Source organism: Arcicella rosea, assembly GCF_040543805.1.
Taxonomy (GTDB): domain Bacteria; phylum Bacteroidota; class Bacteroidia; order Cytophagales; family Spirosomataceae; genus Arcicella; species Arcicella rosea.
The window spans coordinates 1-224142 of the sequence record NZ_JBEUMS010000010.1 but is presented as its reverse complement, the minus strand read 5'-3'; the positions used below and the strand labels follow the sequence as shown (position 1 = coordinate 224142).

The window sequence follows — 224142 nt, the reverse complement described above, 5'->3', positions numbered from 1 at the left end:
TTACAAAAAAAGGCAAAATGGTGTGAACCAAATTGCCTTATAAATCGAGTATCAAAAAACGACGTATTGGAAGTTTAAGACATCAGTGTATTTCACCTAGCCAAAATAATCATTCCTAATTCTAAGTACTCGTTTAAAATTAGTTGATGTCATTTTAGTATTAACTTTGTTTTATGGGACGAGTCAATACACCAATATTAAGTGAATCGGCTAAATTAGCCTTAGAACAAGACTTTAAAACAAGTCAAGTACATTGCTATCGTATGCGATGTCAAGTAATTTTACTAAAATCAACAGGACGTAAATCAGAAGAAGTGGGTGAAATTACTGGTATGACTTATGTAAGTGTCAATACTTGGGTCAAAAGATACAAAGACTTAGATATTGAAGGTTTAATTAACAGATCTCTACGGTTGGCATTCCATGTTGGGCAATTTCCTGATGAAGATATTTCTATACCCGTTGAAAAAGGCTATAAAATTCAATAGATTACCTCAATAAGGAAACGCTTTTCTATGCGGTTAATCGTTGCTTAGCTAATTTAGGAAAATCTTGGAAAATTAATTTCTCCGTTTTTAATATAACCTAATATATAACGGGCACTTATCAAAAAAGCTTTTCCATAATGATAGTTTTTAAAGCTTATTTTACAATCAAAACCGCACCATTAAACGGTACTGTTAGTTCGACTTCTTGCGTTGTTGGCACTTTAATTTTGCTAAGTTTTCCGTTTAATTGCTCATCATCCGCATAAATCCTGTACTCAGAATCTGCATTCAACATCGGAAGTTTTATGGTCTTTTTTAACGTTTCTTTTTCGGCATTAATAGCCACTACGTACCAATTCACACCATGACGACGAGCTAAAATCACATATTTACCTGGATATCCATCAATAAATTTTACTTCGTCCCAAGTTGTCGGAACTTCTTTCATAAAATTGATTGCCCAAGCAGGAGCATCAGTCAGATTATTGGGAGCTAAAGCAAAATGCTGCACGGGACTTTGGAACAAAACGGCCGTCGCTAACGCATAAACATCAGAGGTCATACGTTTGGAGCCACGATTAGGCGTATTATTTCCGTTGTAAAATTTATTCAAGGCACTGCCACCGTAGTCCATGCTTCCCACAGCGTTTCTGATAAACGGATGAAGGGTAGCATTGAATGATTCTTTATTGCAGAATTGTTGTGAAAATGCTAAGTTCTCACTGGCCAAAACAGCTTCACTCGAAGCAAAATTTGGGTACATTCGCTCCCAACCACGAGGTAAAGTTGCTCCATGAAAAATACAGAGGATTCCGAAGTCATTAGCATCGTAGAGAATATCTTCGTAAAGTTTGAGCGTTACTTGTTTATCTCCACCAAAGAAATCGACCTTAATTCCTTTCACCCCGATTGATTTCAACCAAGCCATTTCTTTGCGTCGAGCAATGGTATTGTTCATAATTCCTCTTGGCCCTTGCGGAGCATCATTCCAATTTCCATTTGAGTTATACCATAAATACAAACTCACACCTTTCTTCTTAGCATATTTACACAATTCTACAATTTTTTCACGCCCAATCTGTGTATCCCAGAGAGCATCAACCAAAACGGTTTTATAACCCATAGCCGCACTAAAATCTATGTAATTGATTTGTTCTTCAAAAACAGTTCGGCTATCCATTTTTATAATCCAGCTCCAGCTACCTTTGGTATATTCAAATTTTTGACTGGCTTCATATAAAGGTTTTACGACATCAAAAGCTACGGTAGTTTCCACAATTGGTGAGAGGGTTTCACCCACTGTGATTGTTCGCCACGGCGTTTCGCCTGGAAGCATGATGCCAGGTGCGGTGGTGCCGTTGCCATTATTTTCGCCCATCATTGGGTAACCAATCGTGTAAAGACCCTCTTTCTGCCCCATGAGTCGGCTGCCGCAGTAGTTACTTCCTACACCTGTTTCGGAAATCAGAACCCAGCCATTTTCATTGACCTTAAAAAGACATGGAAAGGTATAGCCGTTATTATCTCGACCGTTTTGACCCATTGCATCGTCCACCGTATAGGGGATTTCGTAGCTGGGCATAGTGCGAGCAAAACCTACCATTGGCTTACTTTGCGACGACAAGAAAGTAGTGCTTCCCGTGGGAAAACTAAACCCTGTGGCTTCTTCATTCACTACGCACGACAGAGCTTTTTTATAGGGGTATAATTTGTATTTGAACGCCAAATCGTTATTACTTACTCTAAAAACTACATCGAAAACAATGTTAGTGTCTTTTTTGAAAGTAAAAACAGCTTCATTGGCTACATAATGAACTTTCGATTTTTTTATGGTCGCTAAACTGTAATTTTCGTCTATTTTCGACTCCTTTACCTCATCATTCATGCTTAATCCTTCCCTAAGGTCTGCCACATTGGTTTGCAATCCAAGTGGTGACTTTGTAAGAAATTGCTTTCCATTCAACCTTACTTCATAGCTTATTTTGCCATTTTCGGTCGTTATCAAAACCACTAATTTTCCATCAGGGCTACTTACCCTTGCACTATTTTGGGCATTCACACCAAAGTTTAGTACAAAAATTAGGTAAATAAGATTTTTTACTATTTTCATCGAATTTATTCTAGTTTTCTGAAATTGTATCTTCGATTCTGAAATAGTCAAAATCGACAAAAAACTTGGAGTTTTCATAGTTCTTTGATTTGTTTGCTTGTGCCTAGATTCCAATTATTTAGCTTCAATAGGTTTATCGTTTTAAATAATGGGATGTGGGTTTGTTTCACTTGAGCTTGTATATTTTGACTATGTATAAGCAGGAATAAAAACTGCTGTACCATATCGTTTTGTTCACATTTTTAATCACTTATTAAGTATGCAACATAAAATCAAATGTTTTGATTTTCACCAGTGTCAATCGTTTTTAGTTGTTTACTTAAACATTGGGTCATTGCCTTTGTATTTCAGGTATTTAAAAGAGGCTGAATTATTGCTACTCTCGCCTGATGAGGTTGCATACATTCCATAAATACACCCAATAAAGCCTCCTGCTGTTTTGGTACTCAAGAATTTTCCATCTACATTATCTTTGATGACTTGCCAATTCTCTTTGTCAGTAGCATAATAAAAATTGTACTTATCCCCTGCTGAACTAATACGCAATTTTACTTGATTTTGCGTTGAACTTACAGGTACTTCGGTCAATAAATTCATGGTTTTCTCTTTTGGGTTACTTTGGAAAAGTTGCAATACAGGCTTACCTCCAGCAATTGATTTTCCTAAGAAATAGAAATGTCTTTCATCTTGAAAAATCATCAAACCTGCTTTTTCATTTTCCTTTGTGGCAGTAAAATTTAGAGCGGTTTCGGTAATGCTGTAAAGATGTTGCTGACGTTTCCCTATGAAAGAAGGATTTGCAAAATCCATGACAGTTTCCGATTTTAGTTTCAGTGTTAAGCCTTTTTTCGGAGAAAGGCTAAAAGAACTTGAATCAACCGTTCTCATAAATAAAAGCGATGGGTCAAGCTTTTTGTCGAAATTGAGGTTATGGGCAAAATTTCCCGATTGTGGTAAAGCTCCTTTTTGCTTTACTTCCTTAAAATCAGTCGCATAGCTATATTTAATTTCCTTGCTATATGGATTAATAATTGGCCATTCATCTTTCCATTCTACAGGAGCAATAAATGTTTCACGTCCTGTATTATAATAATCACCTTCGTAAGGACGAACCGCAAGGAAAATAGCATAAGTTTTGCCATCAGGACCATCGACAAACTGAGCATGACCAGCCGAAGTAACGGGATCTTTGCGGTTTGCTGGTAAGTCTCTTTGTGTTAAAATCGGGTTATTTTCATAAGGGACGTAAGGTCCCCAAACAGATTTACTTCTAAGAATTACCTCTGAGTGATTGACAGAAGTACCTCCTTCTGCAGCATATAAGTAATACCAACCAAAACGTTTCATAATGTGTGGGCCTTCAATCCATACAGGTTTTTTACTGATGTCAACCCCACCATTTACTAATTGCTGTTCTTCACCTACAACTTTTAAGTTTTTGTAGTCGAATTCGTATATACGAATAGTACGGTGTCCAGAATAAAGCGGTTTATTGTTCGGTGCGTCACTATTGTAAATGATATAGGCTTTGTCAGTTTCTTCATCAAAGTAAAGCGAAGGGTCAATTCCTCTTACTTGTGGTAGTTTTATAGGGTTACTCCATGGGCCAGCAGGGTTTGTAGCAGTTACTACAAAGTTTCCATCGTGGTCAATGTCGGTACAGGTTACGTAGAAAATACCATTATAATAACTAATAGCAGGAGCAAAAAGCCCACGAGTCATACGCTCTCCCATAAAATCCATTTGAGATGGACGATCAATTACATTACCTATTTGTTTCCAATTTTTGAGGTCACGACTGTGCATAACTGGAATCCCTGGAAAATATGAAAAGGTAGAATTGATAAGGTAATAGTCTTTTCCTACTTGTACAATACTTGGGTCAGGATAAAAACCCGTCATAATGGGGTTTTTCAAAGTAGTATTTTGGGCATTTGTAATATTGACTGTAATCAAATATGTTAATATCAAAACGAAAGCTTTTATTTTCATAGTACTAAAATTTCAATTTAAAGACTTATTTTGTTGAAAAGTATAGATTTTACTTTTTACTTATTAATACATCAAAAAGTACCATTTCTTTCGATTCAAGCAGTTTTATAGTCGATTTTCCTCGCACAAAACTGTAGCTTGTCATCAAGCGTAAAAGCACTATAAAATTTATAATTTTTGATTTTTTATAAACAACTTCTTATGTTCTATTATAAATATACGTACTATATGAGGATCGCATATTTATCGTTGTCAAACATATTCAAGAAGACTTTTGATGTTGCAAAGTAAGTGAATAGATAAAAAATTGAGTAGCACAAATAAGTAAATATGAGCACCTAATGTTCAATAAACATGAAATATGTTTAGAAATGAATCTATCAAGTAAAAAGCTGCCCCAAATATAAAATTTAGAGCAACCTTTCATCTATTCAATTTTAATAACCCGGATTTTGTGTAAATGCAGGGCCTTCAACAGTACGGTCTATCTCAGACTGTGGGATTGGTCTTAAAAGATGGAAGTCTTTTACATAAGGAGCGGCTTCACTGTTCCAAAGTTTAATGCGTTTAACCAAAGTTTTGGTACGTACTAAGTCTTGATATCTCATCCACTCACCAAATAATTCACGGCTTCTTTCATCCAAAATAAAGTCAACAGTTACATCAGCTTCTTTTATTAACATAGCTTCTGCGGCTGCGGTATTTTGAGCGGCCGAGTTGGTCTTACGATAAGCCGCTCTTTGGCGTATTACATTCAACAACTCAGCAGCTTTTGCTTTATTCCCTGCCTGAAGGTAAGCTTCTGCACCTACAAGATATACTTCTGCAAAACGTGTAATTACGACTGGACGAGTCGAAGGGTCATTAAAATTACTTCCACGACTTGGGTCCATGTGTTTTTTGATGGCAGGGTAAACATCAGCTTTCCAAAGACTTGGTGGAACAACAATTCCTTTAAATGGTCTCGTACCAATGAATTGTGGAGCTCCAGCAACTTCAAAATCAGGAAGCCAAACAGCAGTATCAACACCTATTTGGGTGGTATAACTAATTCCTCTTTTGTTATTAGCCGCCGTTGCAGTATTTGTAATTGATTGATTGGCGATATACACGGTATAAAATGTATTGGCAAATCTTGAATCAATATCTCTTTTTACAAAAGCTTGGTCAAGGAAATAGTTTTTCCCTGCAGTTTCACCAGCAGCTTGCTTTACGCTATTTGGGCGAATACGTTGGTATGGACGACCATAATATGAATCACGAACCATTAATGAAGTACCTGAATTCACCAAAATGCCACTTGCATTTACCGTTGAGTTAACACCACTGTTATTTGGGTAATTCCAGTTAGTAAACCAAGGCGTAAGATTTTGTGCGGCACCACCACTAGAACCACCACCTACAGAATAATATCCGAATTTTGCATCATTTGAGTGGTCGCTGACAAACATTGTTTCTTTACCATAATCATTGGCAGGCACGAAAGCATCACCGAAATCTTGCCATAGATCCAACCCATAAGTTGCTTTATTAGCAATGATGTCACTTGAAATTTTTGCAGCTTCGGCAAAGTCTGTTTGTGAATTAGTCAACCAGCCACGTGTAAGGTAAGCTTTTGCTAAAAAGAACAAAGCAACAGGTTTAGTGGCAGCTTTTCCTAAAAATGGAGCCGTTGGTTTGTCTGGTAAATCGGCCGCTGCTTCAGTTAAATCCTTAATGATTAGTTTGTAAACTTCGGCTGCTGGGTCTCTTTTGGCTGCTTGAGAAGGAACTGTTATAAACTCCGTATGCAAAGGCACATCTCCCCAAGTCTGAACCAAATAAAAATACCAATATGCTCTTAAAAACTTCGCTTGGGCTAAATATTGTTTTTTAGTTGCTTCTGGTAGGCTTATACTTTGTCCAAACTTCAATACACCATTTAATGTATTGATACTGGTAAATGATGTACCCCATGCTGAACCAAAGTTAGTACTGTTAAGTCCATTAAAAGTATGAATAGGACCACCACCACTACTTGCTCCTTGAATAAATTCATCTGTTCCTGCTTGCATTTCAGAAGAAAAACCTTCAGTACCCCATTGGTTACGAATTTCGTTATATACCCCTGCAATACCTCCAAGTACTCCCGCTGGACTATTGAAATATGAAGGTACAATTTGAGATTGAGGGTGTTCTTCAAGTATTTTTTCACAACCTAAACTTAATAATAAAGTACAGGCAAGTATGGATATTTTTATTTTTTTCATGTCGTTATCAATCATTAAAATTTAAGATTTACACCTAAAGTAAACTGGCGCACAGGCGGATTATTTAGGTTTACACTAATTACACGGTTGAAATTACCGCCTTGGATTGTATTACCATATCCATTTCCTTCTGGGTCAATCGCAAGTTTATCTTTCACTAATGGCGAATAAAGGATGAATGGATTTGTAGTATTCACATAAATACGAGCAGAAGTAATGCCGAGTTTGCTCAGTACCTTTGTTGATACGGTATAACCGAAATTGATACTTCTTACTTTTATAAATGAGCCATCTTGGTATTGTGTTGTTGATGTAAAATCTCTTACACCACCACCAGCATTTGGTCTAGGGAAAGCATTTGTTGGGTTTTCGGTAGTCCAATAATCCATCACTAATTGATTAGAACGACCTTGGTTAAGAAACCCAAATCCAGAGCCACCACCCGATGTTCCAGCCAAATAAGGAACTAACACTTTCATTCCCATACGGGCATAAGTAACGATAGATAAATCAAAACCTTTAAAAGTAATTCTATTGGTAAAACCACCTTCCCATTTTGGTTGGAAGTTTCCAATTATTTTGCGGTCGGCAGCATCAATTTTACCATTACCATCTACGTCTTCAACTCTGATTTCCCCCGGTACTTGTACTGGCGAAGTTTGTTTTGCTAAAGTACCATCGTCTTTATCAGATTGTTGCCAAATTCCGATTTTATTGTAATCATAAATAACTGTTAGAGGCTGTCCTACAAACCAGAAATTTCCCTTATTATCTAATTCAGAAGGAGTAGTAAGTTGTGTGATTTTTTCACGATTAAAGAAATAAGTTAAGTCGGTACTCCAATTAAAACCGTTTTTATTTCTGACAATATCAAACGTTAAAGATGATTCAAAACCACTACCTTCTGTTTTTCCTAAGTTTTTCAAAGCAGAACCTGCTCCATTACTCTGAGGAAGGTTTACAGAAAGTAAAATATCCTTCGTATTTTGTTTGTAAACATCAAATGAACCCGTGATTCTGTTATTGAATAGACCAATTTCCAAACCAAAATCAGATTGTGCTGTTGATTGCCATCCTAAATTACTGGCAGGTAAACTTGTTACTGTGTAAGCAAGTGCTTGCCCAGCAGTTGTCGTTCCGAAGTTATAATATCCCGAAGATAATGCCCCTAAAGTTGCATAAGCACCTACGTTACGGTTACCCGAAATACCCCAACCACCTCTTAATTTTAAATTAGATAAGAAAGTAAGGTCTTTCATGAATGGTTCGTCAATAATATTCCAACTCAAACCAATGGCAGGATAGTTGAAATACTGATTTCCTGGCGATAATGTAGAAGAACCGTCTCTACGGAAAGTAGCAGTAAGCGTATATTTATCATTGAAAGTATAGTTCAAACGTGCCATGTACGATAATAAACCTGTTTCTCCGAAAGAATTACCAAAAGCTGTGTTAGCAGTCACTACTCCAGATGCCAAAGCAAAGTTTGCTGTTTGAATATAATCGGCTGGTACACCTTTTACATTAAAATTGCTCCCTAAATTATGGTTTTTGGTAATTTCATATAATGCCGTTAAACCTACTTTATGTTTTGCTGCAAATACTTTATCATAATATAGTAAGTGTTGTAAGTTCAAATCCCAATACTCTGTATTTCTAATATCTGCACTTGATACACTTTGGTCAGTTCCTGTATTGACAAATGTATTTGGCGGACTATAACCATTGAAATGTACTTGGCTAAAGTTAAGACCAGCGTTGAAACGATATTTAAGACCATCCGCAATATTTACTTCTGCATACAAGCTATTGAAAGTTCTTATCGAACGCTCATTAGAAAGTATATCATCTCCACGAGAGATAAGTGTCAACGGACTGACAGCTTGAGCTTCAATTGTACCTTTTTTAGGATTCAAGTTTACTGTTCCATCAGCGTTATACGGCATTACCAATGGAGAAAGACGAACCAATTCTGTTGGGATACCCCCTCCCGCAGGGTCGTTTCTGTGTGTTAAAGTATTAATGGTGTTCAAGCCAATTTTTACACGTTTTCCGATTTTTTGGTCTAACGTTGCACGGATAGTCATACGGTCAAAATTTTGGTTTGGCATAATACCCGTTTCATTGAAATAGCCAATTCCCATACCATATTGCGTATTTTCTAAACCACCTTGTAAACCAAGTTGATGGCTTGTATTAAACCCTTGTTTGTACAATAAATCTTGCCAGTCAGTTGAAACTCCAGCAGCCAAATTTGCTTTTTCTTCTTCTGTTAAAGGATAAGCTGTTGTTCCTGCACCTTGAGTATTATAAGTCGCTGATAAATCTTTGAACTTAGCATATTGTTCTCCGTTCATCACGTTGTACTTGCCCATCATGTTTGTTATACCGTGATAGCCGTCATAAGTAAATACAGGTTTGCCGATTTTTCCTCTTTTAGTCGTCACTAAAATAACCCCACCAGCACCACGAGAACCATAAATAGCCGTTGCTGAGGCATCTTTAAGAATTTCAATATTTGAAATATCATCTGGGTTGATGTCATTCAGCCCACCAAAAGGAATACCATCAACAACTACTAAAGGGCCATCAAGTCCGTCGCCATTACCAGTTGTCAGGGAACGATTACCACGAATACGAATAGACGCTTGGCTACCGGGAGTAGAACCATTACTTACAATTGATACACCTGCTGCTCTACCTTTTAAAGTATTCAAAAGGTCTGGTGCTGGTACTTCTTTCAGGGTTGCCTCTGTAACCGATACAACCGAACCAGTTATATCTCTTTTCTTTTGAGTACCATAACCTACCACTATCACTTCGCCTAATTCTCTGGTATCAGTAAGTAAAGTAACGTCTATAACAGTTTTTGTACCAACGCTAATTTCTTGTTTGATATAACCGATACTTGTAATAACAATTGTTGCATTTTTAGGTAAATTGTTAAAACTATACTCTCCGCTACTATTAGCAACCGTACCGATATTTGTACCTTTAACTAAAATTGAAGCTCCGGGTATTTCTTTCCCTGTGTCCGTAGTAATACGACCTTTTAGTGTTTGGGCTCTTGCGGTAAAGCTGGAAATAGATAAAAATAGAATAAACCATACCAGAAAATATGGAATACTCTTCCGCTGAAAAATAAGATAGTCGAATTTTTTCATAAGAAATGTTAAATATGATTGTTTTGATAAATTATTTAATCTTCTTGAGATAGAAGACTTTTTTGACGTCGTAAAGTAAGTAGATGTGAAAAAAAATGTACGGCACATATTACCAAACTTGATTCACATATGTTCAAAATGACACGAAATTGTTAAATTATAACAATTAATATTACAAAAAATGGCTATTTATGCATCCAATCACAATAAAATGGAGGCTTTTATCAATGAAGGCATCAAGAAGTAGTATCTAAACATTGATGCTATTTTAATAGGTAATTTATTTCCAATGTAAGGAATACGAAGATAATTGGTAAGACGATGAATGATGGGGAAAATATAAATCGCTTAGAGTATTCAGTTCTTTACTACAAGTGTTGAATACCCTAAGCTGTTTAAAGTTGATAATTTAAGAAACCCAAAGTAAATACACTTTACTAACGTTTAATTATATACTTTCTTTACGATGGCTAGGCTAAGAGTGCATGATTTCTTCTAAAGTGTACATTTTTTTGGTGACGTCTCTTTTCAGCGAAATGTATTGCGAAGGCGAAACATTATATTTTGCTTTGAAGGCTCTTGTAAAATAATTTGGATTAGAAAAACCTACTTCATAACCAATATGAGAAATTTTCATATCGCTTTTCTCTAAAAGCATTGCGGCTCTTTTAAGTTTGATAGAACGGATAAATTCAACAGGGGTTTCGCCTGTCAAACTCAGAATTCTATTATACAGCGTTCCTCTACTAGTATTCATTTTTTTACTCAATTCTGTAATTGATAAATCAGGATTGCTAATATGGTCTTCTACATATTGAGAGATTTTTAACAAGTATTTTTCATCTTCAGAAATAAACTCTTGGTCAGGTACTTCAAGATTGATGTGCTTGCCATAAATATCTTTGAAAGTACTTTTCAAATTCAAAAGGTTATTGATTTTCATATTTAATACCTGAAAACTAAATGGCTTAGTCAGATAATCATTTGCACCCGTTTCTAAACCTTTTAATTGATTAATTTCTTCAGATAGAACCGTCAATAATATTACTGGAATATGTTTTGTTCTATTATCTTTCTTTAATTTTTTCACCAAAGCAATACCATCCATATTGGGCATATTTACATCACTCACGATGATTTCAGGATGAGCTGAAAGTGCCTTTTGCCAGCCTTCATTACCGTCAGCAGCTTCAATTATTTTGTATTTTCCTCTCAGACTATCTCGGAGATACGTTCTAATATCTTCACTATCATCAACCAAAAGCAGTACAGGTTTATCAATTTCTGACAGCTCAGAAACTTCTTCATCTTTCGTTTCGTAAATGTCTATTGCTTCTTCAACAACTAATGAGACATTGCTGCTTTCTGTCTTTTTTGTTTCAAACAAAGGTAAATAAACAGTAAAAACACTTCCTTTACCTTCTTCACTTTCAACTTTAATGTTTCCGCCATGAAGTTTGACAAATTCTTGTGTAATCGAAAGCCCGATACCACTTCCTTGATTAAGGATATTGGCATTGTTGTTTACTTGGTAAAATCTATCAAATATTTTTTCTATGGTATCATTAGCCAAACCAATGCCATCATCTCCAATAATTATCTTTATCCCATTTCCAGCATCAGTTTCAATATGGAAATAAACGTTTCCATATTCATTGGTAAATTTTATTGCATTTGAAAGTAAGTTGAGGAAAATACGTTCCACCTTATCTTTATCAAAAATGGAATTATACGAACTGATAGCACTTTTAAAGTCGAGATGAATATTTTTGCGCTCAGAAATGTATTTAAAGGAATCAAAAATCTCTTTAGCTACCGTAATTAAATCACTTTCGTTGGGATTTAATTTTAATTCATTGTCTTCTATCTTACGGAAATCCAAAAGTTGGTTCACAAGATTTAATAACCTTTTTGCATTTCTGTTAATCAGGTTTAAGGTATCAAGTTTTTCAAAACTTTTTTCCTTTAATAAGAGATTTTCAATAGGATTTAAAACAAGAGTTAGCGGTGTTTTTAATTCATGACTTAGATTGGTTAAAAACTTAATCTTCAATTGTTCCAATTCCATTTTACGTTCGGCTTCGGTTCTTTCTTTTTCGATTAAATGTTTTACATCACGGCGTTCTTGTTCCAAAGCGAATTCATACCTCAATTTCTGAATAGCACTTCTTCTAAGCGTCCAAAAAGTAATTACTAAAATCAATAAATACGCAAAATAAGCATAATAAGTACGCCAAAAAGGTGGATTAACAATAATTTCAATCACTTTTTCGGGAGTATGCCAAGAGCCATCGTCACTTTTAGCTTTCAACCTAAATTTGTATTCCCCAGGGTCTAAGTTGGTGTAAACGGCTGTTGTGACAGATCCAACATGATTCCATTCTTTATCAAAACCCTCCAACATATAAGTGTATTGGCTTTCTTGAGGAGCAGTATAATTCAAGGCTACAAAATCTAGCGAGAAGTTCTGTTTGTAACTTAATTCAATTTTTTTAGCAGTGGTAACGGGTTCAGTAATTTCTGCATTTTCAATCGGTTTAACACTTTTATTCCCAATTTTTAAATCTGTGATGATGAGTGATGGAATATTCCGATTCTTATATAAGTATTTCGGGTTAAAAAAGTTAAATCCTTCATTTCCACCAAAATACATTTCTCCTGTACTCGTTTTTATCCCAGCGCCAATATTAAAATTACTTTGCTGAATACCGTTATGATAAGTATAGTTTTTGAATATCTTTTTTTGAGGGTCGAAAACGCTAATTCCTTTGTTGGTACTTACCCATAATTTTCCAAAATCATCTTCTAATATCTTGTATATCACATCATTGGCAAGTAATTGTTTTACACTGTATTGATGGAATTTTTTACTTTTTTCATCATACAGACATAATCCACCTCCCAAAACACCAACCCATATTTGTCCAAATTTATCGCAATGAACAGCCAGTACAATGTCTAATGGAAGGTTGCTATTATCATGTCTAAAAAAGTTAATTTTGTTTAATGTTGGATTGTACATAGCCAAGCCACTGCCTGTTGCTCCAATCCATATATTCCCCTTTTTATCTTCATCAATAGCAGTAATATAGCCATTCGTTGATATGTTTCGGACATTCTTTTGATTCAATATTTCATTAAAATGAAGTAAAACACCCGTTTGTGTATGATACTTATAAAACCCATTTCCATTAGTACCAATCCAAACATTTCCAAGTTTATCTACTTTCAAACAATTGATAGGAATATTGGCATTGTCTGTTTTACTTTTCGGAATATTAATATTCTTTACTGTGTTGTTTGATAGATTCATCACATAGATTCCATAAAGTGCAGTTCCTATCCATAATTTATTAGCCGAATATGCTAGAGATAAAATAGCATCTTTTTTTCTCTCTTTTCCAAACAGCGGAATTTCTTTGATAAGCTTCGTATTTCTATTGAAAAGATTGAGCCCATTCTCATCTGTACCGATAAAAATATCTCCATCAGGGCCTTCTGCAAAGGACGAAACAGCGCCAGCACTAAAGCCATTTACATCCAGCGGATTAAACCTTAAATGGTTGAAAAATGCTAGGTTGGTATCATATTTGTTTACTCCACCCTGAATTGTACCAATCCAATAAATGCCTCTATCATCTAAGTAAATATCTTTTACTGAACGCCCAACGAAACTTCCTACGCCACTATACTTTTTTGACGTCAACTTATCTACTCGAAACGTTTTACCAGTGTTTGGGTTAAAAATGTTTAGTCCATCTTCTGTTCCTACCCATAATTTCCCATCTTTATCGAAAGCAATTTTATAAATGCTATTATTGCTGAGTGTTTGAACATCAGAATCAATACCTTTAAAATGTTTAAAAGTCTTGTTTGCTACATCCATTTTATTCAGCCCTTCACCTGTACCAACCCAAATATTCCCAACCTTGTCTTCTACCAAAGAACGTACAATATCATTTGAAATAGTTAATGGATTTTCTCTACTATGTACAAAACGAGTGAAATTCCCATTTTGGGGATTAAGCAAATGTAAACCAGCATTAGTACCAACCCAAATCCTATTTTTACTGTCTTCAAATACAGATAAAATTACATTAGAGTTTAACTGATCTTTTCTCTGCGGATTGGCTTTATAAGTAATTATTTTTTTTGTCTTGGGATTAAAATAATACAAACCAGCGTATGTACCAACCCAAATATTTCCGAGATCATCTGCTTGTAAACTTCTAATCCAGCCTAATTTACTAAAATCATAATTGATAAAATTGTTTAAACTTCTATTGTATAACGACAGCGTAATGTTCGTTCCAATCCATAGATTTCCCTCTTTGTCTTCTTGCATAGCCGTAACGACCCCTCTCCCAATAGTAGAGGAATCTGTTTCGCTATGGCGATACACTACAAAATTTTGTCCATCAAATTTATTTAAGCCATCATCGGTTCCAAACCACATAAACCCATACTTATCTTTTAAGATAGTATTTACAGTATTGGAAGAAAGCCCAGTTTTGCTATTGAGATTGATAAAATTATAGTTTTTTACTTGTCCAAAAGATTGTTCGAACAACAAAAGTAAAAATACTAGGAGGTATTTATTTGTCATGATTAATCAAGTTATTTACTTAACAATAGAAACAATATCTATTCGAAAAGCAAGTATTTAAAAGAGGCCATATAAAACAAAAATAATTATCACCCTTAACCTTTGATTGAGGCAAATGAAAAACAAAATGTGTAAAACAGACACAAATGTAAGAATACATATCAAAACACTCACAATATTGTTTAAAATAATATTATAAAAATATAATTTTTACTCCGATTTCTACAGAACTTGCTAAAGCTAATATTTAAGGAAGAAAGGGTAGTCGCAAGCGAGACATGACCAAAGAAGGAAAACACAAAGTAATATTAATTACAAAAAAAGGCAAAATGGTGTGAACCAAATTGCCTTATAAATCGAGTATCAAAAAACGACGTATTGGAAGTTTAAGACATCAGTGTATTTCACCTAGCCAAAATAATCATTCCTAATCCTAAAAGGTAGAAAAGTAACATTATATTCAATAGAACATTCGTGCTTTTACTAGCATTTTTGAATTCCTTCCAAACATAAATTCCCCAAATAGCTGCTACAATGGTCGCTCCTTGGCCAAGTCCATACGAAATGGCAGGCCCAGCTTTTCCACTAGCAATAATATTGAATGCCATACCCAAACACCAAATCGTTCCGCCCAAAATTCCCATACTATGACTTTTGAAACTTCCTTGCCAATATGCCTTATAATTGAGCGAATCGCCTACAAACGGACGATAAATCAATATAGTGTTGAATATAAAGTTGCTTAATAATATATACCTTTGCATTCAGTAAAATTGCCAGCGTGATGAGCCCTACACCTATCGTCAAAAGTATTCCATTGCCTAGCGGATGGTCTAAATAATTAACAATTACGCCAATGACTAATGCTAAACCAATACCTACTGGAAATGCTACCGACATCCCTGCAATTGCCATTGCAGCGGTTAACAAGATATTGGCTGCGTTGAAAATAATGCCCCCAATGATCGCAGAACCAATATTTTCATTAGAAGCCTGCTGGAAATCACTAAAGAAATCCCTTCCTTTTTCACCATGACTACCAAGTGTAATTGCCAAAATAAAAGCAGTCAGTAGAATGCCTACTACATAATCCCAATAAAAAAGCTCGAAACGCCAGTTGTTTGCCGTGAGTTTTTGAGTATTTGCCCAAGACCCCCAGCAGAGCATCGTAATTAGACAGAAGAATACAGCCGTGGAGTAATTTTCAATGATAAACATATTTTCTACTATTGAGTGGTTTATTGTTTGGGTTTGATAGGCTGACCAAATCTAAATACATTTTCATTGGCTGTACTATTGGGCTGATCGCTATAAATTAAAATATCTGTTATCCTACAATCGTGGTCAGCAGAAGGATTCAATAATTTTAAGGATATTGTATGTTTTCCTTTTGGAAGTTTGTATTTCCATGTTAACTCATGTCTTCTGGTAGTAAATGAAGTGGGTAGTTTTGCCGTTTCAAACAATTTGCCGTCGATATATACTTCCATATCAAAAACATAAGTACTGGTTGATGCCCACTTCGCTGTTTCGCCTTTTACAACAAAGCCTGTTCCCTCAAAATCAAAAGAATATTCTTTTTTCAATGAGCTGTAAACATACTTTCTATCGATAGGATAAGTGTTGTCAAAACTTTTTTCAAATGGTACTGCTACTGGAATTTGTACTGGAATCGTTACAGATTCTTTTAGAACTTTTCCTCCATTGCGTTCAATATTTAAAAGAGCATGTTTGTATCCAACTTCATAAACCTTGTTCAAAGACGTAGAAGTATATTTAAAGTCGATGTCTTCCGCTTCTTTCAAGCCCATTTTCCAATAAGCTGGAATAGCATCGTAGCCCAATATTGTTCCTAAAATTCCTCCTGCCGAAGACGGATTGCAATCAGCGTCTTGTCCACAACGAGTAGTGATTTCCATCGTTTTAGTAAAATCTCCATTACCATACAATAACCCTACTACTACATAAGCAGAATTAATGGTAGCATCAATATTAAAAGGTGCAAATACGCCATCTGGACAACCTACATCTTGTGACCATTTATTTTGAATTTCGTACCAAGTTCTTTTCCAGTCGTTCGGATACATTTTATGCCATTTAATAACATCCGCAATACATTTATAATAATTGCTCTCTTTAGGAACAGTTTTTAAGGCTTCCTGAACCACATAGCGAACATCTTTTGAGACAAAAGCCAACGCATAACAAGCCCCTAAATAAACACCGCCGTAATAGCCATCACCATAATTCATTATATGTCCGATTTTATCAGAAATTTTAGAAGCAGTATTTGGCATGGCAGGAGACATTAAGCCTGCAAAATCGCATTCAATTTGATAGTCTATACAGTCAGCATGTGGGTTGTTCTCCCAATAACCTGATTGTGGGGGCATGATTCCGTTCAAAATGTTGCTTCGCCCTACTTGATTAGCGTGCCAAAGTGCATAGCCTGCGTTGGCATAAGCCTTCGCATGAGAATTCACTGGGGCATCAAGACCTTCTTTTTCAAAAACCTCTACAAAGGTTAAATCCATGTATAAATCATCATAAAGTCCAGGATTTTCTAGCATCATTTTTTTGAGATACCCATCATACCAAGGCACAGGCTGATATTCGTTGATGATTGTCCCATTGTATTTGAATTCCATCGGCCCTCCGAAGGTTACGCCAATGGTTTGTCCAGCCCAACCGCCCTTTATTTTATTTTTAAGGTCTTTCTGAGAGATGGTAATTGTTTTTGTGTTCTGAGCAATGCTACAGCATGCTGTAGAAAGTAAAGCAATCAATAATAGTATTTTTTTCATGTGTATCAATCAGATTTTCAATAGTTTTATGTTTAAAATAATGACAAAAAAGCCAACAGTAATAACGTTAACTCACCATTAATTCCTTGCGATATGGAATAGAAGATTGCGCTCCCATCTTTTTGACCGAGGCTGCTGCTGCTTTGCAAGCAAACTGTACAGCTTCTTTCAACGACATTTTTTCAAATAAGCCTACTGCCAAAGCACCATTAAAACAATCTCCAGCGGCAGTTGTATCAACAGCTTCTACTTTTACCGAAGCGACCATTCCTTCAAACTCATCAGATAAAATATACGCTCCTTTTGAGCCACGTGTAATCACTACATTCTTCACTCCTTTTTCTCTGAGAATATTAGCGGCTTTTCGGAGTCCGTCTTCATTGACAACAGATATTCCTGTAAGGATTTCTGCCTCTGTTTCGTTAGGGGTAATTACTGTTAAGTATTTTAAAATGTCTTCTTTAAGCGGAGTGGCTGGAGCAGGGTTTAGGATAATGGTCGCTTCGGTTTGATGAAATTTATTAACCACATATTCCACCGTTTCAAGGGGAGTTTCTAGCTGCATCAATATTAAATCATCCTTTTCAAATATTGCACTGGCTTTGTCTATATTGGCGGGTGATAGAAAAGCATTTGCCCCAGGAGCAACCGTAATGCTATTTTCTCCTTGCATATCTACGTTAATTAAGGCAACACCCGAAGGTTGTTCTGCATCAGTAAATACAAAATCTGTTTGGATGCCTTCTTTTTCAAATTGTTGTAAAGCCATTTTCCCAAAAACATCATTGCCAACTTTACAGATAAAAACCGTCGGACAGCCCAATCTAGCAGATGTAACGGCTTGATTGGCTCCTTTTCCTCCTGGGTTCATCAAAAATTTTCCACCCATCACTGTTTCCCCAGGCAAGGGTAATTTTGGTGCTTTTATCACCATATCTGTATTTGAACTACCAATTATAATAATCTTACTCATTTATATTCTTTTTTTTATACAAAAATACCTTTTATTAATTCAATTAAAAGTAGAATTTTTATCATTTTTAGTTATGGCTAAAATTAATATTATTAACCTTTATTTGTATTTTTAGCAATTTAAATGAAATAATAATTCTATAATATCAATATGGCTAAGTCTGAACTCTTACTTTTATATAAATTAATACAATCTTTATCAAAAGCAGAGAAAAGGTATTTCAGGTTAATGACACAAATACAAGAAGGGGCTAAAACTTTTATGCAACTTTATGATATTCTGGATAGTTGTTCAAATTTTGAAGAAGAAGTGACTCAACGAGTAGCCAATGAACTCACCTCAAAATCTATAGAACCAGCAAGAAAGTATTTGTATGCTAATATTTTAAAAAGTCTGCGATTATTTGAAGAGGAAAATTCACTTGAAAGTCAGCTTTTGAATATGATTCAGGAATGTAAAATTCTGTTCAACAAAGGACATATTGATTTGTATAATAAGCGATTAGCCAAGGCGATTCAACTTGCTGTTAAACATGATAAACATCTTTTCTACTTATTACTCAGCAAATTAGAACTACAAAACTTGGTGAGTTTACAGTTTTCAGACATCACGGAGACGGAACTTATACGTAAGCAAGAACAATTCAAAGCCTTGTTAAAACAGGAAAATATCCATCACGAGCAAGCCATGCTTTATGAAATACTTTGGTTTAGGTATCTTAAAAATGGGATGGTCAGAAGTTCAATTGATATTGAAAAGCTCAATGATTTATTGTTGGAAGAAAGTCAGGTTTTACAGCAATCAAGACAAAAAACATTTGAGTCAAAACGATTGCACTTACAATTTCAATCTACTTACTTTTTAGCAGTAGGCAATTCAAAAGGAAGCATCGCTATTTTTTATGAATTGATAGCTTTATTTGAGCAACATCAAACGCTTTGGATAGACAACCCAATGTATTACATCTATTGCATTGAAGGTATTTTAACCGATTTAAGAGCCATGGAAAAATGGGAAGAGATGGCTTTTTTCATAGAGAAACTCCAAAAGATTCCTGCGCTTAACGAAAGTACCAGATACTATTTACATGTGCTTATTTTTTCATATCAAGTTAATCTTTATAACGATTTAGAGGAAACCCATCAAGCACTTGCATGGGTAAACAGCCAGCTAAACGAAATACAAAAAAGCATAGGGCAAGTACCCGACAAGCTTCAAATAAAAGCTTATTATACCTTGGCGAGGCTTTATTATTTTACAAGAGATTATACAGTAGCACTACAATATGTCAATGAGATTCTAGCTGTTTTTCAAGAAGACCTCGGTACATCATTGTATGCTGAAATCAGGATATTAAATTTATTGATTCATCATCGTTTGGGTAATTTTGATTACTTGAGTTATGATTTGGTATCGCTAGAACGAAAATTGAAAATCGAAAAGAAATACCATGCCCTTGAAAAAGTAATCATTCAAGTGTTCAGAAATGTATTTACATTGAATAGTCGTTCTCAAAAATTATGGAACACGTTTAACGACCTCTCAAAAATGCCTTATCATCAACCCATTATCAAAAATCTAAAATTAGATAAATGGGTATATCGTCAATTGTTTGAGAAGCATCGAAACGAATAAGTCTATCCTCGATTAAGCGTTATATCTCTTTTTCAATAAATTCATCATAAATACATTAATCTCCCATTGGTTCGCTACAGGCATCTGGGTATAAGGCAATACAGGCATGTAAGTAGCTGGGCCGAATTCTGTAGTGACAGTAAGCTGTGTACCTTGTTGTCGATGCGTTGCTACAACTTTGTCCCACCAAGATAAATGTGTTTGTAGTACTTCCTCCCATTCTGGAGCACGTGGGTCATTTACCTGTGGGCCTTCTGGGTGACCGACTCTACTATGAATATGATTAGCATGAGCAATTGCCTTGGCTACAGCGTCCTGCTGATCAGCTAATAATGACTCGTGAACGTTGCACCAATGAGAAATATCTAAACAAATCCTCAAAGCTGGGATTTGATTTAGATATTCCTGTGTAATGTGGGCAGCAAAAAGACTTTTGCCTCGATGAGTTTCATGAATAATTTTAATGCCTGTTTCCTCAGAAATCCTACTGGCTAGCTCAAATAACTGCTTGTTTTGTTCAAAAGTAAAGTAGTCTTTTCCAGTTTGACAGTTAATGAAAATAGGCTTAGCCGAAATAAGGTTTCTCAAATACTTTTCATAGTTATGAGCATGTTCGCCTAAATCTTTTTCATGAGATTGCCAATATTGACCGATAAGCTCAAGGTCAAAATCATTTAAGGTAGCCAGTATTTCAGCTTTTTCTTTTTCGTCAAAAGGTAAAGCCATTTCTACACCATCGTATCCTGCAGTCTTTACATTTTGACAAAAAGTTTGAAAAGGAAGTACATTGCCCCACTGAGGAGCATAAAATTTAATATTCATGAGTTAGGGTTTACACGTTACTGCCGTTAATTTAGTATTATATTTACTTCAAAGCAACATCCGCTTCTTTTACTAAAAATTCCGCTTCGTCTTCTCTTAATCCTGAAGTTTGCCAAGTTAGCAGTGCTTCATCTGGCACAATATCAATCGGAGTAATGCTAGAATTAGAAGAAGCCGAATCGTTATAAGGAATATTAGACGCACGATTGTAACAAGAAATCATAGACCAACGAGGTTTATCAGAAAGGTTAGCTTCTGAGCGATGTAAAAGGTTACTATGGAAAAGTAATACATCTCCTCCTTGTAACTCCACATAGATTAATTCCATCGTTTTTAGGGCTAAATCCACATATCTCTGTGATGCACCTACTTGCTCCCCCGAAAAGCCATGTTCTACTCTCCCCATTTTGTGCGAGCCTTTGATAACCTGTAAACAACCATTTTCTTGATTCGCATCCGTAATAGCAACCATTACCGACATCATTTGGTCAGGCAATAAAAACTCATTTTTATACCAATAACCATAGTCTTGGTGCCATTCCCAAGCCCCGCCTACTCGTGGTTCTTTTTGCATCAATTTAGAATGAAAATGACAAACAGAAGCATCTCCATCAAGTAATTTATCTACTGTATTAATCAAACTGCTACCTCTGGTTAGCAATCCATATACATCATCTCCAGGCTTATACCATAACGAAAGCTTACTTCTTTTTCCTGAACTATCATTCACATTAATAGCATTTTTACTCATTATGCTATCCTCTATGGCTATTTGATATAGTTTTGAAACTTCCTCTTGGTTAAAGAAACCTTTTAGAATCAAGTATCCATCTTGATTGTATTGCTCTATCTGAGCAGCCGTTAATGATTGTTTTCCCATGTTCTTATTTTTTTAATGTTCCTTTATTGCTTAATTACTTCAAATAGTTCTCCGTTATATTTTTCATTGATTTTCACCTTAAATCCAATAGAGGATAATTGGCTCCCTGTCATCTGGATGATTTTCTTGCCAGAAATTGCTTGTTTGATAAGGTAGGTTTTGTCAGGTTGTAAGGATGTGATGAATATTTGTCTTTCACTTTCCAAACTTCCATGCTTAAATACCCCAATTATTCCTCCTGATTTTGTTTCTGTATTAATGCGCTGAAATCCATCCCATTGCCCTTCTTTAGGTTCCCCCAAACCTGCTAAATCTTGCCTGTAACTCATGATTTGATGTTTGTTTTCCATCAATTGCAACCAATCTGCATAGGTTCTATACTTCTTAAAATCTGGAGCTGATAGTTTTCTTGGGTCACCTAACATAATGGGTAAAGCACCTGCAAGCGATTTTATGTGCATTTCCCAACCTGCATCTTGCATTTCGGGATTTCCGATAACTAATGCTGTTGCTGGAATAGCAGGCGAACGCCACCAAGCCATATTTCTTACTCTTAAATCGACGTTTTCCTGTGGCGGACCGTAAAAATTAGAGAGCCAATTTCCTTCTGCATGTTTCAACATGGCATAATCTATCAATTGTAAACCACCCATGGTTTCAAAGGTACAGTCGATAAATAGGGTTGGCTTGGTCGCATGCAATTCGTCAAAAAGCTTCCAAACACGTTCATAGTTTACATAAAATGATTCGTGTTGATCTTTATGATTAGCATGATTGGTAGCGTAACAGCCTGTATTTTTATGACCAAATCTGTATGGACTGGTAACAACCGTAAAGTCGAGTTTTAAATATTCTAGTCCGTATTCTAAGGACAGTTTCATCAAAACGTTTTTGATATAATCGTACCAACCCGTACTAAAGCAAGCTGTTCGCATTTTTAAATCATTCTCATGCAAATTGGCAGGCTGTTGGTTTTCATCCAATACAAACCATTCTGGATGTTCTTGATACACTTTGCTATCTGGCGAAGCACTACCGACACTTACCCATAAACCGGGTTTCATTCCTAACGATTTGATATAATCGAACACAGGTTTTAAGCCATTAGGAAATTTCTTCTTGTCAATAATCCAATCTCCATAGTTATCATTCCAGCCATCATCTATCACAAACTCTTTCATGCCAGCATCAGCGGCAGCCTTTGCTAATTCCATGACCAATTTCTCATTAATATCTTTGCGAAAAGGCATCCAAGTATTATACACAAAAGTTGGTTTTTGTGATAATTCAGAAAGGCGTGTGCCTAAATGTTTTCGCACAAAGTCTGGTACAGCCGTGTTAAGTATTTCGTCAGGGTCTTTATGATTATTATATACCATCGTAAAGACTTGTGGGGACTCAAAGCTTTCTCCTTGCTGAAGGTGTTTTCTGAAAGGAAACTGTGTATCTTTATGAGTTAAGCCACTACAAATAGTAGGCTCTTGCCAAAAGACAGATGTATGTTTAATTACACCAGCAGCTTCATTACCAATGACCATCCCCTGTTGCCAATCGCTATTATGTACTGTTAGCAAGGCATCTTGCATATTGCCATCATAAGGACCAATAGAACGTCTTCTTCCATAATCATGGCAAATCCAACTAAAGGTTGTGGCAAAATATCCTGTAATGTTAAATTTCTCAACATCTATAGATTCTAAAGAAACACTTTTGTTTGATAAATTCTTAATGACCAAATTTTTACGAATCACAGGTAAGTTAGGGTACAACAAATATTTAATGGTAAGTTCAATTTGTTTATCGTCACTTAGCAACTTGACTGCTACTCCCTCGCCTTGCTTAGTGTCTGTAATTTTTTGGATACCTGCTAAAGTCCAATTGTCTGTTCCTGCATAAACTTTATTATTAACCTCAAATTGAAACTCTGGATTAACCTTTTCAAAGTACCTAAATTCTCCCACTACGGGTTTATAAGTAGTAGTCCCAAAACTGCCTGATAATACAGGTAATTTTATATTTCTCTGGACAAATCCATTGTTTAATACCAATTCATCAGTAGTCCACTTTGCATAAGATTGTTGTGCTTTTACAAAGCTTGTGCTCAAAACATTAAATAGTATAATTACTATCAAGATAGTAGTTTTAAGTATATAGTAATGAACACAATAAGTGTTTTTGATTCGCTGAAGGCTGTATTTACTTAAATCCATTTCGTATTTTTGTATGTAATATTTTTTATATTTTATTGATACAAAATTCGTTTTTTCAAAGAAATAATAACTAAACAATTTTATTAATTACATGGATTATTTTACTTTTATAAAAATTGAATAATACAATATATTTATGCAAAAAAGTAGAGGCTTTGAAGGAGAATTAATTATAGAAATTCCTACCCTAGCAATTAATAAAAGTAGAGCATTGCCCTTAATTCATTCGCTTTATATTACCCGTATGGGGTTTTATCCCAAAGCACTACACCATTATTACCAACGTCCGTTGGGTATTTCAAAAGTCATTTTGATTTACTGTACGCATGGAAAAGGACGCATTCAGATTCAAAATAAAATAATCAGTATTTCGGCTGGAGAAATATTTGTTATCCCTAAAAATGTACCTCATTCTTACGTAGCTGATGCTCAGAATCCTTGGACAATTTATTGGTTTCATCTCGACGGAAATAATGTCAATGATGTTGTAAAGGCTATTATGAATGATAGTGTCGAAAGCGTTCAAGTTGGTTTTTCCAATGAGCGTAATGACTTATTCAAACAAATTTCAAATACCTTGTTAAAAGGTTATAGTGCTAATAATCTGCTGTTTGCCAATCTTTCGCTATCTTATTATTTATCTACTTTTATTACGACAGAACATTTTCAGCGAGTAAACGACACTCATCCCGTGATTAGTTCTACCGACAAAGCCATTAAGTTTATGCAAGAAAATCTTGCTAATACGCTTACCCTTGAAGAAATTGCTCAGTCTGCCCATCTTTCTATCTCCTTTTTCTCTAAAAAATTCAAAGAAGATACTGGCTATGCACCCATTGAGTATTTCAATCATTTAAGGATTCAGAAAGCTTGTCAACTACTTCATTTTACGGCTTTGCGTATCAATGAAGTAGCTTCAGCAATTGGAATCGACGACCCATTTTATTTTTCAAGGTTATTCAAACAACAAATGGGTGTTTCGCCTGTTCAGTACCGTAAAGGCGAAACCAACAGCTGATATATTTAAGTTAACGTTGATATTTCTACAATCTCGCCCGTCGTTTTTTTCTTTAGAATCACTTTTTTATCTCCATTAGGAAGCAGCTCCTCTTTTACTAACCAATGCTCATTGTCATATTCTTTGTAAACAGAAGGTTTTGTTTGTCCAGTCAATCCTCGCCAGATAGGGAGTTGCACGGTTTCCCATTGCTTGCTTTTTGCAGAGATAAAAGCCGCATCTAAAATGGCATTTACTACATATCCGTCATAAAAAGTTTCCTGTGGCTCACGTTGATTTTCAATGGCATCAAACATATCTGTAAACATATTTGGGTATCCCAACTCGTGGGCTTCGTCGCCTACAGGAAATAACCAACCATTATTTACTTCCGCTTTTTCAGCTACATAGCCTGCTCCTTTGCCTGTGCTAAAAACTTCAAAACCTGTGCGTAAAAAACTATTGAGCCAAATAGAACCTTCTGTACCGACTACCTCGTCTCGTAAATCCATACCCCCTCTGAAAGTCCAGCTTACCTCAAACTGACCAATCGCTCCGTTTTCAAATTTTACTAGCCCAATAGCATGGTCTTCGGCTTCAATTGGGTGTACTTGAGTATCAGCCCAACACATTACTTCAATGGGTTTTATATCTTTCCCAATAAAATTTCTACTGATTTCTACACAGTGACAAGCTAAATCGATAATTGCTCCGCCACCAGATTTTTCTTTGTCCCAGAACCAATCACTATGTGGACCAGGATGTGCTTCCCTTGATTTTGTCCAGAGTACTCTACCAATGCTACCTTGCTGTACGCTAGCTACTGATTTTAAGAATTTGGGCGTATAGCATAAATCTTCAAGATAGCCTGCAAAAATACCTGCATCTTCTACTAAATGTAACATTCGTTCGGCCTCGGCTGCTGTTCTGCCCAAAGGTTTGGTACATAAAACGTGTTTTTTAGCTTTAGCACAGGCACTTACGGCTATTTCATGCAAATGATTAGGCAATGAAATTAGCACAACATCTACTTCTGGATGGTTGATGGCTTCTTCCATATTATCAGTAAAATGCTGTAAATGATAATCTTCTGCAAAGCGTTTTGCTTTGTCGATATTACGAGAATACACCGTATAAATAAAGTCTTTTCTTCTTTGGGCATGCAGTGAAGTAGCATAAAAGCGAGCAATAAAACCCGACCCCAACATGGCAATTTTCATGAGCTAAATAGTTATTTAAGATAATTTCATTTTCTCGGCATCCCAATTCAATGCTTTGTTTTTTTCAGCACTAATATTACAAGCGATAGATGGTCCTGCTGTTCTTAGTCCAAAAGTGGCATCCTCTAAAACAGGTATATTCGACCGTATTCCATTAAAAAAGCAAATCATGTGATCCACTCTGTCGTCATAATTGGCAGGTGCTGTAAATTCAATGGTCTTTCCCATGTCAAAACCTCCCATGGTATTGCCATACTTTTCTTTGTACCATTTTTTATAGTCTTCTTTTTGTTGAGCAGAAAAACTATCGAAAGAATCATATCCTCCGAAACCAGGGGCTGCGCTTCTTTTCAATGTTCTTACTTTAAAGTCGTTCCAACCAACTTCTATTGAACCTTCTGTTCCAATGAGTTTTATGCCAAAACCATTTTTTCCTTCACCACTTGCCAAATTAATACGTGTGTATAATTGAAAAGAAGATAGCGTAGGTGTTTGAGGATAAGCCATAAATGAGTTGATTAAATCATAGGCATCTCTTCCATCTTTCCAATAGTTTACTTCTCCTAATGCAAATATCTTATTTGGACCTATTGAACCTGTGATGGTGTGTAAGCCTGTCAGTAAATGAACAACTAAATCGCCAGCAGAGCCAGTACCATAATCTTTAAAATTTCGCCATCTGAAAAAACGCTCTGCACTGAAAGGAACTTTAGGTGCATTGCCTAAAAACTTATCAAAATCAATGGTTTCTGGCGAAGCATCTGTCGGAATAGAATACTGCCATGCCCCTTTGGCATCGGTTCTATCACAATAAGCCTCTACATAACTCAACTCGCCAATTACTCCTTTTTCAAAGTGTTTTTTGGCTTCTAGAACAGCTAAACTACTTGCCCTTTGGCTCCCAACCAGAAAAACCTTTCCTGTTTTCTTTTGAGTTTCAATAATAGCATGTCCATCTTCTATTTTCTGAATCATTGGTTTTTCACAATACACATGTTTGCCCGCATTCATCGCATCAATCGCTATTTTTTGGTGCCAATGGTCTGGTGTACAAATCAATACGGCATCGATATCTTTTCTGGCTAATATTTCTCTGTAATCTTTGGTGGTGAAAATGCCATTACCCCATTTTTCCTTGGCTCTATCTAAGCGACCAGTGTATAAATCACAAACAGCTACTAATTCCACCCCATCAACTTTAAGGGCGGCATCCGTATCGTAATGTCCAATAATGCCCGAACCAATTAACCCAATTCTGATTTTATCATTAGCACTAATTTTAGTAGAAGGAATCAGTTTTCTGTGTAGTACTTCTTCATGAGCATTTACACCAGTAGTGCCAATGGATATTGCGGCTACTGAGCCACCCATGTTCTTTAAAAATTTTCTTCTTGAATTTTCCATTTTGTTAAATAAAAGGTTTTCTAAATTGAATAATGTTAAACGCTATCCTAAGAATGTTTCTTTAACGGCCGAAAGTCCTTTTATATGAGCACTGACGACATCCATAGTATTGGGCGAGTTGGGTTCTAAACATTGTTCTATCACAATGTGTGGATGGATATTCATTTTCGTGAGTTCATTGGCTAATCTGGTATAATCAATATCACCTTGAGCGGTAAATGTTTCTGCCCATACACCGCCAATAGATTGTCTGATATGTAGCTCAGCTATTCTTTTTCCATATAGCTTCAAGACATCGAATACGGCGACTTCTGAGTTGTCGGAGCCTCTGTAAACCCAGTGTACATCAAAACAAAAAGAAACATTTTGAGGAGTGGTATTTAGCAGTATATGATGAAATTCTCTGGCACCTGCTTTTAGCTCGACGTCATGGGTGTGATAAGCCAATGTTAAACCTCTTTGTCTCAGTTCCTTGCCCAATGTTTCCATTGCCTGTGCTTGAAGATTCAACTGTGCATCATTTTTCAATTCGTTTGAACCCCATTTTATCGGACTTGGGTTGGTTACAATAATTTTTGTTCCATAGTTTTTAACTACATCTGCAATGGCTATTATCGTATTGATAGAGGTTTTGATTGCCTCTTTTTCGTGTAAAACACTATTGACATAAATAGAAGGCAATGCGATATCGTATTTATTAAGTACAGGAATTAATTGTTGAGCCATTGCTGGACTTTCAATATTTGGCTCATACGCTTTTATGCCTGTTTTGACAAACTCAGAAAAATTTTGTTCTAGATTATCACCCCATTTTTTATGAGCTCTATTATAGAAAGTAATCCAATTATAGCTGTTACAGGAGATAGGTAAATGATGATGGCTACGATTTGCCAAAGCCGTTGATGCTATGGAAATAGCGGGTATAAAAGCTAAAAAATTACGCCTGTTTAATACATTTTTTTTCATACTTAATAAGTAGGATAATACCGTTTTAGGTTATTAACATAAATTAATACACAAAAAAACAATGAATAATATTATATTGCCACTATAAAATAACTTTTACCGATACTATTTTGACCAATTTAAAAATATCTAAGCATGCAGTCTTCCAAAAGCTTCCTTTAGCCACAGGAAGTTCGTTTATTATTGGCCGTTATGAGTCGCCAAATTTTGAAACGCCTTGGCATTTTCATAAAGAGTATGAACTGGTTTATTGCGAAAAAGGCTTTGGAAAGAAATTTATTGGGGATAATTTCTCATCTTATCAAGAAGGAGAAGTGGCATTTATTGGTAAAAATGTACCTCATTTATTCAAGGCTGACGATTGTTTTTATCAAGACGATAATCCGATAAAACCTTGCTCCATAGTGATTCAGTTTTCAGAAGATTTTTTAGGAGGAGATTTTTTCAATAGTGCTGAAATGACAAACATGAAAAAAGTACTGCTATTATCGATGAATGGTTTGCTTGTGTTGGGAGGAGCTAAAGAAAAAATCAAGCAAATCATGATAGAGATGCTTAACCTAGGGAATGTCGGGCGACTTAGTAAGCTTATCGAAATCTTTGATATTCTTTCAAATGGACAAGAATTACAGCCTATTTCGGTAAATACTATTAGTGGTATCAATATCAATGATAGTTTAAAAATGAATAAAGTGTTGGAATACGCTTTGTTACATTTTAAAGATGACATTTCTATCACAGAAGTTGCTGGAATAAGTAATCTTTCAGAATCAGCTTTTTGTAGGTATTTTAAATCTCGTACACAAAAAACTTTTTTGAGTTTTGTTATCGAAATGCGCCTCACTGAAAGTTGTAGACTCTTGCAAGAAACCAATAAATCTATCCTTGAAATTTGCTATGAATGTGGATTTAAAAATCTGTCTAATTTCAATCGCCTATTTCGAAAACAGTTCAACCAAAACCCGATGGAATATAGGAAACAAACTGGAAGATGATTAGAATCTATCATTCATAAAAGGTTCTAATCAATAAACTATTTTTTAAGGCTAATCAAGGATTTATCGGCAATCAATATCGGGGCATCATACACTGGAAGATTATTAAAAACGTATTTATCCCCTATCTTTTGCCACTGATTATCAGGTATTTCATAAACTAACCCTGTAAGAATATCTACATAAACAGGTTGTTCAAAATTACCATTGAGGATAGTGAAATTTACATTTTTTGTCAAATTGGAATAATTGGAATAGCTTCATCTAGCCAGATGGTGAATACTTGCTTTTTAGATTGCGTATGTTCATAGCCATATACTGCCAAACTCCTGTCGGTGCCCTTATTATACTTTACTTCATCTGCTTTTAATGGAGTTTCGATATTATGAGTAGTTGCTAAATTTTTAATTCTTTGGAGGGTATTATCAAAAACAGAAGCAACATTTTGCATCGCATAATATGCTATTTTAGGACGAATAACCCTGTTTAGAGAATCTGCTTCTAAAATACCTTTCACATTCTTTTTATTAATAGGCCCGTTCATTACTCTGTAATTCATCTCGACAATTCCTAAAATACTCGATTCTATATCATGTCCTAAATCTCCTAACATTCTACGTACATTCCATTTGGCTTGTGAAACTTCAGTCCAATCATAGTCTCCCAATGCCCCACGTCCATATCCACTTGACGAAGGCGCACCATTTTCGCCTTGACGTAGTTTGACATTCGGGGCATATTTATCTAAACTCTGTTTCAATGCTGCCACATGAGCATAATTAGCATCAGGATTATAGACATAATCATGGTAAGTCATATTATCAAAAAGACTCATTTTCCCTTTTTGATAGATTGTTTTGAAAAAAACATCAGCATATTTTAAATCAATATGCCCCATTGCCAAGCCTGATATTTTAGCCTTTGGCTGATGTTTTTTGATAATCTCTGCCGTTCTAATATTCAATTCAGCTACTTTCTCAGGAAGGTTGATTTCATTATCTCCAAAATTTGGCTCATTCCAAATTTCCCAGTCGCTTACTTTTTCTTTATAACGCACCACTAAGGCTTCAACCCACTTATCCCATGCTTCTAGTGCTTCGGGCGAAGTAGGTATTCCTGCACTCAAATTAATGCCACCGCCACCTTGATATATTGGGTTACCATATGATGTCTCTAACCACGGTTGAAACCCCTGTTTGTGGGCATCGTCAATAATTTTATCCAGCCATTGCCAATCATATTTACCTTTTACTTTTTCGGTTTTCGCCCAACCAGCTTGCATTCTTAATCGTTTGATGCCCAAAGGAGCGATATACGCCTTGTACTGATCATAGTCAGCCATATCTCGGTCAAGGGTTTCACAGCCAATAATCCAATTTGAAGAGGCTATTTCCTGTGTACTCCTAGGTCTTAATACTCCCTTTTTTATGAATGATATTTTCAACTCAGGCATGATGTTATGCTTAGATGTCTCTATGTTCTGAGCATCTACAGCAACCACATTACCCATCAAACAACATACTATCAGCAAACGATTGAAGATATTCATAAAAGTTTTTTACTTTATTAAACATGAACGTATGGAAGTCAGTATTATGAGAGAATACTGACTTCATCACACTGTTGAAAATCCTAGAAGCTATATTTTACTTTCCTTTTAGCTTTTCCTGTAACCAATTATTCATTTTTTCTCCCTGTTCTGGATAAGTCCAGTGACCAGTATCGAGGGCTAAGAATAACTCTTTGGGTGCAGTAATTACATTGTAGGCTGCATACATAGATGTTGGTGGGCAGGTTTCGTCATTAAACCCCCATGAATACATCCCAGGCACTTTTACTCTGCGTGCAAAATTCACTACATCATAATACCCGACTGTCGCTATTTTTTCTTTAGTTTCATTATAGGCTCTACCCAATTTATCAAAATAGTGTGGCCATCCTCCTGCTCTGCCTTTTAAATAACCTGTTACATCTGCCAAGGCTGGATAAAATGCCCCTAGCCATTTTACCCTGCTATCTAACGCTGCCGTTACGATGGATAAAGCTCCCCCTTGACTACCGCCTGTAACAGCTAGGTTTGAACCATCATATTGTGGAAGACTTGTTAAAAAATCGTTGGCTCTGACACACCCCATATAAACCCTTTTATAGAAAAAACGATTTTTGTCATCAAGGTTATAATTAGGATAACCATTCAAAATACCAGCTCCCAAATCGGTGTAAACAGATGGTTCCATCGTAACAGGAATACCATGAATCCCTATTTGAAAAGTAATGATTCCCTTTTCTGCATTATTAATATCACCTCCATAAGGACGGACACCAGCCCCCGGCACTTGCAACAAAGCAGGATATTTTCCTTCTTTTTTAGGAACACACAATATGCCGTAAAGCCTTGCCCCTATTTTGAAGTTTTGAAGATTAACATGATATACATTTACCTTTTCTGTACACCGTTCTGGTAACAATGTCATTTTAGCATCTATCGGAATTTTCGCTAGTTCATCTTTCGCTTCTCGCCAGAAAGTATCAAAATCAGCAGGATTTTCAACGGTTGGACTGATAGTCAAGGGTTCAAAAGCGGCTGTACTTAGATTTCTGTATTCTTTTCCATCAATTTCTGCAATAGCAACACAACGGAGAAAACCTGAGATTGTCATCGTTCCTCCATCAATAATTTGCGAGCCTGTGGCCAAACTAATAGCTTCTTTCTTAGAAGGTTCTTGCTTCTCAGGGCCTATTTCATACCTTACTTTTGCATCTTTTACCAAATTCCCGTTTTTAAAAACAGCAATGGTAAATTTTACTTTTTCTCCTAGCTTATAGGTCCAATCGGCGTGGTCGGCAGCCACTAAAACTTTTACAAACTTCTCTGTAGGTTGCGAGAAAGCTATGGGTAAACACAAAGCCCAAATAAGGGTCAATAAAGCGAGTTTTTTGAACATAGGAATTGTTTCTTTTTTAGAGCTAAAGATATATTTCATTGAAATATACTTGTTATTTCAATGTATACCGATACAGCGCAAAGCTATTTATCTCAGGCAAGTTGAAAACAATATTTCCTTCTTCAAGCACCCGACTTTCAAATGATTTACCTTGTCCTGCTAGCTATTGCGACCTAGACCTACTCTATCTCCTACTCCGAATTATCAGAATAACTAATGATTTCAGTGCATTTATTGACAGCCCCTTTATCTTTTAATCTTCCTTCAAATAAGTAATTGATTAAGCCTTCAAATGACTTTCCTTTTTGCTGACAACTACTATCACGATTGTACTTATCTAAGATTGTATCAATATTTCCTAGCGGTAAATTCACTTGTTTAATCATTCTTTCTGTGCCATGAATATGAGTAAGTTTTAAGCGTTGATTAATATTATTGACAATACCTATCAATTGTTTTTGGGGAGGTTTCTCTTCTTTTGTAAACTGATATTGAACCTTCCACTTGAGTATCATCGAACGAATGTAGGCTGCTCTTGATATTTTTAAGCCTGCTCTTTTTGTTTAATCTCTTCAAATTATATCTGGGTTAACCTTGCTGGGATAAGGCGTCTTCTAAGCTAAATCGTCCTGATTGTTTTGGCTTCTTTATTTCCATAGGTTTTGATATTTTAGCTTGATGTGCAAAATTATTTCTTCTGTAAAAGTGCTTGCACGCCAGTTTATGTATACATAATCTCCATCTTGCTTCACTACTCAAGTAGTGAAAAAATATTTAACCCTTTACTAAATCAATACTCCTATCTCAATTCCTTAATCTTACACTAATTTTATACTAATTGTTCATAAATTTTACATTAACTACCTTGTTTACACTAATCTGATAATAATCTTACACTATTTTGACATAAATTTTACATTATTAATCTTTTTGCTCGAATTCGTATAAATATCATATAATCATCTCAATTTTAGGTGATAAACCAGGTAAATTAGCTGTTAATAAAACAACGATCCAAGCCCTTTTTTCTAGCTTAGTAGCTACAAGGTTTACAATACTGCCAACTATATTCTCTCAGTATTTACACTATTCTTACTTCATTAAAATAAAAAATCTTTCTCTCAATTACTGGTTGTTACTTCCAAGTATTTCTTTGATGTCTTGGGTATTTTCTGCCTAAGTATTCATTTTCTTTATGTAGAATATATGTTCTAACTTTACAGTGATGATAAGCTTATACGGCTGTATATTAATACATAATATTTTGTACTTTTCCGATAATGCTAAAAATATTAAACCATGTCGATACCCTTAAATATATCCACCATTCTACATGGTAAAACAGTAGAGTCAGAACGATTAGCATTTTAAAAATTTGGAATCCAACTGCTATCATAAGAACTGTTGGAACATTTGCTAATGATTTTGAAAATTTAGGACGTGGATATATTGTTGTAGGTGTTGAAGAAGATAAGGGTCGGTGCTTCTATAATTGAAGCACCGGGTATCATATTTATCTTACATTTTGAGCAATACCCCCCAGATTAATCACATTATCAGGAATAGGCCAAGTGTACAGTTTTTCATGCTCAGGAGCCAACTCATATTTTTTAGTTCCTAGCGAACGAACAAGGATATAACCCATTTCCTTTCGCAGTCGCCTCAAATCACTCCATCTTACCCCTCTGAATAGTAAGCTTTTTCTTCTTTGATTCAGAATTTCAGTCAGGATATTCTTGGTATTAGCCACCGTCATGGCTTGATAAGTACCTGTTTTGTATCTCTTGATTAAAAGCGTATTAAGCGCCTGCAAGGCATCCTCATGATTCCCCAGCCTCTCACTACATTCCGCCCTGATAAGCATTAGCTCATCAAGCGCAGGGAAAGGATTAAACGTATCATAACCATTATACGACCCTTTAAAAGTATAGTCGTTGTTAGCTTTTAAAAAATACACCGGGAATCTTAAATCATTAGCCTCGTAAGAAGCCAGCAAGGTTGGATTCACTTTCAGGTAAGAAAAGAACACCTGAATTTCCAGCATCACATTAAACATAGGCTGTTCCACATTCCCAAAGGAATAAAGAGGGAATGGAAAACTTAACCTGCTGTCCACTTTATTATAATCCATTAATTCATCAGAGATTGCTAGACATTGATTAGCATACTGCTTAGCAAGGGCATACTCCTTCATCTGTAAATAGATACGAGCTAAAAGTGCCAGCGTAGCCTGCTTAGAAGGACGAGTCTTTTCTTTGGGTAATACAGGAAGCAAAGTCAACGCCTCAGCAAGGTCATGGAGTATTTGTTGGTAAGTAGCCTCTATACTTACTCTAACATTAGATTGATTAATATCAGAAGACAACCTAATCGGAATCCCCATTTTTTGACTAGCAGTTTCCTTTTCATAGTCATCACAGAAAATCTGAGCCAGTTGAAAGAACTGCCATGCCCTCCAGAACAAAGCAGTCCCCCTAATCCTGTTGTACTGTTCCATATTCTTGTCGTTTGGTTGTATCTTACTAAGCCCCTCCAATACGATATTGCTGTACAAGACCTTCGTGTAAGCATTATTCCACCCCGGACACTGCTGACCTTCATAAATATCGACAGCCCACACATAGCCATTCTTTTGATAAGGGTTAGTGAGTGAATTCCATTCTGTCTCATTCAAGTAGTAATCATCCGTGCCAATTTCCCCCATGATGAGCACAGCAGTAGTATTCATGACAGTCATGTTATCCATTAAGGCATCCATATCCTTTAATGAAGCAGGAACTGCCAGCCTGCTATCGGGTTTAACCTCCAAAAAATCAGTATGGCAGGAAACCGATACCCAGCATAGCAAGCCAGCGATGATTGTATAAAGTCTTTTCATATTTGTATGCGTTTTAGTATAGTTAAAGGTCAATTTTAAAGCCCAAAGAATAAGTTCTGATAGGAGGGTAGTCTGAGGTAGGGAAATCTGGATCCAGCCCTTGTTTATTCGCTCGCCATAGTATGCCAATATTATTTACATACATAAAAACCGAAATATTGCTGAGACCTAGTTGAGGCGCAGAAAACTTATAACTAAGATTGATGTCTTTCAACCTAAGATGCGCTCCGTTTTCAATAAGCGTTTCATTATTAAGATAGATATTCTCTCTGGTGGTATTAGCTCGCATGCTGAGCGCTGGGACAGTAGTATGTAATTCATCTCCTGGAGCCTTCCACCTTAACAAGTAATCCTTGTGCCCATTCCCATAGTTGATTAGGTTAGTATAATTGATACTGCTTCTTCTAAAATTGTATCCAGCCTTGTAAACAACATTGACGCTAAGGCTTAGTCCCTTCCACGTCAGCGTGTTTCTAACACTCCCAAAATGTTGAGGTACAGTTACCCCCATTTCTTGAAGACTAGCCGTTTGCAATGAGGACCAATAGGCAGCATAGTTCTCATTCAATTCGTTATTGGAATACACTAGCATTGCCCCTGTGGCAGGATTTAAGCCATACCAAGGCAAGGCATAGATTACATCCGCAGACTTTCCTTCTCTGGCTGGAGCCCTTGCAGCATTTGATACGGGGAAAAAAGACTGGATAGCAGGTGATTCTGTCCCACTATACTTAGTAATCCTATTTTTTGTCCAGCTCGCCAGTAGTACAGCAGACCATTTGAGCTTACCCTTAGTAATGAGCCCACTGATTTCCAAATCCATTCCCTTGGTAAGCATGTTGGCAGCATTAATCCGACTATCAATATTAGTGATTCCTCCCAGTCCTATTGAAAAGATTCCAGAGGTCGGATCTAGATAATCATAGCCAATCAGGTCACTACCAGCTTTTTGATAGTACTCCAAACTACCCCGAATGCTGCCATTCAGGAAAGAAAAGTCAAGGGCAGTATTCCAGACGCTTACCTTTTCCCACCTTAAAGATGGATTACCTATGCTTAGAAGCTGAGCAGAAGGTAAGTTAGTCACCGTACCGATACTGTTAGTAATACTTGGCATGGTACTTACCTGCTTATTAATATTACCATTAACCCCGTAAGTCGCTCTAAGCTTTAGCACGTCAATCGTATTACTTGAGGCTGAGGTCAAGTACTCCTGCTTGAGGTTCCATAATCCACCCACAGACCAGAGTGGAACACCTTTTTGATTCGTAGCTACCCCAAATATATTGGAAGCATCCCACCGACTGCTTAGTGTAAGGGTATACTTTTGATCAAACGTGTAGGCAGCATTGGCAAAATAAGAGATAAACCGGTCAGTGAAATGCTGGACATCAGCAATGGTATTGGGGATTCTGCTGGCAGACCTCGGTCGCAGGGGATAGCTAGTTTCATAATTGAGATAAGGTGAACTAGTCAATGTCTGATTGTCATAGCCGTATAATAAGTAACCAGGCCCCGCTGTTGATTGATCCTCCCTGATTTCAGCCCCAGCCAGTGCATCGAGTTGGTGTTGTTGCTGGAGTGATTTATGATAGTTAAATTGCAGACGACCATAATGACTCTTGCCAGAAGATCTTGAACCAGATAAGATTCCTCCCAGAGGAATGACACTCGTGCCATTAGGCTGAGTGAAGCGGTTAATAAGGTCTCTGACATAGTACGTTTCAGGCGCATAATAATTACGAACTTCCCCAGTAGCACTTCTGAATTGGTATTTAAGGTCAAGGGCTAAATCAGACAACAACGAGTATCGCAAGCCAGTGTTCATTCTTATCTCGTTATTGTTGGAGGTATTATCAGCTAAATTAAGTTCCTCCAAGGGTTTAAAAGCCCAGTTTAATAAGCCAGTAGCTGTTGCCGCATCAATGTAGGTTTGACGGTATTTGTAGGGGATGGCTGCTGGCAATCCATCTTCATCTATCAAAGCAGTATAAGATTGCAATGCCCCGCCTTCTCTAGGAATAAGGGCTGATGGCTGGAGTCCATTGTTTTTGTAAGCCTGAAGGACATAGTACAAGCTACTAAAGACCTCCAGTTTTTTACCCAATCTATAGTTTAGTTGATTATTGAGTGTTACCCTTGAAGAGCTAAACCCGACGTTTGCGGTAAGGTTTTTATCAAATCCAACCGATGTGACATATTTCAGGTCATTATTACCCCCTGAAATGTTCAGCGAATATTGTTGATTGAGAGAAGTTTGATACAAGTATTTCAGCATGTCTTTTCTTACATCTTTGGTGGCCAAAAGTTTTAGTTGTCGTTCCATCTCCACATGACTAATCCTTCCTTGCTGACCAGCAATTTGGAGTTCAATAGCAGGAGAGAGCAAAGTCCAGTTATTTTGTTGGAAGCCACCATTTTGAAAACGTAAGCGTTGAAAGTCAATGAGGTCTTGGGCATTCAAAAAGGCAGGATTATAGAATAGGTTAGGTTTATCAGCCGAGGTAAAGTTAGACTGTAAACTAACCGCTGTTTTTTTATTGTACTTGCCTTGCTTGGTGGTAATGACGATTACGCCATTTCCAGCCCGAACACCCCATATAGAAGTAGCGGCTGCATCTTTCAGGATGGTGATGTCTTCTACATCATTGGGATTGATGGTATTAATATCCCCCTCATAAGGAAAGTTATCGATTACGATTAAAGGAGCACTTGAGGCATGAATGGTGCTAAGCCCCCTGACTCTTAAGTCTGAGGTATTTCCGTGAGGAGATATATTGGTTCTGTAAAATTGCAGACCAGCACTTACTCCCTCTAAACGGCTCAGAATATCCGTACTGACACTTCGGTTGATGAGTTCATTATTAAGATGGATAAAAGACCCTGTGGCTCTTTCACTGCTGATTTTAGTGTATCCCGTAGAAACGATTACCTCCTGAAGTTCACTGTTTTGTATTTCCAAGCTGAGAGAGGCAGGCAATGATTTTAGGGAAACAGCAACCGGTATTTTGAGTGACTTAAAACCAATACTGCTGATTACCAGTGTATCACTGGGAAGAGTAGCGCTTATTTCAAAGAAACCATTCCTATCTGTAAGCGTCCCAGTACCTTGTTTAATGAGTCTTACGGATGCACCGGGAACCTCAATTCCATCTGAGGCTGTAATCACCCTGCTTTTTAACAGCTGGGCATATAGTGGCGAACAGTATGCCATTAACATACTTATAAAATAGACTTTTCTCATGTTGTTTAGGGGTTTAATGGTTTGAAGTATTAGCATATTTTACAACGATTACATCCATTTCCTGTGCTGTCAGTGCCAAATCAAAACCGATTTTGTTGAGGGCTCTTTTAATCGTGGGAATGGTAAGATGCTTTTTATCCAGCTGAATGGAGACCTTAGTGTCCGAAATAATCCTATCCAAGACAGGGTAAGGCTGGCTTGATAAGACCGCACTAACGTAGCTGGTTAAACGTCTTATGGATTGATTATTGAGTGTGAAGAAATCAGCATTACTAGATTCAGCAGATTCAACATTAGCAACATCAACCTTCAGGGAAGGCAAGGTAGAGGCATGTTCCAGCCGAACAATAGCATAACAGGGTATTGTTCTTTTCTCTACGACGGTCTTCACGCCTTTTTCCAGTGTTAGATAGCGGTTAATATCATCACTCATAAACTCTCGAAGTGCTTTGCGGGAAATGTTTAGCGAAGTATCCAAGCTTAACTCATAACAATACATGTATTGGTTCTGCCATCGTTGGTAGTCTTTGTCTTGCTCGTAAATACCCGTTTCCTTTCGGTAGGTGCCTAGCAACTCATGTTTAAGCGAGTCACTTACTTCCCAGACAAAGCGGTTAGTTCTACCAACAAAGGGGATGTAGGCACTGTACATCTCATAGATGAGGGTGATAAAATAAGCATTGTATAGCATGATGCTGTTTTTACCTAGGCGAATTCCTCCCACATCCACATTGATGCGTTTAGAAAAGACAGACCTCATGCGGGGATGCTCCAAAGTACCTCCGTTACCATTATAGAACAAAGGAAGATTAAAATCAAAGCTAACGGGAGGAGTGGTATGAGAAAGGACGAAATTGTCTCCTTTTAAAGCACGGTTAATATTGGTGACATTGGCATAAGCAGAGGAAGCAGACTCACCAAAAAATACTCCATTCCTAATCCATACTTGGTGGGGGAGACCGTAGTAAGGAAAGTATTGTCTTACCATGGTGTCTTCCAGCACGCTAGGAAGCCGCCAGCCTCGCTTGTTGAACAAAGGAAGCACTTTGCCAGCAGTTTCATTGGTGATGGGGATAACGACTATTTCCGAGCCAAACTTCCGCTGAAGGCTATCCAGTTTACTGAGTGATTTAATACAGGGAGCACACCAAGTAGCCCAGAAGTCTAGGATGATTAGTTTATTCTTATACTCGCTCAGGGTCAGGCTTTGTTTGCCTTGGGGGTGGTTAGCCACTTTTAGGGACAAGTTCCAAAGCTCAGGTGGGATATTGTCTCCCACCTTAAGAGCCTGAGCGGTTAGATAATGTACAGATATGTAAAAGTAAAGGCATAGCAATGCCCTTACGCAGGTTTTTGCGTTCATGGGTTTTTTATTTAGATGAATGTATTAAAACATTAAAACAATAGCGTGACCTTATACAGGTGCTTTGATGATGTTCTTGTAGCGCTGTTTAGGGCATGCGCTGACATCAAGGCCGAATACGGCCTTAACATGATTGGGATAAAAAAAGAAATGTTTCATAACTCGCACCTATTTTACGAGTCTCTTGCAGAAGGCTATAAAAAGCAATGTAGCACATGACTACGCTCTACAGTTTAGCAAGGTTCCGACGCCTTCTCAAGACTAATACAGCAGTAGCCCATGTGCTACATTGCCAAAATTACGCAAAAGTAGTCACACGGACATCAATCTACTGTCTCGGTTGAGAATCAAATTGTCGGAATTTGCTAACGAGACCTTATTTCAATGACTAAAATCAATCAAATATATGTAAAAATATTTATATTAGGACATATTTGTCCTAATATTTTTTCTTTATTATACTCAAGTTTGCTTAATGACAAAGCAATATAGAGATCAAAGATATTTAGAGAAGGTAGGTAAAAGAATTGTTACCTTAAGAGAGGGCTTGGGTATATCTCAAGAAAAACTCTCAGAGCTATCTGGCCTTGATACACGCCAAATAGGTAGAATTGAGAGAGCTGAGAATAATTCTTCCATTAGTATGGTTAAAAAGATTGCGGATGCCCTGAAAGTAAAGGTTAGCGAATTAGTAGATGTTGACTTTTAATTTGTAGAATTGTCAGGAATTATAAAGACTGGCACTAACAATACAAAAAGTACTACAAAACCTTCACATATTAGTGAGTTGTACGCAATACGTGGGATAAATTGTTAAAAAACATGCGTCAATACCATCATTAGTGGTAATTATAAACAGACTTAAGAATGCCCCATAATCAAATAATAAACATCACTGACTTCTGCGATTCTTATAATCCGATTGTAAAATCTTATGCCACGGGATTTTTAAGCAAGATTATAGCTTTAGACGATATCAAGACTTTGCTATTCAATGACTTTAGCACAAAACCGACAAAGGAATTAATTGATTTTGCAGACGAGACTTCGGATAATTACTTTAGCTCATTTATTTATAGGCTAGTAGGTGTTAAGGAAATTATTTTTTGTAGAGAGAACAAAAAGCAACTAGACACAAATGAAGTTTGGAAATTGATTTCAAAATCAATTAGAATTATCCCTGCGGAACTTACTATATCTTCAATTGGTTCTCAAGGCTTTCTATCAATACCATTATATAAACAAGATGCTTCGCTTATAAATTTTGATTTCATAAGACTTCATATTTGGGATGATTCACTTGAAGAATATATGGACTTGAAGAAATGTAAAGACTTCTCAATTCATTCCCACACTTTTTTCACAAAAAGCTGGATTATTACAGGTAAAGTGCAGAATGATAGATATGAATATGAAACAGATTCAGGTGACACGACACATTCTTTCTTTGAAGTTCAGTACAACAAGTCCTTAAATGAAGTTAATCAGCATACATCTAAAGCTGTGAACAAAAATATTAATGCTAGACTTTTTAAAACGAGTGAGGAAACTCATTTTGCTAAAGGATACTATGAAATTGAACCTAGCAAATTACATCAATCAGGTCATGTAAATTCACCTAATTCGTCAGCAACATTTTTTTCTTTTACAGGAAAAGACGGCTTAGGAGAATCTTTTGTAATTGGTCCAAAAGATATTGTTGAATCTGAGATAAACAGAAAGATGAATATTTCACCTATTTACCTGCTTGATAAAATAGATACCCAATTATGAACAAATCAGAACTTCTTTTATTGGATTGGATGAGAAAAATTCACCAACTCGAATATGCACATTGCTTCCAATCTCTTTTTTATACAAAACTTGAAAAATATATTGGAATATCATCATTTGTTTTAACTAATATAGTTGCCTTTACATATAGATTTCCATTTATTAATTATCCTTGGGTGAAAGAATACATTTTGCCTTTAATAGCATTCATTGTTGCAATATTAGCTGGTTATCAAGCATTCATTAAACCTGGAGAAAAATCAGAAACGCATAGGAAACTTGGGTTAGAATATGAGAAAATCAGACACGATATAGAGCCATTATATTTACTAGCTTCTGACCCTCAAAATCCTGAATTGGAAATAAAAACAAAAGAGATTAAAAGTAAATGGAACACATTGAATACATTATATGTCAACGAGTGTTATTACAAAAAAGCAAAGGACAAAGTGAAGTCATTTAATAAATATCCTAAAGAATTAAATTTTATACCAGACAATAAATAATAATTACCGCCAATAATTAAGCTTTCGTGATAGCTGCAAGCTAAAATATGAAGGCGATGTTGAACTTAACTTGGGTTAGCGGTTGGCTTCGGTAGTTTCTCAAACTAGTCGTAGGTTGTTTCCTACGACTCAAAATGTTAAAGAGCGTCAAGCTCGTACAATGTATCAGGGATAAATATTCCTTTAACCTTAATACATTTTAATATATTCAATAAGCCCTTTCGAGCGTGAGGCTCTTCATTGTTTTAGGTCTTAGGAAATTCACAAATAATGATAAGTGTACGTATTGTTAGTGAACCAATAAAGACGAAAATATGTGCCAAAATACTTCTGATAAGTATTTATTGATGTGTCTAAGTGAAAAACACTTAGACTAACGAGGGTTGTATCTGAAGCTAATAAAGATAATACATTTAAGGTTTAACAGGTCTAAGGGCTTCATTGAGTTCTGTAACATACAGATGTTCACGCTATATTTCTTCTTTTTCTCCGTTATGAAAAACTCTGTAATATTTATTCCCTTCAATGAGTAAACCTTCTGATTGAGTGTTCGGAAAGTTTTTATGGTAATCTTTCGGGTGTTTCACATCAATGCCTATTACTTTACCCTTGTACTGTCGGTTGACTTTAGACTGAAGTGTATGTCCAACCACAATTGACTTCGCTTTAAACTTATTCAAACCACGTTCTACCTCTTCTTGTGTCAAATCATCTTTGAAATAACCTCTATACCAAGAAATTCCTGTATGGGTGGAAATCAACAATTGTGTTAAGTTTTTCTCTGATTTTGGATAATAAGGTTTGTAATAATGCTTCCTTACAATTTTATTGATTTCATCTAAGGTTACATGATATTTTACTAAATCTGGGTGTAATCCTCCGTGCGTAAAAAGTATTCCGTTAATACGTTCAATGGTATTTTTACTTGCCATCCATTTCCCAATAAAAGAATTTGAATCGTATAATTGGTCTTGTTGCTTTCCTAAAATTGCTGCCACATGAAAGTATTTTTGAGATGCCGTTTCATAATTTCCCTGCATATTTTTCAATTCGTGATTTCCCAAAATAAAATGAACCAAACCGCCATGTTTTACGGCATCTTGTCCCAATTTATAAATAAACCAAAGTACTTGGGTTGTTGAAAAATCTCTATCTACAAAATCGCCCACTAACACTAAATGACCCTTTCCAAAAGTCCAATTCAGGTTTTTATCAATCACCTTGTTACTGATAAGAAAATCACGAAAAGTTTTAAAACCACTTTCAATATCTGAAATTGCTAAAATCCTGTTATTATCATGATAGGTATTTACTGGAGTTTTCATATCTGTATTTATTGAAAATTCAAACTGGGTGGAATCAAGTGAGAAATAACAAAAAGCTGGGATTTCTGTAGCTGTGGTGTACTCCTTTTGGTCTAAAGAAAATCCATTATCTTGATTTCCCCTGATGTAATTCATATTAAATACACTATCATTTTTATAGAAAACATAAGGTCCATCTTTATCCCAATTCATCATTTTGGGGTCATCTCCATAATGGAAACTTGCCCCGTGATATAAACCAAATAAGATGCCTACCGTTCCGAGGACTAAAATTGTTGCAGTTATATGCTTTACGTACCTGAAAATTCTTTTTTTCATTTTTTTTGATTAAAAGTTTCAGCAAACGTAAATATGGTTTTATCACTTTTAAAATAATTGTGACAAACACATTATTAAGTACTATAAAAAGTCTTGTAGTGTGTATAAAGTGATTTCATCATAGATTGGTTAAATTTCAACACCGTATATCAGTTGTTGGTCAACTTTATTTTAGGGGATACACATTTGCCTTAATTTTGCGATATGATATTCAAAAAATACAATACGAATTTGTTTGTACTTGCGCTAGTTATTGTAGTAGCACTTGTCCCGATAATTATTACAGCATTTGAAGTAATTTTCACCGATAATAAATCCGTTATCTTTTTAGGGAACTATCATCCAAAAGTCACCATTCTTGTTATTTCATATTACATTTTGTTGTTTGGCGTTGGTGTTTTTTGGTTTACCAAACAGCTAATTGCTATTGCCCAGCTAAAAAACGAAAAAGCAAAAGCAGAATTAATGCTTTTGAAAAGCCAAGTGAATCCTCACTTTTTCTTTAATACGCTTAATAATTTATATGGTTTAGTTGCTAAGGATACTAAAAAAGCACAAGAATTAATCCTTAAATTATCTGATATGATGCGTTATAGTATCTATGAAGGCGAAAAAGAAATAGTGACATTAGAAGAAGAAATTGATTATTTAAAGAATTATTTTGAACTGCATCAAATGAGGTATCACAAGAATATAGTGATTCATTTCAACGCTGATATTGATGAAAACTGCAAAGTAGTTCCTTTGTTGTTTATCATATTATTAGAAAATTCTTTTAAGCACGGAGTTGAGACTTTGAGAGAAAACGCTTTTGTGAAAGTCGATGTTGTTTCTGATAAAAACGAGATAAGATTTACGATTGAAAATAATTTTGGTATTTCTAATAATGAAGAAAATAAATCAGGAGTCGGTTTGAAAAACTTAAAACGAAGGTTAGAATTGATTTATCCTAATAAACACAAATTGTCATTTTCGATTACTGAAAATGTTTACAAAGTACAATTAATTTTAAACCAATTATGATTAAATATTTAATTATTGATGACGAGTCTATCGCTCACGACATTATCAAAGGCTATTGTGATTTGTTGCCACAAATGCAGTTGATGAAGAATTGTTATGACGCATTGGAAGCGTTTGAATACTTGAATAAAAATGAAGTAGATTTGATTTTTTTAGATTTGAATATGCCTATCTTAAAAGGTTTTGAATTTCTGAAAACCTTAACTCATCCACCAAAAGTAATTGTAACAACAGCTTATAAAGAATATGCACTTGAAGGTTACGAGCATAATATTTCGGATTATTTACTAAAACCATTTGGCTTTGAACGTTTTTTAAAAGCCATTAATAAAGCGTTTAGTAGTACTGTGGCTAAAGTTATTGAGCCATCAGAAAGCAATGAAATTTCAAATCGAATTTTTCTACAAAGTAATAAAAAGTCCATTCAAGTTGAAATTAAAACAATCCAATACATTGAAGCTACAGGAAATTACAGCAAAATAGTGACTACAAATGAACCAATCACCATTCGAGAAAAAATATCAACTTTATTAGAATTGTTGCCCAAAAATGTTTTGATACAAGTGCATAAATCATTCGCAGTTGCTCCAAAACATATTAAAAGCATAGAAGGCAATAGAATATTTATTGGTGAACACATCATTCCAATTGGGAAAATATTTAGAACAAATATTATTCAATTATTGAAATAGCTTGTTTGGAATAATACAAAAGTCGTAGGCTAATTCCTACGGCTCAAAATGTTAAAGATCGTCCCGTCCGTACAATGTATCAGGGATAAATATTCCTTTTGCCTTTAAACATTTTAATATATTCATTAAACCCTTTCAAATATGAGGATTTCCCTTGCTTTAGGTTTTAGGAAACTTTGAGAGATAAGTGAAGGCTTCGCTAAACGAACGCCCAGATAAAAGCATATTGTCTTTATTAATTCCAGCCCTACTTCAAACTTCATCCCAAAGGTTTTCAAGGGTATAGCCACTGCCCTCTAAGCACCAAAAATCACCCTTAATATATCGATAATGTTGATCTAATTGATTAATTTTCTCCATTTCTAAAGGTGTAAGTTCAATATCAGCGGCTTCAATATTTTCTTTTAACCTTTGTGGATTTACGGATTTTGGAATGACCGATGTGCCTCTATTGATTGCCCAAGCGAGCATAATTTGTGCGGGTGTATTTCCTTTCTCTTGGGCAATATCTATAATTGATTTATTTTCAAACAACTTGGGTTCACCTGCTGTAATCCTATTGATGGGTCTATCGGACGAACCAAGAGGGCAAAAACCAGTGAGGATGATGTTGTTGGCATTGGCAAAATCTACAATTTTATTTTGTTGAAGAAATGGATGCAGTTCTAATTGTAGGGCTTCTGGACAAACGCCAGTTTCATTGATTAATTCATTGATTTTTTTAATACTAAAATTTGAAACACCGATATGCTTAGTCAAATTATTTTCTTTTAAAGCAATCATCCCCTGCCAAGTTTCCACCAAAGGAATGTGTTTCAAGTCAATCATCTCACTTCCATCTTTTGGATAATTTACGCTGTTTAAGAGTGCTACTGGCCAATGAATTAAGTATAAATCTAAATATTCGAGTTTCAAACTGTCCAATGTTATTTCAATAGTTGGTTGAATATCAACTTTTTTATGGCGATTATTCCATAGTTTTGAGGTAATCCAAAGCTCATTTCTGGTTACCTCTTTATTATTGATTGCATCTGAAATTGCCTGCCCTATTTCGTGTTCATTACCATAGATTAAGGCACAATCAAAATGGCGATAACCAATTTCGATGGCTTTTCTAACGGTTTGATAAATCTCACCTTTGGCTGATTTCCAAGTGCCTAAACCCAACATTGGGATTCTGTCATTATTACTAAATTGAAGGTATTTCATGAATTTTTGTTATCAATTTGATTGTTTGTGTATTCAGTTTTCAGTGGGATGACCAAAAACAAATCACTCAGCCTTTACGTATTTCATCCAATGATGTTGTTCTTTGAATCCAAGCACCTCTCGGATTTTTCGATTAGAAAATAAGGCTTCGTGTTCGCCTAATTCACGAGTAACTGGTACATTTGGGAAAAACTTTTCGGCTAATTCTTTACTTGGAATAATGGCACCGTTGTGGTCATTTCCAGCATTAAAAATCTGAAACCCAAGCCCGTCTTTCTGTAAACATAAATTTACAATTTGTCCTAAGTCACGGGCGTCTATATAACAAAAAGCATTTCTGCGACGAACTTCAGGATTTTTAAAATAATGCGGGAATAGTTCAGCGTATTCATGAGGTTCAATTACATTTCCGATTCGGAGTGCATAAATATCAATGCCTGAACGCCGCTGGAAACTCTGTGCCGTTTTTTCATTCACAACCTTTGATAATCCGTAACTATCCATAGGGTCTACATCATAATCCTCTTCAAGTGGTAATGATTTCGGGTCAGTTTGCCCATCTGAAAAACAAATTCCATAAGTGGTTTCCGAAGAAGCAATAATAATCTTTTTAATACCCAGTTTAACTGCTGCTTCAATCACATTATACGTCCCTATTGTGTTCACTCGAAAGGTTTCATTATCTGGTTTAATCAAAATTCTAGGAACTGCGGCAAAATGTACTACTGCATCAAATTTTGGTACGCCATTGCCACCTTCCAATTCACCTAAGCCTATGTAAGAACTCATGGCATTAAACATTTGTCCAGCATCCGTAATGTCAGCTATTAGGTTTTCAACCCCTACAAGATTCAGAGGTATTATATCCACGTTCAGTACCTTGTGTCCTTGTTCAAGCAGATACGCAATTACGTACTTTCCTGCTTTTCCTGAACCACCCGTAAAAAGAATTCTCATTTTAGTCATTTGTTTATTGAATTAATAAGGGTTTTACTTGTTACTAACCCCTGCAGGTCTAAGCCTAACTACTTGAAACAACAAATAATATGCAATCTCAGCCTGCAACCTTGATTGACGTAGTCTTAGTGTCTGGTATTCTTAGAAGGCAACACAAAGCCTCCAACTTGAAAACTTATAAAATGCTTTTGCTTTTTTTACCATGTAACATTGCAGTACGCTATGTGTAGTGAAAAAGACTACAGCAAGCAGAGGTATTGCTTGAACATTCGTCAGTTTGTGGGTATTTTGTGCTGAATTTACCATTGTATTTTTTCTATCTTCTAATCAAATATACAAATTGTTGGATGCTATTTCTCTTCCACTATCAAAATCTCTTCCTCCTTTAATTCGTATCAAACTAGTCGTATCTTGTTTCTTACTCCACAAAATGTTAAAGAGTGTTACGCTCGTCCAATGTATGAGCATTCGTGGTGGATAAAAGCTAAACCATGAAGGAATGAGTGACGTTTAGTCTCTTGAGGTAGCGGTCGGCTTCCATGGTTTCTTTTATGGATTTAAAGTTCAACTTGAAGATTTTGTAAGAGCAGGTTTTCCCCTGCTTTTTTTGTTTTTTACTTTAGAGGGTTTAAAAGCTATTTCTTTTTTTTCAGGCATATAAATCCCCTACCCATAAAGCATTTTTTATGGTTGCTTTCGTCTTGGCTCTCCTATGTTTATTCCATCTATTTGTATAGATAGTTTTTTCACAGACTGACGTTAGTTACATGGCGTGATGAACGCTCTGTAAGACAATTTAGCAACCAAAATAATTACACTTTTCGTATCATAATCAAATCTAAACGTATCAAATCGTATCATTAAGTACTTGCGAATTCAAATCGTAATCGTATCTTTGCGTATCAAATCGTATCAAAATGGATAACGGAGTATATAATTTAAAACTGAATATTGATTGGACGCTGATTAACTTAATCAGTGAAATAGACCGCTTTGATGCAAATTGGACAGCAATTGAACGAAAAGAAGGACAAAGCCTCAAAGAGTTGAAAAGTATTGCGACTGTGCGAAGCGTAGGGGCTTCAAACCGAATTGAAGGCAATAAAATGAGCGATGAAGAGGTTGACGTTTTACTACAAAAAATTGATATAGCAAAACTTACCGACAGAGATTCACAGGAAATAGTCGGTTATTTTGAAGTATTAGATTTGATTTCGGAATCTTACGAAAACATTAATCTTACCGAAAGCCATATTAAAGGTTTACACAATAGTTTGATGAAATATAGTGCCAAAGACCAATGGCATAAAGGCAATTATAAGGCACATAGCAACGCCGTTGAAGCCTCATTTCCTGACGGCACACAACAAATCATTTTTCAAACAACCGAAGCGGGGTTTGCTACCGAAGATGCCGTAAGAGAATTAATCAATTGGTATAATTCCGAGACATTGGTACACCCTATAATCAAAATAGCATCCTTTGTTTATGATTTTTTGAGCGTTCACCCTTTTCAAGACGGAAATGGAAGGTTAAGTCGTTTAATTTCAACACTATTATTGCTCAAAAACGGATATAAATGGATACAATACGTAAGTTTTGAGCACGAGATTGAAAACCGAAAAAACGAATATTATCAGGTTCTTAGAAGTTGTCAAGCACAACGCCCTAATGAAGATGTTACTGTTTGGGTTCAATTCTTTTTGAGTTGCTTGTCAAATATTCAAGCTCAACTTATGATGAAATTGAATAAAACCGGTGTGGAAACACAACTTTCGCCCAAGGAAAAATCAATTTTTACGATTATTCAAAATCGCCCCAACATTCAGTCAGGAGAAATTTCTGAAAAATTGGCGATACCATTACCTACTGTAAAACGTATTCTATCGGAGTTAATCAATAAAGGATTGATTGAAAAACAAGGTAACGGACGAAATGTGAGTTACATGATAAAATAGATAAAGATAAAAGATAACAATACCAGTACGTCTTAAACTGTTCGTAGGAAATCCTGATACTAGTTCGGGAGCAAATAATAGCTTTGTTTATATCTATTACTTAGTTTTAGGAAAAAAACAGCAAACATGCGTATGTTTACGAGTTATAGGCATGTTTAAAAAACGACTCAGCGGATAGACGTGAGAGCCTCCAAATAATTGTTTGGACAGTTCTTGACTGTTTGACAAATTCTTAATATTGCAATTCAAAAGTGGAGACCAGCGACCACACAAAAAACGGGGCGACATCGAAAAGCCAGATGAGTAGAACAGTTTAACAGAATACATAATAAAATGAAAATAACAAAATTTTTAACGACACTTATTCTTGCTGGGCTATTTGCAATTACATTAAATGGTTGTAAAAAGTGTAAGGATGAAGACCCACGGGCAAGAATTATAAATAATGGAACACAAAAAGCAAGTGTTCAAATTAAAACATCCGGTGGAAATACTGTGAATATCAACAATGTCGACTCAGGCACATCTTCCGCTTACAGCAGTTATGCGGCAGGACTAACAACATTTACTATTAAAGTAAACAACATCGATTATGTTAAAACTGTTGAAATGAGCAAATGTTACGAGTATGACATTGCTATTGACAATAATAACAACATTACTTCAACACCCGTTGACAGAAACAACTGATAACAAACCTGCTCATAACAATACCTTCAAGAAATTGGCGGTTCAGTGGTCAGAACAGAAAACTTTGAACATTAAGACGTCTAAATATCGTTCGATTTGAAGATTTTGGAAGAGCGGGTTTTGCCTGCTTTTTTGTTTTTTGAGGCTTTAAATGTTCCTATTTTGTCATCTTAAAAATAGTTTGTAATTTATGAAAAGATAAAACTTTGAGAAGCAAAAGCTAGACTAGCCACCCGCTCAGCTTAAGTTCAACATTGGTTTGGCAAAATGGTGGCTGAAGTGCTTATATGAAACATTTGTACGACACCCTACTGAAAATAAAGTAATCTGACCATTGTTAATGACAAATAAAATTAAAGCAATATGAATTTTACAAAATTAATACCCAGTGTATTTTATACAGATATTTCAGACGGACTTAAATTATTTGTCGATTGTCTAGAATTTACAATTGCACACAAAGATTTAAATACTTCACAACCTTATTGCGTATTAAAAAAAGACGGAATAAGCCTAATGCTTTTTCAAGATGAACAATTAGCCAAAGAACATAATCCAGAACTAAGGCTTGCAACGGATAATATTGAAGAAGTTTATGCAAAAGTATCTAAATCACATCCTCATCTACTTCATCCCAATCTTGACAAAGTTACAGTTAGACCTTGGGGTGCAAAAGAATTTGCGATTGCAGACAATCAACTCGGTATTAGGTTTCAACAATGGTAACAATTAGAGAATGAGATAAATAACGAACTGGTAACATGGGTATTGGGCAATAGTCGGGCTACAGTTGTAAACTCAACATATATAATTCTATTGGCATTATTGCAAATGTTGGGCTGATGTTATTTAAATATTAATTCAGAGATGGTAACCAATTATAAAAAAATCGACTTGTTTGGAAAATCATTTATTCAAAAGATAGCGTTAAAGCCGCCTTTTCGATTTGATTTTCCCGTAAATGAACAAGCCTGTTTTTTATTTGTGAAAGAAGGTGAATTTCAATATCAATTTGATAGTGAACAAAGGAATATTCCTGCTAACTATTCGTTGTTTCTAAATTGTATCAAATCCGGCAAACAAATACAAAACGCAAATTCAGAAAATGTTTGTGAAATCGTAATTGTTACTTTCCACCCAGAGATTTTAAAGCAGGTGTATAATCGTGAATTGCCGTCACTGCTGCAGGCGCCCAAAAACATTATTTCAAATAAATCCAGCGAAAAAATTAACAATGATTTTTTAATTCAAAAATACATTGAAGGACTTTTATTTTACTTTGAAAATCCGTCTTTGGTAAATGAGGATATTTTGGTTTTAAAATTAAAGGAAATTATACTCTTACTTTCTCAAACAAAAAATGCCGAATCTGTACAAGTAATATTATCACAACTTTTTTCGCCAACAACTTACACTTTCAAACAGATAATTGAAGTAAACTTATTTTCACAGCTGACACTTGAAGAGTTGGCAGACCAAACTAATTTAAGCTTGTCATCATTCAAAAGAGAATTTTCGAAACTTTACAACGATACGCCTGCTAATTATATCAAGACAAAAAAACTTGAAAAGGCAGCTAAATTATTATTAGCATCAAACGAACGTATTAGCGACATTGCTTTTACTTGTGGCTTTAATGACTTAGCAAACTTTACCAAAAGTTTCGGAGAAAAATACAACATGACACCGACCAATTATCGTCTGAACCAAATTGCCAAATAGTTGAGCTAATTCGCAAAATCATTCCTATTTTTTCATCGCACATTTGTAATGTTAATTCAAATCAAAAATAAAAAATGGGACTTTCTAATTTAGGTATTTTTCATACCATCATTGGCATTATTGCCATCATTGCTGCAATTATTTCATTCAGAAAAAACGGAAAAATAGGTTTAGAGCAACCTTCAGGCAAAATTTATTTTTACGGAACCATCGTTACGTCACTTACATCATTGGGGTTATTGAAACACGGTTTTAATCCAGGTCATATTTTCGCCTTATTTATTGTGGCTTTGGTGGCGGGAGCCTATTTTCTTCACAGCAAAAAACAGGGAAACAATAAAAGCCGATATTTTGAAAATTTCCTTCTTTCGTTTAGTTTTTTCTTGTCGTGGGTTCCTACCATTAACGAAACTTTTACCCGTGTTCCAATCGGACATCCTTTGGCAAAAGCACCAACAGACCCGGTTATCGGAATAACACTTCTTGTATTCCTATTGCTATTTATTGTTGGTTCTGTTTACCAATTTCGTCATCAACAGAAAATTAATAATGCTATCAATAGCTAATTCACAAAAGCCACAACCACCAATAACTAAGGTACCATAATAAAAAGCGAGCAATTTTTAGATTATTTTTCTAATTTCGTTTCTTCAAAGAGGAGACATACTTCAGTAGTAATCTACCTTGTATAATGCCAGCTAGTTTGGCATTGTACATTTATTTTTAACTTGCTTTTGCTAAAGATACAAGATAGGGTGTAAGTTGTTTCCTAAAGCTAGCTCGAGAGTTAATAATAGCTTTGTTTATATCTATTACTTCGTTTTAGGAAAAAAACAGCAAACATACGTATATTTACGAGTTGTACGCAATGCGTGGGATAAGCTGTTAAAACATGTGAGTCAATACCATCATTAGTGGCAATTGTACCAACACCCTGGAAATGACAACAGACATCAAAAAATATGACTTCAAAGCAGGACTTCCACAAGAATTTGAAATTGTGGACATAGGAGAACTATTCCAAAATTTAAAAGACACATTAACCACCACACACCGAACAGGGTTTTATCACATTATTTGGTTTCAAAAAGGTAATCCCACACATTTGGTTGACTTTAACCCTATAAAAATTAAACCACAAACTCTATTATTTCTAAACAAAGACATCGTTCACCGATACGACAATACAACAAAATTTGAAGCGAAAGCTATCGTATTTACTGATAACTTTTTCTGCAAGACGGAAGCTGATACGAAATTTTTACGGAACAATATTTTGTTCAATGACTTGTTTTATGTTTCACAAATTCAAATAGTAAAACACACCAAATTATTTGCTGACCTACTTCAACAAATGGCAGATGAGTTGCAAAATATAAAGGACAAATCACAAGCCGACATTTTGAAAAATTTGTTACATAATTTTTTGCTTCATTCTGAAAGAGAAAAACGAAAACAAAACTTTATAGAAATAAAAAAAGATGCAGACCTTGATTATATAATGCTATTTAAAGACCTGTTAGAAATAAATTATAAAAGTCAGAAACAAGTAAATTACTACGCTAAAGAAATTATCATTACAGAGAAACGATTGAATCAAGCTACTTCAAAAGTTTTGGGCAAAAGCCCCAAAGAAATAATAGATGATAGAATAATGTTGGAAGCAAAAAGAATTTTAGCACACACAACCGAAAGCGTTAAAGAAATTTGCTATTATTTGGGCTTTGAAGAACCGACCAATTTTATTAAATACTTTCGCAAACATACCCAAACAACGCCCGTAGAATTTAGAGAACAATTCCGATTGGCCTAAAAGTATCATGTAAAGGCTTTTTTGTACCTTTATTGGCTTTGAGATTAACCTGAACTTTGCATCGTAAATAATTCAAATCAGAAAATGAATAAATCGATTCTTAGTTTAACAATGGCGCTGACACTTGGTGTATCGGTGTGTAAATCTCAAAGCAAAATGGATAACAAACAAAAAGTGGTAGCCTTACTAAAGGCGATAGAGACGGGTGCTGCTGAGCCAGTTGGGTATATTAATGCCAATAAGTATATTCAGCATAACCTAGCCGTTGGCGATGGTTTGGCTGGTTTTGGAGCTGTTTTACAAGCACTTCCAAAAGGTTCGGCAAAAGTAAATACGGTTAGAGCTTTTCAAGATGGTGATTTCGTATTTACGCATACCGATTATAATTTCTTCGGACCAAAAATAGGTTTTGACATTTTTCGTTTCGAAGATGGAAAAATTGTAGAACACTGGGATAATTTACAAGAAACAGCAAAACCAAATCCGAGTGGGCATACCATGATTGACGGTACTACCGAAATCAAAGACCTTGACAAAACTGAAATTAATAAAACTTTAGTAAAAACTTTTGTAGAGGATATTTTAGTAAACGGCAAAATGGAAAAATTAGCTGATTATTATGATGGCGATAATTATATTCAACATAACCCACAAATTCCAGACAAACTTTCTGGTTTGGGTATAACACTTAGTGAATTAGCTAAACAAGGCATTTTCTTGAAATATGACAAAATTCACAGGGTTTTAGGCGAAGGGAATTTCGTTTTGGTAGTAAGTGAAGGACATTTTGGCAAATCTCATAATGCTTTCTATGATCTTTTCAGAGTTGAAAATGGCAAAATCGCTGAACATTGGGATGTAATTGAGCCAATGATACCAAAGGAAAACTGGAAGAATAATAATGGTAAGTTTTAACAAAAATGTAATACAGATTGAAAAGCCAACTTATAAAAGTGTTGGCTTTTTTGTTAGCGTAAATGTATCATAAAACGTCAATTTCTACCATTGAGTAGCTATCACCAACAGTTTAATCATTTATCCCAATCCTACATCAAACCAGCTAACCGTGCAACATTCAGAAGCCAAAGCAAATAGCACCATCTCTATTTTCTCATTAAATGGGAAACAGGTTCTCTCTGTTTATGTACAAATAGGATCAAGCAAGACGGTAATAGATGTAGGAGCATTGGCTCCTGGAAAATATATCGTTACCGATGGCATTTCAAATAGAAATAGCGCCTTGTTAATCAAGGATTAGTAGCGCTCTTAAAAAGGGTTGTCTCAATATGATTTTACTATTACCTTCTGAAGTACCTGAGATATGAAGTCAGATGGGTTTGACATAAATATATTAGCTGACATACAATTATCAAAAGCAGATGGTAGTAGTCAACGATTTTTTAGTATGTCGTCACAGATTCAAAACAGCAAAAAACTTTATCATGAAACCTTAATAAAGGTACAAAAATGTATATTCCAGCCAATGAGCGCCACCTATTGTAGTGAATGAACCCCACTTGTGGATAAGTGATTAGCAAATAATTTGTAGTTTATCAGTGATTGTTTTTAACCCAACAATTCTGAAAACTATGGCTAATCATTCTTTATCTATGAAGAAGTTACATATGCTCATCTCTCATATTGTTGCAGGAAAAAGCAAGCGTTCAATAGCAGTGATGCTCAAAGTTTCACGTCATACAATTGACAATTATTTATGTTATTTAAAAGCTGAAATCGGTGAAGATTTATCTCCTCTTTTGAGTTGGGATGAAGAATCTCTTAACCGTTTAGTTACCCGTCAAAACGATTCCAATACTCAACAATCTCTTGAGTTACTATTTCCTGAGTATGAAAAAGAACTCAGCAAAGTCGGTATGACTCGTATGATTCTTTGGGAACGATACTGTCTTGGCACTACTACTGCTATTAACTACTCTCGCTTTTGTCATTACTTCCGTCAGTGGCAATCCGCTCAAAAAGTCACCATGCACCTTGAGCATAAAGCTGGGGATAAACTCTTCATTGATTTTGCAGGAAAGAGGCTATTTTTAACTGACCCTAAAACTGGAGAAATTACTTGGGTTGAAATCTTTATTGCAGTTTTAGGATGCAGTCAGCTAACCTACTGCCAAGCTGTATATACCCAAAAGAAAGCAGACTTTCTATTAGCACTAGCTAATTCATTAACATTTTTCGGAGGAGTTCCCCAAGCTATTGTCCCAGACAATTTAAAATCCGCAGTTACTAAAACACACCCTTATGAACCTAACTTAAATGAAAGTATAGAAGACTTCGCTACCCACTATCAAACGGTTATTTACCCTGCTCGTAGTCGAAGACCTAAGGATAAAGCATTGGTTGAAAAAACCGTTGGTATCCTCTATAGCCGTGTTTATGCTATGTTAGAGGGACAAGTCTTTTCCTCTCTCTCCTCGCTGAATGAAGCTATCCACCAAAAGGTTAATGACCATAATATAAAAACATTTCAAGGTAGAGATGAATCTCGTCAAACTCGTTTTGATGAGTTGGATTCACCTGCCTTAATGCCCTTACCATTAACTCGCTATGAGTTAAAACACTTCAAAACTGCCAAAGTTCAGCAGAATTGCCACGTCATATTAGGAGAGGATAAACATTATTATTCTGTCCCCTTTCGCTATGTAGGTAAATATGTTAAGTTGTCATACACGGCAGAAACCATTGAGATTTACTTTGAATATAAGCGTATCGCTATTCATGCAAGGTTTAGAGCCAAACACCAGTACACAACTTTGAAAGAACATTTACCAGAAAAACATCAGTGGATGATGAATTGGTCATCTGATTTTTTTACTGAACAAGCTATGAAAATAGGAGAAAATACTCTAAAAGCTATTGAACAATTACTTCGGACTCGCAAATATCCTGAACAAGCCTATAAGTCCTGTGCGGGAATCTTAGCTTTAGGAAAGAAAAAAGAGATTGGTAAAGACCGTTTAGAAGCTGCTTGCGAAAGAGCTTTACTGTATGAATTTTTATCCTTAAAGCTCATTCTGAACATCTTGGATAGGAATTTAGACAAAATCCCTCTCCAAGAAGAAATCATAAAAGACAATATCATTCCTTTTCACCTCAATATTCGTGGAGCAAAGAACTATCAATAATTTTCAAATTTTAACTAAACATAAAATGAATCAACAAGAAACTATTCAGCAAATGAAAGCCTTAAAACTCGCTGGTATGGTCACCGCTTATCAGAACCTTCTGAACCTCCCTCTTGATATGCAACCAACCGCTGACCAGTTATTGGCTCAACTGCTTGACGCTGAACATCTCGAAAGATTAAACCGTAAAACACTCGCTTGTATTCGTTCAGCCAGATTTCGCTATCAGGCAATGGTAGAGGAAATTCAATATTTACCACAGAGAGGCTTAGATAAAAACCTACTTCTGAGGTTAGCAGATACATCCTTTATTAAAAGAAGCGAGAACGTTTTTATCACTGGAGCAACGGGTTGTGGAAAAAGTTACATAGCTTCGGCACTTGGCTATCAAGCTTGTCAAATTGGATTCAAAGTAGGGTATTATTCTATGCCTAAACTACTTCATAAACTTCAATTTGCCAGAGCTGATGGCTCAATTATCAAGGAATTAGCAAAACTTGAAAAACTTAATCTACTTATTTTAGACGATTGGGGATTACAACCATTGGATACACCAGCTAAGCTATCCTTATTGCAACTCATCGAAGATAGACATGGAAAAAATGCAACTATTATTACTTCGCAGTTACCTGTGGCTCAATGGTTTGAATATATCAATGAACCAACACTCGCTGATGCCATCTTAGATAGACTCATGCAGCAGGTACATCGAATAGAATTGAAAGGGGAATCCATGAGAAAAAATCGAAAAAGTAATGACCTTAACTGTTCATAACTATCTTTGTGAAATCGCCTAATTACTTATCCACAAGTGGTGCTCATTCGCTACATTATACAACAAAAAGGCACATCTGATATAAAGCGACCTTTGTTCTATAAATTGATGAGAAATTTTGAAGAAAAACGTACTTCAGCTAAATGGACAAAAATAGCAAAATACTCAGTAGATATAGCTCTGAGAGATATTCAAGATTTAATGACAAAAAAGGTTTTACAGAAAGAAAATGTTGGGATAAACTAAAAGATAAATCATCCCGAATTTTGGCAACAATTGTCCAAAATTCGAGATGATTTATCTTTATATACCTTTACACCATTTTAGTACCCAGCATTCTGCATCGCTTGCTTTTGTGCAGGACTTAATGCTGAACCATTACTGTAAATCGCATCAAGGAAGGTTTGAGGAATAGGTCTCAATACATGATAATCCTTGATATATGTTACGGCTTCTGGGTTATAAGCTTTTGCTCTTGCTACAAGCGTCTTGGTTCTACTTAAATCTTCCCAGCGGTGGAATTCTCCACAAAGCTCTCGGGTTCTTTCGTTTAATACCAAACACAATAGTTTATCATAAGTAGATGTATAGCCCAACTTATTAATCACCGCTACATCTTGGGCAGGTAAATTGCTTGCACTCTGAATTTCAAGTGCTGTTGCTTCACTTGTCGTTGCAATATTATTCGATTCATAATATGAGTTTTCTGTCATGTATGAATTCAAATCTGGATTCGGAACTAAAGCAGACACTACATAAGCCGCCGCTCCGTCTGTATAGAATGAACGGTCTTCGCCAGCTTTGTAAGCAGCTCTTTTTCTAACTGCATTGATGTAAGGTAAAGCTGCATCGAAAGACCCTTGTCCAAGATTAGCTAAACGAATCTTGGCTTCTGCTGCCATTAAATACGTCTCTGCTGATCTTGCCAAAATCTCATCTCTTGTTCCTCTGGTTTCATTAATAGCCAAACGTGCTCCATCAAAATGTTTACTTAACGATGGAAATCTAACATCTGTCAATAAGCTTTTACCGTCTGAAGCATGCGCCACAAATACAGATGGTATCGTCTTTTTCGTTTTTGAATACACAATTTCATCTACATACTTGGTCTTCGTAAAACGGGTATCACTTGGACTATTGATGACATACATAATTCCTAAATCACCATTCACATATTTCCCACTTCCTTTGTTGGTTCTGTGCTTAGTTCTAAAACTCTTCCAGAATCTTGAATCATTTACTTGGTCGAAAACATCATAAGTAAAATACGTTGGGGCTAAACGACTGTAGGGTCTCATTCCTGTTAAATCTCTTTGCATATAAGGCATGTCGTCGTAACGTGCAGTAAATACAAGATGGTTGAAATTGAAATTCGTAGCTGTTAAATCTCCCGTGAACTGAGCTGATAGAATTAATTCAGATAAAGATTCATTCGCTCCATTGGGTTTATTATAAGCCCAAATATCCCCAAAATTTGTTGCTAATGGATGTCTGGCTATTACTTCATCTGAAAGACTTACCACTTTGGCAAGGTCAGCCGCTTTCGTGGATGTATTCCAAGCATCATTAATTTCACTCGCTCTTGAAAGATAGGCTTTAGCCAAATAATGTGCCGCCGCATCTTTGGTCACTTTTGCTGGTGAAGCCCCTGTATTATCCAATAACTCATAGGCTTTCGTTAAATCATCAATAATCTGGGCATATACTTTATCCGCTGTAGCACGAGTGAACTCTAGTTCTACCGATGTACTAACGGTCAATTTAATGGGAACCCCTCCATATTGACGAACCAATTTAAGATAGTTATATCCACGGAAGAAATACCCTTCTCCTAATGCCGTTTTCTTAATCGCATTATTGGTTGAAGTAATTTCTGTAGCAGATTTGATAATCTGATTGGCTAAACCAATCCCAATATAATAAGTATTCCAAGCAGCGTCTGCAGCAACTGTATTGGCATTTGAAACCGTAACAATTGATTTCAAACCTCCATCATAATTATTCCAAGTACCATTTGAAGCGTCTCCACCTACATGGAATTCATCTGTACCATAATTGGTCGTACTAAACTGCATTTCGGTACTGAAAGGTACACTTAATACTTGGTTATAAGTTCCTACTACTAAGGATTGAATCCCAGCCTCTGTATCATAGTAAGCCGAACCCCTTCTGGTGGTAAGTTCTTCATCAAGAAAGGTATCATTACAGGAGATATTCGCAAAAGTTGCGACCATGAAAAATCCTGCTTTTATATATTTTAGATATGTCTTATTCATTTTGAATTTGTTAAAACGTTAAAAATCAACATTGATACCCATTGAGAAACCCTTGTTCCAAGCAGAATTTCTTAGGTCCATGTCTATCCAGTCGATGTTATTGAAGATCATTCCTGGGTTCAATGCTTGGAAGTAAACTCTCGAATGGCTTAAGCCAATGCTTTTTGAAAACTTATCAGGTAGATTATAACCTAATGAAATATTTCTGATTTTAAGAAACGAACCATCTTTGTAGCCTAAAGTCAAAGAATAAGGGTCGCCAGTTCCTGCTGTATAAATTGGCTTCTGATAATCGGAATTCGTGTTTACTTCAGTATAGTAATTAACTACTCGTTGGTTGAAACGACCTGTAAGACCTTCACCACCTGTATTAAATAAGTAACTTAATCTTCCGTATAAGAAAATAGAAAGAGAAAATCCTTTGTACTCAAAGTTGTTTGTCAAACCCACTAAGAATTTAGGAATGGTACTACCAATGATTACTCTATCATTATTGGCATCAATTTTATAGTCTCCATTTTGGTCAACTGGTCTTGATAATCCTGCTGAAAAGTTCTGACCATTCGCATTAAACTTAGCCATTTCTGCTTGGTCTGTGCCTTTCCAAATGCCGTTTGATTGATAGCCATAAATAACCCCTTGGCTTTGTCCGATAAACCAATTGTTATTGATATCATCTACTTTTCCATTAGCCAATGTTACAATATGATTATCCTGCCAAGATCCATTGAAAGTAGTACTCCATTCAAAGCCTCCTTTACTAAGGTTTACAGTATTCAAAGTAAGGTCAATCCCTTGGCTGGCGGTTTCACCTACGTTGGCATAAGTATTAACAAAACCTGTGACCGATGGAATCGTCTTCAACAACAATAAATCTGTCGTACTAGAAGTATAATAATCTAAACTACCCGTAACTTTTCTCTTAAAAAGTGAGAAATCAATCCCATAATTGAATTGGGTGGTTTTCTCCCAAGTTAAATCTTGGTTGGCTAAAGTCGTTAAGTTCACTACTCCAGAAGTAATCGTTCCTCCGAAGGGATAGAAAATAGGACTCAAACCACCTTTTGTTGAATATGGGTCAATCGCTGAGTTACCGGTAACACCCACTCCTGCTCGTACTTTTAATAAATCAACCCATGTCAGATTAGACATAAAACCCTCATTATTCAATCTCCAACCCAAAGCAGTACTTGGGAAAAATGCCCATTTATTACCTTCTGATAATTGAGATGCTCCATCATAACGTCCTGAAACGGTTACCAAGAATCTGTTATCAAAATCATAATTGATACGTCCCATGTAAGAAAGGATTTGTCTTTGTACCAAGTTTGAATTCCAAGAGGTCAAGGGTAAGTTACTCGTTGACAAAGCATTCCATTTCTGGCTTGAAAAAGGAACATTATCTGCTCCCATACTACTTTGCTCATAGTCATATCGGGTCTGAGTTTGAAGAGCAGTAATACCAATTTGGTGCTTATTGTTTAAGGTTTTATTATACGTTAGCATGTTGTCTAAGGTATAAGACATCGTTTGGTCTTTAATCAAAGCCGCATAACTTGAGCCTGTTCTTACGACAGAATTAGCATCAAGATATACTCCATCTCTGTTCACTGAAATATCTGGACCAAAATTGACACGAAATTTCAAACCCTCTAATGCTTTTGTGAAACCTCCAAAATTAAATTCTGAATAGAAACTACCGAAAGCTCTTAAATTAATCCGTTGATCTTGAGAATAATTTTCTTCATTCACAATGGTTTTAACAGCGTCATCTCCACCCGGTAATTCTACTCTTTTTCCTGTGGCATCAAATGGAACGGCATAACTAAAAATAGCTCTTGAACTTTCATAAAGCCCTGCAGTATTTACGTTATTGTTTCTACCAACTGTTGACTGTCCAAATTCTTGAACAGAATAAGCTGTATTCAACGTTCCCCCCATCGTAAACCAATCCGTGGGCTTTATATCAATACTCAATTTCCCTGAATAACGCTTATAACCTTGTCCTTTTACTGTTCCTTGATTATCAAGGTAACCAAATGAACCATAAGCTTTCATTTTTTCACTACCACCACTAACACTCAATGTATGTTGAGCCGTTAATGAGGTTTGAGTAATCATCCCTACCCAATCTGTAGTTTCTACTTTTGAGCCATCCCATGTTCCGCCAGCCCAGCCTTTTTGGATATTAGCCCAAGCAGAAGGGTCTGATGTTCCAAGAAAAATATCTTTATCATTCGCCTGGGTAGGTTGGTCCCCACGAGGAAAGACCGCTGGATTTGCATAATACTTTGACCAACGTCGGTAATCAATATACTGACCTGCATTCATTAGCTCAGCCCTGTTCTGCAAGGTTTCTGTTGTGTATGCTGTATTATAACTCAGTGTGTATTTACCATTCTTACCACGCTTAGTCGTAACAATAACAACACCATTAGCACCTCTGGAACCATAAATAGCCGTTGCAGAAGCATCTTTTAATACGTCTATCGACTCAATATCGTTGGGATTGATATTCTCGATACCACCAGAAATCAAGGGAATACCATCTACAACATACAAAGGCGAATTCGAAGCTGTAAGTGAACGAACTCCTCTAATAGAAACACTACCAACGGTACCAGGACGTTCGTTTGATGAAATATCTACACCAGCAGCTTTTCCTTGTATTCCTTGCAAGGCATTACTAACAGGTCTTTGATTGATTTCTGCCGAACTTACACTAACAATTGAACCTGTAACATCAGATTTTTTTCGCTCGCCATAACCTACTACAACTACTTCTTCTAATGCCTTAATATCATTTACAAGAATAACGTTAATCACTGTACGTGAGCCAACGGTTACTTCTTGTGTTTCATAACCCGTCGAAGAAATCACCAATACCGTATTACCATCTGGCACATCTAGTTTGAACGAACCATCGGCAAGCGTTATAGTCCCCTTCGCTGTGCCTTTTATCTTAATCGTTACACCGGGCAGTGCTTCGCCATCGCTACTGGTTACTTTACCCGTAACGGATAAAGCAACTCCTGATTTGCTTGTCAACCTTTTCGAATTGACCAAATCAACACTTTTGCTAGGGACAAGATGTACTTTTCCCTGAACTTGAGTATAGCCACTAGCTAACGCCATCAGCACACTCACATTTAGTAATTTTTTAAGCATCAAATTTATATTTTAAAAAGTGAAACAGTTTTAAAAAGACTCAAATACATGATTTATTTAATATTTTTTTGTCTTTTTTGTAAAAGTATTCTCTTGAAAATACTCAACCTTCATGGGGCGTCCTGTAAAAATGGATGTATATTAAAACCTAATACATTATTCATTAAATACAGAAAAAACTTTATTTATTTCAAATATGCAATTTTCAAGAGGTTACATTTATGTCTCTTTGATTCGTATTTTGTAATATTTTAAGCTTTCTCTTCAATCAAAAAATAGCCAACCTCCAAACAAATAAAAGCAACCAACCCAACAAATGGATAGTGGTGATACAACTTGTTATTTTCAGAAACAGGATGAAATTTATTGCATTTGCGTGTCATCCATCGTTGAGGAATTATTACTTTTCTTGAATAAGCTCATATTCATTTTCTCGAATCGAATAGAAAAATTCAGGTGAACAATTTGCGGCTTTGTGATTCTGTATGTAATACATAATTACGACTACCTGTATTGTCATTTACAATTAATAGTAAGAACAAATCGGTAGATTCCTCTACCGATTGAGTTGTCATTGCAGGTACTTTTTCTTTTTCAAGAACCCTTACTTTTTACCGCCACATAGCGGAATTAATTCTTCGGTCGGGCGTGAATTTAAAGATATTTGATAAGTATCAAAAAGTGACTATTCCTGTCTTTTGCTCTTGATTCGTAGCAATCATTCTGACAAAAGCCATTATCACAATTCATAAACAGAAATACTATTTCCCAATTATCTCCAAACGATGTTTTATGCCCCAATCCGTCAGGTTATTGATGATTGTTTGCAAAGATTTACCATGTTCAGTAAGCTGATATTGAACTGTAATGGGTTGTGTATCCAAAACGGTTCGTGTTATCAACTTGTTGGTTTCTAATTCCTTTAGTTCTTTACTCAACATTTTGTTAGAAATGCCCACTACATCATTCAGAATATCCGAAAAACGCCTCTTATTATAAAAACAGATAGACGAAATAATGGATATTTTCCATTTGCCATACAGTACATCCATTGAGTCCTGAATAGCCATCATATTTTTTTTGTTTTGTAAACACTGATTTTCTTCCATAAGTTACTTTGTTACTTGTAGGTTACTGTTACTTTTAGTTACAAAGTTACAACAATATACAAAAGAGACATAGCTTTGCAGCGTAAACTTTAAGAGAATTAAAAAATGAACAAATTAGAAAACAAAATAGCCATTATTACAGGTGCTTCCAAGGGAATAGGTGCAGCAATTGCAACGCATTTCGCAGCTGAAGGAGCAAAAGTGGTTGTAAATTACGCATCAGACAAAAATGGAGCTGAAAAAGTAGTAAAAACGATAGCAGATAATGGTGGTACTGCAATTGCTGTTCAAGGTGATGTATCAAAAACCTCAGATATTGTGAAACTTTTTGAGGAGACTAAAAGTACTTTTGGCACTTTAGATATTTTGGTAAACAATGCAGGTGTTTATCCAGCAGCCTTTATTGAAGATGTTACAGAAGAAACATTCCATAAACTATTCAATATTAATGTGTTAGGCTCAATTTTGGCAATTAAAGAAGCTGTTAAGTTGTTTGGAAATGCTGGTGGTGTAATTATCAACATTAGTTCTGGAGTTAGTACAACACCACTACCAATGATGGCGGAATATTCGGCAACAAAAGCTGCATTAGATGCTATTACTATTGCTTTATCAAAAGAATTTAGTGGAAGAAATATCCGAATCAACTCGCTTTTACCGGGTGGAGTAGAAACCGAAGGTACAAGAGCTGCAGGTATTACAGGTAGCGATTTAGAAAAAAGCATCATTGCCAAAACACCACTAGGTCGCATTGGGCATCCTGACGATATTGCCAAAGTAGCTGTATTTCTTGCTTCAGACGATTCTGCTTGGATTACTGGTGAAAAAATTACAGTTGCTGGTGGTTTGTACGGTTTATAAAAAACCTAATGTAAATTTGAAGCCACAGGTATATATTATCTGTGGCTTTTTTTACTAATTATAAAAGAATATTAAATAAAATCTACCTAAGTATTGAGCTGCGTTTGTTGACTTTACATTGCTGTTTTAAAAACAAAAATCAATTCAAAAACCCTATTGAGATACAATTTTACCAAGCAGAAAAATAATTTCTCAAAAAAACAGACAAGTCTGTATGTTTTTAAAGATTTTCAATTATATTTGTTACGTAATAAAAAGGAAATAATGGAAACCAAAAAAAACATAGAAAATACCGCCTCAAGATTATTTTATGGACAAGGTTATAACTCAACTGGAATCAACCAAATAATAGCTGAAGCAGGCATTGCCAAAGCTAGTTTATATGCTCATTTTCCTTCAAAAGTTGATTTACTGAAAAGCTATTTGAAAAATACTTCCATTAGTTCAAACGAGGTTTTGAGAAGTATAATCAACCAAAAACAAACACCACAAGAAAAGGTGCTTAGTATCTTTGATTTTTTGGTCGAATTTTCAAATGAAACAAATTTTAATGGTTGCCATTTTTTAAATATTGCAGCCGAAATTCCACAATACAACGAGGACATACTTTCTTTAATCCAAGCTCAAAAGAATAAAATTCGTGAATTGTTTGTCGAAATTCTTGAGCCAATTCATCGTGAAGCTCTTGCTGATGAATTGTACATATTATTTGAAGGGGCTTTGGCAAGCAGTAAAGTTTTTAAAGAAAACTGGACTATTGAAGCTACTCGCAGAATCGTAGAAAAGCTATTATAGTTTTTTATTCAAAAGAAAAAACAGACCTGTCTGTTTTTAAAACATATTTTCAATATTAAGAAACATTTCTAACACAAAAAGAAAGCAATGGAAATTACAGAAACGAAAACCGAAAAAATAGACTTAGCAACATTATTAGCGACTCAGTCAAAACAAGTTCAACTTCTTAATAATGATGAAGAAGTTGTTATTCCTGACGAATGTGGTGATACTTTATGGGATAAAGTTTTGGCACAATATGAAAAAACAGACACACATAAATAATTAAAACTATGGCAAAGAATTTTGCAGAAATCGGATTTAGCTCGGCTGCCCAAAAATTACAAGAGCAATTTGGTAGCAGAGCCAACTATGCTCGTATGGAAAGACAAACGATATACGAAGGACTAAGCAAATATGAACAACATTTTATTGCTCAAAGAGATAGTTTTTATATGGCAACAGTTGGTGAAAATGGCTTTCCTTATATCCAACACCGTGGTGGACCAAAGGGCTTTTTAAAAATTTTGGATGAAAATCGGCTGGGATTTATTGACTTCAAAGGCAATATGCAGTATATCTCGGTTGGGAATATGGCAACTAACAACAAAGTAGCCTTATTTTTAGTAGATTATCCAAACAAAAAAAGATTAAAAATATATGCCAAAGCCGAAATTGTAGCTTTGAAAGATAACCCAGAATTACATCATTTACTTGATTTAGAAGATTATAAGTTTCGCCCAGAACGCATAATGGTATTCCATATTGAGGCCTACGACTGGAATTGTCCGCAACATATTACTCCACGATTTACAATTGAAGAAATAGAAGAAGTTTTACAACCTCAATACCAACACATCAAAAAATTAGAAACAGAAATTGCCGAGTTGAAGGCTAAATTGGGTTTGATTGAATAATTTAATTCTAATTCATTAATTCTTTTCTTCATTCTTTTTAGTAGAAAAAGTTTAGTGCTTTTATTATTTCACGTAGCCATTTCAGGACAGTACCACAAATAAAAACCACCAACCCAAAAAGGGAAGGTGGTGATATAATTTGTTACTTCCAGAAACAGGATCGAATTTATTGCATTTGCATGCCATCCATTGTTGAGGAATTATTACTTTTCTTGAATAAACTCATATCCATTTTTCCAAATCGAATCGAAAAATTCAGGCGAACGATTTGCGGGTTTGTGATTCTGTAATATGTCTGAGTAAAACCTTCGCCAGTTGATACTTGGGTATTACCTCTGGTTTTGAAAATATCATTCACCGCAAGCGTAATCGAAGCTAAATCATTTTTCAGGAAAGTCTTCTTAATCGCAATATCAAATCCATAGAAAGGCTTGATATATCCTTGTGAAGAACTTTGTGCTTGACTCATCGGCGGGCCACCCATACCTTGATTTTGGGTTATTGGTAAATTTGTTTTGCCTTGATAATCACCCGAAAGTTGAATTACCCATTTTTTAGGAAGACTCAAATTATTATTCAATTTACCAAAAACAGTCCAAAGTGCTTCGGTCGCTAAACCTTTGTCGATATTATCAATATTGATTTTTGAATTGTAAAAATTAATATTTGCTGTAAAATCCCACCACTTCACAATCTTGTTGGTATAAGTAAATTCTGCTCCATAATTAATACTTGAATTCGCATTGATATAAGTATTAATCAGGTCAAGTTTACCACTTATTGGGTTTATTTCTTGATTCAAATATCTGGTTATCAGATTATTGGTATGTTTATAATACACCGATGTCAAAAACGTAGCTGCACCTTTGGATTTACTGTATGAAAACTCACTTGAAGTAGTAAATTCTGGAACTAAATCAGCATTCCCACGAGTAATGTTTAAACTATCACTATAATCCACAAAAGGAATCAATTGAAAGAAATTCGGACGATTTACTCTACGTGTTACACTTAATTGAATTTGGTCGGTTTGAGTTAGACTTTTACTTAAAAACACCGAAGGAAACAGACTGATTGGATAACGATTACTGAATTTTTCACCTGTATTCAATAATTTTCCATCATAAGCAGAGCTTTCGCCTCTCAATCCAACTTTGTACGAAAACAACTTTTTCACTTTTCCTGCCAATGATAAATAAGCAGCATAAACATTATTTTTGCTTTCGTAATTGGTTGAAGCTGAAGTAATGTTTTTGTAAATATCGCTTCCTACAGCTTTCAGGCTGTTGTCATTTATATTTGAAAGTTCATTGATCTGGAGCCTAACACCTGTTTCAAGTGTAATTTCATTCTTTAAAGGCTTTACATAATCGGTTTGGAAAGTAATAAATTTATTACTCCCATTTCCTATATTTTTCTGAATCTGTGTACCTGTAATCTGGCTACCATTTAGGTAATTGGTTGAATACAAACCATCGTTTTTGTTTGTTCCTCCAAAATATGTAAAATCGGCTGTAAGCTCCTCTCCTGCTTTTGCAAAAGTATGTTTCAAGCCCATTTGTCCGCCTAAAGGCTTAAAGCTACGATTGGAATTAGAAATTCTATTGCTATAACTTGTATAACCATTGGTAGTATTTTGTATATCAATATCTTCTGATGGTTTGAATTGCCCACCTCCTAAAATTCCTGCAATTGAGAAACTTGTTTTGTTAGTAATGTTATAATCTAAACCCAATCTTGAAAAAGTAATCGAACCTTTTGTTTTACTTGAAATATCTTGATAAACATTCGAGTTTACTCCTCCAATTGTACTAATACGTTCACTATAACCATTGGTATTATTTCTCATGTTGAAGTTCATCACCATCAATGAAAGATTTACTTTCTTTTGTTGAAGATTGAAACTTCCCATAAGATTTGAACCACCAAAACGGTCGGCTCCGCCATTGATAAATCCATTATAACCATTGCGTTTATTCTTTTTCAGTACTACATTGATAATCCCAGCCATACTTCCCGAAGCATCGTATTTTGCGGAAGGATTGGTAATTACTTCTACTTTTTCAATAACATCTGCTGGGATTTGGTCCAAAGAAAGTGTTGTGGGTCTTCCATCAATAAAAAGTGTTGGAGCGGCATTTCTAACTTTCACATTGCCATCAATATCTACTTGTACAGACGGAATATTTCGCATTACATCCACAGCAGTACCGCCAGCAGTCACGATGTTTTTATCTACATTGAAAGTCTTTTTATCAATGTCCATTTCAACCAGTGCTTTGGTAGCTGTTACTACAACTGCATCCAACATTTTGTTGTCAGTATCAAGTTTTAATTTTCCTAAATCTTTTTCAAAACCCGCCATAAATTTCGCCATCATAGCTGGGTCTGGTTGTTGGCCAGGCTTTGGTGGAGCAAAACCTCCATCCATTTTAGGGAATTGAAATACAATTGGCATTTCAAGTGTTTTGTACCCTACTGAACTAATTTTTAGTTTCAACCGTCCCATTACTGGTAAATCTTTGAAACTAAATTCGCCATTCATTTCTGTCTGTAATGCCTTTACTAATATATCTTTATTTTGTTTTGAGGCACTGTCTTGAACAGTTTTTAACACTACAATTGAAGCAAATTCAACTGCTTTTCCTTGTTCATCTACTACTTTCCCGATAATTTTTCCGAAGTTCATTTCAGGAGTTTTTGCTCCTTTGGCGGGTGTTCCAAATGGCATTTGAGCCATACTTGCTATTGAAATCAATACTGATAATAAAGCAGATAATAATATTTTCATTGCGTACATTATTTTAGTTGAACTAAGTTTATTGACGTATCAAAAAACTTGCATCAAAGGTGTACAAGATGATTGATACAATCAACGATTTGTATAGCAATGAATACCAAATGTATATCTATGAAAAATGATGAGTAGTTTTCGTGAACCGAAATGCGTGTTTAAGGAAGATTTTACTCTGATAAACTCTTAATACTTGCCACATATTTTTTTCCGACAGGTAATTCTATTTTGGACAAAGAAATCTTCGACTGATGAAAACCCGTGATCTTTTGTTTATTGATAATGTAAGAATTATGGATTCTAACAAAGTACTTTTCAGGAAGTTTGGCTTCCATTCCTCTCAGGTTACTGCGTGTCATCAGCGGATAAGCTCTATTCATTAAATAAATCTTAACATAATCTTTGAGCCCTTCAATGTAAATAATTTCACTAAAAAGCAGCTTTACTTTTTGATACTCCACACTGATAAAAATATAATCTTCTTCGTTTTCTTCGCTAAGTTTTTCCCGCAATCTGAGTTGGTCTTCCACTTTTTTCAGCGCAATCGCCAACCTTTCCTTACGAATTGGTTTCATTAAATAATCAACAGCATTTAATTCAAAGCCTTCTAAAGCATATTGATGATACGCCGTTGTAAAAATAACTAAAGGCGGATTTTCTAAGGTTTTGATAAACTGCGTACCCAACATTTCGGGCATTTGAATATCCGAAAAAATCAAATCGACCTCATTCTTTTGTAAAAAATCAGGTACATCTTCTGGACTATTAAATTTCTCAAGAATCTCTATATTGGCAAAATCCAATAAATCATCTTCCAGAATATTCAAAGCAAATGGTTCGTCGTCTATTAAAATACACCTAATTTTCATCTAACATCAGTTTTAGTGTTACTTCAAAATAATCTGTTGTGTGATTGATATTCAGTTCATGCTTGTTCGGATATAATAATTCCAGTCTTCGCTGAATATTAGTCAGCCCGATTCCTTCGTTGTGAATCATCGTTTTCTTTAGAAGTATTTTATTTTTTGACTTGAATAAAATGCCATTGACTATTTTCTTGAATTCAAAATGAATATCTGGAGCATTTTTGCTATCAATCCCATATTTGAAAGCATTTTCAACAAAATGAATAAATAATAAAGGCTCTATCTGAAAATTATGGATATTTTCATCCACGTTAAAAGCGACAGTTCCTTCAATCGGTAAACGGAGTGTTTGTAATTCAATAAAGTTTTTTAAATGCTCCAATTCTCTGTTAAATTCTACTTTATTTCCTTCTACCTCATACAGAATATACCTAAGTATTTCAGAAAGTTTCATGACAGATTCTTCTGATAATTCAGATTTTTTTCGGATTAACCATCTGATATTATTGAGCGTATTAAATAAAAAATGTGGACTAATCTGCAATTTTAGCATACTTAGTTCAGCCGCAGTCTTTTCAAGTTCTATTAGTTTGTTGAGTTCTTTTTGCTTCGCTTGTTCTTCATAAAGAAATAACATGGTACTGGTTAAAATACATAATGAAAACATGATGGTAGGACCAATTATCAAGCGAATAAAAAATATATTTTGTTCTTCAATCTTTTTGTACCCTTCTACAGGACTAAAATGAATGGTTAAATAATTAAAGAAAATGTAAATTGCTAAAAGTATGAAAATTAGTACGGTAAACTTGATTCTTCTTTTCTCAAAGAAGTATTTTGGAGCCATAAAATTGATATTCAAATAGAATGTCGTGGCTATAAAAAGAATGTTTAGAAAATGTGTTTTAACAAAATAAAAGTTAAAATCACTGATTTTTTTGGGTTCGTATAAGTATCCAATAAAAGGCAAAAGCAATAGAATCACCCAAGTGATGATATGCGATAAATACGGTTTTACAAATCTTTTTATCATGTTGATTGAATGATTAATGGTTACTCTTTTCTAACCGTAGAAATGGCATAAAGCGGATATACATCAATGGGCGGATAGGTAGAGAAGTTTTCTAAAGAAAGTCGAATACCTAAATCTCGTTTTTTTTCTTTTAAAAACATAAACATACTTTGCATTGCTCCTTTATTCGAGGCTTTTATCTCTAAAGGCACAATTTGTTCGCCTTGCTGAATAACATAATCTATTTCTGCATTACTGTTGGCGTTTTCTCGATGCCAATAATATAAATTTTCTTGTTGCAAAGGATTGCCATATTTCAGATATTCTAGTCCAACAAACATTTCAGCGATTGCTCCTTTGTTGATAGCATCAAAATCATTTTGAGCTAATAACTTTCCGGCATCCAAGCCTAAAATTCTTTGATAAAGTCCTGTGTCTAATAAAATAAGTTTACGTTTTTTTTCGTCTAGCTCCGCTCCTAGCGGAATTCCATTGGCAGAACTATGCGTTACGGGAATGACCAAACCCGCCATCATCAATAATTGAACCGCCTCCTTGATTTGTACAATACTTGTTTGAGTTGCCGCTTTGGTATAAATAAACTTCCCTCCTGTTTGCTGTATGATGGCATCAAAAACTTCTGAAATTCTCATAGAAGGTACTCTTTTTTTATACTTGGCAAAATCTGCTTTGATTGAAATGATTAAATCATCCAAAACAGCTTGTACTTCTAATAAGCTACTTCCTTTGGCATATTGAGCAACGGCTTCTGGCATTCCTCCTACTATCAGAAATTTCTTAAAATATTCTGTCAGTTTTTGATGAAAAGGCAAAGCCAAAGGATTTGTTGGGCTTGCTTGTTTTTTCAAATTGATAAGTCTTTGTTCTCCTAAACTTCCTAAAAATTCATCAAAAGAAAAGGGATAAACAAAAACAGACCGCACCCTACCAACCCCAAAAGATGGCAGCTGTTCTAATGCAAATTCTAATAATGAACCTGCTGAAATAAGATGTAGCGCTGGCATTTTCTCATAAAAAAAACGAAGAGATGAAATAGCAGGCAAACACATTTGAATTTCATCAAAAAACAATAAAGTCTTACCCGGAATGATGGGAGTGTTGAAGTATAAAGATAAATTTTCACAAATCGTTTTGGGGTCAAGATTTCCATTAAAAAAAGCTTGTACATCTAAAGATTCTTCAAAATTGATTTCAATATAATAGTCAAAATGCTTTGACAATTCCTGTACAGCTGTCGATTTTCCAACTTGTCTTGCTCCACGAAGCATCAGTGGTTTTCTATCAATTTGGTTTTTCCAATCAAGTAAAACCTTGTCTATTTCTCTTTCAATATGCACTTTCATCATTTTTCGTACCCGTAAATTCATTACAAATGTGAAAAATAGTAGGCATAAAAACAATTTAAAAGTAATTTATAGGCATCTAAAATCATTTTTTGAATATAATACTGGTTTTAATCATGCTGAATAAATGGTTTTTCATTAGCTCATTACTTTGCATTTGTAAGAAACAGGTAGATATTCTATCGTTTAATCTTTTTGCTATTGTATAGTGATAGTAAAAGACAGATACAATCTATTTTTTGAACATCTATTAAAAGATAGTTTTCTTAAATTTATAGAAATGTTAAAATTTTTATAAAAAATATCCTGTTTGAGTTAAGGGTTTTCAATTAGCAATTGTGTCTTATGGTTCAACTGGTTATTAACCAGTGTACGGTTAATCAAAAAGATATGCAGATAACAAGCAATTGCGAACCTTACACAGCGACCGAAACAGCACTTTATTCGCCTATGAATGTACCGTCACAGGATGATTGGAAGCCTCAGGCTTCTGACCAAGAGCTTTTTATTCGGCAAACATTTGAAACAAACGCTCGGTTAGGCTGTGAATTGCTTTTCCGCAGGTATTATGTTGATTTGTGTAGCCACGCCGCAAGATTTGTAGGGTCTAAAGCAATCGCTGAAGACTTAGTTGCTGATATATTTTGTCAATTTTATGAGCAACAGGTTTTTAGTAGCATTACCAGTTCATATCGAGCTTATCTCTATAAAACGGTACGAAACAGGGCTTATAATTATGTTCGACAAACTTTTCAGCGTGAAGTAGAACTTGATGAAGCACAGTTTCAAGCTACGGCTGAAACATTACAGCCTGATTCAATTACTGAGTATGACGAACTTTATCAAGACGTAGAAAAAGCTATTCAATCATTACCCACACAGCGTAGGCGCATCTATTTGATGCACCGTTTTGAGGGGAAGAAGTACGGAGAGATTGCCGATGAACTTGGGCTTTCGGTTAGAACGATTGAAGTCCACATCAGATTAGCTAGCCATACTTTGCGTGAACTTTTGAAAAGACGTTGGTTTCTTCTGGCTTTTTTCGGGACTTATCTGATTTTTTTTTGAAATAAAATTAAGGGATTTGAAACACCAATTGTGTCTTCCTTTTAAATACAACCTGACATGAACCAATTTGCCAATAAACAACTCATTTTCGATTTCTTAGCTGGTAAAGCAACTGCTCATCAGCGGAAGCAAATTGATGAATGGTATCAAAACCCACAGCATCAAGAACTATTTTATGAGTGGCTGGAAGAATGGGAACAATCGCACTTACAATTCGTAGCCGATAAACAACAAGCACTCAATCGTTATCATCATTTTTTAGACAATACTCAACTTAAAAATACAGTAGATAACGATAAATTACCTACTCCAGAATTTTCGTCGTCACGCCGTAATTGGTTCGTTTGGACATTAGCGGCCTCGTTGGTTATTGTTTTGGGTTGTTGGCAATTTCAAAATCAATTGCTGAATTACACCTACTCAACAGCTTATGGACAAATCAAAACCATCAAATTATCGGATGGAAGTCAGGTAACACTTAATGCCAATTCAGTATTACGAGTACCTCGCTTTGGTGGCAAAACACGTGAAGTAAAGCTAGAAGGAGAAGCTTTATTTTCTATTACTCATACTGCTCAAAACGAGCGATTTGTAGTAAAAACCGATAATGGAGTTGACGTCGTTGTATTAGGTACAGAGTTTTCTATGTTCGCCAGAAAAAGAGCAACACAAGTTGTATTACAAAAAGGTAAAGTAGAGTTCCATTATCAGCAATCTAATCAAGACCATAAGCAAATTACTCTTAAACCTGGCGACCTAGTTTCGCTAGAAAAAGATGGCACTATTCGGTTAAAGCCAACGCTTCAACCAACCAATTATTCTTCTTGGCGTGACCACCGTTATATTTTTGAAGAAACAACTTTGAAGGAAGTTGCGAATTTATTTCAGGAAAATTTTGGGATAAAAATCAAAATCCCTGACCCTAAAATTGCTGCTTTAAGTATATCTGGAGCTTATCAGGCTCAGACTGCGGATGAATTAATAGCGATTATTGCCGAGGTACTAAATTTACAAATCACTAGAGAGGGCGACGAGCTACTACTGTCGTCCAATCCTATTTAACCATTTTCATTTATGTTTACAAATTTTACTAAGCTCCAGGCTATTTGTCTGGTAGTAGGGCTGACTGTTTCCAGTCAGTTAATGTCAACCCCACTCTCAAAATTAATTCAAGCTACCAACTCCAAAGTTAAACCACTTGAAGAACCTACTCGGTCGCTAGTAGATGTACTGCAAGACTTAAAACAGCGGTATAGAGTAGATATTCTTTACGGAGATCAACTTGTGCGTGGAAGCCTGATGGTACAGACTCGTTTGCTCAATCAAAAAAACAGCATTGAAGAAAGTCTAAAAATTGTACTGAAAAATACAGGACTGCAATTCCGTAAAGTAAAAAATGGTTCGTATTTAATAATTGGACAGTCTAAAAGCCCAAAACTAACATCAAGTACGCAAAATTATACTGAATTACCATCCGAAAATCCAGTATCAGGAACAACATCAATTAGTAACAACACAAGCCTGAAAGAAACTTCTTCTGCTATCAATACAGAACATACCATAGCAGGAAAGGTAACGGGCGAAAATGGCGAAACATTACCGGGTGTCAATATCGTATTGAAAGGTACTACTCGTGGAACATCCACAGATGGCGACGGAAAATATCAGATAAATGTCCCTGAAAAAGATGACAATATGCTGGTTTTTTCGATGGTGGGCTATGCTACTCAAGAAGTAGTGGTTGGTACTCGTACTATGGTTGATATTCAGTTATTACAAGAAAAAAAGCTCCTTGAAGAAGTAGTAGTAATTGGTTATGGCACACAAAAGAAAGCCGATGTTACTGGTGCTATTGCCTCAATCAGTTCAAATGTCATTGCAAGAGCTGCTACACCAGACCCAACAGGAGCTTTGCAGGGACAAATGCCTGGAGTGGTTGTGGTAAAAAATGTAGGAAAGCCAGGAAGTGGTTATAATATTAATATACGAGGTACCAGCTCGATAGGTGGTTCAAATTCTCCTTTATATGTTATTGATGGTATTCCTTCTACTTCTGGTTTAAATGAATTAAATCCAGCAGACATTGAAAAAATAGATATTTTAAAAGATGCCTCAGCCACGGCAATTTATGGTTCTAGAGGTGCCAAAGGAGTCGTAATTGTCACAACAAAAAGAGGGAAATCTGGAAAAACAATCATTTCATACGATGCTTATACAGGTATAAGAGCCCCAAGACATTTACCACAAATGTTTAGTGGTAGCGAATATGTTGCTTATCGTACCGAAATGTTTAAGGCTCAAGGTAAGGATATTTCTCGTAACAATACCTTGTTTTTTACACCAGAACAATGGAAGAATATTGATGAAGGAAAATATACTGATTGGCCTTCACTCCTACTGAAAAATGGTATCCAAATGAACCACAACATAACAGCAAGTGGTGGCGATGATAAAACTCGCTTTGCCTTAAGTGCTGGTTTATTGCAAGAACAAGGAAATGTTGACCCAGAAGATTTCAAACGATACACCCTCCGTGGAAATGTTGACAGACAGGTTAACGATAAGTGGAAGATTGGTTTAAGTTTTTATTTATCTCAAAATTTACAAAATTTGGGTAGTTCAGAGTCTTTACGCTCTGCTTATCGCCTTCCTCCAATCACTTATCCTTATGATAACTCAGGTGCATTGGTATATAGAGTATATGGAACCAATACTGTAACAAACCCATTTTTCGACCAACAAAACGAAATTCGTCAAAATCGTAATTTCAGGACCTTTGGAAACCTGTATGTACAAGTACAACCAATTGCAAACCTAACGTTAAAATCAACAATATCGCCCAATTATTCTGCTTCTAGGAGTGGCTATTATTATGGACCACTTACCAAGCAAAGCCTGGGCGGTGCTGTACCTACTCAAGCTAACAATAGTACTTCAGAACAATTCACTTGGGTCTTGGATAATCAGGCAATTTATGAAACAAGTTTTGGAGAACATAAACTAACCGCTACTGTTGTACAAAGTTTACTGAAAGACCGTTTGGAATCGAATACAATCACTGTTGAAGGACTTCCCTATGCCTCTTTATGGTATAATTTAGCAACGGGCAACAGAGTCCTTAACTATGGTTCTGGCTATACATTATCTACTTTAGCCTCGGCAATGGGACGTATTAATTATAGTTATAAAGATAAATATCTTTTAACTGCAACAAGCAGATGGGATGGCTCATCGAGGCTGGCAGAAGGAAACCAATGGGGATTTTTCCCTTCCGCTTCTTTAGCTTGGCGAATATCAAATGAAGAGTTTTTAAAAAATGTTTCTGCCATTAACGATTTAAAGTTAAGACTCAGTTATGGTATTACTGGTAATGACAGAGTTGAGCCCTACTCTACACAAGCAATACTTGGACAAACGTTTTACGATTTTGGTGGAACAATTGCGCCAGGATACGCCCCTAATCAACTACCCAACAAGAAGTTAACTTGGGAAACAACTCGTGAAATTAATGTTGGATTAGATTTTAATTTAGTCAATGGACGTATCTCTGGAAGTATAGATGTATATGATAGAAATATTGATAATATACTCTTGAATCGCCAGTTACCAGCACCATCAGGTTGGAACTCCATCACTGATAACATTGGTAAATTAAGAAACAGTGGGATAGAAATTGGTCTAAGTACTGTCAATATCAGAAGAGGGAAATTTTCTTGGAAAAGTGATTTCGTCTTTGATTCAAATAAAAATAGAATACTTGAGCTAAGCGGTGGGAAAAAAGATGATGTTGGTAACCGTTTATTCATTGGTCAGCCAGTACAGGTAAATTATGATTATGTTTTTGATGGAATTTGGCAACTCGACCAAAAAGACGAAGCAGCAAAGTATAATCAAAAACCGGGGCAAATTCGTGTGAAAGACCTTGATAATAATGGTGTTATCAATGCCAACGATAGACAAATTATTGGTAAAAGAATACCAACTTGGACGGGGTCATTCTCAAATACTTTCCGCTACGGAAATATTGATTTATTCGTAATGTTATATACTCGTCGTGGGGAACAATATGCTAGTTCATTCGATGCCACTTTGATGAACTACAATTCGGATTTTAATCAAGTTAAGATAGACTACTGGACTGCCACAAATCCATCTCAAACACATTTTCAGCCGGGTAATCCTGGTCCATATACTGTAATACCTACCTATCGAAATGTTGATTTTACAAGGATAAGTAATATCACTTTAGGATATAATTTGCCAGACCACTTAGTTAAGAGACTCAAAGTAAACAACTTAAGAGTCTATGCTACGGCTACTAATCCGTTTTTATTTACCCAATATGAAGGCTTTGATCCTGAGTGGCCAGCGACAAATACTTATGGAACAGCAGTAAGCTCTGCATCCTACATATTTGGTGTCAATTTTTCATTTTAATGTCAAATAATCAATCATGAAAAAGATATATTGTCTATTAACGACTATACTAACAATAGGAATGGTTTCCTGTAAAGATTTTCTCAAAGAAGAAAACTTAACTGGAATAACGAGTGAAAACTTTTATACCAATGCCGCTGGTTACGAAGCATTGGTCAATTCATGCTATGCCTCTTTGCGTGATATTTATGATATCAATCCAAGCTTGTTTGAATGGGGAACGGACATTACAACAAGAGGAGAAATCGAAGCTGTAAGTGGTACTGTTGGCGACCTCGTAGTTCGAGCTACTGGCATCAATGAGTACAAAACGTTATCTACTGATAATTCAGCCGTAAATGATTTTTTCTCTGCTGCTTACGCAGGCATCCAACGTTGTAATACTGCCATCAATAAAGCCAATAGTATTCCGGGCTTAACAGAAAGCCTGAAAAATAAACGTGTTGCTGAAGTACGATTTATCAGAGCCTACTATTATTATTTACTTGTTGAAAATTTTGGGGGAATTCCAATTGTACAAGATGAAATCAATACACCAATTACTCATTTTGTACCTAATTCAGAACAAGAAGTATATCAGTTTATTATCGAAGAATTGAACAAATCTTTACCTGAAGTAGATGTAAGCTCTTCTGATTTTGGAAGAATTACGCAGGGTGCTACCAAACACTTATTATCACTTGTTTACTTAACTAGAGGTTATAAAACCTTCGCATCGAGTACCGATTTTGCTAAATCTGCACAATTGGCTGAAGAAGTTATTAGCAATGGAAATTATACATTACTTTCTTCTTTTGCAGATGTATTCAAGGCTGATAATCAAAAAAATAAAGAAATTATTTTCTCTATTCAATACGATGCAAGCAGTTTAAGAAATAAAACAGTAGGGAACGGGCAGAATTTGTTCTTCGGTTGGCGTATATTTCGAGAACCAGGCTTTTATGACGGTGAAGTTGCTACTTATAACAGAAGAATTTCGGATTTTATGCCAACACAATTTTTATATACTTTGTACAATACAGCCAAAGATGCTCGTTATGATGCTACTTTTTTGAGCCAGTTTTACGCCGTGAAAGATGATAAATTAGGAACAACAACAATAAAAAAAGGTGATTTAAGATTTTATTTTCCATATCCAGATCAACCTTTTACTAGTCAGGATTCTATCGCTCTTAAAACAGCCAATCCTAATGTTGAAATCGTGCGATTTAACAAGTGGAAACAAGATTTTCAAGGTATTGGTGGTGCTTTAAAATTCCCTATGATTAATAAGTTTTTTGACCCACAAGCCATGCCTCCTGGAAACCACGAACGTGCTTACAGCAATACAAGAGATATTTTTATTTTCAGATTCGCTGAAACCTATCTGATTGCCGCCGAAGCTTACTTCAAAATGGGACAGTTGGACAAGGCTTCCGAAAAGCTCAACCTTATTAGAAAACGTGCCACCAAAGCTGGACAAAATTTGAACATTGCATCAAGTGATGTAAGCATAGATTTTATACTAGATGAACGAGCAAGAGAACTAGCAGGAGAATACAAACGCTGGCTAGACTTAAAACGTACTCGTAAATTAAACAGAGCATTTGAACAAAATATTTTAACCAAAATGGCAAATCCAAGCGGTGTAATTGACAAGTATTATCTTCGTCCTATACCACAATCTGTAATTGACAGAGATTCAGAAGGCTATCCACAGAATCCGGGTTATTAATTTTTTAGTACAGAAGCAAAGAGAACAGAACTCTTTGCTTTTTGTGCTAAATATAAGTTTGACAAAATACTTCTTTTGAATCATTATTGGACATATCCAGAACTATTATGAAAATATTATTACCTATCCTTTCAATCCTTTTCATATTAAATACTCCAGCGAAAGCTCAAAAGCAAGAAGCCTATCAAGCTATTCACTCTGGAATACCTTGGTTTGATAACCAGAAAAATATTGTTAGTGCCCACGGAGCATGTATTGTGAAAGAAAACAATCGCTTTTATTTTTTTGGTGAGAAACATTCAGACAGCAGTAATGTCTTTACTGGTTTTAATTGTTATTCTTCTACAGACCTTTACAATTGGACATTTGAAAGTATTGCTTTGCCTGTACAAAATTCAGGTAGATTAGGTTCGAACAGAGTTGGCGAACGAGCAAAAGTAATGAAATGCCCAAAAACAGGAGAATTTGTGATGTTCATGCACACAGATAGTACTAATTACAAAGATCAATGTCTTGGCTATGCTACTTCCAAAACAATTACTGGACCTTATGTTTTCAAAGGTCCATTACTTTTCAATGGAAATTTAATTCGTAAATGGGATATGGGGACTTTCCAAGATAATGATGGCTCCGGTTACATTTTAATACATGGTGGTGAAATTTATAAACTCAACGACGATTATAAAAGTGTTGTAAAACAAGTGCATAAAAATATTTCATCTGGATTTGAATCCCCGACGATTTTTCGAAAAGATAGTACTTACTACTTTTTAGGTTCTCATTTAACAAGCTGGGAAAGAAATGATAATTATTATTATACAGCCAATTCGCTAGAAGGTCCTTGGACATTTCAAGGGCTTTTCGCACCACAAGGCACACTTACTTGGAACTCGCAAAGTACTTTTGTACTTCCAATAAAAGGCTCAAAAGAAACAACTTATATGTTTATGGGTGACAGATGGTCTTTCCCTCGACAAGCTTCTGCGGCAACTTATATTTGGCAACCTTTTATGATTGCTGGCAATTCTTTGAGCCTTCCCTCCTACAAGGATACTTGGAAGATAAACTTGAAAACAGGAGTGGTTACTTATCCAAAGGATACCCAAAAAGTAATCAGTCATGCTGATAAAAAATCAATTACTTATACTGGACAATGGCAAAACAATGTTTCTGATACTTTAAACATCCAATATTCGAATGAGAAAGGAGCAAGCTTTTCGGTAAATTTCACAGGAAAACAAATTGGCTTTTATGGTTTACTTCGTCCTGATGGCGGTTATGCAAAAGTAAATGTTGTGAATAGTAAAGGTAAAAAAGTGTTATCTGCTTTGGTTGATATGTACTGCAAATATCCAATAGCATCATTGGTTTTTCTATCACCATCTTTACCAAAAGACAAGTATCAATTAACAGTAACGGTTACAGGTGAACACGGAACTTGGTCTGATAAAAGAAAATCAAATTATGGCAGTAGCGATAATTTTGTGTCTCTCAGTAAAATCATTATTAACGAATAAATGTATTATCTTATCAAATAGGTAAAAGTAGTTTAAGCGTGTTGTTGGCTTTAAACTAAAATATCAAGTTTTATCAAATATCATACTCTCAAAATTTATGAAAAAAGTATCCTTCTTTTTAATCGCTGTTACAATCCTTTCTTGCCTTTCTTTCAAAGGCAAATGCCAAGTGCCTTCTTTTGATTATCTGAATGTCAAAGCTCCTTTTGATATGCCTAAAATTAAAATTCCAAATTTTAGTAAATGTCAAAAGTTTTTGATTACTGAATTCGGTGCTGAGCCAAATGACAAACAAAAAACCTCAAAAGCTATTGAACAAGCTATTTATAAAGCCAATCAGATTGGAGGGGGAATTGTGATTATCCCAGCAGGAGAATGGAAAACGGGAAAAGTACACTTCAAAAGTAATGTTAATTTACATTTAGAAAAAGGTGCTATTTTAAGTTTTTCGGGAAATCCAGAAGATTATCTCCCTGCCGTACACAGCACTTGGGAAGGAATGGAATGCTATAATTACTCTCCATTGATTTATGCGTATCAATGTAAAAATATTGCGATTACTGGACAAGGAGAAATAAAGGCAGAAATGGATACTTGGAAAAAGTGGTTTGCTCGTCCGAAAGCACACATGGAAAGCTTGAAAAGATTGTACAATTTATCGGCTAAGAATATTCCTGTTACAGAAAGACAAATGGTAAATGATACGGCAAATCTTCGTCCACAATTTGTACAGTTCAATCGTTGTGAGAACATTGTATTGGAAGGAATTTCTATCACAAACAGCCCATTCTGGACAATCCATCCTTATTTATGCAAAAATATAGTTATCAGAAATATCAAAGTATATGCACATGGACATAATAATGATGGCGTTGACCCTGAAATGACGCAAAATTTATTGATTGAAAACTGCACTTTCGACCAAGGAGATGATGCCATTGCCATTAAATCTGGGAGAAATCAAGAAGGTTGGAGAATTAAAGTACCTTCAAAAAACATTGTAATCCGTAATTGTAATGTAAAAAATGGGCATCAATTGCTGGCACTCGGTAGCGAATTGTCGGGAGGTATCGAAAATGTATTCATGGATAATTGTAATGTAGTAGATGGCGCAAAATTGAATCATTTAGTATTTATAAAAACCAATGAACGCATGGGTGGATATGTAAAAAATATTCATATTTCTAATATCACTTCAGGAAAAATAGACCTTGGCATTTTGGGAATAGAAACCGATGTGTTGTATCAATGGAGAACTTTAGTTCCTACTTATGAAAGAAGACTCACTCCTATTCAAGACATTTATTTAAAGAATTTAAAAGCGACGAACGTAAAATTTATTTCAAGAATTTTAGGTCAAAAAGAACTTCCTATCAAAAATGTATCGCTAAAAAATGTTTCAGCCGATTTGGTGGCAGACAAGAAAAACATTCATGAAAATATTGTGAATTTTACAGAATAACTGAAAAAAGAACAGCTTTTATTAATCTAATAAAACAAAATTATATGAATAAGTGGGTTACTTTTCTTTTGTTATGCTTTTGCATTGGAAGCGGATGTCAAATTAATCTTTATGCTCAAAAAGACCCAACATGGGATGATACCTCGAATAGTAAATGGAAAAGTGTATTTCAAAAAGTTGATATTCCTTCTTCTTCTGATGGAAAAATTCAAAAAGCATATTTATACTCCTCTAAAAGTAAAACGGCAAAGCCTCTAATCGTCAGCCTACATACTTGGAGTGGAGATTATACTCAAATTGACCCATTAGCGAATGAAATTATCGCTAGAGATTGGAATTATATTCACCCAGATTTCAGAGGACCAAATAAAACCTCAGCATCAATGGGAAGTAAATTCGTTATTTCTGACATTGAAGATGCCATACAATATGCCCTGAAAAATACAAATTCTGACCCAGAAGATGTTCATATTATTGGAGTTTCGGGTGGGGGCTTTGCTACTTTAGTTGCTTATATGAATGTCCAGTATCCTGTCAAATCCTTTTCAGCCTGGGCTCCTATTTCAGATTTGGATGCTTGGTATTGGGAGTCAGTAGGTCGTAAACAAAAATATGCAACTGATATTCGTAATGCTTTATCGACTGACAGTACTTTCAATCATAATGAAGCGATTAAACGTTCGCCTTTGCTACAAAAATTCCCTAAAGATTTACGTAAAAATGCTCAATTGTATATTTATGAGGGCATTCATGATGGTTATGAAGGCTCTGTTCCTATTACACACTCCATTAATATGTATAATCGTTTAGTTGGAGAGCTTAAATATAATAATTCATCCCTTGATGCTATTATGGATAAAGCAAACAATGATTCTTCCTTAGTTTCCAATAAAGAAATTATAAGTTTAGTCACAAAACGTTTCAATCCATTAGCCAATAATCAGAAATCTTTATTTGGTAGAAAAATATATTTATCTCGTGATTTCGATAATATTCAACTAAGAATCTTCGAAGGTGGTCATGAGCAAATTCCACAAGCACTAGCATTTATTCCATTTAAAAATACACAATTACAAAAATTCAACATTTTAACCTTGGGAGATTCTAACGCTCAAAATAAAGATGGTTGGGTTGATCAATTAAAAAAAATACTTCCTAATTCAAATTTTGTCAATATTTCTAAGTCAGGTAGGACCATTGGATTTGATAACAATGGGAAGAAAGAGCTGAATGCTTTGAGTAATATCAATAGTTATTTAGATGAAGCCCAAGGGAAAATAGGAAAAGGTAAATACGATTTTATCATTGTTTGCCTCGGAACTAACGATACAAAAAATGAATATGCTGAACGCCAACCTGAGGTAATTGCTAATTTTGAACTTTTATTAAAAAGTATCAAAGCACATCCGCTCAGCAAAAAATCTGTAGATAAATTTATATACGTTACACCACCGCCTATAAAAGTTAAAAACATAGAACCTAAGTATATAGGCGGAAATGAACGAATAGCAAACCTAATCCCTCTATTTACAGAAATAGCTATTAAAAAGGGTTTTACAGTGGTTGATATTTATCATCCCTTACTAAATATCCTTGATTATTATGCTCCAGATGGAGTATACATGTCTGGTTCAGGACAAGAAATCATTGCATTAAAACTCATTGAAGTGATGCAGGAGAAAAAATAAAATTGAAAAAAAGAGCAGATTTCAGCAATGATAAGCGTTGATTATAGCAAAAGGCGAATGAGTATTAGTGATTAATTTCACTAAATACTCATTCGCCTTTTGCCTAAGATTCTATGTATTTCTAAAACCTACGCTTGTTTACGAGCGATAGCTTTTAATGCTTTTTCTACGATTGAAGCTGCATTCAAACCATATTTCTCCATCAATTGTGCTGGAGTTCCTGATTCTCCAAATGAATCTTCTACTCCTACAAATTCTAATGGAGCAAGATGTTTTTTGATTAATACTTGTGCTATTGAATCGCCTAAACCACCTGCTATTTGGTGTTCCTCAGCAGAAACTGCACAACCTGTCTTGCGAACTGATGCTAAGACAGCTTCTTCGTCTAAAGGTTTAATCGTGTGAATATTGATAATTTCAGCATCGATTCCTTTCTCAGCTAAAATTTCACCTGCTAAAATAGCTTCCCAAACCAAATGTCCTGTTGCAAAAATACTTACGTCTTTTCCTTCGTTCACTGTCCAAGCTTTACCGATGATAAACTCTTGGTCTGGAGCGGTGAAAATTGGTACAACCGGACGACCAAAACGTAAATAAACTGGTCCTTCGTGTTCAGCCACAGCGATAGTTGCCGCTTTTGTTTGGTTATAGTCACAAGGGTTGATGACCGTCATGCCCGGAAGCATTTTCATCATTCCTAAATCTTCAAGAATTTGGTGAGTAGCACCATCTTCGCCCAATGTCAAACCAGCGTGTGAACAAGCAATTTTAACATTTTTGTTAGAATACGCTACCGACTGACGAATTTGGTCATACACACGACCAGTACCGAAGTTAGCAAAAGTAGTAGCAAACGGGATTTTTCCACCAATTGTTAAACCCGCAGCGATACAAATCATATTTGCTTCAGCAATACCCGTTTGGAAAAAACGCTCTGGGTTTTCTTTGATAAAAGCATCCAATTTCAATGAACCAATTAAGTCAGCACAAAGGGCTACAACATTTGGGTTGGTTTGTCCCAACACCTGCATCCCAGCACCGAAGCCAGAACGAGTATCTTTTTTTTCTGTGAAAGTATATTTTTTCATCTTGAATTTCTAAGTAAATCAAAATCAGTTGATTAGATTTTGAAGGAGTAATGTTATTAATGATTTTTACTTTGTTGAGATTAATAATCTCCCAAAGTTTCAGGTAACTGTGCTAATGCTGCTGCCAATTGCTCATCGTTTGGAGCAACACCATGCCATTTGTGTGAACCCATCATGAAATCAACCCCAGCACCCATTTCGGTGGTCATCAAAATCATGGTTGGTTGTCCGTTTCCAGAAAAAGCACGAGCTTCAGCTAATACTTTCACAACATCTGCCATATCGTTACCATTCATTTTCATTACATTCCAACCGAAAGCCGCATATTTAGCTCCTAAATCACGGTTGTTCATTACTTTATCTGTTGGTCCATCAATTTGTTGACCGTTATAGTCAATTACAGCCACCAAATTATCTACTTTATGGTGTGGGGCGTACATAGCTGCTTCCCAAACTTGACCTTCGTTTTGTTCACCGTCACCCATTAGTACGAATACTAATGAATTATCTCCATTTAATTTTTTAGCTTGAGCTGCACCAATGGCTACCGACATTCCTTGTCCTAATGAACCAGAAGCAATACGAATTCCTTCAAGGTGTTCGTGAGTTGTTGGGTGACCTTGAAGACGTGAATTTAATTTACGGAAAGTTGCTAATTCAGCCGCTGGAAAGTAGCCAGCACGAGCTAATACTGAATAAAAAACTGGAGAAATATGTCCATTTGATAAAAAGAAAAGGTCTTCACCAATACCATTCATATCGAAAACTTTGTTTCCAGCTTCATCTGATTTTAAAGTCATTTGGTCGAAGTAAAGACCTACCAATAAATCAGTACAGCCTAATGAACCGCCTGGGTGACCAGACTGACAAGCGTGTACTTGGCGTACGATGTCACGACGTACTTGCGAAGCAACTTTTTGTAATTCAGTAATTTCCATTTGTTCTTGATTAATTTTTGTAAGCTTTTATAGTTAATATATTTAAAGTATTTGATAGGAAACACCATAACACTATAGAACACATAGTGCAAAAAAAACACTTTATACAAAACCATTTAATACTTTTAAAAATGAGTAACAATTAAATGTTTTGTTTTTTATCGCAATTTAATATACTTTTTTAAAGAATAAACCATAACACAATAGAACACTTGATTTAAAAATAAAATGTGTCTGTGATACACATTTCCAGTTTAATAAAAAAGACTTTAAAAAGTCAAAGCGCTCTATTCCATATTGCTATCACAAAAGTAGAGATTAAATATAACATGAACAATTTTTAGTTTAATAAATTAAAGTGCTTTTAAATACTTTATTTCAAAAAAAATGGTTTTCAAAATCTCTTAGGAAAACCATTCATTTAAACTAAAACCATTTATCCTTCTCGCACAATTCCTAAAGAAATAGCTTCTGAAAGAGAAATTCTATCTGTAAAATTTTCATCAATAAGTACTTCTTCTGAAAGAACTCTTAATTGCTTCCACGTTGATTCTAGGGCATTTTTAATAATAAATGAGCCTTTAATTTCTATGGTTATTTCTGTTCCAGAAGCATTTTTTATGCTATTATTTACTTTGTTTAATAAGGCTTTTCTTTCTTCTGTCTCATTAGAAAAAACAGGCTTATACTGATTTTTTTCTAAAATACTATTGAGTTCTTCGACTGAAGTAATAGGTTTTCCAATATCACTTTTAGCTAATTGTTGGATGGTTTTTTTATCAACTTTTGTTTTTCCATTCAATACTTTGCCTTTCAATTCGTTGTTCATTTTATCTAAACCCTGAGCAAAAACAGCATCTCTTTTAATTGTTGCTGGGCTTACATTAAATTCTTGGGCTAGTTTTGACGCTGTATCAATCAATATCAAATCTTCAACTCCTTTCCCTGTCCTAACGCCTCCTTGTTTTGCCCTAAGTCGTTGATATTTAAGTCCTCTCAAATATGAAATCTGTTCAGAAGTCATATTTCTACGACCCACTTGAAAATCAATCATAAAATCTTTGACATCCTCAATCGTTGGAAACGACATCAAATCAATTTGAAAATCAATCCCATTTCGTTTGCAAATTTCATAACGGTGGTGACCATCAAATAACACAAAAGCTGCATCATTCGGGTTTTCACTGGTTGGATTAATCACTCCTTGGGTAGTATCCCAAATCAACAGTGGTGTTCTACAACCATTTGCAATGATACTTTCTTCTAATGAACTAAACTCATCGTTATTTAAAGGAGGTATAAAATCCTTTAATTCTGCTAAAATAATGAGGTTGTTCTTAATATTTTCAGAGCTTATTAGCTTATTATTCTTTAAGGTATTAGCGGTGCTTAACGCTAATTGTTTTTTAAAATCAATCCCTTTCATGGCTTCTATTGGTTAATCACTTGTAAATACTCAACATACTCATCACAAAAATCTTTATAACATTTATAGGCTTCAGACGAACTGTTGATTGTTCCTAATGTTGCCTGGAGTGCCTGAGATTTTTGAAAATCTATCAAGTGTCTAATTTCTGTTTTAAATACCCTACAACTGTCTTTCATACTGTTTCTTACTGCTTCTTTAAAACCATCGTGAACAGTGTTTTTCTTTACCATCGTGAAAACAATACCATCCAAAGTCAAATCACGGTTAGTGTGCGTTTTTACTTCACTAATACGATTTAAAAGAGAATTTAATCCTTTCAAAGAAGACGATTCTGGCAACATTGTAATTAAAGTTGCGTTGGAAGCATTCAAGGCAGAAACCGTAAGTTTACTTAAACTTGGTGGGCAATCAATCAAAACATAATCGAAAGATTCTAACAATGGTTCAATCTTGTGTTTTAACCTAACGTCCCCTCCTACTTTAGATAATAAATCTACTTCCGATTCAGCCAATGAAATATCTGAAGGTGCAAGCCATAAATTATCCAAAATCTCGACAACTGGCAAAGGCAAATTCGTAAACAAACAATCTGCTACTTGTACTTCTGGATTTTCTACGCCTAATATTTGTGATAAATTTCCTTGTGGATCGAAATCAACTAATAAAACCTTAAAACCTTTGCTGACTAACGATTCCCCCAAACAAGCCGTTGTGGTGGTTTTACCAACACCTCCTTTATGATTTACTACCGAAATTACTCTTGCATGCTGATACAAATATTCGCTGTAGCCGTATTTCTTTAAGATGGGTTCTAATTTAAGTAAATCATCTTCGCTTAGTTTACGAGAACCATTCGAATTAAATACCAAATCTAATTTTCGTTTTGGCAATCCAGCTTCATCATTAAGTCCATTGACGTTTAAAGAAGGATTATGTCTGAAAAAATTACTGATTTTCTCTAAGGTTAAATTCGTTTTCATATTTTATCTCACAATGGTTGTATATATTTTTATATTAATGGTTCAATATTTTATATCCTAATAATAGGATAAGCCTAATTTGGTCGCTTGAGCCTTATACTTTTTCTGAATTTCTTTAAATACTTCAATGTCTTTAAATGATTCCAGTGTGGTAATAACTATGGTTTCAAAACCTGTATTTTCTCTAAAGAAAGCTAAAAAGGTTTCCTTGCTAATTTCGGTTCCTACTTTGGTTAAGTAATTATCATAATAAATAGAAGAATACAACGAACCAGCCAAGACATCCAAAACCCTTTTATAAATCGTTAGATGGTCATTTAAAATTTTATCAACCTCTCTCCTTTTCTCTTGATAAACCTCTTCTAAAAACTCTTTTTGTAATTGCTTTTGCTGTTCGATATGAAGTTTTTCATCGTTATTTTTCTTCAACATCGCTTTCACCACTTTTTTCTCTTCTTCTACTTGTAGATGTCTATCCACCAACTGGCTTGAAGAAATGATTTTACTTAGATATGCTGGTACATTTTTAATCTTATTTTTATCTTTTTTAATTTCAGACAAAACGTACTCCACTCCTAACTCCACTTGCAAAACTGGATATTTTTCCAGCCATTCGCTTATAGTTGCTTTAGAAATTGACCAAGCATTTAATTTTTCAAATAACTTTTCCTCAATTGCCTCAAAAGCTGATGGGTTTGTAATTGTTTCAATTACTTCAAAAGGCGCATCATCTAAAATAGAAACGATGTTCCTATCATCAATCTCTAGTTGTTGTGAGGATTTTATAATATTTTTCTCAATTTTAAACTGCAATGAAACTACTTTTTTTCCATCCTTTACTTCTTTGAATGTAAAAATCAAATCGGAGTTTTTGATTAATTCTTCTTGCGCTTTTATAATTACTTTTTGCTTGAAAAGTCCGTACATCTCGTACTTATTTTCCAAGTTGAACATTTTCCTCATTTCATTAACTGTAAATTGAAACTTCCCAAAACGTTCAAATTCTTTGCAAAAACCATAGAAACGAATAGCGTAAATGCTATCCATCGACACAAGATTCCTTACATCTATATAAGTAAAGTTCTTTTTAAGTTGTAGTAGGTAATTACTCAACATCGGCGGGAATAAAAAACTGAATGCTCCCTCCTTTTTATGATATTCAATCTGTGAAAGAATATTGGCAACTTTCCAACTATTTTCATCTTCTAAGTAAATCTCTTTCTTCATTAACTTTCGAGATTCCTTTTCAAGAAGATTATATAAATAATCGCTTGTTTTCGCTTTTAGAAACTGAGATACTTCCGATACCTTTACTTTTGTCACAGAAAAGCCTTCTGCAGTTTGCTTAGTGTTCAATACTAGAAAATAAAATATTTTCATTTGAAAGGCAGTCAAATCAAATTTTGCATTGAGAAGAGGGTTTCCCAAAACAATCATATAAGAACTGCTCGATATTTTTTCAAGTGCATCAATGCCCTTTTTATCAACAAGACTTTCTTTATTGTTATCTATTTTCATGCCTGCAATAAGATTATGAATAATTGCATTTCAACACTTTCCAAATGATTCAAATATGTATCAAATGTACAAATTTTTTTGAGCACTACAAGGAAAAGGGATTCAATTTTGTATCAGAGCACATTTATTTTTGAAATGACATCATTTACTGAGTCAAAACAACACTCTAAAAGTTATACGTAACACTTCAAAAGTTATCTTATGACACTCTAAAAGTTATTTTTAAGCACTTTAAAAGTTATATTAAACACTCCAAAGGTTATAAAAGACACTTTAAAAGTTACAATAAAGCATATAATCAACTGATTTTCAAAAGATTACAACAGAGGAAATATTAGAAAATAAAAAAGAAATAAAAAGAAATATCTTCAAATGCTATTTTGTTGATTTATATGTGGTTAGAATAAGAAATTTTGAATATTATTAAAATAATTTAAAAATAAATACCTCATTTATTCTAATACGATACCATACGTTGACCAAAAACATTAAGAGCAAGTAAAGACACTCTAAAAGTTATGCTTATTTCAAAGATTGTATTTATTGAAACGGTTTTGTAGCATTCGAGCACTCAAAAAGATATAGATAAATATATCGAATAACTTTTTAGCCATTATTGGAAATTTAATTTAGCTCAAACACTCTAAAAGTTATAGTTGTTACAAAAAGAGCAAAGTATCATTGTGAGCTTTTGGTCTTTTTGTAGAGATTTCAAACACTCTAAAAGTTATAATAGAAGCAATATTAAGAGTCCGTAATACATCCATAATATTGCTATAATTTTATAGCACGCTAAAAGTTATAGTATGAATTTTTAATACCAAAGTATCATAATGAGCCTTTGGTTATTTGAATTAAATTAGCCAAAACCAACTTGCGAACACTCTAAAAGTTATATTATAAACAGCAAAGTATCACAATGAGCTTTTGATTTGCTTTATGTTTTTACAAGGTTTTTTTATTTTTTTCATGAAAGAGAAAGACACTCTAAAAGTTATATTACAAATAGCAAAGTATCATAATGAGCTTTTGATTGTTTATTGCCTAAAACTGCCTTTTGAACGCCGTAATCGTTTGCTAGTCAAAAATACTTTCCAGATTTTCTTTAATCAACAAGCTAAATCTTCTTGTAATAATGAATGTTGGTTTGATAAGATTTTACATAAAATTATTATTGTTACAAAATGTAATAATAATTGCACTTATGTTATTGTATTTATGAATATTACTTGTAAATTTGTTTCGAATTAGATGAAACACTTAATTTTTATTAGGAATAATCAATACCTAATAATCAATTTATAAAGACAAAATAGGGTGTAGAAAATATAAACTCAAACCATTTATTAAGATGGATTGTGGTAGAATTTTTATGCTAAAATCTTGTAAAGTTCTATATGTCAGCTAAATACAATTATATGTTCTCTAAATAAAGGATAGACGATTTAATAATCAAAATAATGTTTTCAAAAAGTAAGTTTTCGATAATAATAGTGTTATGCTCGCTATTATCTTTTATCAAGTTACAGGCACAAACTGCTAAAATAAATGTATTGGTTTTCAGTAAAACCACAGCATTTAGGCATCAGTCCATTGACGCTGGAAAAACGGCTTTAGCCAAAATGGCGAAAGAGAAAGGTTTTGGTGTGAGTTTTACAGAAGATGCTGAAAACTTCAATGAGCTCAATCTTAAAAAATACAATGCTGTGGTATTCCTCAACACAACTGGTGATGTATTGAACAACGAACAACAAAGTACTTTTGAGCGATACATTCAAGCGGGTGGGGGATACGTCGGGATTCACGCTGCAACAGATTGTGAATACGATTGGTCTTGGTATGGAAAATTGGCTGGAGCGTTTTTCTTAGACCATCCATCTACGCCTAGTAATGTACAAAAAGGCAAGTATTTTATTACTCAAAAAAATGAATTCACAACAGGAATGCCTGAGGAATTTGAGCGTACAGATGAGTTTTATAGTTTTAAAGACATTTCTCCGAAAATCAATGTAGTCTTAAAAATTGATGAAAAAAGCTATGTTGGAGGAAAAAATGGCGATAATCATCCAATGAGTTGGTATCAAGCATTTGATGGTGGTCGTTCATTCTATACGGCAATGGGACATACCAATGAAACATTTTCAGAACCACTGTTCCTAAATCATCTTTGGGCAGGTATTAAATATGCTACGGGACTGTCAGCAGTAGGAGGGGAAATGCCTAAAAATGTGGACTTTAGCAAAGCAAGACCAGAAGAAAATCGTTTTACAAAAGTAGTTTTAGAAGAGAAATTGGATGAACCAATGGAGCTAACTGTACTCAACGATGGGAGAGTATTGTTTATTCAGCGAAAAGGAGAAGTTCGTTTGTATAATATCAAAACGAAAGAATTGAAAACCATTGCTAAAATTCCTGTTAACCTTAAATATGTCAGTAAAGAAGGGAAAGTATCAATAGCAGAAGATGGACTATTAGGACTCAATAAAGACCCAAATTTTGCCCAAAATCACTGGATTTATTTATATTATTCAACTCCAGAAGCATCTAAAAATATCTTGACAAGATATGAACTCAAAGGAGATGAATTAGTCCTTGATTCTAAAAAAGTATTATTAGAAATACCTACTCAGCGTGAAGAATGTTGCCACACAGGAGGTTCTATCGCTTGGGACAAAGTTGGAAATTTATTTTTATCGACAGGCGATAATACTAACCCACATGGCTCAAATGGTTATAGCCCAAGTGATGAACAAGAAGGAAGAAGTGCTTGGGATGCACAAAAGTCATCTGCAAATACAAACGATTTGAGAGGTAAAATCATCAGAATTAAACCACAAGCCGATGGAAGCTATACGATTCCTGAAGGAAACTTATTCCCGAAAGGTACGCCGAATACTCGTCCAGAAATTTATACGATGGGACATCGCAATCCCTTCCGTATTTCTGTTGACTCAAAAACTGGTTACGTATATTGGGGAGAGGTAGGTCCAGATGCTTCAAAACCAACAGAAAATAGAGGCCCAGTAGGATATGATGAAGTAGGACAAGCCCGTAAAGCAGGGAATTTTGGTTGGCCACATTTTGTAGGCGATAATCAAGCTTATTATAAATATGATTTTTCCAATAAGAAGTCTTTAGAGCAGTGGGATGCGAATGCTCCAACGAATACCTCCCCCAATAACACGGGCTTAAAAGTGCTTCCGCCAGCACAGAAAGCATTTATTTGGTATCCTTACGGATTGTCCAAAGAATTCCCTTTGGTAGGAAATGGTGGTAGAAATGCGATGGCTGGGCCAGTATTTTATTCGGATGAATTTAAAAATGCTACTCGTGCTTTTCCGAAATATTATAATGGAAAATTCTTAGCGTATGAATGGATGCGAGGCTGGATTATGGCAGTAAAGATGGATAAAGATGGCAATTTTGAGTCAATGGAGCGTTTTATGCCAAGTTATAAGTTCAGTAATCCAATGGATATGGAATTTGCCGAAAATGGAGATTTATATATGTTAGAATACGGTTCTGGATGGTTTACTGCCAATGATGATGCCCGTTTAATTCGAATAGAATACAATGGAGGAAATCGTAAACCACAAATTCAAATGGTGGCGAATCAGATGGGAGGAGCCGTTCCGTTCAATTTAAAACTTAGCTCAAAAGGTACGGTTGATGCCGATGGAGATATTTTGAAATATACTTGGAAAATTACGTCAAAAAATGGCTTTAGTAAGATTGTCAACACGCCAGAAGCGAATCTAATACTCAGTAAAATAGGCGTTTACAAAGCTACGCTAACAGTAAATGATGGCAAAGGAGCATCGAATAGCCAGTCTATGGAAATTGCAGTTGGAAATGAACCGCCAGTATTGAGTTTGGAAATGCCAAAAAGCAATAAGACTTTTTTTGTGCCGAATCAATCGTTCAACTACGAAATTAAAGTAAAAGACAAAGAAGACGGCACATTAGGAAAAGGCATCAATGAAGAGCAAGTAGCGGTAAATATCGACTATTTATCAGAAGGTTACGATAAAATCCAAATTGCCCAAGGACACCGTTCGGCAGATGCCAATGCTCTTTTTGCCACAGGGAAAAAACTGATGGATGGAAGTGACTGTGCCGCTTGCCATAGCAAAGAAAAAAAATCTATCGGACCAAGCTATAAAGAAGTAGCAAGCAAATACAAAGGTGATGGCTCAGCCTTGGAAAGACTGACGAAAAAAGTAATTTCAGGAGGAAGTGGTGTTTGGGGCGAAACTGCGATGGCTGGGCATCCACAGCTTTCTGCTAATGATGCGGCTGAAATGGTGAAGTATATTTTAAATCTTTCCAATGAAAAACCGAAGGAAAAGTCTTTACCAGTAAAAGGAAAATTTGATACTAAAATTCCATCAGGAGATAAAGGGAAAGGGGTATTTATCGTAAGAGCTTCTTATGAAGACCAAGGAGCGAATAATCTTCCTTCTTTGAAATCAGAGCAATCATTCATACTAAGAAATGCTAAAGTAGATGTACATAGTTTTGATGAGTATGATAACATCAATAAAATGGCATTTAGTGGAAGAAATTTATTAATGCCTGCAAAATCTGGAGCAAGTGCGAGAATCAAACAGGTTGATTTGAATGGAATTACAGAACTTCAGATTTTTGCTTCGGCACAGAAAGCTCAGTTAAATGCGGCAGGCGGAAAAATAGAATTGCACATGGATAGTCCAAACGGGAAATTAATAGGTGAAACAGCCTTTTTGGAAGCTTCAGATAAATCAATGTTTGGAGCGGCACCGTTAAGTATTCCAGTAAAATTACCAGAAACTGTTACAAATAAGCTTCATGATTTATACTTGGTTTTTGTCAATCCAAAATCAGAAGGTCAAACATTAATGGTGGTAACGAGTGTAGAATTTAAGCTCAAAACCGAATAATAAGGTCTTATAATTCAAAAGAGTACAACAATTTTTTTAATCAAATTCACAATTAAACAATCAATTCACATGAAAAAAGCAAGCATTCTTCTATTTGTGTTATTATTAGGTGTAGTAATCAATGGATTTTCACAGACAACGACACCAGCGCCGACTAAAGATTTTTTTGTAGGAAAATGGGAAATTACCATTTTCGGAACACCCAATGGAGATAGTAAAATGGTTACTGTACTTGTACGCAAAGACGGAAAACTGACGGGTGAATTAAAAGACGCAGCTGATGCCACAAAGCCTGCTATTCCGATTACATCTATTGATGAGAAAGATGGTGAAATCGAAATCGCTTTTTCAGCTTCTGGTTATGATGTAACCTTGCCATTGAAAAAAGAAAATGACGATAACCTAAAAGGTCAGTTAATGGGAATGTTTGATGCAAAAGCAGTAAGGATTAAAGACAAATAGTGTTTTAAATAAAAGGAGGGAAATATTTCCCTCCTTTATTTTTACTGTTCAAAAAAGCATTTCAATTTAATTCAAAACTATGATTTATCCTTAAATCTATACAAGTAAGGAGCTTTGTTGGCTGCACCAGTGTATTTCTTTTCAAGTCTTTCTAAAATATTCATATCCAGCATTTTACGCTGAAAACTGTCTCTACGAAGCTCTTTCCCTAAAATTGTTTCATACAGTTTTTGAAGCTCCTGCATCGTAAAGGTTTCTGGAAGCAAATCAAAGCCAACCAATTTATAGTCAAGCATCATTCTAAGTGTTTCTAATCCTTTTTGAATGATTTTCTCATGATCCATTGCTAAAACGGGCAAGTCATTTACATTAAACCATTCAAAGGCATCATCATAAAATTCATACACTTTAGGCTTTACTTTAGAGTATTCTACCAAAGCATAATAGCCCATCGAAATTACTCTGCCTGCCAACCAATTTATACGAGTATCTTCATGATGTTCCGATGGAATTAAATTTAAAATGAAATTTCTTGAGACTCTGTTTACATCACCAAAAATGCCAAATTGTTCGAGGTGAATATTCGTCAATCCTGTTCTATCTTTGAGCATTCTATCTAAAGCCTCATCCACGCCTTCCGACTGTTGAATAAATCCCCCTGGTAGCACCCAGCAACCATCTAAGTTTTTAATTTTTACGAGTAAAACTTTTAGCTCATTGTTGTGAAAACCGAATATTACACAATCGATGGCAATATGTTTTATGTAGTTATCAAACACATTCAGTGCTGTTTCTGCGGCATCCATTTATAAGTAGTTTATGTTTTGTTGATTCAATTTTAATTAAGTATTGGGCGAATATACTACAAATTTACTCAAATTTTATATTGTTACAAAATGCAATAATAATTGTACTAATTTTATTGTATGTTTAAATATTCCATTTATATTTGTCCTACAAATAAGGACAGTATAAAGAAATAAAACCCAATTTATTTTTAAATTAAAAATAGCCGATAATGCTGAAACATTATCGGCTACAGATTACTCATGCTAATTTTCGAGAAGAGCAAGATATTTAATAATTGATATGAAAAAATGGACATTGCTTGTTTTAGGAGTACTTCTAATAACATTTGCTTTTAAACCATCGAAGGAACAGCCTTCAAAATGGTTGATTTCTTACGATTTCAATCCGACAAAATTCAAAAATCCAACGCAGGAATTTGGCCCGATGGCTCGTTGGTGGTGGCCTGGGAATGATGTAAATGCCACAGAATTACAAAGAGAAATTAATCTTTTTGCGGATAATGCTTTTGCAGGAGTAGAGATACAAACGCTAAAATTAGGCATGCCTATTACGGCAGAGAATCGTGATAAAATATTAAGTTGGGATACGCCTCAATATTACGAAAATGTGAAAGCAGTGATGGAGGAAGCTCGTAAAAGAGGGCTTATCATCGACATGACTAATGGAAGTGGTTGGCCAGCAGGAAGTTCTATTTTGGAAGGAGATGATGGTTTTAGAAACCTTAGATTTAATGCCATAACCGTAGAAGGAGGGAAGCCTTTAACAGTAGCTTTGCCCAAAGTGCCGAGTAAAATAGGTAGCTCTATTTTACAAGCTGTGGTAGCCTCTAAAATAGTAGGAGGGAAGGAAAACGCTTCACTTAAGACAATACCTTTAGATATTAATTCCAGTATCATTCTTACTAACAAAGTGGTAAATGATTCGTTAAAGCTTTCATTACCTGATGGTTATTGGAAAATAATTGCTTATTGGAGTTTGCCAAGTGGTGAAACACCGATGGCATCAGAGCCAAAACAAGGTTATGTGGTTGACCATTTCAATTCTGAAAAAGTACTCAAATTATACAATCATCTTTTTGGCGAACGCACAGGCTTAAAACCTTATTTCGGTAATCCAATGCGAGCGATTTTTAATGATAGTTATGAATTTAAAGCGGATAGACATTACGCTGCTGATTTTATAGATTGGTTCAAAAAACATAGAGGCTACGACTCAACGCCTTACTTGGCGGCAAATATGCAAAAAGGGTACAATTATGTTTCTTTTATGAATCCGAATGCTCCGAAAGATTTCACTTTTGATGCTGAAATAGATACCAGAATTCGCCACGATTATGACCTTACTTTAAGTGAATTGTTAGGAGAACATTTCTTGAAAACGAGTAAGAACTTTATGGAAAAACAAGGGCTGTTGCATCGTACTCAAACGTATGGCTTGAATATGGATATGATGTCAATTGCTGGTTTAGCATCTATTCCCGAAATGGAAAGTATGTTGGCTTCTGAGGCAAATATGAAAATTGTTTCTTCGGGAGCTCATTTGTATAATCGTCCATTGGTTTCGTCGGAATCTGTGGTTTTTGCCAACAGAGCTTATATGACAACGCCACAAAAAACACGTTTGGCGGTTGATAAATTGTTTGCAGCAGGAGCAAATCAAATTATTTATCATGGAATTCCTTATCGTTATTTTCAAAAAGATTTTGCCAAAGAAGGTTGGTATCCTTTCTCAAGTGCTGCATTGGGTACGGTTAATTTCTCGTCAAATTATGGAGAAAGTGATATTTTCTGGAAATACCAAAAAGACCTTAACCAGTACATTCAACGCACGCAATATGCTTTGCGTGCTGGAAAAGCCAAGACGGATGTTTTGATTTATTTTCCCTACATGAATGTCGATAAAATGCCTGAAAATCCTGAGGAAATTATGACAATGGGTGAAATGCTTGGTATTGAACCTCCATTGACAAAAGCCAAAGAACAAGTAGATGAAAAAAGTAAATGGGCTGAAAAAACGTGGGAACTTATCAATCAACTCGAAGCCAAAGGCATTACTTGGGAATGGGTAAATGATAAATCTATTCAAGAAGCGAAACTTACGAACGATAAACAAATCAATATCAGAGGCAATATTTATCAGGCACTTATCTTGTCAGATAATTCAACGATTGAAATGCAATCTGCTCAACAAATTGCCAAATTGGCGAGTCAAGGAATGAAATTTTTGAATTCAGGAAATTTACCCAAAAGGCAACCATCTTTTCTGAATTGGGAAGAAAATGATAAGAAAGTAGCAACACTTTTAAAATCAGCGATTCAACAGAAAAATAGTACTCAAATTACTGAAAAAGAACAAGTTGATACTTGGATTGCTACCTTAAAACAGACCGTGAAATTCAATGATTCGTATCATTTTAATCGCCAAATTCAAAGAGAAATGAGCGATGGAAGTCGTATTCAATTTATCTGGAATAAAAGCGATTCTTGGCAAACGATTTCATTGTCTTTGGACAAAAAATATACAGGAAGTTATTGGCTGAATGCAGAAGATGGAGCCATTACTCAAAATACTAATCAGTCGAAAATAAGCTACAAAATTCCGCCTTATAGTTCAGTGATTTTATATGCTTCGATAAATCCTATCGCTGATAAATCATTGCTTTCAAAAGCTCCAATCAATCCAACGAATGCCAAAATGCTTTTGACGATTGACAAATGGTCAATTCAAGCAGATACTTTAAAAGTAAGTAACAGTAATTTATTCGACTGGAAAACCAATGACGCTTTTAAACATCTCGGCATTGGAGCAATTTATAAAAGCTCATTTGAAATGAATGAGATTGATTCAAAAACGCATTATTTTCTTGATTTGGACAAAGTGTATCACACCGCAGAAGTATTCATTAACGGAAAATTTGCAGGTAAAAGAATCAATGCTCCTTATACTTTGGCAGTAGATAAGTATTTGCAAAGAGGAGTTAATCAGATAGAAGTTAGAGTATTGCCAACTTTATTGAATCATTTTATTGGTGAAGCTGTAAAAGGTAATTCGCATTATAGACAATTCAAAAAAATGGATGGTCAATTGATGTCAAATGGTTTGGTGGGTACAGTTAAAATCTTAGAAGTAAAAGAATAAGCACATGAAAAAGACCCTGAAACAGATCCTTTGTTTGAGCATCATATTATTGGGAATTACGTTACAAGGAATCGCTAAACCAATTTTGTCAGGAAGAAAAATTTCTTTTGATGACCAATGGAAATTTAAAAAAGGCAAAGAAACGAATGCAAAAGAAGTAAAATTTAATGACTCAGATTGGCGAAAATTAGATTTACCGCATGATTGGAGTATTGAAGATTTGGTAGAAACGCCAAACGATAGTATCATAGGTCCCTTCTCTAAAAATGCAATTGGTAAAAATGCCACTGCTTTCACTGTGGGCGGAACGGCTTGGTACAGAAAACACTTTGTGTTAGACAAAACAAGTGCTGGAAAAAAGGTTTATATCCAATTTGATGGCGTTTATATGAATTCCGATGTTTGGATTAATGGGCATCATGTAGGCAATCACCCGAATGGCTATACTTCTTTTATTTATGAGCTGACGGCATTTTTGAATCCTGTGGGACAGGAAAATGTGATTGCCGTAGAAGTGAAAAATGAAGGAGATAATTCTCGTTGGTACTCAGGTTCAGGCATTTATCGTCATGTTTGGCTGAATATCGTTCATCCAACACATATTGAAAATTGGGGCGTTCAAATTGTTTCCAACAAGGTTTCTGAGCAATCGGCTGATATTCAAATTACTACAAACATCAATAATGCTCAAGAAAATCTAAGCTTAACAAGCGAACTATATGCAAGTACGGAAAAATTAGTGGCTACTAATACTGTGATTGTTTCGAACAAAAGTAAGATGGAGCAAAATATCATTTTGAAAAACCCTGCTTTGTGGAATATCGAAAATCCAATTTTGTATAAAGCAAAAGTGCTTTTGAAACAAAACGGCAAAGTGATTGATGAATATACACAACATTTTGGTATCAGGAATATTCACTTCGATGCTGAAACAGGCTTTACGCTGAATGGAAAAAATATAAAACTCAGGGGTGCTTGTATTCATCATGACAACGGTCCATTGGGAGCGATGGCGATAGATAGAGCGGAAGAGCGAAAAATTGAATTACTGAAAAAGAATGGCTACAATGCCGTGCGTTTTGCTCATAATCCCTATTCTGCGGAACTTTTAGATGCTTGCGATAGGTTGGGAATGTTGGTCATGAACGAGGCTTTTGATATGTGGAATATCAACAAAACGCCAGATGATTATGCCGATTATTTCAAAAATTGGTGGCAAAAAGATTTGACATCATGGATTCAAAAAGATTTTAATCATCCTTCGATAATTATGTGGAGTATCGGTAATGAAATCCCCGAAATAGTAGATAGTTTGGGCTATGAAACTTCACAGAAATTAGGTGATTTTGTGCGTACTTTGGATAACACAAGACCTGTTACAGCAGCAATTCCTTTCCATATTCCCTTGCTGAAAAGAAAAAAATGGGATGCGACAGCTCCTTCATTCGATGCGCTTGATGTTGGAGGCTATAATTATGGATTACAATATTACGAAAGCGACCACAAAAAATTTCCTAAAAGAGTAATGGTTGCCACAGAATATTTTCCACCAAAGGCATTAGAAAACTGGAATGCCGTAGAGAAAAACCCTTATGTCATTGGTACTTTTAGTTGGGCAGGCATAGATTATTTAGGCGAGGGAGGCATTGGCTTGGCAAGACTTAAAAGCAATACAGGTAAAAAAGGGGATGGTCTTATGGGCGAAGGTTTTGTCGAAACGTTTATGTCACCACAATGGCCAATATTTAATTCATATACAGGCGAATTAGATTTGATTGGCAACAAAAAATCAGCATCATATTACTTAGATGTTGTTTGGCGAAGAAGTAAAATAGAAATGTTGGTTCACCGTCCCATTCCAACAGGCTACAAAGAACAGACAGGGTTTTATGGTTTCCCAGATGAATTGAAATCTTGGACTTGGACGGGACATGAAAATGACTCGTTACAAGTAAGGGTTTTTACAAGAAGCTCAACCGTTAAATTAGAATTGAATGGTAAAGTAATCACCGAGCAAACAGTTCCTAAAGGTTCTATAACAGCAACATTTACAATTCCTTATGTAGCAGGTAAATTAGTGGCTCGTTGTTTTGAAGGCGATAAAGAAGTGGCTTCTGAAACAATCACAACAGCAGGAAAACCTTTTGCACTACGTTTAAAAGCCGATAGAGCAATTATCAAAGCGAATAAAAATGACCTTGCTTACATTAACGTAGAGATTGTAGATGAACAGGGCAATGTTGTTCCATCTGAAGATGAAGTATTAGTAAAGTACCAAATCGCAGGCAATGGAAGAATCATAGGCGTTGGCAATGGCAATCCAAGAGATATGTCGAGTTTCCAGAAACCAGAGAAAAAAGTATTCCAAGGAAAAGGATTAGTAATTGTTCGCCCAACACAAAAAGTGGGAGAAATTATCTTAAAAGTAGAAGCAGAAGGACTGAAAAGCAGTATTTTGAAAATTAAATCACAGTAAAATTTAGCTGAATTTTTTTTCATCAATTTTATTATTTCAGAAGAAACAAATTGACCTGAACAGATAAAACCCCTTTCCTTTGTGTTTGGGGTTTCTTTGTTTGCTCAAAATACGAGCGTATTATTTGCAAATGGCGGTTTTACTGATGAAAGTACTATTTTTCTTTGTGAAGCCTAGAATCTTGTTTTAACTTGCACATAAACGATTTATGTTTTTTCTTGAAATTATTAAAACTTGTATTCAGAATTACCAAATAACGAAACCGATTGGTGGAAACGCCTTCTTGATGGAGAACAAGAAGCACTGGGCTATTTTTACCAAAAATATGCTGACACGCTATTGAAGTACGGACTTTCGATTGTGTATAATCGAGATTTGGTAAAAGATGCTGTGCAAGAGCTTTTTGTTCAGGTTTGGAATCGAAGAAAAAATCTTTCTACGCCCAATTCCGTTAAATATTATCTTATCGTATCGCTCAGAAGAATTATTTTAAAAAGCGTTGTAAACGACCGAAAGCAGTCGGATACAAACCCAGAAGATGATTTTTTTGTGAATAATTATAGTCAAATCCCAGAATTAGATGCGCCAGATATTGATAATATGCTGAAAGTAGCCATTCGTTCGCTTCCGCCACGCCAGCAAGAAATCGTTTTCTTACGTTTTTTTGAAAACATGAGTTACGAAAGCATTGCAGAAGTAACAGGTTTAGACTATCAGATTTTGCGCAATACTTTACACAGAGCCATCAAAAGTTTAAGACATAACCTTTCGGATAAAATAGATTTGCTATTGCCAATGATGCTTTTGCTGTTCACTTGTTTGCTTCGCAATTAATTTATTTTTAAAAGGTTACAAAAACAATAAAGTACGTCTTTAACGATATAATCCTTAATTTAATCAACAGTTTTCCCATTTTGAAAATGAACTATTTAGCATTTGACATAGAAGATTTTATAATGGATGACTTTTTCCAAAAATGGGTAAAAACACCAGATGAACAAACGGAAGCGTTTTGGAGACAATGGCTTCTTGAACATCCTGAGAAAAAAGCTGTAGTAGCACAAGCGTCTAAATTCATTCAAAAAATTGATTTTAATGAAAAATGGACAGCCACAGAACGCTCAGAAATTTGGCATAATATTGCCATAAATCTGGAAAATGAAGCCATTGAAAATACAAATATCAAACCGCTTAAAAATTATTGGAATTGGTTGGCAGTTGCTTGTTCTTTGGTAATGATTACTGCTGTTAGTTTATATTTCTATCGTTTTAGAACCCAAGAAGTAACAACGAGTTTTGGAGAAATTAAGCAAATTACCCTCAACGATGGTTCTGTAGTTACGTTAAATGCAAATTCTTCTATCGTTTATAAAAATGGAATGTATGCCAATTCCAACCGTGAAGTTTGGGTAGAAGGCGATGTGATTTTTGAAGTAAGCAAACAAGTAGATAATGGCAATAAACTTCCTTTTATCGTTCATGCAGAGAATTTGAATGTAGAAGTATTAGGAACAATTTTTAGTGTTTCAAATCGCAGACATGAAAAGAATATTGTTTTGCAAGAAGGCTCAGTAAAAGTAACGGATGAAAAAGATGTTGCTAATACCGTTTTGTTGCGTCCAAATGAAAGCGTTAGTCAATCGCAAACAGCTTTGGTTAAGCAAGAAGTAGATGCGCTTTATGCCACTGCTTGGAAAAATAAAGTAATGTTGTTTAAACAAAAATCATTGGTAGAAATTGCCCAAATGATGAAAGATTTATACAATATTGATATGGTAATTGATAACCCCTCCTTAAAAAATGAAACTTTTACGGGTTCATTTCCAACGGATTCTGTAGATATATTTTTTGTAAAACTCCAAAAATTATATCCCGTTCAAATTACTAAAAATGGGAACAGTATTCACTTGAAATAAGATTAATCTTACCAATAAGCTATTAGCATTAAAAGTATAAATATATTTTGGGCTAATAAATTAGTAATGAATGGATTATAAATTACTTAGAATTATATTTTTACTGCTTTTTATGTATTTTCCTTTGTGTAATGAATCATTCGCACAAAGAAGTAAAGTACTGTCTAAATCTCCCCTTACGATTTCACTAGTGGAAGCCATTGATATTTTAGGCAAGCACTATAAAGTAATATTTGAGTATAACGATAAATTGTTAGCCAATAAAAAGGTTGAATTATCGGCACTTAATAAGTACAACAACCTTGAAAAAACACTTGATTTTATCATCAAACCCTATGGCTTTAAGTTTGATAAATTCAGTGAACAATCCTACCTGATTTTCGACCCAAACGCCAAAAAAGAAGTAAAAAACGTTTTGCCAGAAAAAAAAACGACAAGCCAATCTACAGGAGAAATCATCTTAAAAGGAAAAATAAATGACCCTGAATTAGGAGTCGGTTTGCAAGGCGTAAGTGTTGTTCTTAAAGGTACTTCCAAAGGTACACTTACAGATAGTGAGGGCAATTTTTCCATTAATATTCCCAAAAGTAATACCGTTTTATTGATTTCAAGCATCGGTTATTTAAAGGAAGAAGTCATTGTTAATCAACAAAATTTCATTCAAATAAGTCTTAAAATTGATAATAATCCGCTTTCCGAAGTAGTGGTAGTTGGCTATGGTATTCAAAAAAAGGAAAGTTTAACGAGTGCAATAGCTGTAGTTGGTCCAGAAATATTTAAAGATAGAGCCGTTAGTAATACCGCTTTGGAATTACAAGGTACTACTCCTGGCTTAACAATTACCAGAAACTCTTCCAGACCTGGAAACGAAGGGCTAAAAATCAGAATTAGAGGGGAATCTTCCATTACAGATGTTGACCCGCTGATTGTAGTGGATGGTGTTCCAACATTGGGTACTTGGGAGTTAAATCAACTAAATTCGGATGATATAGCTTCCATTAGTGTATTAAAAGATGCTTCTGCGGCAATTTATGGCGCAAGAGCAGCAGGTGGCGTTATTTTGATTAGTACCAAACGAGGCAAAGTTGGGAAAATGAAATTAAGTTATCATAGCAGTTTAAGAAGTTCTTCTTTGGCTAGAACTACGCCCATTGCTAATATGGCTGAATATGCAAAATTATTTTTAGAAGCTTCTGAGCAGGACGGCGTAGGTTATTACTGGATTTATGATAAAGAAAGCCTTGGAAAAATGCTTGTCGGCAAGCCATTTTTATGGAGAAATACTTCTTTGGGCTATGATTTAGCTTATGAAGACAATAATTGGATGAACGCTTTGTATGGAAAAGCATTTTCTCAACAGCATAATCTGAGCCTAAGTAATGCTTCAGACAAGTCAAATTATCGTATTTCTTTGGGTTATGCCAATAATAGAGGTTTATTAAAACCAGCCTACGATGGCGAAAAAAAGTATAATTTGCGGGTAAATTATGATTATGAACTCTCTAAAAAAATAAAAATAGAAACGGGGATTTCTTATGATAAAAGAGAAGTTTCTTCGCCCATTACTGGAGTAGGAGATGGCTGGTACGACCCACCGATTTTTCCAGTCTATAACTTTAAAGGCAATTGGTACGACAATTTTGGCTTTAGAAATCCTGTCGCAAAAACGACCGAAAGTGGTAGAATCACCACTACAGATGATATTATTCGTTTAAATCTTAAACTTTCAGCAAAGCTTTCTAAAGTATTGACTTTCAGTACTCAACTTTCTAACGTAAATCTGAGAGGTTGGAAAAAACAATATTATCAAACCTACCAGCTTTACAATTGGGTTGGCGATAGAATCACCAGTGTTCAAAATCCTGACCCAACTATCCAAGAAGATGTGTATAATACCAACTATCAAAATTATGGTGGATTCCTAGATTATAAAAAGGCATTTGCCAACCAACATTCATTAGCTGTGATGCTTGGCACGACCACTGAAATTAACGAAAATAAATACCTATCTGGTAGAAGAATACGCTTACTTTATCCGGGTTTATATGATTTGAATACTGCCGACCCAACAAATGCGAGTAACGCAGGCGGTTCTAATCATTGGGGTTTATTTTCTTTTGTGAGTCGTATTAATTACGATTATCAAGAAAAATATCTTTTAGAATTAACAGGTAGGAGGGATGGCTCTTCTCGTTTCGCTAGTGATTTCAGATGGTCGAATTTTGGAGGAATTTCTGCTGGTTGGATAATTTCCAAAGAGAAATTTATGGAAGAAAATCCTGCTATCAGCGAACTAAAAATTAGGGCTGGCTATGGAGAAAAAGGGGGACAATCGGGCATCGGGCTTTACGATTACTTATCCATTATCAATTCAGGGACTACAATTTTTGGTTACCCTTATACGATTCAACCAACAGCTTATTTGTCGGGAATGACTAGCAATACCAGAACTTGGGAGCGCATAGGCATTGCCAATATTGGCTTTGATTTCGGGATGATAAACAATAAACTAATCGGTACTTTCGATTATTTTCTGAAAAGAAATAACGGAATGCTAATTGATGTTACTTATCCAGAATTATTGGGAACGAACGCCCCTAAAACCAATAATGGCATTTTGTCGATTAAAGGTTGGGAGTTTCAAGTCAACTGGAAAGATAAAATCAGAGATTTTGCCTATAATTTGTCTTTTAATTTGAGTAATAATCAAAATAAATTGATTGCGATGGAAGGCAAAAACTCATGGAATACAGGCATTGTTCCACAGATTCAAGGTTATCCCTTGAATGCTATTTTTGTCTATAAAACAGAAGGATATTTTCAGTCTCAAGAAGAAGTAGATGCTTATTATGCTAGATTGACTGCCACCAATTCTGGCGAACTTCCAATGGTGGGTACGCAAAAATTACGAGCTGGTGATTTGAAAAAAGCTGATTTAGATGGAAATGGCTACATTAGTGCCACTGGGAATCCTAATCAAGGGAACGGATTAACTGGCGACCTTCAATATATTGGCGATAATGCGCCACATTATACTTTTGGTTTCAATTTTGGCTTTACTTACAAAGGCTTTGATTTTACTTCCATGTTTCAAGGTGTAGGAAGCCAAAATATGTTGAGAAGTGGAAATCTAAATGCTCCTTTCAGAACGATTTATGTGAATCAAAACCCTAATTTTTTAGGAAACACTTGGACGGTCGATAATCCCAATGCCATGTATCCAAGGTTATCTTTAACCACACAAAGAAATGCTTGGAACTATAATTTCACTGATATTATGGTACAAAAACTGCGCTATGCTCGCTTGAAAAATATGGTATTGGGTTACTCTTTCTCGAATAAAATGGTAAAAAAAATTGGACTAGAAAAGTTCAGAATTTATGTAGCAGGCAATGATTTATGGGAATGGACGACGATTAAAGATGGTTTTGACCCTGAGTTTGGAGAAAATACCAATCAAACCTATCCATTTGCTAGAACTTGGGCAGTTGGCTTAGAACTGAATTTTTAATTTTTTAAGATGAAAAAGCAATTCTTTTTTTACGGGCTATTATTGATTGGAAGCTGTTTTGCTTGTAAAGACGAAGTATTAGATTTAGAACCGCTTGACCAAGCAACTGAAGCTATTTTCTTTAAAAATCCTGAACAATTTAAAGCCGCCACCAATGATTTTTATACTAAAATGATTTCGTGGCGAACCATTGATGACTCAAATATTTATGATTGGATGGATATTGGTTCAGACCTTACCTCAAGAGTAAATACTTATGGACAAGGTGGGGGAATAACTGGAGCGATAGATATTTACTGGCGGAATCCTTATAAATATATTCGTTCAAATAATATTTTGATTCAAAAAGGGCAAGTATATACTGGAAATAAAGACGAAATTAAACCATACTTGGCTGAAGCCTATTTTTTTCGGGCATGGCACCATTTCTTTCTGCTCAAACGCTTTGGTGGTGTGCCAATTCTTACAAAAGTACTTGATGTTGATTCGCCTGAATTATATTCAAAAAGGGCGACTAGGTATGAAGTAACCAAGCAAATTCTCTCAGACCTTGATTTAGCGATTCAAGACTTACCAACAGAGCAAAATATCGCAAACAACGATAAAGGTCATGTAAGTAAATGGGCTGCTATGGCTTTTAAAGCAAGGGTTTTTCTCTACGAAGCAACTTGGGAAAAGTATGTGGGCGAAAGTACAGATTTTGAGAAAAATCAAAAGAAAGAAGATAAAAGCAGACAATATTTAGAGGAAGCAGTCAGTCTGACAAAGACAGTTATGGAGCAAGGAGGTTATGAGCTTTGGGACAAATTGGGTGACGAAAGTTATTTTTACCTATTTACTTTAGACGATGCCCTTTCAAATCCATTAGGTTTTACCAAGGCTTCTAACAAAGAATTTATCTTGAAAAGTAATTATGATTTTACTTTTTACAGAGCACAAATGAACATTAGTCATACCGTTACGGGGCATTTAGCGCCGAGCCGAAAAATGATGGATATGTATTTATGCAAAGATGGATTACCGCCTTCAGAATCTACCGTTTTTAAAGGATATGCAAAAATGACGGATGAATTTGATAACAGAGATAACCGCTTAAACAATTTTGTGTATAGACCTTTAAAGAGATATTGGGGCTACGGGAAAAGTACAAGGGGAGGGGGCGCCAATTATGGACAAGATTTTCCTTCGACAATTTTACCTGCTATCGCTATTTTAAATGCCAGTACATCTGGTGGTTATGGAAATCGTAAGTTTTTATCTGAGCATCGCTTGCGAGAAGATAATCAAGAATCCTATGATTATCCACAAATCAGATTGGCAGAAGTATATTTGATTTATGCTGAAGCTTTGTATGAAAGAGATGGATTTATTTCGGATGAAAACCTGAATATTTCTATCAATAAAATTAGGAATAGGGCAGGAGTAGCTCCTTTGACGAATGCCTTGATGGCGACTCATCCGAAACTAAATATGTTAGGCGAAATTCGCAGAGAAAGAGCCTTAGAGTTATTTGGAGAAAACTTCCGTTTCGATGATTTAAAACGTTGGAATATTGCCGAACAAGAGTTGAACCAAGCAATTTTGGGTGCAAGAGTAATCGGCACAGAATATGAAACGTATATTTATAACGGAAAGCCCATTTATACACCTTCTGCTTACACTACTTTTGGGATGGATGCCCAAACGGGAGCAATTGTTTTAGACCCAGCTAGTAATCGTAAGTTTTCAAAGAAGAACTATTTATCGCCGATTCCGCTGAACCAAATAATTCTTAATCCTAATCTAAAGCAAAACCCAGGTTGGTGATTTTTTAGGATAAGCCTATAAAAAACAAGCCCATACGAAAATCGTATGAGCTGTCTGTACAAACAAATGTATAGATGTTACAATCCGTCATTATACATGAGTACTTGTATTTGTTCGTTGGATTGATGAGGTTTCATTATTTTATGACTTTTACCGTACAATACTTATTGCCAGCAACAATTTTCAATAGATACACGCCAGCACTTAACTGATTAGTTTGGAATGTAAATCGTTCAGTATCATTCGGTTTTTCTAGTGTTTGGTTGAAAACTTCAGTACCATTAAGGTTAAACAAGGTAATTGTTGTTGCCAAGCCTTGTGTTCCTCTAATGTCAACTTCCGCTCTATCTCCCGTAATCGGATTGCCTAACATTGTGGCTTCTAAAACAGCAGATGATTCTTCGTCAACTACCGCCATTCTAGCATTTGCAAGGGCTGTAGGTTCTGTTCCATAAATCAATTGTCCTTGATAATAAACCGTTACTTTATCGTTCAGAGCCATTTGCTTATTGCTGTTATACGAATAATCGTCGGCTAAATTGAAATTCGACCAATCTGTTTTGGTGATTCTATACTGAATATTACCCGTAGAACTTGAAGGATAAAAAGTGCCCAAATTTGTTTTTACGCCTAGTTCCAAATAGGTATTCGCACCTGTTTTAGCAGGATTTAATGTTACAAACTGATATTCAATGTTTGCATTTCCCAAAGCGGCATAATCCAAGTAATAATTCAGCGAAGGCGTTCCTTCTTTGGTAAACCAGTATCTTACTTTCACATCGCCATAATTGATAGCAACATTTCCTTCATTATTGATTTTCAGATAAGTACTGATGGTGTTACTTGTGGTCTGATTCGTCTTTGTTTCAGTATAAACTTTTAAATTCACCAATGGAGTAACCGTTGCAGGTTCAACTCCCCAAACCAATACGCCATTACGATACATTGTGATGTGTTCGTTATAAGCATAAGTACTTGAATTGCTGTGCGAATAATCGTCGGCTTCACTTAAACTTGTCCAATTGGTATTCGCTAATCTCGACTGAATTACTCCTGAATTTGCACCAGCCAATAAATTTCCCGTAGTCGATTCAAAGCCATACTCAACATAACCATAAGCACCATTTCTTGGATTTGGCAAAGCAACATATTTCATTTTTACTTTGCTGTTTCCTAGTTCGGCATAATCTACCCAAGTACTGATTCCTGCATAATTTTCTGCTGTCAACCAATATCTAATTGTCAATTCATTATAAGGAATTGTGGTTGAACTTTCATTGAAAATCACAAGATTTGGCTTGATTTGGTTGTTCGTCAAATTATTATCACCGTCTTGATATTTTACTTTCAAGGTTGAGATAACTGTTAGGGTTTTACTGATAGAATCCGCAGGAAGATACATTTCATTTCCAGTTTGTGAAGCCGTAATTAAACAAGTACCTGTTCCAACTAAATGAATTTTTCCATCAATAATCGTAGCAACAACGGGGTTTGAGCTTGAATATGAAACTGTCAAATTTGAACTAGCTACTGCCCCAGCATCAAAATCAGCATCGCCTAAAATCTTATTCGGAATATTGGCGAAAGTAATGTTTTGGGATTTCTTTAAAACCGTTAAATTTTGAACTACCGTCGGTGCAGGTAAATACATCGCATTTCCAGTTTGTGAAGCTGTTATCGTACTTGTTCCTGCACCAATAATATGTACTTTGCCATTTACAATTGTTGCAACATCAGGATTTGAACTTGTATAAGAAACCGCCAAACTTGAACTAGAAGTAGCTTCGGCATCGAAATCGGCATCGCCCACATATTTATCTGATAATGAATTGAAAGTAATATTCTGTACAATCTTTAAAACCGTCAGCGTTTGAGAAACTTCTGGGGCAGGAAGATAAATCGTATTTCCAGCTTGTGTAGCCTTAATCGTGGTTGTTCCTGCACCAACAATGTGTACTTTGCCATTTATAATTGTGGCTACTGTAGAATCAGCACTAGTGTATAAAACAGCCAAACCAGATGTTGCTGTAGCAGGTGAAAAATCAGCATCGCCAATGGTTTTTGTTTCGATTTCGGCAAAAGTAATTGTCTGATTTTTTTTCACAACAGTTAATACTTGCGTTTGTGTAGGAGCTGGTCTGTAATCAGTATTGCCAGCTTGCGAAGCCGTAATGGTTGTTGTGCCTGCACCAAGAATATGTACTTTTCCATCCACAATACTTGCCACTGAATTATCTGAACTGCTGTAAGTAATAGGAAGTCCAGAAGTAGCAGTAGCGGGAGAAAAATCAGCGTCACCCATTTCTTTTTGAACTACCGAATTCATCGCTATGGTTTGACTTAGTTTAGCACTTTCCACAATTTCAGTAGCACTTAATGCTCTGCTATAAATCTTGAATTCATCAATTGAACCTTTAAACATAGGGTCATTCCATTGAGATTTACCCAAGTAATTGAGGTTTGTACTTCCTATATTTGAAGGTTTGATAGTGATACTAGTACTGGTTGTCACTAAAGCACCATTAATATATAAACGACAAGTATTGCCTGATTGAGTAATGGCAAAATGCGTCCAAGTGTTAAGTGGAGTGGCAAAATTATAAGTAATGCCTTGTTCAGTTCCTCCGTTTTTAATAGCGTATCGTACAGAACCTGCAGTTCCAGTTTGAACCGAGAAAAACAGATATTTAGCTGTGCCTGTTCCAAAATCAAAAACACGCATCCAGTTGGCTAAAGCATCCATTTTTACCCATGACGATATGGTAAAATCAGACAAAGTACTCACGATGTTTGTTGGAAGCGTTGCATAAGCATTGGCTGTTCCATCCAGTTTAAGGGTTTGTCCGTATTTTCCAGTGCTACGACTTGCTGCACTCGCCAATGAACCATGATTTGCACCCCAATTGTCGATTAAACGTGTACCATGTGATTCATCAAACTTCAAATAGGTAATTTGTCCAACATTGGGTGTGGCTACTACTTCGTTGCTATTAGGATTTTCGCCCAAATTATCTACCGAAGAAACTACATAATAATAGCTATTTCCATTACTAACATTACTATCGGTAAATTTCGTACTTGTGCTAGTTCCAATCGTAGTAAAAGGACCACCAGAAGAATTGGAACGCTTAATTTTGTAACTAAAATCCTGAATAGCCTGCCATTCTATAATGTTTTTAGCATCACCAGATGCCACCATAACACCACTTACTGTGGTACTTTGAACGGTTAAAGTAAGTAAAATGTTACCCGTTGTACTACCATTAGAAGCGGTTAAAGTAATAGGGAAAATGCCATACTCTGTTGGTGTTCCAGTTATTACTCCAGTATTAGTATCAATACTTAAACCCGCAGGAAGTGCTGTAGCTGTAAAACTATTTGGAGATTTAATTCCTGTGATGGCATAAGTAAATGGTCGTCCAATCAATGTCGTATCAGCAATTGCACTGGTAATGACTACTGGCATGGTACGGTCATCTAATAACTGAATATCGTTACCTGTTCCACCGATATAAGTAATTCTGAAATTATAGCCACCCACGTTTACCAAAGCCATTTCTGGTAAATATTGGAATGTTCCTGTTATGGCATTTGTGCCTGTATTGTCCAGAATAGTTAAAGTTGAGCCTAAAGGCAATTCACCTGAAACAATATTATTGACCAATAATTTAGCTTGATTTAATTGAGCATTAGCAACAACAACTTTATCAGCAGTAACAGCTTGGTTATTGATGTCAACCTTGTAAACAGCATTGCTGTTTAAAGTAAGAAGTCCCGTTGTGGTAAAAGTACCAATTGTTCCGTCAGTTCCTGGTACAAATGTAGCTCCAGTACCAATTGTTACTGAATTTGTACTTTTTCCATTTCCACCCAATGAGCCGTTTTGGACAACAATTGGACTGTTGTATGTCCCTGTTGAACCACTGTTATTCAGTAGAAATGTTCCGTTTAATACAGTCGTTGTTCCTCCAAAAGTACTATTTCCAGAGAAAGTTAAAGTACCTGTTCCTACTTTTTCAACGGATAATGTTCCTGCTGCATTAGCGATTGTACCACTAAAGTTGGTATTTGTATTCAAAGCGCCAATTCTGATAATCGGAGTTCCAGCAACATTACAACGAATACCCCCTCTACCAGACAATGAACCGAATTCAAGCGCACCTGAGCTATACATAATTCTGTGACAATCTACACCAACTGCATCCAAAAGCCAAGCAGCGTTTGCACTGCCAGATTCTGGCACCATAAATGCCATTCGGTGATTTCCACTTCGTAATTTAGTGATGAATGTTCCTGTAAAACTGCTGTTATTTCCGTAAAGGCTAATGGTAGCGTAATTGTCAGAACCATCATTGATGAAAGTACCATTACCCAAGAGTCGTCCATACAAATTTAAATGACCCTGACGTTCATAAAAATAACCAGTGTTTCCAGCAGTTACTTCAATATCGTTGTATAAAGTGGCAGTTGCGGTATTAGTCCCAGTATATAAAGCACCACCTTCAAGGATGATTTTACCAGTACCTAAAGGGCCAGCGGTAGGAGAGCCAGAAGTTCCTGTTCCGATACCCAAAACCTGAATGCCGTCGGTAGAACCCCAAGCATAACCTCTTGTTCCACGAATAAGAGTATTACCTGTATATGTATTTGCTCCAGACATTACAAGAGCCGAAGTCCCTGTTTTCAGTAAACTGCCTGAGCCACTCACTACGCCATTAAGTTCTATGCTATTGTTTTTGGCATTTACATTTAACTGTCCGTCTAAAACAATTGGCGTTGATAATATTTGTGCTTGTGAAGAATTATTCACCAAATCACTCTTTAAAGTAATGCCATTTCCAGCAATGGTATAATTCATGGCATTGTCTGCAAAGAGAATTCTTGACGCTACCAATCCAGTTAAATCATTGTTCAAGGTACTGGTTTCTGTACTCTTGAAAGTTAAAATGGCAGGATTGATTGGCACAACATTTTCTAGCCAGTTAGTAGCAACACTGAATACATTACTTGTTGGTGTTGTATTCCAAGTTACACTGTTTGTACCCGGATTTCCGAATACTTCTGCTGAAATAGCACTTTCTAAAGTAGTTCCTTTAGAAGAAATTACATAGTAATATGCCGTTCCATTCGTAACGTTATTATCAGCATAGACATTGGTAGAAACCGAAGCAATTTCTGTATAAGGACCACCACTAGTTGTTGCACGCTTTATTTTATACGTTGATGCTCCGTCAGCAATATCCCAAGTCAAATTTACTTGTCCATTTTGGTTTGTCGCTGCAACGTTGGTTGGCACAGCAGGTGGAACGTTACCAAAAACTTCGTTTGATAATGCACTTTCGTTTGTTCCAATCAAAGCCGTTACTACATAATAATTATTTACTTCATAGGCTGGCGATGGGTCTGTAAATGAAGTAGCGGTAATGTCCGTTTGAATTGTAGTGTAAGGACCACCAGCTGTTAAAGAACGTTTTACCGAATAGCTAGTAGCATTATCGGTTGCCGTCCATGTAAGTTTGATAGCAGAACTCGTAGAGCTTACCGCTAAATTATTGATGGCAATCGGCGTTTGATTACTTAAAACATCAATTACTAAAGCTGCTTTTCCTGCTCCATTAGCATTGGTTGCTTCTAAAAGAACCACATTTTTACCAACAGTAGTGGGTGTTCCCGAAATCACACCAGTAGCAGCATCAATACTTAATCCAGCAGGTAAACCTGTAGCCGCAAAAGCTGTTGGTGTTCCTGTAGCGGTAACATTAAAATTGAAGGCAGTTCCAACAGTTGCCATTGCCGAAGTAACACTATTGATTTCAGGTGAACCAACAGCAAAAGTATTATTAACCGCTACATTTGTAAACGTTGCTGTATTTAAAGCTGAAGTATTTCTTGATGCTGTATAGAAACCAATATAAGCATCAGTAGGTAGTGGAATGATAAACAAAGCGATATTTGTCCAAGTGATTCCATCGTGTGAATGATAGGCAAATACTCTGTTCCCAACTCGTTCTAATTTCAACCACCATGATGAACTTGTGCTGTAATGAGTATAACCGCTATTGGCAGCAGTTGCTCCCAAACCACTTACGTTGATTGTACCCGGTGGGTTAAAATTGATAGATACATAGTTGGATGTAGTTGATAACGATTCACGAATCATTAATCCTGAAACTGCACCGCTAATTGAATTATTCTCAATTTTAGCCACAATGGCAACATCACCTTTTACTGGTTTAAAAGTAAAATTGCTATTATTGGCAGGAGATGAACCTGCCCCTTTTGCTGTCCAAGTTCCTGCGTTGGTCGTAACATTTCCTTTAATGCCAGTCACGCCAATATCTGTATTGCTAAAATAGCTTGTAGGGACAGCACTTTCAGAAGGATATACAATCGGAGTCATGGTTGTTGCCGTTGAATTATCCGATGATTTTAAATATAAAAATGACCATGCTCCTTCGCCAACCAAGCTTCTCATCTGGTCGGTATAAGGAGTAGGAATTCCTTTACGAACCGAGTAAGCTCCTTGAATAATATTATTGAATGGGTGTTGCTTACGAGAACCAGTCGCTATTCCCCAGCCTCCTGTCCAATAAACAGAATATCCACCATAAGGAGTGAAGGTTAATCCAGTAGGGTCAATGGCATAATGATTATATAACTCACCAATTGCTAATAAGCGATTATTCATTTCGGCAAACATATCATCGCCTTGTTTAAATGCTACTTCAGCATCCCAAGCCAATGCCCAAGCTTGCCCAAACCAGTGGTCATCTCTACCTGTATCACCCACCTGACCAGAAGGAATACTGTTACGTAAACCCGCTCCAGCTTCCATACGATAAGCTTCAAGGGCTTGATTCCACTTTACTTCATCATTTAAAAAGGCTGCAATACCCAATGCAATTTGTAGTTGAATCGCACCTTTATTACAATCTCTTAGTGGATTAGGAACCCAAGAAGCTGGATAGAGTACATTCGCAAAATAATTATTGACATGTGCAGTATTGTCGGCTGTCCAACCCGGATAAGTGCTTTTTAGAATATCAGCAGCTGTGATAAAGTATGGTGCATAATCACCAATATCAAGCATGTTTTCGCCACCACCCCAAGTAGTATTGGTAACAGCCCAAGCATCTAATATTTGGGTAGCTTTGGCAGCATAAGCGGCATCGCCCGTAAAAACATACATAAAAGTAAGATTGTGAATAGCAACCATGTCTATTTTCCATGCGTTATTATTCAAATCGGGAGCTCTGGTAACGGTTGCGAATGGCCCTCTCATGGAGAAAGAAAGTTGAGAGCGATAATCATTTCTTAGCGCATTATAACCTGTTAGCCAAGGTTCTTGGGTAATATTGACTTTCAACTGATTCAAATCAGATTGAGTAAATGGAATACCCGGATGCACAAATGTTTTTTGGGCTAATATCTGTTGCTGAAAGCCAAAGAAAATTAGCAATAATCCAAATATAAAATTCGAATAATTCTTTTTCATCGTTATGTTTTTTAGAGATATGATTGTTTAAAAAATGCTTGGATCATCATCTTTTAAAAGAAATAGTAGTTGTTTATCATCATGATTTAATACTACTTATAGCAAAAAGTAGCGGAAATGTGGCTGAAAAAATTCCTTATTGTGAGTTTTAGAATATGGAGTGATTTAGGCTCACCCCATATTCAGATAATAATTGAGTGGTAGGCGATTACCAACCAGGGTTTTGCGTCAAATTAGGGTTGAGTTGCATCTGGTTAGTTGGAATTGGAATTAAGTAATTTTTCTCGCTAAACTTTCTTTCTTTCACTGGGTCAGCGATTACATCACCTTCGGCGGTTAATGGAGGCGGTGTCTTAGTGTATTTTGTTTCAAATTCTGTTCCTTTCCAACGAACACCTAATGATGGTTTGGTAAGTTCGATATGTGCGATATACCAACGTTTTAAATCGTCCATTCTAAAGTTTTCGCCTTGTAATTCTACAGCTCTTTCTCTGCGAATTTCTTCTCTCATCGACAAACCATTATTGTTGACTAAAGCATTACTTAATACGGGCATATTTTTATTGATTCGAGTACGTACCAAGTTCAAGGATTTATTCAAATCATTATCACTGATTGAACCGCTTCGTTCAAAAACAGCTTCTGCATAATTCAAATATACTTCTGCCAAACGAATTACAGGATAGTCGTAACCTTCTTGATTATTAGGCACTTGTCTTTCTGCCGACCACTGTTGTCCGTTATAGCCAGTTACGTCACCATTCCAAGGGTCATGAATTCGGGCATTCATCATATCAGCAGGACCCCAGTCCCAATTGATGTGATAATTGACTGCATTTTGCCAATAAGGACGACCCGGAATCATCATGAAATTACTCATTCGATTATCTCTATTTTTATATTCAGCGTCTAATTTTTGTCTACTAAAAGGCATTTTGGTTTTATCAATTGGCAAACCGTCGCTTGATAAATACATATCTGCCATTGTACGACTCAAATCTGGCCCTAAACTGTAAAAAGAAATTGAACCGGGGATTGTTCTAAGCAAATTATTTGATTCATAACGGACACCTAAAATATACTCTTGATTTGCCGCTTTGGTAACACCTGCTGGATTCGATTTTTGATTTTCTAAAATAAATAGATACTTCAAGGCTGAATCACCCAAGGCAACAGGCTTAAACAATGAATATTGGGCACTGCTAATAACTGCCTCAGAATTACTAATGGCTTTATCTAACAATGTGTTGGCTCTTGTGATATTTCCTCTGAATTTCTGCCAAGTACCTTCATACAAAGCTACTCTTCCTAAAAAAGCCTGGGCTGCCCCTTTGCTGATTCTACCTTTGTCTCCTGCTAAAATCGTATTTTCAATCGGTAAATCAACAATGGCTTCTTCTAAGTCTTTAATGATAAAATCGATTGTTTCATCTCTTGTACTTCTAGTTGCTTTCAATTCTGGAGAGTCCACATCTAATACATCTTTTACCAAAATTACACCACCATAAGAAGTAAGTAATTTGTCAAAATAAACGTATCCTCTGAAAAACTTTGCTTCAGCCACAAAGGTTTTAATTTCCTGAGGTTTGGGATATACTGCCGCTTTTGCCAACATATAATTAATAGATCTTATCCATTTATAAGCATCGTTATAATTATTATCGTTTGAAACTACAGTATTTGTTCCTCTAGCTAATGCACCTCTGTCTGGACCTAAATCTGTTCCTAAATGTCCATCTCCATTATTATTGCCGAAAGTGCGTAAATAGCCATAAAAATTATTGGCTGCCAATTTAAACTTGGTGGCATCATTCCAGAAATTTGCATCTGAAACTTGATCAAGTGGTTTTAAATCTAAGGCATTCTGACAACCTAGCGAGATGACGATAAACATCATTCCAAGCCATGTAGTGATATATGTAATTGAATTCTTTTTCATTTCAGTAATTTGTTTTAATATTAAAAACGTATCCAATGTTAGTTAGAAAGTAATGTTTGCTCCTAAAGTGTATAATCTATAAAACGGATAACGTTGAGCTCCTACGCTAATACTGTTTGTTTGTTCTGGATCCCAATTGTCTTGTACTTTTGTGAATTCCCAAAGGTCGTTTCCAGAGAAATACACTCTTACTTTTTCAACTTTAGCCTTTCTTGTAATACTTTGCGGAAGCGTATAACCAACAACTAAGTTTTTCAAACGAACGTAGCTACCATCTTGAATAGACCAATCTGAAATTTGGTAATTGTAAGCAGTATATGAACCAAAACCTTTATTGGTTGCTGTTGTTAAAATGGGTAATTCAGCATCAGGATTTTCTGGTGTCCAAGTTTTACCTATCCACCAAGTAGCATGTGCTTGGAAAATGTTTTGGAAAGGAGCACTCCAGTCAGAGCGGCGATAAACATTTCTTTTACCTACTCCTTGAAATACTGCTGAAAAATCAAAGCCTTTCCATTCTGCTCCCATGTTTAAACCAAAAACATAACGAGCATCACTTCTTCCTAAAAACACCACATCTCCATCTGCAATAGGATTACCATTGGCATCTTTTTTACCCAATAAGTACTGGTCGGCACCAGCATTGGTTAATTTACCATCGCCATTAATATCTGTAAACATATTGAGTCCTCTAATCATTTGCGTAGCACTTGGCATGTTTCCGACATTGCTACCCGGCACTAATTTAGCGTATTCAGCAGCTTGGTCTGTCGTCTGGATTCTTCCAGCGTATTTGTAGCCAAAGTATGAACCTAAAGGATAGCCTTCAATTGTTTGTTGACCTGCCACAACAATATTTGCTCCGCCATAATTGATTAGTTTATTATCATTATCGCTCAATGTTCCACTTACATGATATGATAAATCTCCGATTTTATCTCTCCAGCCAATAGATGTTTCCCAACCCCAAACTCTTAATTTACCAATATTGGCGGTTGGTGCTGTTGCTCCTAATACAGAACTGTAAGTCTGTGGTAAAAGCATATTATTGTTCTGTTTCCAATAGTATTCAAATGAACCAAATAGGCGATTATTCAATACGGCATAATCTAATGCGATGTTGGTATTTTCTACTTTTTCCCAAGTGCGGTCAAGACTTACCAAAGTTCCCGATGCTCCAGCAGTAACTGAACGAGAAGTATAACCTCCTAAAATAGGACCACCAGCGCCTAAACCAATTAATTGAAGATAATCGTACAAACCAATACCTGTTTGATTACCAACATTTCCGTAAGAACCTCTTAATTTTAATTCATTCACAAAGCCTAATTTTTTCATGAATTCTTCTTGTCCAATTCTCCAACCGGCTGATACTCCTGAATAAAACTTCCAACGATTACTTGGGTCAAATTTTGATGAACCGTCATAACGGGCAATGATTTCTAATAAATACTTATCGTCAAAATCATAATTCAAACGACTAAATCCTGAAGCAATAGCCCAATGGTTACGGTTCTGGAAATTTGTTTTTGTCGTATTATCTCCTAAACCAAGTCCTAAAGAAGGGACATCGTTACTTGCCTGATAATTTGTTTGACTTCCGAAATAACCAAACTCATCTTTTTCATAATTACCACCGGCTGTGATGGCTAGATTATGTTTATTGGCAAATTTGTTTTGATATTCTAGGTAAACATTACTATTAAAATAAGCATCTCTGATGGCTGCTTCTGAATAGTAAGATTGTGCTTGAGTAGGATTATCTTGATATTGATAAGACTCCGTATAATTATAAATTCCTGTAATGTATTTATACTGTTTTTTGAAGTCTGTATTTGCCCAGTTGTAACCAACCGTTCCAATTAAATTCAAGTGTTTCAAGAGATTTAACTCTAATTTTGAATTAACATAAATACGGTTGTTAAACTGTTTGTCTTCACCGCCTAATTCCAACAACCAGTTTCTCGCATTCTGAGTACCCCAAGCATAAGGTTTACCACTAACAGTTGCAACTGGGAAACCCGGTTGTGAACCAACATTGATTTCAGATTGGCGGCTCGGAATAACTAAATCGTTTTGTTCAAGAGAAATATTAGTGGTTAGTTTTAATTTTTCCGAAAATTTATAGTCGAAGGCAAAACGAATATTATAGCGTTTATTAGAGTTTTGTCCCCATTCCAACATACTTCCTTCGTTCATATAGCCCAATGAAAGGCGATAACCCATTAAATCAGTTCTTGCCGATAAACTTAAGTTATGTTGCTGAGACATCGCTCTGCCTTTTCCCCATAAAATATCAATTGGGTTTGTATCAAAAAAAGTATAATCTTTTACATCTGTAAAACCGATGGTTTCGCCTCCTGCAATGTATTCAGGCGTATTTTTGTCAATGTAACCGCTGGCAGGGCGATTCATCCATGCTTTTGCATATTTTGTCCAAATCCAGTTTTCATCTGGTACACCACCTGTTGAAGCATTTGAAATAGCTTGATACATCAATTGTCCATAATTGCTACCATCTAAAAATGATGGTTTTAAACCCATTCTTTGTTCAGACATTGAAACATCATACTGAATAGAAGGTTTGCCAGATTTAGCACGTTTGGTGGTAATCAATACAACTCCACCTGCTGCTCTTGCTCCATAAATAGCCGCTGCCGCATCTTTCAAAAAGGAAATATTATCAATATCATTGGGGTTGATAGAATTCAAAGCATTCATGCTAATTAAGGGAGAGCCATCAACAATGATTAATGGATCGGCATAATTAGTAGAAGCAGCGCCTCTGATTTGTAAATTCCAACCTGCTTGCCCCGGAGCAGCAGAACTACGAGTAACGATAACGCCCGGAACTTGTCCTTGCAAAGCCGATAGAGGATTTGCGACTGCTCCACGATTGGCTAAAACCTTATCATCTACACTACTTACCGAACCAGTCAAAGTAGCCTTTTTACGTTCACCATAACCTACTACAACAACCTCATCCAATGCCTGAATGTCTGCAACCAAGCTAACGTTGATTACTGTACGTTTATTCACCACTACTTCTTGGCGAGTATAACCAATAAACGAAAAGACCAAAGTTGCATTTTCATCAGGAACGCTAATGCTAAAATTTCCTTTTGAATCTGTCGTTCCGCCTTTAGCACTTCCTTTGATAGAAATACTTACTCCCGGAAGTCCTTCGCCTTTTTCAGCATCTACTACTTTACCCGTAATAGTCTGGTCTGCTAATGATATAATAATTTTTGAGTCATTTACTTTTGTGATGTTTCCCAAAGCATTCGCTTCATTCGTGAGCATCAAAGTAAGTGCCAAAGGAATCTGATAAAGACTTACCCTAAGGACTGATGAAAATGTTTTGTTAATTTGTAACATGTTTTTCATACACTTTTGTTTAATTTTTTGGACAAAAAAATCCCTGACACCCTTTTTCAAGGGCGTATTCAATTGTTGATTAATGAGCATCGCTTTCTCTAGCAATTCTGCTATTTTGTGTTGTTATACATTTGTTTTTTCTACATATAAAAAGATTATGGAATGTTTAAACGATTAAGCCAGTTTTGATAAAAAATAGAATGCTTACAAACGCACTCTATTGGCATTAAATAGTTATTTTAAATATAAAGAAAGTACAACAGTTGTTTTGTAACCTTGGAAAATCAATTTTTTTAAATAAAAAATTACAATAAATTTAAGTAATTGATATACAGTTATTTAAAATTGCCGTATTATGCAAATAGATGAAAGATTACCGCTTTACTTCAGATTTTATAAACTGAACATCTTTAACATGTTGCCCTATTACAATATTTCCTGCTACTGGATTTAAGATGAGATTGCCATTTATTTTCACATTTTCAAATACAATATCTTCTACTTTTCTCGTCGCATTAAAGCCTTGAAGTAAACTAGGATTGTCTAAATTTCCTTGATAAGTAATATTCTTAAATTTTACATGTTGAATGCCTCTTCCAGCCGCTGCACTATATTTTTCGTTGAAATATACTCTAAGATTAAAAACCTGACCTTCTTGAAATTTTTCTATGCGAATGTCTTCATAGAGAAGATTGCGAACAAGATTATTATCGCTTGCATTGATGGATAAACAACCTTGATAATTACGGTCGTCTTCGTCATGTTCTAGGATGTCGATATTTCTTAAAGTAACGTTTTCTATAGTATCGCCAGCCCAGCCTTTTTCGGCATTGCCATGTAGCCCAATATTGGTAGGATGGGCAATATCAGCCCAAAGAGTTGAGTTTTTTACAAGGATATTTTTAGCATTTCCATAAAAATTCCAGCGATGAGCATAAATAGCAATGCAATCGTCTGAAGTACGCAAAAAAACACCATCAATAAGTACGTTCGAACAACTCATTAAATCAATGCCATCTCCCCAGCCTTTATGGCTAAACGACTTAATGTTTTTGATAATAATTCCCTGACTTTCACCTCCATAAACAGTATAATGTTCTGGATTGCGAACAACGATTCCATCTACTTCAATGTTTTTAGCGTGCATGATTTCTATGCCACGTTGCGGGTTATCAATAATACCTCTGCCATAAATTTTTACATTTTCTACTTTATTACAAACCAATTTGCCTTTTAGTACTGCTCCGCCATCAATATACACGGTTGTATTACTCGGAATAATAAAAGCTTTACCTGTTGAATCTTTCGGAAAATGTGTTCCTGCTCCGAAATACATCACATTTTTGTCTGTCGCTTTAGGAATATTTTCAAGGATTGGATTCGCAAAAACATGCAGGTTGTGTAATTTATCGCCATTTACTTCAACGGATAGATTAACAGGCTTGTTCAAAACAAAATGAATCGTATTGTCTGTAAGGGTTGATTTGATTCCATGCGATAATGGTCGAATTTTCACAGAGTGGATATCGCCATTGTTTTTTGTGATAGCTAGTTCTATCGGCTTGGCAAAGTCGAAATTAACCATTGAAGCTTCTTGCACATTATCAGCATCAACTTTTACTTTATATTCATATAAATCTTGCCATTTACCTCCAATAGAGCGTACTCTTACAGTAAAATCATCATTATGAGCCGCATAGTATAATTCTTTAGGAACAGAATACGACACGATATTTTGAGCATACCCAACATTTTTTATCAGACAAAGTAATAATAATGGTAAAAAAGCTAATTGTATTTTCATAATTTGTTTTAAATGTTTGTTTTATGGAAATAAACCTAATGAACAGATTTATGTATAATTAAACGATTAAGCAAAAGCAATTAAAAATCTGCTTCAAAGAGCATTTTATCCAAAGAAAGCAGATATGATTTTTGTAACCTTTGAAAAAGAATTATTTTTCAAAAAAAAAATCCAATGTATATGTGGAGTGAACTCAACCCAGATGTTATTTAATATTGTATTCTGGATTTTGATAGAGGAGTATAGCTAAAAACATCAGTCATCCCGAATTTTATCCAACAATAGAGATTTTAGAGAATCAAAATAAAATAGCCACGCAAAGGCGAGATATCGGTAGAAGAGGCTAAATAAAAAAACGGTCAAAAAACTAATTTCGACCGCTTTTTTATGATTGTAAAATTTGGAATGGCTCATGTGCACTAATTTTAATATCATAAGCTTTTAGTCCATTCGCTAATTATTGACTTACAATTTTGTTCCTTCAACAGTAAATGGCTGATTGTAATACCTTTTGCCCGTAGATTTATACAAAGCATTCGCTACTGCACCAAATACTGGTGGGAAAGGAGGTTCGCCAAGCCCAGTTGGGTCAATGTCGTTTTGTACAAAATGTACGTCAATTTTTTTAGGAGCTTCATTATGACGAATAATGCGGTAATTATGGAAATTACTTTGTTCTGCCGCACCGTCTTTATGCGTTAAAGCGCCATAAAATGAATTGCCAATGCCGTCAACTACTGCACCTTGTACCATATTGATTGCCGCATCAGGGTTTACAACAACGCCACAATCTATGGCGCTGGTTACTCTTTCAACATAAGGCTGACCGTCACGAATCACCATATCTACTACATGACCTGCATAAGAAGCATGGCAGAAGTAAGCGGCTACACCTCGTTTTTTTCCACTATTTTCTGGTTTTCCCCAGCCAGATTTTTCTCTGAGTAATTCCAATACGCCTGCATATCTATCAGCGTCATATTCATTGTTTTTGCCTACTGGATTTTCTTTAGCACGTTTCAACAAATCAAGACGGAAGGCGATTGGGTCTTTGCCCATAGCTTCTGCTACTTCATCCAAGAAAGATTGTTCTGCGGCTGCATTAAAGTTGGAACGAGGTGCACGGAATGCACCAATGGTAATATTAGAAGGAATTTCCCAGCCTTCGGCTAAGTAATTGTCAACAGCTCCAGCAGGGAAACGATTAGCATGAATAGGGTTTTCAGGAATACCGCCGCCTTTTACATGAAACGCAATCAGATTTTTATTAGCATCTAAAGCCGCACGATAAGTAGCCGTGTACATCGGGCGATAGATTCCATAACTCATATCGTCTTCACGAGTGTAAATCAATTTTATCGGTGCTTTTAATCTTTGAGAGATGCGAGCTGCCTCATATACATATTGTGCGTAAGCTCTACGTCCAAAACCACCGCCCATACGAGTCATCTGAATTTCGATTTTATCAGCAGGTAAATTCAAAATTTTTGAAAGCGTAGGCTCCATCCAACCGGGTGCTTGTATTGGTCCAGCTACCAAAGCCTTACCTTCTGAAACATGGGCAAAGAAATTCATTGGCTCCATGGTGTTATGTGCTAAAAACGGAGCATTATAAGTACGTTCGATAATCTGAGCAGCATTTTTGAAAGCCGTTTCTGGGTCGCCATCTTTTCTTAATTGCTGTGCGGGCTTTTTAGCGTATTCAGCCATTAATTCCATTTGGCTACTTGTTGTTTCTAATCTTCCCGGAACGGTCACTTCTCTTTTGCCACCTCGTCCCATCATGGTTTCTTTTATATCGCCAGCCGCTTCCCATTGTACTTTTATTTTTTTACGAGCGTTCATTACTTCCCAAGTAGATTTGCCTACAATGGCAATCATTTCGTTGAAAGTACGAGTATCAAAACCCGCTTGTTCGAAACCATCGTCGTATAATTTAAAGCTAAAAATATCTTTAATACCCGACATTTTTAAGGCTTGCGAAGCATCGAAAGATTTTAATTTCATCCCAAATGCTGGCGGATGCTGAATCATGGCAATCAGCATTCCTTCCACATGATAATCAATTCCGAAGAGTGGCTTACCTGTAACTACTTTTAATCCTTCAGTATTTTTCTTTGAATTTCTTACAATCGAAAAGTCTTTTGGAGCTTTCAATTTCACATCTTTCGGAACGGGAATAGTAGCCGCCTTGCTCGTCATTTCACCATACTTTGCAGATTTACCGCTTGAATGTGATAGAACACCCGCTTTCGTCGTGATTTCACTGGCAGGAACGCCCCACGTTTGAGCCGCCGCTTCGATAAGCATTTGTCTTGCTGATGCTCCTGCGTTTCTCAAAGGCTTCCAGTACATTCTTACTGAGTTACTTCCTCCAGTAAATTGTGCCCCTAATTTCACGCTATCGTGTGGACCCATTTCTACGACTACATTCTTCCAATCTACGTCCAATTCCTCTGCCACCATCATCGGTAGCGAAGTCATTACATTCTGACCAAATTCTGGGTTTGGACAAATAATTTTGATAACATTATCAGGAGTAATTTTAATGTAGCCGTTGAGTTCATTCCATTGTTCAGGCAAATTCATCGCAGCCATTTTGTCGGCTGTTTGAGCATTTGCGAGCCAACTGAAACTCAGCATTAATCCACCGCCTGCAAGAACGGAAGACTTTAAAAACGAACGACGATTTTGTGTATTTGTATTTTCCATTTCCAATCAGGTTTAAGGTTAATTACTTTTTTGCAGCAGCTTTAATCGCCTCTTTGATACGCAAGTAAGTACCACAACGACAAATATTCCCGCTCATATAGTTATCAATATCTTCATCGGAAGGATTTGGATTTTCTTTCAATAAAGCCGTAGCACTCATGATTTGTCCAGCCTGACAATAGCCACATTGAGCCACGTCGTGTTCAATCCAAGCTTTTTGTACTGGGTGAGTTCCGTTGGCAGATAAGCCCTCGATAGTTGTAATCGCTTGTTTACCCACTGCCGATACTGGCAAACTACAAGAACGAACAGCAGTGCCATTCAAATGAACAGTACAAGCACCACACATTGCCATTCCGCAACCAAATTTAGTTCCCGGCATATTAAGATGATCTCTTAAAACCCAAAGAACTGGCGTTGATGGGTCAACATCTACTAGTTGAGTTTTCCCGTTTATTTTTAGAGAATATTTTGCCATAATGTTGTATTAATTTTATTTAAAACTGAATGAAGATATATAAATAAACTCATTTAAAATAATATTTTTCTGATGAATACATAGCTTTTAAATACTAATTTCTTCAGAATTTACAAGTTGTCGCTAAAAGGTTGATTGTAAAAACGCTTGCCCGTTGCTTTGTATAAGGCATTTGCCAAAGCCGCATACACTGGCGGATAAGCAGGTTCGCCCATACCCGAAGGGTCGAGTGTATTTTTTACAAAATGTACTTCTATTTGTTTGGGGGCTTCATTGTGGCGAATCATACGATAATTGTGAAAATTATTCGCATCTGGAACGCCTTTCGTCAATGTCATTTTTCCATACATGGCTGCTCCAAGAGCATCCACAATTCCACCCTCAGCCATATTTTTGGCAGCGTCTGGGTTGATGACAATGCCACAGTCAATTGCACACCATACTTTATTGATAACGGGCGTGCCGTCTTTTATTTCTAAATCAAGAACATGAGCAGCATAAGAATCATGACAGAAATAGGCCGAAAAGCCTAATTTTTTGGTTGCTTTGATACTTTCCCAATTGGCTTTTTCTTTGACTAATTCTAATACTTTAGCAAAACGTTCTGGTTCATATTCATTGTTTTTGCCTACTGGTTTTTCTTTGGCTCTATTCAATAAAGCTAAACGAAAAGCAATTGGGTCTTTTCCTGCTGCTTCGGCTACTTCATCCAAAAATGATTGTTCGGCAGCAGCCATAAAATTAGAACGTGGTGCTCGGTACGAACCCACTGTAATATTTGAATCAATCGTAAAATCTTCTGCTAAATAATTATCGACTGCACCAGCAGGAAAACGATTGGGATATAAAGGAGATTCGGGCGTTCCACCTGCTTTTACATGAAAAGCGATTAGATTATTGTCGGCATCTAATGCCGCCCGAAAATATGCTGAATACGTAGAGCGATAGATTCCCGAAGTCATATCGTCTTCACGAGTATAAAGTAATTTTACGGGTGCTTTTACTTTTTGTGAAATCAAAGCGGCTTCTATCAACCAATGGGCGTAAGAACGGCGACCAAAACCACCGCCCAAACGAGTCATTTTAATATCAATTTTTTCTAAAGGCATTCCCAGACGAGCCGAAAGGGCTTGTTCTGTAAATTCGGGCTTTTGTAATGGACCAGAAAGTTCGGCTTTTTCATCCGTCACATGGGCAAAGAAATTCATAGGCTCCATGCAATTATGTGCAAGATATGGTGCGTTATAAGTACGCTCTATGGTTTTTGGGGCACTTTTAAAAGCCGTTTCTACATCACCATCTTTGCGACGAACTGTAGCTGATTGAGCCATTCGTTCAGCCAATTTAGTTTTATGTTCAATCGTGTCTTCTAAGCCAGCAGGAATTTTCTCAACTACTTTTCTACCTAACATATTACGGTTTTGGGTATAACTTTCTATGGGTTGCCAATCTATTTTCAAGGCTTTTTTTGCTTGCATTACTTCCCAAGTACTGTTGCCGACAACTGCGACTACTTCGTTGAAAGTGGTAGTATCAAAAAAAGTTTTTTCGTAGCCTTCATTGAAAATTTTAATTGGGAAAACAGCCTTAACGCCCTTCATTTTGCTAATGACAGCTTCGTTTTGTATCGACTTAAATTTCAAACCAAAAGCAGGTGGATGCACTATCATGGCGATTTGCATTCCCTTAACTTGGGTATCAATACCGAATAAGGGTTTGCCCGTTACGATTTTCGTTAAATCAACATTGCCTTGACTTTTACCTATAATTTTGAAATCTGGAATGCTTTTTAACTTTACCTCTTTCGGAACAGGAATTTGTGCCGCAGCAGTTGCCATCTCTCCATAGTTGGCTGATTTTCCTGAATTTTTATGATACAAAACACCCGATTCAGTACTTATCTCATCCACAGGAACATTCCATTGTTTGGCAGCAGCTTCCTTAAGCATTTGGCGAGCCGTAGCACCAGCCAAGCGTAGCGGTTGCCAGCTTAAATGTATCGCCTGACTTCCTCCAATAAATTGTCGAGTAAAATGTTTGGTATCTAAATCTGCTTGTTCGATAATGATTTTAGAAAAATCAACGTCCAATTCTTCCGCCACAATCATCGGCATTGACGTTTTTACGCCTTGCCCTCCTTCGGGATTGGGCGACATGATTTTGATGACATTATCGGCAGTAATTTTTACAAAGCCATTGAGTTCATTCCAACCAACAGGTAAGACTGTGTTTTTCTTTGACCCAATCGTTTTAAAACTTGAAAAACCAACAATACTTAGCATCAATCCACCGCCTGAAAGGGCAGATGCTTTTAGAAATGAACGACGACTATGAGTTGTTTTTGATGTTTCCATGTTCGGGTTGAGATATTAAATAATACTCTATTTTACTACCAAATGATGCCTTGCGTTTGGATTTTGAAAAGCTAAATTTTCGTCAAATATATCCTTGTGTTTGAACAAGAAGATGAATTAAAGATAATTTTAGACCAACATCAATATATTCCCACCAACGACAATAATAGTAGTTCTTGTAAGAATGAAGTATTCTTTTGAATTTTTGTAATACGAAAGATTGAATTAAGCTTAAAATCAGTCTAATCCTTTTTCTTTTAGCCATTTAGAAAGCAAATCAGCAATTTCTACATTGTTCAAGTCTGAAAAAGGAAAATGAGTATTGCCTTTAATGCCTATTTCGGGTAAGTGAACCACCCGAACATCACCACCATATTTATTTACTGTATCACGCCATTTTCTTGCCATTGCCATTCTTGCTCTCCAGCCGTCAGCACCCGGATTGGGGTCTGGTTTTTCTGGAATGAAATCACCATAATAAATGATAATCGGAATTTTGGTGAGTTTCAAAAATTCAGACATTGGTAGACCAATTGCAGCAACTGGTCCAGCCGAGCTTTCGATAGGAGCAGGGACTTCGCCTTCTGGAAATAGAAAACCACTACCAGGCTCGTAAGATGCGATTGCTTTAATTTTACTGTTTTTTACCGCAGTTGCCCAACCAAAACCTCCTGAATGAGAGTGTGTTACAAGTACTCCTTCTCCAATTTTATCAAAAAGTTTTGAAGTGGCATTGGTTATAACTTCTGTATCAAAACCTCCGATATTGGGTACCATCTGACGAAAATATTGATTTAATGTTTCTTCATCTTTTGCAAACTGTACTCCTTGAAAATATTCATAACCAATACCTACTCTAAAAGTACCGAACCATGTTTGCTCGTCAGGTATAGGATTAATTGTAGCTGACACTGTACTTCTACTTGCATTTCCTCGACGAGGTTGGTCGATGAGATAGACGCCAAATCCTCTTCTTAGAAAAATATTATTAAATCCTTCACGACCATCGGGCGTTGTTTCCCACGTTTTAGAAAACTGCCCGATTCCATGCCAAAAAATCAAAGGTAATTTTCGTGCTTTTGCAGGTATTTGATAAGTAATGTAAGCGTGGTCGCCATGATAAGTTTGTCCCTCTGGCGTTCGTTTGATGGGGTCGAACGTACCTTCATTTTTGATGACAGAACCACCAACAGCGAAGCTTCCTTGGTCTTTGATGATTAATAAATTATTATTAGGAACGCAAGCAGTAACAAGTAATGGAATACTTATTATTGACAACAGAAAATAATTTTTTCTAAAACCAATCATGTCTTTTTATTCTTTTGCAAAAACTTGTTAAATAAAGTTAGTATAAATTTATATATTATAATTTGTACTTTTTCTATTTTTTTATTTGATGTGTATCTCGAACACTACTGAAGGTCAAGGCTAACATCTTCCACGCTTTGCCTTGTTTTTGATAGACTTCTGTTACTGTAAATTCGGTTACAGCTACATTACCTCTAACGACAGCATCGAGCGTAATTCTATTCCAAACAATCGCCGTTTTACCAGACATTTCTATGGCAGTATCATGAACTTTGGCTTCTTTGTACCAAATACTGCCAGTTTTGATAATTTCGAGTTCTTCGTCTGTTTTCCAAGTACCACTCATGTGTACAAATTTTGCCTTGGCATCAAAGAGTTCTTTGAGTTTGTCAACGTCTTTATCTGCCATCCATTGCCATTTGTCTTTGGATAATTGCAAGACTGTTTGTTCATCTTTAGATACTTGAGCATAAGCTGTTTGTACCAAGCTTAATACTACAATTGTTAAGATTGAAAGAAATTGTTTCATGGTTTTGTTTTTGATAATAGTTTATTAAAATTTCATTTTTGATTTAATGCAAGTTTCCAGATTCAACAGCCTTTTCAATCATATCAAGCCTTGCTTTTTTAGGGTCAGGTTTTCCCACAGCTTTTCCATCTGATTGAAAATCAATTAGTTTATTGCCTTTGATGTCATAAGCTGGCCATTCTGGAAGTCCTGCTCCATTAGGATTCCCTGTTTTGGCAAAATTCGCCCAATAAGTATTCATCAATTTTGCTACTTCTTCATCTTCGGGCAAAGTTTTTGGGTTGCCCCAACGTGCGTTTAAGTTATTGAAGACATAAGCAATTTCAGAGGCGTGCGGAGCACCAAATCTGGCACGTGCTTTCATGGCTTCGGGTACATAAGAAAACAAGTAGATGTATGCTTTGTTGCCTTTTTTAGTGATAGCATTGGCTGTAAAACGAGCGGGTTCTGCCCAAACTTTATCGGTATTTACCATTGAGAGTATTTCTGGAAAGCTTCGAGAAGTATCGGGAGCAAATACTTTTTGAGCTTCTTCTTTCATTGTACCAAAGAGGGTGAATAATTCCTCTTTAGAACGAGCATTCACAAAACCAGCGGGTACTTCGGCACTATTCGAGCCAATAATGATAGGTACATTATTTTGTCTGCCAGCTTTATAGGCACTTTCGGCGGTTTCAACTACCAGTTTTCCGTCGAGAATTGGACCTGAATAAATAGGCGTATTTCCTACATTTTCTTCGCCACTGTCTATAATATCAGCCGCAGGTAACGCTCGTAATTTTGCCAACGCTTCGGCATCAGAGCCTTCAATGCCATGTTTTTTGGCGAAATTCAATCCAATAGTTTCGGCAGAAATAGGGTAATATTTATCTGCATTTTCTTTATTGATTGGTCTGCCAGTCAATACGCCATCACGTCCACCACCCGACTCAACGATGGCTTTGTGGAATAAACCTTTAGCCACAGGGATGGTAAGTAATGATTGTACCGAAACACCGCCAGCCGATTCGCCAAAAATGGTTACATTTTTAGGGTCGCCTCCAAATGCTGCAATGTTTTCTTTTACCCATTTTAGTAAAGCGATTTGATCCATGTAGGCATAATTTCCTTTTGGTTCATCAGGGTATTCTTTACTCAAAGCAGGATGAGCAAAAAAGCCCATTCTTCCCAATCGATAATTAAAAGTGATTAAAATAACGCCTTGTTTCGCAAAAGATACACCTGAGTTTTCAGGACTTGCTCCACTACCAAAAACAAAAGCACCCCCATGTATCCAAACCATTACGGGAAGCTTATCATTTTTTTTTGCCACTGCGGGTTTCCAGATATTCAATGCCAAACAGTCTTCAGATGAATTTGGGGAGATTTTTTGTCTTCCTGTCTGCGAAAAACCTGCTTGTCCGCAGTCTTTACAAAACTGAGTAGCGTCAAATTCTCCTTCCCAAGGTTTTACTGCTTGAGGTGGTCGCCAGCGGTATTCTCCCACGGGCGGTGCAGCGTAAGGAATTCCTTTAAAAATTGTAATGTCTTCCACCGTAACGCCTTTTACAATTCCTGATGTGGTATGTATTTTTGGGTTACTTATTTCAGCCTTTTGTGCTTTCAAAGAATACATAACTATCAGTAAAAGAAAGGTTAATACTTCGGTTGATTTTTTCATAATTATTGTAAGTTTTTCAAATGCTACTTCGCAATACAAGTATTAGCGTTTACAAAGGTCATCCTATTTTAATAAATGAATAGTATAAAAATTACTGCTTTTTCTACCATTTTCACTGATTGAAATCTGTGCTTTAAAATAGTTTTAAGAGAATGAGTACTTTTGTTTCAAATCAGAAAAAAATGGAAATTTTATATCCCATCAATAACATCAGTAAGTATAATGCTGATAATAATCACAAAACACTTCATCCTTTGGTAAGTGTGATAGATTTTTCAAAAGCTCCAGAAAGAAATTGGGGTACAGAAGCCAAAACGATTAAGTTTCAGTACGGACTATATTGTATTTACTTGAAAGATGTGAAGTGTGGCGATATTCGTTACGGAAGAGATTATTATGACTATCAGGCGGGTACTTTAGTATTTTTTGCTCCTGGACAAGTGATGGAAGTAGATAATTTGGGTATAAGTTATCAGCCTGTGGGTTATGGATTGGTTTTTCATCCTGATTTAATACACGGAACGATTCTAGCCAAAACTTTCAGTGATTATAATTTCTTTAGTTATAAAACCAATGAAGCATTGCACATTTCTGATGATGAACGCCAATTGGTGTTAGACCTTTTTGCCAAAATTGAATTAGAGTTAAAACAACCCGTTGATAAGCATAGCAAGAAACTTATTGCTTCAAACATAGAGCTATTTCTTAATTATTGTGAGCGTTTTTATGACCGACAATTCATTACAAGAGATAATGTTAACAGAGGAGTTTTAACAAAATTTGAAGACTTGCTGAATAGCTATTTCCTATCAGAAAAACCACAAAGTATTGGTGTGCCTTCAGTGGCTTATTGTGCTGACACGCTACATTTATCTGCTAATTATTTTGGTGATTTAATAAAAAAAGAAACAGGACAAACTGCAAAAGAATACATCCTGAACAAAACGATTGAAATTGCTAAAAATAAAGTATTTGAAGGCGATAAAACCGTCAATGAAATTGCCTATGAATTAGGTTTTAAATATCCGCAACACTTTACCAGATTGTTTAAACAACGAGTAGGATGTACGCCAAATGAATATAAGAATTTGAATTAACCATAAAATACGATGAAAAACTTAATCTCAACTATGAAAAACTATGCGTTTCCAAAGTCCTTGTGTTTTATTGTTTTACAATGGCTTTTGCTAATCAATACTACGTTTGCACAAACAGACAATCCAGTATTAAAGCTGTTTCCCAATGGTACAGAGTTACATGGAAATATTGCTTATCAAAATGATACGCTCAAAAAGCATTTATTAGACATTTATTTACCTGCGAACACAAAAGGAAATATTCCATTTGTGGTATTTATTCATGGCGGTGGATGGCTTGTAAACGACAAATATGCCGATATTGGGTACATGGGAAATACGGTTTCGGCTTTGATTAATAACAATATCGCAGTGGCGTCTATTGATTATAGATTTGCTTCGCAAGCTCAGTTTCCTGCTTTGATTCAAGATTGTAACCAAGCACTTACATTTCTTTGCAATAATGCCGAAAAATATCATTTAGATAAGAATCGTATTGCTATTATGGGTTTTTCGGCGGGTGGGCATTTGGCATCGCTTCAAGGTTTGTCGAATAACAATAAGGTAGCTTCATTTTTTAATGGAAATCATGCACAAGTATTTAATATCAAAGCAGTGGTTGATTATTATGGACCTTCTGAACTTACTTCATTAGGAAGTAGCGAAGACCCAAAAGCACCAGAAGGGATTTTATTAGGAGCAAGCCCTATTGCCAGACCCGACTTGGCAAAAATTGCCAGTCCTGTAACGTATGTAGATAAAAACGACCCTCCATTTCTGATTTTTCATGGAGAAAAAGATAATCTCGTAAACAATCGTCAGTCAAAATTATTGAGTGGTTGGTTGACATCATTAGGAGTAAAGAACGAACTCATTATTGTCAAAGATGCTCCTCATTTTGGAAAAATGTTTGACATAGAAGAGTTCAAAACAAAAGTAATTTCATTTTTAAAAGAAGCTCTTCGATAAGAAGGGTAGGAGGGAATACAAATTTTAAAATATATGCAAACTGTAAGATTAAATAACGGAATCGAAATGCCTATTTTAGGCTTTGGTGTTTTCCAAATTCCAGATGCGAAAGAATGTGAAAAATCTGTGATTGATGCCATAGAAACGAGCTATCGCCTGATTGACACTGCGGCATCGTATATGAATGAGCAAGCCGTAGGAAATGCTATCAAAAACTGTGGCGTAGCAAGAGAAGAACTTTTTATTACAACCAAACTTTGGGTACAAGATACTGGCTATGAAAATACCAAAAAGTCTTTTCATAAATCTTTAGAGCGATTACAGTTGGAGTATTTGGATTTATACCTGATTCATCAGCCTTATGGCGATGTTTTTGGCTCGTGGCGAGCGATGGAAGAACTTTATAAAGAAGGTAAAATACGAGCGATTGGCGTTTCTAATTTTCAGCCAGATAGAATTATGGATTTATTAATGTTTGGAGGAGAAACGCCACCAGCAGTAAATCAAGTGGAAACACATCCGTTCTGTCAACAAATTGAAAACCAATCATTTTTGCAAGAAAACAATATTCAAATAGAATCTTGGGGACCATTTGCTGAAGGGAAAAACAATATTTTTCAAAATGAATTATTACTTGCTTTGTCGGCAAAATATAATAAAAGTGTAGCTCAAATCATTCTGAGATGGCTTACCCAAAGAGGCGTTGTGGTTATTCCAAAGTCTGTTCGTAAAGAAAGAATGGAGGAGAATTTTAACAGTTTAGACTTTGAACTTGATGAAGCCGACATGGAAAGTATCAAAACTTTAGACACCAAAACAAGTCTCTTTTTTGATCATCGAAATCCAGAAATCATTAAGTGGATGGGAAGTAGAAAATTGGATATTTAAGTGTTTTTATTCCACGAATTCATTCGTGAATTCGTGGAATATTATCACTTTCAAACATTTTTATCGAATTCTGTCACTACGTTTTCTCCACCATACTTTGCATATTCAGAAGGGCTAACACCAAATTCTTTCTTGAAACAAGTTCTAAAATATTGTAAATCAGTAAAGCCCACTTCATAAGTAACTTCTGATACATTTAATTGTTGCTGTTTTAGTAATTGTGCCGCTCTTTTTAACCTTATATTTCGAACAAATTCAACGGCAGTCTGACCCGTCAAGGCTTTTATTTTTTTGTATAGTGGCATTCTACTCATGCCTACTTCTTTCCCAAGGTCTTCCACACGAAATTCAGCATCTGAAATATTTGCCTCAATGCACTCCAATACTTTTTTCATAAATATTTCATCAAGTGGAGTAATCGTAATATCTGTAGGTTCAAGTATGAGTTTACGGCTTTGAGAAAATCTTTCCGCCAACATTTTTCGGGATTTTATTAAGTTTTTTACTCTTACTTCCAGCTCATTAGAATCGAAAGGTTTAGCTACATAATCATCTGCTCCTGTTTCAAGTCCTTCAATTTTATTCACAGAATCGGTTTGCGCTGTCAATAAAATGATAGGTATGTGCGAGGTTTGAACATTATTTTTCAAGGAACTACACATCTCTATTCCAGTCATTTTAGGCATTAAAATATCGGAAATAATTAAATCAGGCATTTTTTCTAATCCTAATTGCAAGCCTTCTTGTCCGTTGACGGCTTCTATCACATTATATTTTTTGCAAAGTCTTATGTGCAGATAATTTCGCATATCGTCGTTGTCTTCCACCAACAAAATAAGTGGCTGTTGTTCATCGCTAGAATTATCGACAGACGTTAAGGCTGTACCATCGACCATTGAAATAGGTTCAAAATTGTTAGCGGCATAGTTGTTTGACCTATCATAAGCGATAATTTCAGTTGCTTGCTGTTCTACTCCTAATGGCAACAAAATCTTAAAAGTACTTCCTTTACTTATCTGACTTTCTACAGAAATTGTTCCTTTGTGAAGTTCAACCAATTCTTTGGTTAAAGACAAACCAATTCCAGTCCCTTCATTTTTATGATGATTGTGAACGACTTGATAAAAATGGTCAAAAATATAACTTAAATTATCTTGAGGGATTCCAATTCCACTATCCGAAACGGTTATTTCTACATATTGATTAAGGTCTAAATCTTCATTTTTCCGTTGTTCTACAGCCTTAATTGACAGCACGATACTTCCCGATTCTGTGAATTTAAAGGCATTAGAAAGTAAATTGGTTATGATTTTTTCAATTTTATCAGCATCTGCTAATACAAAAATATCCTCTGAAGAACAGTCTAATACATAAGTAAGTCCTTTTTTCTGTGCGAAAGGTTCGAACGATAAGAATATTGGTTTTAGGAAATCTATCAAATTAAACTTTGTTGTAACAAGCGTCATTTTGCCAGAATCAAGTTTTGATAAATCAAGTAATTGATTGATTAACCGCAACAAGCGTTCTGCATTACGAATCATTAATTGGTATTGATTTTTGGGATTACCCTCGAAAGTATCGTGATACATATCCTTCAAAGGACTTAATATCATTGTTAGTGGTGTACGGAATTCATGCGAAATTTTGGCAAAGAAATTCGACTTTAAGCGTTCCAATTCTTGCATTTTAGTGAGTTCTAAATGCTCTAATTTTAAATCACTTTCCAAACGCATTTGCTTGATAATGAGTTGACGATACCACCACAACAAAGCCATTGAGATAAGTAAATAAAGTAGATAAGCCCACCATGTTTTCCACCAAGGTGGCAGTACCGTAATGCTTAATTTTACCTCAGTTTTATCGTTTGTATCCAAACTTTTCACTCTGAAAGTATATGAACCCGAAGGAACTTTAGCATAGCTGGCATTTCTATCAATACTTGTGTGATGCCAATTTTCATCATAGCCTTCGAGGATGTAAGCAAACTGAGCATTTTGCGGTGCAGAATAATTTAGAGAAGCAAAACCAATACTAAAGTCGTTGTTATCGTGTGAAAGCGTTATTGCTTGGGTTTCGCTAATATGTCTTTTTAATGGCGAATCCTTTTGATTGGGTTTTATCAGAATATTATTGATTTTAAGTTCGGTCAAACAGAGTGGTAGCTTGTTCTTTTTTTCCAAAATGTTTTCTGGGAAAAAACTATTATAGCCGTTAATTCCTCCAAAAAAGAATTCTCCCGCTTTACTTTTGAAAAATGAGCCTTTCAGAAACTCTGGCGATTGTAAACCATCGGCAACAGAATAGTTGATGAATTTTTCCTTTGCAGGGTCAAATTTACTGATGCCTTGATTGGTACTAATCCACAGAAACCCCTTTTTATCTTCTATCAATCCGTTGATAACATTATCTGGAAGCCCATTTTCTTTGGAATATTCTGTAAAAATATCCTTGTTATCATCAAATTTATAAAGCCCTTTACCAGTGCCAATCCATAAATTATGCTTGCTGTCTTCGATAATGGCATTAATCAAATTACTACCAATTCTACCTGATTTACTTCCTTCAAACTTATTATGTGTAAAAGTAAATTTCCCATCTTTTCGGTTTAATCTATCTAATCCACCCCCAAAAGTACCAATCCAAAGATTTTTTCTACTGTCTTCAAATATCACAGAAATTAAATTACTGCCCAGACTATTAGGGTTATTGGGGTCGTTTAAAAATTGTTTGAAAGAGTCCGTCGTTGGTTCGTATAGATTGAGTCCGCCGTAATAAGTTCCTACCCAAAAATTACCAAAACTATCTTCGTACATTGCATACACATTTTCGCCCTTCATATTCGCTCCTTTGTTCGAAGTATGCAGATAATGTTTGAATGTGCGGGTTGTTTTATCAAATAAATTAAGCCCACCGCCCCAAGTACCAACCCATAAATTTTTCTTTTTGTCTATATGAAGTGAAATTACGGCATTACTTCCAAGACTATTTTTGTCTTTTGGATTATAAAAATAACGGAATTGTTTATTAGTTTTCCTATCGAAATAATTGAGCCCACCACCATCCGTTCCTATCCATAAATTACCCAATTCGTCTTCCTGAAAACAAGTAACGTCATTATTATTTAATTTTTGGTTTCCCGAAACACTTAAATTATAGTGTTTAAATTGCTTATGATAATAATCCCATTTATTGATACCTCTGTTTCTCGCACCGAGCCACATTGTGCCCATTCTATCTCTGTACACAGACCACACCGAATTACTGCTGATGCTATATGGTTGAAGTGGGTCAGGGTAAAAATTGGTAAAAGTATTTTTTTGTTGATTATAAATGTATAATCCATTAAGCTGTGTACCCATCCAAATTCTTCCATTCAAATCCTCTGAAAGACATACGATAACATTGTTCCCAAGGCTATTTGGGTCATTTTTTTCATGTTGATATCGTTCAAATGTTATACCGTTTTGGTTTTCTACTAAGCGATTCAATCCATTTTGTGTTCCCAGCCAAACTTGCTTTTTTGAATCCTTGAAGGCACTATTGATAACATTATTGCTGATAGATTTTGGGTTATTTACTTCATTGACATAACTGATAAACTTCTGGTGTTTTTGGTCAAAAAGTTTGAGTCCGCCACCTTTTGTCCCTAACCAAAGATTATAATGACTATCTTCAAAAATCGCTGAAATATTATTGCTGTTAATACTTTTTGGATTTCCGTTGATGTACCTAAAAAAAACAAAGCTATTCTTCTCAGGCACATAATAATTTAGTCCGTTTTCTGTACCAATCCATAGTTTATGATTTTTATCTTCATAAATACAAGTGATATTATTATGGCTGATGCTTCCTTGTTTCTTGTTACTCTTAAAATGGATAAAGGTTTCATTTTCCTTGCTAAAAAGATTCAAACCACCTTCCATTGTTCCAACCCAAATATTCCCTTTCGAATCTTCAAAAAGAGTAGTGATATAGTTATGACTAAGTGAAGAAGTATCAGATACAATATTTTCGAAAGTTGTAAATTTTACGCCATCATAACGATTCAGTCCATTCCTTGTTCCAAACCAAAGAAAGCCTTTTTTATCTTGTAAAATACAGGTGACGGTACTCTGAGAAAGTCCCTCAGAAATATGCTCGAACTTGATATTTCCCAAAGCATCAAAAGCTTGCGCATATCCCTTTACCTGCAAAAAGATGAAGAGCAGTAAAAACAGAGCAATTATTCTTCGAGAAAAACACATTATTTGACGAGTATTTATAGCTTTCATTATTTAAATTATGTAAAATAATCTTGCAATATTACATTTTTCTGTCTTGTAGAACCATTGTTTTTTGCACAAAAACCAATGCTATTTTAATCTTCGCTTTTGCCTAATCTCTTCGTAACAAGATTGTTAAAACCTCATTGGTATTTATGATTTATCCCATCCATGCAAGGTTTATAATCTTCCTTACTTTGTCGTAGCCTAATTGATGACCCAATACTTCATCGAAGGCACGATAAAAGCATTCCATTTTTTTCTCAATTTTCAAAAAATACCATGAAATTATCCATCCCAAAACACTGGTTTTTATTTCTTTTGATATGCCTTGGCTTATCAAAAAAAGGCATGGCTCAAATAATTCAGCCTGCCAAATGGACTTACTCCGTCTCAAATAATTCAGCAAAGGTAGGTGAGCAAACAGACCTTATTTTCAACATTAAGATTGATAAAGGTTGGTATATGTACTCTTCTGATTTCGACCCTAATTTAGGACCGATGGTAACAACCTTCAATTTTCAACCTAACGATACTTATGAATTAGTAGGAAAGATTGAACCTGTTCATCCTAAAAAAAAGAACAGTGAAATATGGGGCGGTACTTATACCTATTTTATGAATCATGCCGAGTTCAGACAAAAAGTAAAGATACGTGCTGTTGATTATAAAGTTTCAGGAAATGTAACTTATCAAGTGTGTACCGAAGCCGATGGAAAATGTGTTTCGCTTGATGAAGGTTTCTCTTTTATGAATCAAAATGCTAAAAATGTAGCTGGAAAATCGGTAACGATTTCATCAATCAAAGGCGATAGCTTAATCAAAGTAGAGGCTTCCGAGAGAGCAATACTTCCTACTAAAAAAGCAGAAGTGCTTCCTAAAAAAGCGAATATTATTCCGGAAAAAAAAGCCGTAGAATCCCTTTTTACTTTTATGTTATTGGCTTTTATGGCAGGTTTGGCAGCTTTATTAACGCCTTGTGTTTTTCCGATGATTCCCATGACGGTGACTTTTTTTACCAACACCAGTAAAGACCGCAAAAGCTCCATTTTCAAAGCACTCATGTATGGTTTTTCGATTGTTTTTATTTATACTTTGGTTGGGACAATCGTTGCCAGAATCAACGGGCCAGAATTTGCCAATTGGCTTAGTACTCATTGGTTGCCGAATCTTATGTTCTTCGTCATTTTTATCTTCTTTGGCTTATCTTTTCTTGGACTTTTTGAAATTGTGCTTCCGCATAGTTTGGTCAATAAAATGGATAAAGAGGCTGACAAAGGCGGTTATTATGGAATTATTTTCATGGCTTTTACCATTGTATTGGTTTCTTTTTCATGTACTGGACCTATCGTCGGGAGTATTTTGGTAGAATCTGCTGGTGGTGCCATTCTAAAACCGATTGCAGGAATGTTTGCTTTTTCGATGGCATTTGCCATTCCGTTTACCTTGTTTGCCATTTTCCCAAATTGGTTAAAATCATTACCCAAATCTGGTGGTTGGTTGAATTCGGTAAAAGTAGTATTGGGCTTTTTAGAATTGGCTTTAGCCTTGAAGTTTTTGAGTACGGCAGACCAAGTTTATCATTGGAGAATACTGGATAGAGAAATTTTTCTGGTATTGTGGATTGCTGTTTTTTCTTGCCTTGGATTATACCTACTTGGCAAAATCAGATTGCCACACGACAGTGAAACTAAATCGGTAAGTGTTCCGAAATTAATTGTTTCGATACTAACTTTTGCTTTTGTATTTTACCTCATTCCTGGTCTTTGGGGAGCGCCGCTTAAAGTTCTTGCTGGTTTTTTACCTCCTATGCACACGCAAGATTTCAATTTTGCCAACTTAAATATTGAAGGTTCTGAGGCATCAGTATCTACTTTATGCGAAACGCCTGACAATCCTGCTTCACTTAGTTTTCCTCATAATATTCAAGGATATTTTGACCTTGAGCAAGCAATTGCTTGTGCTAAAAAACAAAACAAACCTGTATTCATAGATTTCACAGGACATGGCTGTGTAAACTGCCGAAAGATGGAAGAAAATGTTTGGGTGGCTACTCCAGTAATGAGTCGATTGAAAAATGACTTTGTAATGGTAGCCTTATACATTGATGAAAAAATGGAGTTGCCCGAATCAAAATGGTACACTTCAATGTATGATGGTAAGGTTAAATCTACGATTGGAAGCCAAAATGCCGATTTGCAAATCACTAATTATCAAAATAATGCTCAACCATATTATGTAATTCTTGACCCGAATACGAAAGAATTACTGGTAAATCCTGTATCCTACGAAACCGATATTGCGAAGTTTACTTCATTCCTTGATGCTGGAATAAATACTTTTAAACAGAAGTATAAAAAGGCGATTCTATAAATAATTTATCCAACACATTTTACGGTAAAATATATCAAATGAAAAATAGACGTGAATTTTTGAAAATCGCTGGAGGTGCTACTTTTTTAAGTATAATCGGCTCAGAAATGGCTCAGGCTACACAAGTAAAAAATGTGGGAGTAAACCTTTTTTCTCTACGTGAACCAATGGGCTTAGACCCCATTGGTACATTGACTCAATTAGCCAAAATTGGCTACAAAGTAATTGAATCTGCACCGAGTGCAAAAGGTAACTATTATGGATTGACTCCGAAGGAAATCAAACAAGTAATGAACGATTTAGGGCTGATACTTTCCAGTGGTCATGCCATCATTAATGCCAATTGGCAGAAAAGTATCGACGAAGCGGCTGAGACAGGACAAGAATTTTTACTTTCACCCATGCTTCCTGCTAAAGGACAAACAGTTGATAATTACAAAAAAGCAGCAGAAACCTTTAACAAAATGGGTGAAGCTTGTAAAAAATCTGGTGTGACTTTTGGTTTTCATAACGGTGTTACTGAATTTGAAAAAGAAAATGGACAAGTATTATACGACGTTTTATTAGATAATACGGATGCCGAATTAGTAAAAATGGAATTGGATTTAGGTTGGGCTATTGTGGCTGGAGCGAATCCTGAATATTATTTTGAAAAGTACGCTGGTCGTTTTCCACTTTGGCATATCAAGGATATTAAAAAAGATAAAGACGAAAGTATAGAGTTTGGTAAAGGGAAAATAGATTTCGTATCACTGCTCAAACAACAACAAAAATCTAATATGAAATATATGTTTGTTGAACAAGAACATTTGACGCAACCAGCACTTGCTACCATGCGTGATAATTTTAACTACTTGACAAAGTTGAAATATTGAGTTTAAAGAATAAGAGTACAACCAGTGGGCAGATAGAGACAAAATCTATCTTGCCCATTTTTTTGTTAGCTGATGATGTAGGTGTAAATAGAGATTTATGATTCTTGAAAACCTGCTTTAATATGTCCTATCAATTTCACATTATCCTCAACCGTATTCTTAAAGTATTCAATCATTACAATTGCCATATTGCTATTGGTTTCGTCATTGGTATTACGTTCCAAAATACTCATTATTCTTTCTTTCAATTTTAGATTACGCTTGGCAATCTTCTTAATTTCTCTTCCCATTACTCTGGCTGCCAATTCTCTGAGGCTAAATTCTTCTTCTCCAAATAAATCTAAATGATTGTTATAAATTTCTTCATTATACATATCAAAAAAATGATTGAGAATATCGCTGATGTCCTTAATATCGTCTCTTCGATGTTCTGGTCTATCATCGAAAGCTATCATTTTCAACAATACTATTCCTGGCAATGTACAGAATTTGAATTGATGTTCACCTTCCAAATTCAATTCGGGTAAACCTTCATTGTAAATTTCTGTAAAACCTTGCAATGAGATATTCGTCAAGCCTATTCCGTTAGTTGAAACCTTACCATTTTCATCTTCAATTGCTCCAAAAGGGAGTAAATCTACCTGAGTTCGTCCTTTCCAAATCAGCACAAAGTTGTTTCCTTTGTACGGAAAAAAGCCTTCTTCGTAGATTAAATGCTCTCGGAGTTCGTCATAAGTTGATATGTTATTGATAAATACTGCAAAATCAATATCCCCCGTAGTTCTTCGAGGTTCAATTTTGTTGATGCCACTCATCCAAACATCACGAGCCACTGCACCTACCAAATAGAAGTCAACCCTGTATTTTGTTAATCCTCTTTCCAGAGCGGACAACATCTCTGATATTTCGGGTTGTTGTCTGAGTTGATTATAATTGAGTTTGTAGGTATTCATCATAAATTTTTTGAGCTGTTTCAATACATCTTCTATCATTAATTGCCATCAAATCGGCATACACAACAAGCGGTGGGGCTGTTTTGTGAGCCGAGTTATCCTCTTTCCAAAACTTCTGATAAACTTTCACATTTCCTTTTTCATCTGGAATCAGTTTATAGTTTTTAATGACTTCATTACGACTTTCTTCTGTGTATAGCGTAAACTCAGCAGGGTGAAGATAATCGGTTAATAAATTCCCTGCAGGTTCACCACCCCAAACGGCTTTTGTAGTATCAAAATCTTTCCATGCCAATAAATTATCTTCTTTCAAGAAACGAAACGTTCCAATGCGTAAAGTTGGTTTTAGATTTTTGGTAAATTCATCCGCCCATTTTTTAATTAATAATTCAATGTTAGTGAGTTTTAGGGTATTTTTATTAATTGATAAAATAAAATTATCCTGTTTCAATCCTTGAATAATATTGGTAATATTTCCGATTGAAGTACCTGTTTGTTCTGCAATTTGTCGATAAGGTTGATTAATTAAGATTGGGTTTTGGAGAAATTCAAATAATACTTTCAAGCCTGTTTTAGTAAATGCCCGATTGCGATTATCAATTTCAATTTTCATAGGTTCATGAGTGTCTATCCAGAACATTTTATTACTCTCTCTCAAGTAAAAATTACCATTAGCTTCCAGATAAGCTACATTATGAACTTGCAATTGCTTTTTAATGGCAGGTGAAATTCGACTTGCCACCAACATAAAAGGTTTAAATTGTTCATTAAGTTGGTAAATTTTTGGCAAAGCCTGATTTTTCATTTCTCCTTTTATTTCAACATTATAAGTAGAAACCTCATTAGGAAATATTAAAGACAATATTCCATCTAAATTCGGAATACCTTTTTGTTTCCAATTCCCTTTAATCAGAGTCGTTTTTTGAAGATTATCAAGAGCTTTATAAATGATTATTTGTTCTTGTGTGTTCATTTTTTTAAAGTGTTTACGAAATCGTGAACAATCATTATTTGTGAACAAATGTAGGAAGTTTATTTATGAAATTCAAATTATAATTTGAATTTCATAAAAGCCTTTAAAAGGCAGTAAGTTGCTGATAAATAATAAATTGTGCTTAAATATATCTCAATATGAGTAATTGAAACAAAATAGCCAATATTCGTACAACATTCCTGAGGAAGAAATCTGTATTAAAAAATGCTGAAATGAAAAAGGCATAAAAAAGCAATAAAACAGCTTTTTTATGCCTTTGAGAACTAAAATTCCAAATGTCAAATTAATTCACCTTTCTACTTACACATGTCTCAACAATGTTTGAGACAATTGATTTTTGGGAATATTTCCTCCTACAAATTTCTCTTTCAATGCACCATTTTTGAAAATCAAGATAGTCGGAATAGAGCGTACTCCTAAAGTAGCGGGAATGGTTGAGTTGGCATCCACATCCATTTTAGCTACAATTGCTTGTCCTTCAACTTCTACAGCTAATTCTTCCACTATTGGTCCAATCATTTTGCATGGGCCACACCACTCTGCCCAAAAATCTACTAAAACAGGCTTATCTGAATTGATTAATTCCTGAAAATTATCATCGGTTGCTATTACGTATTTTTCCATTATCGTCTTTACTAGAGTAATTTCTATTTTAGATTTTGTAAGCCGCTAACCTTTTACAGTTTATTTCCATACTTTCCAGAACAGGACCACTAAAATTATCTTGTTCAACGATAAAGTGTTTCATGCCTGCTTTTTTAGCTTCTTTCAGTAAGTTGGTATAATCTATTGTGCCATCGCCAATTACCACATTTTTCTTAGTGTCCAACTTCGACATATCTTTAATATGTCCCAGCGTAAAGCGTTCTGGATATTTTTTGAAGTAAGCTATTGGGTCAGCTTTTGCCGCAACTAACCAGTAAACATCCATTTCCCATTGTACTAGTTTTGGGTCGGTATTATCAAGGAGATAATCAAAAATCAATGAATCTCCCACTTTTTCAAACTCGTAAGCATGGTTATGAAAAGAAAACTGTAAGCCTGATTGATGACAAGTTTCACCTGCTTTGTTGAACAATTCGGCAGTTCTTTTTAAATCATCTGGCGTAGTTCTCAAACTTGGAAATAAGTAGGCACAAGTAAGATGCTTTTGTCCTGTTTCAGCAGCTTTTTCCACCAACTCATCAAATCTTGATAGGAGTGTAGCTTGTCGCCATGTTTCAGCTTTTTGTTCTTGTGTCCCAGAAATCAAATGACTACCGATGAGTGTCAAGCCTTTATCTTGTAGCATTCCAGAAAACTCTTTGGGTATCATGCCAAAGTAATGTCCTTTACTATTTGAAAAAGCTTCTACTTCTTTATAGCCCATTTTAGCTATTTGCTCTAAGGTTCCGTGCAAATCTTTTTCTAAAAGGTCTTTGATAGAATACAGTTGAATACCAACCGTTTTAATTTCTTTGGCTGTTGAAATACTCTCTGTGTGCAGGATATTTCCTTTCATTATTTCTGGTATTACCAAGGTTCCCAAGGCAATTGCACCAGTATTTTTGAAAAAATTTCTTCTATTGATATTCATGTTAATACGTTTTATTAAATATGAAATTTATACTTCTACAACAGATTGTTTACTCTCTAAAACCATTAAAAACCTTTCGGCTTCTAAAGCTGCCATGCAACCAGAACCTGCCGCTGTTACTGCTTGTCGGAAATTTTTATCCTGTACATCGCCACAAGCAAATACACCCGCCACATTAGTTTTGGTAGAATCAGGTTGGGTAATAAGGTATCCTTGCGAATCCATTTCAAGATATTTACTAAATACGTCTGAATTGGGTTGATGACCGATAGCGACAAAGAATCCCTGAACAGGAATTATATCAATTTTCCCTGTTGAAACTTCTCTTACTTTGATGGCTTCCACCACATTTTCTCCTAATATTTCCTCTGTTTCTGTATTCCAGTGAATGGTGATATTTGCCGTATTTTTTACTCTTTCTTCCATGATTTTTGAAGCTCTCATGGTACTTTTTCTAACGAGCATGTGTACATGTAAACAAATTTTGGACAGATATAAAGCTTCTTCACAAGCAGTATCGCCAGCTCCTACTATGGCTACCGTTTGTTTTCGATAGAAAAACCCATCACAAACAGCACAAGCAGAGACGCCACTTCCATTCAATCTGGATTCTGAGGGTAAGCCTAACCATTTGGCAGAAGCTCCTGTTGCAATAATTACTGCATCAGCCGTTAAGGTTTTTTCGCCATCAATCGTCACAACATGAGGATGTCCCGAAAAATCTACTTCAGTAACTACGCCATAACGCACGTCTGTTTCAAATCTTTTGGCTTGTTTAGCGAACATTTCCATCATTTCAGGGCCACCCACGCCTTCAGGAAATCCGGGGTAATTTTCAACATCGTTTGTAATGGTCAATTGTCCACCGGGCTGATTTCCAACATACATAACAGGTTTAAGATTTGCTCTGGCAGCATAAATAGCAGCCGTATATCCAGCAGGACCAGCTCCTATAATCAAAGTTTGTAAGTGTTCCATTGATATATTAAAAAGGAAGAATAAGTATTTGGAATAAATTAATTGAGAAGATAAACCTATAAGAATTGATGATTGAGTGTCTGATTATTAGACAATTACAAAAATGCTTATAGGTTTAATGAAATCGAATTTTGGACTTGCTATTAATAAACTCTACCTACTTGTTCCACAATCATTCTTTTCATTTTTTGTGGAACGATAGTGCCTTGCGTTCTGTAAAGAATTTTTCCACCGGGAGCAATCAGCAATGTATAAGGTAAAGCACCTTGCCATTTTGGATCAATGGCTTCAATTAATTTGTACTTATCTTCTGAATTATAAATATAATTTTGACCTGATGCTTGCATTCTTTTTAGCAATTCTTGAGCCTTATCTTTTTTGTCTGGTTTATCCGCACTGATGGTGATAAATTCAAAATCACGTCGTCTGTACATACGATTGATATTGACAAATTCAGGCATTTCAGTAACGCAAGGTCCACACCAAGTTGCCCAAACGTTGATTAATTTTACTTTATCCGTTTTATTAGCAAGTAGTTCTGCAATTCCTTTATCATCAATGATATTCATGTTTACGGGTTCTTTTGCCCATTCTAAAGGAGCTTTTACCGCCCATTCACTTTTTTCTGACCACTTCGTTGAGCAACCAAATGTTTTGGTAACTGGCGTAGCAACTGGGTTTCCAGCCAAAAGAGCATCTAAAGCATTTCGGGCATCTTCTGCATTAGCTTTACCTGGTTTTTCAGCACCATCAAGGCGACCAACGTATTGAAGTTTACGGCTTTTATCAAAAATAAATAGGTGAGGAGTAGCAATTGGGCCATAAGCTCTTGACATTTTTTGCGTTGCTCCATCATATAAATAAGGAAAAGTATAACCTTTTTCTTTGACACGAATCTTCATTTCTTCAAATGAATCACTCATATCGCTATAACCTAATTCGTCGAGAGCAATTGCCTTTGGGTCATTTGGCGAAACAGCAATTAAAGTAACTCCTTTGGCTTTGTATTCATTCGCCAAAGCAATAATTCTATCTTCATAAGCTTGTGCAGTTGGACAATGATTACAAGTAAAAACGATGGCTAATACTTTAGCATTAGCAAAACTCTTTAAGCTATACGTTTTTCCGTCTGTTCCTGGTAAACTAAAATCAGGAGCTGAAGCTCCGATTTCAAGTGTTTTTACATCGGCAGCAAAACTGCTCCAACTCAATAAGAGCATAAAAAGAATAGCTTTTCCTAAAAATAAATTTGGTCTTGAAAATTTCATAATTACCTTACGATTTAAAATTTTGAAAATTAAAATGTTTCTGTTTTCTGTTTTAAAACATTGGATAATTGCAAGTGTTTGAATTAGACAATTACAATTATTTATATTTTAAACCATATTTTGTTGTGTCAAAATTGGAGATAAAATCAGCCCCAGTACCATGACAGATGTAACAAAAAGCAAGGGTATTTTAGGAAAGAATTCAAGATTTGAAGACTACAGACGATTTTCTAAGGAGAAAGAGAATGTATAAAACAAAAAATCGGTACCGAACTATTTCGATACCGATTTCCTGCATTTCAAAAGAAGATAAAATTTAATGTTTTCAGGGAAGTGGTATGCGGCTTTTTGAAGTTATTATCTTCTGTCAATCTTATATAATCGACCTTGGTCAGTGATAGCGTATAAAGCGCCGTCAATGCCTTGCGTAATATCTCTAAATCGCTGACCTTCATTCGAAAGTAATCTTTCTTCACCAGTTACTTTATTATTCTCAATAACCAGCCGAACGATATGTGTACCACTGAGCGAGCCTATAAAAAGGTTGTTTTGCCATTCAGGAATACGATTACCACTATAGAAAGTCATGCCACTTGGCGACACCACAGGATCCCAATAATACACAGGTTGTTCCATTCCATTTTGTTGCTGAATAGCTGAACCTATAGCTTGTCCTCCATACTCTATGCCATAAGTAACAACTGGCCATCCATAATTGCTACCTGCTTGTAAACGATTGATTTCATCGCCACCACGTGGACCATGTTCGCTTTGCCATACATCTCCCGTTACTGGATGGACTGCTAAACCTTGAGGGTTTCTGTGTCCCATCGTAAATAATTCAGGCAAAGCATTCGATTGACTAAAAATTGGATTTCCCGAAGCAGGCTGACCATTTGTTGTAATACGCACTACTTTCCCCAAGCTACTATTGGCAGACTGCGCCATAGTACGGATTTCTGAAGAAGAACGTTCTCCGATACTTACTATTAGATTTCCAGTGCGGTCGAAAACAACTCGTCCGCCATAGTGTAAGTTGCCATTATAAGGAGTATTTGAACGATAAATGACGCTTATTCCTTCCATGCTCGTTTCGTTATTGGCTAATCTAGCTTTAGCAACCGACGTAACAGTACCTCCAGAAACAGATTCTGAAAATACCCAATAGACCATTCTATTAGATGCAAAAGCAGGGTCGATACACAAACCAAGTAAACCACCCTGACCTGCGGAATTGACAGTAGGTATCCCACTAATAGGATTACTTACTTCACCAGTAGTAGGAGTAACAATACGCATACGTCCTGCTTTTTCTGTTATTAATAGACGTCCGTCAGGTAAAGCAGTGATTCCCCAAGGATTGGAAAGATTTGTAGTAAGGTTACTTACTTGATAGTCGGAAACTGTTCGTACACGATTTATACGGGTTTGCCCAGAAAAAGCAGGACTATAATTAGTATTTGGTGGGTTTGTTTCCACGGGCGAAGTAGGAGTGCTTGGAGTGCTGGGCGTATCAGAACTACCATTTTGTGAACAATGAGAAAATATCATTAAGCATCCTATAAAGTAAATAATATTGTTATTCCTGTTCATAAATAAAGAAAGTTTATATAATTAAAGATTTAGTCAAGACATGATTTATTGCTTTGATAACTAACGAAAAATCGTTGGGTGTATTTCTATCTTATGTGTAGTAGATTTCAATACTCTGAAATTTTGGTGGGATAAAACAAAAAATCGGCACCAAAATAACTCGATACCGATTCCCTGCATTTCAAAAAATACTGTTGTACTCGTCATCACTTACTGGCTGTAGCCATTCTGTTTTGTCTTTGTCATAGTCGGGAACTAGAGCAATATGTCGCATTAAACTTTCATGAGAAGCTCCGTGCCAATGCTCTACACTTTTCGGAATTTTTACCACATCGCCTTTTTGAATTACTTCTATAGGCTTCCCTTTTTCTTGATAATAGCCTGTTCCTTCAATCACAAACAATATCTGACCGCTGACGTGCGTATGCCAATTGGTTCTTCCTTTTGGTTCAAAAGTAACCGTAGCCATATTGATGTTATAACCTTCGTCGGGTTTTACATTTATATTTACCCAAACTGTTCCTGTGAAATACGCTGTGGGTGCAGCTACACCTTTATCAATAAATGATGTCATTTTGAGATTGATTTATAGTGAATACCGATTTTTGTAAGCCAATTTGCTATTAGTGTTTTGGCTTCTTCTGCTTTTTCATCTTTCATGACAAATAAAATGCCATCTCGTTCTATTCCGCCTTTGATTTCGAACCCTTCTACCACGTTACTCTTTTTACAAAGCTCTTTTACTGTTTGGAAACTACTTCCAATTCCATAACCAGCATTGGTATTGAAGGGAACAATCGTCTTTCCGCTTAAATCATATTGCTTTAAAAAACTTTTCATTGGCGGCGGTAATTGCATTCCCCAAGTTGGAAATCCTACAAAGACTACATCGTATTTCCCAATGCTGTCAATTTTTGTTTTTAATGGTGGAAGAAAACCCGTTTCATTTTCTTTGGCTACTTGTGCTACCGTTGCTTGATAGTTTTTGGGATATGGTTTTTCTAATTCAAGTGCTACCAAATCACCCCCAATATTTTTCTGAATAATTTCAGCAATTGCTTTTGTATTGTTGGTTCGAGATAAATACACAATCAAGATTTTTTTATGACGAATCACTTGTGCTTCTGAACACGAACATAGCGTACAAAAAGTAAACATGAGTAACGAAATAGTGATTTTCATAGATTTTATTCTTTTTATGTGAAACATCTTTGATTGTATTCTGTATTTGATATTACTGAGTAAGGTACTTTTCAATCACAGACTCACAATTCATTCATTTACTTCCCAACTCTTTGCATTAGATGAGCTGGATAGCGGTCTCCTTGAACATTGGTTTTTGCAAAGGCTTCATCAATGGCTTTTACATCGTTTTCAGATAAATCAATAGAAGCACCACCAATATTTTCAGTTAAACGATGTGATTTTGTAGTGCCCGGAATTGGTACAATCCAAGGTTTTTGTGCGAGTAACCAACCCAATGCAATTTGTGCAGGCGTTGCTTGTTTTTGAGAAGCAATTTCAGCCAATAACTCCACCAATTTTTGATTCGCTTTTCTGTTTTCTTCCGTAAAACGAGGAACGAGGTTTCTAAAATCTGTTGGGTCAAATTGCGTATCAGCGTTGATAGCACCCGTTAAAAACCCTTTACCTAGTGGACTAAATGGCACAAAGCCAATGCCTAATTCTTCAAGCGTAGGTAAAATGGCTAATTCGGGTTCTCTCCACCAAATCGAATACTCACTTTGCAAAGCAGTTACAGCTTGTACAGCATGCGCTTTACGGATTGAGTCAACTCCTGCTTCTGAAAGTCCAAAATGTTTTACTTTTCCCTCTTGAATAAGGTCTTTAACCGTTCCTGCCACATCTTCCATTGGTACAGAAACATCTACTCTGTGTTGGTAAAATAAATCTATGACATCTGTTTTTAAGCGTCTCAAAGATTCTTCCGCCACGGCTCTGATGCGTTCTGGACGACTGTCTTGTCCTTTTTTAGAATCTCCATCTTTAAAGCCAAATTTAGTAGCAATCACTACTTCTTTTCTAAAAGGCGCTAAAGCTTCTCCAACCAACTCTTCATTTTCTTTACCATAAGCTTCTGCCGTGTCGAAAAAAGTAATTCCTTGTTCGTAAGCTTCTCTAATTAAATTGATAGCAACTTGTTTATCTGTAGCTGGACCATAGCCAAAACTTAATCCCATACAACCCATTCCAAGGGCTGATACTTCTAATCCACTGTTTCCTAATGTTCTTGTTTTCATGTTGATTTTGTGATTGTTTATCTGTTTGATCTTAGTCAAAACCTTAATGACAATACAAATTTCAGCCTTTATTATTTTCAAAAAGTATATATATTCCTGATGTTACTACCATCATTACTGATTTGAGGATTTGGGTGAACATAGATAAAATCAGACTGCTATATTTACATCAATAGATTTAAAAATTAGGGTTATGGAAAATAATATTATAAAGCTCGAAAAGGTATCGGAATACAATGCAATAAAGGGTATAGATACACAACATCCACTGATAAGTGTGTACGATAATTCAAAAACAAAAGCACTTCCAAATCACTGTCGTTTTCATTTTGGCTTTTATGCTATCTTTTTGAAAGAAGTACGTTGCGGAGAATTAAAATATGGAAGAAATAGCTACGACTATGATGAAGGAACGCTTGTTTTTGTAGGACCAGGGCAGATTTTGGAAGTAAATCATGATGAAAGTTACCAGCCAACAGGTTGGGCTTTACTTTTTCATCCTGATTTAGTAAAAGGAACGGCTCTTGGAAAATTAATGAGTCAGTATTCATTCTTTTCGTATGAATCGCATGAAGCACTTCATTTGTCTTTGAAAGAACAGCAAATTATCAAAGACTTATTCAGCAAACTTGAATATGAAATAAGCCAAGCAATTGATAAACACAGTAAAAGAATCATTACCAACAATATTGAATTACTCTTAAATTATTGTGTTCGTTTTTATGATAGGCAATTTATTACTCGTGAAAACATCAATACTGATGTTTTATCAAAATTTGAACACTTTTTACATGACTATTTCTATGCTGAAACAACCACAGAATTAGGACTTCCAAGTGTTGGTTATTTTGCGAATTGTTTGAATCTTTCACCAAAATATTTTGGGGATTTAATCAAAAAAGAAACTGGAAAAACGGCTCAAGAACACATTCATTTAAAATTAGTCGATGTAGCGAAAGAGCGGATTTTTGATACCGAAAAATCAGTCAGTCAAATTGCCTTTGAACTAGGATTCAAATATCCACAGCATTTTAATAGAATGTTTAAAAAGAGTACAGGCTATACGCCAAATGAATATAGAATGTTATCGAATTAGATTAATTGTTTATAAATCAAATACTTAAAATACAATAATGCAAAAATATATCATTAAATTCCAGCCCCAAAAGGTTCAAATCGTATTCCTTTTTCTTATTTCTTTCGCTATGATTTTTTCATCACACACATCGTCTGCCCAGCAAAAAGACATGATGATTCGTATTGCAGAAATAGAGATTTTTCCCGAAAGTCTTGAGGAGTATAAAGCTATTTTAAAAGAAGAATCTGGAGCATCAGTAAAACTGGAAGCGGGTGTTGTGTCTATTTTACCTATGTTTCAGAAGGAAAATCCGACTTTAATAAAAATTCTGGAAATATATGCAAACCGAGAAGCGTATGAGGCACACTTAAAAACTCCTCATTTTTTACATTATAAAACTTCAACCCTGAAAATGGTGAAGTCATTAAAATTAATAGAAATGAATGCCTTGGATTTGGAAGCTTTACCAGCAATCTTTTTGAAGATGAAATAAATACATTATATGAGCTATCCCCAATTTTAAAATTAAATAGCGGTTGAAAAACTAATTTCGACCGCTTTATGATTTATGGAATCAGTTCAAATGTTACGGTTACATCGCCTGAACCAAGTGCTTCGGAAAGGTTAGTAGTATCGTCTATTTGTCCAAGTTTTGTATACCTGTAAGAGCTTGAAAATGTTTTGTAGAAAAGTACAAAAGTGTTTGAGCCGTACATCATCAAATCTCCGTTATGAATAGAAGATGGTACAGATGAATTTGTTGGTAAACTTTTGGGAAGGTCAAAGTATTTTTCATTTCCATTGAGCTCATTCATTTTAATAGTAAGAGGCAACATCGCTTTAAAAGCTACTGATGTTGTATTATCGAGAAGTGTTGCCGAAAAAGTAAATGAATTTACTTTTATGCTTAATTTATTGCTCATCTGTACGCTATTAATTGTATCCGATTTGGCTGGATTTATCTCTATATTACTAGGTTGTTTTACCTCTCGACTACAAGAGGTAAAACAGGTAATTACAGAAAAAACGAATGGGTAAAAAAAAATGGTAGATTCATTTTATGTTTATTTAAAAGCTTGTTCCATCAATTACAAACCTTTTATGACCTGATTCATTTTTAATGATTTTTTCCCAAGTTTCATTGATTTCTTCAGCCTTAATCAGTTGTGTATCAGGGAAAATGTTGTTGTCTGCACAATAATCCACTACTTCTTGAGTCTCAGGGATTCCTCCAATCAGCGAAGCATTATAATTAACACGAGAAATAGATAAACCAAGATTGTTTAATGTGATATTAAATCCAACAGGCATTCCGACTTGTGTAAAATGTCCATTTCGTTTTACGACGGATGTATAAGCGGCAACATCATATTGTACAGGAATGGTGGAAATCATGTAATCCAATTTTCCTTTGTAAGGTTTTAGTTTAGCAATATCATCCACAACGATTACTTCTTTAACTCCCAAAGAAAGTATTTCTTCTGTTTTCTTTGCTGATGAAGTAAAAGCATAGACTTCTGCACCTTTTGAAACAGCCAATTTGATGGCAATATGTCCTAATCCGCCCACACCTGCTACTCCAATTTTATCTCCTTGTTTCACTTTCGCATTCATCAAAGGCGAGTAAGTGGTAATACCTGCACAAAGTAATGGTGCTGCTTTTTCTAAACTGATGTGTTCGGGAATATGAACTGCAAAATGGTCTCTTACCACAATATTGTTGGAATAACCACCTTGCGTAATACCTGTTGGAGAAGTTTTATCGGGCGCACCATAAGTAAATACAGTTGCACCATTATCACAGTGATGTTCTTCGCCATGTGTACAACTTTCACAAGTCATACAACTGTCAACCATACAACCTACGCCCGCTCTATCGCCAATTTTGAATTTGGTGACATTTTTTCCTACAGCAGCAACAATCCCAACAATTTCATGCCCCGGAACTTGAGGATATTGTTGCGTTCCCCAATCTCCCTTCATTTGATGGATGTCTGAATGACAAATGCTGGCAAATTTAATATCAATTAAAATATCATTATCGCCTACAGGTCTGCGTTCAAATTCCCACGGACTTAATACTCCAGATGTATCTTTGGCTGCGTAGCCTCTTGATTTTATGTTTGTACTCATTAGTTTTATGTTGAAATTTTTACGTGATATTGCTATCGCATTGAACTATAAATTATCAATATCAAAAGGCATTTTGCGTACTCTTATGCCCGTTGCAGAGAAAATAGCATTTGCCAAAGCAGGAGCAACGGGTGGAAGTCCAGGCTCGCCAACGCCTTTGATGTCTTTTCCACCTTCTGCTAAAATATGTACTTCTATTTTTGGCACTTCACTGATTCGTAATACAGGATTATCGTGAAAATTACTTTGTTCTACTTTCCCTTCGGCAAACGTAATTCCGTTTTTGATGGCTGCGGTAATGCCCATTACAACGGCTCCTTCTACTTGTGCTTTTACGGTGTCAGGATTCACGACTGTTCCTAAGTCGATTACAGCATAAACTTTGTCGATTTTTACAGCATTGTTTGAAAGTTTTGTTACTTCAATTACTTGTCCGCCCAATCCTGCAAAAAATTCCCATTGTGCCACACCACGACCTTTCCCTTTAGGCAAAGGAGTATCCCATTTTGATACTTCTTTGAGTTTATTTAGTACTCGTTTGGTGTCAGATTCTTTCGTAAGCATTTCCAACCGAAAAGCCATTGGGTCTTTGCCAGCGGCATGAGCCAACTCGTCAATAAAACATTCATGCGAAAAGGCTAAAGTCGAACTCGTTACCGAACGCCACCAAAACATCGGAATATGAATGTCAGCATACACAAAAAGGTTTTTCATGTTCGGAATCTCATATTTTTGATGACTGATGCCTTCTGTCATGGTGCCATCCAACTTTGTTTTATCATTGTTGGGATTCAAAAAAGACATGATGGTTGGCGAAATCACTTTATGCTGAAATGCCACTAATTTACCATCTTCCGAAATAGCACCTTTAAAAGCAGAAAACGTTGGCGGACGGAATGGTCCTAACTGCATATCGTCTTCTCTTGTCCAAATCATTTTCACAGGCTTTTTGAGTACTTTGGTCAAATTCACCGCTTCAATGATAAAGTCTATTGCTAATCTTCGTCCAAAACCACCGCCACTAAAACCTGTATGCAAAGTAACGGCTTCTTCTTTTAAGCCAAATCGAGTTGGTAAATCACGCATTACATCCGAAGGCACTTGCGTAGAAGTCCAGATTTCCAGCGTATTATCTTCTTTCCAATGGGCAGTACAGTTCATGGCTTCCATTGGCGAATGCGAAACAAATGGAGTTTCGTAAAAAGCTTCAATCTTTTTGGCTGATTCTCCAAAGCTTTTATCAAAATCACCAATATTAGCATCAATTACGCCTTCGTTCTTGGCTAATTCATGCAAAGATTTTGTGTATTCTTGCGAGTTGAAGGTCTCTTTCCCTTGATAATCCCAGTTTACTTTCAAGGCTTTTCGTCCTTTGAGTGCCGCCCAATAGTTTTTAGCAATTACTGCTACGCCTGTTGCTTTATAAACACCAAATACTCTTTCTACTTCCAATACTTGTTCAACACCTGCTACTTTTATGGTAGCAGTTTTGTCAAAATCTTTCAATTTTGCTCCAAAAACAGGACAATGTTCTACCGAGGCATAAACCATATTGGGAATTTCGGCATCAATTCCAAAAACGGCTTTACCAGAAACTTTTAAGGGGACATCTTGGCGTTTGATTGATTTTCCTAAGATATTGAAATCCTTGGCATCTTTCAAAGTAGGATTTTTCGGCACTTCTAATTTTGAAGCCGTTTCTACCAATTCGCCATAGCTTAAACTTTTTCCTGATGGCTTATGAAAAACTTTAGCTTGTTTGGCGTAACACTCTGAAACAGGTACATTCCATTGTTGACTAGCCGCCGAAATGAGCATTTCACGTGCAGAAGCACCTGCTTTACGCATATCGAAATAACTTGATCGTACCGAAAAACTACCGCCAGCAAACTGAGCATCACCAAATTTCTTTTCTCCACCCGTCTGTTTTACTGTGAATTGTTCAGGCGAAAGTTCTAATTCTTCGGCTATCAAAGCAGGAATTGATTGAAAAGTACCTTGTCCGATTTCTGGTTTTGAATTAAAAAGAGTGATTTTTCCAGACCTTTCAATGATGATGTATGGTGTAAGTTGATAGTTTTCTGCAAGAGTGCTTAAATTACTAATTTCAGTAATTTGACCTGCTTTGGCAGAAGAAATTCCTAAAATAAAAGCCGCTCCCGATAAACCTGTATATCGTAAAAAATCACGGCGATTGACGTTTTTAGTTGACATTTTTGTATCGTTTAACGGGTTGATTTAACGGTTTTATTATTATTTTTTGCTGATTTTAACTCATTCGCTGCCGAATGAATTGCTTTACGAATACGCACATAAGTACCACAACGACAGATATTTCCTGACATATAATTGTCAATGTCTTCATCGCTCGGATTAGGATTTGACTTAAGTAATGCTACCGCCGACATAATTTGTCCAGACTGACAATAACCACATTGCGGTACTTGTTCTTCAATCCAAGCCTTTTGAACCACATGGTCGATATTGTTAGCAATGCCTTCGATGGTTGTGATTTTACTCATTGCTTTTACAGAAGAAATTGGCGTTTGGCATGAACGAATCGCTTGTCCATCTAAATGAATGGTACAAGCACCACAAAGCCCCATGCCACAACCAAACTTGGTACCTTTTAGTCCTACATAATCACGAATAACCCAAAGCATGGGCGTATCTGGCTCTGCTTCAACTTTGATAGTTTTGTTGTTGATGTTTAAAGAGTATGTTTTCATTTGAGTAAATATTATTTTACACTTTTAAGATTTTTATTAAAATTATAACTCAACATGACATTCCACATAAAATCTTTATTATTGGGAACATCCGAATCAACTGTTTGATTAATAGTAGATTGTACAGTAAATGGAATATTTTTGTTAGATAAAATTCCTGTGGCAGAGAAATAATCTCCTCTAAAACCATCGGTGCTCAAAAAGTAAACAGATGGCATGAATTGAAACCTAAAATCTCCACCGAGCTTTATATTTGAAATACTTGTATTTAAAAACAATACTTGTGTAAGTTGTGGACCATGTTTCTGTAATCCATTACCTTGTAAATATACTGCACTGACATTCCAATTAGGAAAAATTTGATAGCTTGGCGTAATTTCATAAGCTAAAAACCTTAACATTTCTGTGATTTCAATAGCATTTCCATTATCATCAATGCTTCTTCTAATCAATGTAAAGGCTGGATGAGCACTTACTCGCAAACCAAATGTCTTTTCTTGAATGGCCTGATACCTAAACCAGAAAATCATCCCTCCTTTACTGGCATCTGATACTAAACGAATATCAGGATTAAAACTAAATCTATTTCTTTGCCACGAAAAATTCATAATAGTGGCTGGTCTATGCAAGGAAAAAGTAGGAATGATAGAAAAACCATTGTTCGTAATACCAATTGAACCCGAAAATTTGGTAACAGTACTATCTTGTTGGGCATAACTTGTTTGAATGAACAAAAGTGAAATCAATAAAAAGTTAAATTTTAAGTAAGTCATTTTCAATAGTTTAATGGTTAGGATTTTACGCTTCAAAATTATCTCATAAAGACCTTTAAAATTTTATAGATTTTACTGTTTTACTTACCAATTTTACTGATGCCGAAAATAAGCTTATAATTCTTTGATATATTTCGAACAATATTTCAATCTAAAAGCTGAAAGAACCATGATAATATATGATACAATAAAGCAATACAGTCAGATGTTTAATAACCCAACTTTGCATCCGCTCATTAGTTTGGTTGATTTAAAGAAATCTGATGTGTTGAAGAGAAGTAAGTTTATGATGGGCATTTACGCCATTATCATCAAAGAAGCTAATTGTGGAGATTTACGCTATGGGAATAGTTATTATGACTATGATGAGGGAACGATTGTATTTTTTGCTCCCGGACAAGTAATTACAAATGAACCCGAAGGAGAATTACATCAACCTTATGGTGTAGCTTTGGTTTTCCATCCCGATTTAATCAAAGGAACGAGTTTGGGCAAACAAATTCATGAGTATTCATTTTTTAGTTATCAATCTAACGAAGCATTGCATGTTTCTGAAAAAGAAAGAGAGGTTATCAATGTTTGCTTTGCCAATATAGAATCTGAAATTAAACAGAATATTGATAAACATAGCAAAAAGCTAATCGTAGCCAATCTTGAGTTATTATTAAAATACTGTTCAAGATTTTACGACCGCCAGTTTCTTACCAGAGAAAATGTAAATCATGGTATTATCGAACAGTTTGAACAATTATTAAACGAATATCTTTTTCGTGAAGAACTTCAAAGCAATGGACTTCCGTCGGTAGCTTACTTTGCAGACCGATTACATCTTTCTCCTAACTACTTCGGAGATTTAATCAAGAAAGAAACAGGTAAAACAGCCTTAGAATTTATACAATTGAAATTTATAGACCTTGCCAAAGAGCGAATCTTGGACAAAAGTAAATCTTTGAGTGAAATTTCATATCAATTAGGCTTTAAGTATCCGCAACATTTTTCACGATTCTTCAAGCAAAAAGTAGGCGTTACACCACATGAATATCGAATGAATTGAGCTTTTAATCAATTAATTTTATGGACAAGAGTGATATTTTTCAAAAAATGAGAGCAGGAGAGCCCTTAAAAAAAGAGGATAAAGAGTACAGCAAATTCATGGAAGTTGTTGCTCGAACCATCCGTTTGTGTTCAGAAATGAATGCTTCAGCAACAGATGTAAATCAAGTAAGAACGAAATTGAGTGAAATCATTGGCACAGAAATAGACGAATCAACCGCAATTTTTCCTCCATTTTATACCAATTTTGGAAAATTTATCAGTCTTGGTAAAAACGTTTTTATTAATCATGCTTGCTCGTTTTTGGATTTAGGAGGTATTACGATTGAAGACGCCGTGATGATTGGACCAAGAGTAAACCTTACTTCTGAAAATCATCCCTTAGATCCGACAGATAGAAAAACCGTTATTTTACAAGCAATTGTCATTAAACGAAATGCTTGGATTGGCGCTGGAGCAACGATATTGCCCGGAGTAACAATTGGCGAAAACGCAATTGTTGCAGCAGGTGCAGTGGTAAACAAAGATGTGCCAGCTAATACAATAGTTGCTGGTGTTCCAGCAAAGATTTTGAAAGTGTTGTAAATGAATACTTTATCTTTAATGCAGGAAATAACTATTCAATTTCCTGCATTAAAAAGAATTAAAGCTGAGTGCTTTTACTGTACATCAAAAGTATAAACCTTACCTTTTTCAGTGGTAAAATCATACAAGAAAGTCGGAGGAATTGATGCTAATATAATACTTGCTTTAGGTGAAATAATTGGTTTTGCCGTTTCTTCCGTTACGAACAATGGATTACTATTTTCTCCTTTGGCTGTTTGTAAATTTACATTTTTACCTTTGAGAGCAGCTCCGATGCGCAAGCGACAGTTTCCGCCAATAGTAGATTTTATTTGCAAGCTTGTTACTTTTCCATTCGCCCAAGTCATTTTTACAATTTCAAAACCACCACGAGTTTTCAAGCCTGAAATACTTCCTTTTTCTTTCCAAAAGTCAGGCAATGCTGGCAATAAATGAATGGCTCCATCGTGACTTTGTACCAGCATTTCGGCAATGCCAGAAGTACAACCAAAGTTACCATCAATCTGAAATGGAGCGTGAGCATCAAACAAATTTGGGTAAGTACCACCGCCCGCAGCATTGACGCCTAAAGGAGATAATTGATTTTGAATTAATAGATGCGCATGATTCCCGTCTAACATTCTAGCCCACCAGTTTACTTTCCAACCCATACTCCAACCTGTTGATACATCGCCACGTTGAATCAGGGTATTATTAGCGCCCACAAATAATTCAGGAGTACGATATGGCGAAATTTGATTCGAAGGAAACAAACCATACAAATGTGAAATATGACGGTGCTTGTCGTTCGGACTATCAATATCTTCCATCCATTCTTGTACTTGATTATATTGCCCTATACGCATTGGTGATAATCTTTGACGAATCGTTTTAAGCGTATCTACTAATTGTTGATCTTTTTTCAATAATTCAGCCGCACGAATGGTAACACTGAGCATATCAAAAACAATTTGATTATCCATTGTTACGCCAGCATCAAAAGATGAGCCTTGATGAGCAGCAGGAGCATTTTCTGGTGAAGTTCCCGGATTGATGACCAAGTATTTATTGCGTGGGTCTTCTACCAAATCATCGACAAAAAACAGAGAAGCACCTTTCAAAATAGGATATATTTCTGCTAAATAAGCTTTATTGCCCGTGTAAAGGTAGCGTTCCCATAAATGTTGACATAACCAAGCGCCACCCATACTCCAAACGCCCCAAAAAATTCGGTCAACTGGACCAGTAATTCTCCAAAGGTCAGTATTATGATGCGCCACCCAGCCTCTTGAACCGTACATGATACGAGCAGTCTCTTGTCCTGTTTCCGATAATTCTTTCACCATTTTTAACAGAGGCTCGTGCATTTCTGATAAATTGGTTTTTTCGGCAGGCCAATAATTCATCTGAGTATTGATGTTGATGGTGTATTTACTATCCCAAGAAGGAAACATTTTATTGTTCCAAATGCCCTGTAAATTAGCAGGTTGCCCGCCAATTTTAGAGGAAGAAATCAATAAATAACGTCCGTATTGAAAATATAAACTTGCAAAAGTAGGGTCGTTATTCGTTCTAAATTCATCCAAACGTACATCTGTAGGTTTTTGCTCAGCAGCAGGATTTGAGCCTAAATCTAATTTTACACGATTAAAAAACGATTGAAAATTCGCCACGTGTTCGTTCAATAAAGTAGCATAGGGTTTTGGGAGTGCTTTCTGTAAATCGGCTTCCGTTCTAGCGATTTCATTTCCTGATAAATCTTTATAAGAATTAAAATTGGTTGCAATGTTTACATAAATAATTACTTCATTAGCACCTGTAATTTTGGTCAATGTATCGTTTGAAGTAATGCTTCCTCCTTGTTGCTTAAAGGTTGTTAAAGCATTAAATTTCAGCTGATTGCCTTCTACTCCTTCGTGTCCAGCGGTTGCACCATGCAAAATCAATTGTTTTTTTGAATTCGTACTAAGTTTTACATTTTTTTGTGGCGTAGTAAAAAAAGCGTCCAGTGAAATACTGTTAGCTTTATTCGCTGTAATACGCATGACTAGAGTATTGGTAGGAGAGGAGACGAAGGAAGTTCGGGTATATTGAACGCCATCAACACTGTATGTTGTGGTACTTATGGCACGTTCAATATTTAATTCACGACGATAATTAGTGTAATTTTCATGATTGGCGAAACGTAAATTCAGACTGCCAACTGGTTGAAAAATCTGTCCGTTCGATTTTTTACTTTGTATCGTTTTTTCAGATAAGATTTCAGCCTCCTTTTGTTTTCCATCAAAAACTAATTTACGAACAGCGGGTAAAGAAGCCAGCGCATCAGGATTATCGTTTCTATTGGGGCTACCCGTCCAGACAGACGTTTCGTTTAATTGTAAAATCTCTTGAGATACATTCCCATAAACCATCGCTCCAATTTTACCGTTGCCAATGGGCAGAGCTCTTTCCCATACATTTCCAGAAGGTTTATCATACCACAAAACCAATGATTTTTGTGCCTGAACAAAATTTGAAATAGCAAAAAGGAGGATGAAAAGTACTTTCTTTTTAAATAGATTGTTTGTCATTTTCTAGTAATATGTTTAGCGTATAATAAAGTTTTTCTAAAAGTGAGGTAAGTAAGTGTGGGATGATTCTCTTTTTAGCAAAGGTAAAATTCATTAAAAATACTGTTATAAGATGGATAATCTTATAACAGTATAAGTATTAAAATAGCAAATTATTAGTAACCAGGATTCTGAGTAAGTTTTGGATTAATATCACGCTCTGCTTGAGGGATTGGTAATAACTCGCTAACTCCTTCTTTATAATTAGTTTTACCAATTGATTTCAGATAAGTAGCGGCGTCACCCCAACGGATTAAATCGAACCAACGTAGTCCTTCCATACCTAATTCTACAGTACGCTCTTTTTTAATTGCTGTTCGCATTTCTGTTTGTGTCATGCCTGAACTTAATAGTGCAAGATTGACATCCTTTCTAGCACGAACAGTATTAATGAACGTATATGCCTCTGCGGTTTTTCCTGCTTCATTCAATGCTTCTGAATACATCAATAACAAATCGGCATAACGCATAAGAATATAGTTTTTAGGGTCGTCGGTTTTACCAATGTTTGTTCCTTTACCAACTACATATTTTTTTGAATTATACCCTGTTGACGAAGTAGATGAACTATAAGGTATTCCTTGGAAAACATCTCCATCTCTAAATACTGTATAGCCTAATCTTGGGTCATTTGTTGTAAAAGTATTTACAAAAACTTTAGTCGGGCAACTCCAGCCATAACCACCATCTAAAGTAAAACCCGAACCCCTTGGTGCATCGTAGTTATTAGTAGCATTGCCCAAACCTCCTAAAAATGATGCGTACTGAATTTCAAAAATGGATTCTTTCCCGTTTTCTGTAGCCAGTTCAAAGTTATCAAAATATCTGTCGAATAGGCTGTAAACTTTGCTATCTATTACTTCTTTAGCTTTACTTGCTGCTTCGTTCCATTGCTTGCGGTATAAATATACTTTGGCTAAAAAGGCTTTGGCTGCTCCTTGGGTTGCTCTACCAAGGTCTGATGCTGGATAAGTAAGTGGTAGTCCTGCTTCTGCACTTTGTAAATCCTTGATAATTTGCTGATAAACTTCCTCTTTACTATTTCTAGCTACCAAAAAATCACTTGGATTCGTCTGTGGTTTTGTAATCAAAGGCACATCACCAAATAGAAGTATCAAATAATGATAATAAACCGCCCTTAAAAAAGATGCTTCTGCTAATACTCTTTTTTTAAGATTTGCATCCATCTGAATAGCAGGCACTTTTTCTAAGACCAAGTTCGCTCTAAGAATGCCTTGATAGGCAGCATTCCATGTATTTCTAACAGCCCCGTTGTCGGAAGTAATGTTATTATTTTCAATTTGAGCCCAATCTGCTGCATCCCCTAATGATGTTGCGTCGCCAGCCAAATAATTTCCATAATAACAAAGTCCAAACTGACCTAGCCCATTGTACATCAATGGCTTGTATGCTGCATTGGTCGCTCTAACAGCATCGTCAGATGTTTTGTAAAAATTCTCTGTAGTTACTGCATTAAGAGGTTGCTTTTCCAGAAATTCCTTATCACAACTGCTTAGTAAAGCAATTACGAAAAATGTATATATTGTTTTTTTCATGATTCTATACGAATTAAAAGTCTAAATTGATACCAAAAAGGATTGTTCTAGGTTGTGGGTAAGTCATTAAACTGGTAAAGTTATTGTCTCTTCCCGCACCAACTTCTGGGTCAAACCAAGGATATGGCGTAACTGTAAGTAAATTCTGACAGCTAGTATAAACCCTAATTTTATTAACACCCAAAGTACCTTTTGGCAAAGTATAACCCAACTGAATATTTTTGATACGCATATAACTAGCATTATACACCCAGAAATCAGAGGTTCTACGGTTGTTGCTTGGATCACCCCAAACCAATCTTGGAACATGGTTACTAGTACCCGGACCAGTCCAACGAGTAATATAATCGGCCGTGGTATTATCAAAATTATCCATTAATCTACGTCCGCCTGTGCCGTCAATATAAACCTCTCTTCCTTGTATTCCTTGAATAAAAATACTGAGGTCGAAATTTTTATAATACATATTGGTGGTTAATCCATAGCTCAATCTTGGAATAATATTGCCAATATAATCTCTGTCCAAATCATTGATTACTCCATCATTATTCGAATCTTTCCACTTGATGTCCCCCGGTTTGGCATTAATTTGGGTTGCATGTTTATTGATTTCCTCTTGGTTTTGGAAAACGCCCTCTTGTACATATCCAAATATTGAACTAATAGGATGTCCTTCTGCTGTTTTGAATACACTAGAGAAAATGGGTAAGCCTGCTAAAGAAACTACTTCATTTTTTATTGTTGAGATATTAGCATTAATATCGTATTTGAAATCGCCTGTTCTTTTACGATAAGTAAGCCCTAATTCAAAACCTGAATTGCGAACAGAACCCACATTTTGATAAGGTGCACCTGTTACTCCTGTTGTTCCTGGAATAGGTACTTGCACGAGCATATCTGAAGTAAGTTTTGAAAAATAATCAGCCGTAATCGACATTCTATTATTGAAAAGTTCTAAATCTACTCCTATATCACTAATGGTTGTTGTTTCCCACTTAATGTTTGGATTACCCAATGAAGTAGGAGCGACCCCAGGCGCAATACCTTGATTACTACCCAATACATAGTTCTGTGATAAATCTAAACCAGAGGTAAAAGCATATAAACCAATTTCCTGATTACCCAATTGTCCCCAGCTACCACGAATTTTAAGGTCTGAAATTGCACTAAGGTCTTTCATGAAATCTTCGGCAGAAACCCTCCAAGCAGCAGCGAATGATGGAAATACGCCATATTTATTATTGGTACCAAAACGGGAAGACCCATCAATACGCACATTAGCTGAAACTAAGTATTTGTCTGAAAAATTATAGTTTACTCTGGCTAAATATGAACGAATTGACCATTCAGAGGCAGTACCTCTGGCTCTGTCGTTTAAAGCTCCTGCATCTAATACTCTGATGTCATTGTTCGGAAAGGTTTCACGGTGAGCGGTATAAGTATCATAACGGTTTGCTTGTTGGGTAAGACCAACCAATGCGGAAATACTGTGTTTTTGGGCAAAAGTATAGTCATAAGCCAAAGTATTTTCGTTGAGCCAAGTACTGCTGTTAAGATAGGTTCTATCTAATGTACTGATTGTATTGGTTCTTCCACCAAAAGCATAAGTAGGCGTAAAGCTAGTTCTATCTTCAATCAAAATATCAGCCCCTAAAGTCGTTCTGAATTTTAAGAAAGGAAGAATGCTATATTCTGCATACACGTTTCCTAACAAGCGGTACCTGTCAATATCGTTCTGAAAAATATAGGCATTAGGAACTGAAGGCAAGTAACCTAATTGTTCGCCTTGGCGTGTTGCATAGCCATATTCTCCGTTCGCAAATCTGTAGGGAATCGTTGGCGAAAAACGAATAGCATTCACAAAAGTCTCATTCCATTGTCCACTTCGTTCTAATCCTTTGGTAAGCGATAAGCTATTTCCAAATTTGAATTTCTTAGTGATTTGATGGTCGGATGTTACGTTTAAAGAAAGTCTATTATATTTAACACCAATACCGATACCTTCTTGAGAGAAATAGCCCATTGAAACCGCATATTGCGATTTTTCAGAACCGCCAGAAATACCAAAATTATAGTTTTGAATAGGAGCTGTTTGAAAAACTTCTGCGATTTTTTCGTTGCCTACACCCAATGTATCTACTCTTCCCCAATAAATTGGTAAACCTGCATTGGTCCTTGCTTCATTTTGTAAAGTGGCAAATTCTGTCGCATTCAGCATTTTAGGTAAACGCCAAGCTTTCTGAATACCATAATAGCTACTAAAAGTAATTTTTGCTTGACCAGCTTTCCCTCTTTTCGTCGTAATCAAAATAACACCATTGGCAGCTCTGGCTCCATAGATTGCCGAAGATGCAGCATCTTTCAATACCGTCATTGATTCTATATCATCTGGATTGATATTACTAATGCCTTGATCTGTAATTACGCCATCAATTACATAAAGAGGATTGCTGTTTCCTGTTGTACCAACTCCTCTGATTCTAACAATGGGTGAATCGCCCGGACGACCAGTGTTTTGAGTTACCTGTACTCCTGCACTTCGTCCTTGTAAAGCTTGCCCGACGTTGGTATTCACCGTGTTCTCAAAATCTTTTGAAGAGATAGTAGATACTGCTCCTGTCAAATCAGATTTCTTCGCTGTGCCATAACCAATGACGATGACTTCACTAAGTGATTTTGTATCTTCTAATAATTTTATCGTTAGAAAAGATTGTTTCCCAACTGTCACCTCCTGACTAACATAACCTACTGAAGTAATGACTAAAACCGTATTTTCATCACCAATATTCAATGAAAAAGTACCATCGTTTTTAGTACTTGTACCAATGTTAGTGCCTTTTACTTGGATATTTACTCCTGGTAGGGCTTCATTATTTATACCTGTTACTTTTCCTGAGATGGGCAGAAATACTATTTCGTTTGTTATGTCGATTAACTTGTTTTCGACTAAATGCTTTTTTTCAATTTTATTCAATAAGATTTGTCTGCCAGATACTTCGTAAGACAACTCTAAAGAAGTACATAGTTTATCTAATACTTCTATCAACTTACTTTTGTCAGTATTGAAATTGACTCTTTGTTGTGGATTAAGTACTCGATTACTATAAATAAATTTTACGTTAGATGACTGCTCAATTGTTTTTAAGGCATCTTTTATTTTTTGATTTGAAAAGTTTACTGTAACAGTTTGATTCAACAAGCTTTGGGCATCGCTAATATGGGCTGAAACCACATTAGTGAACACTAAAACCCATAAAAGTTGTACAAAGGTTAATTTCATAATACTCCATATAAAATGGTGGATTTTGGGATTTTTTTTCATAAATTCGTTTTGTTAAAATGTTCGATTTTGACAATAAAAGGTCATTCGTCATTTCTGACGATTGATTAGGAGACGTCGGTAAAGTGGCCGCTTTATCGACGTTTTTAATTAAAAATTGATTTTAAAGTCATGAAGGACTTCATTGTGAGGGAAAGATTGTCTGTTTTTTTTTCATACACTAAAAGGGTTGTTTTATGATATACTGATTATTATTGTTCATTGCATCCTACTCCACTAATTATAATTTTCCCGTTCACGATTTCATAAGTTGCTTCTACTGATTTACTGATTAGTTTTAATTTTTCAGATAATGGTTCGTCTGTCAGAGAGGCTGTTACTAGGCAATTTTTAAAGATGTTTTCATCACATACAATGGTAATATTATAGGCTTCTGAAAGGTCTTTAAATATTTTGAGTACTGATACTTCTTCATACTCAAAGGCTATATTTTGAATAGAAATAGCTTGTTTGTCAATTGCTTTAATGTTTTTCTTTTCAAAAGTGAGCAATTGTCTTTTGATGATAACCTCTTGATTAGGGCTCAATACAAATCCTTCTAATTTTTTATGATTAGCCTGCTGTTCCGCTTCAATTCCATTTGATTGATACACAGAAACTTTTCCCGTTTTAACACTTACTTGAATTTGTTTATCGTTTGGATAAGCCTTCACATTAAAACTTGTGCCTAATACTTTCGTAATGATTTCATGAGCATGCACATAAAAAGGTTTAGAGGGGTCTTTGGCAATTTCAAAAAAAGCTTCGCCCGTTAAATATATTTCACGGGAATCGTCCGAAAAATGATTGGGATAAGATAGCTTACTTCCTTTCTTTAAAATGACAGAACTACCGTCAGGCAAAACAACTAGCTGTACAGCATTTGATAAATTCCCTACTTCTACAAGATTATATTTGGAAGAAGCTTCACTAACTAAATCTGAATATTCGATAGTTTTTGTATCGACCTTTTTATAAAAAAATACAGAAAGAACAATGACTAAACTTGCTGCCAAAGCCGTAATTAGCCAAAGGTTCTTTTTATAAAATTTAGCTGGTTTTACACTAATATTAGCATGATTCGCACTTTCATCAATCGTAGAAAAGATGGATTTTTTTAACGATTCTACTTGGAGAGAAGACAGTTTTGGTATTTCTAATTGATGGATAGTCAATACAATTTGGCGTGCTGTTTCTACATCAGCTCTTTTGAATGGATAGGTTTCTAGCCAGTTTTGCCAAAATTGCTCTGTAGAAATATCAGTAGAACAGACCCAAGAAATGAAGTAATCATCTTGGGCTAATTGTTCTGGCGTATAATATAAGTAGTCAAACATTGTATTTATTGAATAATAATTTGTCTTTCAATAATACAGAGTTGGGTGCTATATTTTACTACTAAAGAATTTTAGATTTTTTTAAAATTAATTGAAGAAGAGAAAAAAGAGGGTAATGCAATACACTAATTTACTACGAAGTTTGGTCAGTGCATTTTGAAGAGTATTCGCAATGGTTTGTTCTTTTAGATTCAATAATAAGGCAATGTCTTTAATTTTCATGCCAGAAAAGTACTTCAAAGAAATAATTTCTTTTTCTCGTAGCGACAACATATCTAAAGAATCAGCTAATTGTTTATCTTGTTTATGCTGCTCTTCAGTCTGTATCCACAAATCCTCGAAAGAGTCATCGTTATCCTCCAACATTTCCTCGTCAAATATTCCAGTATAGATATTTTCTTTTGTGAGGGTGTTTAAAAGCGTGCGTCTTAAACATTTATACAGATAAAATTTTACTTGAACGTCCTTGGCTAAATTTTCATGATAATGCCAGATTTGAATAAAAACATCTTGAATGGCATCCTGTGTGAGGGCACTATTATTAGATAAACGATAGCCATAACTATGTAATTCTTGTACGTAGCGGTCAAAAATCAAACCCAAAGCATTGATATTGCCTTCTACGACCGACATCCACAGCCTTTGGTCTTCTTTTTGATTCGATATTTCGTAATAATAACCTTTCATCTTTGATTCATAAAGAGAAGGCTTATTTATAAATACTCAAAAAGTTATTATTTTTATTAAAATAGTTAAATAATAAACTTTCAAGAATCGCATTGTATAGGTTTATTGCAATAAACAAGAGAAATAATTTCATCTGAAAGGCTTAAATTTGTTTATGAAGTTAGAAAAAGCTCCACTAATCTGGGCATGAAAGTATCATTATAACCTAAACCTCTAAAATATGTATTTAAAAAGCAATCTGATACAATTCTTAAAAACAGATGAATCCATTCTTGATTTTATTGAGGAATATGCACTTGATGGTTTATGGTTTTGGAATGCCGAAGACAGCAATCGTTCTTGGGTAAATACAAAGTTGAAAAGTGTTTTGGGCTATCAACAAAAAGATAATGATTTTGCTTTAAATCAGCAATTTATACATTTTTTTAAGCAAGATTTTTTCTTAAATACTATTGATTACTCAGTCGAAAAAGGCAGTTATTTTCATCAGTTTACTTATTTTCATGAAAATGGAAATAAGCTGGTGATGGATTGCAAAATGCTCAATGTATTTGATGAAAAGAAAAAAATGGTGGGTGTATTAGGGGCAAATACTTTTGCTTGTCAAGTTGATATTGATGCAAATAAAGTAGTCCTTGATTTAGATTTTTTCAATCAGCTCAAAAAAAACGAAGAGATTCTCGAAGAGAGTAGCCAAATGGCAAGAGTTGGTAGTTGGGAAATGAATTTGAATACTGGAGCTTTATACTGGAGTAAAGTAACCTGTGAAATCCATGAAGTACCCGATACCTTTCAGCCTTGTTTAGCTGATGGAATTAATTTCTATAAAGAAGGCATTAGTAGAGATACCATCACAAAAGCCGTTGAAGATTGTATAGCACTAGAAAAAACCTTTGATGTTGAACTCCAACTCATTACTGCAAAAGGGAATGAAATTTGGGTAAGAGCAATTGGAAAAGCCGATTTTTCAGCATCGAATAATAAAAGGATTTTTGGTGTTTTTCAAGATATTAATCACGTAAAAAAAATCGCTATTGAGCATAGACGAACAACAGAATTATTAGCAAAACTTGCAACTCAAGTCCCCGGAACACTCTTCCAATTTAAGTTATTTGATACTGGTGAATCTTACTTTCCATATACTTCTCGAAATTTCATTAATTCAAATAATTATTATGAAATGACTCCCCAACAGAGGAGTGCCTATTATTTTCAGCACATTCATTCAGAAGACTTGCCCATAATAATGCAAAAGGTGCAGCAGTCGGCTAAAACATTAACAACGCTAAGTTTTCAATATCGTTATCATGATGAAAATAGAGGTACGCTATGGATTGCTTTAGTTGCTAATCCAGAACGTTTGGTGAATAGCGTTTTATGGCATGGATATTCTATTGAAATTACGGAGAGCAAAAAAGTAGAAGATGAATTAAAAGATACCAAAAGGCTATTACAAGAAAGTAATAAACTTGCTATGATTGGTGCTTGGGAAAGTAACCTTAATACTGGAGAATCAAATTGGTCTGATTTCACTAAAGAAATCTTTGGGATTAATGAGGCTTTCCAGCCTTCAATGGAAACCATCAATACTTTTTTTAAAGAAGGAGAAAGTAGAGATGCCATTTCTAGAGCCTTGAATTTGTGTATTAATGATGGTCAGCCATTCAATCTTGAACTGGAAATGACGAATAATTTTGGAGATGATATTTGGGTAAGAATTATTGGTTATGCTGATTTTTCGGAATCAAATAATAAAAGAATTTTTGGATCGATTCAAGATATTTCTTACATAAAAGAAATAGAAATAGGGAAAGAAGCATCTAATATTTTACTCACAAAACTGACGAAACAACTTCCCGGAGTATTGTATCAATTCGAGGTAAATCGTAATGGAGGTTCATCTATCATCTATCACTCAAATGATTTCTTTGAAATAGAAGGTTTCAATAAAATGTCTTCTGCTGAAAAAGCCAATGCTTTTTGGAAAATTATTCATCCAGAAGATTTTCAAGAAATGACAGGGTTAATCATGCAAGCTGTTAAAAGTTTTTCAAAATTTGAACACGAGTATAGAGTCTGTTTACCTGATGGAACGATAAAATGGGTGCATTCGATTGCAAAACCAGAAAGAGTTAAAAATGGAGTACTTTTTCATGGTTATCTATTTGATATTACACAACAAAAAGAAATAGAATTAGCATTTCAAAGAACAAGAAACTTATTAGAAGAATCAAGCCGAGTTGCTAAACTCGGAGGTTGGAGTTTTGATTTAAAAACCAAGGTTATTCATTGGTCAAATCTTATTAAAGAAATTTTAGGTACTCCAGCTGACTTCAATCCATCACTAGAATCTGGAATAATATTTTATAAAGAAGGGCATTATCGAGATTCGGTAAGAGTAGCTCTGAAAAACTGTTTAGAAGAAGGAATACCTTTTGATATAGAATCTAAAATTATTAATAAAGCAGGGAAAGAAATTTGGATTAGAGTAGCTGGTAAAGCTGAAAAAACAAAAGGAGAAGTAAATCGTATATATGGTATTTTTCAGGATATTGAACATCTTAAAGTAGCCGAAGCACATAAAGAGAAACTTCAAAAATTAGAATTACTATTGGCGAAGGAAAAAGAGCTGAATGCTATCAAATCAAGGTATCTTACTTTAACTTCACATGAGTTCCGTACACCTTTGGCTGCTATCTTGGGAAGTACAGAATTAATAGAAATGACAAGCGATTTTATAGAAAATAAGTCTGTTTCCGAGAAAATACATAAACATATTGAAATCATAAAACTACAAATAGATAGGTTATCATTTATGATTAAAGATGTTTTGTCTTTAGAAAATACAGGTGCAGATACAACGAGGCTTACTACTCAGTCTTTTTCTATTAAAACATTTGTATCAGATTTACGACAGTCATTACCAAGTAACCAAACGCTTGAATTATTTTTACCTGATGATGATAAAGAGATAATTTCTGATAAAACATTGTTGGATGTGATACTCAATAATTTACTCAACAATGCCTTTAAATATTCCCGTTTATCGAATCAAAACCCTGAACTCCAATTAACATATTTAGATAAATCAATTGAAATAGCCATAAAAGATTATGGAATTGGGATTCCAGCCAAGGAACAAGACCAAGTATTTGAAGCATTCTTCAGAGCGAGTAATTCTATCAGAACTGAAGGTACTGGTTTTGGACTGAGTGTTGCCAAAGAATTGACGGAAAGATTAGGAGGAAATATTACTTTTCATAGCGTAGAAGGAGAGGGGAGTACCTTTTTGCTGAATATTCCTTATTTTATATAATTTTTTGGTTCGTAATTTTAATAGCACTTGCCTTAAAACAAAAAACAATCGGAATATTTTTTCCGACTGTTTCTGTATTTTACCAATATGAAATTCATTTCGCTTCTGAGTACCATTTTTTCTTGAACCAGAAGGCTACTCTAACCAATAAAATTAAAGCAGGAACTTCTACCAAAGGACCGATTACTCCTGCAAAAGCTTGCCCACTGTTTATTCCGAAAATTCCGATAGCAACTGCGATAGCCAATTCAAAATTATTTCCTGTTGCTGTGAATGAAATGGCAGTATTTTTAGCATAATCAGCACCCATTTTTCTGCCTATAACAAAGCTCACTAAAAACATAATAATAAAATAAAGTACTAAAGGAACTGCAATTGCCAGTACATCAAATGGAATTTGTACAATCAGTTTTCCCTTTAAACTGAACATTAATACAATGGTGAAAAGCAAAGCAACCAAAGTAATAGGAGAAATAAATGGAATATATTTATGATTGAACCACTCAATCCCTTTCCACTTTATCAATACATATCGACTGATAATTCCTGCAAAAAAAGGAATGCCTAAATAAATCAAAACACTTTCTGCAATTTGTTCAATAGTGATATTTACTTCCATACTTTTCACCCCAAAATATGGTGGTAAAACAGTAATAAAAAGATACGCATAGATACTGTAAAATAGAATTTGAAAAACGCTATTTAAAGCTACCAATCCAGCAGCATACTCTCGATTTCCTTCTGCTAATTCATTCCAAACGATGACCATTGCAATACATCTTGCAATACCGATTAAAATCAAACCAACCATGTATTCAGGTTGATTATGAAAGAAAATAATTGCTAATGCAAACATCAAGATTGGTCCAATTATCCAATTTAATAAAAGCGAAACACTTAGTATTTTGGTGTTTTTGAACACTTCACCGATATTCTCAAAACGTACTTTTGCCAAAGGCGGATACATCATTAATATTAAACCAATAGCCAAAGGAATATTGGTTGTTCCACTAGAAAATGAATTAATAAATTGGGATGAATCAGGAATAAAATAGCCAATCCCTACGCCCAAAAACATGGCTAGAAAAATCCATAAAGTTAGGTATTGGTCTAAAAAACTTAGCTTTTTTCGTTGTGTTGGATTGCAATTAATAGCACTCATAAACTCTGATTTGTTAATATTATACAGTTGGGCTTAGCGTCAGCCATGTGTTATTTTGAGAGTAATGATTTAAATGTCATTGTGAACATTCCCACAAATTCATTTAAAAGCAGATTACTTCAATGTTTTTGAAGTAGATTATTATGTAATATTGCAATATTACGATAAACATCTAAAATAAAAAAGAGAATGGTTGCTGTTTTCTTTTTGTGATTTGTTTTACTTAACATAACATAAATTATAAATCTAAATATATTCTTTGCTTATCGCTTCCTTGTACTTATTTAGCAGTAAATGTTTTCCGTTTTCTGAGGCTATTTTTAAAATACTAACTTTACACAAAGCATCGATTCTAGCTATTTGGTCATTTGCTGAATTTATCTTTTCTAATTCATCATCAAAACCTGCAATATTTTTTATAGCATTTTTAATGATTGAAGTAAGTTTTTCAAAGTTTTCAAAAGATAGGTTTGAACTACCCAGATAGTTTTCGAGTCTTGCTCCTTTTCTATAAATTGGATAATTTTCTAATCCCATGAATGCCAACATCCAATCCATATTGTAATAACCAATAGTCTTAGTAATTCCTACATAATCTGCAATTAGTTCGTCGTGAAGGTTATTAGACGCACTGCCATATTTTTTTAACGTAAATAGATGTGCACACTCATGTTCAAGTCTGATTGAATAGGAATATAACTTCCATTCAGATTCAGATATTGCTAAACTACTAGCAGAAACGTTACTGTAAGGTTTTGTACTTAAAATGATTATTCTATCTTTAAATAACCCTGAATTTGGTAAGACATTTTTTACAAATTCCTCATTCCAGTTTTCTAAAGGATTATTTGCTAACCAATCTTGTTTCAAAGAATGTAATCTATGCCAATTATTAATTCCATTAATTAGGATTGCCCCCATTGAGCCAGGAATAGAGATTGGGTTATTCTTGTATAAAAGGCTTTGGACGATTTGTTTAAAATCCTGATTGTTAGGAACTTTTATCACTGGAACTTTACCCGCTATACTTTCAAAAATATTAATTTCAATTCCCTTTGTGTCAATGAGATTTAGTGTACTTTCCCTTTTGAGTGGAGCATTTTTTCCTTTCAATACTGTATCAACGTAATCCTCTGTTTTGTTTATTCCTTCTTCTATAGGGAAATTTAATTGAGGATAACACATTTTCAAAATGGAAAAAGCATTTCCACCAACAGAATCTGTTGCATAGCCTTCCCATGAACTAATATATGGCTCGTCAATCAATAAGGAGTTAGGTTGTGCTTTTTGAGAAGAAAACTTATTCTCAAAATACAATTCCAGTTCTTTAGATAAATCGTCGCCTTCTTCTTTTAATGCCAAACTTGATAAAGTAGTTTCCATTGATTAAGCAATTTGGCGTTTAGCAAGTTGTGCAAAAAGAGCATCATTTTCCATTAATTCATCATACGTACCCGCTTCAACGATAGTTCCTTTATCCATCACATAAATACGGTCAGCATTCTTAATGGTACTTAGCCTATGAGCTATTATGATTCGGGTTGCTTGAAGTTTATCTAAACTTTGAGAAACAATGTTTTGTGTTCTGTTGTCTAATGCACTAGTTGCTTCATCCATGAACAGTAACCTTGGCTTATGTACAATTGCCCTTGCAATCATCAATCGTTGTCTTTGTCCACCCGAAAATGTGCCTGCTCCTTCACTAACAACGGTGTGCATTTCCATTGGCATTTGCTTGATATCATCCTCCATTCCTGCCATACGAGCAGCTTCCCAAGCATCATCTAATGTCAATTCGGAATTTCCCACGATATTTTGATAAATACTTCCTGACATTAATGCACCATTTTGTAAAACAACGCCGATTTGTCTTCGTACTAATTCTTTATTCATTGATTCAAAAGAATCTGTATCATAATAAATAGAACCTGCTTCGGCTTGTTCAAAGCCTAAAAGTAATCTCATAATCGTAGATTTACCAGAACCTGAGGCTCCTACGAAGGCAACCATTTCACCTGGTTTAACTTTGAAAGTAACGCCATTCAATACAAGTGGCAGATTTTCTTTATATCTAAAAGAAATAGAATTCATTTCTATTTCTCCTGCTAATTCACCAGGGTCTATACTTTGTTCTGCAGATTCTGTTTCTTCTTCCAAAATTGGCTTTACTCTTTCATATAATGTAATTACATTCAGAGACGTAATTAGAGCCATACTTAGTCTTAAACTATCATTCAAAAATTTGTTAAAAGCACTAATAAAAGCTAAAAAAGCTCCTACTGAAAGCATACTTACAGCTCCAGTCGAATTTAATATGGTATAATATAAGAATGAGAAAAAGAAGATGCTGGTTAAAAGTGGGTAAGACGCATTGAATGTTTCTACAAAATTTTGATACATTCCTGAGTTAAATCCAAGTTTCTTTAAGTTTGAAAACTTATCTGCCCAAAGTGTGAAAACTCTACTTTCTCCTCCTGTTATTCTTATTTTAGTAATCCCAGATAGAAACTCAAATAAAAATCCTTGTATTTCACCTTGATACTTAGATACTTGTCGATCATATTTTAATTTTAGTAATCCAATGCAAACTATAAAAGCGGCTGCAATTGCACCTAAGAGTACACCAACCCAAGCCAACTTGGCATCATAATAAAAAAGTAATATCAAATTGACAAAAGAGAAAGCTCCACTCAATACCGCTGTCATTAAAGTATTTGAAACAATTTGACGAATAGCATTAATACTTAATACTCTATTGGTAAGGTCGCCGGCAGAGAATTTTTTATAAAAAGTCACAGGTAATCTTAGCATGTGATCCATTACACCCGCTTGCAAATTAATACTTGACTTTGATTCAACCCTTAATTGTAGGACTCCTTGAGCAAGCTGTAAACCTGCAGATACGAATCCTATCATAATCATAATAGCAAAAACTTCCGTGTGAAGAGATTTATCAGCAGTTGGAATAACATCATCATACATCAATCCAGATAGCATTGGTATCAATAAACCAATTAAAGTTCCTACGAATGCTGCAAGTATCAATATTTTTGAATCTTTCTCTACTCCCTTGATGGCAAAAGTAACTACTTTTTTGATTGAAGTCATTTTGCTATCAAATCCAGCAAAGAACATATTGCCAATCGGTTCTAAAGTATCTGCAACTTCATTATCAATGACTAACTCTTCGCCACTTGACAAATTTTTCATTACATAACTTGTAGAAGTTTTTTGTATTAATGCTACTGGAGTTTTGTCTTTTTTGGTAAAAGCCAATAAATGTCCGTTTTCTTCTTTCCACCAAGTTCCTCGCAGAATAACTTTACGAATTCTTATTTTCGAGCTCTTTGCAATGGCATATAATTGATTGTTAGTACTATTTTGGTAGGATTCTATATACTTGGGCTCTTCCAAATCAAAGCCAATCTGATTTCCAATTAATTGACAGGTTGCAAAAAGAACACTTTGTTTATTTGAATTTTGATAAACAGCAGATGGACACTTTTCATCATTACCTACTACGATAGATTTTATTTTTTCTAAAGTAGTTTTTAGTCCTTGCGCTTCATTAATAAGTTTATCTTGGAAACGATTACTTTCTTCTGTTCTTTGGTTTTCAATAATTTTATTAAGTTGAGTATAGAAATACCCTTCTAGTTTGCTCAATGAAAGTAGAAAATATATTTCGTCTTCAATGAGTACCTCTCTAGTACTTAACACTCTCACTTCTGTAGCATTGGTAAGAGACTTTATCCATAATTTATTTGAAACAGGTGCAAGAAAATCAGGATATTGCGCTGAGCTGATAGGGGTACTTTCAGAAAAAACGTCAATTTCACCCTTTAGCAGGTGAATCCAATTGATGCCACTTGAAGGGAAAGCAACCGTATTTTTTTCTAAAGTAGTTATTTTAAAATCATCAAGTGCTGTGTAAATTCTTGGAGTATTATTAGTATTTAAAATGGTAGATGTTTTAGTAATCCATTTATTAATCATATTCTTTAAAAAGAAGGGATCAACATCAAGTAGATTATTTTTGTCAATTGCTAATAAAGTAGCTTCATTTGATGAAATGATAAGCCTTGTATTATCAGTATGCTCAGGAGCCAATAAACTAAATAATATTTCTCCTTTCTGTGCGGTGTACAAGTGTCTTAAAGCAATTAAATACTCTCCATTTTCACCAATTTTAGTATAAAAAACATTTACTTCACCCGAAAGCACCAGCCAAAATCTATCCGTATCGTTCAGAATAAAGGGATTTTCAACTCCGATATATATTTTTTCATTTACAGACATGAGAGTAAATTTTATTAGTCCTTGATTTAAGTAATGAATACAATTTAAGCGACGTTTTGTGTTTATGTAAATAATTGATTATTAGGTGTATGAAGTGCTAATCATTACCTAAGTAGATAATTATATTTTATTTTGATTCAATTAGCTGAGCGTAAACACCATTTTGTTTCATCAGTTCTTGATGAGTTCCTCGCTCTACGATTTTACCGTATTGCATTACGATTATTTCATCACAATCCATAATTGTGCTGAGTCTATGAGCAACAATCAAACAGGTACATCCTCTTCTTTTGATATTATCCATCACTAATTTTTCGGCCGTTGGGTCTAAGGCACTTGTAGCTTCGTCCATAATCAAAATAGACGGATTGGTGGCTAGTGCCCTTGCTATTTCTAAGCGTTGGCGTTGCCCACCGCTAAAATTAGAGCCGCCTTCCATCACCATACTATCATAAGCATCTTTTCTGACTGCTATAGTATCATGAATGGCGGCATCACGAGCAGATTGAATAATATTTTTATCCGAAATGGTAGTATCCCAGAAGGCAATATTTTCTTTAATTGTCCCATTAAAAATTAGTACTTCTTGGTCAATTACTGCCAAAGAATCTGTAATGATATGTCGGGGAATATCGTCTTTGGGTTTGCCGTCGAACAAAATTTCACCTTTCCACGGTTTATATAATCCCGAAGCTATTTTAGCCACTGTTGACTTGCCACTACCAGAGCCTCCAACCAATGCAACCCTACTGCCGGGTTTCAATTTTAAATTAAAACCTTCAACCAAAGCTGGCATCGTGGTATTATATCCAAAGGTTACATCCTTCATCTCGAAATACCCAATCAACTTTTGATTGTTGGCAGTATTCAAATTTTTTGCTTGCTGATTATCACCTCTGAATTGGTCATCCACTTCATAATTTATTACATCGTCTATACGACCCATGTCACTTTCTGTTTCATTTAACAATGTACCAACAGAAATTAATTGATTAACAGGCGAGATAAAATTCCCCATCAAGTAAGTGAAAGCTACCAACGCTCCAAGGGTCATCTGTCCATCCATGATTCTCAAAGCCCCTATGCCTAAAATCAAAGTAGTTGTCAACGAAGTAAGCAAAGGAGGAATGGCATTGAACCTAACTGATAACCATCCTAATTCTTGTTGTCCATTGGTTACTTTTGCTAAATATCCAATCCAATTAGTAAAGAAATCATTTTCTCTCCCCGACGCTTTCAAGGTCTCAATCATACTGATTCCAGATGTTGTTATGCCTAATAGTTTGCCCATTTCGTTGCTCAAACGACGATTTCCATCTTTCCTCGCTCTTGATACATATTTAATAACACCCACATTAAGCGCTGCCATTAATATCCCAATAAGGGTTAAGGGAACATCATACGAAAACATCAGGATGGCATAAAATATAACAACAATGATATTCAATGCAGCATTGGCAAGATCCCCACTTAGTAGTTTCGCTACCTTGTCGTTGAGTGATACTCTGTTACCAATTTCACCACTATAACGTTGCGTAAAAAAAGCTATCGGTAAATGAAAAACATGCCACAGGAACTTACTGGAAGTAGTTAAAGCTAATTTTGTTTCTAGTTTGAGCAAATAATATTGTTGGAGATAAACTAGTACTGCATTAATAATTAAGGTTACTCCCATAATCAGTAATAGAGGCATTACAAAGCCTGAGTAGCCATTTATCAAGTATTTATCAATAAATATTTGGATAAATGAAGGGATAACTAAACCAGGAATGACTAAGAAAAGGCTCACTAAAATAATATAGCCGATACTTAATTTTGAATTTGCAATTCTTGAACCCAAGGATGCAAGAAGTCCTCTTTTTTCATTTCCTTTTTCAAATGTTGCACTTGGATTAAATGTAAGTACAACTCCAGTATAAGCTTCATCAAACTCTTGATGACTCACTTGGTATCTTCCTTGGGCAGGATCACTTAAAAATACTTTATTTTTGGTAAAGCCTTCCAACACTAAAAAGTGGTTAAAATTCCAAAATATAATCGCTGGTGTCTGGATTTGCATCAGCTTTTCAAGTGATTTCGCATAGCCTTTAGATTCTAAGCCAAATTCTCTAGCTGCTTTGATAATATTGGTAGCTTTTAAGCCATCTCTTGAAACTCCACAAGCGATTCTCAGTTTTTCCAAAGGAACGAACTTTCCGAAATATCCTAATATAATGCTCAGTGCGGCAGCACCACACTCCACACTTTCCATCTGTAATACTGTAGGAACCTTAACTGGTCTTGCCTGTTTTTCGATAACAAACTTGGTAGTATCCATCTTTTAAAATTTGTTCATTAGTACAGATCAAAAAATTTCTTAAATGCAGGTACCACGATTGTAGCAGGCGCTTCCTGTTTTATGGTAATTTTACCCGTGCAAGAAGTACCTTCTTTTATCAAAATATCAGGGCCTTTAGCTGAAGTCCACTTGAATCCGCTGTATGATGCAGTATCTTTTTCAAATTCTACGTGAACTTCAAAAAGAGGTCCAGAGGCTAATAAACCTTTCGCTAATTGGTCATTCTTGACAGAAGTCATCATACCTTGTTGCGTAATGGGGAAGTCAGAAATGTAAGTTACCTTGGCTTTGATAAAACCGTATTCTTGTGGTTGTACTGTAGATGGAACCACAAAAGCCTCCATGCCTTTTTTAATTTTCTTACCATCTTGCGAAGGAATATAAAGTACACCCTTCAACTTAGTTATTTTTTTTTCATGCAAGTTTTTGACTTTGAACAAAGGCGTACCAGCAGCTACCATAACGCCTGCATCTGTTAGCACTTCAACTACTTCACCATCATAAGAACTTCTTATATTCGACTGAATATCATATCTTTCAGATACAAACTGAAGATTCCTTTCGGCTTCTGCAATTCGTTGATTTTGCAAAGTAATTTTTTGCTGTAAATCAAATCCTATATTGAGTTTTCGGCTTGAGGTTTCTGCCATTTGAGATTTTAATCTTTCGATAGTATTCTTGGAAGCATCAATTTGTTGTTTTGTATTAGCAACTTGCGATTTTACGATTAATCCTTTTTCAAGTAAATTATTTTCAGATTCTAACTGATTACTCAGAAATGATAGTTTCTTTTTTTCTGACTCGATTTCACCTTGAATACTTATTCTATTTTGATTAATTATTTCGCTCTCCAACTGTGTTCCTTGACTACCGTAAGACATTAATTTCCCCATCTCCAATTTCCTGTCCGACAATACAGCTTTTGCAGATTCTATTTGTTGAATAAGTTCAGGTTGTTGGATTTCAGCGATAATATCGCCTTCCTTTACATTTGTACCTATAGCAACACTCAATTTTACGAGTTGACCTTGCGAAGTTGCAACAACCTCATGAACCTCTCCGCCTAAAACTACTCCAACGGCATTGAGTTTTGTTTTTACTCTGCCCACAACAGCCCAGCCTATACCTGTACTTAATGCCAAGAAAACCGTAAAAAGAGCAATCCAAGCTTTTGGACCAGTCACTTTTATTAATTGGTCTAATTTCTCTGGTGTCGAAAGTTTTTCCAATGCTGACTTTCTGAAAAATCCTGCTGCCATAGTTTTATTTTTTATTAATTATCGGTTTGAGGAATACTATAAAATGATTTTTGATCTAAAGTAAATCCCTGATTATCTTGTGAAATTAGCGTTCCAGTTTCATGTCTAAGGTTAATGATTGCATTAGCAAATTGTTGGTAAGCCTGTAAATATTCTAATTGTGATGCCGTTAAGCGTTCTTGGAATAATATCAAATTTAAAAGAGTAGTCAATCCTGTTTGGAATTTCCCTTGTTCGTTGTTGAAAGCTACTTGGTAATTATTCAATGCCTCTTTTGCCTTTTCAAGTACAAGTACGCTATTATTCAAATTGTTGAGGGCATTGCTAATATTTAATTCTACATTTCTTTGAAGATTATCATTAATCACTTTTTGGTCATTTAAGGCAACATTAATCTTAGCAAGATTACCTTTTGCTAAATTATTATTTACAGGAAATGTAAAGCTCAGTTTAGCTCCAACGCTCATATTTCTACCTTGATTACTTGTGAGAGAAGAGAAGGTTTCGCTAATACCATTACCCATACTTGCACTTCCGTAAGAAGCCAATGCCGTTAAATCTAATTGTGGTGTTGTATTATTGGCTGCCAATTTAGCTTGCATTTCTAATGCTTCATATACTTTCTTGAGTGCCTTCAGGTCTGCTCTTTTTCCTTTTGCAAGTTTAATGAAAGTGTTTTTATCTAAATCTTTCCTATACTCTGACTGAGAAATTGTTGGAAACTCATTTTCAGGAATATCCAACAACAGACTTTCTTCGTTACTAAGTCCGATTGCTCTTCCCAAATTAAGCCTTGCTGTATATAAATTCTGTTCAGCCAAAATCGTTAGTTTTTCCTGATTGGCTAAATCTGCATTTACCTGTACTATATCTCCCGCTGGTTTTTTGTCGGCCTTTATTAACTCATTTGTGATTTCTAAAACATTTCTAACCCTACTTTCATTCTGTTTATAAATTTCTACATTTTTAAATGCAGTAAAATAATTCCAGTAAGCAAAGCCTATCTGCAAGATTTCATAAGAATTTGTAAACTCATTATTCTTTTTTGAGTTCTCTATATAAAGTAGGGATACTCTTTCAGAGACAGTAGTAACCTCACGTCCTCTCCCCCTTAATAATGGTTGCGTTAAAGAAAAGTTAATAGTACTTGTATGATTACCCCAATAAGCTCCTACATTTTGATTAAAACTATCGAAGGGGAGATTACTATTATTGAAACCATAATTCAAACTTATATCTGTGGTTTGTCCAGAACGAAGCTTTTTACGAACACCCGCAGAGAATTCTGAAGTATTTGTTTTTAAAACCTTATCAACAAACTGATTTCTGGTATCTGCATCAAAAAGATTGTACCTACTATTTCTAACTAATAATCCTGAATATGAATTAACATCAAAGACACTTTTTTGAATCTGAAAATCAGCTCCAGCATCCTGAATGGTATAAGTACTTCTTTTTAATAAAGGATTTTTATCAAATGCCTTATATGAGATTCCAATTAAATCACATTTGATTTTTGACTGACCGTATAAGTTGTTGATATAGACAACAAACAACAATATGTAAATACATTTACAAAATCTCATTACATTATGTGTTAAATGTTTACTTTATACTTCAGAAAATCTATGCAGTATTTGCCCAAATCTGGCTCCAGCTTGTGCAACACCATCCAATACACTAATATCTATTAAATCTTCTTCTTCTGGATTTCCATATCCTAACTGATCTGTGGTCTTTCTTAATCTATTTGATAGAAACAAAGCCAAAGCATAATAGAAATTTGCTCTAAATTCCATATTAGTTGCAAATCTAGCTGTTATCATTTCACGAGAAATTTGATAGACAACCGTTGGCTGAGTAACGATAACTGAAACAGAGGGTGGTCTGGATTCTAAGAATGACATTTCTCCTACTATTTCACCAGCTTCGAGTTTTGCAACTGTTTCATTATTGTTGGTACATACTGCCAACTGGCCCGATAAGACTATGTACAAACTATCAACAAACTCTCCTTTATTGATGAGTCTATCGCCTGTTTCCAGTGTTAATTTGCTACCATTGGTAATCATCCACTCAACATCTCTGTCATTTAATTGACCTAAGAAAAAAAGGACTCTTTTCATAATTATCTTGTTTTAAAGTAATACACTAATTTATCCTGTTAAAGTTTGACAATTAAGCCAAAATGTATGTCATTACTGCCATTGAAAGCTTTTGATAAGGTAATAGTTTTGTGTTCAGTCTGCATAGAATGGACGATTAACGTAACGTTTTAATAAGGTCTTTAGGTGAAACATTGTACTGACACATGAACAGCGTTGAAAAATAGTGAACATCATTATATCCAACGGAATAGGCAATCTGTGAAATAGAATTTTGGATATAATTATCAATCATCTGCTTTGCTTTGTGTAATCGTAGAATCCTTATATATTTATTAGGTGTTAAACAGACTAAATTCGCAATTTTTCTATGCAACTGTCTTTCGCTAACTGCCATTTTAAACGCTAAATCGTAGAGACTGAGGTAATCTTTGGTGATACAGCCATAAATCTCTTTTTCAAGGCTCATGAGCCATTCTTGATCCATTTTTGTTATTTTTTGAGGTTTTATCTCATCTGAACACATTGCTCGGACATTTTGATTTTCCTCATAAATTTCAAAAATTTCTGGACGACCCTGAAAAGTTATATTGAGGGATTTAGATTTAGCTTTTCGCATTATTTCTTCTACGATGTCACTAATTTCTTTGCTACTCGAAAAGATGATTTCATCAACAATATTTTTATGCTCCATCGAACTATTTTGACTCGCACTAATAATGTTTTCTAATGGGTTTTTGATATTCTGAACAATTTGTTCCAAAACATCTGGAGAAGACCAATCGATAGCTATGTTTTTTCTTGTGTCCATCATATTTTTTTGTAAATAGTGTTTAGAGGTACTTGAAAAAAATGGTTAATGAAATTCAAGAGTATTTTAATATAACGATAATCAATATACGTTTTTTGCTTTGGTGTTACATTCTAAAAATGTATCAAACTCTAGGAAATAAAATCTTCGCCAAAAAGTATCTTGTGGATTTCTAAAAGCTTCAAAAGCTAAGATTGTTTCTTTGTCTAGTTGTTCGATGGTTCTATTTTTTTCTTTTAAAAAAAGCTGTTTCAATTTTTCAGATTTCTCAAACCAATAATTGGCTCGTTCTAAATACAGCTTTTCGCTTGTCAAAAAATAAATGGTTTGGTAAAGTAATGCTATACCAATTGTTCCACTTTTCAAATCAAAGGTCAAATCTTCTTCTTTAAATCTGTCTTCTTTAATTTTTGAAAAAGATGCTATAAGATTAGCTTTTTTAAGTAACCTTTCATCTTGTAATAAAATCGCAATTTTTACAAACAACAGTGCAATTTGTAACTCTCCTTCATACAAAGAAATAATATTATTGGTAATGATATTATCGCCTTCAAACTCAGCAGGAAGAATTGAAATATCATCTTCAGATAAATCTAAAGGTATCAAATAAGTCCATAATAGATTAACACTCTTTTGTAAGGTTGTTTTTATTTTCTCTCTTTGAAGTAAATCACTCAAAAAATATTCTTGAATGAGTTGGTGTAAGGCAAGATTATAACCTGTCATGTTCAAAGAGATATGTAAAATTTCTCCTTCTGCGAGTTTCTCTACAATGCTATCACAGTAGTCTAAATATTGGTTATCCCGATTAAGCATCCTAGTATTTATTTGTATCTTTCAGAGATTAATTCATATTTTGATGCTACTTCTGCATTGATGTTGAATGTAAGCAACCAACTTGGTTTACTTCTATTACTGCTTATTACTGCTCTTTTGTTTCTTTGCCCTCAAAGACTTGAATAAAAGTATTTTAAGTGCCTGTATTAATAAAATTTATTATGCGAAAGTGCCAAAACATTATGTGAAACTTGATTTTTGCCTGGATATAACAAATTTGGTTTTAAAGGACTTCGCTGAATATTTAAATAAATACACAACTTTAATGAAAACTAATAAATATGACTTTATAATAGACTTGTAGTTTATATCAAATATCACTAATTGTGAACCCCGTTGTCTTTATGGTGTCAAAATTTGTAAAAGTTTTTTGGTGTGCGTATTTTTTTGATATTTGTCCGTTGAATTGAGCCACTGTGCTTTTCATTAACAATAATTTTGTTGAATTTTTCATAGTTAAATTGATTTAGTTTATTTACTGAATCAAAATTAACGGGCAGTAATGCTGTACAAAAAAATATTATGTGAACACTTTAAAATATTATGTGAAATGCCCAACTTTTTAAGTTTAAACTTTCTTCAATATAAACCGACCTCAAAAAAAAATTTCTATCATATATTAGCATGGGGCATATACTTCACTTTAACCAATCTTAATTATTATTTAAGTACTGGGGGGCAGACCGATATTTTAAGCACCTTGATTAGAATGGTGTTAGTTGCAACTGTTCTTTTTTATGCAAACATCTATTGGGTTATTCCCAATTTTTGGGCTAAAAAAAGATATTTTGGGCAAGTTATAGCAATGCTGTTTTTAACAATAATATATATATATCTAAGATATTTATTAGATTTTTACTTATTGCCTGCATTAGGAGAAGAATATATTGGTTATCAATCTTTATCTAATCAATTTTTTTCTGATTCTATATGGTTCGCCACACAATACTTTTTGCTGAGTTTTGGCTATTGGTATGCTATACATGGAATAGAGAAAGAAAGAGAAAATAAAAGAATGGCAATCGAGCTTTTTGAATATAAATTACTCTTGAACAAACTTGAATTAGATTTTCTCAGACAGCAAATTAGCCCACACTTTGTTTATAATGTGCTTAGTTCTGTTTATACCAAAGTGTATAAACAATCACCTGATGCCGCAGAAATTATTATGCTACTATCTGAAATAATGTCGTATTCAACTGGAGCTTCTAAATCAGACGATGAAGTACCTTTGGAAGAAGAACTCAGAAATGTTGGAAGATTTATTGAGTTAGAAAAATACAGATATGGCTATGATTTTATCATCGACTACCATATAATTGGTAGCCCTGATTCAGCAGACCAAATACTCCCATTGATACTCTTAACATTTATTGAAAATGCTTTTAAATATGGAGATAGAAATAATGCAGAAAGACCAATAACAATCAAAATAGAAATTGATGACGATAAACTGACTTTTTACTGCAAAAATGTAATCCAACAAATCTCTCCCTACAAAAAATCAAACAAAATCGGGATTGCCAACACCCAGAAGAGGTTAGCGATAAAGTATCCAGGTAAGTTCTTTTTGTCAAATAGAATTGAAGGTGACGAGTATGTTGTTCACTTTTCTCTTGATTTGAGGCATTAAACAAAAAAGCTTATTAGTTATTACTCAATCAGATGGTTTACATATTAGATTTAATTATTGATAAATCAACAATTAAATAGTTAAGTGCTTTAAATTGATGTTTAATATTAAAAATTTCACTTTCTCTATTAAAATAAGAACATAAAATACTAATTTTAAATAAAATAAAAAATACTAAACCGCCATCCAATCCATTTAACGCTTGATTTTCCACCTTTAATGCCAACATAAAATGCTGAATTGCTTAATCATTGATGATGAAAACCATGCCATAGAGCTACTTACCGACTATATTAGTAATGTTAGTTTTCTAAAATTAGGAAATACTACCAACGACCCAATTGTTGGCCTAAAACTAATAAATGAAGGGGATTATGATATAATTTTTTTGGATGTTGAAATGCCTAAAATAACTGGTTTAGAGTTGCTCTCTGGCATTACAAATAAGAGTAAAGTCGTCATTACAAGTGCGAATCGTGGCTATGCTGCAGATGGCTATGAAAATGAGATTTTTGATTTTCTTTCAAAACCAATTCGTTTTGAAAGGTTTTTAAAAGTAGTTCAAAAAATTTTTAATGCTACGACAAAGGAAAATTCAGATGCTAAAGGAGATTATATTTTTGTAAAACTTGAATCTAAAAATAAACTAAAGAGAATTTTATACAACGATATTGTTTACGTAGAAGGGGCAGGCAATTATATAACTATTCATACCATTAATGAAAAAGTTGTTACCTATTTAACCATTCGAGATTTTGAAGAATTAGTGCCTTCTGAGAAATTTATGAGGGTTCAAAAATCATATCTTGTTGCAGTCGAAAAGATTTCGGGTTTGGAAGGAAATGAACTTATCCTCGAAAATAACAAAAGTGTATTAGTGGGAGAATCTTATCGGCTGAAAGTCATTGAATTTTTGAGTGGCTTTATGAAGCAGAAAAAGAAGTGAAACAGAAGATAATTTATTTGAAAAAATATAGCCCAATTTCCTCGACGGCATAAGCAATTAATCCATTATTAATGGTTATCAAGATAAAAGCCGTTAGCATACTTTTGAGCAAAAGTATCCATTTCTTGTAGCCAAAAACTGAAAAATATTGGTAAAAAAACCAAGAGGAATAAATAATTTCTGAAACTGCAAGTCCCTGATTCATAATGCGCAAACCTGACATGTTGCTATAAAACAATGAAATAATTACTAATACGGTGGACATTATCAAATATGCACTCAACCTATAAATATTTAATACCAAGTGCTCCGTGTAGTTTTGGCGACTTTTCCTAAATAGTAAATAGCTTGTTAAAGCAAATAAAGGGATACCTGCAAGTGCTACAACTTTATAATATTCCTTAACTACTTTTTGAAAACCAGCAAATTTAGCTTCGTAAAGCTCATCTCTATTGATGTTAGACAAAGTACCAAGATAATGATTAATCGCAATGATTACGAGTATAAATGCGAAGTAATTAAAATGATTTATTCTCCTCCCCTGTATGAATTCTCTGATACTGTGTCCCGGTCTGGTAAAGAGTTCTTTAATCGTGTGTGGAAAGCCTTTATCAAAGTGAAAAACTCCATGCACAAAATCGTGTACAAAGAAATGCTGCAAAGAAAATCTATGCGTAGAGGTCTTTTGTCCACAAAATGAACAAAAATTGTTTTCAACAACACTATCACAATTTAAACATTTGTAATGAGTTGAATCAGAAGAAACGGTTAGTTTATCTTGTATTTCAATAGTTGCTCCCATATTATTACAAATAAATTCTTTAAATATTTACCCAACGTGTAATATACATTAACTGTTCTTTTTTATGTTCAAGAGAAAATAGGTCTAATCTATGATAGATATTTTCTATACAATTGTGTTCAAATATTTTTAAGGAGTCATTCCCTTCCAAAAAATTATCTTCACTTTTCAAGTTGAAAATGGGTATGTCTCCATTAAGCATTTGTTTCATTTCATAATCAAGAATAAACCTATATTTTTCCATATTTTCTCCTTGAAAAGCTTTCGATAATAAATAGCGTAGCTTTGAGTTATATTCGTCAAAATTTGACATGAAAGATGCTGCTCTCATATACTTTAAAATTTTGAAATATATAAAGGTTGGTCGCCAAACATAGCGAACTTCATTATTTTGAAATAATTGTAATAAGAAATTATTAGATGTTAATTCCTTTTTTGAATTTAAAATAATATCGTAGGTAGAAGAAAACCCATCAATGAAATACTCTTTGTAATCACTTACCAAAATGTACTTCCCCTGAAATACAGGAATATTTTTAGCTATTATTTCTTTTGTAGCAAAACGAGTCATCCTCTTAGAATTTATGGTATTGGGATTTACCACGATTGTCTGTAACTCTGTTACATCGACATACCCATTTACTCCGTAGCCAACATTGTGTAATGGTGCTCCTGTATCGGGATTAACAATCAAAACATTTTCTAATACTGAAAAAGGAGGAATTTTGAACTGATCATCCCATGAACGAAAAGATTTATCGTTAAAGAATGGCTGAATAATAGTTTCGTGATCAATTATGACAGGATTTTTATTTGATGCAATTAAATTCTCACGATGACAATCTCTGCTACCCAAAAGTAAGGTAACAGCTAATAACATCCCAGCTTTGTAGTAGTATTCTCCTAAATCCTGTTCTAAGGCAACTTCTTCGTAATGTACAAATTCTATCCAGCCATAACTACCACAATCCAACACTTTAAAAGTTTTTAGGTCTGTCTTTAATTTGCAATTAATCCAATCAATGAAAGAATTATATGAATTAGTTATTTTTATATTTCTCGGTTTGTATATCAGCTTTGTTCCATCTGACAAATACACTAAGGAAGTGCCCTCGCCATTGTGTCCATCACCGAGACTTACGTCAATATCTACAATCTTGATGTCTCTTAGGTTGAATATAGATGCTATATTTTCAAAATCTTCTTGAAAATGAGAAATAATATTATGAATATGATTTGAAAAATTAGTGGTCTTTATCTTTAGAATTTTATCTAAAACAGGATAATCAGATGCTAATGATAAGACCATTTTTTCTGTAAATTCATCATAGTTTATGTTCCCTTTTTCAATAAAATTATCTAATTCCGACTGTAATGTAACTTCTGCCGAATAACTCAAATCTTCTAATAATAGCGCCTCTAATTTATTTTTTAGATGAGATGATAAGTCCAAGAAAGAATTATTTGTAAAACTTTCAGTATAGGATAAAAGAATTTCAACAAACGGAATTGTTTTGAAATTATCCTTTATTAAATATGGGGCTTGATTCGTCATTTTATTACGATAAAAGCAGATGTTAAAATGTCATTTTTGAGTATTAATAATTCAAAGAGGTGGTGGAATATCTTAATCTTGATTATATCGGGAATAAAACATTATTGTTAAAAAATATCGTTGGAGTTGTTAGAGAGATTCTTACTATGAAAACCCAATTGCACTTATCTCGATGATTTATTGTAAATCATCGAGATAAGTGCATACCTAATTTAAAACTTTAAGTAACCCGCCTCTCACAAGCCTTTTCGCTAATTTTAATTTATTTTCATTATTTAAAAATGGAATATCTTTGACTGAGAAAATACCTTTTTGTTCTGAAATAAACACTAATGTATTTACAATTTGCGAAGGTCCTTTTATGGTATTTCCTTGGAACGAAATTCTTGCCCCTGAAGCACTATTCGTTACTTTTGAGGTCAATCCTTCTCGTTTAGATAGCTGTGATTCTAAATGGATATGATTCAGTCTATCTAAACTTGAAAAATGCCCGTCTGGCTTTGGTTGCTCTTTTGTTCTGAACTCTTCTCCTAAAATGTTTAAAGAACCAGCAATATTTTCCTTCTGAAAGACTTGTTGTAAGATATTAATAAAGTCTAATTCTTCGTCAGTAGATAATAGGTTTTCATTATCAGAATTCAAAAAACCAATAGGAAGTGCTTTACGCAGTTCTATGTGTTTTTGGCTTAGATTTAATAACGATTTCGTGATAAAATCAATCCATTGTACAGATTGAATACCGACAGTAATGTGCATAGAGGATTTATCAATTGTGTATGCCTCATGAGGAACACCTCGTGGCATATACAAAATATCCCCTGCACGCATAGTAATTTCTCTTGCACCAGTTAGTTGCTCTCTTTGAAAAGTAGGTTGATAGCTATTTAAAAGAGGTGTTTTGAGATGAGTCTCATCATACAATATCCAATGTTTTTCACCTGAAATTTGTAAGGCAAAAACATCATGCGAATCATAATGAGGGGAAAAGGCTTTTTCGTTTTCTGGAGTTAAATAAAGGTTTGCAGACGCATTATGACTTATATCATTCCTTAAACTTTCCATAAGCATTTTAATTGGCTCCCAAAAACGCTGAATTCCATTAATTAATATGCTATATCCATCAGCATAGGCAGTATAAAGCTGATTCAAGTTTAAACTTCCATCTTGATTTTCGTAAACAGTTGAATTCATTGGCTGATTACTTTTCACAACTTTCAAACTACTACCATGTGGTCGATTATATTCTAAAACCTTGTCCAAGTCTTCAATTGAGAATAGTGAAAAAAAGAAATCAGGGTTATTTCTTTGGATATGTAAAACTTGCTTTTCCCAATAATTAGCTGCAAAATCTTCTATATTAATCGGCTGAATTAAATCGGAGAAATTTTTCAATTCAGTTTGAATTTCGTTATGTGTTTCCATTTGTTAAAATTTAAAGTAACAAATAATATCTTCGTAAAACGTAATAAGCATTTATCTGAAAATTATAATATTTCAGATAAAAAGACCCATATAAACTAACCCCATAGTTTCTAATGCTTGAAATAAATTATACACAAGAGCCTTCTAAAATGAAACTTCCAGAAATTTTTAGAAGCCTTCTGGAAGTTATAGGAAATAGTTTTCTATTGATAGTACACAAGTAGTGAAAAATATTACAAGCATACCTATTTTTATATAAACCCCAACAGGGATTAAAAGACATAGTATAACTGCATTTAACTAGCAGGGTCTGTATCAGGTAGGGAATTGAAAACCGTCCGCCCGTAACATAATCGGAAAAATAAGCTCAAAAATCGTTAGAGACTGCAGTAAATTGTCAGTCGAAGCAATTAAACTTATTGTTCTTAGATTATTAGTTTGAATTTCTACTTTTTAACTCTTTATCTATAGAACTGACTTGACTATAAACTAGAATCAAAAGGGGTAAAAGTGCAAATGGAACAGCAAGTAAAGGTGTAACCCCTTTATTGATTGTCTGAAATATAGTGATAATAAGTAGTACCGTTAAAGCTCCTACAAATAAACCAAAAGCGAAAGAAGTAGATTTTTTCTTTTTGATTAAATCTTCTGTTCCCATGTCGCTAAAATTGTCTTTTTTGAGTTCCATTTTCATTTTGTTAATATTTTTATTTTGTTAGTATTTTTATGCTTACCGCCAACATAACGATATTATTTTTCTAGTGATTTAGAACGGATGCTTCATAAATACCTTTGAGCAACAAAAGAGGGCAAAGTTTTCTTGAATTAGGATGTCTTAAATTGCACTATCCAGTTACTTATGATTTTACTTGGTCTTCAATTTTTTCCACAAATACACTAATAATTATCGTCAAATATTAGTGCATTCGTGGCAATCAAAAAGCATCAAGTAAAATCAATGAGAACCTTTACCAGCATAATAAGCTCCGGCAACAAGTATAACGCCAAGTGCTATACCTGTAATTAAATCAGTACCACCTGCAACCGTTTCCAACTGCTCATCGGTTAATTCTAATTCGTCAATCTCAATTTTTCTTGGAATGTTCAAATATATTTTTGAAGTATCCGTTTGATCCTCTACTATAATCTTGATATCTGATTGCATCTTCTGCCCAGTAACTGATTCAATTGTAGAGATAGGGTTTTCTATTAGTTGCTCTTTAAAAGCCGAACTTTCCCATGCTTTCTGTGCAAGAGTTTTCAATAATTCTGCACCTTGTTTTTGTTGTTCTTGAGTTATCATAATTGTAAAGGTTTAAAAGTTTATTATTATTATTTTTCACGCCCAGCTATGAATGCAGCAGCGACCGCACAACCTATCCCAACGCCACCCCAAAAAAGAACATCAGTACCTCCCGCAACCATTTCCAACTGTTCATCAGTTAATTCCATTTCATCGATACTAACTTTTCTTGGAATATTTATATACACTAATGATTCATCTGTTTGGTCTTTTACAACCAAAGTCTGTCCTTTAGGCAAATTGACTTTATTCCCTGTAAACTTTTCAATCGTTTCAATGGGATTAGCGATCAAATCATTTTTAAATTGAGAGTCTTCCCATGCTTTTTGTACGATTTCACCGTACACTTTTTGTCCTTGTGTAATGTCCATGATTTTAATATTTAATTGTTATTAATTTAAAATTTTAAGAGAAATACTATGTGTTAACGAGTTGGAAACGTAGTGAGAGGTTTTAGAATTTCTTCAATTGGATTGCTAAAAGGACCTCCTGTTGTGCATCCACCACCATCTATTCCTTCCCAAACTCCTCCAGCCACAAGTTCCAATTGTTCCTCATTCAGCTCCACATCAGCAGTATTTTTTGGTTGGGCTGGGATATTGATATAAACTGTAGAATCATCAGTTTGATCTCTCACTACCAAGGTTTTACCTGTTGGTAGATTCAATTTATTACCCGTTAATTTCTCAATAGTTGCTACTGGGTTTGCCACCAATTCATTTTTGAATTCAGGGCTTTCCCATGCTTTTTGCACGATTTCAGCGTACGTTTTTTGTTCTTGTGTGAATTCCATAGTTGTTGTGTGTTTATTTGTTTTAAGTATCGTTTTCTATGAGAAATATTTAGGGTTGAAAATAAAATGAATTAAATTGGTTAATCCATTCTCATCTTTTCCTCCTGCCACGGCTTCTAATTGCTCTTCATCTAATTCTACATCTTCTAGGTTTGGTTTAGCAGGAATGTTGATATAAACTGTAGCTTCGTCAGTTTGGTCTCGAACGACTAACTTTTTCCCTGCGGGTAGATTAATTTTCTGACCTAAATGATTTTCAATGGCTCCTAAAGGATTGGTCATCAATTCATTTTTGAATTCAGGACTTTCCCATGCTTTCTGTACAATTTCTGCGTACAGTTTTTGCTCTTGTGTGAATTCCATGATTTATTGAATTTTAATGTGTTCAGTTATCCCTGCAAATAAATTCTTAATCAAACTCTCCCAAATTGGTTGTCCACCTCCTGCAATTGATTCAAGCTGTTCTTCGGTAAGTTCCATGTTCTCAATTTCAGGTTCGGATGGTATATTAAGGTAGATTTTAGACTTGTCTGTTTGATCTGAAATTACCAATGTTTTTCCTTCTGGGATTACAATTTTCACACCCGTTAGTTTCTCAATTGCTGATACAGGATTGGCTATTAATTCTTTTCTAAAAGTTGAATCTTCCCAAGATTTAGAAATAACAGCTTGTATGATTTCTTGCTTTTTCTGTTCCATATCGCTTATTAGTATGATGTAAAATTAGGAGAGTATTTACTGATAAATTTGCCAAAAAAACCTACAAAACAGCCAATTCATTTTTTGTTTTATATCTTGATTTATTAATTATTAAAAACGAATTTTATGTGATAATCAATTGATTGTTAGAGTTATATAAGAAATAACTCTATTTGGATAGCTTACTAATTTTGTATAAATAACTTATGTTTTGTTTTTTTATATGGTAAAAGTAGAGCAGATTTTCTTGATGAAATTGCCAAATATTCCGTCAAAAAAGACAATGGATAATAAACAAAAACAGATACCTTCGATGATGAAGGTATCTGTCAAATAAAATATAAATTAGATTTATATGAAGCCAAAATTCTGCTCAAAATGAAGCGGTATTTATAGCGTATCCCACTAAGTATTTTTCAAACTTCATGAGACAATCTTTACTAAGCCTGTCAAAGATTTTTAGTGTTAAAATGTATTATTTTCTGTAACTAAGACACTGTTAGCATCCTCAAGTGTATAGTCGTTTCTTTCTACAAAATACATGGCAATTTCTCCCTTGCCTTTCGCTATTATATTTCCTCTATATTCAAAGGTAAAACATTCTTCATCCTTAATTAGGTGATATAACGACTCGCTGATGTTTACTTTCCCTACCATTCCGTTGCTTTCTATTCTGCTGGCAGTATTTACAGTATCACCCCAAACATCGTACTGAAATTTCTTAACACCAACAATTCCCGCTACGATTGGTCCTACGTGTATGCCCAGACGCATCTCGAAGAAAGGCTTCTGATACTGCTTATTTTCAATGGCTCTTTGAATTACAAAGGCTTGCATGTCTAAACCAGCCAACACAATGTTTTTTAATGAATTTTCATCAGGATGTGGAATACCTCCTGCTGCCATATAGGCATCTCCGATAGTCTTTATTTTTTCAATTTTGTACTTTTCTGAAATCAAATCAAATGCTTTAAAACATACATTTATTTCTTCGACCAAAAGATGAGGAGTCATTTTTTCTGCCGTTTGTGTAAAGGATTTGAAATCTGTAAAAAGTATTGAGACCAAACTAAAGTCTCGGGCATTCACACTCCCTTTTTGCTTTAATTCTTCTGCTATTTCTGCTGGAAGTATATTCAGTAATAATGCTTCAGAACGATTTTTTTCAATACCTAAAGCCTTTTTTGACTTTCTTACAAAATTTAAGCTACTCCATAAGCCAACAGCAACAACAAGGGTAAAACATAGCGAAGCGATAATGATATTTCTTTGCTTTTCCTTTTTTTGTATCTCTTCCTTATGTTTTTGTTCGATGATATTTTGTTTCTTCACATACACAATACTATCCATCAATTGCTGTTTTTGGAATTCCATATTCATCATCCTGTTGGAAGCTTCTTCAGCCTTTAAACTATCTTTAAAAGCATTTGATTTTTCATAATATTGAAGCGCTAGCGTACTATTTTCTAAAGATTTATATGATTTATACAAGCATTCACAGGCATCTTTTTTTTCAGAAATTGCTCCCAATTTTTCAGCCAATTTTAATCCAGTGCTACATTTTTCAATTGCTTTGTTGTCCTTCTTTAATTGATGGAATATATTACCAATGGCAATCTGAGACACACTTTTATATCGCAGATTATCAATTTCTTTGGCATATTGGAAACAAAGATTGTAATAATATTGAGCCTTTTGAAAATCTGATTGTTTGTAAAATAACTCTCCTAAATTTGATAGTACTTCTAATTCTAACTGTTTGTCTTTTTCTTCAACTGCAATTTTTAATGATTGATTAAAATCCTCGAAGGCTTTATCAAAATCCCCTTTTTCCATAGAAATATATCCTATTTCAATGAGCATTTTGGCAATGCCTTTTCTATCATTAATGCTTTTGAAGATAGCATAGGCTTTATTGATATACCTCATAGCATTCGTATAGTCTTTTACTTTAGAATAAATAGCTCCAATATTCTCGGTAATGGTTGCTACATTTTTTCTATTGCCTATTTCTTCTTGAATAACAATTGCCTGTCTATAATATTCTACTGCTTTGAGGTAATTTCCAAGACTGTAATATATAACTCCGATATTGTTAAGAATATCTGCTATTCCTTTTTTATTTTTTGCTTTTATTTGCCATCCTAAACTTTCTTTAAAAAAAAATAAAGTTTTAAAATAATCACCTCTAAAATAATATATTGTCCCAATGCTATTGAAGCAGTCTCCTATTTTTTGATTCTCCTTAATGCTTTGATAAATGTTCAAACTATTTTCATAAAGGGCTAAAGCCTTTTTTGAGTTTCCTATTTCATCATACTTTGAACCAAGAGCATAAAGACTATCCGCTATTACTTTAGATTTTGAGATTTTATTGATTTTCACAGATTGTTGTCCATACCCTTTCTCCTCTATTGCAATGAATAGAATTATTAGGAATAAAAAATATGCACAGTAGTTTTTCATTGATTTAAAAATTTCGGTTACTCAAATATCTAAAAACGCATATATTCATAGAACATATGCGTTTAACCCAAAATCATTTCAAACCAAAATCTCATCCTCCTGTCTTAATAAGCACACCTTCACCTCCCCCCGATATAATATCCAACTGCTCTTCATTCAGCTCTACATCATCTACTATAATAGACTTTTCCTGAGAGTTGTTTAAAGAGCTCACATTCTCTTTTTTTTCAGCATCAGAGAACTTTTTCTCTTCGGGAGAATTTGAATTTTTAGGGTCGTTCGTTAATTCCATGGCTTGTAATTATTAGTTTAAAATATATCTTTTTAAAAAGCACATCGTAAAATTATCATGATTTATTACGATAAAACTGACAATTACACCGATAAAAACTACGGAAGATGCTACTGATTTTACTTGACATATAAACGATAATTGCACTTTAATACCTCAGGTCAACACGTTCATCTAGTTGGATTTTTAAATTAAGGTCACAGCTTCTATATTCTATCCGTAATTGGATTACAAATTCCCAGACAAGAAACGTTAAAGCTAATTGTGAACTATCTGACAGACGAAGCTCTAATGATTAAATTGGATTTCAATACTGTTTTTTCAGGGATACGGTTGAGTCCTTTTTTCTCAATTAATTTAAATAGAATAGTAGCTGATTCTCTTCCCATTTCAAAAGCTGGATGAGTAATCGTGCTAAGTGGTGGATTTAATAAAGCTGCCATGTACGAATTAGAAAAAGTGATTACTTTAACATCTTTGGGAATATTTAAGGCTAATTCTTCGCATATTTGATAGGTGGCTACTGCCAATTTTTCAACAGAAGCAAAAATACCATCAGGTTGAACATTACTGCTGAATAAACTTTTTATATTGTCTTTGTTACTTATGTCATCTTCATTACAAAAGCGGATTAAGGATTGGTCATGCTTGATATTATTCGCTTTCAAGGCATCCAGATAGCCATTTTTTCTATCATTACTGATAGAAAGGTTTTCCGAAATTGTCAGGAATGCGATGCGCTTACATCCATTGGTAATGAGGTGTTCGGTTGCGATAAATCCACAATGATAATCATCAGTAATCACTACAGGAGTGCCTACTTGGCTAGCTATTCTATCAAAAAAAACGAGGGGAATTTCTTTTTCTTTTAAAATATTTAGATGGTCAGTATTGGATGTCTGACTTGCTAATGAAATCATAATGCCATCAACTCGCCCGTTTTGTAATAACTTACTAATCTCTAATTCCTTTTGCATGCTGTCATGAGTCAAATAAATTAAAACATGATAGCCTTTTTCTTGAGCGATAGATTCGATACCATTGATTACTGGTCCAAAAAAATCGTTGACAACTTCGGGAATAATTACAGCAATAGTTTTACTTTTTTGCTTTCGAAAATTACTTGCTAATGGATTTACCTGATAATTCAATTCTTTAGCTTTTTCCAGTACTCTTTGTTTGGTAGCTGGGCTAATTTCATGGCTATCTCTTAAAGCTTTGGATACTGTTGAAAAAGACAGATTGAGTTCTTTGGCAAGTATTTTAAGATTCATTTTTGTGGGTTAATGCAAGTATAAATTTGGTAAAACAATTGCTAAAATTAACGAGTATTTACGACAACGTTGTCGTAAATAAACAATCGGCAAGTTGACTAAAGCATTCGTTTTTCCTTGAATTTTGCATGATATAATTTTAATAAATATACATTCAAAATTCAGAAGTATTGGCTCAAATTCAAAAATAGGGATTTTCTAATTTAAAGAAAAGTATCATAAATTTCTTAGAAAACTACTAAAGAACCTCAGCCAAATACTGATTCCATAAAACAATTAAACAATCAATGTACAAAGCAGCAGACAATCGTTACGAGCAAATTGCCTACAGAAGATGTGGCAAAAGTGGCATTCAATTACCTGAAATTTCATTAGGATTATGGCATAATTTCGGTGGAGTTGATGTTTTTGAAAACTATAGAGCAATCCTTAGAACAGCATTCGATAAAGGTATTACTCATTTCGACCTTGCCAATAATTATGGTCCTCCTTATGGTTCAGCAGAAGAAAATTTTGGGCTGTTGATGAAGAAAGATTTTATGCCATATCGTGACGAGCTGATTATTTCTTCAAAAGCTGGATATGATATGTGGCCTGGTCCTTATGGAGAATGGGGTTCACGTAAATACTTGATTGCTAGTTGTAATCAAAGCCTCAAAAGAATGGGCTTGGACTATGTTGACATTTTTTATTCGCACAGACCAGACCCAAATACTCCGATGGAAGAAACTATGGGGGCTTTAGATTCACTCGTTCGTCAAGGGAAAGCACTTTATGTGGGCATTTCAAATTATGATGCAGACCAAACGAAAGAAGCTTTAAGTATTTTAAAAAGTTTAGGAACGCCTTGTCTTATTCATCAACCAAAATACTCTATGCTTGTAAGAGACCCAGAAGAAGGATTACTAGATGTTTTGGGCGAAAGTGGTGTGGGTTGTATTCCTTTCTCACCTTTGGCACAAGGTTTATTAACCAATAAATATTTGAAAGGTATTCCTCAAAATTCTCGTGCTGCAAAATCGACAGGCTTTTTACAAGAAGACCAAGTAGATACACAAACCATTTCAAAAGTTCAAGAACTCAATATTCTTGCTGAAAGAAGAGGTCAAAGTTTGGCACAAATGGCGATTGCATGGTTGTTGAAAGACGCAAGAGTAACAACAGTACTTATTGGCGCAAGTAAAGTAGAACAATTATTAGATTCTTTGAAAGCCGTTGATAATAAGCATTTTGATGATTCTGAATTAGCGGAAATAGAAAAGATTCTTGCATAATAGTTTTACGGAACATTACCTCAAAAGGGTTAAATTTTAACAAGAAACAGAAAATGAAACAATCAGCAATAGAAGTAGAACATTTTGGACAAATGCCAGATGGGCGAAAAACATCTTTATATACCTTGAAAAACGCCAACGGTATTATTGTAAAAATAACAGACTTTGGAGCAACGATTGTTTCCATTTTCACACCTGACAAAAATGGGCTTTCTGATGAAATTACACATGGTTGTAATACATTAGAAGGCTATTTGAAAGGTGTTCCTTATTTTGGCGCAACCATTGGTCGCTATGGAAATAGAATTGGAAATGCTTCCTTTTCATTAGATGGAGAAACCTTTACTTTAGCTAAAAATAATGGACCAAACACACTTCATGGAGGTTTAATTGGGTTTGACAAGGCAATTTGGGAAATGATTGAAATGGTTGAAGGAGAAGAAACTTCATTATCTTTTTCGCACGTTTCACCAGATGGAGATGAAGGATTTCCCGGAGAACTTTCGTTGGAAGTTACTTTTACTTTGACGAATGACAATGAATTAAAGATTAAATATAAAGGTAAAACCAACAAGGCTACCGTGCTGAATATCACGAATCATTCATACTTTAATTTAAGTGGCGGAAGCGACATTATGGCGCACCAAGTGAAATTATATGCGGATAAATTCTTACCTGTTGATAGCAATATCGTACCAACTGGCGAAATGAGATGGGTGAAAGATACTCCTTTTGATTTTACGGATTTTCATACCATTGGCGAGCGAATCAATGATACAACTGATGAACAAATTGTGTTAGGAGAAGGTTACGACCATTGTTTTGTGATAAGAGAACAAGATAATGAAGGAAAACTTAAGCAAGCCGCTACGATTTACGAACCTATTAGTGGACGAATGATGGAAGTATTTACAACTGAACCCGGAATGCAATTTTATACAGCCAATCATCTTGATGGAAGTATTATTGGTAAAAAAGGAGAGCCTTATATTTATCGTTCTGCATTTTGTGTTGAAACCCAACATTTTCCAGATGCTCCCAATCAGCCTGCTTTTCCAAGTACAGTATTAAGACCCGATGAGACTTTCAACTCAATAACAATCTATCAATTTTCGATAAAATGAGTACTGGAAACGAAGTAAAATGTTATTCCAGAAAGATTTTATCAATAATCAATATCCAATATTTCTTTTCGATTTATTGGATATTGATTATTTAAAACTTACTTAAATAGTAACTGTGAAAACTGGAAAATGTCATGTCTCCAAACGGGCCAAGTATGACCGCCAGCGTATTCACTGTATTTGTATTTGACAGCCATATCATCAAATTTTTTCAACATAATTTGGCAATTTGCTTGAGCAATATCTTCTTTCCCTCCCATCGAAATCCAAAATTCTTTTAGATTGGTATTGATGGTCGTAGCATTGTTTTTCATAAAATCATATTGAGGATCAGATAATTTAGGGTTGTTTGCCCACCATCCCGAACTGAATACCCCCAAGTAAGAGAACATATTAGTATTTTTGATACCTGCATAAAGTGTTTGTAAGCCTCCCATCGAAAGCCCCGCCAAAGCTCTATGTTGAGCATCGGTTTCTACTTTGAAATTACTTTCTATAAAAGGAATAGCGCCATTTTTCAATTCATTTTCAAAAGCTTTAAGTTGAGGTTCTCCAAAGCCAGCTATTCCGCCGCCATTTCCATAAAAATTGCCATCAAGCATGGCAATTACCATTGGTTTTGCTTTTTGTTCAGCTATTAAATTATCCAGAATGAGGTCGGTGCGCCCTTGTGTCGCCCAGCCACGTTGGTCTTCGCCACCACCATGCAATAGATACAAAACTGGATATTTTTCGGTTGATTTATCATATCCTGGCGGAGTATAAACATACATTTCACGCCATGAGTTGCTAGCTTTTGAGAAGTATTTTTTGATACGAACATCGCCATGAGGAACGTCTTTTAGGGCGTAAAAACCACCTTCTTTGTAAGGAATTTCAATACCACTTGCTTGGCGACTCATTCCGTAAAACGTTTCGCTGGCAGGGTCGGCAAGGGCCACGCCATCCACCACTAATGAATAATAATGAAAACCACGACTAATAGAATCGGTTGTGACATTCCACACACCGCTGGTGTCTTTTACCATGTCGTATTTTTTACCCAAATCAATTTGCACTTTTTGGGCATTCGGTGCTTTTACTTTGAAAACTACACGATTATCTGGCAGAACCTGAGGATACTGATTATTACGAATATTGGTGCTGGCAGGAGTACCCAAAATAGTATATTTATTAAAAGATGAAACATCAACAGGCTTGAACAAAAACTGTGAATACATATACAAACCGTTTTTCCAAACTTTGAAATCATGTACTCCAGGTTCAAGATAGTAAATATGCGGAACATCGTTTTGGTATAAATAATCGTGTGTACGTTTGCTAAAAGAAAGCAATCCGTCGTTATCACCACACGAAATCCAAAGGAGTTTAAGTTTCTTTTTAGCATCCTCAGGATTCGGAACTAATTCTTGAGGAACTTTAGTATTGGGAGCAGACGAAAAACCGCCAACCCATGCAAATTTGTCTAAATTCCCTAATCCAAAATTAAGCGATTGCCCGCCACCCATCGAAAGCCCAGCAATCGCACGGTTTTCACGGTCTGTTAAAGTCGGATAATTTTTTTCAATAAAAGGAATCAGGTCGTTCAATAAATCTTTTTCAAAAGTAGCAAAAGCCTGTACTTTGTCAGGAGCCATGATATTGCCAACGGCACGGTCGTCTTTCATCGCACGTCCATTAGGCATGACCACAATCATTGGTTGTATTTTTCCTTCTGCATATAAATTATCTAAAATTACCTGAGGTTTACCACCGTTGAGCCACTCTTTTTCATCGCCACCAATGCCGTGCAAAAGATATAATACAGGGTATTTTGTTTTTTTATTAAATCCTGGTGGTGTATATACTAAGGCTTTTCGAGTAGTACCTACGGTTTTAGAATCGTACTTTATGGTATCTAATTTACCTGTAGCAATCCCAGTTTTTACTTGGTCGAAGCCTTTAGGACCTTCTTTTTCTATTTTCTGTGCATAAACCATTAGGTTTATTAAAAAGAATATAGAAAAACTTACTATTGTTTTTTTCATACTTGTGTTGTTAAAAGGTTGATTATGTTGTTTTTAAACTAAATATATAAGCTGTCTCAGTGTTTCCATTAAAGCAAATGAATGATACTTTTATTTAAAGAGTTGTGGTAAAGTGTTGGCTAAAAACAGCTTACAGTTCATCCAAGTATGCCCACCCGATACTATAAAAGGTGCTAATTTGATTTTTTTTTCTTGAAACATAGCAATGTTCTGCTTTACACTTTCGTATAAAAAATCTTCTGTTCCCACGCTTATCGTAAATAATTTTAATTGCTTATTCATTTTAGTAGCATCTGGACTCCAGTCAGTAAAATTCTTTTTAAATTCTTCCGTTGCAGTATAAGGTGCATAAGAACAGATATATGCGAACTTATCCGTATTAGTAAGTCCAATATTAAGCGTTTGCCCCCCTCCTACAGAAAAACCAGCTACTGCACGATTTTTACTATCCGTTAGTACAGAATAATTTTTTTCTACATACGGAATGATGTCATTGATAACATCTTTGGTGAAGTCTGGCATTGGGGCTGGTCTGACATTACCATAGGGCATTACAATAATCATGGGTTTAGCTTTTCCTGCTGCAATGAGGTTATCGGCTATAAAGTTTGCACGCCCAACCTTTGTCCATGTTTCTTCTGTATCAGAACCACCATGTATCAAGTATAAAACTGGATATTTATTACCAGAAAAAGCATCATAGCCTGGGGGAGTATATACAAGCAATTGACGGGTAGTCCCTAAGCTTGATGATTGATAATAACAATAATTAATTTTGCCATGAGGTACATTTTGAAGAGAATGAACAAGTGGTTTGTCGCCTTTAATATCTACAATACTTCGCTTGAATCTTTCGTTGGCAAAGATATAAGTATTGTTCGGGTCGGCTATTTGTACGCTATCTACAAAAAAACTATAAGGATAGATATCTGGCTTAATTGCTGGTACAGTTACGCTCCAAATTCCCGAAGTATCTTTTTTTAAGGCAACAGGATTGGCTAAAAACTCACCAACAAGTGTGACTTTCTGTGCACTTTTAGAAAAATATCTAAAAGTGACACTATTATCAGCATGTACATCTGGTGAACTAATTGACGGCGGTCGTTGTGCTAAAACCGTAACAGTAGAAAACAACAAGACTAGAGTGAGGTAATTTATTCGTTTCATGGGTTTGACTCTTTTGAATACTTTAGATAATTGCTTTAGAGTTATTCTATACTTTTGAGATACTACTTTTTTTGTTATTTGAACAATAGTGGTAGCGTTACATTAAGATATTTCTTCACATTCATCCAAGTATGACCGCCATCGTTGATATATTTCTTATAGTTTATATTTTTAGCAGATAAATAGTCCATAAACTCTACAGCTCCCTTGTACAAAAAGTCTTCGTTACCAACACTTGTCCATAGTAATTTTAATTGCTTGTTAGTATTTGGTGCATTACTCGTTATATGCCCGAAACTTTTATCCATTTCTGCTGGCGAAAGATATGAGCTATAACTACAGACCCAAGCGAAGGTATTCATATTGTTAAATGCTGTTCTTAAGGTTTGTCCTCCCCCACGAGAAAATCCACCAATCGCACGACTTTCACGCTTATTTTCTGTATGATAATTTTTTTCGATATAAGGCAATACGTTTTTAACTAAATCATTTTCAAAGTCTTTCGCACGTTTCACCGCATCTTCACCATCACGTACAGTAGGGTCGGCTGGCTTTTGACCTCCCAATTGTTCTGTTAGTCTGGCGGCAATATTGCCATAAGGCATTACGATTATCATCGGTTTTGCCTTGCCTTCGGCTATCAAATTATCCATGATGAAGTTTACCTTTCCTACTTTAAAAAAAGTTTCTTCGGTATCTGTCGTTCCACTGATGAGGTAATACACGGGGTATTTAATCTTGGAATTTTTAGCATATCCAGGTGGAGTATAAACTACTAAGGAACCTGTTGTTCCTGAAATAGAAGGATAATATTCGTAACTGACAGTACCATGTGGCACATCTTTGATAGCGTGTATTGAAGGAGGAGTACTTGGGATTTCTACAAGGCTCGCCTTAAATCGTTCGTTAGGGAAGAATGCAACATTGGCAGGATCCATCACTGTAACGCCATCAACTTGAAAACTATAAGGATAAATATCTGGATTAACAGGACCAACAGTCACACTCCAAATTCCCTGAGCATCTTTAGTCATAGATACAGGAGATTTTTCAAACTGTGCATTCAATTTTACATCTTTTGCCAAAAGTAATTGATAACGAAACGTGACGGTTTTATCAAGGTTCACTTGTGGAGAAACCACCAAAGGTCCACGAGGCGGTTGAGCAAAAACTCCGTAATAGCTAATAATTAAACCAATAAGAAAAAGCAACTTTATATTTTTCATAGTCTAAAATTTTAATTGTTTACTCAAATATTTTAAATGGAACGCTACTTAATACCTCGTACTACTTTGTGAAAGATAGCCTGATCCAATGTATTTTTCCTGTTTCCTTTTTATTTTTTTAGTAATGCTATTTTTTTCATCCTGCTGTACAAATGAGAGCAATTTATTATTAATCTGAGAAACTAAGTATAAGCTATTTCCATTTTTCAAATGCAGTTGAGCGATGGCTCTGGCATCGCCTTTTACAAAAAAATTACTCTTTCTTACAGATACATTTTTAAAATTCCCTTTACCATCACCTTGTAAATAATTTCCGATTCCAGCGTCATATCTACCCGTCAATACTTCTGTTCCATAGTCATTGCCCACTGATAAAATGTCTAAATTTCCATCATTATTAAAGTCTTTGATAAGTGTGCCGTACATCACCGAAAATTGTGTTTCAATTGGTAATGGTTTTAATTCAAAATGTCCATTTCCTTTATTTTCTAGGTAGGAATTGGCAAAAGTGCAAGCCTGTAATTTTTTAATATTTTTCAAATCTGCGGCAGGAAGTACTTTGTCAAAAGTCGTTTCGCCATACTCTTTAAAAGTTTTAAAACGTCTTCTCATAGAAATTAATTGACCTATCAAAGTACCTCTTGGATGGACTAAATATTCTTTATCTTGATTATAAGCTGTGAAGAGAGGATCCACAATAGCATTATCATCAAAATCTTTGGCATACACACTAACAGGTTGTGATTCAGAGGCTTTCATTTTTGTGTTTAACCCTAAATTGCCTACAATATAATCTGTATCGCTATCATTGTCGAAATCCCCACCAGAAATACTGTTCCACCAGCCATTAGATTTTTCTAAGCCTTTGGGTATCATTTTAGTAAATGATTTCCCTTTGTTATTCTTATAAATACAAATGGGCATAAATTCGCCTACAACGATTAAATCCATCCACGTATCGTTATCGTAATCTGTCCATAAGGCAGCAGTTACCATTCCGCAAAGGCTTAAATCTTGTATGGAAGGAGCAATATTATTGAAATGCCCTTTGCCGTTATTTTGAAATAAATATGATTCAGGTGCAAGTGGATATTCTGTTGAACGGACTCTACCCCCACGGAAAATATCCAAGTCTCCATCTTTATCAAAATCACAAGCATTAATACAAATACCACTTGATTTGGTAATGGGCAAATAGCCGACAGAAGGTTTAAAATTCCCTTTTCCATCGTTCAAATATAGTCTATCTTGATACTTTGTATTGTTCGTTGTAAATTCTGAGCTTCCACTTACACAATACAAATCGAGGTCTTTATCATTATCAATATCAATGAGCAGTACGCCCATATCTTCTTCTGTTTTCTCTATAAAGTGTTTTTTAGTAAACTTCCCATTAGCATTCTGGAGAAAAAAAGCACCTTGTTTATGAGCCGAACCACCCACAAAAAAATCCTCTAAGCCATCATTATTGACATCGCCTACTGCAATCCCCCCTCCTAACTCAGAATGTTTATGTTGTAAAGTATGTTGAATTAAGAAATCATTATACTCCAATTCTTCAGAATTCCAGTCGATATGATACTCCAGAGAAACTTCTTTAAAAGTATAAATTTCCTCCTTCGGAAATTGCTTAGAAATAGACAAAGCATTGTTTTCGTTTATAATCAATACTCTGTCAGGGCTAATATTTTTTATCACCTGCTCTTTGCCCGAAGCCCATGTAATTTTTAAACTATCAATTTTTGAAGCATTCCCTACTCCAAAATGGATAAAATCTTCAACGGTAGATTTATAACCTCTAATCGTTTGGTGTTCGGCAAACTGATATTTTCCCTGATACCAAATATTTACTTTTGCTCCGAATGCACTTCTGTTTTGGTTATTGCCTTGTAATTTTAGCCTTAAAAAATGGTTGTTGACAGACGAGGCATCTTTATTTTTATCCATCAATTTATTACGGTAAATAAAGGCTTCATCATCAATATTATTCATGACTAAATCTAAATCACCATCATTGTCAAAATCGGCATAAGCTGTGCCATTTGTATAGGAAGCATCATCTAATCCAAAAGATTTTGTGGCATTCTCAAATTGTAAATTTCCTTTATTTTTAAATAAAAAATTAGGCTTTTTTACGCCTGTTAATGTCGCAAAGGCTTCTTGCATTTTTTTTAGCCTATCTTTAGGATTACCAATTGCTTCAAAATCTCTGCGATAAACGATGAAATCTAAGTCGGTTACATCTAAGCGATAACCGTTTGTAATGAGTAAATCTCGCCAGCCATCATTATCAAAATCGGCTAATAATGGACTCCACGACCAATCCGTTGCTGCCACTCCTGACAAGTACCCAATGTCGCTAAACGAGCCATTCCCATTATTGATTTGCAATACATTCCGAACATATTGAGGATAAAATTTCTTTCTTAAATTATCTTGAAATCTATCATATTCAATATTGGCAAACATGGTTTTTTGTCGGAGATTATCGTCTGGAAGCATATCCAAAACCACCAAATCATTTAAGCCATCGTTATTAATATCAGCCATATCTACCCCCATAGAATTCTGAGATAAATGTCTGAAATACTCATTTGTTTTATTACTAAAAGTGCCGTTTTTATTATTAATATATAGGTGGTCATTAGAGAAAAAATCATTGCCTACAAAAATGTCTGGATAACCATCCTGATTGATATCGTTGATAATTACGCCTAAACCCCAACCGTCATCTACAATTCCTGCTTCTTTTGAAACATTTCTAAAAATGGGCAAGCCTTGTTTATTATTACCTTCATTTCTAAATAATTTATCTACTCTTCTTCCCGAAGCATCATGATGTTGTCCAATACTATTATTTCGATTATAACCTTCCATCGCATTTGTTAGCAAATACATATCCAAATCTCCGTCTAAATCATAATCAAAAAAACTAGCTTGTGTACCATAAGAATCATCTGCCAAGCCTACTTCTTTCGCTGATTCCTTAAAAATTGGAACGCCATTTTTATCATTACCTTGATTAATAAAGAGTAATTTGAGGGCAGATTTGTTTCTGTCTGGATGAATCGTAGAAAGATAAATATCTAATTTTCCATCTTGATTGATGTCTATCATAGCTACACCTGTACACCACGATTTTGTGCTAACATTTGCTTTTGTAGTAATATCTTCAAATTCAAAATTTCCTTTATTTAGATAAAGCTGAGAACTCACCTGATTACCAGCAAAAAATATATCTGTTAATCCATCATTATTTACATCGCCCACACCCACACCAGCTCCATTATAGATATACTCAAACTCAAGTACGTTTAACGAATCTGTAACTTTAATGGCATTATTAAAGGTAATATTGGTATGATTAGCACTTACTTTTTCAAATAAAGTATCTTCAGAAGTACAAGCCCCAAACAAGAGAAAAAAAATAATGAAAAAAGGATATTTCATGATTGTGGTTTTTATGTAAATCAATTACCTCTACTATATATACGATTATAAAAATGCCGATTGTAAGAAACAATTAATTTTCAATAAGTAGTTGCTGATTTTCAACGACTACTTATTGAAAAATTTAACTTAAAGATACCGTATCTTAATATCCAGGATTATTGTTTTTTATGTTAGGATTATTATCAAGTTCCCCTTGAGGAATAGGTAATAACTCATGCTTATTAGCAACAAAATAGGGAAGAGGTTCTTTTTTCAATTTCCCTTGTTTTCTCCAACGAACAATGTCCTTAGCTCTCAACCATTCTGCAGAAAATTCTACTCTTTTTTCATGTTGAATAGCAGTCATCACTTGTTCTTTTGTACTTACTGGATAATTGCTTGTTGGATAATTTGGCATTTTTACATCAGCACGATTCCGAAGTTGATTCAATAATCCAACTGCTACTGCTGTATTTCCCAATTCATTTTCACATTCTGCTAAATTTACCAATACCTCTGCATAGCGCATTACACGCATATTGATTCCACTTAAATCATAGAAACCATCAGCATTTCTGTATAAGGCAGAGTATTTTCTCCAACTAATTCTTTGTTCAACACCATCTAAAATAGAAGTATTTCCTTGAACAGGATAATCAATTTCTAATCTACCTTTTCCTTGATTAACCAAATCTCCTTTGAAATATAATGAAAAGCCCATACGAGGATCTCTTTTAGTATCTCCTTTTTGTGTACGTTCAAATTCATTAATAATATCATTAGATGGAATAAGGTTTCTCCAACCTACAGCAGAATATTCTTGATGACGAATTGACGATCTTCTTGGGCTACTTCCTGCTATGTTATCGCTATCACCGTTATCCCAGCTCATGCCGTTTTTACTATCAAAGCCAACTTCAAAAATAGATTCCTTATTATATTCAGTTTCTTCCAGAAAATTATCTAAGTAATTATCTGTCAAACCAAACAAGCCTGAGGAAACAATCTTTGTTAGTTCAGTTTTAGCCGCAGCAAAATCTCCCTTGAACATCAAAACTCTTGCTAATTCAAGTTGTGCAGCGTGTTTTGTGGCACGTCCTAAATCTGCACCCGTATAAGATGAAGGAAGGTCAGCTTGAGCTTCAGTTAAATCTTTTATTACTTGCGCAAAAACTTCGTCTTGTGTATTGCGAGGTTTAGCATCGGTTGATTTTGTAGCCGATGTTGTATAGATAGGTACACCACCCCACATGGTACTAAGCTCATAATATGCCATTGCTCTTAAGAATTTTGCTTCAGCAACAATTCTTTTTTTCCTAGTCTCATCTGTTGCATTAAATGTTTTAACATTGTCTTTCGCATCAATGACCACGTTAGCACGGTGAATCATGCGAAACAGACCCGTCCAAACAGCCCCTAAAACAGAGTTAGTAGGTTGATGAACACCATTTAGCATCTGAGCACGCGGGGCCTCTAATTGCCCGCCACCTGTTGCAAAGTCATCACTACGTAAATCATTCGTAAAAAAATATTCTCTTCCAAAAAGGTTTGAGCCTGTTAAAAGGCCATATACAGCAGTAACGCCTGATTCTAATTCAGTTGTATTTGAAAAATAACTATCGGAAGTAAGTGAGCCTGGATTTGTTTTATTTAACTCATCATTGCAGCCAAAAGCAATGCTAAGGGATAATACTCCTATGTATATAAGGTTCTTTTTCATTTTCTTTTAATTTTAATTTTCCTTGAAATGATACTATCCAAGAAAAGAGCATTGTTACGGGATAAATATTAAAAACCTAATTGAAGACCTGCCATCAAAGTACGAGCTTGTGGATATTGTCCATTATCTATACCATATACAAGTTGAGCATTATCACGAGAGCCAATTTCTGGATCATAACCACTATATTTTGTGAATGTCAATAAGTTTTGAGCTGACACATACACTCTTACTCTTGAAATTGAACCACCCGCAAAAGATTTTAGAATACTTGAAGGTACTGTATAACCCAAGCTTATATTTTTTACACGCATGAATGAGCCTTTCTCTACCCATCTATTAGATGGACGAGTAGTATTTAAATTTGGGTCTCCACTTACAGCTCTTGGAATATTAGTATTCGTATTTTGTGGCGTCCAAGCGTTCAAGACATCAGTCGTTGCTCCGAATAAACGAACCATTCCTTGTGTCTGAGTTTTTAGATTGTTGTAAATATCATTTCCTTGAACACCTTGTAGAAATAAAGTAAAGTCAAAGTTTTTGTAGTTAAAGTCGAAATTGACCCCATAAGTAAAATCAGGAAGTGTGTTGCCTATCATTGTACGGTCTGAATCATCTATTTTGCCATCACCATTCAAATCCTTGAAACGAATATCTCCTGGTGCTGCTGCGCCCCCTTGGTAACTATCCCAGCTTTTACTTTTTGCTAAAGCTGCATCAGCATCAATTTCTCCCTGATTTTGGTAAATTCTATCAACTACATAACCATAAAGGTATTGTACAGGCATACCTACCTCTGTTTTAGTAACACTTGCTCCTGTTTCAGCATGACCGCCTGCAAAAATTGGAGCTTCTAATGACGTTACTTTGTTTCTTACAATGCCTAAATTTCCTCCAATTTTCCATTTAAAGTCGCCTCCATTATGATTATAACTAATCTGAAGGTCTAACCCTGAGTTTTTCATTCCTCCAAAATTGGCAATGGTATTGTTTGTGTAGCCAAGAGATGTTGCTAATGGTCTTGCGAGAATCAAACTATTATCAGATGTTTCTCGCACATAGTAATCGGCAGAAAAAGTAACTTTATTTTTAAATAAACCTAAATCAACCCCAATATCAGCCATTTTAGTTGTCTCCCAACCTAATTCTGTATTACCAAGTTGATTCGTTGATAAACCAGGAACTGTTCCATTCCCGAAAACATAAGTAGTAGCAGCACCTAATAGTGATTGCCAAGCATAATTAGGTAAACCACTGGTATTACCAACCAAACCATAGCTTGCTCTTACTTTTAACTCGTTAATAGATGCAATCTCCTTCATAAATTCTTCTTCGCTGATTCTCCAACCGATTGAGGCTGCTGGGAATGTTCCCCATTTTTTGCCAGGAGCAAACAATGATGAACCATCACGACGAATAGATGCACTTAAAAGATACTTTCCTCCAAAATCATAATTTACACGGGCAAGATATGATAAGATAGTAGTTTCACTTTTAGAACCACCTGCCGCTGGACTTGTTACATTTGGCGTAACAATGGTGAAAGTATTAGTGGAGTAATTTCCAGAAGCTGTGATACTTTCTGATTTACCAAATTGTTGTTCAGCTACTACAATTGCATTAATGCTGTGTTTTTTAAATGTTTTATCAAACGAAAGTTGATTCGTATAAAGTGTTCCGATAAAATCACCTCTTGTATCTGAAATACTATTAAATGGACTACTCATTTGTCCCGCAGTATAAATTGGAGTACGGCTCAAACTTCTTGTTGAATTATAGTCTAAACCAACAGAAAATCTATACTTTAGGTAGTCTGTAAATTTTATTTCTGTAAAAATTGAACTTAATAATCTTACATTACGATTTTGACTTCTAATTAATACAGCTGGAATCAATGGGTTTACTGGGTCAGAACCATCAGCGTTTGTTGTACCAAAATAACCGCCGATTTCTGTAGGGTTATATACAGGAGTATATGGTAAACTTTTGATTACGTTGGCTAAAGCTGTACGTCCGCCACCAACGCCTTCATCTAATCTACTTCCCATGGCAACTGTCAATGTTTGTCCGATAGTAAAGTGCTTACCAATATTATGATCTGAATTAAGACGTAAATTTCCTCTTTCATAATTAGTACCCACATAAATACCATCTTGTTTGAAATAACCAAAAGACGTTAAGAAACGAGATGTTTCATTTCCCCCCGAAATGGATACTGTACTATTTGATAAAATACCTGTTTGAAATAAGTAATCTTGCCAATCAGTGTTTGTTTGTGAAAAAGTAACGCCAGAACCAGGATAGGTTTCATTATTCATCTGACTCCAACGGTCAGGGAAAGCTGCTCCAGCAGCAGTTAATAATGCTTTACCATATTGTAAGTATTGTTGCGTATTTAAAGTATTCAATTTTTTCCAAGCAGTTTGTGTTGCCTGATAAGTTTCTACATTTACGTGTAGTTTTTTATCTCTTGTACCTTTTTTAGTTGTAACTAAAATTACTCCGTTAGCTGCACGTGAACCATAAATAGCCGCAGCACTTGCATCTTTCAATACTTCTAAAGACTCAACATCTTTCATATCTAAGTCATTCATGTTCCCTACAGGATACCCATCAATCACATATAATGGGTTTGCTGCATAATTAATAGAGCCAACGCCACGTATTCTTACGACTGGTGCAACACCCGGAGAACCATTATTAGTTACTTGTACACCAGAGACACGGCCTTGTAAAGCACCTTCAATACTTGGAACAGGCAAAGCCGTTAAATCTTTTGCACTTACTGATGCTACAGCCGCTGTTACAGAAGACCTTTTTTGAGTACCATAACCAACTACCACAACTTCTTCTAAAGCACTTACATTTGATACTAATACGACATCAACTACATTGCGACTTCCAACTTTAATTTCTTGACTAACATAACCTACCGAACTAAAGATTAAAACATCTTGGGCAGATGCCTTTAGGCTAAATGCACCTACGGCGTCTGTTGAAGTACCAATTTGAGAATTTTGTACTCTTACATTGACACCCGGTATGGGCTTTCCGTCATCCCCCGTGACTTTACCTGAAATATTTTTTTGAGCTCTTGCAAATGAACAGCATAGTAAAAGCCCGAATAGAAATAATAGTTGTTTTTTCATATTATTATTTGAGATTAAAAAAATTGAAAAGTCAGAGGGTAAATTGTTTTTCCTTACCAAAAATCTTTAGCTCTTTCTATAGAAAATCATTACTAGTTTGATTACTCCATAAAGGGCAAAGAAAGCCCATCCTTCAATAATTTTATTGAAAATCATTGAAGGGAATAAAGTATTTAACTAGAGATATTTACAGCTTTATTTAATGAGCATACAAGATTGGGTAAAGTAATAGCATCATAACACCATCTGTAATAAAGTCAATATGTTTCTCTGGCAAATTTCATATTGGCTTTTAGTAAAATCTGTACGATATTCTCGAAAGACTTTCTTTTGAGAATGTTAAATGATTTATTTCACCATAAGCAATAATACTTTGTTTAAAATTATCTTATAACACCATAGAACACTATGTTGAAAATAAAAGGACTCTCTCTGTGAAATCCTTTATTTTCTACCAATTAATCTTGCTGAACAGGCAAAAATCATTTTAAACAATTTTAGTCTTTACATTTATCATAGGCAATATTTTTAAGAGATTATAGTATAACACAATAGAACACCCAATGCAAAAAAAAATGCAGGATAGTTCAATTAACGATTGAGGAAAATAATGCAAAAACCCTGTGCTAAAGTAACACTTTTGAAAAACTAAAGAAGACCAGAGAGAATCCAATACACTTGGATTGGATATAGTAAAATTAAATATTAAATATAATACCAGCAACTTTTTATTTAATAAATTCAAGAATAAAAGCGTTCCTGCATCTCTATATTTAAACCTCTCTACAATCAAATTTAGTATAAAATAATATTTACTTAGGCTTGATAATCTGATACTTACCGCTCAGGTGCATCAAACTAAACAAATACATTAATCCATCATAATAAGGGTCAAAATATCCATCTTCGTAAGGTTCTAATTTAGCATTCCAAATAGCTCGTACAAAATCAACATTGTTTTTATCCTGATTAATAAGCGATGCTGTTGCTGCTGTAGAAACTAAACCAATTGAATGTCTTAATTTTGGAACATTACCAGCTTTCAAAATAAAATCAGGTTTTGAACCATCCAGATTAAACTGGTCATCATAAGTATCAATACCCTTTGAACGAAGAAAGTTTTGAAACCTTTTGGCATAATCTTCTTGCCAAGTTTTATCTTCTCCAAACCATGTATAATCCATCGTAATATTCATAGGCACTCTCCATGAATCATAACGAAAACCTGCTGGCATCCAACGAGTTGGGTGAGGTACTCCACTAAATTCTGTATAATCAGAATTTAACCCTGTTATTGGATGACAAGCTCTGTGTAAAAAGACACGAGAGGTATCGGCACATTCTTTATAAAAAGCTTCATGACCATCTTTAGCATATAACGCCCATACTTCATAAAATGCAGGTAGGTGGTATGATGGGTCTGTCCACTTATAACTATTCCCTTCTGGTACAAAAGTAATTTGCTTATGTTCTGTATTTATCAGATTATAAATATTCCCTGTACCATCTTTTTTCCACATGGCATCTAATATTCTTCGGGCTTCATTGTAATAATGAATACCTGTATTATTTCCCCATTTGTTAGCTGCGAAGAGCAAACTCGTAACATAATACAATTCGCCATCAGAAGCTGAACCTTCTGAATTTTTTTTCATGGTTTCGGGATTGATACTCCATGCAAAGTATCCTTCTCGTGGCCCGCTTTGATGTTGGAGGTACTTTTTTGACCATCTCCAAATTTTATCAAAAACCTCCTTTTTATTGAGTTGAACCGCAATCATCATTCCATAAGAAAGCCCTTCGGTTCGGGCATCATGATTTTTTACATCAGATACATAAGCCATAGAATCACCTACGGCAAAATATACCCGATTGGACCCTTCAAAAATATCATAATATGCTTTGTTAACTTTAGCATCTATCTCGTTTTGACTATATCCTACTTCCAAAAACAGATTACGATATTTCCCTGAAACAATGGATGCTTGGCTATTTCCTTTTTCCGAATAAAAGTTTTTGTCTTGTGAAAAAGTATTAAAGCTTGTCATTAACAGACCGATTACAACTAAAAAATATAATCTCTTTTTGTGCATATTATTTAAACAATAAAGGAGCTAACTCATGTAAACTTCTACGCCATGTTTGAAATTCGTGACCAGTTTTATCTGAAACGTAAGAAACAGCGTTAAAACTTGCCTCTTTTAATGCCTCTACCGCTTTTATTACGCCTTCTGGTCTTTCTTTGCTACCGCAACTCAAAAATATAAGTTTCACTTTCGATTTATCTTTGATGTCGGTTGGCGCATAAGTACCACCACTTAAAAGAGCATAATGCGAAAATACCTCTGGATTATTCAACGTAATGGTTTTAGTTTCCATACCACCCATGCTCAATCCAGCCATAGCACGATGCGTTTGTTTAGCAATTGTTCTAAAATGAGCATCAACGTATGGAATAAGCTCATTGACCAAAACTGTTTGAAAAGGATCAATTTTGAAATCTTTCATTCTCCCAAATTTTACTTCGTTGGTCATACCATAAGTATTTACGATAATGAATGGCTTAATTTTACCTTCGGCTATCAGGTTATCCATAATTAAATTGGCATGACCTTGGTTCATCCAAGCAGTTTCGTCTTCGCCCCAGCCGTGTTGTAAGTAAAGTACAGGATATTTATCCTTGCCTTTTTCATAGCCTGGCGGAGTATATACAAATGCTCTAAGAGAGGTATTGTTGCTTTGTGAAGGAAACAATACTTGCTGTACATGACCATGAGCTACGTTTTTGAGCGCATAAAAATCTTGGTCGTGTGCTGGAATTTCTATCCCACTTTCCCAACGAACAGATCCATAGTAGTTTAAAGCGCCCGGGTCGTTAAATTTTCCTCCATCAATTTTTATGTTATAATAATGAAAACCTTCGTCCATCGGACCTTCTGTAGTTCCCATCCAACTACCATCACTAGCTTTCTCTAATTTGGTGCCTCCTTTACCACCAAGACCTAAGCTTACACGAACACTGTCAGCAGCAGGTGCAATTATTTTGAAACGGGCATAACCTTGAGAGTTTACCATAGGGTATTCTTGCTGTGGCTGATTGAGAGGAGACGGTTTAAAATCTTCAATAACGGCTGGTTGCTGTGCGAAACTCTGTTGGGCAAGCATAGCAACGAATATTCCTACAATAATTGATTTAGCTTTTATTTTCATAGTGTTCAAAGTTTTAATTCAATGATTTAATTGTGATTGTTTTTCAATAGTTTGGTTCGGATATAAATTAAGTAGTGATATATTTTTAAATTTCTTCTCAGCTTTAGTGTATTTATTTAGCTGAATTTCCCCTTTCATTTTTCCAAGAATATACTCTACTCATAAACTATACCTATCAAAAATCTTCTTGATAAGTCGATTTCATGTGTTAACCTTTCTTAATAAAAGATAGGTTTTATTGATAAAGCGAAATCTCTATTTTTTGATGGTGTAAAGTAAACGAATAGTTAAAAAATTGAGTAGCACAGATTAGCAAATATGCCTACAAAATGTTCAATGAACCCAAAATTTTCAAATTAATATCAATAATATTATAAAAATGAATCCTAAATATAGAAAATGTAAAGAGTAAAAATATTTTTCATAGAAATAGGCAACTTGTATAAAGTCAAAAAAATGCTTCATTATTGCTACTTATCAGTAACGTTTTCATGCCTTTATTAGGAATAATCAAGTGAAGAGGCTGTTCAAAAATGGAGTTACAAACAAGTATTTTCCGACCCAAATAAAACCTCGTAACATCATTCAAATTAATGAATGTATTTTATTTCCCTCTTTTTAACTTAATGTATTCTGTAGGCGAAATTTCGTATTTGATTTTAAAGGCACGAGTAAAATAATTTGGATTTGAAAAGCCAGCTTCATAAGCAATTTGTGAAACTTTCATATCACTTTTTTCAAGTAGCGGCAAGGCTTTAGTCAATTTAATAGAACGGATATACTCTATCGGCGTTTCTCCAGTAATCTTCAAGAGTTTACTGTAAAGTGTACCTCTACTCATATTCATTATCTGGCTTAATTCTTCAATAGAAAGCTCAGAATCATGAATGTGTTCATCAATGTATTTGTTAATTTTTAATAAAAACTTTTCATCTTCCAAAACAACCTCTGTTTCAGAGGTTTCTATATTAATTTGCTTTTTATACGTATTTTTAAAAGTACTGTTTAGCTTTAGCAGATTGTCTATTTTAATGCTAAGAACCTCGAAACTGAATGGCTTGGTCAAATAATCATTTGCTCCTGTTTTAAGCCCTTCTAGTTGTTCTCCTTCATCTGTCAAAATAGTTAAGAGTATAACGGGAATATGCTTTGTTCTTTCATCTTTTTTTATTTTGTTCACCATTTCTATGCCATCCATATTAGGCATATTTACATCACTCACAATGATTTCTGGATGCGATGATAATGCCTTTTGCCAACCCTGTTTTCCATCAGCGGCTTCAATGATTCTATACTTTGATTTTAAACTTTCTCTTAGAAATATGCGAAGGTCGTAGCTATCGTCCACAATCAGGACTACAGGTTTTTCTGTAATGTCAATTTCTTCCTCACTCTTGTGTATATACGATAAGTCTTCTGATACTGTTTTTTCGTCCTCTTTATTGGTTTGGTTAATCTTTTGTTGTTCTTGAATAAAAGGGAAATATAGGGTAAAAACACTTCCTTTATATTCTTCACTTGCTAATTTGATAGTTCCGCCATGTAACTTAACAAACTCCTGAGCAATAGATAAACCAATTCCACTACCTTGGTTAAGAATATGGGATGGACTACTTACTTGGAAAAATCTTTCAAAAACTTCTGCCTGCATTTTCTTAGGTATGCCAATGCCCGAATCACCAATGATGAGTTCGACACCATTATTTGAAATAGATTTGATGTGACAGTATACATTACCATTTTCGTTGGTAAACTTTATTGCATTTGAGAGTATATTTATCAAAATACGCTCCATTTTATTTTTATCAAAATAAGTACTGTATTCATCAATAGTACTGGCAAATTCAAGATGGATATTTTTTTCTGAGGCAATATATTTAAATGAGTCAAAAATTTCCTTTACCAAAGGAACAAGGTCTTGCAACATTAAATTTAGCTTGAGTTCATTTTCCTCAATTTTCCTGAAATCAAGTAATTGATTAACAAGGTTCAAAAGTCTTTTTGAATTTCTATTGATAAGATTTAGCATTTCAATTTTATCATTACTTTTCTCTCGGAACAAAAGATTTTCTACTGGATTCAAAATTAAAGTAAGGGGCGTTTTTAATTCATGGCTCAAATTGGTCAAGAATTTAATCTTAAGTTGTTCCAATTCCATTTTACGTTCTGCCTCGGTTCTCTCCTGTTCAAGGGCAAATTCATTTTTTAATTTTTGAACTCCCCTTCTCCTTATCATCCATAAAGTAAATATCAATGCTACCAAATATGCTACATAGGCATAATAAGTACGCCAAAATGGTGGGTGAACATTAATAAGAATGGTTTTTTCGGGCGTTTGCCAAGTACCATCCTCACTTTTTACTTTTAGCCTAAAAGTATATTTTCCGGGGTCAAGATTGGTATAAACGGCTGTCGTAACAGAGCCAACATTGTTCCATTCTTTATCAAAACCTTCAAGCTGATAAGTATATTGGTTTTCATGCGGAGCAGTGTAATTTAAAGCGACAAAGTCTAAAGAAAAATTTTGTTTATAGCTTAAATTGATTTCTTTGGCTAAAGTAATATCTTCTTTAAGTTCTGTATTTTCAATAGGATTAGCTCGTTTATTATTGATTTTTATATCAGTAATTACAACGGGCGGAGTTTTAGTATTTTGAAACAAATGGCTGGGGTTGAAAAAATTAAAGCCATCTAGCCCACCAAAATACATTTCTCCTGTTTTTGTTTTGATTCCAGCGCCGACATTGAATGTTGTATTTTGAATACCGTTTCGATAAGTAAAATTCTTAAATCTTTTTTTACTTAAATCAAACATCGAAATTCCTTTATTGGTACTCAACCACAGTTTTCCAGCATTATCTTCTAATATTTTATAAATAACATTATTAGAAAGTAAGTGTTCTTCTCCATACTGTTCAAATTTTCTTCTTTTTTTATTGTATAAGTATAATCCTTCTCCCCATACACTCACCCATATTCTATCCAGTTTATCCGAATAAATACTGAGTATTCTATGAATAGGTAAATTATCTTTCGTTTGATTAAAGGTAATTAATGTATGTTTATCTGAATTATAAATTATGAGTCCACTTCCGTTTGAGCCAACCCAAACATTTCCTTCTTTATCTTCTTCAATTGCTGTAATAAAATCATTTAAAGAATACTCTTTTTTGAGTTGTTTATCGAGAATATTCGTGAAAGGGACGAATGTACTTGACTCAGCCAAGCAAACATACAAACCTGCACCATTTGTACCAACCCAAATGTTACCCTTCGAGTCCACTTTTAGGCAATTAATCACAATAAAGTATTTGTTCAATTTATCTTTAATAGCGAACAGAGGTTTTGTTAGGTGTGTTTTTTCATTGAGGCTAAATATTCCCTCACTACTTGTGCCAACAATCAAATCATCTCCTTTTTTTTCTAAAGCTGAAATATTTTTAATCTTTCCTTGGGAAGAGTAAATCGCAACATCATGAAAAACGTTCTTTTTAGCATCAAAAATATTAAGCCCTCCCCCATCTGTACCAACATAAAGATTCCCTGAAGCACTCTCTGCAAAAGCCATCACAGAAGAGCCTTTCAATCCATAACTTTCATTGGAAAGATGAAATCTATGCTGAAAGAAAGCTAAATTTTTATCATACTTATTCACCCCTCCGTTGACGGTAGCAAACCAATTAATACCATCTTTTCCGATATAAATGTCTTTTATATTATAGCCCGCAAAACTTCCAAATGGATTGTTTTTATCTGGCAAAAGGCTTTTTACTCTAAATGCTGTATGGTTTTTAATATCAAAAATTGACAAACCATGTTCTGTGCCAACCCAAAGATTGCCATTGCCATCAAAATTAATTTTATTAATGATGTTATTGCTAATCGTTAGTTCGTCAGTCTCAATACTTTTAAAACTATCAATTTTTCCTGTGGTGAGATTCAATACATTTAAACCTAAATCAGTACCTATCCATAAATTCCCGTTTCGGTCTTCCGAAATGGTTCTGACACTATTGTTTGAAAGTGAATTAGAATTATTGTTTTCGTGCACATATTTTTTAATCACTCCTTGATTACAATCAAGTAAATACAAACCTGATTGTGAACCAACCCAAATCTGCTTTTTACTATCTTCAAAAATACAATAAACCAATTCCGAGGCTACATTTTTTCTATCAACCTTATACGAACTAAAAGCTTTTGTTTTTCTAGTTTTAGTATCAAAATAAAAAAGTCCATTGTAAGTACCAACCCATATATTGCCCAAATGATCGGAAGAGAGTGTATGTATCCAGCCTGTTTTTGTAAAATCAAAGTTGGTGAATTTGTCTGAACTCCTATTATATAATGCCAGCGTTAGTTTTGTACCTATCCATAAATTTCTGTTTTTATCTTCAGTAATAGCCATTACTTCACCTCTTCCTATACTCTCTTTATCATTTTGTTTATGCCTGTAAACGGTAAAATTTTGTCCATCAAATTTATTAAGTCCGTCTTCAGTACCAAACCACATGAAGCCTAATTTATCTTTATAAATAGCATAAACAGTATTTGAAGCAAGCCCATCTTTGCTATTAATATTGATAAAATTATAATTTTTTACTTGTCCAAAAGATTGTTGGAACAGCAAAAGTAAAAAAACAAAAAGGTATCTATTTGTCATGATTCATCACGTTATTCATCCAATAATAGAAATACTATCTGTTTGAAAAACAAGTATTTAAAAGAGGCTATATAAAACAAAAATAATTATCATCCTTAACCTTTGATTGAGGCAAATGAAAAACAAAATGTGTAAAACAGACACAAATGTAAGAATACATATCAAAACACTCATAATATTGTTTAAAATAATATTATAAAAATATAATTTTAACTCCGATTTCTACAAAAATTGCTAAAGCTAATATTTAAGGATGAAAGGGTAGTTGCAAGCGAGATATGACCAAAGAAGGAAAACACAAAGTAATATTAGTTACAAAAAAAGGCAAAATGGTGTGAACCAAATTGCCTTATAAATCGAGTATCAAAAAACGACGTATTGGAAGTTTAAGACATCAGTGTATTTCA

General features: G+C 35.0%; 150 protein-coding genes and 1 pseudogene. 52 read left to right on the top strand and 99 right to left on the bottom strand.

Going from position 1 to position 224142, the window contains the following annotated elements; genetic code table 11:
• Window positions 1-173 precede the first annotated feature (173 nt).
• Entirely contained in the window at window positions 174-488 is a 315-nt protein-coding gene (locus ABID42_RS14710) for a COG3415 family protein (RefSeq protein WP_367284300.1), read from the top strand.
• 154 nt (window positions 489-642) lie between these two features.
• Here ABID42_RS14710 and ABID42_RS14705 read toward each other — a convergent pair whose 3' ends face one another.
• From ABID42_RS14705 to rbsK, 8 genes and pseudogenes are all read right to left on the bottom strand, one after another.
• On the bottom strand, window positions 643-2598 hold the full coding sequence (locus tag ABID42_RS14705; RefSeq protein WP_367284299.1) for a glycoside hydrolase family 97 protein: 1956 nt from the start codon (window positions 2596-2598) through the stop codon (window positions 643-645).
• Window positions 2599-2913: 315 nt separating this feature from the next.
• A complete protein-coding gene (locus ABID42_RS14700; RefSeq protein WP_367284298.1) occupies window positions 2914-4590 on the bottom strand; it encodes a glycoside hydrolase family 43 protein in 1677 nt (558 codons plus the stop codon).
• Between the two features lie 437 nt (window positions 4591-5027).
• A complete protein-coding gene (locus ABID42_RS14695; RefSeq protein ID WP_367284297.1) occupies window positions 5028-6839 on the bottom strand; it encodes a RagB/SusD family nutrient uptake outer membrane protein in 1812 nt (603 codons plus the stop codon).
• Between the two features lie 14 nt (window positions 6840-6853).
• Window positions 6854-10003 (bottom strand): SusC/RagA family TonB-linked outer membrane protein, encoded by a 3150-nt coding sequence (locus ABID42_RS14690; protein WP_367284296.1) that lies wholly within the window; start codon window positions 10001-10003, stop codon window positions 6854-6856.
• Between the two features lie 475 nt (window positions 10004-10478).
• Window positions 10479-14609: a hybrid sensor histidine kinase/response regulator transcription factor gene (locus ABID42_RS14685; protein WP_367284295.1), complete on the bottom strand. Its 4131-nt coding sequence runs from the start codon at window positions 14607-14609 to the stop codon at window positions 10479-10481.
• Window positions 14610-15013: 404 nt separating this feature from the next.
• Window positions 15014-15827, bottom strand: a pseudogene (locus tag ABID42_RS14680) (multidrug DMT transporter permease).
• A 20-nt stretch (window positions 15828-15847) separates the two neighbouring features.
• A complete protein-coding gene (locus ABID42_RS14675; protein ID WP_367284294.1) occupies window positions 15848-17413 on the bottom strand; it encodes an ADP-ribosylglycohydrolase family protein in 1566 nt (521 codons plus the stop codon).
• A gap of 67 nt (window positions 17414-17480) precedes the next feature.
• Window positions 17481-18386, bottom strand: coding sequence for a ribokinase (gene rbsK, locus ABID42_RS14670; RefSeq protein ID WP_367284293.1), 906 nt, complete (start codon window positions 18384-18386; stop codon window positions 17481-17483).
• A 228-nt stretch (window positions 18387-18614) separates the two neighbouring features.
• Between rbsK and ABID42_RS14665 the strand changes: the two genes are divergently transcribed.
• Complete coding sequence (locus ABID42_RS14665) at window positions 18615-20021, top strand: hypothetical protein (protein WP_367284292.1); 1407 nt, start codon at window positions 18615-18617, stop codon at window positions 20019-20021.
• A 12-nt stretch (window positions 20022-20033) separates the two neighbouring features.
• Here ABID42_RS14665 and ABID42_RS14660 read toward each other — a convergent pair whose 3' ends face one another.
• Genes ABID42_RS14660 through ABID42_RS14650 form a run of 3 tightly spaced genes read right to left on the bottom strand, consistent with a single transcriptional unit; the run spans window position 20034 to window position 23828 of the window.
• On the bottom strand, window positions 20034-20843 hold the full coding sequence (locus ABID42_RS14660; RefSeq protein ID WP_367284291.1) for a sugar phosphate isomerase/epimerase family protein: 810 nt from the start codon (window positions 20841-20843) through the stop codon (window positions 20034-20036).
• A gap of 43 nt (window positions 20844-20886) precedes the next feature.
• A complete protein-coding gene (locus ABID42_RS14655; RefSeq protein ID WP_367284290.1) occupies window positions 20887-21723 on the bottom strand; it encodes a phytanoyl-CoA dioxygenase family protein in 837 nt (278 codons plus the stop codon).
• Window positions 21724-21746: 23 nt separating this feature from the next.
• Window positions 21747-23828 carry a glycoside hydrolase family 36 protein gene (locus ABID42_RS14650; RefSeq protein ID WP_367284289.1) on the bottom strand — a complete coding sequence of 694 codons (2082 nt, stop codon included), beginning with the start codon at window positions 23826-23828 and terminating at the stop codon, window positions 21747-21749.
• A 241-nt stretch (window positions 23829-24069) separates the two neighbouring features.
• On the opposite strand from ABID42_RS14650, the gene ABID42_RS14645 reads away from it, so the two are divergent.
• Window positions 24070-24951 carry an AraC family transcriptional regulator gene (locus ABID42_RS14645; RefSeq protein WP_367284288.1) on the top strand — a complete coding sequence of 294 codons (882 nt, stop codon included), beginning with the start codon at window positions 24070-24072 and terminating at the stop codon, window positions 24949-24951.
• Window positions 24952-24956: 5 nt separating this feature from the next.
• On the opposite strand, the gene ABID42_RS14640 is transcribed toward ABID42_RS14645, so the two are convergent.
• Genes ABID42_RS14640 through ABID42_RS14630 form a run of 3 tightly spaced genes read right to left on the bottom strand, consistent with a single transcriptional unit; the run spans window position 24957 to window position 28520 of the window.
• Entirely contained in the window at window positions 24957-26150 is a 1194-nt protein-coding gene (locus ABID42_RS14640) for a Gfo/Idh/MocA family protein (protein ID WP_367284287.1), read from the bottom strand.
• Between the two features lie 15 nt (window positions 26151-26165).
• Window positions 26166-27554: a Gfo/Idh/MocA family protein gene (locus ABID42_RS14635; RefSeq protein ID WP_367284286.1), complete on the bottom strand. Its 1389-nt coding sequence runs from the start codon at window positions 27552-27554 to the stop codon at window positions 26166-26168.
• A 42-nt stretch (window positions 27555-27596) separates the two neighbouring features.
• Window positions 27597-28520 (bottom strand): sugar phosphate isomerase/epimerase family protein, encoded by a 924-nt coding sequence (locus tag ABID42_RS14630; RefSeq protein WP_367284285.1) that lies wholly within the window; start codon window positions 28518-28520, stop codon window positions 27597-27599.
• A 110-nt stretch (window positions 28521-28630) separates the two neighbouring features.
• Between ABID42_RS14630 and ABID42_RS14625 the strand changes: the two genes are divergently transcribed.
• Window positions 28631-29515 (top strand): AraC family transcriptional regulator, encoded by an 885-nt coding sequence (locus ABID42_RS14625; protein WP_367284284.1) that lies wholly within the window; start codon window positions 28631-28633, stop codon window positions 29513-29515.
• A gap of 38 nt (window positions 29516-29553) precedes the next feature.
• Here ABID42_RS14625 and ABID42_RS14620 read toward each other — a convergent pair whose 3' ends face one another.
• The 7 genes from ABID42_RS14620 to ABID42_RS14590 form a co-directional block, all read right to left on the bottom strand.
• A complete protein-coding gene (locus ABID42_RS14620) occupies window positions 29554-29754 on the bottom strand; it encodes a hypothetical protein (protein ID WP_367284283.1) in 201 nt (66 codons plus the stop codon).
• Window positions 29751-31064 (bottom strand): GH39 family glycosyl hydrolase, encoded by a 1314-nt coding sequence (locus ABID42_RS14615; protein ID WP_367284282.1) that lies wholly within the window; start codon window positions 31062-31064, stop codon window positions 29751-29753. The genes ABID42_RS14620 and ABID42_RS14615 overlap by 4 nt, the downstream gene beginning before the upstream one ends.
• Window positions 31065-31161: 97 nt before the next feature.
• Window positions 31162-32460: an acetylxylan esterase gene (locus ABID42_RS14610; RefSeq protein ID WP_367284281.1), complete on the bottom strand. Its 1299-nt coding sequence runs from the start codon at window positions 32458-32460 to the stop codon at window positions 31162-31164.
• A 191-nt stretch (window positions 32461-32651) separates the two neighbouring features.
• Window positions 32652-32975, bottom strand: a complete 324-nt coding sequence (locus ABID42_RS14605; RefSeq protein WP_367284280.1) for a hypothetical protein — start codon at window positions 32973-32975, stop codon at window positions 32652-32654.
• A gap of 998 nt (window positions 32976-33973) precedes the next feature.
• Window positions 33974-35338 (bottom strand): RagB/SusD family nutrient uptake outer membrane protein, encoded by a 1365-nt coding sequence (locus tag ABID42_RS14600; protein ID WP_367284279.1) that lies wholly within the window; start codon window positions 35336-35338, stop codon window positions 33974-33976.
• 22 nt (window positions 35339-35360) lie between these two features.
• Window positions 35361-38582: a SusC/RagA family TonB-linked outer membrane protein gene (locus tag ABID42_RS14595; protein WP_367284278.1), complete on the bottom strand. Its 3222-nt coding sequence runs from the start codon at window positions 38580-38582 to the stop codon at window positions 35361-35363.
• Between the two features lie 13 nt (window positions 38583-38595).
• Window positions 38596-39945, bottom strand: a complete 1350-nt coding sequence (locus ABID42_RS14590; RefSeq protein ID WP_367284277.1) for a TlpA family protein disulfide reductase — start codon at window positions 39943-39945, stop codon at window positions 38596-38598.
• 475 nt (window positions 39946-40420) lie between these two features.
• On the opposite strand from ABID42_RS14590, the gene ABID42_RS14585 reads away from it, so the two are divergent.
• The 3 genes from ABID42_RS14585 (at window position 40421) to ABID42_RS14575 (ending at window position 42224) form a co-directional block, all read left to right on the top strand.
• Window positions 40421-40654, top strand: a complete 234-nt coding sequence (locus ABID42_RS14585; RefSeq protein WP_367284276.1) for a helix-turn-helix domain-containing protein — start codon at window positions 40421-40423, stop codon at window positions 40652-40654.
• A gap of 158 nt (window positions 40655-40812) precedes the next feature.
• A complete protein-coding gene (locus tag ABID42_RS14580; protein ID WP_367284275.1) occupies window positions 40813-41718 on the top strand; it encodes a hypothetical protein in 906 nt (301 codons plus the stop codon).
• The gene (locus ABID42_RS14575; protein WP_367284274.1) at window positions 41715-42224 is read left to right on the top strand and encodes an SLATT domain-containing protein; all 510 of its coding nucleotides are present in this window, start codon (window positions 41715-41717) and stop codon (window positions 42222-42224) included. Before ABID42_RS14580 ends, ABID42_RS14575 begins: the two co-directional genes overlap by 4 nt.
• Window positions 42225-42694: 470 nt before the next feature.
• Here the strand turns inward: ABID42_RS14575 and ABID42_RS14570 are convergent, their stop codons facing one another.
• Entirely contained in the window at window positions 42695-43867 is a 1173-nt protein-coding gene (locus tag ABID42_RS14570) for a metallophosphoesterase (protein WP_367284273.1), read from the bottom strand.
• A gap of 204 nt (window positions 43868-44071) precedes the next feature.
• On the opposite strand from ABID42_RS14570, the gene ABID42_RS14565 reads away from it, so the two are divergent.
• Together ABID42_RS14565 and ABID42_RS14560 are read left to right on the top strand one after the other, a co-directional pair.
• Complete coding sequence (locus ABID42_RS14565; protein ID WP_367284272.1) at window positions 44072-44890, top strand: sensor histidine kinase; 819 nt, start codon at window positions 44072-44074, stop codon at window positions 44888-44890.
• Complete coding sequence (locus ABID42_RS14560; protein ID WP_367284271.1) at window positions 44887-45582, top strand: LytR/AlgR family response regulator transcription factor; 696 nt, start codon at window positions 44887-44889, stop codon at window positions 45580-45582. Before ABID42_RS14565 ends, ABID42_RS14560 begins: the two co-directional genes overlap by 4 nt.
• 252 nt (window positions 45583-45834) lie before the next feature.
• On the opposite strand, the gene ABID42_RS14555 is transcribed toward ABID42_RS14560, so the two are convergent.
• Together ABID42_RS14555 and ABID42_RS14550 are read right to left on the bottom strand one after the other, a co-directional pair.
• Window positions 45835-46791, bottom strand: coding sequence for an aldo/keto reductase (locus ABID42_RS14555; protein ID WP_367284270.1), 957 nt, complete (start codon window positions 46789-46791; stop codon window positions 45835-45837).
• 63 nt (window positions 46792-46854) lie between these two features.
• Window positions 46855-47757, bottom strand: a complete 903-nt coding sequence (locus ABID42_RS14550; protein ID WP_367284269.1) for an NAD-dependent epimerase/dehydratase family protein — start codon at window positions 47755-47757, stop codon at window positions 46855-46857.
• A 908-nt stretch (window positions 47758-48665) separates the two neighbouring features.
• Between ABID42_RS14550 and ABID42_RS14545 the strand changes: the two genes are divergently transcribed.
• From ABID42_RS14545 to istB, 10 genes are all read left to right on the top strand, one after another.
• Window positions 48666-49706 (top strand): Fic family protein, encoded by a 1041-nt coding sequence (locus tag ABID42_RS14545; RefSeq protein WP_367284268.1) that lies wholly within the window; start codon window positions 48666-48668, stop codon window positions 49704-49706.
• 333 nt (window positions 49707-50039) lie between these two features.
• Window positions 50040-50396 (top strand): hypothetical protein, encoded by a 357-nt coding sequence (locus tag ABID42_RS14540; protein ID WP_323259841.1) that lies wholly within the window; start codon window positions 50040-50042, stop codon window positions 50394-50396.
• Window positions 50397-50759: 363 nt separating this feature from the next.
• Complete coding sequence (locus ABID42_RS14535) at window positions 50760-51122, top strand: VOC family protein (RefSeq protein ID WP_367284267.1); 363 nt, start codon at window positions 50760-50762, stop codon at window positions 51120-51122.
• 141 nt (window positions 51123-51263) lie between these two features.
• A complete protein-coding gene (locus tag ABID42_RS14530; RefSeq protein WP_367284266.1) occupies window positions 51264-52118 on the top strand; it encodes a helix-turn-helix domain-containing protein in 855 nt (284 codons plus the stop codon).
• Window positions 52119-52192: 74 nt separating this feature from the next.
• Window positions 52193-52684, top strand: coding sequence for a hypothetical protein (locus ABID42_RS14525; protein WP_367284265.1), 492 nt, complete (start codon window positions 52193-52195; stop codon window positions 52682-52684).
• A gap of 374 nt (window positions 52685-53058) precedes the next feature.
• Window positions 53059-53931 carry a helix-turn-helix domain-containing protein gene (locus tag ABID42_RS14520; RefSeq protein WP_367284264.1) on the top strand — a complete coding sequence of 291 codons (873 nt, stop codon included), beginning with the start codon at window positions 53059-53061 and terminating at the stop codon, window positions 53929-53931.
• A gap of 84 nt (window positions 53932-54015) precedes the next feature.
• Entirely contained in the window at window positions 54016-54846 is an 831-nt protein-coding gene (locus ABID42_RS14515) for a nuclear transport factor 2 family protein (RefSeq protein ID WP_367284263.1), read from the top strand.
• A 100-nt stretch (window positions 54847-54946) separates the two neighbouring features.
• Entirely contained in the window at window positions 54947-55189 is a 243-nt protein-coding gene (locus ABID42_RS14510; RefSeq protein ID WP_367284302.1) for a T9SS type A sorting domain-containing protein, read from the top strand.
• A 331-nt stretch (window positions 55190-55520) separates the two neighbouring features.
• The gene (istA, locus tag ABID42_RS14505) at window positions 55521-57074 is read left to right on the top strand and encodes an IS21 family transposase (RefSeq protein ID WP_367284262.1); all 1554 of its coding nucleotides are present in this window, start codon (window positions 55521-55523) and stop codon (window positions 57072-57074) included.
• Between the two features lie 25 nt (window positions 57075-57099).
• A complete protein-coding gene (istB, locus tag ABID42_RS14500) occupies window positions 57100-57849 on the top strand; it encodes an IS21-like element helper ATPase IstB (protein WP_367284261.1) in 750 nt (249 codons plus the stop codon).
• Window positions 57850-58172: 323 nt separating this feature from the next.
• Here the strand turns inward: istB and ABID42_RS14495 are convergent, their stop codons facing one another.
• The 3 genes from ABID42_RS14495 to ABID42_RS14485 all read right to left on the bottom strand — a co-directional run bounded on the left by ABID42_RS14495 (window position 58173) and on the right by ABID42_RS14485 (window position 64366).
• Window positions 58173-60125: a RagB/SusD family nutrient uptake outer membrane protein gene (locus ABID42_RS14495; RefSeq protein ID WP_367284260.1), complete on the bottom strand. Its 1953-nt coding sequence runs from the start codon at window positions 60123-60125 to the stop codon at window positions 58173-58175.
• An 18-nt stretch (window positions 60126-60143) separates the two neighbouring features.
• The gene (locus ABID42_RS14490) at window positions 60144-63293 is read right to left on the bottom strand and encodes a SusC/RagA family TonB-linked outer membrane protein (protein ID WP_367284259.1); all 3150 of its coding nucleotides are present in this window, start codon (window positions 63291-63293) and stop codon (window positions 60144-60146) included.
• A gap of 761 nt (window positions 63294-64054) precedes the next feature.
• A complete protein-coding gene (locus tag ABID42_RS14485; RefSeq protein WP_323259828.1) occupies window positions 64055-64366 on the bottom strand; it encodes a winged helix-turn-helix transcriptional regulator in 312 nt (103 codons plus the stop codon).
• A gap of 141 nt (window positions 64367-64507) precedes the next feature.
• Here ABID42_RS14485 and ABID42_RS14480 point away from each other — a divergent pair, with 141 nt between their 5' ends.
• The 4 genes from ABID42_RS14480 to ABID42_RS14465 all read left to right on the top strand — a co-directional run bounded on the left by ABID42_RS14480 (window position 64508) and on the right by ABID42_RS14465 (window position 66954).
• Window positions 64508-65263: an SDR family NAD(P)-dependent oxidoreductase gene (locus ABID42_RS14480; protein WP_367284258.1), complete on the top strand. Its 756-nt coding sequence runs from the start codon at window positions 64508-64510 to the stop codon at window positions 65261-65263.
• Between the two features lie 264 nt (window positions 65264-65527).
• Complete coding sequence (locus ABID42_RS14475; protein ID WP_367284257.1) at window positions 65528-66058, top strand: TetR/AcrR family transcriptional regulator; 531 nt, start codon at window positions 65528-65530, stop codon at window positions 66056-66058.
• An 87-nt stretch (window positions 66059-66145) separates the two neighbouring features.
• Window positions 66146-66322, top strand: a complete 177-nt coding sequence (locus ABID42_RS14470) for a hypothetical protein (protein WP_367284256.1) — start codon at window positions 66146-66148, stop codon at window positions 66320-66322.
• Window positions 66323-66330: 8 nt separating this feature from the next.
• Window positions 66331-66954 (top strand): pyridoxamine 5'-phosphate oxidase family protein, encoded by a 624-nt coding sequence (locus ABID42_RS14465; RefSeq protein ID WP_367284255.1) that lies wholly within the window; start codon window positions 66331-66333, stop codon window positions 66952-66954.
• Between the two features lie 166 nt (window positions 66955-67120).
• On the opposite strand, the gene ABID42_RS14460 is transcribed toward ABID42_RS14465, so the two are convergent.
• From ABID42_RS14460 to ABID42_RS14445, 4 genes are all read right to left on the bottom strand, one after another.
• Complete coding sequence (locus ABID42_RS14460) at window positions 67121-69745, bottom strand: TonB-dependent receptor (RefSeq protein ID WP_367284254.1); 2625 nt, start codon at window positions 69743-69745, stop codon at window positions 67121-67123.
• A 173-nt stretch (window positions 69746-69918) separates the two neighbouring features.
• Window positions 69919-70617, bottom strand: a complete 699-nt coding sequence (locus ABID42_RS14455) for a LytR/AlgR family response regulator transcription factor (RefSeq protein ID WP_367284253.1) — start codon at window positions 70615-70617, stop codon at window positions 69919-69921.
• Window positions 70607-71647 carry a sensor histidine kinase gene (locus ABID42_RS14450; RefSeq protein ID WP_367284252.1) on the bottom strand — a complete coding sequence of 347 codons (1041 nt, stop codon included), beginning with the start codon at window positions 71645-71647 and terminating at the stop codon, window positions 70607-70609. Before ABID42_RS14450 ends, ABID42_RS14455 begins: the two co-directional genes overlap by 11 nt.
• Window positions 71648-71667: 20 nt before the next feature.
• Window positions 71668-73014 (bottom strand): ATP-binding protein, encoded by a 1347-nt coding sequence (locus tag ABID42_RS14445; RefSeq protein ID WP_367284251.1) that lies wholly within the window; start codon window positions 73012-73014, stop codon window positions 71668-71670.
• 366 nt (window positions 73015-73380) lie between these two features.
• Here ABID42_RS14445 and ABID42_RS14440 point away from each other — a divergent pair, with 366 nt between their 5' ends.
• The 7 genes from ABID42_RS14440 (at window position 73381) to ABID42_RS14410 (ending at window position 84876) form a co-directional block, all read left to right on the top strand.
• The gene (locus ABID42_RS14440) at window positions 73381-74058 is read left to right on the top strand and encodes an RNA polymerase sigma-70 factor (RefSeq protein ID WP_367284250.1); all 678 of its coding nucleotides are present in this window, start codon (window positions 73381-73383) and stop codon (window positions 74056-74058) included.
• A 57-nt stretch (window positions 74059-74115) separates the two neighbouring features.
• Window positions 74116-75120 carry a FecR family protein gene (locus ABID42_RS14435; RefSeq protein ID WP_367284249.1) on the top strand — a complete coding sequence of 335 codons (1005 nt, stop codon included), beginning with the start codon at window positions 74116-74118 and terminating at the stop codon, window positions 75118-75120.
• 81 nt (window positions 75121-75201) lie between these two features.
• Window positions 75202-78495 (top strand): SusC/RagA family TonB-linked outer membrane protein, encoded by a 3294-nt coding sequence (locus tag ABID42_RS14430; protein ID WP_367284248.1) that lies wholly within the window; start codon window positions 75202-75204, stop codon window positions 78493-78495.
• Window positions 78496-78511: 16 nt separating this feature from the next.
• A complete protein-coding gene (locus tag ABID42_RS14425) occupies window positions 78512-80209 on the top strand; it encodes a RagB/SusD family nutrient uptake outer membrane protein (RefSeq protein WP_367284247.1) in 1698 nt (565 codons plus the stop codon).
• A 107-nt stretch (window positions 80210-80316) separates the two neighbouring features.
• The gene (locus tag ABID42_RS14420) at window positions 80317-81726 is read left to right on the top strand and encodes a family 43 glycosylhydrolase (RefSeq protein ID WP_367284246.1); all 1410 of its coding nucleotides are present in this window, start codon (window positions 80317-80319) and stop codon (window positions 81724-81726) included.
• Between the two features lie 97 nt (window positions 81727-81823).
• Window positions 81824-83188 (top strand): glycoside hydrolase family 28 protein, encoded by a 1365-nt coding sequence (locus ABID42_RS14415; protein WP_367284245.1) that lies wholly within the window; start codon window positions 81824-81826, stop codon window positions 83186-83188.
• A gap of 44 nt (window positions 83189-83232) precedes the next feature.
• Complete coding sequence (locus tag ABID42_RS14410; protein WP_367284244.1) at window positions 83233-84876, top strand: SGNH/GDSL hydrolase family protein; 1644 nt, start codon at window positions 83233-83235, stop codon at window positions 84874-84876.
• A 128-nt stretch (window positions 84877-85004) separates the two neighbouring features.
• Here ABID42_RS14410 and ABID42_RS14405 read toward each other — a convergent pair whose 3' ends face one another.
• The 5 genes from ABID42_RS14405 to ABID42_RS14385 all read right to left on the bottom strand — a co-directional run bounded on the left by ABID42_RS14405 (window position 85005) and on the right by ABID42_RS14385 (window position 90829).
• Window positions 85005-85964, bottom strand: a complete 960-nt coding sequence (locus ABID42_RS14405; protein ID WP_323259810.1) for a transketolase family protein — start codon at window positions 85962-85964, stop codon at window positions 85005-85007.
• 80 nt (window positions 85965-86044) lie between these two features.
• Entirely contained in the window at window positions 86045-86902 is an 858-nt protein-coding gene (locus tag ABID42_RS14400) for a transketolase (protein WP_323259808.1), read from the bottom strand.
• Window positions 86903-87338: 436 nt separating this feature from the next.
• Entirely contained in the window at window positions 87339-88328 is a 990-nt protein-coding gene (locus tag ABID42_RS14395; RefSeq protein WP_367284243.1) for a hypothetical protein, read from the bottom strand.
• A 5-nt stretch (window positions 88329-88333) separates the two neighbouring features.
• Complete coding sequence (locus tag ABID42_RS14390) at window positions 88334-89311, bottom strand: ParA family protein (RefSeq protein ID WP_323259805.1); 978 nt, start codon at window positions 89309-89311, stop codon at window positions 88334-88336.
• A 57-nt stretch (window positions 89312-89368) separates the two neighbouring features.
• A complete protein-coding gene (locus ABID42_RS14385; RefSeq protein WP_367284242.1) occupies window positions 89369-90829 on the bottom strand; it encodes a replication initiation protein in 1461 nt (486 codons plus the stop codon).
• Between the two features lie 1460 nt (window positions 90830-92289).
• Between ABID42_RS14385 and ABID42_RS14380 the strand changes: the two genes are divergently transcribed.
• Both ABID42_RS14380 and ABID42_RS14375 read left to right on the top strand, forming a co-directional pair.
• Complete coding sequence (locus tag ABID42_RS14380; RefSeq protein ID WP_367284241.1) at window positions 92290-95748, top strand: ThuA domain-containing protein; 3459 nt, start codon at window positions 92290-92292, stop codon at window positions 95746-95748.
• A 69-nt stretch (window positions 95749-95817) separates the two neighbouring features.
• Complete coding sequence (locus ABID42_RS14375) at window positions 95818-96210, top strand: hypothetical protein (protein ID WP_367284240.1); 393 nt, start codon at window positions 95818-95820, stop codon at window positions 96208-96210.
• A 77-nt stretch (window positions 96211-96287) separates the two neighbouring features.
• Here ABID42_RS14375 and ABID42_RS14370 read toward each other — a convergent pair whose 3' ends face one another.
• Entirely contained in the window at window positions 96288-97016 is a 729-nt protein-coding gene (locus ABID42_RS14370) for an NUDIX hydrolase (RefSeq protein WP_367284239.1), read from the bottom strand.
• A gap of 283 nt (window positions 97017-97299) precedes the next feature.
• Between ABID42_RS14370 and ABID42_RS14365 the strand changes: the two genes are divergently transcribed.
• The 6 genes from ABID42_RS14365 (at window position 97300) to ABID42_RS14340 (ending at window position 109867) form a co-directional block, all read left to right on the top strand.
• Window positions 97300-100158, top strand: a complete 2859-nt coding sequence (locus ABID42_RS14365) for a glycosyl hydrolase (RefSeq protein ID WP_367284238.1) — start codon at window positions 97300-97302, stop codon at window positions 100156-100158.
• Window positions 100159-100162: 4 nt separating this feature from the next.
• Complete coding sequence (locus ABID42_RS14360) at window positions 100163-102634, top strand: glycoside hydrolase family 2 TIM barrel-domain containing protein (RefSeq protein WP_367284237.1); 2472 nt, start codon at window positions 100163-100165, stop codon at window positions 102632-102634.
• Window positions 102635-102868: 234 nt separating this feature from the next.
• On the top strand, window positions 102869-103468 hold the full coding sequence (locus tag ABID42_RS14355; protein ID WP_323259789.1) for an RNA polymerase sigma factor: 600 nt from the start codon (window positions 102869-102871) through the stop codon (window positions 103466-103468).
• An 86-nt stretch (window positions 103469-103554) separates the two neighbouring features.
• On the top strand, window positions 103555-104550 hold the full coding sequence (locus tag ABID42_RS14350; protein WP_367284236.1) for a FecR family protein: 996 nt from the start codon (window positions 103555-103557) through the stop codon (window positions 104548-104550).
• A gap of 70 nt (window positions 104551-104620) precedes the next feature.
• Window positions 104621-108061, top strand: coding sequence for a SusC/RagA family TonB-linked outer membrane protein (locus tag ABID42_RS14345; RefSeq protein WP_367284235.1), 3441 nt, complete (start codon window positions 104621-104623; stop codon window positions 108059-108061).
• 9 nt (window positions 108062-108070) lie between these two features.
• Entirely contained in the window at window positions 108071-109867 is a 1797-nt protein-coding gene (locus tag ABID42_RS14340) for a RagB/SusD family nutrient uptake outer membrane protein (RefSeq protein ID WP_367284234.1), read from the top strand.
• A gap of 136 nt (window positions 109868-110003) precedes the next feature.
• Here the strand turns inward: ABID42_RS14340 and ABID42_RS14335 are convergent, their stop codons facing one another.
• From ABID42_RS14335 to ABID42_RS14290, 10 genes are all read right to left on the bottom strand, one after another.
• Window positions 110004-117362: a cellulose binding domain-containing protein gene (locus ABID42_RS14335; RefSeq protein ID WP_367284233.1), complete on the bottom strand. Its 7359-nt coding sequence runs from the start codon at window positions 117360-117362 to the stop codon at window positions 110004-110006.
• A gap of 208 nt (window positions 117363-117570) precedes the next feature.
• Window positions 117571-119301 (bottom strand): RagB/SusD family nutrient uptake outer membrane protein, encoded by a 1731-nt coding sequence (locus ABID42_RS14330; RefSeq protein WP_367284232.1) that lies wholly within the window; start codon window positions 119299-119301, stop codon window positions 117571-117573.
• 42 nt (window positions 119302-119343) lie between these two features.
• Entirely contained in the window at window positions 119344-122679 is a 3336-nt protein-coding gene (locus ABID42_RS14325) for a SusC/RagA family TonB-linked outer membrane protein (protein WP_367284231.1), read from the bottom strand.
• A gap of 373 nt (window positions 122680-123052) precedes the next feature.
• Window positions 123053-124483 carry a glycosyl hydrolase family 28 protein gene (locus ABID42_RS14320; protein WP_367284230.1) on the bottom strand — a complete coding sequence of 477 codons (1431 nt, stop codon included), beginning with the start codon at window positions 124481-124483 and terminating at the stop codon, window positions 123053-123055.
• Window positions 124484-124948: 465 nt separating this feature from the next.
• Window positions 124949-127195: a xanthine dehydrogenase family protein molybdopterin-binding subunit gene (locus ABID42_RS14315; protein WP_367284229.1), complete on the bottom strand. Its 2247-nt coding sequence runs from the start codon at window positions 127193-127195 to the stop codon at window positions 124949-124951.
• 22 nt (window positions 127196-127217) lie between these two features.
• Window positions 127218-127673, bottom strand: a complete 456-nt coding sequence (locus ABID42_RS14310) for a (2Fe-2S)-binding protein (protein ID WP_367284228.1) — start codon at window positions 127671-127673, stop codon at window positions 127218-127220.
• A gap of 110 nt (window positions 127674-127783) precedes the next feature.
• Window positions 127784-130027 (bottom strand): xanthine dehydrogenase family protein molybdopterin-binding subunit, encoded by a 2244-nt coding sequence (locus tag ABID42_RS14305; RefSeq protein ID WP_367284227.1) that lies wholly within the window; start codon window positions 130025-130027, stop codon window positions 127784-127786.
• A gap of 237 nt (window positions 130028-130264) precedes the next feature.
• Window positions 130265-131305: an alpha/beta hydrolase gene (locus ABID42_RS14300; RefSeq protein WP_367284226.1), complete on the bottom strand. Its 1041-nt coding sequence runs from the start codon at window positions 131303-131305 to the stop codon at window positions 130265-130267.
• Window positions 131306-131408: 103 nt separating this feature from the next.
• Window positions 131409-131864, bottom strand: a complete 456-nt coding sequence (locus ABID42_RS14295) for a nuclear transport factor 2 family protein (protein WP_367284225.1) — start codon at window positions 131862-131864, stop codon at window positions 131409-131411.
• Between the two features lie 43 nt (window positions 131865-131907).
• Window positions 131908-133524: a carboxylesterase/lipase family protein gene (locus tag ABID42_RS14290; protein ID WP_367284224.1), complete on the bottom strand. Its 1617-nt coding sequence runs from the start codon at window positions 133522-133524 to the stop codon at window positions 131908-131910.
• A 182-nt stretch (window positions 133525-133706) separates the two neighbouring features.
• On the opposite strand from ABID42_RS14290, the gene ABID42_RS14285 reads away from it, so the two are divergent.
• From ABID42_RS14285 to ABID42_RS14275, 3 genes are read left to right on the top strand one after another with little or no spacing between them, the layout of a single operon-like run.
• A complete protein-coding gene (locus ABID42_RS14285) occupies window positions 133707-134621 on the top strand; it encodes a helix-turn-helix domain-containing protein (protein ID WP_367284223.1) in 915 nt (304 codons plus the stop codon).
• A gap of 12 nt (window positions 134622-134633) precedes the next feature.
• Entirely contained in the window at window positions 134634-135569 is a 936-nt protein-coding gene (locus tag ABID42_RS14280; RefSeq protein WP_367284222.1) for an alpha/beta hydrolase fold domain-containing protein, read from the top strand.
• Between the two features lie 33 nt (window positions 135570-135602).
• A complete protein-coding gene (locus ABID42_RS14275) occupies window positions 135603-136457 on the top strand; it encodes an aldo/keto reductase (protein ID WP_367284221.1) in 855 nt (284 codons plus the stop codon).
• Between the two features lie 50 nt (window positions 136458-136507).
• Here ABID42_RS14275 and ABID42_RS14270 read toward each other — a convergent pair whose 3' ends face one another.
• The gene (locus tag ABID42_RS14270; protein WP_367284220.1) at window positions 136508-140728 is read right to left on the bottom strand and encodes a hybrid sensor histidine kinase/response regulator transcription factor; all 4221 of its coding nucleotides are present in this window, start codon (window positions 140726-140728) and stop codon (window positions 136508-136510) included.
• 342 nt (window positions 140729-141070) lie between these two features.
• Here ABID42_RS14270 and ABID42_RS14265 point away from each other — a divergent pair, with 342 nt between their 5' ends.
• Both ABID42_RS14265 and ABID42_RS14260 read left to right on the top strand, forming a co-directional pair.
• Window positions 141071-143092, top strand: a complete 2022-nt coding sequence (locus tag ABID42_RS14265; RefSeq protein WP_367284219.1) for a protein-disulfide reductase DsbD family protein — start codon at window positions 141071-141073, stop codon at window positions 143090-143092.
• Between the two features lie 38 nt (window positions 143093-143130).
• Window positions 143131-143967 (top strand): sugar phosphate isomerase/epimerase family protein, encoded by an 837-nt coding sequence (locus ABID42_RS14260; RefSeq protein WP_367284218.1) that lies wholly within the window; start codon window positions 143131-143133, stop codon window positions 143965-143967.
• 95 nt (window positions 143968-144062) lie between these two features.
• On the opposite strand, the gene ABID42_RS14255 is transcribed toward ABID42_RS14260, so the two are convergent.
• The 10 genes from ABID42_RS14255 to ABID42_RS14210 form a co-directional block, all read right to left on the bottom strand.
• Window positions 144063-144923, bottom strand: coding sequence for a hypothetical protein (locus tag ABID42_RS14255; protein ID WP_367284217.1), 861 nt, complete (start codon window positions 144921-144923; stop codon window positions 144063-144065).
• Window positions 144895-145893, bottom strand: coding sequence for a type IV toxin-antitoxin system AbiEi family antitoxin (locus tag ABID42_RS14250; RefSeq protein WP_367284216.1), 999 nt, complete (start codon window positions 145891-145893; stop codon window positions 144895-144897). The genes ABID42_RS14255 and ABID42_RS14250 overlap by 29 nt, the downstream gene beginning before the upstream one ends.
• Before the next feature lie 321 nt (window positions 145894-146214).
• Window positions 146215-146538, bottom strand: coding sequence for a thioredoxin (gene trxA / locus ABID42_RS14245; protein ID WP_367284215.1), 324 nt, complete (start codon window positions 146536-146538; stop codon window positions 146215-146217).
• Between the two features lie 28 nt (window positions 146539-146566).
• Window positions 146567-147490 carry a sugar phosphate isomerase/epimerase family protein gene (locus tag ABID42_RS14240; RefSeq protein WP_367284214.1) on the bottom strand — a complete coding sequence of 308 codons (924 nt, stop codon included), beginning with the start codon at window positions 147488-147490 and terminating at the stop codon, window positions 146567-146569.
• Window positions 147491-147517: 27 nt separating this feature from the next.
• Window positions 147518-148468, bottom strand: coding sequence for a thioredoxin-disulfide reductase (gene trxB, locus ABID42_RS14235; protein WP_367284213.1), 951 nt, complete (start codon window positions 148466-148468; stop codon window positions 147518-147520).
• 143 nt (window positions 148469-148611) lie between these two features.
• Complete coding sequence (locus tag ABID42_RS14230; RefSeq protein WP_367284212.1) at window positions 148612-149736, bottom strand: redoxin family protein; 1125 nt, start codon at window positions 149734-149736, stop codon at window positions 148612-148614.
• Window positions 149737-150093: 357 nt separating this feature from the next.
• Entirely contained in the window at window positions 150094-151329 is a 1236-nt protein-coding gene (locus ABID42_RS14225) for a PQQ-dependent sugar dehydrogenase (RefSeq protein ID WP_367284211.1), read from the bottom strand.
• Between the two features lie 181 nt (window positions 151330-151510).
• Window positions 151511-151903: a (R)-mandelonitrile lyase gene (locus ABID42_RS14220; RefSeq protein ID WP_367284210.1), complete on the bottom strand. Its 393-nt coding sequence runs from the start codon at window positions 151901-151903 to the stop codon at window positions 151511-151513.
• Window positions 151900-152511 (bottom strand): flavodoxin, encoded by a 612-nt coding sequence (locus ABID42_RS14215; protein ID WP_367284209.1) that lies wholly within the window; start codon window positions 152509-152511, stop codon window positions 151900-151902. The genes ABID42_RS14220 and ABID42_RS14215 overlap by 4 nt, the downstream gene beginning before the upstream one ends.
• A 98-nt stretch (window positions 152512-152609) precedes the next feature.
• Window positions 152610-153590 (bottom strand): aldo/keto reductase, encoded by a 981-nt coding sequence (locus ABID42_RS14210; protein WP_367284208.1) that lies wholly within the window; start codon window positions 153588-153590, stop codon window positions 152610-152612.
• 193 nt (window positions 153591-153783) lie between these two features.
• Between ABID42_RS14210 and ABID42_RS14205 the strand changes: the two genes are divergently transcribed.
• Both ABID42_RS14205 and ABID42_RS14200 read left to right on the top strand, forming a co-directional pair.
• Window positions 153784-154686, top strand: coding sequence for a helix-turn-helix domain-containing protein (locus tag ABID42_RS14205; protein ID WP_367284207.1), 903 nt, complete (start codon window positions 153784-153786; stop codon window positions 154684-154686).
• Between the two features lie 37 nt (window positions 154687-154723).
• Entirely contained in the window at window positions 154724-155161 is a 438-nt protein-coding gene (locus ABID42_RS14200) for a putative quinol monooxygenase (RefSeq protein WP_367284206.1), read from the top strand.
• Window positions 155162-155234: 73 nt separating this feature from the next.
• On the opposite strand, the gene ABID42_RS14195 is transcribed toward ABID42_RS14200, so the two are convergent.
• The 5 genes from ABID42_RS14195 to ABID42_RS14175 all read right to left on the bottom strand — a co-directional run bounded on the left by ABID42_RS14195 (window position 155235) and on the right by ABID42_RS14175 (window position 160303).
• Window positions 155235-155591 carry a cyclophilin-like fold protein gene (locus ABID42_RS14195; protein ID WP_367284205.1) on the bottom strand — a complete coding sequence of 119 codons (357 nt, stop codon included), beginning with the start codon at window positions 155589-155591 and terminating at the stop codon, window positions 155235-155237.
• A 145-nt stretch (window positions 155592-155736) separates the two neighbouring features.
• Window positions 155737-156801: an NAD(P)-dependent alcohol dehydrogenase gene (locus ABID42_RS14190; RefSeq protein WP_367284204.1), complete on the bottom strand. Its 1065-nt coding sequence runs from the start codon at window positions 156799-156801 to the stop codon at window positions 155737-155739.
• 45 nt (window positions 156802-156846) lie between these two features.
• A complete protein-coding gene (locus tag ABID42_RS14185; RefSeq protein WP_367284203.1) occupies window positions 156847-159015 on the bottom strand; it encodes a xanthine dehydrogenase family protein molybdopterin-binding subunit in 2169 nt (722 codons plus the stop codon).
• 11 nt (window positions 159016-159026) lie between these two features.
• A complete protein-coding gene (locus tag ABID42_RS14180; protein ID WP_367284202.1) occupies window positions 159027-159530 on the bottom strand; it encodes a (2Fe-2S)-binding protein in 504 nt (167 codons plus the stop codon).
• 11 nt (window positions 159531-159541) lie between these two features.
• Window positions 159542-160303: a hypothetical protein gene (locus ABID42_RS14175; RefSeq protein ID WP_367284201.1), complete on the bottom strand. Its 762-nt coding sequence runs from the start codon at window positions 160301-160303 to the stop codon at window positions 159542-159544.
• 169 nt (window positions 160304-160472) lie between these two features.
• Here ABID42_RS14175 and ABID42_RS14170 point away from each other — a divergent pair, with 169 nt between their 5' ends.
• Both ABID42_RS14170 and ABID42_RS14165 read left to right on the top strand, forming a co-directional pair.
• A complete protein-coding gene (locus ABID42_RS14170) occupies window positions 160473-161357 on the top strand; it encodes a helix-turn-helix domain-containing protein (RefSeq protein ID WP_367284200.1) in 885 nt (294 codons plus the stop codon).
• A 47-nt stretch (window positions 161358-161404) separates the two neighbouring features.
• Window positions 161405-161941, top strand: coding sequence for a sugar O-acetyltransferase (locus ABID42_RS14165; RefSeq protein ID WP_367284199.1), 537 nt, complete (start codon window positions 161405-161407; stop codon window positions 161939-161941).
• Between the two features lie 74 nt (window positions 161942-162015).
• On the opposite strand, the gene ABID42_RS14160 is transcribed toward ABID42_RS14165, so the two are convergent.
• The 5 genes from ABID42_RS14160 to ABID42_RS14140 all read right to left on the bottom strand — a co-directional run bounded on the left by ABID42_RS14160 (window position 162016) and on the right by ABID42_RS14140 (window position 171431).
• Window positions 162016-164493 carry a glycoside hydrolase family 95 protein gene (locus tag ABID42_RS14160; RefSeq protein ID WP_367284198.1) on the bottom strand — a complete coding sequence of 826 codons (2478 nt, stop codon included), beginning with the start codon at window positions 164491-164493 and terminating at the stop codon, window positions 162016-162018.
• A 155-nt stretch (window positions 164494-164648) separates the two neighbouring features.
• The gene (locus ABID42_RS14155) at window positions 164649-166088 is read right to left on the bottom strand and encodes a RagB/SusD family nutrient uptake outer membrane protein (protein WP_367284197.1); all 1440 of its coding nucleotides are present in this window, start codon (window positions 166086-166088) and stop codon (window positions 164649-164651) included.
• Between the two features lie 13 nt (window positions 166089-166101).
• Window positions 166102-169410: a SusC/RagA family TonB-linked outer membrane protein gene (locus ABID42_RS14150; RefSeq protein ID WP_367284196.1), complete on the bottom strand. Its 3309-nt coding sequence runs from the start codon at window positions 169408-169410 to the stop codon at window positions 166102-166104.
• Between the two features lie 209 nt (window positions 169411-169619).
• A complete protein-coding gene (locus ABID42_RS14145) occupies window positions 169620-170744 on the bottom strand; it encodes a FecR family protein (RefSeq protein WP_367284195.1) in 1125 nt (374 codons plus the stop codon).
• Between the two features lie 87 nt (window positions 170745-170831).
• A complete protein-coding gene (locus ABID42_RS14140; protein WP_323259711.1) occupies window positions 170832-171431 on the bottom strand; it encodes an RNA polymerase sigma factor in 600 nt (199 codons plus the stop codon).
• A 220-nt stretch (window positions 171432-171651) separates the two neighbouring features.
• Between ABID42_RS14140 and ABID42_RS14135 the strand changes: the two genes are divergently transcribed.
• Window positions 171652-174747, top strand: coding sequence for a PAS domain-containing protein (locus ABID42_RS14135; protein WP_367284194.1), 3096 nt, complete (start codon window positions 171652-171654; stop codon window positions 174745-174747).
• Window positions 174748-174841: 94 nt separating this feature from the next.
• Here the strand turns inward: ABID42_RS14135 and arsB are convergent, their stop codons facing one another.
• From arsB to ABID42_RS14090, 9 genes are all read right to left on the bottom strand, one after another.
• Entirely contained in the window at window positions 174842-175909 is a 1068-nt protein-coding gene (gene arsB, locus ABID42_RS14130; protein ID WP_367284193.1) for an ACR3 family arsenite efflux transporter, read from the bottom strand.
• A 246-nt stretch (window positions 175910-176155) separates the two neighbouring features.
• Window positions 176156-177292, bottom strand: a complete 1137-nt coding sequence (locus ABID42_RS14125) for a DUF7005 family protein (protein WP_367284192.1) — start codon at window positions 177290-177292, stop codon at window positions 176156-176158.
• Window positions 177293-177295: 3 nt separating this feature from the next.
• Entirely contained in the window at window positions 177296-180208 is a 2913-nt protein-coding gene (locus ABID42_RS14120) for an NHLP bacteriocin export ABC transporter permease/ATPase subunit (protein ID WP_367284191.1), read from the bottom strand.
• 127 nt (window positions 180209-180335) lie between these two features.
• Complete coding sequence (locus ABID42_RS14115) at window positions 180336-182525, bottom strand: NHLP family bacteriocin export ABC transporter peptidase/permease/ATPase subunit (RefSeq protein WP_367284190.1); 2190 nt, start codon at window positions 182523-182525, stop codon at window positions 180336-180338.
• A 17-nt stretch (window positions 182526-182542) separates the two neighbouring features.
• On the bottom strand, window positions 182543-183805 hold the full coding sequence (locus ABID42_RS14110; protein ID WP_367284189.1) for an NHLP bacteriocin system secretion protein: 1263 nt from the start codon (window positions 183803-183805) through the stop codon (window positions 182543-182545).
• A gap of 14 nt (window positions 183806-183819) precedes the next feature.
• The gene (locus ABID42_RS14105) at window positions 183820-185391 is read right to left on the bottom strand and encodes a TolC family protein (protein WP_367284188.1); all 1572 of its coding nucleotides are present in this window, start codon (window positions 185389-185391) and stop codon (window positions 183820-183822) included.
• Between the two features lie 24 nt (window positions 185392-185415).
• Window positions 185416-185931, bottom strand: a complete 516-nt coding sequence (locus tag ABID42_RS14100; protein WP_367284187.1) for a cyclic nucleotide-binding domain-containing protein — start codon at window positions 185929-185931, stop codon at window positions 185416-185418.
• 136 nt (window positions 185932-186067) lie between these two features.
• Window positions 186068-186724, bottom strand: coding sequence for a helix-turn-helix domain-containing protein (locus ABID42_RS14095; protein WP_367284186.1), 657 nt, complete (start codon window positions 186722-186724; stop codon window positions 186068-186070).
• Between the two features lie 78 nt (window positions 186725-186802).
• Window positions 186803-187537 (bottom strand): hypothetical protein, encoded by a 735-nt coding sequence (locus tag ABID42_RS14090; protein WP_367284185.1) that lies wholly within the window; start codon window positions 187535-187537, stop codon window positions 186803-186805.
• 571 nt (window positions 187538-188108) lie between these two features.
• On the opposite strand from ABID42_RS14090, the gene ABID42_RS14085 reads away from it, so the two are divergent.
• A complete protein-coding gene (locus ABID42_RS14085) occupies window positions 188109-189191 on the top strand; it encodes a sensor histidine kinase (protein ID WP_367284184.1) in 1083 nt (360 codons plus the stop codon).
• Window positions 189192-189228: 37 nt separating this feature from the next.
• Here ABID42_RS14085 and ABID42_RS14080 read toward each other — a convergent pair whose 3' ends face one another.
• A complete protein-coding gene (locus ABID42_RS14080) occupies window positions 189229-189420 on the bottom strand; it encodes a hypothetical protein (protein ID WP_367284183.1) in 192 nt (63 codons plus the stop codon).
• 3 nt (window positions 189421-189423) lie between these two features.
• On the opposite strand from ABID42_RS14080, the gene ABID42_RS14075 reads away from it, so the two are divergent.
• Entirely contained in the window at window positions 189424-190137 is a 714-nt protein-coding gene (locus ABID42_RS14075; protein ID WP_367284182.1) for a LytR/AlgR family response regulator transcription factor, read from the top strand.
• A gap of 13 nt (window positions 190138-190150) precedes the next feature.
• On the opposite strand, the gene ABID42_RS14070 is transcribed toward ABID42_RS14075, so the two are convergent.
• The 12 genes from ABID42_RS14070 to ABID42_RS14015 form a co-directional block, all read right to left on the bottom strand.
• On the bottom strand, window positions 190151-190939 hold the full coding sequence (locus ABID42_RS14070) for a DUF3667 domain-containing protein (protein ID WP_367284181.1): 789 nt from the start codon (window positions 190937-190939) through the stop codon (window positions 190151-190153).
• 19 nt (window positions 190940-190958) lie between these two features.
• On the bottom strand, window positions 190959-192494 hold the full coding sequence (locus tag ABID42_RS14065) for a type 2 lanthipeptide synthetase LanM (protein ID WP_367284180.1): 1536 nt from the start codon (window positions 192492-192494) through the stop codon (window positions 190959-190961).
• A 207-nt stretch (window positions 192495-192701) separates the two neighbouring features.
• The gene (locus ABID42_RS14060) at window positions 192702-193916 is read right to left on the bottom strand and encodes a cupin domain-containing protein (protein ID WP_367284179.1); all 1215 of its coding nucleotides are present in this window, start codon (window positions 193914-193916) and stop codon (window positions 192702-192704) included.
• A gap of 433 nt (window positions 193917-194349) precedes the next feature.
• A complete protein-coding gene (locus tag ABID42_RS14055) occupies window positions 194350-194610 on the bottom strand; it encodes a hypothetical protein (RefSeq protein WP_367284178.1) in 261 nt (86 codons plus the stop codon).
• A gap of 261 nt (window positions 194611-194871) precedes the next feature.
• A complete protein-coding gene (locus tag ABID42_RS14050) occupies window positions 194872-195219 on the bottom strand; it encodes an NHLP leader peptide family RiPP precursor (protein ID WP_323259603.1) in 348 nt (115 codons plus the stop codon).
• Between the two features lie 29 nt (window positions 195220-195248).
• Entirely contained in the window at window positions 195249-195590 is a 342-nt protein-coding gene (locus ABID42_RS14045; protein ID WP_323259601.1) for an NHLP leader peptide family RiPP precursor, read from the bottom strand.
• 53 nt (window positions 195591-195643) lie between these two features.
• Window positions 195644-196012, bottom strand: a complete 369-nt coding sequence (locus ABID42_RS14040; protein WP_367284177.1) for an NHLP leader peptide family RiPP precursor — start codon at window positions 196010-196012, stop codon at window positions 195644-195646.
• A gap of 36 nt (window positions 196013-196048) precedes the next feature.
• The gene (locus ABID42_RS14035) at window positions 196049-196375 is read right to left on the bottom strand and encodes an NHLP leader peptide family RiPP precursor (protein ID WP_323259597.1); all 327 of its coding nucleotides are present in this window, start codon (window positions 196373-196375) and stop codon (window positions 196049-196051) included.
• A gap of 3 nt (window positions 196376-196378) precedes the next feature.
• Window positions 196379-196711: an NHLP leader peptide family RiPP precursor gene (locus tag ABID42_RS14030; protein ID WP_323259595.1), complete on the bottom strand. Its 333-nt coding sequence runs from the start codon at window positions 196709-196711 to the stop codon at window positions 196379-196381.
• A gap of 465 nt (window positions 196712-197176) precedes the next feature.
• Complete coding sequence (locus ABID42_RS14025) at window positions 197177-199177, bottom strand: adenylate/guanylate cyclase domain-containing protein (protein WP_367284176.1); 2001 nt, start codon at window positions 199175-199177, stop codon at window positions 197177-197179.
• A gap of 91 nt (window positions 199178-199268) precedes the next feature.
• Entirely contained in the window at window positions 199269-199469 is a 201-nt protein-coding gene (locus ABID42_RS14020) for a hypothetical protein (protein ID WP_367284175.1), read from the bottom strand.
• A gap of 269 nt (window positions 199470-199738) precedes the next feature.
• Window positions 199739-200743 (bottom strand): LacI family DNA-binding transcriptional regulator, encoded by a 1005-nt coding sequence (locus ABID42_RS14015; RefSeq protein ID WP_367284174.1) that lies wholly within the window; start codon window positions 200741-200743, stop codon window positions 199739-199741.
• A gap of 287 nt (window positions 200744-201030) precedes the next feature.
• On the opposite strand from ABID42_RS14015, the gene mgrA reads away from it, so the two are divergent.
• Entirely contained in the window at window positions 201031-202017 is a 987-nt protein-coding gene (mgrA, locus tag ABID42_RS14010) for an L-glyceraldehyde 3-phosphate reductase (protein ID WP_367284173.1), read from the top strand.
• 53 nt (window positions 202018-202070) lie between these two features.
• On the top strand, window positions 202071-203141 hold the full coding sequence (locus tag ABID42_RS14005; protein ID WP_367284172.1) for an aldose epimerase family protein: 1071 nt from the start codon (window positions 202071-202073) through the stop codon (window positions 203139-203141).
• 98 nt (window positions 203142-203239) lie between these two features.
• Here the strand turns inward: ABID42_RS14005 and ABID42_RS14000 are convergent, their stop codons facing one another.
• From ABID42_RS14000 to ABID42_RS13960, 9 genes are all read right to left on the bottom strand, one after another.
• Entirely contained in the window at window positions 203240-205168 is a 1929-nt protein-coding gene (locus tag ABID42_RS14000; RefSeq protein ID WP_367284171.1) for an alpha/beta hydrolase-fold protein, read from the bottom strand.
• A 90-nt stretch (window positions 205169-205258) separates the two neighbouring features.
• Complete coding sequence (locus ABID42_RS13995) at window positions 205259-206335, bottom strand: esterase (protein WP_367284170.1); 1077 nt, start codon at window positions 206333-206335, stop codon at window positions 205259-205261.
• A 74-nt stretch (window positions 206336-206409) separates the two neighbouring features.
• Window positions 206410-207561, bottom strand: a complete 1152-nt coding sequence (locus ABID42_RS13990) for an alpha/beta hydrolase (RefSeq protein ID WP_367284169.1) — start codon at window positions 207559-207561, stop codon at window positions 206410-206412.
• A 48-nt stretch (window positions 207562-207609) separates the two neighbouring features.
• A complete protein-coding gene (locus ABID42_RS13985; protein WP_367284168.1) occupies window positions 207610-211011 on the bottom strand; it encodes a VCBS repeat-containing protein in 3402 nt (1133 codons plus the stop codon).
• A gap of 145 nt (window positions 211012-211156) precedes the next feature.
• The gene (locus tag ABID42_RS13980) at window positions 211157-212713 is read right to left on the bottom strand and encodes a RagB/SusD family nutrient uptake outer membrane protein (RefSeq protein WP_367284167.1); all 1557 of its coding nucleotides are present in this window, start codon (window positions 212711-212713) and stop codon (window positions 211157-211159) included.
• A 68-nt stretch (window positions 212714-212781) separates the two neighbouring features.
• Window positions 212782-215862, bottom strand: a complete 3081-nt coding sequence (locus ABID42_RS13975) for a SusC/RagA family TonB-linked outer membrane protein (protein ID WP_367284166.1) — start codon at window positions 215860-215862, stop codon at window positions 212782-212784.
• Window positions 215863-216674: 812 nt separating this feature from the next.
• Window positions 216675-217910: a family 8 glycosyl hydrolase gene (locus ABID42_RS13970; protein WP_367284165.1), complete on the bottom strand. Its 1236-nt coding sequence runs from the start codon at window positions 217908-217910 to the stop codon at window positions 216675-216677.
• Between the two features lie 46 nt (window positions 217911-217956).
• A complete protein-coding gene (locus tag ABID42_RS13965; protein ID WP_367284301.1) occupies window positions 217957-219027 on the bottom strand; it encodes an alpha/beta hydrolase-fold protein in 1071 nt (356 codons plus the stop codon).
• A gap of 649 nt (window positions 219028-219676) precedes the next feature.
• Window positions 219677-223735, bottom strand: coding sequence for a hybrid sensor histidine kinase/response regulator transcription factor (locus tag ABID42_RS13960; protein WP_367284164.1), 4059 nt, complete (start codon window positions 223733-223735; stop codon window positions 219677-219679).
• Window positions 223736-224142 lie beyond the last annotated feature (407 nt).

Coding starts and splice junctions, on each gene's coding strand:
- ABID42_RS14710 (WP_367284300.1), top strand. CDS start 174: ATGGGACGAGTCAATACACCAATATTAAGTGAATCGGCTAAATTAGCC.
- ABID42_RS14705 (WP_367284299.1), bottom strand. CDS start 2,598: ATGAAAATAGTAAAAAATCTTATTTACCTAATTTTTGTACTAAACTTT.
- ABID42_RS14700 (WP_367284298.1), bottom strand. CDS start 4,590: ATGAAAATAAAAGCTTTCGTTTTGATATTAACATATTTGATTACAGTC.
- ABID42_RS14695 (WP_367284297.1), bottom strand. CDS start 6,839: ATGAAAAAAATAAAAATATCCATACTTGCCTGTACTTTATTATTAAGT.
- ABID42_RS14690 (WP_367284296.1), bottom strand. CDS start 10,003: ATGAAAAAATTCGACTATCTTATTTTTCAGCGGAAGAGTATTCCATAT.
- ABID42_RS14685 (WP_367284295.1), bottom strand. CDS start 14,609: ATGACAAATAAATACCTCCTAGTATTTTTACTTTTGTTGTTCGAACAA.
- ABID42_RS14675 (WP_367284294.1), bottom strand. CDS start 17,413: ATGAAAAAAATACTATTATTGATTGCTTTACTTTCTACAGCATGCTGT.
- rbsK (WP_367284293.1), bottom strand. CDS start 18,386: ATGAGTAAGATTATTATAATTGGTAGTTCAAATACAGATATGGTGATA.
- ABID42_RS14665 (WP_367284292.1), top strand. CDS start 18,615: ATGACACAAATACAAGAAGGGGCTAAAACTTTTATGCAACTTTATGAT.
- ABID42_RS14660 (WP_367284291.1), bottom strand. CDS start 20,843: ATGAATATTAAATTTTATGCTCCTCAGTGGGGCAATGTACTTCCTTTT.
- ABID42_RS14655 (WP_367284290.1), bottom strand. CDS start 21,723: ATGGGAAAACAATCATTAACGGCTGCTCAGATAGAGCAATACAATCAA.
- ABID42_RS14645 (WP_367284288.1), top strand. CDS start 24,070: ATGCAAAAAAGTAGAGGCTTTGAAGGAGAATTAATTATAGAAATTCCT.
- ABID42_RS14640 (WP_367284287.1), bottom strand. CDS start 26,150: ATGAAAATTGCCATGTTGGGGTCGGGTTTTATTGCTCGCTTTTATGCT.
- ABID42_RS14635 (WP_367284286.1), bottom strand. CDS start 27,554: ATGGAAAATTCAAGAAGAAAATTTTTAAAGAACATGGGTGGCTCAGTA.
- ABID42_RS14630 (WP_367284285.1), bottom strand. CDS start 28,520: ATGAAAAAAAATGTATTAAACAGGCGTAATTTTTTAGCTTTTATACCC.
- ABID42_RS14615 (WP_367284282.1), bottom strand. CDS start 31,064: ATGAATATCTTCAATCGTTTGCTGATAGTATGTTGTTTGATGGGTAAT.
- ABID42_RS14610 (WP_367284281.1), bottom strand. CDS start 32,460: ATGTTCAAAAAACTCGCTTTATTGACCCTTATTTGGGCTTTGTGTTTA.
- ABID42_RS14605 (WP_367284280.1), bottom strand. CDS start 32,975: ATGATACTCAAGTGGAAGGTTCAATATCAGTTTACAAAAGAAGAGAAA.
- ABID42_RS14600 (WP_367284279.1), bottom strand. CDS start 35,338: ATGAAAAGACTTTATACAATCATCGCTGGCTTGCTATGCTGGGTATCG.
- ABID42_RS14595 (WP_367284278.1), bottom strand. CDS start 38,582: ATGAGAAAAGTCTATTTTATAAGTATGTTAATGGCATACTGTTCGCCA.
- ABID42_RS14590 (WP_367284277.1), bottom strand. CDS start 39,945: ATGAACGCAAAAACCTGCGTAAGGGCATTGCTATGCCTTTACTTTTAC.
- ABID42_RS14585 (WP_367284276.1), top strand. CDS start 40,421: ATGACAAAGCAATATAGAGATCAAAGATATTTAGAGAAGGTAGGTAAA.
- ABID42_RS14580 (WP_367284275.1), top strand. CDS start 40,813: ATGCCCCATAATCAAATAATAAACATCACTGACTTCTGCGATTCTTAT.
- ABID42_RS14575 (WP_367284274.1), top strand. CDS start 41,715: ATGAACAAATCAGAACTTCTTTTATTGGATTGGATGAGAAAAATTCAC.
- ABID42_RS14570 (WP_367284273.1), bottom strand. CDS start 43,867: ATGAAAAAAAGAATTTTCAGGTACGTAAAGCATATAACTGCAACAATT.
- ABID42_RS14565 (WP_367284272.1), top strand. CDS start 44,072: ATGATATTCAAAAAATACAATACGAATTTGTTTGTACTTGCGCTAGTT.
- ABID42_RS14560 (WP_367284271.1), top strand. CDS start 44,887: ATGATTAAATATTTAATTATTGATGACGAGTCTATCGCTCACGACATT.
- ABID42_RS14555 (WP_367284270.1), bottom strand. CDS start 46,791: ATGAAATACCTTCAATTTAGTAATAATGACAGAATCCCAATGTTGGGT.
- ABID42_RS14550 (WP_367284269.1), bottom strand. CDS start 47,757: ATGACTAAAATGAGAATTCTTTTTACGGGTGGTTCAGGAAAAGCAGGA.
- ABID42_RS14545 (WP_367284268.1), top strand. CDS start 48,666: ATGGATAACGGAGTATATAATTTAAAACTGAATATTGATTGGACGCTG.
- ABID42_RS14540 (WP_323259841.1), top strand. CDS start 50,040: ATGAAAATAACAAAATTTTTAACGACACTTATTCTTGCTGGGCTATTT.
- ABID42_RS14535 (WP_367284267.1), top strand. CDS start 50,760: ATGAATTTTACAAAATTAATACCCAGTGTATTTTATACAGATATTTCA.
- ABID42_RS14530 (WP_367284266.1), top strand. CDS start 51,264: ATGGTAACCAATTATAAAAAAATCGACTTGTTTGGAAAATCATTTATT.
- ABID42_RS14525 (WP_367284265.1), top strand. CDS start 52,193: ATGGGACTTTCTAATTTAGGTATTTTTCATACCATCATTGGCATTATT.
- ABID42_RS14520 (WP_367284264.1), top strand. CDS start 53,059: ATGACAACAGACATCAAAAAATATGACTTCAAAGCAGGACTTCCACAA.
- ABID42_RS14515 (WP_367284263.1), top strand. CDS start 54,016: ATGAATAAATCGATTCTTAGTTTAACAATGGCGCTGACACTTGGTGTA.
- istA (WP_367284262.1), top strand. CDS start 55,521: ATGGCTAATCATTCTTTATCTATGAAGAAGTTACATATGCTCATCTCT.
- istB (WP_367284261.1), top strand. CDS start 57,100: ATGAATCAACAAGAAACTATTCAGCAAATGAAAGCCTTAAAACTCGCT.
- ABID42_RS14495 (WP_367284260.1), bottom strand. CDS start 60,125: ATGAATAAGACATATCTAAAATATATAAAAGCAGGATTTTTCATGGTC.
- ABID42_RS14490 (WP_367284259.1), bottom strand. CDS start 63,293: ATGCTTAAAAAATTACTAAATGTGAGTGTGCTGATGGCGTTAGCTAGT.
- ABID42_RS14485 (WP_323259828.1), bottom strand. CDS start 64,366: ATGATGGCTATTCAGGACTCAATGGATGTACTGTATGGCAAATGGAAA.
- ABID42_RS14480 (WP_367284258.1), top strand. CDS start 64,508: ATGAACAAATTAGAAAACAAAATAGCCATTATTACAGGTGCTTCCAAG.
- ABID42_RS14475 (WP_367284257.1), top strand. CDS start 65,528: ATGGAAACCAAAAAAAACATAGAAAATACCGCCTCAAGATTATTTTAT.
- ABID42_RS14470 (WP_367284256.1), top strand. CDS start 66,146: ATGGAAATTACAGAAACGAAAACCGAAAAAATAGACTTAGCAACATTA.
- ABID42_RS14465 (WP_367284255.1), top strand. CDS start 66,331: ATGGCAAAGAATTTTGCAGAAATCGGATTTAGCTCGGCTGCCCAAAAA.
- ABID42_RS14460 (WP_367284254.1), bottom strand. CDS start 69,745: ATGAAAATATTATTATCTGCTTTATTATCAGTATTGATTTCAATAGCA.
- ABID42_RS14455 (WP_367284253.1), bottom strand. CDS start 70,617: ATGAAAATTAGGTGTATTTTAATAGACGACGAACCATTTGCTTTGAAT.
- ABID42_RS14450 (WP_367284252.1), bottom strand. CDS start 71,647: ATGATAAAAAGATTTGTAAAACCGTATTTATCGCATATCATCACTTGG.
- ABID42_RS14445 (WP_367284251.1), bottom strand. CDS start 73,014: ATGAATTTACGGGTACGAAAAATGATGAAAGTGCATATTGAAAGAGAA.
- ABID42_RS14440 (WP_367284250.1), top strand. CDS start 73,381: ATGCAGATAACAAGCAATTGCGAACCTTACACAGCGACCGAAACAGCA.
- ABID42_RS14435 (WP_367284249.1), top strand. CDS start 74,116: ATGAACCAATTTGCCAATAAACAACTCATTTTCGATTTCTTAGCTGGT.
- ABID42_RS14430 (WP_367284248.1), top strand. CDS start 75,202: ATGTCAACCCCACTCTCAAAATTAATTCAAGCTACCAACTCCAAAGTT.
- ABID42_RS14425 (WP_367284247.1), top strand. CDS start 78,512: ATGAAAAAGATATATTGTCTATTAACGACTATACTAACAATAGGAATG.
- ABID42_RS14420 (WP_367284246.1), top strand. CDS start 80,317: ATGAAAATATTATTACCTATCCTTTCAATCCTTTTCATATTAAATACT.
- ABID42_RS14415 (WP_367284245.1), top strand. CDS start 81,824: ATGAAAAAAGTATCCTTCTTTTTAATCGCTGTTACAATCCTTTCTTGC.
- ABID42_RS14410 (WP_367284244.1), top strand. CDS start 83,233: ATGAATAAGTGGGTTACTTTTCTTTTGTTATGCTTTTGCATTGGAAGC.
- ABID42_RS14405 (WP_323259810.1), bottom strand. CDS start 85,964: ATGAAAAAATATACTTTCACAGAAAAAAAAGATACTCGTTCTGGCTTC.
- ABID42_RS14400 (WP_323259808.1), bottom strand. CDS start 86,902: ATGGAAATTACTGAATTACAAAAAGTTGCTTCGCAAGTACGTCGTGAC.
- ABID42_RS14395 (WP_367284243.1), bottom strand. CDS start 88,328: ATGAAAGGGATTGATTTTAAAAAACAATTAGCGTTAAGCACCGCTAAT.
- ABID42_RS14390 (WP_323259805.1), bottom strand. CDS start 89,311: ATGAAAACGAATTTAACCTTAGAGAAAATCAGTAATTTTTTCAGACAT.
- ABID42_RS14385 (WP_367284242.1), bottom strand. CDS start 90,829: ATGAAAATAGATAACAATAAAGAAAGTCTTGTTGATAAAAAGGGCATT.
- ABID42_RS14380 (WP_367284241.1), top strand. CDS start 92,290: ATGTTTTCAAAAAGTAAGTTTTCGATAATAATAGTGTTATGCTCGCTA.
- ABID42_RS14375 (WP_367284240.1), top strand. CDS start 95,818: ATGAAAAAAGCAAGCATTCTTCTATTTGTGTTATTATTAGGTGTAGTA.
- ABID42_RS14370 (WP_367284239.1), bottom strand. CDS start 97,016: ATGGATGCCGCAGAAACAGCACTGAATGTGTTTGATAACTACATAAAA.
- ABID42_RS14365 (WP_367284238.1), top strand. CDS start 97,300: ATGAAAAAATGGACATTGCTTGTTTTAGGAGTACTTCTAATAACATTT.
- ABID42_RS14360 (WP_367284237.1), top strand. CDS start 100,163: ATGAAAAAGACCCTGAAACAGATCCTTTGTTTGAGCATCATATTATTG.
- ABID42_RS14350 (WP_367284236.1), top strand. CDS start 103,555: ATGAACTATTTAGCATTTGACATAGAAGATTTTATAATGGATGACTTT.
- ABID42_RS14345 (WP_367284235.1), top strand. CDS start 104,621: ATGGATTATAAATTACTTAGAATTATATTTTTACTGCTTTTTATGTAT.
- ABID42_RS14340 (WP_367284234.1), top strand. CDS start 108,071: ATGAAAAAGCAATTCTTTTTTTACGGGCTATTATTGATTGGAAGCTGT.
- ABID42_RS14335 (WP_367284233.1), bottom strand. CDS start 117,362: ATGAAAAAGAATTATTCGAATTTTATATTTGGATTATTGCTAATTTTC.
- ABID42_RS14330 (WP_367284232.1), bottom strand. CDS start 119,301: ATGAAAAAGAATTCAATTACATATATCACTACATGGCTTGGAATGATG.
- ABID42_RS14325 (WP_367284231.1), bottom strand. CDS start 122,679: ATGTTACAAATTAACAAAACATTTTCATCAGTCCTTAGGGTAAGTCTT.
- ABID42_RS14320 (WP_367284230.1), bottom strand. CDS start 124,483: ATGAAAATACAATTAGCTTTTTTACCATTATTATTACTTTGTCTGATA.
- ABID42_RS14315 (WP_367284229.1), bottom strand. CDS start 127,195: ATGGAAAATACAAATACACAAAATCGTCGTTCGTTTTTAAAGTCTTCC.
- ABID42_RS14310 (WP_367284228.1), bottom strand. CDS start 127,673: ATGGCAAAATATTCTCTAAAAATAAACGGGAAAACTCAACTAGTAGAT.
- ABID42_RS14305 (WP_367284227.1), bottom strand. CDS start 130,027: ATGGAAACATCAAAAACAACTCATAGTCGTCGTTCATTTCTAAAAGCA.
- ABID42_RS14295 (WP_367284225.1), bottom strand. CDS start 131,864: ATGAAACAATTTCTTTCAATCTTAACAATTGTAGTATTAAGCTTGGTA.
- ABID42_RS14290 (WP_367284224.1), bottom strand. CDS start 133,524: ATGAAAAAATCAACCGAAGTATTAACCTTTCTTTTACTGATAGTTATG.
- ABID42_RS14285 (WP_367284223.1), top strand. CDS start 133,707: ATGGAAATTTTATATCCCATCAATAACATCAGTAAGTATAATGCTGAT.
- ABID42_RS14280 (WP_367284222.1), top strand. CDS start 134,634: ATGAAAAACTTAATCTCAACTATGAAAAACTATGCGTTTCCAAAGTCC.
- ABID42_RS14275 (WP_367284221.1), top strand. CDS start 135,603: ATGCAAACTGTAAGATTAAATAACGGAATCGAAATGCCTATTTTAGGC.
- ABID42_RS14270 (WP_367284220.1), bottom strand. CDS start 140,728: ATGAAAGCTATAAATACTCGTCAAATAATGTGTTTTTCTCGAAGAATA.
- ABID42_RS14265 (WP_367284219.1), top strand. CDS start 141,071: ATGGCTCAAATAATTCAGCCTGCCAAATGGACTTACTCCGTCTCAAAT.
- ABID42_RS14260 (WP_367284218.1), top strand. CDS start 143,131: ATGAAAAATAGACGTGAATTTTTGAAAATCGCTGGAGGTGCTACTTTT.
- ABID42_RS14255 (WP_367284217.1), bottom strand. CDS start 144,923: ATGATGAATACCTACAAACTCAATTATAATCAACTCAGACAACAACCC.
- ABID42_RS14250 (WP_367284216.1), bottom strand. CDS start 145,893: ATGAACACACAAGAACAAATAATCATTTATAAAGCTCTTGATAATCTT.
- trxA (WP_367284215.1), bottom strand. CDS start 146,538: ATGGAAAAATACGTAATAGCAACCGATGATAATTTTCAGGAATTAATC.
- ABID42_RS14240 (WP_367284214.1), bottom strand. CDS start 147,490: ATGAATATCAATAGAAGAAATTTTTTCAAAAATACTGGTGCAATTGCC.
- trxB (WP_367284213.1), bottom strand. CDS start 148,468: ATGGAACACTTACAAACTTTGATTATAGGAGCTGGTCCTGCTGGATAT.
- ABID42_RS14230 (WP_367284212.1), bottom strand. CDS start 149,736: ATGAAATTTTCAAGACCAAATTTATTTTTAGGAAAAGCTATTCTTTTT.
- ABID42_RS14225 (WP_367284211.1), bottom strand. CDS start 151,329: ATGAACAGGAATAACAATATTATTTACTTTATAGGATGCTTAATGATA.
- ABID42_RS14220 (WP_367284210.1), bottom strand. CDS start 151,903: ATGACATCATTTATTGATAAAGGTGTAGCTGCACCCACAGCGTATTTC.
- ABID42_RS14215 (WP_367284209.1), bottom strand. CDS start 152,511: ATGAAAATCACTATTTCGTTACTCATGTTTACTTTTTGTACGCTATGT.
- ABID42_RS14210 (WP_367284208.1), bottom strand. CDS start 153,590: ATGAAAACAAGAACATTAGGAAACAGTGGATTAGAAGTATCAGCCCTT.
- ABID42_RS14205 (WP_367284207.1), top strand. CDS start 153,784: ATGGAAAATAATATTATAAAGCTCGAAAAGGTATCGGAATACAATGCA.
- ABID42_RS14200 (WP_367284206.1), top strand. CDS start 154,724: ATGCAAAAATATATCATTAAATTCCAGCCCCAAAAGGTTCAAATCGTA.
- ABID42_RS14195 (WP_367284205.1), bottom strand. CDS start 155,591: ATGAGCAATAAATTAAGCATAAAAGTAAATTCATTTACTTTTTCGGCA.
- ABID42_RS14190 (WP_367284204.1), bottom strand. CDS start 156,801: ATGAGTACAAACATAAAATCAAGAGGCTACGCAGCCAAAGATACATCT.
- ABID42_RS14185 (WP_367284203.1), bottom strand. CDS start 159,015: ATGTCAACTAAAAACGTCAATCGCCGTGATTTTTTACGATATACAGGT.
- ABID42_RS14180 (WP_367284202.1), bottom strand. CDS start 159,530: ATGAAAACATACTCTTTAAACATCAACAACAAAACTATCAAAGTTGAA.
- ABID42_RS14175 (WP_367284201.1), bottom strand. CDS start 160,303: ATGACTTACTTAAAATTTAACTTTTTATTGATTTCACTTTTGTTCATT.
- ABID42_RS14170 (WP_367284200.1), top strand. CDS start 160,473: ATGATAATATATGATACAATAAAGCAATACAGTCAGATGTTTAATAAC.
- ABID42_RS14165 (WP_367284199.1), top strand. CDS start 161,405: ATGAGAGCAGGAGAGCCCTTAAAAAAAGAGGATAAAGAGTACAGCAAA.
- ABID42_RS14160 (WP_367284198.1), bottom strand. CDS start 164,493: ATGACAAACAATCTATTTAAAAAGAAAGTACTTTTCATCCTCCTTTTT.
- ABID42_RS14155 (WP_367284197.1), bottom strand. CDS start 166,088: ATGAAAAAAACAATATATACATTTTTCGTAATTGCTTTACTAAGCAGT.
- ABID42_RS14150 (WP_367284196.1), bottom strand. CDS start 169,410: ATGAAAAAAAATCCCAAAATCCACCATTTTATATGGAGTATTATGAAA.
- ABID42_RS14145 (WP_367284195.1), bottom strand. CDS start 170,744: ATGTTTGACTACTTATATTATACGCCAGAACAATTAGCCCAAGATGAT.
- ABID42_RS14140 (WP_323259711.1), bottom strand. CDS start 171,431: ATGAAAGGTTATTATTACGAAATATCGAATCAAAAAGAAGACCAAAGG.
- ABID42_RS14135 (WP_367284194.1), top strand. CDS start 171,652: ATGTATTTAAAAAGCAATCTGATACAATTCTTAAAAACAGATGAATCC.
- arsB (WP_367284193.1), bottom strand. CDS start 175,909: ATGAGTGCTATTAATTGCAATCCAACACAACGAAAAAAGCTAAGTTTT.
- ABID42_RS14125 (WP_367284192.1), bottom strand. CDS start 177,292: ATGGAAACTACTTTATCAAGTTTGGCATTAAAAGAAGAAGGCGACGAT.
- ABID42_RS14120 (WP_367284191.1), bottom strand. CDS start 180,208: ATGTCTGTAAATGAAAAAATATATATCGGAGTTGAAAATCCCTTTATT.
- ABID42_RS14115 (WP_367284190.1), bottom strand. CDS start 182,525: ATGGATACTACCAAGTTTGTTATCGAAAAACAGGCAAGACCAGTTAAG.
- ABID42_RS14110 (WP_367284189.1), bottom strand. CDS start 183,805: ATGGCAGCAGGATTTTTCAGAAAGTCAGCATTGGAAAAACTTTCGACA.
- ABID42_RS14105 (WP_367284188.1), bottom strand. CDS start 185,391: ATGAGATTTTGTAAATGTATTTACATATTGTTGTTTGTTGTCTATATC.
- ABID42_RS14100 (WP_367284187.1), bottom strand. CDS start 185,931: ATGAAAAGAGTCCTTTTTTTCTTAGGTCAATTAAATGACAGAGATGTT.
- ABID42_RS14095 (WP_367284186.1), bottom strand. CDS start 186,724: ATGATGGACACAAGAAAAAACATAGCTATCGATTGGTCTTCTCCAGAT.
- ABID42_RS14090 (WP_367284185.1), bottom strand. CDS start 187,537: ATGCTTAATCGGGATAACCAATATTTAGACTACTGTGATAGCATTGTA.
- ABID42_RS14085 (WP_367284184.1), top strand. CDS start 188,109: ATGCCCAACTTTTTAAGTTTAAACTTTCTTCAATATAAACCGACCTCA.
- ABID42_RS14080 (WP_367284183.1), bottom strand. CDS start 189,420: ATGTTGGCATTAAAGGTGGAAAATCAAGCGTTAAATGGATTGGATGGC.
- ABID42_RS14075 (WP_367284182.1), top strand. CDS start 189,424: ATGCTGAATTGCTTAATCATTGATGATGAAAACCATGCCATAGAGCTA.
- ABID42_RS14070 (WP_367284181.1), bottom strand. CDS start 190,939: ATGGGAGCAACTATTGAAATACAAGATAAACTAACCGTTTCTTCTGAT.
- ABID42_RS14065 (WP_367284180.1), bottom strand. CDS start 192,494: ATGACGAATCAAGCCCCATATTTAATAAAGGATAATTTCAAAACAATT.
- ABID42_RS14060 (WP_367284179.1), bottom strand. CDS start 193,916: ATGGAAACACATAACGAAATTCAAACTGAATTGAAAAATTTCTCCGAT.
- ABID42_RS14055 (WP_367284178.1), bottom strand. CDS start 194,610: ATGAAAATGGAACTCAAAAAAGACAATTTTAGCGACATGGGAACAGAA.
- ABID42_RS14050 (WP_323259603.1), bottom strand. CDS start 195,219: ATGATAACTCAAGAACAACAAAAACAAGGTGCAGAATTATTGAAAACT.
- ABID42_RS14045 (WP_323259601.1), bottom strand. CDS start 195,590: ATGGACATTACACAAGGACAAAAAGTGTACGGTGAAATCGTACAAAAA.
- ABID42_RS14040 (WP_367284177.1), bottom strand. CDS start 196,012: ATGGAATTCACACAAGAACAAAAAACGTACGCTGAAATCGTGCAAAAA.
- ABID42_RS14035 (WP_323259597.1), bottom strand. CDS start 196,375: ATGGAATTCACACAAGAGCAAAAACTGTACGCAGAAATTGTACAGAAA.
- ABID42_RS14030 (WP_323259595.1), bottom strand. CDS start 196,711: ATGGAACAGAAAAAGCAAGAAATCATACAAGCTGTTATTTCTAAATCT.
- ABID42_RS14025 (WP_367284176.1), bottom strand. CDS start 199,177: ATGAAAAACTACTGTGCATATTTTTTATTCCTAATAATTCTATTCATT.
- ABID42_RS14020 (WP_367284175.1), bottom strand. CDS start 199,469: ATGGAATTAACGAACGACCCTAAAAATTCAAATTCTCCCGAAGAGAAA.
- ABID42_RS14015 (WP_367284174.1), bottom strand. CDS start 200,743: ATGAATCTTAAAATACTTGCCAAAGAACTCAATCTGTCTTTTTCAACA.
- mgrA (WP_367284173.1), top strand. CDS start 201,031: ATGTACAAAGCAGCAGACAATCGTTACGAGCAAATTGCCTACAGAAGA.
- ABID42_RS14005 (WP_367284172.1), top strand. CDS start 202,071: ATGAAACAATCAGCAATAGAAGTAGAACATTTTGGACAAATGCCAGAT.
- ABID42_RS14000 (WP_367284171.1), bottom strand. CDS start 205,168: ATGAAAAAAACAATAGTAAGTTTTTCTATATTCTTTTTAATAAACCTA.
- ABID42_RS13995 (WP_367284170.1), bottom strand. CDS start 206,335: ATGAAACGAATAAATTACCTCACTCTAGTCTTGTTGTTTTCTACTGTT.
- ABID42_RS13990 (WP_367284169.1), bottom strand. CDS start 207,561: ATGAAAAATATAAAGTTGCTTTTTCTTATTGGTTTAATTATTAGCTAT.
- ABID42_RS13985 (WP_367284168.1), bottom strand. CDS start 211,011: ATGAAATATCCTTTTTTCATTATTTTTTTTCTCTTGTTTGGGGCTTGT.
- ABID42_RS13980 (WP_367284167.1), bottom strand. CDS start 212,713: ATGAAAAAGAACCTTATATACATAGGAGTATTATCCCTTAGCATTGCT.
- ABID42_RS13975 (WP_367284166.1), bottom strand. CDS start 215,862: ATGAAAAAACAACTATTATTTCTATTCGGGCTTTTACTATGCTGTTCA.
- ABID42_RS13970 (WP_367284165.1), bottom strand. CDS start 217,910: ATGACAAGCTTTAATACTTTTTCACAAGACAAAAACTTTTATTCGGAA.
- ABID42_RS13965 (WP_367284301.1), bottom strand. CDS start 219,027: ATGCTTGCCCAACAGAGTTTCGCACAGCAACCAGCCGTTATTGAAGAT.
- ABID42_RS13960 (WP_367284164.1), bottom strand. CDS start 223,735: ATGACAAATAGATACCTTTTTGTTTTTTTACTTTTGCTGTTCCAACAA.